The organism is Ruegeria sp. BC7, assembly GCF_056539165.1.
In genome coordinates this window covers 403701-628499 of sequence record NZ_JBQFUL010000001.1, presented here as the reverse complement: position 1 = coordinate 628499, position 224799 = coordinate 403701, and the positions used below count along the sequence as shown (strand labels likewise).

Annotated in this window: 225 protein-coding genes, 4 tRNA genes and 1 other RNA gene (2 of these 230 running past the window's edge); 86 read left to right on the top strand and 144 right to left on the bottom strand. The window is 58.6% G+C overall.

Features of this window, described 5'->3' with window-relative positions:
• The 4 genes in view from ugpA to ACR0KS_RS02925 are tightly spaced (at most 20 nt apart) and all read left to right on the top strand, a layout consistent with a single transcriptional unit that may run on beyond the window.
• Nucleotides 1-593, top strand: the 3' portion of a protein-coding gene (gene ugpA, locus ACR0KS_RS02940) for a sn-glycerol-3-phosphate ABC transporter permease UgpA (RefSeq protein ID WP_155150415.1). The gene continues 289 nt to the left of window position 1, outside the view; only the last 593 of its 882 coding nucleotides appear in the window; the start codon falls outside the window, past its left edge; its stop codon occupies nt 591-593.
• Between the two features lie 20 nt (nt 594-613).
• Entirely contained in the window at nt 614-1450 is an 837-nt protein-coding gene (gene ugpE / locus ACR0KS_RS02935) for a sn-glycerol-3-phosphate ABC transporter permease UgpE (protein WP_170563365.1), read from the top strand.
• A 3-nt stretch (nt 1451-1453) separates the two neighbouring features.
• Nucleotides 1454-2509 carry a sn-glycerol-3-phosphate ABC transporter ATP-binding protein UgpC gene (gene ugpC / locus ACR0KS_RS02930; RefSeq protein WP_170562466.1) on the top strand — a complete coding sequence of 352 codons (1056 nt, stop codon included), beginning with the start codon at nt 1454-1456 and terminating at the stop codon, nt 2507-2509.
• On the top strand, nt 2509-3456 hold the full coding sequence (locus tag ACR0KS_RS02925) for a glycerophosphodiester phosphodiesterase family protein (protein ID WP_170562463.1): 948 nt from the start codon (nt 2509-2511) through the stop codon (nt 3454-3456). Before ugpC ends, ACR0KS_RS02925 begins: the two co-directional genes overlap by 1 nt.
• Before the next feature lie 61 nt (nt 3457-3517).
• Here ACR0KS_RS02925 and ACR0KS_RS02920 read toward each other — a convergent pair.
• A tRNA-Ser gene (locus ACR0KS_RS02920) sits at nt 3518-3607 on the bottom strand.
• 202 nt (nt 3608-3809) lie between these two features.
• Between ACR0KS_RS02920 and ACR0KS_RS02915 the strand changes: the two genes are divergently transcribed.
• From ACR0KS_RS02915 to ACR0KS_RS02880, 8 genes are all read left to right on the top strand, one after another.
• Nucleotides 3810-4970, top strand: coding sequence for an SPOR domain-containing protein (locus ACR0KS_RS02915; protein ID WP_170562460.1), 1161 nt, complete (start codon nt 3810-3812; stop codon nt 4968-4970).
• Nucleotides 4971-4986: 16 nt separating this feature from the next.
• On the top strand, nt 4987-6162 hold the full coding sequence (locus ACR0KS_RS02910; RefSeq protein ID WP_170483746.1) for a D-alanyl-D-alanine carboxypeptidase family protein: 1176 nt from the start codon (nt 4987-4989) through the stop codon (nt 6160-6162).
• On the top strand, nt 6159-6785 hold the full coding sequence (tmk, locus tag ACR0KS_RS02905) for a dTMP kinase (RefSeq protein ID WP_170410786.1): 627 nt from the start codon (nt 6159-6161) through the stop codon (nt 6783-6785). The genes ACR0KS_RS02910 and tmk overlap by 4 nt, the downstream gene beginning before the upstream one ends.
• 7 nt (nt 6786-6792) lie before the next feature.
• Nucleotides 6793-7914 (top strand): DNA polymerase III subunit delta', encoded by a 1122-nt coding sequence (locus ACR0KS_RS02900; RefSeq protein WP_170562457.1) that lies wholly within the window; start codon nt 6793-6795, stop codon nt 7912-7914.
• Nucleotides 7911-8717 (top strand): TatD family hydrolase, encoded by an 807-nt coding sequence (locus tag ACR0KS_RS02895; RefSeq protein WP_170562454.1) that lies wholly within the window; start codon nt 7911-7913, stop codon nt 8715-8717. Before ACR0KS_RS02900 ends, ACR0KS_RS02895 begins: the two co-directional genes overlap by 4 nt.
• Entirely contained in the window at nt 8714-9511 is a 798-nt protein-coding gene (locus ACR0KS_RS02890) for an MBL fold metallo-hydrolase (RefSeq protein ID WP_170562451.1), read from the top strand. Before ACR0KS_RS02895 ends, ACR0KS_RS02890 begins: the two co-directional genes overlap by 4 nt.
• A gap of 61 nt (nt 9512-9572) precedes the next feature.
• On the top strand, nt 9573-10505 hold the full coding sequence (locus ACR0KS_RS02885; protein WP_170562449.1) for an AEC family transporter: 933 nt from the start codon (nt 9573-9575) through the stop codon (nt 10503-10505).
• A 71-nt stretch (nt 10506-10576) separates the two neighbouring features.
• A complete protein-coding gene (locus ACR0KS_RS02880) occupies nt 10577-11275 on the top strand; it encodes a CbiX/SirB N-terminal domain-containing protein (protein ID WP_170562446.1) in 699 nt (232 codons plus the stop codon).
• A gap of 68 nt (nt 11276-11343) precedes the next feature.
• On the opposite strand, the gene ACR0KS_RS02875 is transcribed toward ACR0KS_RS02880, so the two are convergent.
• From ACR0KS_RS02875 to ACR0KS_RS02855, 5 genes are all read right to left on the bottom strand, one after another.
• Entirely contained in the window at nt 11344-12321 is a 978-nt protein-coding gene (locus ACR0KS_RS02875) for a GGDEF domain-containing protein (RefSeq protein ID WP_170562443.1), read from the bottom strand.
• Nucleotides 12318-12905, bottom strand: a complete 588-nt coding sequence (locus tag ACR0KS_RS02870) for a heme NO-binding domain-containing protein (RefSeq protein WP_170562440.1) — start codon at nt 12903-12905, stop codon at nt 12318-12320. Before ACR0KS_RS02870 ends, ACR0KS_RS02875 begins: the two co-directional genes overlap by 4 nt.
• A gap of 120 nt (nt 12906-13025) precedes the next feature.
• Nucleotides 13026-14585 carry a trimethylamine methyltransferase family protein gene (locus ACR0KS_RS02865; RefSeq protein ID WP_170562437.1) on the bottom strand — a complete coding sequence of 520 codons (1560 nt, stop codon included), beginning with the start codon at nt 14583-14585 and terminating at the stop codon, nt 13026-13028.
• Nucleotides 14586-14706: 121 nt separating this feature from the next.
• On the bottom strand, nt 14707-15399 hold the full coding sequence (locus ACR0KS_RS02860; RefSeq protein ID WP_170562434.1) for an HAD family hydrolase: 693 nt from the start codon (nt 15397-15399) through the stop codon (nt 14707-14709).
• A 24-nt stretch (nt 15400-15423) separates the two neighbouring features.
• Nucleotides 15424-15708 (bottom strand): DUF3572 domain-containing protein, encoded by a 285-nt coding sequence (locus tag ACR0KS_RS02855; protein WP_170562431.1) that lies wholly within the window; start codon nt 15706-15708, stop codon nt 15424-15426.
• Nucleotides 15709-15796: 88 nt separating this feature from the next.
• On the opposite strand from ACR0KS_RS02855, the gene ACR0KS_RS02850 reads away from it, so the two are divergent.
• Nucleotides 15797-17185, top strand: coding sequence for a diguanylate cyclase (locus ACR0KS_RS02850; RefSeq protein ID WP_170562429.1), 1389 nt, complete (start codon nt 15797-15799; stop codon nt 17183-17185).
• Between the two features lie 4 nt (nt 17186-17189).
• Here the strand turns inward: ACR0KS_RS02850 and ACR0KS_RS02845 are convergent, their stop codons facing one another.
• From ACR0KS_RS02845 to ACR0KS_RS02830, 4 genes are read right to left on the bottom strand one after another with little or no spacing between them, the layout of a single operon-like run.
• Nucleotides 17190-17663: a periplasmic heavy metal sensor gene (locus tag ACR0KS_RS02845; protein ID WP_170562425.1), complete on the bottom strand. Its 474-nt coding sequence runs from the start codon at nt 17661-17663 to the stop codon at nt 17190-17192.
• Nucleotides 17660-18007, bottom strand: a complete 348-nt coding sequence (locus tag ACR0KS_RS02840) for a hypothetical protein (protein WP_170562422.1) — start codon at nt 18005-18007, stop codon at nt 17660-17662. Before ACR0KS_RS02840 ends, ACR0KS_RS02845 begins: the two co-directional genes overlap by 4 nt.
• Nucleotides 18004-18615 carry an RNA polymerase sigma factor gene (locus ACR0KS_RS02835; protein ID WP_170562419.1) on the bottom strand — a complete coding sequence of 204 codons (612 nt, stop codon included), beginning with the start codon at nt 18613-18615 and terminating at the stop codon, nt 18004-18006. Before ACR0KS_RS02835 ends, ACR0KS_RS02840 begins: the two co-directional genes overlap by 4 nt.
• 6 nt (nt 18616-18621) lie before the next feature.
• A complete protein-coding gene (locus ACR0KS_RS02830; protein WP_170483776.1) occupies nt 18622-19089 on the bottom strand; it encodes an EF-hand domain-containing protein in 468 nt (155 codons plus the stop codon).
• A 191-nt stretch (nt 19090-19280) separates the two neighbouring features.
• Between ACR0KS_RS02830 and ACR0KS_RS02825 the strand changes: the two genes are divergently transcribed.
• Together ACR0KS_RS02825 and ACR0KS_RS02820 are read left to right on the top strand one after the other, a co-directional pair.
• Complete coding sequence (locus tag ACR0KS_RS02825) at nt 19281-19676, top strand: DUF983 domain-containing protein (RefSeq protein ID WP_170384220.1); 396 nt, start codon at nt 19281-19283, stop codon at nt 19674-19676.
• A 28-nt stretch (nt 19677-19704) separates the two neighbouring features.
• The gene (locus tag ACR0KS_RS02820) at nt 19705-20397 is read left to right on the top strand and encodes an NUDIX hydrolase (RefSeq protein ID WP_170483778.1); all 693 of its coding nucleotides are present in this window, start codon (nt 19705-19707) and stop codon (nt 20395-20397) included.
• Here ACR0KS_RS02820 and ACR0KS_RS02815 read toward each other — a convergent pair.
• The 32 genes from ACR0KS_RS02815 to ACR0KS_RS02660 form a co-directional block, all read right to left on the bottom strand.
• Nucleotides 20387-22057: a ribonuclease J gene (locus ACR0KS_RS02815; protein ID WP_170562417.1), complete on the bottom strand. Its 1671-nt coding sequence runs from the start codon at nt 22055-22057 to the stop codon at nt 20387-20389. The two genes, ACR0KS_RS02820 and ACR0KS_RS02815, sit on opposite strands and share 11 nt — an antisense overlap.
• Nucleotides 22054-22833, bottom strand: a complete 780-nt coding sequence (locus ACR0KS_RS02810; RefSeq protein WP_170548832.1) for a type III pantothenate kinase — start codon at nt 22831-22833, stop codon at nt 22054-22056. The genes ACR0KS_RS02815 and ACR0KS_RS02810 overlap by 4 nt, the downstream gene beginning before the upstream one ends.
• An 11-nt stretch (nt 22834-22844) precedes the next feature.
• A complete protein-coding gene (locus tag ACR0KS_RS02805; protein WP_170562414.1) occupies nt 22845-23594 on the bottom strand; it encodes a biotin--[acetyl-CoA-carboxylase] ligase in 750 nt (249 codons plus the stop codon).
• A gap of 54 nt (nt 23595-23648) precedes the next feature.
• Nucleotides 23649-25091, bottom strand: coding sequence for an NADH-quinone oxidoreductase subunit NuoN (gene nuoN / locus ACR0KS_RS02800; RefSeq protein WP_170410840.1), 1443 nt, complete (start codon nt 25089-25091; stop codon nt 23649-23651).
• 15 nt (nt 25092-25106) lie between these two features.
• Nucleotides 25107-26651, bottom strand: a complete 1545-nt coding sequence (locus tag ACR0KS_RS02795) for an NADH-quinone oxidoreductase subunit M (protein WP_170483789.1) — start codon at nt 26649-26651, stop codon at nt 25107-25109.
• On the bottom strand, nt 26651-28792 hold the full coding sequence (gene nuoL, locus ACR0KS_RS02790) for an NADH-quinone oxidoreductase subunit L (protein WP_170562411.1): 2142 nt from the start codon (nt 28790-28792) through the stop codon (nt 26651-26653). The genes ACR0KS_RS02795 and nuoL overlap by 1 nt, the downstream gene beginning before the upstream one ends.
• A gap of 6 nt (nt 28793-28798) precedes the next feature.
• Entirely contained in the window at nt 28799-29104 is a 306-nt protein-coding gene (gene nuoK / locus ACR0KS_RS02785; protein ID WP_005984024.1) for an NADH-quinone oxidoreductase subunit NuoK, read from the bottom strand.
• Between the two features lie 4 nt (nt 29105-29108).
• Nucleotides 29109-29597 carry a hypothetical protein gene (locus tag ACR0KS_RS02780; RefSeq protein WP_170562408.1) on the bottom strand — a complete coding sequence of 163 codons (489 nt, stop codon included), beginning with the start codon at nt 29595-29597 and terminating at the stop codon, nt 29109-29111.
• Nucleotides 29594-30196 (bottom strand): NADH-quinone oxidoreductase subunit J, encoded by a 603-nt coding sequence (locus tag ACR0KS_RS02775; RefSeq protein ID WP_039534292.1) that lies wholly within the window; start codon nt 30194-30196, stop codon nt 29594-29596. Before ACR0KS_RS02775 ends, ACR0KS_RS02780 begins: the two co-directional genes overlap by 4 nt.
• Complete coding sequence (locus tag ACR0KS_RS02770) at nt 30193-30603, bottom strand: carboxymuconolactone decarboxylase family protein (RefSeq protein WP_170384237.1); 411 nt, start codon at nt 30601-30603, stop codon at nt 30193-30195. The genes ACR0KS_RS02775 and ACR0KS_RS02770 overlap by 4 nt, the downstream gene beginning before the upstream one ends.
• Nucleotides 30600-31094 (bottom strand): NADH-quinone oxidoreductase subunit NuoI, encoded by a 495-nt coding sequence (nuoI, locus tag ACR0KS_RS02765; RefSeq protein WP_170384239.1) that lies wholly within the window; start codon nt 31092-31094, stop codon nt 30600-30602. Before nuoI ends, ACR0KS_RS02770 begins: the two co-directional genes overlap by 4 nt.
• Nucleotide 31095: 1 nt before the next feature.
• Nucleotides 31096-32133 (bottom strand): NADH-quinone oxidoreductase subunit NuoH, encoded by a 1038-nt coding sequence (gene nuoH, locus ACR0KS_RS02760; RefSeq protein ID WP_170384241.1) that lies wholly within the window; start codon nt 32131-32133, stop codon nt 31096-31098.
• Nucleotides 32134-32337: 204 nt separating this feature from the next.
• Complete coding sequence (nuoG, locus tag ACR0KS_RS02755; RefSeq protein ID WP_170562405.1) at nt 32338-34359, bottom strand: NADH-quinone oxidoreductase subunit NuoG; 2022 nt, start codon at nt 34357-34359, stop codon at nt 32338-32340.
• A 5-nt stretch (nt 34360-34364) separates the two neighbouring features.
• Nucleotides 34365-34844: a DUF5333 domain-containing protein gene (locus ACR0KS_RS02750; RefSeq protein WP_170562402.1), complete on the bottom strand. Its 480-nt coding sequence runs from the start codon at nt 34842-34844 to the stop codon at nt 34365-34367.
• Nucleotides 34841-35236, bottom strand: a complete 396-nt coding sequence (locus tag ACR0KS_RS02745) for a hypothetical protein (RefSeq protein WP_480693106.1) — start codon at nt 35234-35236, stop codon at nt 34841-34843. Before ACR0KS_RS02745 ends, ACR0KS_RS02750 begins: the two co-directional genes overlap by 4 nt.
• Nucleotides 35236-35652, bottom strand: a complete 417-nt coding sequence (locus ACR0KS_RS02740; RefSeq protein WP_170562399.1) for an MAPEG family protein — start codon at nt 35650-35652, stop codon at nt 35236-35238. The genes ACR0KS_RS02745 and ACR0KS_RS02740 overlap by 1 nt, the downstream gene beginning before the upstream one ends.
• Before the next feature lie 5 nt (nt 35653-35657).
• Nucleotides 35658-36956, bottom strand: coding sequence for an NADH-quinone oxidoreductase subunit NuoF (gene nuoF / locus ACR0KS_RS02735; RefSeq protein ID WP_170483801.1), 1299 nt, complete (start codon nt 36954-36956; stop codon nt 35658-35660).
• 12 nt (nt 36957-36968) lie between these two features.
• Entirely contained in the window at nt 36969-37190 is a 222-nt protein-coding gene (locus ACR0KS_RS02730) for a DUF5337 domain-containing protein (RefSeq protein WP_170384982.1), read from the bottom strand.
• A gap of 81 nt (nt 37191-37271) precedes the next feature.
• Complete coding sequence (nuoE, locus tag ACR0KS_RS02725; RefSeq protein WP_170562396.1) at nt 37272-38321, bottom strand: NADH-quinone oxidoreductase subunit NuoE; 1050 nt, start codon at nt 38319-38321, stop codon at nt 37272-37274.
• Nucleotides 38321-38725 carry a hypothetical protein gene (locus ACR0KS_RS02720; protein WP_170562394.1) on the bottom strand — a complete coding sequence of 135 codons (405 nt, stop codon included), beginning with the start codon at nt 38723-38725 and terminating at the stop codon, nt 38321-38323. Before ACR0KS_RS02720 ends, nuoE begins: the two co-directional genes overlap by 1 nt.
• Nucleotides 38722-39945 carry an NADH-quinone oxidoreductase subunit D gene (locus ACR0KS_RS02715; protein ID WP_170384253.1) on the bottom strand — a complete coding sequence of 408 codons (1224 nt, stop codon included), beginning with the start codon at nt 39943-39945 and terminating at the stop codon, nt 38722-38724. Before ACR0KS_RS02715 ends, ACR0KS_RS02720 begins: the two co-directional genes overlap by 4 nt.
• On the bottom strand, nt 39945-40067 hold the full coding sequence (locus tag ACR0KS_RS02710) for a hypothetical protein (protein ID WP_257599041.1): 123 nt from the start codon (nt 40065-40067) through the stop codon (nt 39945-39947). Before ACR0KS_RS02710 ends, ACR0KS_RS02715 begins: the two co-directional genes overlap by 1 nt.
• Nucleotide 40068: 1 nt before the next feature.
• Entirely contained in the window at nt 40069-40245 is a 177-nt protein-coding gene (locus ACR0KS_RS02705; RefSeq protein ID WP_170384255.1) for a hypothetical protein, read from the bottom strand.
• A 2-nt stretch (nt 40246-40247) separates the two neighbouring features.
• Entirely contained in the window at nt 40248-40850 is a 603-nt protein-coding gene (locus tag ACR0KS_RS02700) for an NADH-quinone oxidoreductase subunit C (protein ID WP_170384257.1), read from the bottom strand.
• Between the two features lie 11 nt (nt 40851-40861).
• A complete protein-coding gene (locus tag ACR0KS_RS02695) occupies nt 40862-41395 on the bottom strand; it encodes a NuoB/complex I 20 kDa subunit family protein (protein ID WP_037307875.1) in 534 nt (177 codons plus the stop codon).
• Nucleotides 41386-41751 (bottom strand): NADH-quinone oxidoreductase subunit A, encoded by a 366-nt coding sequence (locus ACR0KS_RS02690; RefSeq protein ID WP_050602775.1) that lies wholly within the window; start codon nt 41749-41751, stop codon nt 41386-41388. The genes ACR0KS_RS02695 and ACR0KS_RS02690 overlap by 10 nt, the downstream gene beginning before the upstream one ends.
• A gap of 187 nt (nt 41752-41938) precedes the next feature.
• The gene (locus tag ACR0KS_RS02685) at nt 41939-42727 is read right to left on the bottom strand and encodes a crotonase/enoyl-CoA hydratase family protein (RefSeq protein ID WP_170562391.1); all 789 of its coding nucleotides are present in this window, start codon (nt 42725-42727) and stop codon (nt 41939-41941) included.
• Between the two features lie 8 nt (nt 42728-42735).
• A complete protein-coding gene (locus ACR0KS_RS02680; protein WP_170562388.1) occupies nt 42736-43590 on the bottom strand; it encodes a hydroxymethylglutaryl-CoA lyase in 855 nt (284 codons plus the stop codon).
• Nucleotides 43591-43656: 66 nt separating this feature from the next.
• A complete protein-coding gene (locus ACR0KS_RS02675) occupies nt 43657-45585 on the bottom strand; it encodes an acetyl-CoA carboxylase biotin carboxylase subunit (protein ID WP_170562385.1) in 1929 nt (642 codons plus the stop codon).
• A 5-nt stretch (nt 45586-45590) separates the two neighbouring features.
• Entirely contained in the window at nt 45591-46010 is a 420-nt protein-coding gene (locus ACR0KS_RS02670) for an ASCH domain-containing protein (protein ID WP_170562382.1), read from the bottom strand.
• Nucleotides 46011-46015: 5 nt separating this feature from the next.
• On the bottom strand, nt 46016-47620 hold the full coding sequence (locus ACR0KS_RS02665) for a carboxyl transferase domain-containing protein (protein ID WP_170562379.1): 1605 nt from the start codon (nt 47618-47620) through the stop codon (nt 46016-46018).
• The gene (locus tag ACR0KS_RS02660) at nt 47621-49150 is read right to left on the bottom strand and encodes an AMP-binding protein (RefSeq protein WP_170562376.1); all 1530 of its coding nucleotides are present in this window, start codon (nt 49148-49150) and stop codon (nt 47621-47623) included.
• A gap of 136 nt (nt 49151-49286) precedes the next feature.
• On the opposite strand from ACR0KS_RS02660, the gene ACR0KS_RS02655 reads away from it, so the two are divergent.
• Nucleotides 49287-49892, top strand: coding sequence for an OmpW family outer membrane protein (locus tag ACR0KS_RS02655; RefSeq protein WP_170384986.1), 606 nt, complete (start codon nt 49287-49289; stop codon nt 49890-49892).
• Nucleotides 49893-49944: 52 nt separating this feature from the next.
• On the opposite strand, the gene ACR0KS_RS02650 is transcribed toward ACR0KS_RS02655, so the two are convergent.
• From ACR0KS_RS02650 to ACR0KS_RS02640, 3 genes are all read right to left on the bottom strand, one after another.
• Nucleotides 49945-51108, bottom strand: coding sequence for an isovaleryl-CoA dehydrogenase (locus ACR0KS_RS02650; protein WP_170384271.1), 1164 nt, complete (start codon nt 51106-51108; stop codon nt 49945-49947).
• Nucleotides 51109-51263: 155 nt separating this feature from the next.
• Nucleotides 51264-52454 (bottom strand): aminotransferase class I/II-fold pyridoxal phosphate-dependent enzyme, encoded by a 1191-nt coding sequence (locus ACR0KS_RS02645; protein WP_170562373.1) that lies wholly within the window; start codon nt 52452-52454, stop codon nt 51264-51266.
• A 39-nt stretch (nt 52455-52493) separates the two neighbouring features.
• Nucleotides 52494-53165 carry an HAD-IA family hydrolase gene (locus ACR0KS_RS02640; RefSeq protein ID WP_170562370.1) on the bottom strand — a complete coding sequence of 224 codons (672 nt, stop codon included), beginning with the start codon at nt 53163-53165 and terminating at the stop codon, nt 52494-52496.
• Between the two features lie 134 nt (nt 53166-53299).
• Here ACR0KS_RS02640 and glmU point away from each other — a divergent pair, with 134 nt between their 5' ends.
• Genes glmU through ACR0KS_RS02625 form a run of 3 tightly spaced genes read left to right on the top strand, consistent with a single transcriptional unit; the run spans nt 53300 to nt 57166 of the window.
• Nucleotides 53300-54652, top strand: a complete 1353-nt coding sequence (gene glmU, locus ACR0KS_RS02635) for a bifunctional UDP-N-acetylglucosamine diphosphorylase/glucosamine-1-phosphate N-acetyltransferase GlmU (protein ID WP_170562367.1) — start codon at nt 53300-53302, stop codon at nt 54650-54652.
• 3 nt (nt 54653-54655) lie between these two features.
• Complete coding sequence (gene glmS, locus ACR0KS_RS02630) at nt 54656-56476, top strand: glutamine--fructose-6-phosphate transaminase (isomerizing) (RefSeq protein ID WP_170562364.1); 1821 nt, start codon at nt 54656-54658, stop codon at nt 56474-56476.
• Between the two features lie 6 nt (nt 56477-56482).
• Nucleotides 56483-57166 (top strand): DNA alkylation repair protein, encoded by a 684-nt coding sequence (locus ACR0KS_RS02625; protein WP_170562361.1) that lies wholly within the window; start codon nt 56483-56485, stop codon nt 57164-57166.
• Here ACR0KS_RS02625 and ACR0KS_RS02620 read toward each other — a convergent pair.
• On the bottom strand, nt 57154-57576 hold the full coding sequence (locus ACR0KS_RS02620; protein ID WP_170562358.1) for a hypothetical protein: 423 nt from the start codon (nt 57574-57576) through the stop codon (nt 57154-57156). The genes ACR0KS_RS02625 and ACR0KS_RS02620 overlap by 13 nt on opposite strands.
• A 90-nt stretch (nt 57577-57666) precedes the next feature.
• On the opposite strand from ACR0KS_RS02620, the gene moaA reads away from it, so the two are divergent.
• Both moaA and ACR0KS_RS02610 read left to right on the top strand, forming a co-directional pair.
• The gene (moaA, locus tag ACR0KS_RS02615; protein WP_170562355.1) at nt 57667-58677 is read left to right on the top strand and encodes a GTP 3',8-cyclase MoaA; all 1011 of its coding nucleotides are present in this window, start codon (nt 57667-57669) and stop codon (nt 58675-58677) included.
• 1 nt (nt 58678) lies between these two features.
• A complete protein-coding gene (locus ACR0KS_RS02610) occupies nt 58679-60001 on the top strand; it encodes a 3-deoxy-D-manno-octulosonic acid transferase (RefSeq protein ID WP_170562352.1) in 1323 nt (440 codons plus the stop codon).
• 46 nt (nt 60002-60047) lie between these two features.
• On the opposite strand, the gene ACR0KS_RS02605 is transcribed toward ACR0KS_RS02610, so the two are convergent.
• The 7 genes from ACR0KS_RS02605 to ACR0KS_RS02575 all read right to left on the bottom strand — a co-directional run bounded on the left by ACR0KS_RS02605 (nt 60048) and on the right by ACR0KS_RS02575 (nt 67981).
• The gene (locus ACR0KS_RS02605) at nt 60048-61211 is read right to left on the bottom strand and encodes a M20 aminoacylase family protein (RefSeq protein WP_170562349.1); all 1164 of its coding nucleotides are present in this window, start codon (nt 61209-61211) and stop codon (nt 60048-60050) included.
• Between the two features lie 40 nt (nt 61212-61251).
• A complete protein-coding gene (locus ACR0KS_RS02600) occupies nt 61252-62394 on the bottom strand; it encodes an MFS transporter (RefSeq protein WP_480693103.1) in 1143 nt (380 codons plus the stop codon).
• 69 nt (nt 62395-62463) lie between these two features.
• On the bottom strand, nt 62464-63741 hold the full coding sequence (locus ACR0KS_RS02595; RefSeq protein ID WP_170562346.1) for a DUF3422 domain-containing protein: 1278 nt from the start codon (nt 63739-63741) through the stop codon (nt 62464-62466).
• Nucleotides 63742-63849: 108 nt separating this feature from the next.
• Complete coding sequence (locus ACR0KS_RS02590) at nt 63850-64206, bottom strand: VOC family protein (protein WP_170562343.1); 357 nt, start codon at nt 64204-64206, stop codon at nt 63850-63852.
• A gap of 157 nt (nt 64207-64363) precedes the next feature.
• On the bottom strand, nt 64364-65815 hold the full coding sequence (locus ACR0KS_RS02585) for an NAD(P)(+) transhydrogenase (Re/Si-specific) subunit beta (protein WP_170384297.1): 1452 nt from the start codon (nt 65813-65815) through the stop codon (nt 64364-64366).
• A 13-nt stretch (nt 65816-65828) separates the two neighbouring features.
• Nucleotides 65829-67400: a Re/Si-specific NAD(P)(+) transhydrogenase subunit alpha gene (locus tag ACR0KS_RS02580; protein WP_170384299.1), complete on the bottom strand. Its 1572-nt coding sequence runs from the start codon at nt 67398-67400 to the stop codon at nt 65829-65831.
• 131 nt (nt 67401-67531) lie between these two features.
• Nucleotides 67532-67981 carry a methyltransferase family protein gene (locus ACR0KS_RS02575; protein WP_170562340.1) on the bottom strand — a complete coding sequence of 150 codons (450 nt, stop codon included), beginning with the start codon at nt 67979-67981 and terminating at the stop codon, nt 67532-67534.
• Between the two features lie 195 nt (nt 67982-68176).
• Between ACR0KS_RS02575 and kynU the strand changes: the two genes are divergently transcribed.
• A complete protein-coding gene (gene kynU / locus ACR0KS_RS02570) occupies nt 68177-69370 on the top strand; it encodes a kynureninase (RefSeq protein ID WP_170562323.1) in 1194 nt (397 codons plus the stop codon).
• On the opposite strand, the gene ACR0KS_RS02565 is transcribed toward kynU, so the two are convergent.
• Nucleotides 69363-69956, bottom strand: a complete 594-nt coding sequence (locus tag ACR0KS_RS02565) for a TetR/AcrR family transcriptional regulator (protein ID WP_480693102.1) — start codon at nt 69954-69956, stop codon at nt 69363-69365. The genes kynU and ACR0KS_RS02565 overlap by 8 nt on opposite strands.
• Before the next feature lie 88 nt (nt 69957-70044).
• On the opposite strand from ACR0KS_RS02565, the gene ACR0KS_RS02560 reads away from it, so the two are divergent.
• Nucleotides 70045-70509 carry a (2Fe-2S)-binding protein gene (locus ACR0KS_RS02560; RefSeq protein WP_170410903.1) on the top strand — a complete coding sequence of 155 codons (465 nt, stop codon included), beginning with the start codon at nt 70045-70047 and terminating at the stop codon, nt 70507-70509.
• 3 nt (nt 70510-70512) lie between these two features.
• Nucleotides 70513-72753, top strand: a complete 2241-nt coding sequence (locus tag ACR0KS_RS02555) for a molybdopterin cofactor-binding domain-containing protein (RefSeq protein WP_170562320.1) — start codon at nt 70513-70515, stop codon at nt 72751-72753.
• Between the two features lie 46 nt (nt 72754-72799).
• Here the strand turns inward: ACR0KS_RS02555 and ACR0KS_RS02550 are convergent, their stop codons facing one another.
• The 3 genes from ACR0KS_RS02550 to ACR0KS_RS02540 all read right to left on the bottom strand — a co-directional run bounded on the left by ACR0KS_RS02550 (nt 72800) and on the right by ACR0KS_RS02540 (nt 76458).
• Complete coding sequence (locus tag ACR0KS_RS02550) at nt 72800-73579, bottom strand: gamma-glutamyl-gamma-aminobutyrate hydrolase family protein (RefSeq protein WP_170483846.1); 780 nt, start codon at nt 73577-73579, stop codon at nt 72800-72802.
• A 219-nt stretch (nt 73580-73798) separates the two neighbouring features.
• Nucleotides 73799-74224, bottom strand: coding sequence for a GlcG/HbpS family heme-binding protein (locus ACR0KS_RS02545; protein WP_170410912.1), 426 nt, complete (start codon nt 74222-74224; stop codon nt 73799-73801).
• 98 nt (nt 74225-74322) lie between these two features.
• Nucleotides 74323-76458, bottom strand: coding sequence for a malate synthase G (locus tag ACR0KS_RS02540; protein ID WP_170562317.1), 2136 nt, complete (start codon nt 76456-76458; stop codon nt 74323-74325).
• Between the two features lie 205 nt (nt 76459-76663).
• Here ACR0KS_RS02540 and pepN point away from each other — a divergent pair, with 205 nt between their 5' ends.
• The 5 genes from pepN to ACR0KS_RS02515 all read left to right on the top strand — a co-directional run bounded on the left by pepN (nt 76664) and on the right by ACR0KS_RS02515 (nt 83185).
• Nucleotides 76664-79216, top strand: coding sequence for an aminopeptidase N (gene pepN, locus ACR0KS_RS02535; RefSeq protein WP_170562314.1), 2553 nt, complete (start codon nt 76664-76666; stop codon nt 79214-79216).
• The gene (locus tag ACR0KS_RS02530) at nt 79213-79641 is read left to right on the top strand and encodes a hypothetical protein (RefSeq protein ID WP_170562311.1); all 429 of its coding nucleotides are present in this window, start codon (nt 79213-79215) and stop codon (nt 79639-79641) included. Before pepN ends, ACR0KS_RS02530 begins: the two co-directional genes overlap by 4 nt.
• A 196-nt stretch (nt 79642-79837) precedes the next feature.
• Nucleotides 79838-81028, top strand: coding sequence for a hypothetical protein (locus ACR0KS_RS02525; RefSeq protein WP_480693101.1), 1191 nt, complete (start codon nt 79838-79840; stop codon nt 81026-81028).
• 71 nt (nt 81029-81099) lie between these two features.
• Complete coding sequence (gene gatB / locus ACR0KS_RS02520; protein ID WP_170562308.1) at nt 81100-82611, top strand: Asp-tRNA(Asn)/Glu-tRNA(Gln) amidotransferase subunit GatB; 1512 nt, start codon at nt 81100-81102, stop codon at nt 82609-82611.
• 169 nt (nt 82612-82780) lie between these two features.
• Nucleotides 82781-83185 (top strand): DUF4177 domain-containing protein, encoded by a 405-nt coding sequence (locus ACR0KS_RS02515; RefSeq protein WP_170483857.1) that lies wholly within the window; start codon nt 82781-82783, stop codon nt 83183-83185.
• Nucleotides 83186-83202: 17 nt separating this feature from the next.
• On the opposite strand, the gene ACR0KS_RS02510 is transcribed toward ACR0KS_RS02515, so the two are convergent.
• The gene (locus ACR0KS_RS02510; protein ID WP_170384324.1) at nt 83203-83457 is read right to left on the bottom strand and encodes a BolA family protein; all 255 of its coding nucleotides are present in this window, start codon (nt 83455-83457) and stop codon (nt 83203-83205) included.
• 107 nt (nt 83458-83564) lie between these two features.
• On the opposite strand from ACR0KS_RS02510, the gene ACR0KS_RS02505 reads away from it, so the two are divergent.
• The gene (locus tag ACR0KS_RS02505) at nt 83565-84191 is read left to right on the top strand and encodes a J domain-containing protein (protein ID WP_170562306.1); all 627 of its coding nucleotides are present in this window, start codon (nt 83565-83567) and stop codon (nt 84189-84191) included.
• 9 nt (nt 84192-84200) lie between these two features.
• On the opposite strand, the gene ACR0KS_RS02500 is transcribed toward ACR0KS_RS02505, so the two are convergent.
• Nucleotides 84201-85085 carry a Hint domain-containing protein gene (locus ACR0KS_RS02500; RefSeq protein WP_170562303.1) on the bottom strand — a complete coding sequence of 295 codons (885 nt, stop codon included), beginning with the start codon at nt 85083-85085 and terminating at the stop codon, nt 84201-84203.
• A 487-nt stretch (nt 85086-85572) separates the two neighbouring features.
• Here ACR0KS_RS02500 and cobS point away from each other — a divergent pair, with 487 nt between their 5' ends.
• The 4 genes from cobS (at nt 85573) to ACR0KS_RS02480 (ending at nt 90886) form a co-directional block, all read left to right on the top strand.
• Nucleotides 85573-86556: a cobaltochelatase subunit CobS gene (cobS, locus tag ACR0KS_RS02495; RefSeq protein WP_170562300.1), complete on the top strand. Its 984-nt coding sequence runs from the start codon at nt 85573-85575 to the stop codon at nt 86554-86556.
• Between the two features lie 208 nt (nt 86557-86764).
• Nucleotides 86765-88642 (top strand): cobaltochelatase subunit CobT, encoded by a 1878-nt coding sequence (gene cobT / locus ACR0KS_RS02490; protein WP_170410937.1) that lies wholly within the window; start codon nt 86765-86767, stop codon nt 88640-88642.
• 53 nt (nt 88643-88695) lie between these two features.
• Entirely contained in the window at nt 88696-90477 is a 1782-nt protein-coding gene (locus ACR0KS_RS02485) for an aminopeptidase P family protein (protein ID WP_170562297.1), read from the top strand.
• Nucleotides 90478-90544: 67 nt separating this feature from the next.
• Nucleotides 90545-90886 (top strand): DUF427 domain-containing protein, encoded by a 342-nt coding sequence (locus ACR0KS_RS02480; protein ID WP_170410943.1) that lies wholly within the window; start codon nt 90545-90547, stop codon nt 90884-90886.
• Here ACR0KS_RS02480 and ACR0KS_RS02475 read toward each other — a convergent pair.
• Nucleotides 90883-92208: an NAD(P)/FAD-dependent oxidoreductase gene (locus tag ACR0KS_RS02475; protein WP_170562294.1), complete on the bottom strand. Its 1326-nt coding sequence runs from the start codon at nt 92206-92208 to the stop codon at nt 90883-90885. The genes ACR0KS_RS02480 and ACR0KS_RS02475 overlap by 4 nt on opposite strands.
• 561 nt (nt 92209-92769) lie before the next feature.
• On the opposite strand from ACR0KS_RS02475, the gene ACR0KS_RS02470 reads away from it, so the two are divergent.
• A complete protein-coding gene (locus ACR0KS_RS02470) occupies nt 92770-94137 on the top strand; it encodes a DUF3179 domain-containing protein (RefSeq protein WP_170562291.1) in 1368 nt (455 codons plus the stop codon).
• On the opposite strand, the gene ACR0KS_RS02465 is transcribed toward ACR0KS_RS02470, so the two are convergent.
• From ACR0KS_RS02465 to ACR0KS_RS02390, 16 genes are all read right to left on the bottom strand, one after another.
• Entirely contained in the window at nt 94134-95819 is a 1686-nt protein-coding gene (locus ACR0KS_RS02465; protein WP_170562288.1) for a chloride channel protein, read from the bottom strand. The two genes, ACR0KS_RS02470 and ACR0KS_RS02465, sit on opposite strands and share 4 nt — an antisense overlap.
• Before the next feature lie 79 nt (nt 95820-95898).
• Nucleotides 95899-97548: a DNA repair protein RecN gene (recN, locus tag ACR0KS_RS02460; protein ID WP_170562285.1), complete on the bottom strand. Its 1650-nt coding sequence runs from the start codon at nt 97546-97548 to the stop codon at nt 95899-95901.
• 35 nt (nt 97549-97583) lie between these two features.
• A complete protein-coding gene (locus tag ACR0KS_RS02455; RefSeq protein ID WP_170384348.1) occupies nt 97584-98426 on the bottom strand; it encodes an outer membrane protein assembly factor BamD in 843 nt (280 codons plus the stop codon).
• A 127-nt stretch (nt 98427-98553) separates the two neighbouring features.
• The gene (gene lpxC, locus ACR0KS_RS02450; protein ID WP_170562282.1) at nt 98554-99474 is read right to left on the bottom strand and encodes a UDP-3-O-acyl-N-acetylglucosamine deacetylase; all 921 of its coding nucleotides are present in this window, start codon (nt 99472-99474) and stop codon (nt 98554-98556) included.
• Between the two features lie 213 nt (nt 99475-99687).
• Nucleotides 99688-101298, bottom strand: a complete 1611-nt coding sequence (gene ftsZ / locus ACR0KS_RS02445) for a cell division protein FtsZ (RefSeq protein ID WP_170562279.1) — start codon at nt 101296-101298, stop codon at nt 99688-99690.
• Between the two features lie 347 nt (nt 101299-101645).
• Nucleotides 101646-102059, bottom strand: a complete 414-nt coding sequence (locus ACR0KS_RS02440) for a hypothetical protein (protein WP_480693100.1) — start codon at nt 102057-102059, stop codon at nt 101646-101648.
• A complete protein-coding gene (ftsA, locus tag ACR0KS_RS02435; protein WP_170563357.1) occupies nt 102046-103380 on the bottom strand; it encodes a cell division protein FtsA in 1335 nt (444 codons plus the stop codon). The genes ACR0KS_RS02440 and ftsA overlap by 14 nt, the downstream gene beginning before the upstream one ends.
• A gap of 8 nt (nt 103381-103388) precedes the next feature.
• Complete coding sequence (locus tag ACR0KS_RS02430) at nt 103389-104390, bottom strand: cell division protein FtsQ/DivIB (protein WP_170562271.1); 1002 nt, start codon at nt 104388-104390, stop codon at nt 103389-103391.
• Nucleotides 104378-105301 (bottom strand): D-alanine--D-alanine ligase, encoded by a 924-nt coding sequence (locus ACR0KS_RS02425; protein ID WP_170483886.1) that lies wholly within the window; start codon nt 105299-105301, stop codon nt 104378-104380. Before ACR0KS_RS02425 ends, ACR0KS_RS02430 begins: the two co-directional genes overlap by 13 nt.
• Before the next feature lie 101 nt (nt 105302-105402).
• Nucleotides 105403-106329, bottom strand: coding sequence for a UDP-N-acetylmuramate dehydrogenase (gene murB / locus ACR0KS_RS02420; RefSeq protein ID WP_170562268.1), 927 nt, complete (start codon nt 106327-106329; stop codon nt 105403-105405).
• Between the two features lie 45 nt (nt 106330-106374).
• The gene (locus ACR0KS_RS02415) at nt 106375-106629 is read right to left on the bottom strand and encodes a DUF2484 family protein (RefSeq protein ID WP_170483890.1); all 255 of its coding nucleotides are present in this window, start codon (nt 106627-106629) and stop codon (nt 106375-106377) included.
• Entirely contained in the window at nt 106626-106874 is a 249-nt protein-coding gene (locus ACR0KS_RS02410; RefSeq protein WP_170562265.1) for a DUF2484 family protein, read from the bottom strand. Before ACR0KS_RS02410 ends, ACR0KS_RS02415 begins: the two co-directional genes overlap by 4 nt.
• Nucleotides 106875-106948: 74 nt before the next feature.
• Nucleotides 106949-108358, bottom strand: a complete 1410-nt coding sequence (gene murC, locus ACR0KS_RS02405; RefSeq protein WP_170483892.1) for a UDP-N-acetylmuramate--L-alanine ligase — start codon at nt 108356-108358, stop codon at nt 106949-106951.
• Complete coding sequence (locus ACR0KS_RS02400; RefSeq protein WP_170562262.1) at nt 108355-109452, bottom strand: UDP-N-acetylglucosamine--N-acetylmuramyl-(pentapeptide) pyrophosphoryl-undecaprenol N-acetylglucosamine transferase; 1098 nt, start codon at nt 109450-109452, stop codon at nt 108355-108357. Before ACR0KS_RS02400 ends, murC begins: the two co-directional genes overlap by 4 nt.
• Nucleotides 109452-110615, bottom strand: coding sequence for a putative lipid II flippase FtsW (gene ftsW / locus ACR0KS_RS02395; protein WP_170562259.1), 1164 nt, complete (start codon nt 110613-110615; stop codon nt 109452-109454). The genes ACR0KS_RS02400 and ftsW overlap by 1 nt, the downstream gene beginning before the upstream one ends.
• 173 nt (nt 110616-110788) lie before the next feature.
• Nucleotides 110789-111187, bottom strand: a complete 399-nt coding sequence (locus ACR0KS_RS02390; protein WP_170562256.1) for a rhodanese-like domain-containing protein — start codon at nt 111185-111187, stop codon at nt 110789-110791.
• Nucleotides 111188-111324: 137 nt separating this feature from the next.
• Between ACR0KS_RS02390 and ACR0KS_RS02385 the strand changes: the two genes are divergently transcribed.
• Nucleotides 111325-112503, top strand: coding sequence for a BaiN/RdsA family NAD(P)/FAD-dependent oxidoreductase (locus ACR0KS_RS02385; RefSeq protein WP_170562253.1), 1179 nt, complete (start codon nt 111325-111327; stop codon nt 112501-112503).
• On the opposite strand, the gene ACR0KS_RS02380 is transcribed toward ACR0KS_RS02385, so the two are convergent.
• The 9 genes from ACR0KS_RS02380 to mraZ form a co-directional block, all read right to left on the bottom strand.
• Complete coding sequence (locus tag ACR0KS_RS02380; RefSeq protein ID WP_480693099.1) at nt 112500-112874, bottom strand: glycine zipper family protein; 375 nt, start codon at nt 112872-112874, stop codon at nt 112500-112502. The two genes, ACR0KS_RS02385 and ACR0KS_RS02380, sit on opposite strands and share 4 nt — an antisense overlap.
• Before the next feature lie 105 nt (nt 112875-112979).
• A complete protein-coding gene (murD, locus tag ACR0KS_RS02375) occupies nt 112980-114380 on the bottom strand; it encodes a UDP-N-acetylmuramoyl-L-alanine--D-glutamate ligase (RefSeq protein ID WP_170562247.1) in 1401 nt (466 codons plus the stop codon).
• Between the two features lie 150 nt (nt 114381-114530).
• Nucleotides 114531-115613 (bottom strand): phospho-N-acetylmuramoyl-pentapeptide-transferase, encoded by a 1083-nt coding sequence (gene mraY, locus ACR0KS_RS02370; protein WP_170548661.1) that lies wholly within the window; start codon nt 115611-115613, stop codon nt 114531-114533.
• 24 nt (nt 115614-115637) lie between these two features.
• Entirely contained in the window at nt 115638-117032 is a 1395-nt protein-coding gene (locus ACR0KS_RS02365; protein ID WP_170562244.1) for a UDP-N-acetylmuramoyl-tripeptide--D-alanyl-D-alanine ligase, read from the bottom strand.
• Nucleotides 117029-118510 carry a UDP-N-acetylmuramoyl-L-alanyl-D-glutamate--2,6-diaminopimelate ligase gene (locus ACR0KS_RS02360; protein ID WP_170562241.1) on the bottom strand — a complete coding sequence of 494 codons (1482 nt, stop codon included), beginning with the start codon at nt 118508-118510 and terminating at the stop codon, nt 117029-117031. Before ACR0KS_RS02360 ends, ACR0KS_RS02365 begins: the two co-directional genes overlap by 4 nt.
• 22 nt (nt 118511-118532) lie before the next feature.
• Entirely contained in the window at nt 118533-120320 is a 1788-nt protein-coding gene (locus ACR0KS_RS02355) for a peptidoglycan D,D-transpeptidase FtsI family protein (protein WP_170411010.1), read from the bottom strand.
• Nucleotides 120317-120685 (bottom strand): cell division protein FtsL, encoded by a 369-nt coding sequence (gene ftsL, locus ACR0KS_RS02350; RefSeq protein ID WP_170384392.1) that lies wholly within the window; start codon nt 120683-120685, stop codon nt 120317-120319. The genes ACR0KS_RS02355 and ftsL overlap by 4 nt, the downstream gene beginning before the upstream one ends.
• On the bottom strand, nt 120682-121674 hold the full coding sequence (gene rsmH, locus ACR0KS_RS02345; protein WP_170562238.1) for a 16S rRNA (cytosine(1402)-N(4))-methyltransferase RsmH: 993 nt from the start codon (nt 121672-121674) through the stop codon (nt 120682-120684). The genes ftsL and rsmH overlap by 4 nt, the downstream gene beginning before the upstream one ends.
• A 4-nt stretch (nt 121675-121678) precedes the next feature.
• On the bottom strand, nt 121679-122182 hold the full coding sequence (gene mraZ / locus ACR0KS_RS02340) for a division/cell wall cluster transcriptional repressor MraZ (RefSeq protein WP_170562235.1): 504 nt from the start codon (nt 122180-122182) through the stop codon (nt 121679-121681).
• 911 nt (nt 122183-123093) lie between these two features.
• Here mraZ and ACR0KS_RS02335 point away from each other — a divergent pair.
• Nucleotides 123094-123318 (top strand): DUF1127 domain-containing protein, encoded by a 225-nt coding sequence (locus ACR0KS_RS02335; protein ID WP_170384398.1) that lies wholly within the window; start codon nt 123094-123096, stop codon nt 123316-123318.
• A gap of 518 nt (nt 123319-123836) precedes the next feature.
• Here the strand turns inward: ACR0KS_RS02335 and ACR0KS_RS02330 are convergent.
• A complete protein-coding gene (locus tag ACR0KS_RS02330; protein WP_170562232.1) occupies nt 123837-126230 on the bottom strand; it encodes a UvrD-helicase domain-containing protein in 2394 nt (797 codons plus the stop codon).
• Nucleotides 126231-126410: 180 nt separating this feature from the next.
• Here ACR0KS_RS02330 and ACR0KS_RS02325 point away from each other — a divergent pair, with 180 nt between their 5' ends.
• From ACR0KS_RS02325 to ACR0KS_RS02315, 3 genes are all read left to right on the top strand, one after another.
• A complete protein-coding gene (locus ACR0KS_RS02325; protein WP_170562229.1) occupies nt 126411-128183 on the top strand; it encodes a sensor domain-containing diguanylate cyclase in 1773 nt (590 codons plus the stop codon).
• Nucleotides 128184-128241: 58 nt separating this feature from the next.
• On the top strand, nt 128242-129378 hold the full coding sequence (locus tag ACR0KS_RS02320; RefSeq protein WP_170562226.1) for an alpha-hydroxy acid oxidase: 1137 nt from the start codon (nt 128242-128244) through the stop codon (nt 129376-129378).
• 146 nt (nt 129379-129524) lie between these two features.
• Nucleotides 129525-132962 (top strand): pyruvate carboxylase, encoded by a 3438-nt coding sequence (locus ACR0KS_RS02315; RefSeq protein ID WP_170562223.1) that lies wholly within the window; start codon nt 129525-129527, stop codon nt 132960-132962.
• 52 nt (nt 132963-133014) lie between these two features.
• On the opposite strand, the gene ACR0KS_RS02310 is transcribed toward ACR0KS_RS02315, so the two are convergent.
• Nucleotides 133015-133968 (bottom strand): hypothetical protein, encoded by a 954-nt coding sequence (locus tag ACR0KS_RS02310; RefSeq protein WP_170562220.1) that lies wholly within the window; start codon nt 133966-133968, stop codon nt 133015-133017.
• A gap of 131 nt (nt 133969-134099) precedes the next feature.
• Nucleotides 134100-134483, bottom strand: a complete 384-nt coding sequence (locus ACR0KS_RS02305) for an MAPEG family protein (RefSeq protein WP_170562217.1) — start codon at nt 134481-134483, stop codon at nt 134100-134102.
• A gap of 214 nt (nt 134484-134697) precedes the next feature.
• Here ACR0KS_RS02305 and ACR0KS_RS02300 point away from each other — a divergent pair.
• The 3 genes from ACR0KS_RS02300 to ACR0KS_RS02290 all read left to right on the top strand — a co-directional run bounded on the left by ACR0KS_RS02300 (nt 134698) and on the right by ACR0KS_RS02290 (nt 135834).
• Nucleotides 134698-134772: transfer RNA gene (locus ACR0KS_RS02300), tRNA-Gly, on the top strand.
• Nucleotides 134773-134808: 36 nt separating this feature from the next.
• Nucleotides 134809-134883 (top strand) — tRNA-Gly (locus ACR0KS_RS02295).
• Nucleotides 134884-134967: 84 nt separating this feature from the next.
• Nucleotides 134968-135834, top strand: coding sequence for a GNAT family N-acetyltransferase (locus ACR0KS_RS02290; RefSeq protein WP_170562214.1), 867 nt, complete (start codon nt 134968-134970; stop codon nt 135832-135834).
• Here the strand turns inward: ACR0KS_RS02290 and ACR0KS_RS02285 are convergent.
• Nucleotides 135831-136070: an Lrp/AsnC family transcriptional regulator gene (locus ACR0KS_RS02285; protein ID WP_170411035.1), complete on the bottom strand. Its 240-nt coding sequence runs from the start codon at nt 136068-136070 to the stop codon at nt 135831-135833. The genes ACR0KS_RS02290 and ACR0KS_RS02285 overlap by 4 nt on opposite strands.
• A gap of 155 nt (nt 136071-136225) precedes the next feature.
• Here ACR0KS_RS02285 and hisB point away from each other — a divergent pair, with 155 nt between their 5' ends.
• Nucleotides 136226-136813: an imidazoleglycerol-phosphate dehydratase HisB gene (hisB, locus tag ACR0KS_RS02280; protein WP_170562210.1), complete on the top strand. Its 588-nt coding sequence runs from the start codon at nt 136226-136228 to the stop codon at nt 136811-136813.
• A complete protein-coding gene (gene hisH, locus ACR0KS_RS02275) occupies nt 136814-137452 on the top strand; it encodes an imidazole glycerol phosphate synthase subunit HisH (RefSeq protein WP_170562208.1) in 639 nt (212 codons plus the stop codon).
• A 3-nt stretch (nt 137453-137455) separates the two neighbouring features.
• Here hisH and ACR0KS_RS02270 read toward each other — a convergent pair whose 3' ends face one another.
• A complete protein-coding gene (locus tag ACR0KS_RS02270; protein WP_170384421.1) occupies nt 137456-137857 on the bottom strand; it encodes a DUF2147 domain-containing protein in 402 nt (133 codons plus the stop codon).
• Nucleotides 137858-137988: 131 nt separating this feature from the next.
• On the opposite strand from ACR0KS_RS02270, the gene hisA reads away from it, so the two are divergent.
• On the top strand, nt 137989-138708 hold the full coding sequence (gene hisA, locus ACR0KS_RS02265; RefSeq protein ID WP_170384423.1) for a 1-(5-phosphoribosyl)-5-[(5-phosphoribosylamino)methylideneamino]imidazole-4-carboxamide isomerase: 720 nt from the start codon (nt 137989-137991) through the stop codon (nt 138706-138708).
• 1 nt (nt 138709) lies between these two features.
• Here the strand turns inward: hisA and ACR0KS_RS02260 are convergent, their stop codons facing one another.
• Nucleotides 138710-139156: a DUF302 domain-containing protein gene (locus tag ACR0KS_RS02260; protein WP_480693098.1), complete on the bottom strand. Its 447-nt coding sequence runs from the start codon at nt 139154-139156 to the stop codon at nt 138710-138712.
• Nucleotides 139157-139274: 118 nt separating this feature from the next.
• On the opposite strand from ACR0KS_RS02260, the gene hisF reads away from it, so the two are divergent.
• The 3 genes from hisF to ACR0KS_RS02245 are packed head-to-tail and all read left to right on the top strand — an operon-like array spanning nt 139275 to nt 140977.
• Nucleotides 139275-140036, top strand: a complete 762-nt coding sequence (gene hisF / locus ACR0KS_RS02255) for an imidazole glycerol phosphate synthase subunit HisF (protein ID WP_170384425.1) — start codon at nt 139275-139277, stop codon at nt 140034-140036.
• Nucleotides 140033-140350: a phosphoribosyl-ATP diphosphatase gene (locus tag ACR0KS_RS02250; RefSeq protein ID WP_170548617.1), complete on the top strand. Its 318-nt coding sequence runs from the start codon at nt 140033-140035 to the stop codon at nt 140348-140350. The genes hisF and ACR0KS_RS02250 overlap by 4 nt, the downstream gene beginning before the upstream one ends.
• Before the next feature lie 60 nt (nt 140351-140410).
• Complete coding sequence (locus ACR0KS_RS02245) at nt 140411-140977, top strand: hypothetical protein (RefSeq protein ID WP_170562205.1); 567 nt, start codon at nt 140411-140413, stop codon at nt 140975-140977.
• A gap of 4 nt (nt 140978-140981) precedes the next feature.
• On the opposite strand, the gene ACR0KS_RS02240 is transcribed toward ACR0KS_RS02245, so the two are convergent.
• The 4 genes from ACR0KS_RS02240 to rlmB all read right to left on the bottom strand — a co-directional run bounded on the left by ACR0KS_RS02240 (nt 140982) and on the right by rlmB (nt 143275).
• Nucleotides 140982-141452, bottom strand: coding sequence for a CoA-binding protein (locus ACR0KS_RS02240; RefSeq protein WP_170562203.1), 471 nt, complete (start codon nt 141450-141452; stop codon nt 140982-140984).
• A 199-nt stretch (nt 141453-141651) separates the two neighbouring features.
• Entirely contained in the window at nt 141652-142101 is a 450-nt protein-coding gene (locus ACR0KS_RS02235) for a YHS domain-containing (seleno)protein (RefSeq protein WP_480693097.1), read from the bottom strand.
• A 108-nt stretch (nt 142102-142209) separates the two neighbouring features.
• Nucleotides 142210-142521 carry a hypothetical protein gene (locus ACR0KS_RS02230; protein WP_170562200.1) on the bottom strand — a complete coding sequence of 104 codons (312 nt, stop codon included), beginning with the start codon at nt 142519-142521 and terminating at the stop codon, nt 142210-142212.
• Nucleotides 142502-143275 (bottom strand): 23S rRNA (guanosine(2251)-2'-O)-methyltransferase RlmB, encoded by a 774-nt coding sequence (rlmB, locus tag ACR0KS_RS02225; RefSeq protein WP_170548604.1) that lies wholly within the window; start codon nt 143273-143275, stop codon nt 142502-142504. The genes ACR0KS_RS02230 and rlmB overlap by 20 nt, the downstream gene beginning before the upstream one ends.
• A 116-nt stretch (nt 143276-143391) precedes the next feature.
• On the opposite strand from rlmB, the gene ACR0KS_RS02220 reads away from it, so the two are divergent.
• Nucleotides 143392-143475 (top strand) — tRNA-Tyr (locus tag ACR0KS_RS02220).
• Between the two features lie 34 nt (nt 143476-143509).
• Here ACR0KS_RS02220 and ACR0KS_RS02215 read toward each other — a convergent pair.
• The 7 genes from ACR0KS_RS02215 to ACR0KS_RS02185 form a co-directional block, all read right to left on the bottom strand.
• Nucleotides 143510-144631: an alanine racemase gene (locus ACR0KS_RS02215; RefSeq protein WP_170562197.1), complete on the bottom strand. Its 1122-nt coding sequence runs from the start codon at nt 144629-144631 to the stop codon at nt 143510-143512.
• Nucleotides 144628-145875, bottom strand: coding sequence for a D-arabinono-1,4-lactone oxidase (locus ACR0KS_RS02210; RefSeq protein ID WP_170695644.1), 1248 nt, complete (start codon nt 145873-145875; stop codon nt 144628-144630). The genes ACR0KS_RS02215 and ACR0KS_RS02210 overlap by 4 nt, the downstream gene beginning before the upstream one ends.
• 87 nt (nt 145876-145962) lie before the next feature.
• Nucleotides 145963-146484: a DUF2478 domain-containing protein gene (locus tag ACR0KS_RS02205; RefSeq protein WP_170411061.1), complete on the bottom strand. Its 522-nt coding sequence runs from the start codon at nt 146482-146484 to the stop codon at nt 145963-145965.
• A gap of 72 nt (nt 146485-146556) precedes the next feature.
• A complete protein-coding gene (locus ACR0KS_RS02200) occupies nt 146557-147222 on the bottom strand; it encodes an NnrU family protein (RefSeq protein ID WP_170562191.1) in 666 nt (221 codons plus the stop codon).
• Nucleotides 147223-147327: 105 nt separating this feature from the next.
• Complete coding sequence (locus ACR0KS_RS02195; protein WP_170562174.1) at nt 147328-149388, bottom strand: ABC transporter permease subunit; 2061 nt, start codon at nt 149386-149388, stop codon at nt 147328-147330.
• Nucleotides 149385-150434 (bottom strand): betaine/proline/choline family ABC transporter ATP-binding protein, encoded by a 1050-nt coding sequence (locus ACR0KS_RS02190; protein WP_170562171.1) that lies wholly within the window; start codon nt 150432-150434, stop codon nt 149385-149387. Before ACR0KS_RS02190 ends, ACR0KS_RS02195 begins: the two co-directional genes overlap by 4 nt.
• 10 nt (nt 150435-150444) lie before the next feature.
• Complete coding sequence (locus tag ACR0KS_RS02185; protein WP_170562168.1) at nt 150445-151395, bottom strand: ABC transporter substrate-binding protein; 951 nt, start codon at nt 151393-151395, stop codon at nt 150445-150447.
• A gap of 391 nt (nt 151396-151786) precedes the next feature.
• On the opposite strand from ACR0KS_RS02185, the gene ACR0KS_RS02180 reads away from it, so the two are divergent.
• Entirely contained in the window at nt 151787-152449 is a 663-nt protein-coding gene (locus tag ACR0KS_RS02180) for a DNA-3-methyladenine glycosylase I (protein WP_170562165.1), read from the top strand.
• A 41-nt stretch (nt 152450-152490) separates the two neighbouring features.
• Nucleotides 152491-153177: a hypothetical protein gene (locus tag ACR0KS_RS02175; RefSeq protein ID WP_170562162.1), complete on the top strand. Its 687-nt coding sequence runs from the start codon at nt 152491-152493 to the stop codon at nt 153175-153177.
• 3 nt (nt 153178-153180) lie between these two features.
• Here the strand turns inward: ACR0KS_RS02175 and ACR0KS_RS02170 are convergent, their stop codons facing one another.
• Nucleotides 153181-153585, bottom strand: a complete 405-nt coding sequence (locus ACR0KS_RS02170) for a c-type cytochrome (protein ID WP_170483944.1) — start codon at nt 153583-153585, stop codon at nt 153181-153183.
• A gap of 92 nt (nt 153586-153677) precedes the next feature.
• Here ACR0KS_RS02170 and ACR0KS_RS02165 point away from each other — a divergent pair, with 92 nt between their 5' ends.
• Nucleotides 153678-154115, top strand: coding sequence for a DMT family transporter (locus tag ACR0KS_RS02165; protein WP_170562159.1), 438 nt, complete (start codon nt 153678-153680; stop codon nt 154113-154115).
• Here the strand turns inward: ACR0KS_RS02165 and ACR0KS_RS02160 are convergent.
• Nucleotides 154099-154785, bottom strand: coding sequence for an ABC transporter ATP-binding protein (locus ACR0KS_RS02160; RefSeq protein ID WP_170562156.1), 687 nt, complete (start codon nt 154783-154785; stop codon nt 154099-154101). The genes ACR0KS_RS02165 and ACR0KS_RS02160 overlap by 17 nt on opposite strands.
• Nucleotides 154778-156073 carry a lipoprotein-releasing ABC transporter permease subunit gene (locus tag ACR0KS_RS02155; protein WP_170562153.1) on the bottom strand — a complete coding sequence of 432 codons (1296 nt, stop codon included), beginning with the start codon at nt 156071-156073 and terminating at the stop codon, nt 154778-154780. Before ACR0KS_RS02155 ends, ACR0KS_RS02160 begins: the two co-directional genes overlap by 8 nt.
• Before the next feature lie 351 nt (nt 156074-156424).
• Between ACR0KS_RS02155 and ACR0KS_RS02150 the strand changes: the two genes are divergently transcribed.
• Nucleotides 156425-156787 (top strand): hypothetical protein, encoded by a 363-nt coding sequence (locus tag ACR0KS_RS02150; protein ID WP_170411086.1) that lies wholly within the window; start codon nt 156425-156427, stop codon nt 156785-156787.
• On the opposite strand, the gene ACR0KS_RS02145 is transcribed toward ACR0KS_RS02150, so the two are convergent.
• Nucleotides 156781-157692, bottom strand: a complete 912-nt coding sequence (locus ACR0KS_RS02145) for a glycosyltransferase family 2 protein (protein WP_170557726.1) — start codon at nt 157690-157692, stop codon at nt 156781-156783. The two genes, ACR0KS_RS02150 and ACR0KS_RS02145, sit on opposite strands and share 7 nt — an antisense overlap.
• On the bottom strand, nt 157676-159016 hold the full coding sequence (gene proS, locus ACR0KS_RS02140; protein ID WP_170384470.1) for a proline--tRNA ligase: 1341 nt from the start codon (nt 159014-159016) through the stop codon (nt 157676-157678). Before proS ends, ACR0KS_RS02145 begins: the two co-directional genes overlap by 17 nt.
• A 167-nt stretch (nt 159017-159183) precedes the next feature.
• Between proS and ACR0KS_RS02135 the strand changes: the two genes are divergently transcribed.
• From ACR0KS_RS02135 to ACR0KS_RS02115, 5 genes are all read left to right on the top strand, one after another.
• Entirely contained in the window at nt 159184-160548 is a 1365-nt protein-coding gene (locus ACR0KS_RS02135; protein ID WP_170562150.1) for an FAD-dependent oxidoreductase, read from the top strand.
• Complete coding sequence (locus ACR0KS_RS02130; protein WP_170562147.1) at nt 160548-161522, top strand: isopenicillin N synthase family oxygenase; 975 nt, start codon at nt 160548-160550, stop codon at nt 161520-161522. The genes ACR0KS_RS02135 and ACR0KS_RS02130 overlap by 1 nt, the downstream gene beginning before the upstream one ends.
• A 90-nt stretch (nt 161523-161612) precedes the next feature.
• Nucleotides 161613-162695 carry an AI-2E family transporter gene (locus ACR0KS_RS02125; RefSeq protein ID WP_170411097.1) on the top strand — a complete coding sequence of 361 codons (1083 nt, stop codon included), beginning with the start codon at nt 161613-161615 and terminating at the stop codon, nt 162693-162695.
• Nucleotides 162696-163373, top strand: coding sequence for an HdaA/DnaA family protein (locus ACR0KS_RS02120; protein WP_170562144.1), 678 nt, complete (start codon nt 162696-162698; stop codon nt 163371-163373).
• Between the two features lie 61 nt (nt 163374-163434).
• Nucleotides 163435-164979: a Ppx/GppA family phosphatase gene (locus ACR0KS_RS02115; protein ID WP_170384480.1), complete on the top strand. Its 1545-nt coding sequence runs from the start codon at nt 163435-163437 to the stop codon at nt 164977-164979.
• A gap of 3 nt (nt 164980-164982) precedes the next feature.
• On the opposite strand, the gene ACR0KS_RS02110 is transcribed toward ACR0KS_RS02115, so the two are convergent.
• From ACR0KS_RS02110 to scpA, 6 genes are all read right to left on the bottom strand, one after another.
• Nucleotides 164983-165354: a hypothetical protein gene (locus ACR0KS_RS02110; protein ID WP_170562141.1), complete on the bottom strand. Its 372-nt coding sequence runs from the start codon at nt 165352-165354 to the stop codon at nt 164983-164985.
• A 37-nt stretch (nt 165355-165391) separates the two neighbouring features.
• Nucleotides 165392-166396, bottom strand: a complete 1005-nt coding sequence (locus tag ACR0KS_RS02105) for an exonuclease/endonuclease/phosphatase family protein (protein WP_170562136.1) — start codon at nt 166394-166396, stop codon at nt 165392-165394.
• 5 nt (nt 166397-166401) lie between these two features.
• Nucleotides 166402-167082 carry a molecular chaperone DjiA gene (locus tag ACR0KS_RS02100; RefSeq protein WP_170562133.1) on the bottom strand — a complete coding sequence of 227 codons (681 nt, stop codon included), beginning with the start codon at nt 167080-167082 and terminating at the stop codon, nt 166402-166404.
• Nucleotides 167083-167091: 9 nt separating this feature from the next.
• Complete coding sequence (locus ACR0KS_RS02095; RefSeq protein ID WP_170562130.1) at nt 167092-167616, bottom strand: GNAT family N-acetyltransferase; 525 nt, start codon at nt 167614-167616, stop codon at nt 167092-167094.
• Nucleotides 167613-168215, bottom strand: coding sequence for a VOC family protein (locus ACR0KS_RS02090; protein ID WP_170562127.1), 603 nt, complete (start codon nt 168213-168215; stop codon nt 167613-167615). The genes ACR0KS_RS02095 and ACR0KS_RS02090 overlap by 4 nt, the downstream gene beginning before the upstream one ends.
• 99 nt (nt 168216-168314) lie before the next feature.
• Nucleotides 168315-170441, bottom strand: a complete 2127-nt coding sequence (gene scpA / locus ACR0KS_RS02085) for a methylmalonyl-CoA mutase (protein ID WP_170562124.1) — start codon at nt 170439-170441, stop codon at nt 168315-168317.
• Nucleotides 170442-170610: 169 nt separating this feature from the next.
• Between scpA and ACR0KS_RS02080 the strand changes: the two genes are divergently transcribed.
• A complete protein-coding gene (locus ACR0KS_RS02080) occupies nt 170611-171057 on the top strand; it encodes a DUF4174 domain-containing protein (RefSeq protein ID WP_170411122.1) in 447 nt (148 codons plus the stop codon).
• Between the two features lie 76 nt (nt 171058-171133).
• On the opposite strand, the gene ACR0KS_RS02075 is transcribed toward ACR0KS_RS02080, so the two are convergent.
• The 5 genes from ACR0KS_RS02075 to ACR0KS_RS02055 all read right to left on the bottom strand — a co-directional run bounded on the left by ACR0KS_RS02075 (nt 171134) and on the right by ACR0KS_RS02055 (nt 176608).
• Nucleotides 171134-173179 carry an acetyl-CoA carboxylase biotin carboxylase subunit gene (locus ACR0KS_RS02075; RefSeq protein ID WP_170562121.1) on the bottom strand — a complete coding sequence of 682 codons (2046 nt, stop codon included), beginning with the start codon at nt 173177-173179 and terminating at the stop codon, nt 171134-171136.
• A gap of 114 nt (nt 173180-173293) precedes the next feature.
• Nucleotides 173294-173497, bottom strand: a complete 204-nt coding sequence (locus ACR0KS_RS02070) for a hypothetical protein (RefSeq protein ID WP_170384500.1) — start codon at nt 173495-173497, stop codon at nt 173294-173296.
• Between the two features lie 502 nt (nt 173498-173999).
• A complete protein-coding gene (locus ACR0KS_RS02065) occupies nt 174000-174353 on the bottom strand; it encodes a hypothetical protein (RefSeq protein WP_170562118.1) in 354 nt (117 codons plus the stop codon).
• A gap of 136 nt (nt 174354-174489) precedes the next feature.
• On the bottom strand, nt 174490-174975 hold the full coding sequence (locus ACR0KS_RS02060) for a DUF6497 family protein (protein WP_480693096.1): 486 nt from the start codon (nt 174973-174975) through the stop codon (nt 174490-174492).
• Between the two features lie 100 nt (nt 174976-175075).
• Complete coding sequence (locus ACR0KS_RS02055) at nt 175076-176608, bottom strand: acyl-CoA carboxylase subunit beta (protein ID WP_170411133.1); 1533 nt, start codon at nt 176606-176608, stop codon at nt 175076-175078.
• A 183-nt stretch (nt 176609-176791) separates the two neighbouring features.
• Here ACR0KS_RS02055 and ACR0KS_RS02050 point away from each other — a divergent pair, with 183 nt between their 5' ends.
• Both ACR0KS_RS02050 and ACR0KS_RS02045 read left to right on the top strand, forming a co-directional pair.
• The gene (locus tag ACR0KS_RS02050; protein WP_170562115.1) at nt 176792-177997 is read left to right on the top strand and encodes a multidrug effflux MFS transporter; all 1206 of its coding nucleotides are present in this window, start codon (nt 176792-176794) and stop codon (nt 177995-177997) included.
• Between the two features lie 65 nt (nt 177998-178062).
• A complete protein-coding gene (locus ACR0KS_RS02045) occupies nt 178063-179463 on the top strand; it encodes a helix-turn-helix transcriptional regulator (protein ID WP_170384510.1) in 1401 nt (466 codons plus the stop codon).
• A 75-nt stretch (nt 179464-179538) separates the two neighbouring features.
• Here the strand turns inward: ACR0KS_RS02045 and ACR0KS_RS02040 are convergent, their stop codons facing one another.
• The 6 genes from ACR0KS_RS02040 to lysE all read right to left on the bottom strand — a co-directional run bounded on the left by ACR0KS_RS02040 (nt 179539) and on the right by lysE (nt 185300).
• Complete coding sequence (locus ACR0KS_RS02040; protein WP_170384512.1) at nt 179539-179778, bottom strand: HP1242/YdcH family protein; 240 nt, start codon at nt 179776-179778, stop codon at nt 179539-179541.
• 78 nt (nt 179779-179856) lie between these two features.
• Nucleotides 179857-181515, bottom strand: a complete 1659-nt coding sequence (gene betA / locus ACR0KS_RS02035; protein ID WP_170562112.1) for a choline dehydrogenase — start codon at nt 181513-181515, stop codon at nt 179857-179859.
• Between the two features lie 70 nt (nt 181516-181585).
• Nucleotides 181586-183094, bottom strand: coding sequence for a choline-sulfatase (gene betC, locus ACR0KS_RS02030; protein WP_170562109.1), 1509 nt, complete (start codon nt 183092-183094; stop codon nt 181586-181588).
• A complete protein-coding gene (gene betI / locus ACR0KS_RS02025; protein WP_170562106.1) occupies nt 183091-183663 on the bottom strand; it encodes a choline-binding transcriptional repressor BetI in 573 nt (190 codons plus the stop codon). Before betI ends, betC begins: the two co-directional genes overlap by 4 nt.
• Nucleotides 183664-183751: 88 nt before the next feature.
• Nucleotides 183752-184660 carry a DMT family transporter gene (locus ACR0KS_RS02020; protein ID WP_170562103.1) on the bottom strand — a complete coding sequence of 303 codons (909 nt, stop codon included), beginning with the start codon at nt 184658-184660 and terminating at the stop codon, nt 183752-183754.
• Nucleotides 184661-184700: 40 nt separating this feature from the next.
• Nucleotides 184701-185300 carry an L-lysine exporter gene (lysE, locus tag ACR0KS_RS02015; RefSeq protein WP_170562100.1) on the bottom strand — a complete coding sequence of 200 codons (600 nt, stop codon included), beginning with the start codon at nt 185298-185300 and terminating at the stop codon, nt 184701-184703.
• A gap of 85 nt (nt 185301-185385) precedes the next feature.
• Between lysE and ACR0KS_RS02010 the strand changes: the two genes are divergently transcribed.
• Nucleotides 185386-186285 carry a LysR family transcriptional regulator ArgP gene (locus ACR0KS_RS02010; RefSeq protein WP_170562097.1) on the top strand — a complete coding sequence of 300 codons (900 nt, stop codon included), beginning with the start codon at nt 185386-185388 and terminating at the stop codon, nt 186283-186285.
• On the opposite strand, the gene ACR0KS_RS02005 is transcribed toward ACR0KS_RS02010, so the two are convergent.
• Both ACR0KS_RS02005 and ACR0KS_RS02000 read right to left on the bottom strand, forming a co-directional pair.
• A complete protein-coding gene (locus ACR0KS_RS02005; RefSeq protein WP_170562094.1) occupies nt 186282-187556 on the bottom strand; it encodes an MFS transporter in 1275 nt (424 codons plus the stop codon). The genes ACR0KS_RS02010 and ACR0KS_RS02005 overlap by 4 nt on opposite strands.
• A gap of 150 nt (nt 187557-187706) precedes the next feature.
• Nucleotides 187707-188447 (bottom strand): YebC/PmpR family DNA-binding transcriptional regulator, encoded by a 741-nt coding sequence (locus ACR0KS_RS02000; protein ID WP_170411159.1) that lies wholly within the window; start codon nt 188445-188447, stop codon nt 187707-187709.
• Between the two features lie 110 nt (nt 188448-188557).
• Between ACR0KS_RS02000 and ACR0KS_RS01995 the strand changes: the two genes are divergently transcribed.
• The 4 genes from ACR0KS_RS01995 (at nt 188558) to ACR0KS_RS01980 (ending at nt 193684) form a co-directional block, all read left to right on the top strand.
• A complete protein-coding gene (locus ACR0KS_RS01995) occupies nt 188558-190330 on the top strand; it encodes an SLC13 family permease (RefSeq protein ID WP_170562091.1) in 1773 nt (590 codons plus the stop codon).
• 16 nt (nt 190331-190346) lie between these two features.
• Nucleotides 190347-191081: a glutamine amidotransferase gene (locus tag ACR0KS_RS01990; RefSeq protein WP_170562088.1), complete on the top strand. Its 735-nt coding sequence runs from the start codon at nt 190347-190349 to the stop codon at nt 191079-191081.
• A 72-nt stretch (nt 191082-191153) separates the two neighbouring features.
• Nucleotides 191154-192011, top strand: a complete 858-nt coding sequence (locus ACR0KS_RS01985; protein ID WP_170548526.1) for a bile acid:sodium symporter family protein — start codon at nt 191154-191156, stop codon at nt 192009-192011.
• A gap of 11 nt (nt 192012-192022) precedes the next feature.
• On the top strand, nt 192023-193684 hold the full coding sequence (locus ACR0KS_RS01980; protein WP_170562085.1) for an FAD-binding dehydrogenase: 1662 nt from the start codon (nt 192023-192025) through the stop codon (nt 193682-193684).
• Between the two features lie 12 nt (nt 193685-193696).
• On the opposite strand, the gene ACR0KS_RS01975 is transcribed toward ACR0KS_RS01980, so the two are convergent.
• From ACR0KS_RS01975 to ACR0KS_RS01965, 3 genes are all read right to left on the bottom strand, one after another.
• On the bottom strand, nt 193697-194437 hold the full coding sequence (locus tag ACR0KS_RS01975) for a YbaY family lipoprotein (protein ID WP_480693095.1): 741 nt from the start codon (nt 194435-194437) through the stop codon (nt 193697-193699).
• Between the two features lie 98 nt (nt 194438-194535).
• On the bottom strand, nt 194536-196314 hold the full coding sequence (locus ACR0KS_RS01970; protein ID WP_170484004.1) for an SLC13 family permease: 1779 nt from the start codon (nt 196312-196314) through the stop codon (nt 194536-194538).
• Between the two features lie 80 nt (nt 196315-196394).
• The gene (locus tag ACR0KS_RS01965; protein ID WP_170411181.1) at nt 196395-197210 is read right to left on the bottom strand and encodes a TIGR00282 family metallophosphoesterase; all 816 of its coding nucleotides are present in this window, start codon (nt 197208-197210) and stop codon (nt 196395-196397) included.
• An 88-nt stretch (nt 197211-197298) separates the two neighbouring features.
• On the opposite strand from ACR0KS_RS01965, the gene ACR0KS_RS01960 reads away from it, so the two are divergent.
• Entirely contained in the window at nt 197299-197526 is a 228-nt protein-coding gene (locus tag ACR0KS_RS01960) for a DUF333 domain-containing protein (RefSeq protein ID WP_170562083.1), read from the top strand.
• An 8-nt stretch (nt 197527-197534) separates the two neighbouring features.
• On the opposite strand, the gene ACR0KS_RS01955 is transcribed toward ACR0KS_RS01960, so the two are convergent.
• Both ACR0KS_RS01955 and mgtE read right to left on the bottom strand, forming a co-directional pair.
• A complete protein-coding gene (locus ACR0KS_RS01955; protein WP_170384549.1) occupies nt 197535-198098 on the bottom strand; it encodes a 5-formyltetrahydrofolate cyclo-ligase in 564 nt (187 codons plus the stop codon).
• A complete protein-coding gene (gene mgtE, locus ACR0KS_RS01950; protein ID WP_170484011.1) occupies nt 198095-199489 on the bottom strand; it encodes a magnesium transporter in 1395 nt (464 codons plus the stop codon). The genes ACR0KS_RS01955 and mgtE overlap by 4 nt, the downstream gene beginning before the upstream one ends.
• Before the next feature lie 140 nt (nt 199490-199629).
• On the opposite strand from mgtE, the gene guaD reads away from it, so the two are divergent.
• Nucleotides 199630-200919 carry a guanine deaminase gene (guaD, locus tag ACR0KS_RS01945; protein ID WP_170562080.1) on the top strand — a complete coding sequence of 430 codons (1290 nt, stop codon included), beginning with the start codon at nt 199630-199632 and terminating at the stop codon, nt 200917-200919.
• 68 nt (nt 200920-200987) lie between these two features.
• Here the strand turns inward: guaD and ACR0KS_RS01940 are convergent, their stop codons facing one another.
• From ACR0KS_RS01940 to ACR0KS_RS01930, 3 genes are all read right to left on the bottom strand, one after another.
• Entirely contained in the window at nt 200988-202322 is a 1335-nt protein-coding gene (locus ACR0KS_RS01940; protein ID WP_170562077.1) for an 8-oxoguanine deaminase, read from the bottom strand.
• A gap of 115 nt (nt 202323-202437) precedes the next feature.
• On the bottom strand, nt 202438-203229 hold the full coding sequence (hisN, locus tag ACR0KS_RS01935; RefSeq protein ID WP_170562074.1) for a histidinol-phosphatase: 792 nt from the start codon (nt 203227-203229) through the stop codon (nt 202438-202440).
• Nucleotides 203230-203273: 44 nt separating this feature from the next.
• Nucleotides 203274-203645 (bottom strand): helix-turn-helix domain-containing protein, encoded by a 372-nt coding sequence (locus ACR0KS_RS01930; protein WP_170384559.1) that lies wholly within the window; start codon nt 203643-203645, stop codon nt 203274-203276.
• Between the two features lie 336 nt (nt 203646-203981).
• Between ACR0KS_RS01930 and ACR0KS_RS01925 the strand changes: the two genes are divergently transcribed.
• Nucleotides 203982-204938 carry an NADPH:quinone oxidoreductase family protein gene (locus tag ACR0KS_RS01925; protein WP_170562071.1) on the top strand — a complete coding sequence of 319 codons (957 nt, stop codon included), beginning with the start codon at nt 203982-203984 and terminating at the stop codon, nt 204936-204938.
• Here ACR0KS_RS01925 and ACR0KS_RS01920 read toward each other — a convergent pair.
• Nucleotides 204935-205816, bottom strand: a complete 882-nt coding sequence (locus ACR0KS_RS01920) for a LysR family transcriptional regulator (RefSeq protein ID WP_170562068.1) — start codon at nt 205814-205816, stop codon at nt 204935-204937. The genes ACR0KS_RS01925 and ACR0KS_RS01920 overlap by 4 nt on opposite strands.
• Before the next feature lie 127 nt (nt 205817-205943).
• On the opposite strand from ACR0KS_RS01920, the gene ACR0KS_RS01915 reads away from it, so the two are divergent.
• Nucleotides 205944-206153: a YjiS-like domain-containing protein gene (locus tag ACR0KS_RS01915; protein ID WP_170562065.1), complete on the top strand. Its 210-nt coding sequence runs from the start codon at nt 205944-205946 to the stop codon at nt 206151-206153.
• Nucleotides 206154-206334: 181 nt separating this feature from the next.
• A complete protein-coding gene (locus ACR0KS_RS01910) occupies nt 206335-207111 on the top strand; it encodes a Bax inhibitor-1/YccA family protein (RefSeq protein ID WP_170484023.1) in 777 nt (258 codons plus the stop codon).
• Nucleotides 207112-207281: 170 nt separating this feature from the next.
• Here ACR0KS_RS01910 and ACR0KS_RS01905 read toward each other — a convergent pair whose 3' ends face one another.
• Entirely contained in the window at nt 207282-207788 is a 507-nt protein-coding gene (locus tag ACR0KS_RS01905; RefSeq protein ID WP_170484024.1) for a hypothetical protein, read from the bottom strand.
• Between the two features lie 216 nt (nt 207789-208004).
• Entirely contained in the window at nt 208005-208172 is a 168-nt protein-coding gene (gene rpmG / locus ACR0KS_RS01900; protein WP_005630270.1) for a 50S ribosomal protein L33, read from the bottom strand.
• A gap of 531 nt (nt 208173-208703) precedes the next feature.
• Between rpmG and ACR0KS_RS01895 the strand changes: the two genes are divergently transcribed.
• Nucleotides 208704-209339: a DUF1326 domain-containing protein gene (locus ACR0KS_RS01895; RefSeq protein WP_170384571.1), complete on the top strand. Its 636-nt coding sequence runs from the start codon at nt 208704-208706 to the stop codon at nt 209337-209339.
• A 12-nt stretch (nt 209340-209351) separates the two neighbouring features.
• Nucleotides 209352-210194, top strand: a complete 843-nt coding sequence (locus ACR0KS_RS01890; RefSeq protein WP_170562062.1) for a DUF2182 domain-containing protein — start codon at nt 209352-209354, stop codon at nt 210192-210194.
• A gap of 9 nt (nt 210195-210203) precedes the next feature.
• On the opposite strand, the gene rnpB is transcribed toward ACR0KS_RS01890, so the two are convergent.
• From rnpB to gatC, 5 genes are all read right to left on the bottom strand, one after another.
• An RNA gene (rnpB, locus tag ACR0KS_RS01885) (RNase P RNA component class A) lies at nt 210204-210603 on the bottom strand.
• 123 nt (nt 210604-210726) lie between these two features.
• Nucleotides 210727-211437, bottom strand: coding sequence for an N-acetylmuramoyl-L-alanine amidase (locus ACR0KS_RS01880; protein ID WP_480693094.1), 711 nt, complete (start codon nt 211435-211437; stop codon nt 210727-210729).
• Nucleotides 211394-212083, bottom strand: a complete 690-nt coding sequence (locus tag ACR0KS_RS01875) for a hypothetical protein (protein WP_170562056.1) — start codon at nt 212081-212083, stop codon at nt 211394-211396. Before ACR0KS_RS01875 ends, ACR0KS_RS01880 begins: the two co-directional genes overlap by 44 nt.
• 40 nt (nt 212084-212123) lie before the next feature.
• Entirely contained in the window at nt 212124-213611 is a 1488-nt protein-coding gene (gene gatA / locus ACR0KS_RS01870) for an Asp-tRNA(Asn)/Glu-tRNA(Gln) amidotransferase subunit GatA (RefSeq protein ID WP_170562053.1), read from the bottom strand.
• Between the two features lie 3 nt (nt 213612-213614).
• Entirely contained in the window at nt 213615-213902 is a 288-nt protein-coding gene (gatC, locus tag ACR0KS_RS01865) for an Asp-tRNA(Asn)/Glu-tRNA(Gln) amidotransferase subunit GatC (protein ID WP_170562049.1), read from the bottom strand.
• Between the two features lie 227 nt (nt 213903-214129).
• On the opposite strand from gatC, the gene ACR0KS_RS01860 reads away from it, so the two are divergent.
• Together ACR0KS_RS01860 and ACR0KS_RS01855 are read left to right on the top strand one after the other, a co-directional pair.
• Complete coding sequence (locus ACR0KS_RS01860; protein WP_170484032.1) at nt 214130-214288, top strand: hypothetical protein; 159 nt, start codon at nt 214130-214132, stop codon at nt 214286-214288.
• 145 nt (nt 214289-214433) lie between these two features.
• Nucleotides 214434-214997, top strand: coding sequence for a DUF4202 domain-containing protein (locus ACR0KS_RS01855; protein WP_170562046.1), 564 nt, complete (start codon nt 214434-214436; stop codon nt 214995-214997).
• Here ACR0KS_RS01855 and ACR0KS_RS01850 read toward each other — a convergent pair.
• On the bottom strand, nt 214988-215644 hold the full coding sequence (locus tag ACR0KS_RS01850; protein ID WP_170562043.1) for a ceramidase domain-containing protein: 657 nt from the start codon (nt 215642-215644) through the stop codon (nt 214988-214990). The two genes, ACR0KS_RS01855 and ACR0KS_RS01850, sit on opposite strands and share 10 nt — an antisense overlap.
• Before the next feature lie 59 nt (nt 215645-215703).
• Between ACR0KS_RS01850 and ACR0KS_RS01845 the strand changes: the two genes are divergently transcribed.
• Nucleotides 215704-216396, top strand: a complete 693-nt coding sequence (locus ACR0KS_RS01845) for a metal-dependent hydrolase (protein ID WP_170384587.1) — start codon at nt 215704-215706, stop codon at nt 216394-216396.
• Nucleotides 216397-216404: 8 nt separating this feature from the next.
• On the opposite strand, the gene ACR0KS_RS01840 is transcribed toward ACR0KS_RS01845, so the two are convergent.
• A complete protein-coding gene (locus tag ACR0KS_RS01840; RefSeq protein WP_170562040.1) occupies nt 216405-216866 on the bottom strand; it encodes a nucleoside deaminase in 462 nt (153 codons plus the stop codon).
• Here ACR0KS_RS01840 and ACR0KS_RS01835 point away from each other — a divergent pair.
• From ACR0KS_RS01835 to ACR0KS_RS01795, 9 genes are all read left to right on the top strand, one after another.
• The gene (locus ACR0KS_RS01835; protein ID WP_480693093.1) at nt 216847-217737 is read left to right on the top strand and encodes a pseudouridine synthase; all 891 of its coding nucleotides are present in this window, start codon (nt 216847-216849) and stop codon (nt 217735-217737) included. The genes ACR0KS_RS01840 and ACR0KS_RS01835 overlap by 20 nt on opposite strands.
• Before the next feature lie 175 nt (nt 217738-217912).
• On the top strand, nt 217913-218827 hold the full coding sequence (locus ACR0KS_RS01830) for a 5-bromo-4-chloroindolyl phosphate hydrolysis family protein (RefSeq protein WP_170562037.1): 915 nt from the start codon (nt 217913-217915) through the stop codon (nt 218825-218827).
• A gap of 28 nt (nt 218828-218855) precedes the next feature.
• On the top strand, nt 218856-220046 hold the full coding sequence (locus ACR0KS_RS01825) for a toxic anion resistance protein (protein ID WP_170384593.1): 1191 nt from the start codon (nt 218856-218858) through the stop codon (nt 220044-220046).
• A 4-nt stretch (nt 220047-220050) separates the two neighbouring features.
• Nucleotides 220051-221007 (top strand): DUF2927 domain-containing protein, encoded by a 957-nt coding sequence (locus tag ACR0KS_RS01820; protein WP_170384595.1) that lies wholly within the window; start codon nt 220051-220053, stop codon nt 221005-221007.
• Between the two features lie 22 nt (nt 221008-221029).
• Complete coding sequence (locus ACR0KS_RS01815) at nt 221030-222178, top strand: SPFH domain-containing protein (RefSeq protein WP_170384597.1); 1149 nt, start codon at nt 221030-221032, stop codon at nt 222176-222178.
• Between the two features lie 38 nt (nt 222179-222216).
• Nucleotides 222217-223305, top strand: a complete 1089-nt coding sequence (locus ACR0KS_RS01810; protein ID WP_170562034.1) for a TFIIB-type zinc finger domain-containing protein — start codon at nt 222217-222219, stop codon at nt 223303-223305.
• 100 nt (nt 223306-223405) lie between these two features.
• The gene (locus tag ACR0KS_RS01805) at nt 223406-224074 is read left to right on the top strand and encodes a nitroreductase (protein ID WP_170562031.1); all 669 of its coding nucleotides are present in this window, start codon (nt 223406-223408) and stop codon (nt 224072-224074) included.
• 19 nt (nt 224075-224093) lie between these two features.
• The gene (gene dtd, locus ACR0KS_RS01800) at nt 224094-224531 is read left to right on the top strand and encodes a D-aminoacyl-tRNA deacylase (protein WP_170562028.1); all 438 of its coding nucleotides are present in this window, start codon (nt 224094-224096) and stop codon (nt 224529-224531) included.
• Nucleotides 224531-224799 carry the 5' portion of a DUF4147 domain-containing protein gene (locus ACR0KS_RS01795; protein ID WP_170562025.1) on the top strand. 835 nt of this gene lie beyond the right edge of the window, so only the first 269 of its 1104 coding nucleotides appear in the window; the start codon lies at nt 224531-224533; its stop codon lies beyond the right edge, outside the window. Before dtd ends, ACR0KS_RS01795 begins: the two co-directional genes overlap by 1 nt.

Genomic DNA, 224799 nt, shown 5'->3' with positions numbered 1-224799 from the left:
ACCGCTTGATCAAAGGATCGGGCGTCTACCGGACATTGTTGATTTGGCCCTACGCCGTCGCCCCCGCCGTGGCTGGTGTATTGTGGCTGTTCATGTTCAACACGCGCGTTGGCGTCGTGTCTTGGTACCTCGGCCAACTCGGCTATGACTGGAACCATGTCCTTAACGGAACCGAGGCCATGGGGCTGGTGGTTGTAGCATCGGCTTGGGGACGCATCAGCTATAACTTCCTGTTCTTTTTTGCGGCGTTGCAGTCTGTTCCACGGTCGGTGATCGAAGCTGCCGCAATCGACGGCGCGCGCTTCTGGCGTCGGTTCTTCACAATCGTTCTACCGCTGTTGTCGCCGACAGCGTTCTTCCTGCTGGTGGTGAATGTCGTCTACGCCTTCTTTGAAACCTTTGGCGTTATCCACACCATCACAGGCGGAGGCCCACAACAGGCGACGACAATTTTGGTCTACAAAGTCTTCTCAGACGGGTTCGTCGGGCAGGATCTTGGTTCATCCTCGGCGCAGTCAGTCATTCTGCTGATCGTGGTAGGCTTGCTGACCGTCATCCAGTTCAAATATGTGGAAAAAAGGGTGCACTACTGATGGCCGCCCAACAACACGGAATGGTCGAAAAACGCGGGATGGGGATCTGGTTGACCCATGCGCTAATGATCCTTGGCGTTGTGATCATCTTCTTTCCGATCTGGCTGGCATTTGTGGCCTCGACCGTTAGCCAGCCGGAAATCGTGTCACCGCCTATGCCGTTGGTGCCGGGTGACCAGTTCTGGGAAAACTACAAAGCCGCGCTGTTTTCCGGCGTGAATGTCCCTGTCGCCACGATGTTGTTCAACAGCCTCGTGATGGCCATCGGTGTTGCGGTGGGCAAGATCGTGATCTCGCTATTGTCAGCCTTTGCGATTGTCTATTTCCGATTTCCCGGGCGCACGACGTTTTTTTGGCTGATCTTCCTGACCCTTATGCTCCCTGTCGAAGTCCGCATTGTTCCCACCTTTGAAGTTGTCGCCGGGTTCGGCATGCTCAACAGCTACTATGGGTTGATCTTCCCTCTTATCGCCTCGGCAACGGCGACGTTCCTGTTCCGGCAGTTCTTTCTGACAATCCCAGATGAACTGGCCGAAGCAGCTCGAGTCGACGGGGCCCGCCCGATGCGGTTCTTCATTGATATCGTTGTGCCCATGAGCAGGACCAATATCGCGGCGCTGTTCGTGATCCTGTTTATCTATGGCTGGAACCAATACCTGTGGCCGCTGCTCATCACCACCGATCCTGAAATGAACACCATTGTAATGGGCATCAAACAGATGTTCCCGTCCGGCGATGATGTGGCCGAATGGCCGGTCATCATGGCCACATCTATTCTGGCGATGATCCCTCCGGTCATCGTGGTGGTGTCGATGCAAAAGCTCTTTGTCCGCGGCCTTGTCGATAGCGAGAAGTAAGAAATGGCAACAGTAACCCTAGAGAACGTCAAAAAGAGCTTTGGCCCGACGGACGTCATCCACGGCATCAATATCGATATTGCGGATGGTGAGTTCATCGTGATCGTTGGCCCCTCGGGCTGCGGCAAGTCCACGCTGTTGCGGATGGTTGCGGGGCTCGAAACCGTGACTGATGGCGAAATCCGAATTGGAGAGGAACGAGCCAACGACAAAGAGCCGATGGATCGGGACATCGCAATGGTGTTCCAGAACTATGCACTCTATCCACATATGTCTGTGCGCCAGAATATGGGGTACGGCCTGAAGATCGCCGGTCTGCCCAAGAACCAGATCGACCAGAAGGTGACTGAAGCCGCCAAACTGTTGCAACTGGAACCCTTACTGGATCGCAAACCAAGACAACTTTCCGGCGGCCAACGTCAGAGGGTTGCGATGGGTCGGGCTATTGTCCGCGAACCAGCAGTATTTCTGTTTGATGAACCGCTGTCGAACTTGGACGCTAAATTGCGTGTTCAGATGCGTCTGGAAATTCGTGAGCTTCAGGAAAAGCTGGGCATCACCTCGCTTTACGTGACCCACGATCAGGTCGAAGCGATGACGATGGCAGACAGAATGATCGTCATGAACGGCGGTATCGCCGAACAGATCGGAACACCGCTAGAGGTGTACGAAACACCGAGAACTCTGTTCGCGGCACAGTTCATTGGGAGCCCCGCGATGAATGTGTTTGATGCCCGGCGCGAAAACGGGACAGTCAAGATCGGTGAAATTGAAGTTGGCCCATCTGCGGGTCCCGATTGCGCGTTGAAGCTGGGCATCCGCCCAGAGCACCTGTTGTTGGATGACAGTGGTCCGCTAGAAGCGGCGATCCAAATGGCAGAACCGTTAGGGGCCAACACTCTGTTACACGGTCAACTCGCGAGAGTCGGCGGAGCGATCACGATAAGCCTTCCGGGCGTCCATCCGATCGAGGGTCGGCATCCGAATATGCGGTTTTCGGTCGCCTCCGAGCACATGCATCTGTTTGACCAATCAACCGGGGAAAGGTTGGAAAGCTAATGGGGTTCCCGCAGGTCGAAGCATTTCGTGGTGGTAACAACCTGATCCGTGTTGTGGGACATCGAGGCGCAAGAGGCGTTTTGCCTGAAAACAGCATGATTGGCTTTGACTTCTCGCTGTCCATCGGCGTACCGCTTCTTGAATTTGATGTCGTTCTGACGGCTGATGACGTTCCGGTCATAACCCACAATCATCGTCTGCACGCATCTAGCTTTCGCGACACCAATGGCCTGTTTCTGTCCGGAGAAGAGCCGAAAGTCTCATCTCTGACTTTCGAGCAGATCCAGCAATTCGATATTGGACGGTTAGACGGGCATTCTGCCTATGGCCAACGCTTCCCGGATCAGGCGCAACTGGACGGCGTGCGTGTCCCAAGGCTGATAGACCTGCTCGATTTGGTAGCCGAACAAAAATACGGCGATGCCTATCTGATGCTCGAACTGAAGTCGGATCCTGACCTGGCTCACGATGCGCTTTATCGAGAGAATTTTGTTAAGCGCGTTCTTCAGGAGGTTCGCGCCAAAGGTCTATCTACGCGCGCGGTTTTGCACAGTTTTGACTGGAACCTACTAGAAGAGTGCCAGCGACAGGCTCCGGATATGCCGTCTTCTTACCTTACGCAGCTTCCGGAAAATGAGGACGATGTGGGCGAGGATTCCTCAAAGGCAGTTTGCCCAGACTTTCGAGGTCGCCGCGACGAAATCCCACTTTTGGTCAAGCAAGCCGGTGGTTCGCTTTGGTGCCCATATTATGCGGATGTGACAGCAGAAAATGTGGCCCTAGCAAAAGAGCTGGGCTTATGTGTCGCCGTTTGGACGGTCAATGAGCACGAAGAAATAAGCAGGATGATCGACCTGCGCGTGGATGCAATCGTATCTGATTACCCTGGGCGGGTTCAAAGGCATCTGTCGGATTTAGGCATGGGGTGGCATGTCGACAACCAGTGAATTCTGCGTCGCTAAAGCAAAGCAAGTCTGACAAGACCGTCTCACGATAAATTAGGTGGGGTGGCGGGGAGACAGGGATTCGAACCCTGGGGACGCTCTCACGCCCAACGGTTTTCAAGACCGCCGCATTCGACCACTCTGCCACCTCCCCGCGTGAGGGAGGGTCTAAGGCCAACCGAAACCGGTGGCAAGACCAAATAGGGAAATCTTGCCGAAGCTCGCGCAGCGGTCTTTCCATGACACATTGGGCAGGCTATGATCCACTCGAAAGACCGTATCAGGCTGGCAATTCAGAACCGGCTATCGGCGGCGGGGCTCAGGAAACGAGGCCCCTTCAGGCAAGGGATGACAAAATGAAGCGAGCGACCGAGACACGCGCAAAACCGCGAGCTTTGGCGGTTCTGGCCGTTATTTCTGCTGCATTGGCTGGCTGTGATGAGACGTTGTCACCTGACAACGTGTCTTCCGAGGCCGCGACTGACAGTGCCCAGAACGACGGCGTAGTCGAACTTTTCCCGGATGCTACGGGAAACAAGCGCGATGACGTCGAAGCGCCCGAAGTTTTCGAGCTGACCGAGGCTGGCTTGTGGGACGGTCGTCCTTCGCTGGGCGGCGTTTGGGTGGCCCACCCTGATGTTACACAGCCCGAGCGGGTGCGCATCAAGAACACGGCGAACAACAAAACCGTCACCGGTGCGCTGTTCCGCCGGGAACGAAACCTGCCGGGACCGGCCCTCCAGCTATCTTCCAATGCTGCTGAGGAACTGGGCATCCTTGCGGGGTCTCCTACCAAAGTTCAGGTCGTTGCATTGCGCCGCAAACCGGTTGAGCCACCTGAACCCGAGCCCGAGGAAGCCTCGGAATCGACGGAACAGGCTTCGGCGCAGGAAGATGATAAATCCCAGGTTGATGCGGCTGAAACGGCTTCTGATGGCTCCGAAAAACCCGCCAAGCGGAAATGGTGGCAAAAGAAAGAAACGACCGCCGCCGCTGCAGGTGCCGCTGCGGTAGCTTCGGAAACCGCGGCCGAGACGGCAAGTGAAGCCACGGTAGAAGCTGTCGAAGCAACCGTAGAAGCAGCACCAACGGCAACCTTGAGCGACCCGGAGGTTACCCCGCCCGAGGAGAAAACCACCAAGCGGAAATGGTGGCAAAAGAAACCGGCCGACGAAATCACGGAAACTCCGCTTGATCCGATCCAAGGTGCTGCCGCCGCGATTGAAGCCTCTGAACCGACCCCTGCCAGCAGCACGGCGGCACCGGAAAGGTCATCTGGCTCACTGTCGAAACCCTATGTTCAGGTCGGCACATTCGGCGTCGAAGCTAACGCAAAAAGTGCCGCTGATAAGATACGGCGCAACGGGCTGCCCGCCGAGGTTCGCGAACTTGAAACCGATGACAAATCTGTCTGGAGGGTTCTGGTCGGCCCGGCCTCGACACGAGGTGAACGCATCGCCCTTCAAAGCGATGTAAAAGACCTGGGCTTCTCGGACGCCTTCCTGGTCAAAAACTGAAACAAAGGAGGCCCAAGTGCTGTCCTCATTGCGATCATCTGTCTTGACCCTCGGGCTGGCGCTGTTCGCCCTGCCCGCTCAGGCATTCGACACAACGGCGCGCGCTGCCTATGTGATGGATCAGACAACAGGCACCGTCCTGTTGGCCAAAGACGCGGACCAACCGCTGCCACCGGCGTCGATGTCTAAACTCATGACGCTATACGTCGCATTCGAAGCGCTACGTGACGGCCGCCTGACGCTGGACGAAGAACTGCCCGTTTCGGAACACGCCATGAGCTATGGCGGCTCGACCATGTTCCTGAACACGCAGGACCGCGTCCGGGTCGAAGATTTGTTGCGGGGCATAATTGTGTTGTCCGGCAACGATGCCTGTGTGGTGATTGCCGAAGCGCTCAGCCCCGACGGAACCGAAGCCGGGTTTGCACGCTATATGACCCAGCGCGCCGAACAGATGGGCATGGACAACTCGAATTTCGCCAATTCCAACGGCTGGCCCGCAGCAGGGCATTTGATGTCGGTTCATGACCTGGCAGTTCTTGCGGATCGGCTGATCACCGACTTTCCGGAATATTACCCTCTGTTCGCCGAGGAGGAGTTTGAATTCGACGGCCGCGCGCCTTCAAACTCGCGCAATCGCAACCCCCTGCTCAAGCTGGGTATCGGTGCGGATGGATTGAAAACCGGCCACACGCAAGAGGCCGGGTACGGGCTTGTTGGTTCGGCCGAACAGGGCGACCGTCGTGTGATCTTTGTGCTTTCCGGGCTCGACAGTACCGCTCGCCGCGCAGAGGAGGCTGAGGCCGTGGTTAACTGGTCGTTTCGCAATTTTGTCGAGAGGACAATTGCCAACGCCGAAGCGCCGATAGCCCAAGCCAAGGTCTGGATGGGCGCGGAAAAGACGGTTGGGCTGGTTCCCGATGGCGATCTGACTTTCCTTTTACCTGTTCTGGGTGACAAGGATGTCGAGGCCGAGATAGTTTATGATGGCCCCGTCGACGCATCGGAAAACTCGATCAAAAAGGGGCAGAAGCTGGCCGAGTTGGTCATCAAGCCCGAAGGTCTACCGGAAATCCGCCGCCCACTGGTCGCGGCAAACGATGTTGCGACCGGCGGATTCGTGGTGCGGATGATGACTGTAGGCAGCCTTGTTTTCACTGACGTGATCGGCAATCCATTGGACGCACTGTGACCAGTACCGGATTGTTTCTGACCTTTGAAGGTATTGATGGATCAGGCAAGTCATCGCAAGCGCACAAGCTGGCAGAGCATTTGCGCAGCAAGGGTCACGACGTTGTCCTGACCCGCGAACCTGGCGGGTCCGAAGGAGCCGAAGAAATCCGCAGGCTCGTGCTTGAGGGCGACCCCGACCGGTGGTCCGCCGAAACAGAAATTCTGCTATTCACTGCGGCGCGACGCGACCACTTGGAGCGCACGATCGAACCCGCCCTGGCCGCAGGTAAAGTTGTGATATGTGATCGCTTTGCCGACAGCACCCGCATGTATCAAGGGCTTTCACGCGGTGACTTGCGTGGGCTCGTGGACCAGTTGCACCGCCTGATGATTGGTCGCGAGCCTGATCTGACCATTCTGATCGACATGGACCCTCAAACCGGATTGTCCCGCGCCAAGGGGCGTCAAGGAACGGAAGAAAGGTTTGAAGACTTCGGCCTGGACCTTCAACAAAAAATGAGGGCCGGTTTTCTTGCCCTTGCAAATGAGTTTTCTCAACGGTTTCGCGTGATCGACGGCAACAGGGACATGGACAGTGTCGCCCGAGATGTGACAGAAATCGTTGAACAGGCTTTGCGGTAAACCACTGATGAGCGACGAACCCCAGCCCCCGGATCAGGCACCCGGTGCCCCTCACCCGCGTGAAACCCGGCAGCTTTTCGGGCAAACCGAGGCCGAGCAAGCGTTTTTGACCGCATACAACTCGGATCGTCTGCATCACGGCTGGTTGCTGACCGGGCCACGCGGTGTCGGGAAGGCCACATTGGCGTGGCGTATTGCGCGGTTTTTGCTGGCCACGCCGGTCGCTGAGGAAGACGGCCTTTTCGGTGCGCCTCCGCCGCCGGCGACTCTGGATATTGACGAGGATCACCCTGTTTCCCACCGTATTCGGGCCGGAGCTGACCCGGGCTTGGCCTCGATCATCCGGACAGTCAATGACAAGGGGAAGATGCGCAACGAAATCGTGGCCGAAGATATCCGTAAACTCGGACGGTTCTTCGGTCTATCGTCAGCCGACGGTGGGCGTCGGGTTGTCATCGTGGACTCTGCGGATGAGATGAACGTCATCGCGGCGAATGCCCTGCTGAAGATGCTAGAGGAGCCACCGGCTCGCACCACGATTCTGATGGTGTCACACCAACCCTCGCGTCTGTTGCCGACGATCCGGTCACGGTGCCGGACGCTCAGGCTTTCGCCGCTTGGAACAGAGGATATGCTGACAGCTTTGACCCAAACCGGAGCAGAGCCACCCAGCAACCCCGATCATCTGACCGCCCTGGCTTCGGGCTCAGTCGGTGCTGCCGTGCGTCTGATCAATCTGGGCGGGATGGAAATTTACGCGGAACTGATCGCAGTACTTGGCACAATTCCAAGGTTGGATCGCCAGCGCGCCCTAGCATTGGCCGAAGCCGCGGCCCAGCGCGGTGCAACCGAACGCTTTGAATTGCTACTCACGTTGACTGAGATCGCTCTGTCGCGGTTGGCTGTCACTGGCGCATCGGGTGCGCCGCCGATGCCCGAAGCTGCCCCCGGCGAGGCAGAACTGTTGTCCCGCATGTCCCGATCCCCCCATCAGGCCCGCCAATGGGCGGACACGGCAGCCCTGGTCACATCACGGGCGCGACATGGTCAGGCCGTGAACCTTGACCCTGCCGCTTTGGTCCTAGATACGGTGTTCAAGATACAGGAAACCGCCGGTCAGAGCAGATGAGCGACACGCCCCAAATTACAGACAGTCATTGCCATCTGGACTTCCCCGATTTCGATGGCCAGTTGAACGAGATCGTGACCCGCGCCGCCCAAGCAGGCGTGACACGGATGGTTACGATCTGCACCCGGTTGCGCAACGAACCCACCATCCGCGCGATTGCAGAGGCGCATGCCGCGGTCTTCTACGCCGCTGGAACGCACCCCATGAGCGCCGCGGATGAGCCGATGGCAACCGTTGACGAATTGGTGGCGCTTTCACAGCACCCCAAATTCGTGGGCATCGGAGAGACCGGCCTAGATTATCACTACACCGCCGACAGTGCCGAGGTGCAAAAGCAATCCCTGCGCATCCACATCGAAGCCGCGCAGCGGACGGGCCTTCCGCTGATTATCCATGCCCGCGCTGCCGACGATGACATGGTGCGGATTCTGAACGAGGAATATCGCAACGCGCCGTATTCCTGCGTTATGCACTGTTTTTCTTCTTCGGCGGAGCTGGCGAAAGCTGCATTGGACTTGGGCTTTTACCTGTCGATGTCCGGCATCACCGCCTTTCCCAAAAGCCAAGAGCTTCGGGACATATTCGCCAGCGCCCCGGTCGACCGCATCCTTGTCGAAACCGACGCGCCCTATCTGGCACCGCCTCCGTTCCGAGGCAAGCGCAACGAACCTGCCTACACGGCCCATACTGCCCGAAAAGGGGCCGAGGTTTTTGGAATGGACTACCCTGAATTCGCAGCCCAGACGCAGGCGAATTTTGACCGGTTGTTCACCAAAGCCGCAACGTACAAGGCGGCTGCATGACAACGCTGCGCTGTACGATCCTTGGTTGCGGGTCTTCTGGCGGCGTTCCCCGGTTGGGTGGTCACTGGGGCGACTGCGATCCGACGAACCCCAAGAATGTGCGCCGGCGCTGCTCGATGCTGGTGGAACGCGAGGGTCCCGAGGGGACGACTTCGGTTCTGATCGACACGACACCAGACATGCGCAGTCAGTTGCTGGATACAGGCACAGGCCGTCTGGACGGCGTAGTCTATACCCATTCGCATGCGGATCACGTGCACGGCATCGACGATCTGCGCATGATTGTTTTCAACATGCGTGAACGTGTGCCCGTCTGGGCGGATGGAGACACTCAAAACGATCTACTGGGACGGTTTGGATATGCGTTCATTCAGCCCGATAGCTCGCCTTATCCCCCGATCCTCGATCTGAAAACCATTGATGGCCCTTTCGAGGTCAATGGCCCCGGAGGACCCATCCCCTTCCGCCCATTCAAGGTCAACCACGGCTCGATCGACGCTTTGGGGTTTCGGATGGGCAATCTGGCCTATCTGCCCGACGTGGCCGAAATTTACGACGATGCCTGGACGATGATGGAAGGGTTGGACTGCCTGATCATTGATGCGCTGCGGCGGTTACCGCACCCTACTCATGCGCATCTGGAAAAAACGTTGGGTTGGATCGAAAAACTGCAACCCAAAACCGCCGTGCTGACCAACATGCATATCGACCTCGACTTTGCCACGGTCCAAGCGGAAACCGCTGATCACATCACCCCTGCTTTCGACGGCATGGTGATCCATCAGGCGCTGTGACGCCCTGACCGCCTGCACCACGATAACCATGCCCAAAGCGGCAATTTTTGTGGGGCGGTAGATGCTGCAAGGCCTGCTTGATGTAATTCTTCCAGTTTTCCTCGTGATTGGAGCAGGTTACGCCTCAACTCGGGCCGGGTATTTCAAGCAAGTCCACGTCGATGGGCTGATGAAATTCACCCAAGGGTTCGCGATCCCATGCCTGCTGTTTCTGGCGATTTCCCACTTGGACCTTAGCGCCAGCTTTGATCCGCGTTTGCTCGCCAGCTTTTACACTGCCGCCGCGCTGTGCTTTTGCGTCGGAATGTTTGGCGCGCGCCTAGTGTTCAATCGAGATTGGGAGGACTGTGTCGTCATAGGGTTCTGCTGCCTGTTCTCCAATTCGGTTCTGCTGGGGCTGCCGATTACAGAACGCGCCTATGGGCCCGAGAACCTGACGGGCAACTACGCAATAATCGCCTTCCACTCTCCCTTTTGCTATGGCGTTGGCATCACGGTGATGGAGGTAATTCGGAATCGCGGCAATGGCAGGGCGCTCATGGTTCGGTCTGTCCTGTCGGCCATGTTTCGGAATGCCCTGATCCTCGGCATCGCCTTAGGTTTTGCCGTCAACCTTTCGGGGATCGCAGTCCCTGCGGTCGTGGATGAGGCGCTTGGCCTGATGACGCGCGCAGCGTTGCCCGGCGGGTTGTTCGCATTGGGCGGTGTTCTGGTCAAATACAAACCCGAAGGCGACTTGCGTGCGATTGCATTTGTCTGTTGCGTATCTCTTATGCTTCACCCAAGTCTGGTTTGGCTGTTTGGATCAACGGTTGGGCTGCAACAGGATCTGTTACGTTCCGGCGTCTTGAATGCGGCCATGGCACCCGGTTTTAACGCCTATATCTTTGCGAATATGTACGGGCGGGCAAAACGGGTCGCAGTGTCCTCGGTTTTGATCGGTACGGCGGCATCCATTCTGACGGTGTGGCTCTGGCTGACATTGCTGGGGTAACCCACTCGAAATACACTTTGACTTTGTCCATGCCGGACACACCTTTCGCGAAAACAAACAGGACGACTTCAATGCCCCACGCTCTTATCGTTGCCCACGGTCAGCCTTCTGACCCAGAGCCCGCCGAGGCAGCGTTAGCCGCATATGCAGCCGAGGTAAACAATCTAAGCAACGGCATAACCGTTACGTCCTCTACGCTCGCCGCCCCTGGCAAGCTTGAATCCAAACTGGATGAATTGCCCGATGACACAGTTATCTACCCACTGTTTATGGCCAAGGGGTGGTTCGTGACCAGCGCGCTGCCAAGTCGCGTTGGGGACAGACCTGTGCGTATTCTCGATCCTTTGGGCGCCGACGCCAACTTACCCTCGCTGACTTCGGAAGCCCTGCGAGACAGCCTGGCGGAAACCAAATGGGAGCCCAACTGCACGCACCTCATATTGGCAGCGCACGGATCGGGCCGCAGCCGCAACCCGTCGGAAGTCGCCAGAACTTTCGCACGCAATCTCGAAAGGGTACTGGCGTTTCGATCGGTACGCGTTGGGTTCGTCGAGGAATCGCCTTCTATCGCCGTAATGGCCGAGGGTACCGGTGCAAAAGCAATCTGCCTGCCATTTTTTGCCTGTACGGGCGGACATGTACTTGAGGACATCCCGCAAGAGCTGGATCGCGCCTCTTTCCAAGGTCGGGTTTTCCCAGTTGTCGGGGAACTTCCGCGCGTTAAGCGGCACATTGCAAAGGTCCTAACCGCTGTCGCTAGGGAAATGTGACACGGCTCGGCAACTCCACTCTGTCGTCGTTCCTAAAGCCGACAATGCCCTATCCGTGCGTACGCACCTTATGCCGTCGAATAAAAACAGTAGCGGGACCGCCCCATCCGTTTTGCTTGGTACAGGGCTTGATCTGCCGCGTTTAGTAGCCCTTCTTTTTTCAGGTCACTGAATTGAGTGGACATCGCTATGCCAATGCTAGCGGACACCCGACAAGTCTCATTCTCGAAGTCCTTTGGCTGCTGGAGCCGTTGTATCAACCGCTCGGCTATCGAGGCTAAAACGTTCTGATTTATTGAGCCTTTTATCACAATGACGAACTCGTCGCCGCCAATACGCGCCACTAGGTCGTCATTTCGGGTCTCCTCCTCCATGATGCGTGCAGCTTGTTGAAGGACAAAGTCACCTGCCGCGTGGCCGAGCCTGTCGTTGACGGATTTGAAGTAGTCCAAATCCAGATGCATCAATGCAAAGGGCACATTGCCAGACGTCATGTGCCCCAGAAATACGTCCATTGCCCGGCGATTCTTTAGCCCGGTCAGCATATCCGTAAATGCCTGCTCCTCAGCCGCAAGCATGGCCTCTTGCAAGCGCAGGTTCAACGAACGAGACGCCTCCATCGCTGCTGATTTCGCCTCGACCAGATAAAGCAGTTCGATGGCAAGATCCGTCCCGGAAAAGTCAGCGCTTGTCAGCGCGTAGTCCCGAACGGCGTCCAGGATCGAAATACCGAAAGACAAGTTTATGATCGCCCCTTTGCCGCCGGGCAGCGGTGCGATCAGCCCCTTGAGCGCGGTGCGGGGTTCGTCCTTCAACTTCAGGTGCAGTTTTGCACCGGCCAGGGACAATAGCGCCGATGTTGTGGTGACAGAGCGCGGGCGCACCAGATCGAAAACGTCCAGAAAACTTCGACCCTGCATTGGCTGTTTCGGTCGGAGCTTTTGCAGGGTTGGTCCAACGAATTTTATCTCACCTTGTTCGTCCACCAGCACGAACATCGGGCATAACATCTCTAACAGCCCGGTCAGATCAGCGGTTTCCATCATGATCTGCGCGCCCCCAAATCGAAATGGCGACCCTCTGCAAAGGCGCTTTCGATCAAGACAATGGAAATTACATCCACGTCACCCTTGCGGCCGTCATGCGACAACATGGCCAACGCCCCGTAATCGTCTGCAATGGCCCGCAAAACGCCAACCATTACACTGGAATAGCCTTGCAGACCCGGATAGCAGTACAGTTGGAACTCTGCCGGCGACAGCTCTCGCAGCTCAAGCATTGGAAGCTTCAGGTCAGAGACCGCCAACCTGACCCGGTCAGACAAATCGTCCAGTGAATGCAGAAACTCGACGTAGGTTTCCCCTCCGAACCGCAGCAGACGCCGCAATCCTTCCATGTTGGGATGCGACACCAGATACGTGCCGAGGTCTTCTAGGATTTCAGCGCGGGCCCGTTTCAGCTTGGCACAGAGGACATCCAGAACCCTAAGGGTCATATCGTCATCGTAGACAAGCATCGCCTCGAACTCGGAGAAACCCAAGTCTGCCGCTTCGGTCACTTTCAGCCAGCACGACTGCCAGTAGGTCGCACAAACAAATGACTGTACCGCCCGATTGATCAGACCATGCATAAGATGCCCCAGTGTGGTTACATCCTCAGTCTGATCCTATAATCCTTAACAAAAAGCCAAGATACCCGGTGAGATAGGTACAATACGCCCTAGTCTCAAACCAGAAGTTGCCCCCTTGGACTAGAAATCCGTCGGAGCCCCTCCTTCGGCTTTTCGGCGGGTCACGAAGTCTGCCAATTCTTCGCGTATTCCGTCATCCATCGCCGGAGGCTCGAAGCTGGTGATAATTTCCTTGAACATGTGATGCGCACGCTCTGCCGTCCAGATTCCTCCGGCGACATTCCAGCCTTCGTAGTTTTTCCAATCACTCAGGAACGGCTGATAAAACGCTGTCGTATAGCGATCTTGCGTGTGTTGGATGCCAAAGAAGTGGCCATCGTTTCCAACCGCCTTAATTGCCTCCAACGCAATTTCATCCGGTCCGGTGGCCGTGATTTCTGGCTGCATATAGCGTTGAATTTGTTGCAATATCTCGCAGTCCATAATGAACTTTTCCGGGCTTGCGATCAGCCCACCTTCAAGCCAACCGGCTGCGTGATAAACCATGTTGGTGCCCGATTGAACAGCTGCCCACAGAGAGTTCGAGGTCTCCCAAACGGATTGCCCGTCTGGAACGTTCGCCGCGCACACTCCAGAAGATCGCATCGGCAGACCGTAATACCGCGCCATCTGGCCTGTCATCTGGGTCGAGCGCATGTATTCCGGTGTCCCGAATGCAGGCGCACCCGACTTCATGTCGACATTGGAGGTAAATGTACCGATCACGCAAGGGATACCCGGACGCACATATTGGAACAAGGCGATCGCACACAGCGCTTCGGCCAGAGACTGCGCCACCGCCCCGGCCATCGTCACCGGGGCCATTGCCCCGGCAAGAGTGAACGGAGTCACGACAATGGCCTGCCCTCTCCGTGCCAGGCGCAGGCAACCGTCAATCATTGGATGGTCATGTTTCAGCGGCGAGGTCGAGTTGATGTTCGTATACATCCGAGGCTCTGCCTCGAATTCCTCATCGCTCAGACCACCTGCGATCCGCACCATCTCCATGACATCTTCAACCCGCTCCTTGCCCAGAGAATAAGCGTGCATCGCCTTGTCCGTCAGGGTCAGCTTGTCATAGAGCACATCCAGGTGGCGAACGCTGGCATGGATATCAACCGGTTCAACCGGATACCCGCCAGCAAAATGGATACAGTTGAAATACTGCGTCAATTTCAACAGGTTTCGGCACATTTCGCGGTTGCCCGGTACTTTGGTCCCGATCTCCATGTCCCAGTAATTCGGTGGCGAAGACACGTTTCCGAAAAGCATGTTTTTCCCGCCGATCTCGATCTTCCGATCCGGGTTGCGCGGCGTTATCGTGAAAGAAGACGGAGCTTTTCGGACCATCTCCATGACAAAGTCGCGCCCCATACGGACATTGTCGCCCTCTATCGTGCATCCGGCTTCGCGCAGGATTGCGATGGCTTCTTCGTTGTAGAATTCGATCCCGATCTCTTCGAGGATGCGCATGGCCCCTTCGTGAACCGCCTCGATACCGGCTTCATCCAGAGGTTCGGTGGGATTGTCGATATTGACCGGAGGGCTCCAGGGCATCTGGTCAATCACCGCGGTTCCTCGGCGCTCGGCGGCACCCGCGCGCCCTCCACTGCGGCGTCTACGCGTTTTTGTCTCGGCCATTGGATCCTCCCGGAGCTTGCCTTTTCTCAAGCAAGCCCCGAAGTCCGACGGCTGGCCGCTCTGTCTGCGACAAGCTATGTCGGATTCAATGCCCGAACCGGCGATTCTGACGCCAATTTGTTCAGAACTTCGCCAGCCATCCCGGAATATGCCCGATATCAGGCAGCACAACATCAGCCATTGGCGCCAGCGCGTCGGCTTGCGCAAGTCCGGTCAGCACTCCGACTGTAGTCATGCCTGCCGCGCGCCCGGCTTGCAGGTCGTGAAGGCTGTCGCCAACCATGGCGACCCGTTCGGGGGAAACCTCAACATGCGCAGCAAACGCCAAAAGCTGCCCCGGACCCGGCTTGAAACCGTGCCCGCTGTCATACCCCGCGACAAAATCAAAGTGATCGCGAATACCGGCCGAGGCCAGATGCTCTAACGCGGGCATCTCTCCGTCATTCGTGGCCACGCCCAGTTTCAAGCCTGCCTGCCGTAGACCATCCAAAAAGGGAACCAACGGAACCGCAGGTGCCTGCGGCGCCAAAGCTGACTCGGTATTCAATACATCTATAAGGGCGTCCTGCGTCATTTCAGGAAGATGAGGGGCCAATGCCTCGGCGACCTCCTCCACTGTTCCTGCGATAACGACGCTATCTTCCGAATAAGCCACCTTTTCCAAGTCAAACCCGATAACGCGACCCAGTTCGGCTGCGTGCTGATGATTTCCCTCTGCCAGCCGCAACAAAACGTTGCGCCCAAAAGCCCCCCAAGTGTTTGCGAAATCAAACAGAGTACCGTCCTTGTCGAACAGGATCGCGTCGATGGGCATTGTAGACTCCAGAAAAGTTAGAACTCAGGTCCAGTGAACATCCGCGCCGCCAGACAGAACGACACGCGCTTGGCCAGGCAACTCGTAAGGTACGGAATTGGCATCACAAAAGGCCACCACCCACGAATCGTCAAGCATTAGAAAGTCCAGCACGGACCCAAGGAAACCCGTGTCACCCGCCCCGTCTCTGATGTCCTGAGCGGACGCACCGGTCGAGCCAAGAAACACAGGCAAAAGTTCTTCGTTCCCCACCAGCCAGCCCAGAACATCGAGCGCCAGCGTTTCAGCGGATTGGGCGGAGAGTGCCATAAAAGTGACCCCGGATCAGACATTGGAAAGGGTTTGTTAACCAGACTCATAAAGACTTTGGCAACACATGCAATCAACGGTGACTCATATGTCCGTGCAGGGAACCATCCTTGTCCTAGACGGGACCTCTACCAATCGCATCATGCTGAAAGTTCAGCTGACAGCCGCTTGGTATCACGTGGTCCAAGGCGAAAAACTGGACGGTCTGGCCGGGTTATTAAGGCGTACGCGGCCCGATCTTGTGCTGACGGCGCAATCGCTTCCTGATGGCACTGCCGCGGACGTCAAAAATCTGGTGGCGGCAGACCCCGATCTTGTGGACGTGCCGGTTGTCGCCATTGCCGCGCAAAACAACAGGGCCGCCAGGCTGAAAGCGCTTGGCGACGGATTGGACGATGTCCTTGCCCCGCCTTTCAAAGATACACTATTGCTGGCCCGGGTCCGCAGCCTGCTGCGTGCACGAGCTGACACTCAGGAACTCAAGGTCGGAAGCGGGTCGCAGCCGATTGGCTTTGCTGAACCTCTTGCGGGCTTCAATGCTCCGCGAAAGAAAGCGCGTGTTGCTGTTCTTGCCCAGACTTCCAGAACAAGCGCGCTGTGGCACAAGGCGCTGTCAGATCGCACGCGCCATAACCTGACCGCTCACACATCCTCGAATTTGCAGAGGCTTTTGTCTGGGCCGCTTCCGGATGCAATCGTAGTTGAAATCGGAGCGAACGCCTCAGATTTGAATACCCTTGCCGATCTCAGGTCCAGGGGGGCAACGCGGCGAACCGTATTGATCGGGGTTCTGCCCCAAGAAAACGCCGCTCTCGCGTCCGAGGCGCTTGATCGTGGGGTGGATGCGATCTGTTTGGGCGGTTTTTGCCCCGAAGAAGTTTTACTGAGACTGGATAACCAGATCGCTCGAAAAATCAGAATGGACCAAATGCGCGCGTCGCTTCACCGCGGGATCGCTGAATCCTGGATCGACCCCCTGACCGGCCTTCACAATCGTCGCTATGCAATGCGGGCAATGGATCAGATCGCTCGGAAATCCTCTCGGGTCGAGCAGGGATTTGCAGTTATGCTGGCTGATCTGGACCATTTCAAATCCATTAACGACCGCTATGGCCACGACGCGGGCGACTTTGTTCTGACCGAAGCCGGACGAAGGATGGAGCGCACAGTCGGTTCATCTGGCTTCGTCGCTCGCATAGGTGGCGAGGAGTTTCTGATTGGTTTGCCAGAAACGACCCAAGCATCGGCCCTGTCCACGGCCCGTACCCTGTGCGACTGTATTCGCCAGACACCGTTTGCGCTGCCCGGCTCTTTGAACAGGGTGCCGGTGACAATCAGTATCGGGCTTATCGCGACCCAACCGCCACATTCGCAACGGGAACCGTTGGATGGTTTGATAAAATCCGCCGATACCGCGCTTTATGCCGCGAAACGGGCCGGAAGAAATCAGGTTCGGGTCAGACAATGCGCTGCCTGACACTTCAATTCTTTTTCTTGTGGTCATGCGGCCCGCGCCGAATGACTTCTTCCAGCCGGTTCGCATAGGCCGCGCGCTCGGCATCGGTCATCGCCGAAATGCGAGCAAGCCACTTGTTCTGCAATGCAACTTGCAGTTCGGCCGTGGACTGCGCTTGTCGGGTCAGAAGGGTCTGGAGGGTGGCCGGGTCAAAAGGTTCGGCGCGCAATGCCTCGTTCAGCGCCGCAAAGTCCTGATACCGACTGCTGGCCCCTTTCCTGTGCCGGTCCGACAAATCCCCACGCAAAGCCTTCCGGTCCTCTTTCGGCAAGGCCCGATAGAGCGCCGAACCAAAGCCGGGCGGAGCCTTGGCGCGTTCGCCTCCTTTGACACGAAGGGTCGCTCCAACGGCAATTCCGATGATCAGCAAGTTCAGGGCCATGGAAACGCCCAACAAGACTGGCATCCACCGACGCTCGGGTTTTGGGCTATCGCTCATTCGGCGTCCTCCAGAAATGATGTATCAAGATCCGCGAGCACTATGCTGGTGTCTTGACCGAATAGAATTGTAGCCGGGTCCGGCAGGAAACCCGGCGCGGCAAAACCGATCCAAACCCCTGCAACACTGGCCGCAACCAGCCCGCCCATGCCTTGCCAACCTCCGACGCCGTCAACAATCCGCGTCCAAAGCGCCCGAGAGGGCTTGCCTTCTGGCTTCGTCAGGCCGAGGCGCACTTCTTCCGCGTCGGTCAAGATGCGAACCGCAAGCGCGTCAGGCAACTCTGGCCGGCCCTGCCGGGCCTGCGCAAACAACTGATCCAAGCGTTTTTCGTCTTCAGTCATCGGTCATACCCCAGTTCATCTCGTCTTCCGGCCAATATCCCTGTCAAAGCCCGCTTGCCACGAGCAGTCAGGCTCTCGACCGCTTCTACGGAAATGCCCATGATCCCGGCAATCTCGGGGTTGGGCAATTCTTCGATATGCCGCAATACAACGGCCTTTCGCTGACGCTCGGGCAGTTGCGACAAGGCCAGTTGCAGCGCATCCTTGCGGGCGTTGTCCTGCATGCGCTCGGCAACACTGGCCTGACCATCCTCTGGCTCAGGAATCTCTGCCAGTCGGTCAGGTTTTTGCTTGCGCAGGTGATCCACGCACAGGTTCATCGTTACGCGGTACAGCCATGTTGAAACCTTGGCCTGCCCCGAAACCCATTCCGGAGCCACCTTCCACAGGCGCATCATGGCCTCTTGCGTGACATCTTCGGCCTCAGCCCGTGACCCCAGCATCCGTAGGGCAACCGAAAAACTTCGCGGCCCAAGCCGGTCAGTCAGAACGCGCGCGGCGGCTGCATCGCCAAGGGCGAACTGACCCAGCAAGACGTCATCGCTGGGCGTGTCCGCGGTGCAGGCGGCACCGCGAACATCGTTCAGTGGAGAGGTCAGATCCTCCATCCCGCATCAGCTGTCGTCAGAACCGCCCTTGTCGCGTTTCTTGTGGTGCCGGCCCATCTTGCTTTTCGCATCCGCAAATTCCTGTTCCGAAATCGCACCGCTATTGTCTGCGTCTATACGGTCAAACATCTTGTCAGCGCGGCGCGGTTTGGGCAACTCATCCTCGCTCAGAAAACCGTCCTGATTGGCATCGTGCCTCTCGAACATCTTCGAGACGCGCTCGTTCACCTTCTTTTGGCTGGCCGCCTGCAGTTCCTCAACGCTCAACTGGCCATCGCCGTCAGTATCGGCGTCGGTGAATCGCTGGCTTCGGTGGGCCTGCATTTCTTCAAGCGTCACCTGACCGTCATTGTTGGCGTCTAGTTCTTCAAAGGTCACAGGTTCGTGACCGCGCGGACCTGCCGCCAGAACCGAGGTACCTGTAATCGCGACCGCAGAAAGGACAATCGCCGGGATAAACTTCGCGCTTTTCATATCGGTTTTCCTTTGTTTGTGCGGTGTCTTTGCCGCTGCTCACATAGGTTCAAACGTGGCGATGCGCGGATTCCGTCGCAGAAACCCGAAAAAGTTTATTCACTGCGCAGGCGCACAAAGCGACGCACCCCCCTTTTCTGCAGCGGAAAAGATGCGCAATATCCCTCAAACTGGAACGTGTGAGTATCACAATGACAGATCAGACGATCGACACCATAGCCCAGCACGAACGCCCGACCTGGCCTGCATTGGTCAAAGGGTTTCGGTGCCGTTGCCCGAAATGCGGTGAAGGAAAGCTTTTGCATAGCTATCTAAAGGTGAACGACAGTTGCGCGTCCTGTGGGCAAGAACTGTTTCACCACAGGGCGGATGACGGCCCGGCTTACCTGACGATTCTGCTGGTCGGACATTTGCTGGCACCTGCTCTGCATGTCTCATACGTGCATTGGCGGCCCGAGCCTTTGACGATGTTCCTGATATTCGCGATAGGCTGCACGGCGCTATCCCTTTTCCTATTGCCCCGACTGAAAGGTGCCGTGGTCGCCTATCAATGGGCGCGCCGCATGAACGGGTTTGAAAAGTCGTAATGACCCGGACTATCCAGATGGGCACATCATGACGGTTGATAAAACAGCGATCCGTGACGCGGCGACGGTTATCGTTCTGCGGGACCGTATGACAAAGCCGTCCATCCTGATGGGGCAACGTGGGGCTAAAGCCGCGTTCATGCCCAATAAATTCGTGTTTCCCGGTGGCGCGGTCGACAAGGAAGATGCCGAGATCCCTCTGGCCTCTGCCATGCCGCCCCTGTGCCAAGAACGCCTGGCCGAGCGGTCCGAACCGAACCTCCAAAACGCGCTGGCCGCTGCCGCAATTCGTGAGTTGTGGGAGGAAACCGGGCTGGTTTTGGGGCACCCCGAAGCATGGCCTGCGCCCGCCCCATTGGATTGGACCGGTTTCGCCGAGCTAGGTTATCGTCCGGCGGCCGAGGCACTGCAGTTCGTGTTCCGCGCTGTGACCCCTCCTGGGCGTCCCCGTCGATTTGATGCGCGGTTTTTCCTTGTCGATGCTTCTGCAATTCAAGGGGATCTGGATGATTTCAGCCGCGCGTCGGATGAACTGTCCCATCTGCAATGGGTTCCGCTGGAACGTGCGCGCGAATTCGACCTTCCTTTCATTACCGAAGTCGTTCTGGCCGAAATCACGGCGCGGGTTACAGACACCGCACCGCCAACGTCGGTCCCCTTCCTGCTGAATCAGGAAGAGGAGAGCTTGTTTCTAAAGCTCAAAGGCTATCCTATGCCCTAAGACGACTGATGACAGTTGTGACTTCGGGCTTTTTGCCGATCTCTGCCTTGGCTGTCTGGCGCACAATACGGCGCATCGCTTCTTCCAGCTTGTCGTCATCGCGCAGCGTCTTGGCATCGGCGCGCATCAGGAACTGGTTCAGGTCTTCTTCCAGTACTTCAACCAAGGCCGCCCTGGACGTTCCCAACTCAGGCAGTCCCATCGTATCGCACCATGGTTCGCCCAGTGGTTCGTCTTCATCATCAAGAATGACCGTCACTGTCACATGACCGTTCAGCGCCATTCGGATTCGGTCACGCACCACGCCATCCAAAGCGCCAACCTTGACCGTACCGTCCAGATATGTCCGGCCCGTTTCGACATAGTCCACCACCTGCGGCGCATTGCCGGTCAGGTCCAGCATGGTGCCGTTCACGGCCAGAACACCCGTCCGACCACCGGCTTCGGCAAGTTTCGCGTGCTCGCGCAGGTGTCGATGCTCACCATGCATCGGAATGACGATCTGAGGGTCGATCAACGCGTGCACTTTCTCAAGGTCCGGCCGGTTGGCGTGGCCTGATACGTGATACAAGCCGGAACTGTCATCCACGACATCCACGCCTTTTTCGCTGAGCTGGTTGATGATGAAGATCACGCCCCGCTCGTTCCCCGGAATTGTCTTGGACGAGAACAGGAACAGGTCGCCCTCTTTCAACTCCAGCCCACGGTATTTGCCACGGGCCAGTTGTGCACTGGCGGCGCGACGCTCGCCCTGGCTGCCGGTCACGATCAGCATCAGGTTCTGGCGCGGCACATCCACCGCCTCTTCCGCGCTGATTACTTTGGGGAAATCCGAGAGAATTCCTGTTTCGGTCGCTGCTTCGATCATCCGGCGCATCGCGCGGCCCAGCAAAACGACCGAGCGCCCCGCTTTTTGCCCCGCCTCTGCCAGCGTTTTCACCCGCGCGACATTCGACGCAAAGGTCGTGGCCACGACCATGCCGCTGGCATTTTCGACCAGCTTGGTTATTTCAGGCCCAACCTCGGATTCCGACCGCCCGTCATGGGGGGAAAACACGTTGGTACTGTCACACACCAGCGCCTTGACGCCGGGCTTTGCGACTTCGGCCCAGAGATCCGGGTCGAAAGGTTCGCCCACAACCGGGTTGGCATCCAGCTTGAAGTCACCGGAATGCACGATCCGCCCTTCGGGTGTATCAATGACCAGTGCCGCGCTTTCGGGGATCGAATGTGAAACCGGCAAGAATCCAACCGTGAAAGGACCAACTGAAATCTGCTCTGGCCAAGCAGAAACCGTCTGCACTGCATCTTCAGGATGGCCATGCTCTTCCATTTTGCGTCGCGCAATGTTCGCGGTGAAGGCGCGGGCATAGATCGGCGCGCCCAATGCTTCATAGCAATGGGCAACCGCTCCTACATGGTCTTCGTGGGCATGGGTGACAAACACCGCGTCCAGACGATCCGCACGCTCTTGCAGCCACGAGATGTCGGCGTGGATCAGATCGACGCCCGGCGTTGTATCCATGTCCGGGAATGTCACCCCGAGATCGACGAGGATCAGACGCTCCTGCCCCGGCTTACCATAGCCGTAAACATAGGCATTCATGCCGATTTCGCCTGCACCGCCCAGCGGCAGATAGATCAGTCGTTCACTGCTCATGTTGAGCCATTTTCCTTGTTATAGCGATGGATCACGGTCAGGCCGTGCATCGTCAGGTCATCCTCGATCGCGTCAAACCCAACGTCCGCCTGGTCGAACAGGGGCGCAAGCCCACCGGTTCCAACGACCTTCATCGGCATTCCGTATTCCGCTTTGATGCGGGCAATCAGCCCTTCGATCAATCCCGAATAGCCCCAATACACGCCGGATTGAATACAGCCAACCGTATTCGTACCGATCACCTTTTCGGGACGCGTAATGTCGATATGCGGCAGCGCGGCCGCGCCCTGATGCAATGCCTCAAGGCTGAGGTTGACGCCCGGCGCAATGATCCCACCTACGTAAGCCCCATCCGACGCGACCACGTCAAAATTCGTGGCAGTGCCGAAATCGACCACGACGACATCGCCGCCGTGACGGTCAAACGCGCCAACCGCATTGGCCAGCCTGTCCGGTCCGGGAATAGTGCCTTCGTCAATGCGAGGGGCCACGGGCAGCAGGCATTCAGGTTTACCGACCACCAGCGGTCTGCAACCAAAGAACCTGTCTGCGAATATACGCAGGTTGAAGACCACGCGCGGCACGGTTGAGGCGATGACGACATCCGTGATGTCAGCATCGATGCCATAGTGTTTCACCAGTGTGGAATACCACGTGAAATACGCATCTGCTGTTCGTGAGTGGTGCGTCGACGTGCGCAGAGTGCACAGGAAGGTTTCGCCATCCCAGATCGAAAACACCGTATTCGTATTGCCGCAGTCAATTGCCAGAAGCATTTGAGCCTCCTTCAGAAAAACACATCCGCCGCCGGAATGCTGACGCGGCCTTTGGCGGTGTTTAAGACAAGGTTGCCGCCCGCGTCCACTGTTTCAAAGGTCCCAACCGTCTCGGACGCTGCGGTACGGGCGGTGATCACCTCACCCAGCCGAGCCGCACGCGCAAGCCAGGCGGTGCGGATCGGTTCAAAGCCATAAGTTACGAATTGGCTTTCATACTTTGCAAACGCGGCTGCAAGCTCGGTCAAGAAGTCCTCGGGCGTCACATCCGCGCCGGTTTCCGATAGCAGAGAAACCGGCCGCACCGCACCGGGTTCAATCTCCTGCGCAGATGGGGCTTGGGACAGGTTCACGCCAATCCCAACAGCCAGATGAGATATCCCGCGCCCCTGCCCGGTGCTTTCCAACAAAATGCCCGCCAGCTTGCCACCGTTCAGCAAGACGTCATTTGGCCACTTCAGGGACAGGCCACTGGCGCGACCCGTGACCGCCACACAAGCATCGAATAGGGCAAGTGCTGCCACGAAACTGCGCAACGCAGCGTGTTCCGGGCTTCCCTCGGGGCGTAGAAGCAAGGTCGCCGCAAGGTTGCCCTTTGGGTTCTCCCACGCCCGACCGCGCCGACCCCGGGCTGCTGTCTGGTGGTGCGCCAAAATCCAAACCGGGCCTTGCGCAGTCGACGCGATGCGCGCTGCCTCGTTCAGCGTGCTGTCCACTTCCTGCAAAACGTGCAGGCCATATCCTTGCGGCCATTGGGTCATGTCAAAAAGGCCCGGTCTGATGACCGAGCCTCCTGCGTCTGGATGATGCGGCGATCAGTTGACAAGTGTTGCAGCCGCAGCAGCCGCTGCGCCTTCGACACCGAACTGGTAAAACACCCCGATCAGCATCAAGGCTGCCGACCCCATCAATGCCCCCCACAGCACAGGAGAGGAATTCGTTTCGATCGGGTCATCATTCTCAGCGCCGAAATACATGTAGAACACGATCCGAAGGTAGTAGAACGCCCCAATGACCGAAGATATGGCCGAAACGATTACCAGACCGGTCAGCCCGGCGCCGACACCAGCCTGCCACACGCCGAACTTGGCAAAAAAGCCCAGCATCGGCGGTACACCCGCAAGGCTGAACATCAAGATGAGAACCGCAAGCGCCTTGCCCGGATCGCGTTTTGAATACTGACGCAGCGCGTCGATATCCGTCACCGGCTTGCCATCGCGCTCCATCATCAGGATGAAGGCGAAAGTTCCGATATTCATGGTCACGTAAATCGCCAGGTACATCAGCATCGCCTTGATGCCCATTTCCGTACCAGCTGCCAGACCAATTAGCGCATAGCCCATATGGGCAATCGAGGAAAACGCCATCAGTCGCTTGATGTCTCGCTGACCAATCGCCGCAACCGCGCCCAGCAACATCGACAGGACCGAGAGCAGGACGATCACCTGCTGCCAATCCTTGACCACTCCGCCGAAGGCATCGTGCAGCAGCCGCGCAAACAGAGCCATCGCCGCCACTTTTGGCGCTGTGGCAAAGAAAGCGGTGATCGGCGTGGGCGAGCCTTCGTACACGTCCGGCGTCCACATGTGGAACGGAACAGCCGAGACCTTGAACGCCAGACCCGAGATCAGGAAGATCAGCCCGAACAGCAACCCGACCGAGACGTCTCCGTGGTGAACCGTCTGGATGATGCCCGAGAACAGCGTGGTGCCCGTGAAGCCATAAACCAACGACGCACCGTACAGCAGCAGGCCCGAGCTGAGCGCACCCAGAACGAAATACTTCAGACCGGCTTCGGTGGACTTCGCGCTGTCACGACGCAGGGCGGCCACGACATACAGCGACAGCGATTGCAGCTCTAGCCCCATATACAGGGACATCAGGTCGCCAGCGCTGACCATCATCATCATGCCCACGGCAGCCAAGGCCACAAGCAGCGGGTACTCGAACCTAAGCAGTCCGCGCCGCGCCATGTAATCTTGGCTCATCACCAGAACGGCCGCGGCAGACAACAGGATCGCAACCTTGGCAAAACGCGCGAAACCGTCATCCACAAACATGCCGTTGAAGGCCACGTTGGTGCCATCACCATTCGTCGCGATCCATATCGCAAGCAAAGCCATCAAACCGGCGGTGGCCCATACCAAAGCAGGCGCCAGCCCGTCCTTGGTGGTGTAAACTGCCCCGATCAGCGCCGCCATCGCATACAAAGCCAGAACGATCTCTGGCAGAATTATTGTCAGATCAGCCTGGATCATGTCTCCAAAGCCTCCTTAGTGCGAAGCGGCTGTCTGGGTCACGGCCTCAGCCGCGGCCAGAGCCGTGTCATAGTTAGAAATCAATGCCGCGGTCGAGTTGCCGATAACATCGGTCACAAGCGACGGGTAGACACCCAACAGGATCGTCATAATGATCAGTGGCGCAAAGATCAGCCGCTCGCGCGAACTCATGTCCGTCATCGCCTTGAGGCTTTCCTTGATCAGATCGCCAAAGACCACCCGGCGGTAAAGCCACAGGGCGTAACCGGCCGAAAAGATCACTCCGGTCGCCGCCACTGCGGTCACCCATGTATTAACCTGGAAAGCACCCATCAGTGTCAGGAATTCACCGATAAAGCCCGAGGTACCCGGCAGGCCCACATTGGCCATCGTGAACAGCATAAAGACCAGTGCATAAGCGGGCATGCGAATGACCAGACCGCCATACGCCTCGATATCGCGGGTATGCATCCGGTCATAGATCACGCCGACACATAGGAACAGCGCCGCCGAAATGAACCCATGGCTCAGCATCTGGAAGATCGCGCCATCAATACCCTGCTGGTTCGCCGCAAATATCCCCATGGTCACAAAACCCATATGCGCGACCGAGGAATAGGCGATCAGCTTTTTCATGTCCTCCTGCACCAGCGCCACCAGCGAGGTATAGACGACAGCAATCGCCGACATCCACAGGACCAGATCAGTCATCACAGCCGAGCCCACTGGGAACATCGGCAAGCTGAACCGCAGGAACCCATAACCGCCCATCTTCAGCAGGATCGCCGCCAGCACGACCGAGCCTGCGGTCGGCGCCTGCACGTGTGCATCCGGCAACCAAGTGTGGACCGGCCACATCGGCATCTTCACCGCGAACGAGGCAAAGAAGGCCAGGAACATAAGCGTTTGCATCCCGCCCACGATGTAGACGCCCAGCACGCTGAACCCTTCGGACGAGAACTGATGGCTCATCAGCGCCTCGATATCCGTGGTGCCCGCATCCGCATACATCGCGACCATCGCCACCAGCATCAGCACCGACCCAAGGAAGGTGTAGAGGAAGAACTTGAAGCTCGCATAAATCCGGTTCGCCCCGCCCCATATGCCGATGATCAGGAACATCGGGATCAGACCGGCCTCGAAGAACAGGTAGAACAGCACCAGATCCAACGCCATGAACACGCCCAGCATCAGCGTTTCCAGCAGCAGGAAGGCGATCATGTATTCCTTGACCCGGTCGGTCACGTTCCAGCTGGCCAGAATGGTCAGCGGCATGATGAACGTGGTCAGAAGCACGAACAGAACACTGATCCCGTCGACACCCATCTTGTATTTGAGGCCCAGCAGCCACTCACCTTCTTCCACCATCTGAAAGCCGGTGTTGGACGGATCAAAGCCCGTATAGATGCCGATCGAAACCAGGAACGTCACCGTAGTTGCCACCAACGCGACCCATTTCGCGTTGCGCTGCGCGGGCGCGTCCTCGCCATGCAGAAACAGGGCCAGTATGCCTGCTGCCACGGCGGGGATGAAGGTGACGATGGAGAGGATATTATCCATTAGTGAGCGCCTCCGCCGATCGACATCCAGGTGACAAGGGCCGCGATGCCCAAGACCATCCAGAAGGCGTAAGTAAAGATGTAGCCCGTCTGCGCCTTGCCTGCGAGGCGGGTAAAGAAGGGAACAACGCCCATTGCGACACCGTTCAGGAAGCCGTCAATCGTGTTGCCGTCGCCGCGTTTCCACAGGAAACGACCAAGCGCCACGGTGGGTTTGACGAAGATCGCGTCGTAGATCTCATCAAAGTACCACTTGTTCTTGAGGAACAGGTAGAGCGGGCGCTGATTCTGAGCCAGACGTCCCGGCAGTGACGGGTTCACGATGTAGAACCAGTACGCCACGACAAAGCCCAACAGCATCGCAACGAACGGCGAAACTTTCACCCATTTCGGGGCTGCATGCGCGTCGTCCAGAATGTGATTGTCCGGTGCCATATACAGGGCACCCTCACCCGGCTCACCTGCAAAGACGTAGTGATGGTCGCCATGAGCGTCTTTCTCACCATGGTCGTCATCCGCGTGATCGTCACCGTGGCCAACTTCTGCGTGGCTGTCATCGCCATGCGCATCGGCTTTGCCGTGATCGCCATCCTCGGCATGTTCCGACGCCTCAGCAACCGGAATACCATAAAACTTGCCGACCTTGTCCGCGTGGCCGAAGAAATTGCCATACCAGATCATGCCCGCAAAGACCGCACCCAGGGAAAGAACACCAAGCGGCACCAGCATGACCATTGGGCTTTCATGCGCGTGATCATGTGTATGCTTGTCACCGCGCGGCTCACCGTAGAAGGTCAGGAAGATCAGACGCCAGCTATAGAAGGACGTGAACGCCGCCGCGATCACAAGCAGCCAGAATCCGTAGGCCGAACCACCTGCATAAGCGCTCTCGATGATTGCGTCCTTCGACAGGAAGCCTGCAAAACCGAACGTGGTCAGCGGGATGCCGACACCAGTAATGGCCAGCGTGCCGATCATCATCGCCCAGAACGTATAGGGTATCTTTTTGCGCAGCCCACCATACTCGGTCATCTCTTGTTCATGATGCATGGCGTGGATCACCGAACCCGCACCAAGGAACAGCAGCGCTTTGAAAAAGGCATGCGTGAACAGGTGGAACATGGCCGCTGAGTACATGCCGACACCCGCAGCGACGAACATATAGCCCAACTGCGAACAGGTCGAATAAGCGATGACGCGCTTGATGTCGGTCTGAACCAGACCCACGGTCGCCGCAAAGAACGCGGTCGAGGCACCCAGCACGGTGATGAACCCGGTCGCACCCGGTGCGAACTCCATCAACGGCGACATGCGGCAGACGAGGAATACACCTGCGGTCACCATGGTCGCGGCGTGGATCAGGGCTGACACAGGCGTCGGGCCTTCCATCGCGTCTGGCAGCCAGGTGTGAAGGATCAACTGCGCCGACTTACCCATCGCACCGATGAACAGCAACACGCAGATCACTTCGATCGCGGTCCATTCGCCCCACAGGAAATGCAACTGCGTTTCCGCAAGCTCTGGGGCTGACGCGAAAATGTCCGAGAAGTTGATGCTGTCCGTGAGGAAGAACAGCGCGAAAATCCCCAGCGCAAAGCCAAAGTCTCCTACGCGGTTCACGATGAATGCTTTCATCGCGGCAGCATTGGCGCTCGGTTTACGGTAATAGAACCCGATCAGCAGATAAGACGCGACGCCCACGCCTTCCCAACCAAAGAACATCTGCACCAGATTGTCCGCAGTCACCAGCATCAGCATCGCAAAGGTGAAGAAGGACAGATAGGCAAAGAAACGCGGTTTATAGCTCTCGCCCTCGCGCCATTGCGGGTCGTGATCCATGTAGCCGAAAGAATAGAGGTGCACGAGCGCCGAGACAGTCGTCACCACGATCAGCATGATCGCGGTCAGACGGTCCAGACGAATGGCCCAGCTTGTCGACAGCGATCCGCTCTCGATCCAGCGCATGATCTCGATCTGTTGTGTCACCCCGTCGAAGGTGAAGAACACGATCCATGACAACAGACAGGCCAGAAACAGCAGGCCCGTGGCCGTCCACATAGCTGCCTTCTCACCAATGAACTTCCAGCCGAAACCGCAGATCAGCGCGCCCACCAGCGGGGCAAAGAGGATGGTGGTTTCCATGTTCCCTTACCCCTTCATCATATTGACGTCTTCAACCGCGATGGTGCCGCGGTTGCGGAAGAAGCAGACCAGAATGGCCAGCCCAATCGCCGCCTCAGCCGCCGCAACGGTCAGCACAAACAGCGTAAACACCTGCCCGACCAGATCGCCGAGGAAGCTGGAGAACGCCACGAGGTTGATATTTACCGCCAGCAGCATCAACTCGATGCTCATCAGCAGGATGATGACGTTCTTGCGGTTCAGGAAGAGACCGAAGATGCCGATAACGAACAGCGTCGCCGCGACCGTAAGATAGTGTTCAAGTCCGATCATCGTCTCATAGTCCTTCGAATTTCTCTTTCCCATTGCGAAGCTCTGGGAACGCCGCCGCACAGGCGCAGTTTTCTTTCGATTCCATATATTCTTCGACCCGGAAGTCACTTTGTTCGAGTGTGGATTTCAAAGACTCCCATGAGTAACTTGTTTCCGATGACGCAAACTGAACTAGAATTTCAGCCGCTTCATCGGATCCATCGAAGCTTGTTTGATCCAAATCTCGTCGAAGCCGAGTGACAGACATCAATGTACGCCCTGTCTCACAAGCAGAAATGATGAGAGTTTCTGTTTCAGTACATCCGGCCTCGTCGTCACAAATGCCGCCAACTTCTTGGTAGGAAACAACCCCCGGGCCAATGATTTGATGCCCGGTTTCAATCCAATGATGTGAGAACACCGGCTGTCCATCGCAGTCCGCCATTGGAAACGCGACCACTGACAAAGGTATACTTGCCACAACAAAGCCAGATATGAAGGCTTTGAACCTCACAACCCCTGCCCCGGTTTCACGTCCTTCAACTCCATCGCCTTGGCCGGGTCGCGCATCATCTGGCCGATGATGTCCTGACGCTTGATGTCCTGACGGTGGCGCAGCGTCAGCACGATGGCGCCGATCATAGCCACCAGCAGGATCAGGCCCGCCAGTTGGAACAGAAGGAAGTATTGATCGTAAAGGATGACGCCCAGCGCCTCGGTGTTGTGTCGGTCCGCCGGGACCGGCTGGGCAAGGTTAGCCGCCGCACCCTGAGCGCTATCCCATGCGCCGAAGGCCATGACGAACTGCATCAGGATCACAAGGCCGATCAGCAAGGCCAGTGGCATATAGCGCGCCATCTCGGCCTTAAGCTCGGCAAAGTCCACGTCCAGCATCATCACCACGAATAGGAACAGCACCGCGACCGCGCCCACATAGACGATGATCAGCAGCATCGCCACGAACTCGGCCCCCAGCAGAACGAACAGCCCCGCCGCAGACAGGAAGGACAGGATCAGCCAAAGCACCGAGTGCACCGGCTGGCGGCTGATCACCGTGAACAGCCCGCCGGTGATGGCGCTGATGGCAAACAGGTAGAAGGCAAAGACTGTCATTGATCCTCATCCTCGTTGTCGCCCATGACTTCCTGCGCCAATTCCAGCGCGCGGGTCATGGCCGGGATGCCGGCAAAGACCGACATCTGACCGATCGTTTCCACGATCTCTTGTTTCTTTGCGCCCGCCTCCAGCGCATGGCGTACAGTCTGGCGCACGGCGGTATCGGCCTGTGCGCCCTGACAGGTCAGCCCGGCCAGTGTCAGCAACAGACGGGTCTTGGCATCCAGCCCGTCGGTGTTGACGGTGTTGCCGAACATCATCTCCATGACCTCTTTCGGCATAGTCGGCCACAGCGCCTCGAACCCTTTGGGCGAGAAATTCTCCATCGCCGGGTTCATCGCCTTGGCCATGTCCTGAGCCTGCTTCATCATCAACTCGAACGGATTTGTCGGCGTGTCAGTCATCGGTACGGCGCGTCCATTTCCAGATTGCGGGCGATCTCGGCCTCCCAGCGTTCACCGTTCGACAGGAGTTTTTCCTTATCGTAGAACAGCTCTTCGCGGGTTTCGGTCGCGAATTCAAAGTTCGGGCCTTCGACAATGGCATCGACCGGGCACGCCTCTTGGCAGAAGCCGCAATAGATGCATTTGGTCATGTCGATGTCGTACCGCGTGGTGCGGCGGCTGCCGTCCTCTCGCGGTTCGGCGTCGATGGTGATGGCTTGCGCCGGGCACACGGCCTCGCAGAGTTTGCAGGCGATGCAGCGTTCCTCGCCGTTGGGATAACGACGCAGGGCGTGCTCGCCCCGGAACCGCGGGGACAGAGGGCCTTTTTCGTGCGGGTAGTTCACGGTGGCTTTCGGGGCGAAGAAGTACTTCAGCCCCAGCTTCATGCCGACCCAGAAGTCTTGCAGAAGGAAGTACTTGGCGGCGCGGGTGTAGTCGATTTGGGTCATATCAGCCTCCTACGCTCCAACGGGCGAACGCGCCCCAGAACCAGTCAAACCTTGCAGCGAAGGCCACGAACACCACCCAAACCAAGCTGAACGGCAGGAAGACTTTCCAGCCCAACCGCATCAATTGGTCATAGCGGTAGCGAGGCGTGATCGCCTTGACCATCGCAAACAGGAAGAAGAAGAACGCCATCTTCGCGACCATCCACAACACGCCATCTGGCAGGCCCGGGATCGGCGACAGCCAGCCGCCGAAGAACAGCAGCGAGGTCAGCGCGCACATCAGGAAGATGGCGATGTATTCACCGGCCATGAACAGCAGGAAGGGTGTGGCCGAATATTCGACCTGATAGCCCGCGACCAGTTCCGATTCAGCCTCGGGCAAGTCAAACGGCGGGCGGTTGGTTTCAGCCAAGGCTGAGATGAAGAACAGGAAGACCATCGGGAAATGCGGCAGCCAGTACCAGCTAAAGAACCCGAACGAGCCATCCTGCGCACGCACGATATCGCCAAAGTTCATCGAGCCGGTCGAGATGATGATGCCGATGATGATCAGACCGATTGAAACCTCGTAAGAGATCATCTGAGCGGCCGAGCGCAGCGATCCAAGGAACGGGTACTTTGAGTTCGACGCCCAACCGCCCATGATCACGCCATAAACTTCCAGAGAAGATACGGCGAAGACATAGAGGATCGCGACGTTCAGATCGGACAGAACCCAGCCGTCGTTGAACGGGATCACGGCCCAGGCGATCATCGCCAGCACGAAAGAGGTCAGCGGTGCCAGAATAAAGACCGTGCGGTCTGCACCGGCCGGGATCACGACCTCTTTGACCACATATTTCAGCGCATCCGCCACCGATTGCAGCAGGCCATAGGCACCAACCACGTTGGGTCCGCGTCGCATCTGGACGGCGGCCCAGATTTTGCGGTCGCCGTAGACGAGGAACAAGAGCGAGATCATCACAAAGGCAACAACGGCAAGCACTTGCGCCAGAATGATGATGGCTATTCCGCCTGGGGTGTTAAAGAAATCAGCCATTGGTCCTCACACCGTGGGTATTCCGTTTTCCGCGCGTGACGCAAAGGCCAGATGCCTGCGCGTTTCGCGGCTGGGTCGGCGCGTTGGTGTAAACAGCATCTACTGCCATTGCGCCACCCTTATTCTTTCGCTTCAAACGCAATTCGGACGCAGGTACCTGCCACAAGGCGGCCGCGCGCGCGTGCGATATGAAAAGGTTCTGGTTCATTCGGCCGCAATCTTTTCGGATTTGCGGGCTTGCGCCTGCGCTGACAGTTCGGCCATCAACTGAGAGGCGCGCGCGACCGGGTTGGTCAGGTAGAAATCCTTGACCGCGCTCCGGAAGGTCGCTTTCCCCAGCGGACCGGCCTCAAGCGGCTGAACCTCGTTTTCGATCACCTGGTCGATCTGAGCCAGATGCGGCACAGCTTCGATCAACGCGCTGCGGAGTTGCGCCAACGAATCGAATGTAAGCGTAGCGCCAAGTTCAGCGGACAGAGCGCGCAAAATGGCCCAGTTTTCCTTGGCCTCACCCGGGGCAAACCCCGCGCGCATCGCCAGTTGCGGTCGCCCTTCGGTGTTCACAAACAGGCCGTTTTCTTCCGTATAAGCGGCACCCGGCAAGATCACATCCGCGCGATGAGCGCCGCGATCACCGTGGCTGCCCTGATAAATTACAAAGGCGCCTTCGCCGATCTCAACCTCGTCCGCACCGAGATTATAGATCACGTCTGCGGCGCTGATTGCGTCCATACCGCCTTCGTTGGTGGCCGCCACATCCATCGCGCCCACGCGCGACGCGGCTGTGTGCAGAATGAGCAGTCCGCTTTCTGTATTGGCGGCTATCGTCTGCGCAGCGGCCAAAACTGCTGCACCGTCTGCCTCTTGCAGCGCGCCCTGCCCAACGACGACCAACGAGCGTTTGGCCTTGATCTCGTCATCACCACCCATATCAAGGACTTTTTGCAGCGCGGCACGGTCATCGCCCATGTGGTGATAGTCATAGGTCAAATCCGCAGCCGGACCGACCAAGGCAACCTCGGCCCCGTGCGCCCAAGCCTTACGGATGCGCGCATTCAGCACCGGAGCTTCGTCCCGAGGGTTGGTTCCGATCAGCAGGATACGCTCGGCCATGTCGATATCTTCGATGGCGGCAGTCCCGGCATAAGCACCACGATTGCCCGCAGGCAGCTTGGACCCGTCGGTACGGCATTCGACGACACCGCCCTGCCCTTCGATCATCTGCTTAAGCGCAAAGATTGCCTCGACCGGAGCCAGATCGCCTACGATACCGGCGGGCTTTTCAGCACCTTTGAGTGCTTCGGCGACCTTGGTCAGCGCTTCGGGCCATGTGGCCGGACGCAACTTGCCGTTTTCGCGCACATAGGGCTTGTCCAGACGCTGACGGCGCAGCCCGTCCCAGACGAACCGGGTCTTGTCGCTAATCCATTCTTCATTCACGCCGTCATGGTTGCGCGGAAGAAAGCGCATCACCTCGCGCCCTTTGGTATCCACACGGATGTTCGAGCCCAGAGCATCCATGACGTCGATGCTCTCAGTCTTAGTCAGCTCCCACGGACGAGCGGTAAAGGCATAAGGCTTTGAGGTCAGCGCCCCAACCGGGCACAGATCAATAATGTTGCCCTGCAGGTTCGAGTCTAGCGTCTGGTTCAGGTACGAGGTGATCTCGGCATCTTCGCCACGCCCCGTCTGGCCCATCTGGGTGATCCCGGCGACCTCGGTGGTAAAGCGCACGCAACGGGTGCAGCTTATGCAGCGGGTCATCGCCGTGCCGACCAGCGGACCCAGATCCAGATCGTCAACGGCACGCTTGGCTTCCTTGAAGCGTGTACCAGACAGACCATAGGCCATCGCCTGATCCTGCAAATCACACTCACCACCCTGATCGCAGATCGGGCAATCCAGTGGGTGATTGATCAGCAAAAACTCCATCACCCCTTCGCGGGCCTTCTTGACCATGGGCGAATTCGTCTTGACCACAGGCGGCTGACCCTCCGGTCCCGGTCGCAGATCACGCACCTGCATCGCGCAAGACGCCGCAGGCTTCGGTGGCCCCCCTACAACCTCAACCAAACACATCCGGCAGTTCCCGGCGATCGACAGACGTTCGTGGTAACAGAAACGCGGCACCTCGACCCCGGCTTGCTCACAAGCCTGGATCAGGGTCATCGCACCATCGACTTCGATTTCCTGCCCGTCGATATTGATCTTGCGGAGGTCAGACATGGCTTTCAGTTCGCCCTCAAATACACGCCAATGGCGCTGTTTCTATCGATTTCCTTCTTGCCCAACGTGCAGAAGGATTTGGGGTTTTCGTAGGACGCACCGTTTTGCGCCAGATACGCCTCGCCCTTGGCGCGCATCCGGGCTTTTTCAGCGTCAGACTCCACGTACTCTCGGATTTCCTTGTCCGAATACCCCAGTTCGTTTGCTTTGGACCGGAGGTTCCACATCACGCCTATCGCCTTCAGCCGACGTCCGGTGATCGTCGGGCAAATCTCCGAAATCTCGTTTGCGATAGCGATGTAGTAAAGTTCGTTGTCGATCTCTTTGACATCGCGCAAAGGCGCTTTGGCCTGAGCCAAGTCCGGGAAAGTCAGCAAATACGTTGCGACAAGCAATTTCGCACCCAGCCGCACGACGCCAAACTGCTCGGAAAGCCCGAAACCTCTGGTGCGCCTAATGGCTTGATATGCGAAAGTGCGTTTCATGGGCGCAGGCACTTTCCGGCAAATGTCAGCTTGTCATCACTGATGCGCAGGTTCTGCGGATCCGTATCCGGCCCGACTTTCCAATCAATCCGAGACGAGCCAAAATTCGCGATACAGAACTTGGTTCCCTCGTAGCGCCCAGCCTCGCGCGCTCCGTCAAGCGATGCAGACACCCCGTTCACCACCACGGTAAAATCGGTAAGCGACACTTTCTTGTCGACGACTTTTGCCTTTGCGCGAAAGTACTGACCGTCAAAAACCACGCGGTCAGCGGACGGCGTAACCAATCCACACGAAGACACGAATACCAGGGCGGCCAACGCGCCAAGAACCCGGGCATGCGGTGCCGTTCGGTAAGACCGGGAAGCCAGATGATCGTCTCGCAATACCATCAGAACGCGGCCACCAACGCCAGAATTGCCGTGACGAACATGCACGCCCAGCCAACCACATAAAGAACAGAACGCAACCCACTGTAAGGTTTGCCAATTCCACGGACGTGAACAAACAGCATTGCCAGACGCGCCAAAAGCGCAATCGACGCCAGCAGGTTCACCCAGAACGGGCTGACACTCATCAATATCGCGGCGAATGTAACCGCTGCATAAGCTGGCAGCGTTTCGGTTCCGTTCAAATAGGCACGGTTCAGGCGATAGGCCCGGTCCTCATAATCCTGCTCGGGCGAGGCACCCGGAGCCAGCCCTTTACCCTGCTTGGCCAATGCCGTGAACGGCGCCAAGAACAGCACGGCAAGAGTGAAAACCATCACCGACGCGACTGCGTGACCGTATTCTGTAAAAACGTCCATGCCCTTTACTCCGCTGCCATCGCACCCAAACGACCCGATTTCTGAGCCTTGATGCGATCTTCAATCTCTTCGCGGAAGTTGCGGATCAGCCCTTGGATCGGCCATGCGGCGGCATCCCCCAGGGCGCAGATCGTGTGACCTTCGACCTGTTTGGTCACGTCGAACAACATGTCGATCTCTTCCAGTTCAGCCTCGCCCCGAACCAGACGGTCCATAACGCGCATCATCCAGCCTGTACCCTCGCGGCACGGCGTACACTGACCACAGCTTTCGTGTTTGTAGAACTTCGACAGCCGCCAGATGGCCTTGATGATATCAGTGGACTTGTCCATCACAATCACCGCCGCCGTCCCAAGGCCCGAGCCAAGATCGTTGCGCAGATAGTCGAAATCCATGATCGCATCGCGCATGTTCTCGCCCCGCACACACGGAACAGACGAGCCACCCGGAATGACCGCCAGCAGATTGTCCCAGCCACCGCGAATACCGCCGCAATGGGTTTCGATCAGTTCCTCGAACGAGATCGACATCGCCTCTTCGACCACACAAGGGTTGTTCACATGGCCTGAAATCGCGAACAGCTTTGTGCCAGCGTTGTTCTGACGGCCAAAACCGGCAAACCAGTCCGCGCCACGGCGCAAGATGGTAGGTACAACCGCGATGGATTCCACGTTGTTCACTGTGGTCGGGCAACCATAGAGGCCAGCTCCCGCCGGGAACGGAGGCTTCATCCGCGGCATACCCTTCTTACCCTCAAGGCTTTCGATCAGCGCGGTTTCTTCGCCGCAGATATACGCGCCCGCGCCGTGATGCAGGAACAGGTCGAAATCCCAACCCGAGCCAGCGGCGTTCTTGCCCAGCAGCCCGGCGTCATAGGCTTCGTCAATCGCGGCCTGCAGCGCCTCGCGCTCGCGGATATACTCACCGCGCAGGTAGATATAGCAAGCATGCGCATTCATTGCGAAAGAGGCGATCAGGCAACCTTCGATCAGCGTATGTGGATCATGGCGCATGATCTCGCGGTCCTTGCAGGTGCCCGGTTCGGATTCATCTGCGTTCACAACCAGATAGGCCGGGCGTCCATCGCTTTCTTTGGGCATGAACGACCATTTCAGACCAGTCGGGAAGCCCGCACCGCCACGACCGCGCAGGCCCGAGTCTTTCATCGTCTGGATGATCCAGTCACGGCCCTTTTCGATCAGGCCAGCCGTGCCGTCCCAATGCCCGCGCGCCTGCGCACCACGCAATGTGCGCTCATGCATCCCGTAGATGTTGGTAAAGATCCGGTCCTGATCCTTCAGCATCGCGTGTTACCTTCAGCTATCCTGACGCATGCGCCAGAGTTGAAAAATGTTGACGCCCGCATAGATGAAACCCGCCAGAGCAGCGAGATCAAACAACACCGCATGACGCGCTGTCAGTTGCAGGGCCGGGCCAACGAACAGGTTCATGGCAAGCCAGAACAACATCGTCACGGCGATGACGATGCCTATGTGACGGCCCTTGCGGGCTATGGCTTGTTCTTTGTCCTTGTTCATCTCACCCTGATGCCCCGGATGGGCACCGTTGTTCCATTTTCGCAAGCGCCGCTAAAAGCCGCGCTTATCGCAGTTTCAAATTCACTCGCCAGCAGCGAGTTCGGCGGCTTGTTCGATCCAGCCATCGCGCTCGATCCGGCCCTTGAACTTCAGTTGCGCGTCCACCCAGGCCACCTGTTCAGGTGTCCAACTCGCAATCTGGTCAAAGTGGAAAAACCCAAGCGCATTCAGTTTTTCTTCCAGCTTCGGTCCGACCCCTTTCAACAGTTTCAGGTCGTCGGCCTTGCCGTCTCGTGCTGCCGTCATAGTTTCGGGCTGCACTTCCTTGGCCTTCGCCTCCTCTGCCTGCTTTACCGCTGGTTTCGCTGGCGCAGGCGCTTTCGGTGGTTTCGGCGCAGCCTTGGTCGCGGCCGCCTTACCATCCGCACCCAGCCAAGGCGTCAGAATCGGGACTTCGGTCCCGTCGATACGCTTGACCGTGTCGCCCAGATCGGTCGCAATCTCAACACTGGCGTTGTATTTGGGCTTTCCAGCTTCGTACTCGTTCAGGCTGCTCAGGCCACTCAGCGGTTCCGCCGCATAGCGCCCATTCTGCGGTCCCGGTGTTGGCACCTTGCCCGCAACCAGATCGTCGATGATCTTGCCAAAGCTCTCAGCCGTCAGGTCTTCGTAGTAATCCTTGCCGATCTGAGCCATCGGCGCATTGGTGCAGGACCCGAGGCATTCGACCTCCTCCCAACTTAGCTTGCCATCGGCGGACAGCTCATGCGGCTTGGCGGCGATCTTGTCCTTGCAGATAGCGATCAGATCTTCGGCCCCGCAGATCATGCAGGACGTTGTGCCGCAGACCTGAATATGCGCGACAGAGCCAACCGGCTGCAGTTGGAACATGAAGTAGAACGAAGCGACCTCAAGCACGCGGATATAGGCCATGCCCAACATGTCCGCGACAGATTCAATCGCCGGACGGGACAGCCATCCCTCTTGCTCTTGCGCGCGCCACAGCAGCGGGATCACCGCACTGGCCTGACGACCCTCGGGGTATTTCGTGATCTGCGCTTCGGCCCATTGCTGGTTTGCAGCGGTGAAAGCAAAGCTATCGGGTTGTTCGGGGTGAAGGCGTCTAAGCATTAAGAGTCTATCCGGTAGTCCGAAGCACAAGCTGTTTCTAGCTCCGTAGAGAGCCGTAGAGCTTTGGCGACAATTTCATCTTCCTTGCAATGACCAATTTCCAACGCGCACTGCACTGCGTCCTTAAGCACCAGCCTGATGTCGTCGACGTGTTTGATTGCGTTTGGGCCTGCGACGATTTTAAACAACTCGAATTCCGAGCTCCAGGTATCCAAGCCATAGTCAAGATTAGTCTTCTTATCCTGTTTGTCAGTTTTCAAACGAGGCAATGAACCCATGTATTTTACGTATTCAACGGTTTCCAAGCAGACTCTTACAACGTCCACATTTCCCGAGGAGTGGTTTGCAGATGCACTGCCAGAAATCATTAATGCAGATATCATCGTGAGCACAAAAGTCTTCACCGATCAATCTCCCCGAACACAACGTCCATGGTGCCGATGATGGCGGCGACGTCGGCCAGTTGATGGCCTTTGGCGACGTGGTCCATGGCTTGCAGGTGCAGGAAGCCCGGCGCGCGCAGCTTTGCGCGGTAGGGTTTGTTAGTGCCGTCGGCGACCAGATAAACGCCGAACTCGCCCTTGGGGGCTTCGACGGCGGCATAGACCTCGCCCGCAGGGACGTGGAAGCCTTCGGTATACAGCTTGAAATGATGGATCAGGCTTTCCATCGAGGTCTTCATGTCCGAGCGTTTCGGCGGGGTGATTTTACCTCGCGCCAGAACGTCTCCGGGGCATTCGCGGATCTTTGCGATCGCCTGACGGATGATCGACAGCGACTGGCGCATTTCTTCCATGCGAACAAGGTAACGGTCATAACAATCACCGTTCTTGCCAACCGGAATCTGGAACTCGAACTCGTCATAGCATTCATAGGGCTGCGCGCGGCGCAAATCCCATGCCAGACCCGAGCCGCGTACCATCACGCCCGAGAAGCCGTATTTCTGGATGTCATCCTCGGACACCACGCCAATATCGGCGTTGCGTTGCTTGAAGATGCGGTTTTCGGTCAGCAGCCCGTCAATATCATCCAGAACGGCAGGGAATTCGTGGCTCCATGCCTCGATATCGTCCAGCAGTTCGGGCGGCAGGTCCTGATGTACACCACCGGGGCGGAAATACGCGGCGTGCAGGCGGGCACCGCAGGCGCGCTCATAGAACACCATCAGCTTTTCGCGCTCCTCGAACCCCCACAGAGGCGGAGTCAGCGCGCCCACATCCATCGCCTGCGTCGTCACGTTCAGCAGGTGGTTCAGGATGCGCCCGATCTCGGAATACAGAACCCGGATCAGCGAGCCTCGGCGCGGCACTTCCACACCGGTGAGTTTCTCAATCGCCAGACACCAGGCATGTTCCTGATTCATCGGCGCGACGTAGTCCAGTCGGTCGAAATACGGCAGATTCTGCAGATACGTCCGGCTTTCCATCAGCTTTTCGGTGCCACGGTGCAGCAGGCCGATATGCGGGTCGCAGCGTTCCACGATCTCGCCGTCCAGCTCAAGCACAAGACGCAAAACTCCATGCGCCGCAGGGTGTTGCGGGCCGAAGTTAATGTTAAAATTGCGGATCTTCTGTTCTCCGCTCAGCGCGTCCGTGCTGCCGTCATCGTATCTTGAGCCGTCCATCAACGCCCTCGTTTCTTCTTCGCTTCGGCCCGAACCCGGACCTTTTCGGCCTCGGCCGCTTTGGCTGCGGCCCCTGCCAGCAATACGCCCAGCGCGCCCAGAATTATCAGTTCGCCCATCATGTCAGCGTCGCTCCATCTCTTGCAGCTTCAGCGCCATCATCCAAAGCAGGACAATCACCACCGGAGAGATGATGCATGCAAACGCCCAGTTCTTATTGATCCCGAAATGCGGAAGCAGCTTGATCATCGGAACGACCGTCGCCACCACCAGTGCTATCCAGATCAGGAACTCAAACATGACTACGACTCCTGTTTTTCATCCCCCGGCAAAATGTAATTTGCGCCTTCCCAAGGGGACATGAAATCGAATTGGCGGTATTCCTGAACAAGGCTGACGGGTTCGTAGACCACGCGCTTTTGCGACTCGTCATACCGCACCTCGGTATAGCCAGTGGTCGGGAAATCCTTGCGCAGCGGATAGCCGCGAAATCCATAGTCGGTCAGAATACGCCGCAAGTCCGGATGCCCCGAGAACAGGATGCCGAACATGTCGAAAACCTCACGCTCGAACCAGTTGGCCGAGGGGTGAACGTCAACGATCGAAGGCACCATGTCTTCTTCGCGGATGGAGACCCGCAGGCGGATACGCTGGTTCTGGTACATCGACAGGAAGTGGTAAACCACATCGAACCGCTTGGCGCGTTCGGGGTAATCCACGCCCGTGATGTCCACGAGGGTCGAGAACTTGCAGTTCTGATCCGATCTGAGAAACTCGACAAATTCCACAAGGTTCGACGGAGCTACGTCCACGTTCAGTTCGCCATGGGTCACATCCCACGACAAAACACAGTCTGCCCGCTTCAGCTCTAGCTGCATGCCGAGTTCTTTGAGTGCTTCGCTCATTTGCCCCCTCCTCAGCGCACGATGGTTCCGGTGCGGCGGATTTTACGCTGCAACTGCATCAGCCCGTACAAAAGCGCCTCGGCCGTCGGAGGGCAGCCGGGTACGTAAATGTCGACAGGGACGATGCGGTCACACCCACGCACGACGGAATAGGAATAGTGGTAATACCCGCCACCATTGGCGCAAGACCCCATCGAGATCACATAGCGTGGCTCGGGCATCTGGTCGTAGACCTTGCGCAGCGCCGGAGCCATCTTATTGGTCAGCGTCCCCGCAACGATCATCACATCCGACTGACGCGGAGAGGCGCGCGGCGCAATGCCGAACCGTTCGGCGTCATAACGCGGCATCGAGGTGTGCATCATCTCAACCGCGCAGCAGGCCAGACCAAAAGTCATCCAGTGCAAAGACCCGGTGCGCGCCCAGTTAATGATGTCCTCGGTCGAGGTCAGCAGAAAGCCTTTGTCCTGCAATTCAGCATTCAGGGCTTGGGTCGCGACTTCCTTGTCGACGCCAGCGGTGTTTGCGCCCGTCATCACTCCCATTCCAAGGCCCCTTTCTTCCATTCATAGGCAAAGCCAATGGTTAGAACGCCCAGAAACACCATCATGGACCAGAACCCCACGTCGCTGATGTCCTTGAACCCAACGGCCCAGGGAAACAGAAAGGCAATTTCCAGATCGAAGATGATGAAAAGAATCGAAACCAGATAGAAACGGACATCGAACTTCATCCGCGCGTCATCAAAGGCGTTGAAGCCACATTCATATGCGCTGACCTTTTCAGGGTCGGGATTGCGGACCGCCAGAACCACAGCAGCCAGAATCAGGACGATTCCAAGGCCCACGGCAACGGCCAGAAACACCAGGATCGGGAGGTACTCCCGCAGCAGGTCTTCCACGAATAGCTCCTTTCCTGCGCATGTCCCGAAAGGACGCGCCGTCAATTGGCGTGTTGACTGGACATTCTCTATCCGCGCGGGGTCAGAGGGTCAACCGAACACAAACGCGCAGGAGCTTATTAATACCTCTCCCGTGGCGTATATTCTGATGGTTATTTCTCTTTTGGCTCTAGGCACCTGCCGGAACCTAAACCTTAGTGTTCCATACAGGTTTTCTCTTGCTGAAAAACGCGCTGATTCCCTCGTGAGCTTCATCGGTTTCCCAGCGGTCAACAAGCGCCCGGATCGTTTGATCAATCACCGCGTCGTCGATCTGTGGCCCCAGCTTTTGAACCAGCGCTTTGGCCGAGGCCACGGCACCCGGCGCACAGGACAGATAAGGCGCAACCTCAGCCTCAACCGCCTCGGCAAGCGCGTCCACTTCAACTACCCTGGCAAGCAACCCAAGTTGTACAGCTTCGGTCGCGTCGAAGATGCGCGCCGACATGAAAACACGCCGCGCCCGCGCCTCGCCCATACGGGCAACGACATAAGGGCCAATGGTTGCGGGAATCAGGCCAAGGCGGGCTTCGGTCAGCCCCATCTTTGCTGTCTTCACTCCGATCGCAACATCACACACCGCCGCCATGCCTACGCCGCCGCCGAATGCGTTGCCCTGAACTGCTCCGATCAGGGGCTTCGGCAACGTGTTCAGCGCCTGCAACATCTCAGCCAGCTTGCGCGCTTCGGTAAAGCGGGTCTGGGGATCGGCAGCCATCTGGTCCTGCATCCATCCCAAATCCCCTCCGGCGCAGAAACTTTTACCCGCGCCGGACAACACGACCACTCGCACCGATGGGTCAGCGCCCAACTGTTCGGCGGCCTGCGTCAGTTCGGAAATCATCTGCGCCGACATCGCGTTGTGCTTTTCCGCACGATCAAGCGTCAGTGAGGCCACACCTCGGGTGTCCACTTGAACTGAAATCGTTTCAAACATGTCTGCCCTCACGCTCCGCGCATTGCGCGCGCCATCTCTGCGGCTTCTTCAACGATGATCGGATCGACACCTGTTTCGTACCCAAGCCGCCCAAGATGCGCCACAACTGCTTCTGTCGCCACATTTCCTGCGGCTCCGGGCGCGTAGGGGCACCCTCCCAATCCTCCGACCGCCGAGTCGAAGGTGCGCACACCCAAGGCAAGCGCAGCGTCGATATTGTCGATGGCCCGCCCGTTTGTGTCGTGAAAATGGCCTGCCAAGCGCGTTACCGGCACCCGCTTTTGCACCGCCAGCAGCATATGCGCGACAGTATCAGGCGTGCCCTGTCCAACCGTGTCCCCCAAAGACACTTCGTAACAGCCCAGCGCAAACAAAGTATCCGCAACCTCTGCCACTTTTTCGGGATCAGTGGGGCCGTCATAGGGACAGTCCGTCACACAAGAGACATACCCCCGAACTGGAAGGTCAATGTGCCGAGCAGCTTCTAGAATCGGAGTAAACCTCTCGATCGACTCCGCAATCGAGGCGTTGATATTGGCCTTTGAAAACCCCTCGGAAGCTGAGGCAAATACAGCAATCTCATCTGCTTTGGCCGCCAGTGCGTCTTCGTACCCGCGCATATTCGGTGTCAGCGCGGCATAGCGCACACCATCGGCACGAGAGATCCCGGCCAGCACTTCGGCACTGCCCGCCATCTGCGGCACCCATTTGGGCGAGACAAAGCTGGCCACCTCGATACGGTTGAACCCGGCACGGCTCAGACAATCGACCAGAGCGATCTTTTCGGCCACCGGGATTTCCCGCTTTTCATTCTGCAGGCCGTCGCGCGGCCCCACTTCAAAGATTTCAACCCGATCACCCATGGCTGCGCCCCTCCCTGATTGCCGCTGTGAACCCGACCTTGCCACGTTGCGTCCGCATGGGACAGGTCATTCCTCCTCCAACCGGACCAGAGCGGCACCGGCCTCGACCTGCCCGCCAGCTTCAGCGAGCACTTCGGCAACCACGCCGTCACGCGCAGCCAACAAGGAATGCTCCATCTTCATGGCCTCCAGAATGGCCAGACGATCGCCTTCCTTCACGGTTTGCCCTACCTGCGCGAAAATGGCCTTTACCAATCCGGGCATCGGAGCCTCGATCACATTGGTGTCGCCAACAGCGCTTGCATCTCGGTCCAGCGGGTCGACGATATCGAACGTCTGCCCGTAGTTCTCGAAAACCGTGATCCTCGACCCTGCCATGGCAACGCGCGGCATGGGCTGGCCACCCACGATCCATTTCCCGGCATTTCGTTCGGCCAGAACCGAGTCGCCCCCGACCTGCCAAAGTTGTCGGTCCGGTCCGTCCACCTGAACATCCAGATCAATCACGTCCTCGGCCAGCAATTGGGTCGCCCGATGCAGGGGAGCCCAAAGAGAGAACCCACATTCTTCGTCCGTATCCACCAGACCCAGCGCCGTCATCGCCGCCGAAACACAAGTTGACGCCGCAACCGGAACCGGTTCGATCAACGCATCCAAGTCTCGCCCGATCAGCCCTGTATCCACATCCCCCGCCGCAAATCCGGTATGTCGCGTCAACGCCCCCAGAAACCCAAGGTTTGTCACGGTCCCGGCGACCTCGGTTCGCGACAACGCCCGGTGCAGTTGTTCCAACACAATCTGACGTGTTGGCCCGTGCACAATGACCTTGGCGATCATTGGATCGTACCAAGGACTGATCGTATCACCCGCCCGAACGCCGCTATCTGCCCGACACGCCGTCGGGAACTGCAGGTGAGTCAGCTTGCCCGTCGCAGGCAGGAACCCCTTGGGCACATCTTCGGCGTAGAGCCGCGCCTCGAACGCGTGGCCGGTGATCGACAGCTCTTGTTGTTTCTTCGGCAGCGTCTCACCCGAGGCAACGCGCAGTTGCCATTCAACCAGATCGACACCCGTAATAGCCTCGGTCACCGGATGTTCGACCTGCAGGCGCGTGTTCATTTCCATGAACCAGAACCGATCTGGCCGCAGCCCGTCCGAAGCATCGACGATAAATTCAACCGTACCTGCGCCCTTGTAGCCAATCGCCTCGGCCGCCCTGACACCCGCCTGACCCATGGCTTCGCGCATTTCAGGCGTCATACCGGGGGCAGGCGCTTCCTCGATCACCTTTTGATGACGTCTCTGCAGGGAACAGTCGCGCTCAAACAGATGCACCGCATGGGTCCCATCTCCGAAAACCTGCACTTCGATATGGCGCGGCTTGGCGACAAACTTCTCGACCAGCACGGCGTCATTGCCAAAAGCTGTACGCGCCTCGCCACGCGCGCTGTCCAGCGCTTGCGTGAAATCCTCGGGTTGTTCAACCAGCCGCATCCCCTTGCCGCCACCACCAGCAACCGCTTTGATCAGCACAGGATAGCCGATGGTGTCCGCAGCACCGGCCAGATGCTCGGGGTCCTGGTTGTCACCGTGATAGCCGGGCACAACCGGAACGCCCGCCTGCTCCATCAACACTTTGGCCGCGTCCTTGAGACCCATTTTGCGGATCGCATCGGCCGAGGGGCCAATAAAGGTTAGTCCAGCCGCCTCAACCGCATCCACGAAATCCGGGTTCTCGGACAAAAACCCATATCCGGGATGGATCGCCTGCGCGCCGGTGTCCAGTGCGGCCTGAATGATCACATCGCCCTTCAAATAGCTCTCAGCCGGGGCAGCACCGCCGATATGCACCGCCTCATCCGCCATCTGCACGTGTTTGGCCGAAGCATCCACGTCAGAATAAACCGCGACGCAGGCCACGCCCAACTTCTGAGCGGTTTCCATCACGCGGCAGGCGATCTCACCCCGGTTGGCAATCAGGATTTTGTTGAACATGTTTCTTACTCCTCCGACGCCAAATCTTCGACCAGCCGAAACCGTTCGCAGAGCAATTCCATCTCTGGGTCAAATCCACCGTTGCGCTTGAAGTATCGGCGGTGATCCTTACGCCATCCTTCAAGCGTTTCATTCTCGCCTTCAGCCAGGGCAAACGCCTCGGTCATATCGCAGAACCGGCTGACCGTGACCTCAAGCGTCTCGATCACCAAAGCCGGGCGACCATCCCACTCCAGAGCAATATCGCGCCGCCCGACCACTGGGGTTTCTGCGCTGCCTTCCGGATAATCCCGCAGCGCGCCGCAGGTTGCCGTTTTCCGACCTGCGCGTACCAAGCCCAACAGTTCAGCGCTCATCGATGCGCTGTCACCGAACTTGAAGGTTTGCGCACCGGGATAACGGGTCAAAACGTCCTTTAGGGTCATGGCAATCACATCCTGAACACGCCGAAACGTGTCTCCTCGATCGGGGCATTCAGCGCAGCACTCAGCGATAGGGCCAGCACATCGCGCGATTTACGCGGGTCGATGATGCCGTCATCCCAGAGCCGCGCCGAGGCATAGAGCGGGTGCGATTGTTCCTCGAACATATCCAGCGTCGGGCGCTTGAATTCGGCTTCTTCCTCGGCCGACCAAGTGCCGCCTTGCCGCTCGATCCCGTCGCGTTTGACAGTGGCCAGAACACCCGCCGCCTGCTCTCCGCCCATCACGGAAATGCGCGAGTTCGGCCATGTCCAAAGGAAACGTGGCTGATAGGCACGACCCGCCATCCCGTAATTGCCTGCACCAAAAGAGCCGCCCACCAGCATCGTGATCTTCGGCACGCTGGTGGTCGCCACCGCCGTCACCATCTTAGCCCCATGCCGCGCGATGCCCTCGTTTTCGTATTTCCGACCGACCATAAAGCCGGTGATATTCTGCAAAAACACCAGTGGGATGCGACGCTGCGAACACAGCTCGACAAAATGCGCCCCCTTCTGCGCGGCCTCGGAAAACAGCACGCCATTATTGGCAATGATCCCCACCGGGCAGCCTTTGACATGGGCAAACCCGGTCACCAACGTCTCACCAAACCGAGGCTTGAATTCATCGAACCGAGAGCCATCGACCAGCCGGGCAATCACTTCGCGAATATCGTAGGGCGTGCGCAGATCGGCGGGGACAACGCCCAGAATTTCCTCGGGGTCATAGGCCGGGTCTTCGGGGTTGGCCCAATCCACGGTCATCGGTTTGCGCAGGTTCAGAGACCCCACAGCCCGGCGCGCCAAGGCCAACGCATGCGCGTCATCCTCGGCCAGATAATCCGCCACACCAGACAGGCGCGTATGCACATCACCGCCGCCCAGATCCTCGGCGCTGACCACCTCACCCGTCGCGGCCTTGACCAGAGGCGGCCCGGCCAGAAAGATCGTACCCTGTTCTTTCACGATGATCGTCACATCCGACATCGCAGGCACATAAGCCCCGCCCGCGGTACACGACCCCATTACCACCGCGATCTGAGCGATCCCCTTGGCGCTCATCCGCGCCTGATTGTAGAAGATGCGGCCAAAGTGGTCGCGGTCGGGGAAAACCTCATCCTGATTAGGCAAGTTCGCGCCACCGCTATCGACCATATAGATGCAGGGCAGTTGGTTTTCCTCGGCGATCTCTTGCGCGCGCAGGTGTTTTTTGACCGACAGCGGATAGTAGGTGCCGCCCTTCACGGTGGCATCGTTGCACACCACCATGACCTCGCGCCCCTGCACCCTGCCAATGCCCGCAATCACGCCGGCAGCTGGTGCGGCATCGCCATACATCCCATGCGCCGCCGTCGCTCCGATCTCCAGAAACGGAGACCCCGGATCGAGCAGGTTCGCCACCCGCCTGCGCGGAAGCATCTTGCCGCGCGATTCATGCCGCGCACGGGATTTCTCGCCCCCACCCATTCGGGCGGCTTCGGCAGCGGCTGAGATTTGCGCCAGAGCGTCCAAGTGCGCTGCGCGGTTCGACCGAAAGCCCTCCGAGGCGGGCATGGCTTTGGATGTGAGTTTCATTTACGCTGTCTCCAATTCCAACTTCGCACGACGCTTCAATTCCTTCCGAATAACCTTCCCCGTCACCGTCATCGGCAATTCCTCCAGAAACGCCACCTCACGCGGATAGGAATACTGCGCCAGACGGTCCTTGACCCAGTCCTGCAACTCCGCCCCGGTCGCCTCGGCCCCTGGTTTCAGCACAACATAGGCCTTCACGATCTCGGTCCGCAGCTTGTCGGGCTTACCCACCACACCCACCGTCGCAACCGCCGGGTGGGTCAGCAGGCAATCCTCGATCTCGGCGGGGCCGATGCGGTATCCCGCCGAAGTGATCACGTCATCATCGCGCCCGACAAAGCGTAGGTAGTCGCCCTCCCACACGCCACGATCACCGGTGATCAGCCAATCGCCCCGGAATTTCTGCGCCGTTTCTTCTGGCCGGTTCCAATATTCCAGCAGCATCGAGGCCGAACCGCGCCGGATGGCCACGTCGCCCTCTTCGCTGGTTGGGTTGCCGTCTTCGTCGATCACCGCCACCTCATGCCCCGGCACCGATTTGCCGATACAGCCGGGACGCACGGGGAAATCTTCAGCGCAGGAGGAGACGACCATATTGCACTCGGTCTGCCCATAGAATTCGTTGATCGTCAGACCAAACGATTGCTGCCCCCATGCCAGCATCTCGGCCCCCAGCGGCTCACCGCCCGAGGCGACCGAGCGCAGGCCGGGGATGCTCTGATCCGCCGCTTTCAACATCCGTAATGCGGTGGGGGGAAAGAACACGTTCCGTGCCTCACCGCGCGCGACGACATCGGCGCAGGCTTCGGGGGTGAACTTTTCAAGCCGTGCCGCGACCACCGGGATGCCCAGCGCCAGACCCGGCATCAACACATCAAACAGCCCGCCAATCCATGCCCAGTCAGCAGGCGTCCATAGGCAGTCGCCTTCACGCAAGTGATTGTGGCTAATCGAAACACCCGGCAAGTGGCCCGTCAAAACCCGGTGCCCGTGCAGCGCACCTTTCGGGCTTCCTGTGGTGCCAGACGTATAGATCAAAACTGCCGGGTCATCGGGACCCGTATCGGCAAAAGGAATTTGCTCGTCCGTTGACGGAAGCTGGTCAACCTGAACCGGGTGCGCCAGACCACCCAGCATTTTGCTGCCCTCGGAATCGGTCAGTACAATTTCGACGCCCGCGTCCGCTATCCGAGAGGCAAGCGCGTCGTGTTTGAACAGTTTGAACAAAGGGACCGAGATCGCGCCGATCTTCCAGATAGCCAAATGAGCCGCAGCGCACCACGGTGACTGGCTGAGAAGCGCACCAACCCGATCGCCGGGTTGCACCAGTTGCCGCAAATGCCCTGCGATCCCATCTGTCATCCGGGCCAGTTTTCCAAAAGTGATGTCCTGACGCGTACCAGACGTCAGATCAACAATCGCGGTGTTCCCGTCGGGTTGAGAAAGGCATTGCCGCGCCATGTTCAACCGGTTGGGAATCGCCCAGCCTCTACCAGCGTGCAAACCGGGTATGCGCCTAGAGGGACACATGACGGAAACCCCTTGTTTTCCTGAGGTTTCCTTGACCTGCGTCGCCACCACAAATCACGTGAACTTGATGCAGATCAGAGTTGGCAGCGATCCGGTCGTGCAAAACGCCAGCATCAACAAACCTAAAGGCAGTAAAATGACCAATAAACTCGCCGCTTTGACCCTCTCCACTGCGCTTGTTGCGCTGGCTGTCCCCGCTTACGCCCAATCCCAGGGCGACTGGACTGTAGGTCTCGGTATCGGCTACCTCTCGCCCAAGTCCGACAATGGAACACTTGCTGGCCTCGACGCCGAAATTGATTCGGACACACGCCCGATCTTCACTGTTGAGTACTTCGTTCGTGACAACCTGGGCGTTGAATTGCTGGCTGCCACACCGTTCAGCCATGATGTAACCTTGGGAGGCAGCATTGACGCCGGAACCGTCAAGCACTTGCCGCCCACTCTGTCGTTGAACTATCACTTCCCTACCAACAGCGCGTGGAAGCCTTACGTCGGCGCGGGCATCAACTATACCTTTTTCTTTGACGAAAGTTCGCCTCTGGGTGACCTGAAGCTGGACGACTCGGTTGGCGTCTCGTTGCAGGCCGGTCTGGACTACATGGTCACCGAAAAAGGCGCGGTACGTCTGAACGTCCGTTGGTTCGACATCGAATCCGACGTTAAGCTGGACGGCGTCGACATCGGCACTGCCGAGATCGATCCGTGGCTGGTCGGCGTTTCCTACGTCCATCGCTTCTGATCCTTTTCAGGAACGCCCCGCAGTGACCTCGTCTGCGGGGCGTTTTCTTTCGTCAGAGCATTTCGCTCATCAGCTCACGGCCAATAAGCATCCGGCGGATTTCACTGGTGCCCGCGCCGATTTCCATCAGCTTCGCGTCGCGGAAAATCCGGCTGACGGGTGAATCCGACAGGAACCCGGCCCCGCCCATCGCCTGCACAGCCTGATGCGCTTGCGTCATCGCGGCCTCGGACGCGTAAAGACAGCAGGCCGCAGCATCCTGACGGGTCACATCGCCACGATCGCAGGCTTTGGCCACTTCATACACATAAGCGCGCGCCGAATTCATCGCCGTGTACATGTCGGCAATCTTGCCCTGCATAAGCTGGAAATTCCCGATAGGCGTCCCGAATTGCTTGCGTTCGGCCAGATAGGGCATGATTTCGTCCAGACAGGCCGCCATGATGCCGGTGCCAATTCCGGCCAGCACCACACGCTCATAGTCCAGCCCGGACATCAGAACAGCGACGCCCTTTCCTTCCTCGCCAAGCACGTTTTCAAACGGCACTTCGACGTCTTCAAAGATCAGTTCCGCCGTGTTCGACCCGCGCATCCCCAGCTTGTCGAAATGGGGTGAGGTGGAAAAGCCGGTCATTTCTTTCTCGATCAGAAAGGCTGTGATTCCGCGCGATCCGGCCTCTGGGTCGGTCTTGGCGTAAACGACCAGAGTATCCGCGTCCGGCCCGTTGGTGATCCAGTATTTGCTTCCGTTCAGACGGTAATGATCATTGCGCTTCTCTGCGCGCAATTTCATCGAAACCACGTCGGACCCTGCCGACGCCTCGGACATCGCCAGTGCGCCCACATGCTCACCCGAGATCAGCCGCGGCAGGTATTTCGCCTTTTGCTCATCCGTCCCGTTCAGCTTGATCTGATTGACGCACAGGTTCGAGTGCGCCCCGTAAGACAGCGAGACAGAAGCCGACGCCCGAGCGACCTCCTCGACGGCGACGGTATGAGCCAGGTATGACATGTCAGCCCCGCCGAATTCCTCGGGCACCGTAATGCCCAACATCCCCAAGTCGCCCATTTCCTTCCAAAGCTCATTTGGAAATGCGTTCGAGGCATCAATCTCGGCGGCCATCGGCTTGACCCGCTCCTGCGCCCAGCGGTGAACCATTTCACGCAGGGCGTTCACGTCCTCGCCCAGATCAAACTGCATGGTAGCCGCGAACATATGCGATCTCCTCCCTCGCATTAATGAACAGTTGTTCAATAAGTATCAGCGAATCTTTTCCGGGTCAACGATAGCCACACAGAAACACACCACCGACCCGTCAGGGGTGGTGGTGTCAAAGCATCAAGCGTGCGCTTCCAGCGCACTCCTTTGGGTTACGATTGGTAGACGGCCCCGACCTCGGCCCGGATGATCCGCGCGATCAGGCGGCAATCGTCCAGTGAGAATGTTAGCGGCACGCGCATATCCATGATCCCGGCCAACACGCGGTCACTGTCGGGCAAAGGCGCGCTGTCCGCATAGCGCCAGCTGTCATAGCGCGAAGTAAACCCGGTTGGCTCAGCACCACCGAACCATTTCAATTCCACTCCGCGAGCCGCACAGCGGCTAATCACTTCGGCAATGCGTTCCGGCGTCCAGTCCAACAGAAGAAATTGAATGGATGAGCCCACATAGGTCTCGTCCTCGGGTCGTTCGACGATCGTCAGACCGGGCGTGCCGCGCAGTCCCTGTTCAATCGCGTCGTAGCGCTCATTCCACCGCCCCACCTGCCGGTCCAGATCCCGTAGCTGAGGCCGCAGGATCGCCGCCCGCAGATTGTCCATCCGGCCCGAGACATTGGGCGTGGTGTATTTGATCCGTTCAAACACCTCCGGCCCCGGCGCGGCCAGATGACGTTCGTACAGCATATATGACCCCGACAACATCGTCGCCTTGGCCGCCAGTTCCTCATCATCGGTGATCAGCAAGCCGCCCTCACCGGAATTCACATGCTTATAGGTCTGGCAGGAATAGCACCCGATCGCCCCTTGCCGCCCCGACAACTGCCCACGCCACGCCGCGCCCATCGTATGCGCGCAATCCTCGATCACGGTCACACCGGCCGCGTCGCACATCTGCATCAACCGGTCCATGTCACACAGATGCCCGCGCATGTGGCTGAGCATCAGAACCCGCGCCTGATCCAGCTTGGCCTCTAGATCATCCAGATCAATCACCAACCCCTCGGTCACGCCCACAAAAACGGGCTTTGCCCCGACCGAGGCGATTGACCCCGGCACCGGGGCCAACGTGAAGGCATTGGTCAGAACCGGATCACCGGGCTGCACACCCACTGCGCGCAAAGCAGTCGCCAGAGCATAACCGCCCGAGGACACGGCCAGACAGTATTTCGCCCCCATCTGCGCGGCAAATTCCTGTTCCAGCAAAGCGGTTTCGCCCAGCTCTCCGGCGGCCACGTTGTAGCGATGCAGCCGACCGTGGCGCAGAACCGCCAAAGCGGCCTCGATCGCTTCGTCGGGGATGGGTTCCTGCTGCGTGAAACTGCCAGTGAATGTCTCGGTCATACGCCTGTTCTGAGGCCGCGCGTGCGCAGCGTCAAGGGCTTACGCCACCGCTCCGATCAGACTGGCCACAACCTCGGGCAGATCATCGAAATGATGCAGCAACGCCTCGGGCTCCAGCGCGGCCATATCTGCGCCCGACGGACCAAACGTGACCAACACCGACGGCACGCCAGCGGCGCGCGCCGTGTTGCGGTCGGTATCGGAATCCCCAATCAGCACGCAAAAATCGGGATGCCCCCCTGCCCGTCGCGCGGCCTCGCGCAGCGGTTCGGGATTGGGTTTGCGAACCGGAAGGGTATCGGCCCCCACCAATGAAGCAAACTGATCGCGCACGCCCATCTGCGTTAGCAACTGATCTGCAAGAGCTTCTGGCTTATTGGTGCAGATTCCCACGCCGTAGCCTGCCGACTTGAGTCCCTCAACCGCATCGAGTGCCCCTGGATAGAACTTTGTATGGGTGTCGATGGACTGGGAATATGCCTCAAGCAGCATCGGATAATACGCCAGAACGGTGCTTTCATCATAGGCTCCGACCCGCTTTAATCCGTGCGTCAGCATCATCCGGCCGCCCCGCAGCGCGACCGCGGCATCCTGCCCGTGAACCAGAACGTCTCCGTGCCCCATATGACGAAAACAGTGGTTCGCAGCCTCGAGCAAATCGCCCGAGGTATCGGCCAATGTCCCGTCCAAATCGAAGATAACCGTTCGCATCGTGCCTCCTGCTTCGGCGGTTTTTCGCCGTATCCTGTTGCAAACGGCAATCTTGTTTGATGGCTGAACCGCTTGCGCCTTTGCCCTCAGCGGATAAAACGGACCGCAACAAAACACAAAGAGAAAACGATTTCATGAGCACCGCCCTTGTCATCCTTGCCGCAGGTAAAGGCACCAGGATGAATTCGGACATCCCCAAAGTCCTTCATCCGATTGCCCAGACACCGATGCTGGTTCACGCCATGCGTGCCGGAGCCGCGTTGTCGCCCGAACGTACCGTGATCGTCACCGGGCACGGGTCCGAGGCTGTGGCGAAGGTGGCAAAGGCCGAAGACGAAACTGCCCAAATCACGGAACAGGGTGAACAGTTGGGCACCGCTCATGCCGTCGCTCAGGCGCGCGCTGCGCTGGAAGGGTTCGAGGGCGACGTGGTGGTGTTGTACGGTGACACACCGTTCCTTCAACCTCAGACGCTGGAGCGCATGATCGAGGCACGCGCGCAGAACGATCTGGTTATCCTGGGGTTCAATGCCGCCGATCCAGCGCGTTATGGCCGCCTGGTCATGGACGGAGACAATCTGGAGCGGATTGTCGAATTCAAAGATGCCTCAGATGAAGAGCGCGCGATAACCTTCTGTAATTCTGGCCTTTTGACCTGCAATGCTGAGGTTTTGTTTTCCCTGATCGACGCCGTAGGCAACGACAATGCGGCTGGGGAATACTATCTGACTGACGTTGTCGAAATCGCCCGCTGCCGTGACCTGAAAGTCACCGCAGTCGCCTGTGACGAGGCCGAGACGCTGGGCGTCAACTCACGCGCAGATCTCGCCGCTGCTGACGCAGTTTTCCAAACCCGCGCGCGGTCGGAACTGCTGGACCTTGGTGTGACCTTGATGGCGCCTGAGACCGTTTATCTTGCCGCCGACACGATCATCGGACGCGACACGGTCATCGAACCCAACGTGGTTTTCGGCCCCGGTGTCACTGTCGAAAGCGGCGCGACCATCCGGGCGTTTTCGCATCTGGAAGGCTGTCACGTCAGCCGAGGCGCTGTCGTCGGCCCCTATGCCCGCCTGCGCCCCGGCACCGAACTGGCCGAAGACACGCGCATCGGCAACTTTGTAGAAATCAAGAACGCCGAGATCGCCGAAGGCGCGAAGGTCAATCACCTGAGCTATGTCGGCGACGCGACGGTTGGCGCGGCCACGAATATCGGCGCGGGTACGATCACATGTAACTATGACGGCGTGATGAAGCACAAGACGACCATTGGCCGGAACGTGTTCATCGGATCGAATACCATGCTGGTGGCGCCTGTGACCGTGGGCGATGGCGCCATGACCGCGACCGGAACGGTGGTAACGCGCGACGTAGAAGCCGACGCACTGGCCGTGGCACGCGCCAAGCAGGACAACAAACCCGGCTATGCGCGTAAATTGTTTGATATGCTCAAGGCGAAGAAGGCTCGCCGCGACAAAGGAGCCTGACCGATGTGTGGAATTGTAGGCGTTCTGGGGCAGCACGAAGTCGCCCCCATCTTGGTCGAGGCGCTGAAACGTCTGGAATATCGCGGCTATGACAGCGCCGGGATCGCAACGGTCAATGGTGGCGATCTGGGGCGGCGCCGGGCCGTGGGCAAGCTGGTGAACCTCAGCGACTTACTGGTGCATGATCCCCTGCCGGGCAAGTCCGGCATCGGCCACACACGCTGGGCCACCCATGGCGCACCCTCGGTGACGAATGCGCATCCGCATCAGGCGGGTCCAGTTGCCGTGGTGCATAACGGCATCGTCGAAAACTATCGCGAGTTGCGCGCGGAACTGGCCGAACACGGCGTGGGCTTCGTGACCGAAACCGACACCGAAACCGTCGCTTTGATGGCTGAGCACTACCTGTCTACGGGGCTTTCCCCAGTTGAGGCCGCCTTTAAGACAATCGACCGGCTGGAAGGCGCGTTTGCACTGGCCTTTCTGTTCGAGGGGCAAGAGGACTTGATCATCGCCGCGCGCAAAGGGTCGCCACTGGCGATCGGGCATGGGGAAGACGAGATGTTCGTGGGCTCCGATGCCATCGCGCTGGCACCGCTGACGGATCGCATCACCTATCTTGAGGAAGGCGACCGCGCGGTGCTGACCCGTACCTCGCTGGAGATTCGCAACGAAGCGGGCGATCTGGTCAACCGCGACGTCCGCCGGATCAAGCTTGACACTGCGCGCGCTGACAAAGGCGGGCACAAGCACTTCATGGCCAAGGAAATCGCGGAACAGCCCGTGGTCGTGGCCGAAGCGATCCGCTCGTATTTGCCCACCGGCGGCGATGAGGTTGTTCTGCCCGCAGAGCTGGACTTTACCAAGCTCGACCGTCTGACGATGGTTGCCTGCGGCACCGCCTTCTATGCCTGTCTGACCGCCAAGTACTGGTTCGAGAAGCTGGCCAAGATGCCGGTCGAAGTCGATATCGCCAGCGAATTCCGGTACCGGGAGCCTCCGATCAGTGACCGGACCGCCGCGCTGTTCGTCAGCCAGTCCGGGGAAACAGCGGATACGTTGGCCGCGCTTCGATACTGTGAAGGCAAGGCCGACAAGATCGTTTCGGTGGTCAATGTCCCCGAAAGCTCGATCGCGCGCGAAAGCGATGTGGCCCTGCCCATTCATGCCGGGGTCGAGATCGGAGTGGCCTCGACCAAGGCTTTCACATGCCAGTTGAGCGTGCTGCTGATGCTCGCGCTGAAGGCCGCCTCGGATCGCGGAACGTTGACAGCAGACGAACTGGCCGACCACGCCGCAGCGTTGCGCGGCTTGCCTGCGGTTCTCAACGTCGCGCTAGAACAAAACGACGCCATCCGCGCATCCGCCCAAAGACTATCCGAGGCGCGAGATGTTCTGTTTCTGGGGCGTGGCCTGATGTATCCCCTGGCCATGGAAGGCGCACTGAAGCTAAAGGAAATCAGCTATATACATGCCGAAGGTTATGCGTCTGGAGAGTTGAAGCACGGCCCCATCGCCCTGATCGACAAACACATGCCGGTGGTCGTAATGGCACCGCGTGACGCCGTTTTCGACAAGACAGTATCGAACATGCAAGAAGTCATGGCGCGCAAGGGCAAGGTTATTCTGATCTCGGATGGAGACGGGATCGCCGAAGCCGAGGACGGCGTCTGGAGCACGATCCGCATGCCGCTTATTCACGAAAGCCTCGCCCCGATCCTGTATTCGATCCCGGCGCAGTTGCTGGCGTATCATACGGCCGTTGCCAAGGGGACGGACGTCGATCAGCCACGCAATCTCGCGAAATCTGTTACGGTGGAGTAGCAAGTCGTGGACGCCTATCTGGATCAGATCAAGGCGCATGCCGACCCTGAGCGCGCCGCGCAGATGGCGGCCTACCACAAGGCCGACCGTCTTTATTTGGGGGTCGCAAACCCGATCCTGAACGACCTGACAAAAGCGTGGCGGCAGGACCTTGACGTGGCCACTCGGGTCCAATTGGCCGATGATCTGTGGCAAACAAATATTCACGAGGGTCGCTTGGCCGCCGCCAAGTTGCTGACTCAAGCGCGTATTCGGCCGGATGATGCGGTTTGGGACGTGCTGCAAAGCTGGTTGCCGGATTTCGATGCCTGGGCCGTCGCAGACCATGCGTGTATGGCGATGCAAAAGCGACTGTCGGCCGATCCGGTCAGGCTGGATCAGGTGGAAGGCTGGACAACCTCTGACCACATGTGGACACGCCGCGCAGCATTGGTAGCAACCTTGCCGTGGACCAAGCAAAACCACCCCAAACCGGATGATCTGGACCGCCGAGACCGCATTTTGACCTGGGCTGCCGGATATGTCCCCGACCGTGACTGGTTCATCCAGAAAGCCGTCGCGTGGTGGTTGCGCGAGCTATCCAAGCACGACCCGTCCCGGGTTATCGCCTTCTTGAATACGCATGGGGACGCAATGAAGCCATTTGCGCGTAAAGAGGCCGGGAAATACCTGAAAGGTCAGTTTGAGTAGATCTCAAGCTCGACCAATTCATCGAAAGGCAGCAGCAATGCCCGCATCGCATCCAGCGACAACCGGCTGCCCCCACCTTCCGGCCCCGGAGCAGGCACCAAAGTAATGTAAGCCTGCGCTCCGGTCCTCGGAACCACTACCCGCCCGGTAAATTCGGTTTCGACCAGAGGTGTTTCCAGCCAGCGTCCCGGCGTTGTGGGGTCCCCCAGTCCGGCCACTGTGGTTTTCGGGCCAACCCAACTGGCAGCGGCGATCGCTACAGGTTCGGGGTCGGCAACTTCTGCCACTTCCACTGCTTCGGGCTCGGCCTGGGCCTGTTTGCCATCGCCCCCAAAGACGCGGTCTGTCGTGGACCGGACAGTGTCACACCCCGCAACAGCGGTTAACAAAACGAAAAATGCAATCCTCATACCAATAATCTACCGTTCAAGGGACATCTGATCCAGACCAAAGCGCAGTTCGCCCTTGTCGCAGCCGGGTCGCCGCTTTACCTATGTGGCATGACTGCTGCTCCGCTTATCGACCCGTTTGCCCGTGCAATCACCTACCTGCGTGTTTCCGTCACGGACCGCTGCGATTTTCGCTGTGTTTATTGTATGTCCGAGGACATGAAGTTCCTGCCCAAAAAGGACCTTCTGACCCTGGAAGAACTGGACCGGATGTGCTCGACCTTTGTCAACATGGGTGTCGAAAAGCTGCGCATTACAGGGGGTGAGCCCTTGGTGCGCCGGAACATCATGGCGTTCTTCAACGCAATGACCCGCCATCTGGATAGCGGCGCATTGAAGGAGCTGACCCTCACAACCAATGGATCGCAACTTCACCGCTTCGCCGACGACCTCTACGCGGCTGGCGTGCGCCGTGTGAATATCTCGCTGGATACGCTGGACGAGGACAAGTTCGCCCAGATCACTCGCTGGGGACGCCTGAAACAGGTCTTGAAGGGCATCGACGCGGCTCAGAAGGCCGGGCTGCGCATCAAGATCAACGCCGTTGCCCTGAAGGGTTTCAACGAGGAAGAACTCCCGCACATCACGCAGTGGTGCGCCGAACGCGACATGGACCTGACCTGGATCGAAGTCATGCCAATGGGCGACATCGGCAACGAAGACCGCCTTGATCAGTACTGGTCGCTGAAAGACGTGCGCAAAGAGTACGAAAACCACTACACGGTCTCTGATCTGGCCGAGCGTACGGGCGGACCTGCCCGCTATGTGCGGCTTGAAGAAACCGGACAGAAAATCGGGTTCATTACCCCGCTGTCCCATAATTTCTGCGAAAGCTGCAACCGTGTACGCCTGACCTGTACAGGAGAATTGTATATGTGCCTTGGTCAAGAAGACATGGCTGACCTGCGCAGTTCCCTCAGGGATCACCCCAACACCGAGGAACCGCTGGAACAGGCGATCCGCGCGGCCATCAATCTTAAACCCAAGGGCCACGACTTCGACTATTCCCGCCAGTCCGTTGACGGAAAGATGAGCCGTCACATGAGTCACACAGGCGGCTGACATGCCCGATCCCTCAGAACGGCCAACGCTGCTCTACAACCTGTATTGCGGCCTGACCGGGGTTATCGCGCCGATCGCTTGGCAATCGGTCAGAAAGAAAATGCAGGCCGCCGATGTCCCGGTCCAGCGTCAGCACGAGCGGTTAGGCCATGCAAGCCTGCCGCGACCCATCGGCCAACTGATCTGGTTTCACGCTGCAAGCGTGGGGGAAACCCTGTCCGTTATCACCTTGATCAAACGTCTGGGCCAGCGCCTGCCAAAGGCCGAGTTCCTTATCACATCCGGCACGCCAACCTCAGCCGCGCTGATCGCAAAGCGGATGCCCCCGCGCACGCGCCACCAATTCCCGCCACTGGACACGTCCGGGCCCGTTCAGCGTTTCCTGAACCATTGGCGGCCTGACGCCGGCATTTTCGTCGAAAGCGAAATCTGGCCCCGGCTCATCGTTGGAAGCGCCGACCTCAACATCCCGCTGGCCCTGCTGAACGCCCGCCTATCCGACAATTCCGTCGAGGGCTGGAAAAAGCGACCGAAAACCGCGCGGTTCATCTTGGGCAAGTTCAAACTTTTCCTGACCCAAAACGACAAGACAGCCGAAAATCTTCGCCAGATGGGGGCTGCGCCCGAACGCGTTCAACAAGGCACCAATCTCAAGGCTATGTCCGACCCACTGCCCGTTGACCAGAACACCGTATCGGAGATCAAAAACCAGATTTCTGGCCGCCCGGTCTGGATCGCCAGCTCCACCCATCAAGGCGAGGAAGACGCCGTACTCGCGGCACATGCGCAGCTGTTGAAACAACGCTCCGATTTGCTGTTGCTTCTTATCCCCCGCCATCCAGAACGCCGGGACGAAGTCGCCACCCTTATCACGCAAGCCGGGCTGACAGCCGCTTTCCGGTCTTCAAACGACGCGATCACAAACACAACACAAATCTATGTGGCGGATACTTTGGGGGAAACCGGTACATGGTACGCAATCTGCCCCATCGTGTTCCTCGGCGGCTCATTGAAAGAAATCGGAGGACACAATCCCTTTGAACCCGCACAAGCCGGGGCTGCAGTCATCACCGGGCCGGGTTACTACAATTTTGCCGAAACATTCGCGCCCCTGATCGAAACCGGAGGCGCGGTGGAAATAACCTCTGCCCCGCAACTGGCAGCTATCGTTGACAAATGGCTGTCTGACCCAAGCGCACTATACTCAACCCAAGCCGCCTCAAAATCCTGCGTCAATACGCAAAAATCTGCCCTCAACGATGTCGTCGAAACTTTGTGCGACAGGCTTTCTTTACTGCCTCGGGATCCCGCTTCATCTGGCTAAAAATATCCCGGGGGTGTGGGGGCAGCGCCCCCACGCACGTCGCCATTCACGCAGCAGGCATTCGCTGTTCCACAATCTCTGCCCACCAACTGCACCCGGCGGGAATGGCCTCATCATTGAAATTGTATTCCGGATGGTGCACGGCCGCCGTATCGCCATTTCCAACCAGAATATAAGCCCCGGGGCGCTCCTCCAGCATGAAGGCAAAGTCCTCGCCTCCCATGACCAACGGTGCATCGGCACAATCACCAGCCACGGATCGCGCGACATCAGCCGCAAAATCGGTCTGCTCATCGCTGTTCACCATCACTGGATAACCACGATAATAAGTGACATCGGCCTTGCCACCGAAGGTGGCTGCAACGCCGTTGCAGATTTCACCGATCCGTTTCTCGGCCAGATCCCTCATCGCTTCGCTCATCGTGCGCACAGTCCCTCTCAGCTTGACTGTCTGCGGGATCACGTTGAACGCCGTCGAGGACGTTTCAAAAGACGTCACCGACACGACCACCTGATCAATAGGGTCAGCATTGCGCGACGCTATTGTCTGCAAGGCCATGACCGCTTGCGCGGCAAGGACGGTCGTATCAACGGTTTCATGAGGCTTGGCCGCATGCCCCCCTTTGCCTTCAAACACGATATCGAACTGGTCGGTCGCGGCAAAAAAGGCGCCGGGGCGAATGGCAAAACTCCCGACCGGACGACCGGGCCAGTTGTGCATGCCATAGACCTCCTGAATGCCCCATCGGTCCATCATCCCGTCTTCGCACATCTCCCGGCCTCCTCCACCGCCTTCCTCGGCGGGTTGAAAGATGACCACGACGGTGCCGTCAAAGTTCCGCGTTTCCGAGAGGTATTTCGCCGCCCCCAACAGCATCGCCGTGTGCCCGTCATGACCGCAGGCATGCATGGCACCGTCTGTCTTGGACGCATAGTCCAGCCCGGTCGCCTCATGAATCGGCAGAGCGTCCATATCCGCGCGCAGACCGATCACCTTACCTTTGGTATCGGCCTTGCCCTTGATGACGCCGACAACTCCTGTGCGCCCGATCCCGGTTACGACCTCATCACATCCAAATTCCCTGAGTTTTTCAGCAACCAGAGCGCTGGTGCGATGGGTTTCAAACAGGATTTCGGGATTTTGGTGAATATCACGCCGCCACTCGGTGATTTCATTTTGCAGTTCCGCAAAGCGGTTTTTGATCGGCATGTCTATCTCCCATATTTTTCTTGTTCCCTGCTCTCGACCGTCAATCCAGTGCCGCAGGTCTCAGTGCACCGGACAAGATAACAATCATGATTGCAAGCGACAGCAGGGCCATGAATGCCAACCGCAATGTAAGCATCTCTGCCAAAAACCCAATAAGCGGAGGTCCAATCAATAGCCCCCCGTATCCCAGCGTAGCCACGCTTGCGATGGCTTGACCGGGCGGGACATGCGGGTCGTTGGCGGCTCGGCTAAACGCCAAGGGCATGATGACCGCATAGCCAATCCCCATCAGCGCAAAGCCTGCGAGCGCCAGCATAGGCTGCGCCGCCGATACGACCCCCAGAACGCCCAATGCCGCGCAAACCCCGCCAAATCTGGCCGTCGCGACCGGCCCGAACCGAGAGATGACCAGCCCTCCGGCCAATCGGAACGCAACCATGGTGACCGAGAATACAGCGTACCCCAATGCCGCGACACTCTCGGCTGCACCGGTCACGTCCCGCAGGAAAATCGCGCTCCAATCCGCGACCGCGCCCTCGCCCAATGCGCCGCACAAGGCTGTGAAGCCGACAAGGATCAGCGCCCCGGACGGCAAGGCAAAAACCGCGCCGCCAGACGACGCAGCCCTGCGGGACGTCCAGCGCACCCAAGACAAGGCCAGCGCCAAACCAACCACGACGCCGCCCGCCAGCAGAAAGTGCTGCATCACAGTCATACCAAGCTGCACCGCCCCGTACCCGCTGAGCGCACCCAGCCCGGCCCCAAGGCTCCACATCGCGTGAAACGAAGACATGACCGGCTTGTCATAGGCTTGCTCAACCTCAGCAGCCCACGCGTTCATCGCAACGTCCATCGACCCGTGAAACGCGCCGAAAACAAACAAGAAGGCCGCCAACGCCCAAAAACTGCCGGCAAAGGCCAGCAGAATAAGCGACAGCGTATAGAGAACCGCAATGACGCGCGTGATGGAGACCGCACCAAACTTGTCCGTCAGGCGACCGGTAATCGGAAAGGAACACACGGCCCCGGCTGCCATGAACAGCAAGCCAAGCCCAAGCGCTTCGTGCGTCAGCTCCAGCCTGTCCCTAACCGCCGGGATACGCGACGCCCATATGCCGAACAACGCACCATTCAGGATGAACATGGCGGCTACAGCCCGCCATGCGGCTACGATTCCAATCACGGGTCTACCCTCAGCTCTCCCCCTGCCCCGGTCAGTACTACAGACACGACACAGAATGGCAAACGAGGTTTACTCCAACCGCTTTCGGATTTGCCGGATCGCAAACCACACGATCAGCACAACCGGAATCGTGACAATCGCTGTCAGCATGCCCTTGCTGATCCCGGCTTTGGTCAACGGATACAACAGGTAGCTGACCAGCGAGACCGCATAGTAACTGATGGCAACCACCGACAACCCCTCGACCGTGTGTTGCAAACGCAGAGCTAGATCGGCGCGGCGGTCCATACTTTCCAACAGCGCCTGGTTCTGTGCACTGCGTTCAACATCCACCCGGGTCCGCAACAGCTCACCTGCTCGGATAGCCCGATCCGACAGGGCCTGCAAACGACGTTCAGTCGACTTCACGGTGCGGATCGCGGGGTCATAGCGCCGCATCATGAAATCGGCAAAGCTCTGACGGCCATCGAACCTCTGCTCGCGCAACACCTCGATCCGTTGATTGACGATGGCCTCATAAGCGCCTGTTGCGCCGAAACGAAACGAGCTTCGGGCAGACAATGTCTCCAGCTCAATCGATGTGGCAAGCAGGTCCGGCAAAAGATCATCAGGATGGGCCGAGTTATCCGTCATCTGCCCCATAAGCTGCGTAAGCTGCGCGTCCAACTCACCGATCCGTGGCGTCATCTGCTTGACGCGAGCAAAGCCCAGCATCGACATCGCCTTATACGTTTCGATCTCGCACAGGCGCTGAATGATCCGCCCGGTTCTGCGCCGTCCCGTGCCTTGGGTCACAAACAGCGCAAAGCGCATATGACCAGCCGGATCAATCCGAAAGTCGCTGGCACAAATGGCCGCATCATCCAGCACTCTCGCCACGGCAAGGCTTTCAGGCTCGAACCAATCGGACAGAGACGCCTTGACCGCCGCATCGCTCTCTAAATCCACGACCCTCATCATGGCCGAGGTCACACGCTGACCCGGGCTGGCCATCAACCAATCCGGTGGAAACACCTCAAAGTCGGCAGGGTTAAAGGCACGGTCGCTGACATTCTGCGTGATCGCGGTATAGGTCACAAACTCGGTATGCTGCTCCCACTTGAGCCAATGACGGCCGATCTGCCCCGCATAATGGGTGGCCTCGGGCTGCGGATGCGGCGCACCGTGACGATCCAGCAGATTGATCAAATGCGCCATATCTTCGTTTCGATCCCGCGCGACCGCTGCAGTGGGCTTCTTTATGGCCAGAAACACCACCGTACATGGGGTCGACGCCACCGGAAATGGCCGCGCGTGCAGTTCGTTGGCCAACGCATAGCGCAACGGATGGTCATCAATGGGCGTCATTCAAGGCTCCGGGTCTGATCGGCGCACTATACGATACCTCAAAAATACATCAATTCTCTTTTTATTTCATATGCTTACAAGGATACAACGGTATACAAATCCGCTATCTCATTGATTTGGCTGCCACAGCTCAATCGGGTTGCCCTCTGGATCATGGATACGGGCGAACTTTCCGACCTCACTGTCCCATTCAACGCGTGTCTCAACGAGGATTCCGGCAGCTTCAAGCTGCGTGATCATCGCGTCCAGATCGTCGACTCGAAAGTTAATCATCCATTGCTGTTCGGTGCGTCCAAAATAGTCCGTGTCCTGCGCAAAGGGCGCAAAGACCGTGTACCCGGCACTCTGCTTCCAAGGCAGCGGGTTGAGCTGGCTCACACCGAGATGCTTTTCATACCACCGTCCAAGCGCCTCTGGATCGCGCGCGCGGAAAAACACACCGCCTATGCCTTTCACTTTCTGCAAAACCAACCCATTCGCGATCAACTCCCGTCAAGAGTATCACATCCCGCCCGCTTCATCTGGCCAAAAATATCCTGGGGGTTTGGGGGCAAAGCCCCCAACAACAAAAAAAGAAAAGGGCGCCCGCAGGCGCCCTTTGCAATGTCCCTGAACCAAATGATCAGTCGATCATCGGCAGCAGCTTATCCAGCGACTGCTTGGCGTCGCCATAGAACATGCGAGTGTTCTCTTTGAAGAACAGTGGGTTTTCGATGCCCGAATAGCCAGTACCCTGACCGCGCTTGGACACGAACACCTGCTTGGCTTTCCAGCATTCCAGAACCGGCATCCCGGCGATGGGGCTGTTGGGGTCTTCCTGCGCCGCAGGGTTCACGATGTCGTTCGACCCGATCACGATGGCCACATCCGTTTCCGGGAAGTCCTCGTTGATCTCGTCCATCTCCAGCACGATGTCATAAGGCACCTTGGCCTCGGCCAGCAGCACGTTCATGTGACCCGGCAGACGGCCGGCAACGGGGTGGATCGCGAAACGCACCTCTTTGCCCTTGGCGCGCAGCTTGCGGACCAGCTCAGACACAGACTGCTGTGCCTGCGCAACCGCCATACCGTAGCCCGGAATGATGATCACACTGTCGGCGTCGTTCAGAGCCGCGGCAACGCCATCGGCGTCAATGGCAACCTGCTCGCCTTCCACTTCCATCTGCGGACCCGAGGTGCCACCAAAGCCGCCCAGGATCACACTAACAAAGTGACGGTTCATGGCCTTACACATGATGTAGGAAAGGATCGCACCGGACGAGCCGACCAGCGCGCCAACCACGATCAGCAGGTCGTTGCCAAGGCTGAAACCAATGGCTGCCGCAGCCCAACCCGAATACGAGTTCAGCATCGACACAACCACCGGCATATCCGCGCCACCGATACCCATGATCAGGTGATAACCGATGAACAGCGCCGCCAGCGTCATCAGGATCAGCGGGAACAGACCGCCCGACGCGGTGTACCAGATCAGACAGATGAACGAGAGACCCGCAGCCGCCGCGTTCAGCGCGTGACCGCCGGGCAGCTTGGTTGCCGCCGAGGTCACTTTGCCCGCCAGCTTGCCATAGGCCACGACCGAACCGGTAAAGGTGATCGCACCGATGAAGATACCCAGGAACAGTTCCACATGCAGGATCGTCAGTTCCGCCGCCGTTTTCTTGGCGATCAGCTTGGCAAACGCACCAAGATCGGACAGGTCCGCCTCTTTCGCGCTGTCAGCAATCGCCATGACCTGCGCCACGTTGCCGATCTCAAAATGCGCGTTGAAGCCCACGAATACAGCCGCCAGACCCACCAGCGAGTGCATCGCAGCCACAAGCTGCGGCATCTCGGTCATCTGCACGCGCTTGGCCACGTAGGAACCGATCAGACCGCCGCCTGCGATCAGCAGCAACGACAGCAGCCACAGGCCCGAGCCCGGACCAACAAGCGTGGCGAAAACCGCCAGCGCCATACCGACAATGCCGTACCATACGGCGCGCTTGGCGCTTTCCTGGTTCGACAACCCGCCCAGAGACAGGATGAAAAGGACAGCCGCAACAACGTAAGCGGCAGTGGTGAAGCCAATCATCTACCCGGCCTCCTTAAGATTTCTGGAACATGGCGAGCATGCGCCGGGTGACAAGAAAGCCGCCGAAGATGTTGATCCCGGCCATAAAGACAGACAGCGCCGCCAGCAGGATCACCAGGAACGAGCCCGACCCGATCTGCATAAGCGCCCCAACGATGATGATCGACGAGATCGCGTTGGTGATTGCCATCAGCGGCGTGTGCAGCGAGTGTGCAACGCCCCAGATCACCTGGAAGCCTACAAACACGGCCAGCACGAACACGATGAAGTGCTGCATAAAGCTGGCCGGAGCGACCAGACCCACCAGCAGCATCAGCGCGCCGCCCACACCCAGCAGGGTGAACTGCTGCTTGGTCTGCGCCTTGAACGCTGCGATTTCCTGCGCCTTTTTCTCCTCCGGGGTCAGTTCCTTGACCTCGGGCTTTTTCTGCGCCGCAATTGCCTGCACTTTCGGCGGCGGTGGCGGGAAGGTGATCTCACCCTCAAAGGTCACGGTCGAGCCGCGGATCACGTCATCTTCCATGTCGTGATTTATCTGACCGTCCTTCTCAGGCGTCAGGTCCGACATCATGTGACGGATGTTGGTCGCGTACAGAGACGACGACTGCGCCGCCATCCGGCTGGGGAAATCGGTATAGCCGATGATGGTCACGCCGTTGTCGGTCACGATTTTCTCGTCCGCCACGGTCAGCTTGCAGTTACCGCCTTTTTCCGCTGCCAAATCCACGATGACCGAACCCGGCTTCATGCTTTCGACCATGTCTTTGGTCCAAAGCTCGGGCGCTTCGCGGTTCGGGATCAGCGCGGTGGTGATCACGATGTCCATCTCGGGCGCAAGCTCACGGAATTTAGCCAACTGAGCGTTGCGGAATTCCTCGGACTGGACCGAGGCGTAACCGCCGGTGGCTGCGCCATCCTGTTGATCTTCCTCAAAGTCCAGATAGACGAACTCTGCGCCCATGGATTCGACCTGCTCGGCCACTTCGGGGCGCACGTCGAAGGCATAGGTGATCGCACCCAGCGAGGTCGATGTCCCGATCGCCGCCAGACCAGCCACACCCGCGCCAACGATCAGAACCTTGGCTGGCGGTACTTTACCCGCTGCCGTCACCTGACCGGTGAAGAAACGACCAAAGTTGTTGCCTGCTTCGATAACCGCGCGGTAGCCCGCGATATTGGCCATCGATGACAGCGCGTCCATCTTCTGCGCGCGCGAAATACGCGGCACCATTTCCATGGCGATCACGTTGGCGCCTTTGGACTTGGCCAGCTCCATCCCTTCTTCATTCCCCGCAGGGTTGAAGAACGAAATCAGCGTCTTGCCTTTGGTCAGACGCTTGAGCTCGGTCTCATTCGGCTGACGCACCTTGGCAACGATATCAGCAGCCTTCCAAAGCGCGGCGGCTGTTTTGACAATCTCGACGCCTGCGGCCTCATAAACGGCATCCGAAAACCCGGCCGCAGCGCCCGCACCGGATTCAATGGCGCAGTCGTAGCCCAGTTTTTGAAGCTGAACTGCTGAATCCGGAGTCATTGCGACCCGATTCTCACCGTCCATTATCTCTTTTGGTGTACCTATCTTCACCGGCATTATCCCCCTAATTTTCACTCACAATGAGCGGGTGGTCGGTATTGTTCATCAAGCATCCATGTATCCCGCGCAATATTATTTCGCAAGCGCAGCAAAACTTACGTTGTGTCATAACGCGTAAATCCTCAGATCCAACGGCGCGTGCTAAGCTCGTATCTTGCGAAGTCGGCGCGGAATGTTTTTCGCAGGCGATCCTCTTCTGGCAGAATGAAGCGGCGCTCCAGCAGCCATACAAAAACAGGTATCAGCACAAGAGACAGAACTGCGTCAAAGCGAAGAACGAGTCCCGTCAGGATAAGGATATCGCCCAAATAGATCGGATTGCGACTACGCTTGAATATCCCACTTTGTACTAACGATGTAGGTGTTTCACGCGGAATAACGGTCGTCCGGTGACGTCGGAATTCGACAATGGCCATCAAGACAAGGATCAGGCCTCCGCCAATCAGCACACCGCTCAGCAAGTCTGTGAACCCGCCATCCAGAGACAGTCCCAAAGATAGATGTTGCGCTTGAAGCCACGCGAGCGCAGCAAAGCCCAGCAACCAGACCGGCGGTATGTCGAGTTTACGCATGGACAGGGCTACTTTCTGCTCGGCCTCAAGAGGGAATGTCGCTTTTGCTCATTCGTTTACCGCTTTCTGACACAAATCGCAAAATAACAGATAGTCGCAGGAATTTTTTTCATCCACGGCCAGCACCGGCATCAATAGACAGGGGGTGTCGTATCAGCTAGCCCTTGTTCACTGACCAATATCAAGAGCAAGCCGATGACCGATTTTGCCGCGACCAAAGCCATGTTCGATTTACCTGAGGGCGTGATTTACCTTGACGGGAACTCGCTGGGCCCCTTGCCCAAAGCCGCTGGGCGTCGGGTCAGCGACATGATGACCGAGGAATGGGGACAGATGCTGATCACCGGCTGGAACAAGGCCGGATGGATGGGGCTTCCGACTGGGTTGGGAGATCGCATTGGCCGCCTGATCGGGGCCGAGCCCGGCAGCGTCGTAACCGGCGACACACTGTCCATCAAGGTATATCAGGCTGTCGCTTCTGCGTTGGACCTATGCCCTGATCGCAGAGTGGTTCTGTCGGACACTGGCAACTTCCCTTCGGACCTGTACATGGTGGACGGGCTGCTTCGCTCTCTGGGGCCGGACTACGAATTGCGTGTCGTAGCGCCGGAAGATGTAGCCGAAAACGTGACCGAAGACGTTGCTGTTTTGATGCTGACCGAGGTCGATTACCGTTCGGGCCGGATGCACGACATGAAGGCGCTGACCGAACTTGCGCATGCCAATGGAACCGTCACCGTCTGGGATCTGGCCCACTCAGCGGGGGCGATCCCGGTTGACCTGTCCAGTTGCAATGCCGATTTCGCGGTTGGTTGCACCTACAAATACCTTAACGGAGGACCGGGCGCGCCTGCCTTTATCTATGTCGCCCCGCGCCTGGCCGACCAGGTGCGCCCAGCGCTGTCGGGCTGGCTTGGACACGAATCCCCGTTTGCCTTTGACCTGGATTACCGCCCCGGCAGCGGGATTGAGAGGATGCGGGTCGGCACCCCTCCGATACTCCAGATGACGGTTTTGTCCGCCGCGATGGACATTTGGGACATGGCAGACATGAAAGATGTACGCGCCAAGTCCATCGAGCTGACAGAACTGTTCATCCATCGCGTCGAGGCCACCTGCCCCGACCTGCAACTGGCCAGCCCACGCAACCCCGACCTTCGCGGCAGCCAAGTCTCATTCCGCTTTGCCGAAGGCTATGCTGCGATGCAGGCGTTGATCGACCGCGGAGTTATCGGAGATTTCCGCGCCCCCGACATCATGCGCTTTGGCTTCACCCCTTTGTTCATCGACGAACAGGACGTGCTTAAAGCCGTAGAGGTTCTGGCCGATATCATGACGAACAAGCTGTGGGACACGCCAGAATACAAAGTGCGGCAGCGGGTTACTTGACCTCAAGCCCCGCGCCGATGATCGTGGCAAGGTTCGAGTTGGATCGGGTGAATTCCTGATAGTCCGTCGCCGACGTCTTTACCCCACGCAGCGCAAAGGAAATCATTTTGGCCGTTTCGCGCGGGCCGTCAAACAATCGAATTCGCCCCTGCTCTGCTTCGCACCCAAGCCATTCAGCGTATAGCGCCATCAGCCGTGCCTCTCCCTGAGTCACGATGTCCGACGCGGTGGACACGCTTGCATCCAGCAACTCCAACCCATGAGGTGATGACATGATCTCGGCCATGCCGTCCGTTTGAACATGTATCGCGTTGCCAATGATCTGAGAAACCGACCCCTCCATGCTCAGCGCTTCGGCTACGGCGATGGCCCGACGCTCATAGTATAGACCAGTCAGCTTGCGCAGGATCGCCTCTTTGTTGTCGAAGTACAGATACAGGGCAGGTCGAGACATGCCCGCGCCCTTCGCGATATCGTCCATCGACGTTTTCTTGAATCCATAGGCCGAAAACGCACTCAGCGCTGACGCGAGGATCGTCTGGCATTTATCGTCTAAAACAACGTCTTTCATTTGAGCTCGTGACATTTTTAACTCATTTTGTCAGTTGACTGCCTGACACTTTAAACTATCTATGTCAGAAAGTTAGCAAAGCCACAAGGCGAGAGGGTGCACGATGGCGACCAATCTTAAAGTTAACGGGACCTCTTATCAGGTGGACCTGCCTGACGATGTTCCCCTGCTTTGGGTCCTTCGCGATGAGGTCGGCTTGACCGGCACCAAGTTTGGCTGTGGCGTGGCCGCGTGTGGGGCGTGCACCGTTCACATTGATGGCGAGGCCGTCCGGTCGTGCCAGGTCGCGCTGTCGGATGTCTGGGGCGATGTGACCACGATCGAGGGGCTGGGCACTCCGGATGCGATGGCCAAGATTCAGCAAGCGTGGGTCGATCATCAAGTCGCGCAGTGCGGATATTGCCAGTCGGGTCAGATCATGCAAGCGGCAGCTTTGCTTTCCGAAAACCCCGCCCCCACAGACGCCGATATTGATGACGCGATGCAAGGCAACCTGTGTCGCTGTGGTACCTATCCCCGTATCCGCGCCGCGATCCACGACGCAGCCTCGAAGCTGAAGGAGGCGTAAGCGATGGCGTCCATTGGTAAAATCCTCCGCCGCACCTTTCTGATTGGCTCGGCCGCTGTGGTCGGCGGCGTAGCGTTTGGTGCGTATTACGTCACCCGCCCTGCGGTAAACCCGCTGAAACCGGGCGAGGGAGAGACTGCCCTCAGCCCCTTTATCCTGATCGACCAGCAGGGCGTGACGCTGTTCGCCCCGCGCGCCGAGATGGGCCAGGGTGTCATGACAACCTGGGCTGCCCTGATCGCGGAAGAACTGGATGTGGAACTGGATGACATCCGCGTTCTGCATGGCCCGGCTGCAGCGGCCTACTACAACTCGGCGATGATTGGCGAAGGCTTGCCGAACAAGGGCTACGACATCTCGGACTTCCAGCACAATCTGGGACAGGCTCTGGGCGTCATAGGCAAGGTGGTCAGCCTTCAGGTCACTGGTGGTTCAACTTCGATGCGCGATGGGTTCGAGCGGATGCGCGAGGCCGGAGCAACCGCGCGCGAGACGCTTAAACAGGCTGCCGCAGACCGGCTGGGCGTCGACCGTACACAACTGAAGACTGAAAGTGGCGCAGTAATTGCACCGGATGGGACCCGCATCCCGTACATCGAATTGGCTGAAGCTGCTGGTCAGATCGACCCACCGAATATCGAACTGCGCGACCCGTCCAAGTGGCGAATGCTGGGGCGGAACCTGCCTCGCGTGGATGTAATTGGAAAGTCGACCGGCACTGCCGAATTCGGGATCGACGTGCGCCCCGAAGGTCTGAAATTCGCGTCGTGCCGCGTGAACCCCAAGCTGGGTGGCGCGATGAATGGATTTGACGCCAGCGCAGCCGAATCCATGCCCGGCGTAGAAAAGGTGGTCGACTTGGGGAATGGCGTCGCCGTCATCGCCAACAACACCTGGCTGGCCATTCAGGCGGTCGAAGCGATCGACGTGGACTGGGCAGACGCCCCGTACCCGACCGAGACGGATCAGATTTTTGCGCAGATCGCAAAGGCATTCGATGACGCGCCGAACACAACTCTGCGCGATGACGGCGACGTAGACACTCTGCCCGAAGGTGCCACCGAGATCACAGCCGAGTATCAGGTGCCTTATCTGGCGCACTCGACGATGGAACCGATGAACGCGACGGCGCTGTTCACTGGCACCAAGCTGGACCTTTGGTGCGGTAACCAGGCTCCGACCTTCGTGCAGCGCAAGGCCGCCGCCACCGCTAATCTGGACCGCGATGCTGTTGAGGTTCACACCACCTATATGGGTGGCGGTTTTGGTCGGCGCGGGGAACTGGACTTTGCCGAAATTGCCACCAAGGTTGCGATGGCAATGCCCGGTGTGCCCGTTCAGACCACATGGAGCCGCGAAGAAGACACGCGCCACGACTACTACCGCCCAGGCGCAATCGCGCGGATGCGCGGTGCGGTAAAAGACGGCACTGCGGTGCTGATCGACGGCAAAGTCGCGACGCAATCCAGCTCTCATCAGGTGGTTGGACGTTACATGAACCTGCCCGGTGGCGGACCCGACAAGGTGATCGTCGAAGGGCTGTTCAACCAGCCATATGCCGTCCCGAATTACCGCATCAGCGGCCACGTCGCAGACCTATCGCTGCCCGTAGGGTTCTGGCGCTCGGTGGGCAACAGTCACAATGGTTTCTTCCACGAGACGTTCATGGACGAGATGGCGCACGCAGCCGGTCGGGATCCGCTGGACTTCCGTATGGAACTGGCCAACTCCGAACACGCACCCTCGGCAGGTGTTCTGCAAGCCGTCAAAGAGATGTCGGGCTGGACCGGAAAAACCCCGGACGGTATCGGGCGCGGCGTGGCGATGACCTACAGCTTTGGAACTCCGGTTGCGCAAGTGATCGAGGTGGTTGACGAAGACGGCACGATCCGTATCGCAAAGGCGTGGATTGCCTGCGATGTCGGCCTTGCGCTGGACCCCGGAACGGTCGAGGCACAAATGTTCGGCGGCATGATCTACGGCCTGTCAGCGGCCGTTATGGGGGAAATCACTTTCGCCGACGGTGAAGTAGAACAATACAACTTCCCGGACTACGACGCCCTGCGGATGCACAACACACCCGTCACGGAAGTGCAGGTTCTGGAAACCAACCAACATTTGGGAGGCGTGGGCGAACCTGGCACACCGCCTGCGATGCCAGCGCTCGGTAACGCCTTGTTCGATCTGACAGGCGAGCGCGCGCGGACCTTGCCGTTGATCAATCAGTTCAATTTGCTGATTTGATCCTGATGCGCCGGTCTGGTTCTTCTCTCCCGGACCGGCGCACGTTTTATGCGCTCTGCTGCATCAGGCTCGCTCCTGATCCGGTGGACCACGCGTGCACAGCTTCTCCAAAGGCTTTGAACAATGGGCGCGAGACGGGGTCGTTTTCAGCGTCCCATTCCGGATGCCACTGCACCGATAGTGTGAAACCGGGGGCGTCCTTTACGTAGATCGCCTCTGGCGTTCCATCGGGCGCGTGACCGTCGATCTCAATCCGGTGCCCCACTGTCTTGATCCCCTGCCCGTGCAGGGTGTTCGTCATCACTTCGGTCGCGCCCATGAGCCGGTGGAACACGCCACCCTCGGACAAAGACACAACGTGCCGAAGGGCAAATTTCTCCTCCAACGTGCCATCAGGCGGCATACGGTGATTCATCCGCCCCGGCAGATCACGAATTTCCGGGTACAGCGTGCCGCCCAAGGCCACGTTCACCTCTTGGAACCCCCGGCAAATACCAAAGAAAGGCTGGCCGCGTTCCACGCAGGCACGCACCAACGGCAGGGTGATCGCGTCACGTGCACGGTCAAAGTCGCCATGCGCCTCTGTAGCGGGCTCTCCGTATTCCTCTGGGTGAACATTGGGGCGGCCGCCGGTCAGCAAGAAACCGTCGCAGATTTCAAGCAGCTCCTCTACCGAGACATATCGCGGGTCCGCCGGGATCAGCAGGGGCATACAGCCGGACACATTCGCCACTGCCTCAGAGTTCATTGTCCCGCCGGCATGGGTTGGGTATTGATTATCCACCAGGTACGAGTTGCCGATAATACCAACGATGGGTCGCGACATTCTGCTTTCCTAATTCTCAATGTTTTAGAAAAGCTATCCGCAGGGTCTGAGGCGCGCAATAGCACAAGCCCTGTGTGTTAGCGCAAGTACTTGTTCAACGTTGCACACAGAAAACAATGCCCGAGCTGGGCGCGTTTTTGCCCCACCTGCCCATTTGTAAGGCGTTCCCAGAACGCAGGGGCCGGAGAGCCGCAATCGGCTCTCCCAGAGTTCTTTGAATCAGATTTCGCCAGTCAGTCCGGCAGCTTCGATCCCGGCCATAGCGGCGATGGCGTCATTGTCCGAAGTATCGCCCGTGACACCAACAGCACCGATCACGGCACCTTTCTTGTCACGCAGCAACACACCGCCCGGAACCGGCACGACCTGACCGCCATAGACGCCGTTCACGGCGGCCATGAAATAAGCCTGTGCCTCGGCGCGCGCCATCTGCGCGGTACCCGCCATGCCCAGCATGACCGAGCCATAAGCCTTGCCCTGCGCAATCGCAAAACGGCCGGGTGCTGCACCGTCTTCACGCTCAAACGCGATTACGTGCCCACCAGCGTCCAGCACGACTACCGACAAAGGTTTCAATTCCAGTTCGCGGCCCTTTTCCAAAGCCTTCCGCACAATCGTGCGCGCCTTGCGCAATGTAACAGCCATCCCTGATCCCTTTCATCTGGCTAAAAATATCCTCGGGGGTGAATTGGCCCAGCGGGCCAAGAGGGGGCAGACAGCCCCCTCGTTCCCACCCTATCCAATCACACCAAGCTGGCTTTCAGCTCCAACCGGCGGGCATGCAAAACCGGCTCGGTATAGCCCGAAGGCTGAACCCGCCCCTTGAAGACCAGATCGCAAGCCGCCTGAAACGCCACGCCGTCAAAGCCGGGCGCCATCGGACGATACAGCGGGTCACCTTCGTTCTGACGGTCCACCACGGCGGCCATTTTCTGCATGGCAGCCATCACCTGTTCTTCGCTGACCACATCATGATGCAACCAGTTGGCCAGCGCCTGAGACGAAATCCGGCAGGTCGCGCGGTCTTCCATCAGGCCGATATCGTTGATGTCCGGTACTTTGGAACAACCAACGCCCTGATCGACCCAGCGCACCACATAGCCCAGGATGCCCTGCGCATTGTTCTCAATCTCGACGGTGATCTCATCATCGCTCAGGTTACGGCCACCCAGCAGCGGTACGGTCAGCAGATCATCCAGCGTGCCGCGTGCTCCACCGGCGGCAAGCTCATCCTGACGGGCCAGAACGTCAACCTTATGGTAATGCGTGGCGTGCAGGGTCGCGGCGGTCGGTGACGGCACCCAGGCGCAGGTCGCGCCCGATTTCGGGTGACCGATCTTCTGCTCCAGCATATCGCCCATCCGGTCGGGCATCGCCCACATACCCTTGCCGATCTGCGCCTTGCCCTTCAGACCACAGGCCAGACCGATATCGACATTGCGATCCTCATACGAGGCAATCCACGGCGTCGCCTTCATGTCACCCTTGGGCAGCATCGGGCCTGCTTCGATCGAGGTGTGAATCTCATCCCCCGTGCGGTCCAGGAAACCGGTGTTGATGAAGGCCACACGCGACTTCGCGGCGCGGATACACTCTTTCAGGTTGGACGAGGTGCGGCGTTCCTCATCCATGATACCCAGCTTCACCGTATTGCGCGGCAGGCCCAGGATATCTTCGACCATGTCGAAAATCTCAACCGCGAACGCAACTTCGGCGGGGCCGTGCATCTTGGGCTTAACGACGTAAACCGAACCCTTGACCGAGTTTCCGCCCTCGCGCTGCAGGTCATGCATCGCAATCAGCGTGGTGCAGAGCGCGTCCATCAGGCCTTCGCCGATCTCGTTGCCCTCGCCATCCAGAACGGCCGGGTTGGTCATCAGGTGGCCCACATTGCGGATCAGCATCAGCGAGCGGCCTTTCAGCACCTCCTGCGCACCGCCTGCGGTGGTATAGGTCAGGTCTTCGGCCAGCTTACGGGTGAAGGTGGTGCCGCCCTTGGTCACCTCTTCGGCCAGATCGCCCTTCATCAGGCCCAGCCAATTGCCATAGGCGACAACCTTGTCTTCGGCATCCACACACGCGACCGAGTCCTCGCAGTCCATGATCGTGGACAGCGCCGATTCCAGATAGACGTCAGCGATGCCAGCAGGGTCAGCCGCACCGATATTGCTGGAGGCGTCAACGACGATTTTCACATGCAGGCCGTTGTTTTTCAGCAGTACGAAGTCGGGTTTCTCGGCCGTACCGCCAAAGCCCACAAACGCCGCAGGGTTGCCCAGCGCAGGCACCAGCGCACCACCTTCTACGCGCAGCTCGGACACATCCGCCCACGAGCCAGCGGCCAGCGGCACCGCATCATCCAGAAAGCCCTTGGCCCATGCGATAACACGAGCGCCCCGTGCTTCGTCATAGCCACCGGCGGCGGGCAGATCGCCCATCGCATCCGTGCCATAAAGCGCGTCATACAGGCTGCCCCAGCGTGCATTGGCCGCGTTCAACGCGAACCGGGCATTGGTGATCGGCACAACAAGCTGAGGGCCGGGTGTCGCGGCAATCTCGGGGTCGACATTGGCGGTTTCGATCTGGAAATCATCACCTTCCTCGACCAGATAACCGATCTCACTCAAGAAGGCTTTATAGGCGTCGGCGTCGTGATCCTGACCTTTGCGATCAACGTGCCAAGCGTCCAACTGCGCCTGAACCTGCTCACGCTTAGCGAGAAAATCCCGGTTCCTTGGTCCCAGTTCTGATACCATGCGCGACAGACCATCCCAGAACGTATCGGCGGTCACGCCTGTTCCCGGCAGGGCTTTGCCCTCGATAAACTCGGCCAGAACCGTATCGACCTGAAGTCCGCTGCGTGTCTGTCTGCTGGTCATGATTTTCCTCTCACCCATGTACGCCGTTGTATGCCGCCTGCATTTAGAGGGTATGTTTCCGATAGGCAACGTGTGCCGTTGCGTTTCGGTAAAAAAACTTTACCAAAATTCCTCATTGCGACAGCAAAGCACCGCTTTGCGCCGCTTGCAGCCCACCGCCACAGCCCATAACGTCGCGCCAGACACCAAACGAAGCGAGGTCCCGATGCGCGACGCTGCCCCCCAAACGATCTATCTGAAAGACTACACGCCGTTCGGCTATATCGTGGACAGCGTGCACCTGACCTTTGATTTGGCAGCCCATGCGACCCGTGTGACCTCACGCATTGCGTTCCGCCCGAACCCCGACGCATCAGACCGCACCTTCTTTCTGCATGGTGAAGACCTGACCCTGATCCGCGCGTCAATCGACGGCGTCGAAATCTCTCCTGAAATCACCGACAAGGGGCTCACCGCCCCTGCCCCCGACGCGCCATTTGTCTGGGAGGCCGAGGTTGAGATCGACCCCGGCAACAACACCGCGCTTGAGGGGCTGTATATGTCCAACGGCATGTACTGCACCCAGTGCGAGGCCGAAGGGTTCCGCAAGATTACCTATTACCCCGACCGCCCTGACGTGATGTCCACCTTCACCGTGCGTATCAATGGCGATCTGCCGGTGCTGCTGTCCAACGGCAACCCCTCGGGCAAAGGCAAAGGCTGGGCCGAGTGGACCGATCCGTGGCCCAAACCCGCCTATCTGTTCGCGCTAGTCGCAGGTGATCTGATCGCCCATCCCGGCCAATTCACCACCATCTCCGGTCGTGACGTCGAACTGAACCTCTGGGTCCGTCCGGGTGATGAAGGCAAGTGCGCCTTTGGGATGGAGGCACTGAAAAAGTCGATGAAATGGGACGAGGACGTCTATGGCCGCGAATACGATTTGGACGTGTTCAATATCGTGGCTGTGGATGATTTCAACATGGGCGCGATGGAGAATAAGGGGCTGAACATCTTTAACTCCTCGGCTGTGCTGGCCAGCCCCGAGACCTCGACCGACATGAATTTCGAGCGGATCGAGGCAATCATCGCGCACGAGTATTTCCACAACTGGACAGGCAACCGCATCACCTGCCGCGACTGGTTCCAATTGTGTTTGAAAGAGGGGCTGACCGTGTTCCGCGACGCACAGTTCACGTCCGATATGCGCTCGGCCCCGGTCAAGCGCATCCACGACGCGATTGACCTACGCGCACGGCAATTCCCCGAGGATAACGGGCCTTTGTCCCATCCGGTTCGGCCCGAGAGCTTTCAGGAAATCAACAACTTCTACACCGCCACAGTCTATGAAAAAGGCGCCGAAGTCATTGGAATGCTGAAACGGCTGGTCGGGGATGAGGCATATACGAAGGCACTGGACCTGTATTTCGACCGTCATGACGGCCAAGCCTGTACGATCGAGGACTGGATCAAGGTTTTCGAGGATACGACCGGGCGCGATCTGAGCCAATTCAAACGTTGGTACAGTCAATCCGGCACACCGCGCGTGACTGTGGCCGAGGATTGGACGGATGGCACCTATACCCTGACCCTGTCGCAGCGCACCGAACCCACGCCGGGTCAGGATGAGAAACAGCCGCAAGTGATCCCCGTGGCTGTCGGTCTGCTGGGCCCCAACGGAGACGAGGTCCGCGCGACCGAGGTCCTGGAACTGACCGAAGCCGGCCAGAGCTTCACCTTTACCGGACTTGCGGCCAAGCCAACCGCTTCGATCCTGCGGGATTTCTCGGCCCCGGTTATTCTGGAGCAGGTTCAAAGCAGCGCGGAACGTGCCTTTTTGCTGGCCCATGACACCGACCCGTTCAACCGCTGGCAGGCAGGGCGTTCGCTGGCCGAGGAAACTCTGCTGGCGATGATCCAAACCGGCGCGTCCCCCGATGCCGACTATCTGGACGGGCTGCTGGCCGTGCTGCGGGACCGCGATCTGGACCCGGCCTATCGTGCTCTGATGCTGGGCCTGCCGACGCATTCAGAACTGGCGGCAGCTTTGCACGAACGTGGTGAAACACCTGATCCAATGGCGATCTGGACCGCTGTAGAAACCCTGCGGCAGGTAACCGCGCAGCATGTGCAGGACCTGCTGCCGCGTCTTCACAGCGAAACCGTGATTGATGCGCCCTTTAGCCCTGACGCCGAACAATCAGGCAAGCGCGCGCTGGGTGGCGCTGCACTGGCACTGACCTCGCGACTGGACGGTGGAGCCAAGGCGACCGGGGACTACGTCGATGCCGACAACATGACGCAGCAACTGACCGCCCTGTCCTGCCTGCTGCGCGCAGGGAAAGGTGAGGCAGAACTGTCCGCCTTCTACGACCAGTGGCAGCATGACAGGCTGGTGATGGACAAATGGTTCGGCCTACAGGTTTCAATGGCTGCGCCCGAAACCACAGCAGATGTGGCACGCAAGCTGACCGAGCACCCGGATTTCAACTGGAGGAACCCCAACCGTTTCCGCGCGGTTATGGGAGCGTTGGCGATGAACCACGCAGGGTTCCACCGCGAAGATGGTGCCGGGTACGCCCTGCTTGCCGACTGGTTGATCAAGCTGGACCCCGTCAACCCGCAGACCACCGCAAGAATGTGTTCGGCCTTTCAGACGTGGAAACGGTATGACGCAGATCGTCAGGACCTGATCCGCACACAACTGAGGCGTATTGCCGATACAGCGGGTCTGTCGCGCGATACGACCGAAATGGTTTCGCGCATTCTGGGCGCATGACGCCGTTCACGTATACAAGGCACAACCGATCGCCACGGTCGGTTGCAATCCTGATCCTGGTCTACGCGGCCCTCATTGCGTTGGTGATCCTGTTCGACGCTGTCTGGTGGTTTGTCGGCTTGCTTGCCCTGACTACTCTGCCTGCGCTTTGGGACATCCTACAGGACACCAGCGCGGGGCTGACGCTCGATCAAGACGAGCTGAGTTGGTTCACCGGAGCCCGCCAAGCCAAAGTCACTCTAGCCGACATCGACTATGTCCGGTTTGACACGCGCTGGGACTTCACAGTGCGCGTGTCACTGGTTCTGAACACGGGAAAACGAATACGGCTACCAGATGAATCAACCCCACCCCACACCGAATTTGAGCCGGTTCTACAGCAGTCTGGGTTAAGGGTTGAACGGCATCATTTCAGGGTTTTCTAGGCTTAATCGCGAGAAAAAAGCCTCACTGTTCACCAATTCAGGACAAAAAGCCCCCTAAATCTTGAATTTGATGCAAATTCCGGTGACCTTTGATCTTACGTTACCAGTTTTTGCAGTTCCGAGTTTCACCATGTTCCGGTTTTTTCGTACACAGAATCCCACCGCTCCGTCTTCTTGCATGCAGTTGCAGGCAGACATGCACCTTTCGTCTGATGTAGCCGCCGCGCTGCCGGATCAGGGGCAACTCAACATCCCAGTGGCGGAGATGCGAGCCGAGGATTTGATCGGCCGCGAAACAATCGAAAACGGACGGCATCTGGCGCGTCAGGGGCGTTGGACAGAACTCTCACGACAAATGCGTGCGGCCGACGAAACCCGTGAAGCCGCACCCGACGGGATGCCGATCGCGGACCTGCTGGCTTTTGGCGCTCGTTCGGACGTTGTTCTGGCGGTCGAACACGCCCTGTCTGATGGGAAGGCACTGTCAGAATACGACCTGCTGTGCGGAATATCCGAGCTGGAAGACGAGATGCGCGAACATGACGGTGATCCCATGATCGCCCTAGTGGTTGCTCTTGCGCATATCGACTTGGCATGGGCATGGCGTGGCACCTCAACGGACGCCAAACTGCCGACCCTGCACCAGTCCCGCTGCGCGGCCCATTTTGATCGAGCGGCGGCGATCTTGCCAAAGTGCCGCGAAGCTGCGCCGGACAGTGCGCTTGTCGCATCTGCAGACTGCGCATTGCTTGCAGGGCAGCGCAGGACCAACATCCGCGTTGCCGACAAGTACGAGCGTCTGATCACTCTGGACCCGCATAACCAACGCCACATGCGCGCTATGGGGACGCACCTGCTGCCACGCTGGTTCGGCAGCTACGACGAGCTTGAGGTTCAAGCCCTGCGCAACGCCGCACGGACCCATGCAATCTGGGGCGCGGGTGGTTATACGTGGGCGCAGTTCGACGCCATTGCCCTTGACCCAGAGGCATGTGCCCGGCTGGACGTAGAGTACTTTCTTGAAGGGCTACACGACATTCTGAACCGCCGACCGGACCAGGAAACCGTCAACATGCTGGCGGCCTACTGCGCCATCACGATCCAAAGCGGCGCTGGCCTGAACGAAAAGGCCGACGAAGTGCGCGCGCAAATTCACGAGGCCGCAAACTGGCTGATCCGCGACCACATGACCGAGCTGCATCCGCTGATCTGGGCGCACGCTGCCAATGGGTTCAACAACTCGGTCCGCATCAACTCGCCCGAGAGGTTTGCGGCGCGTGGGCACCGCGATGCCCTGCGTGCGATTGGCGATTTGTTCCGCGAAGAATTGCGCAGCGGCATGGACGTCACCTTTACGCCTTCGGGTCTGCACCTGTCAGGTCACTGATTCCCCCTTGCTCCTTTGGCGCAGCGCGCCTAATACGCAGGCTTAGACTTCTGCGGAAATAGAGGCGCGCCATGCTCGACCTGACATACGAAATGCCCAAAATCAAAACCATTGCCGGGGCCAAGCACGATTGGGAACTGGTAATCGGGATGGAGGTGCACGCTCAGGTCTCGTCCAATGCCAAGCTGTTTTCCGGCGCGTCGACCCAATTCGGGGCCGAGCCGAACTCGAACGTGGCCTTCGTGGACGCGGCGATGCCGGGTATGCTGCCTGTTATCAACGAATATTGCGTCGAACAGGCGGTGCGCACCGGGCTGGGCCTGAAGGCAGATATCAACCTGAAATCGGCGTTTGACCGCAAGAACTATTTCTACCCTGACCTGCCGCAGGGCTACCAGATCTCGCAGCTTTACCACCCCATCGTGGGCGAAGGCGAAGTGCTGGTGGAAATGGGCGACGGCACCGCGCGTATGGTGCGCATCGAACGCATCCACATGGAGCAAGACGCCGGTAAGTCCATCCACGACATGGACCCGCATATGTCCTTTGTCGACCTGAACCGCACGGGCGTCTGCCTGATGGAGATCGTCAGCCGCCCCGATATCCGTGGCCCCGAAGAAGCCGCCGCCTATATCGCCAAGCTGCGCCAGATCATGCGCTATCTGGGCACCTGTGACGGCAACATGCAGAACGGCAACCTGCGGGCGGACGTGAACGTCTCAATCTGTTTGCCGGGTGCGTATGAGAAGTACCAGGAAACACAGGACTTCTCGCATCTGGGCACCCGCTGCGAGATCAAGAACATGAACTCAATGCGCTTTATCCAGCAAGCAATTGAGGTCGAGGCCCGCCGTCAGATCGCCATTGTCGAAGGTGGTGGCGAGGTCGAGCAGGAAACCCGCCTGTATGACCCGGACAAGGGTGAGACCCGTTCGATGCGGTCCAAGGAAGAGGCGCACGACTATCGCTATTTCCCCGATCCCGACCTTCTGCCGTTGGAGATTGAACAGGCTTGGGTCGATGACATCGCCGCCAAGCTGCCCGAACTTCCCGACGCCAAGAAAGTGCGGTTTATCGAGTCGTTTGGCCTGACGGACTATGACGCTTCGGTCCTGACCGCCGAAGTGGAATCAGCCGCGTATTTCGAGGAAGTCGCCAAGGGTCGCAACGGCAAGCTGGCCGCGAACTGGGTGATCAACGAGCTGTTCGGTCGGTTGAAGAAAGAAGACCACGACATCACTGAATCGCCGGTTTCGCCCACGCAACTAGGTGGGATCATCGACCTGATCTCGTCGGATGCCATCTCGGGCAAGATCGCCAAAGACCTGTTCGAGATCGTCTATACCGAAGGCGGCGACCCGGCGCAGATCGTCGAAGATCGCGGCATGAAGCAGGTCACGGATACCGGCGCGATTGAGGCTGCTTTGGATGAGATCATCGCCGCCAACCCCGCGCAGGTCGAAAAGGCCAAGGTGAACCCGAAACTGGCGGGCTGGTTCGTGGGTCAGGTGATGAAAGCCACCGGCGGCAAGGCCAACCCTAAGGCCGTGAATGAACTGGTGAGCAAAAAGCTAGGCTCGTAAGTCATCCGATTTCAAGGCAATTAGCGGCTGAGCGTTGCGCGCCCGGCCGCTTTTCTTTTGCGCTGACATGCGGCAAGACTAGAACCGGAAACCCTCTGGCACACGAAGATGACTTTCCCAATGCTGTCAACGTGCTAGATTGCCGGGAACTGACAGGTAGGAAGATCCGATGCCGCGCTACGAATACAAAGTTGTCCCTGCTCCGCAGAAAGGTGCCAAAGCCAAAGGCGCTAAAACCGTCGAGGATCGTTTCGCCGTGTCAGTGGAACAGGTACTGAACCAAATGGGACAGGACGGATGGGAATACCAGCGCGCCGAACTTCTGCCCAGCGAGGAACGGTCTGGCTTGACCGGGTCGACCGTCAACTGGCGCAATGTTCTAGTGTTTCGCCGTGCCGTCGAAGATGAGCCCGCGCCTGCACTGACAGAGATCCCGAACGACACAGTCATGGCGCAGCCGATTCCCGGACCCAGCGAAGTGGACGCTCCTGCTCCTATCGCCGAGCAAGCCGAGGAGCCGCCACTGTCTCTTAAGGGCACCGAAGTGGAATTTCGGCATACCGAAAAACCCTAGACCGTCTCGGCCCGCCCCTAAACGCCAATATCCAGCGCAAGTGCGTGGATGCGCGGGACGATGTCGCCCAGCGCCTTGTGAACAGCGCGATGTCGCGCCACACGGGACTTGCCCTCAAACGCAGAGGCACGAATACGGACGTTAAAGTGGCTTTCGCCCCCCTCTTGATACCCGGCATGACCGCGGTGGCTTTCGCTATCATCGACCACCTCAAGCTCATGCGGATCAAAGGCAGCCTGCAGGCAGGTACGGATTTCGTCGGTCACAGTCATTTTTACGCCTAGCGGCAAAATTTTTGCCGCCCCCCTCTTCTACTTTCGGCTGCTTAGATTAAACTGCTGCCTCCGAGTCGAGAAGATGCGTTCTTAAGGATCACAGCATGACGAAATCAGACCCCTTTGGATTCGATATGTCCGTCTCCAACGCCAAGAAAAAGAACCCGCGTGGTCGCCGGGGGATGTCGGGCGCGTCTGAAACCTCGGTACGCATCTGTGACCACGAAGGGTGCGAAGAAGCGGGAAAGTTCCGTGCGCCCAAAGCGCCGGACGTTCTGGACGATTTCTTCTGGTTCTGCCAGCAGCACGTGCGCGAATATAACCAGAAATGGAACTTCTTCGACGGCACGACCGAGGCTGAAATGAACGCGCAGCGGTCCAAGGGCAAGGTCTGGGAACGTGAAACCAAGCCCATGGGTGACCCCGAAGCGCGTGCATGGGCTCGTTTGGGCATCGAAGATCCGCATCAGGTGCTAGGCGCGAACGCCACCAAGAACCCCGGTCGCACATCCGGCGGTGGTGGCCGCCGTCTTCCGCCCACCGAACGCCGCGCGATCGAGATTCTCGAGGCGAATGACAGCTGGACCAAGGCAGAGGTGCGCAAGGCGTACAAGAAGCTGATCAAGGTTCTTCACCCGGATATGAATGGCGGGGACCGATCTCAGGAAGAACAACTGCAAGAGGTCGTTTGGGCTTGGGATCAGATCAAGGACAGCCGGAACTTTAAGTAATTCCGCAGATTACCGGAACAAACCTTGCAATGTGCTGGCCTCGGTTCGCTTGAGACAACGCAGCCGCGTTTGTAGCTTTGATCTGGTGTGTTCCAGTTCGGGAAACAGCGCAAGCAATTCGGCAATGTCCTCGCGGTGGAAGGACTTCAGCGCGCGATCCCCCAGAAACAGGCTTTCGCTGCGCAAACCGTGGGATGTCAGTATGGCGTGTTCCTCGCAGGCGATGTGATAGTACGTCACCGGCTTACCCGCTTGCACCTGATGGACTGTATCTCCGTTCACCAGATGAATGGCGGCACAAAAGACGCTGTCTTCACCGAACAGTAACTCGGCCCGCCACCCCTCGAGAACGATCCGGTGCTGCGGCGACACATAGAGATCCCGGCTGGGCAACCCCGCACCCAACGCATCGCGCTGAATCCGCACCGGCCGGTACTTTGGCTGAATATGCAAGGTATGCGCACTAAGGGTTCGTTGACCGATCCAGACAATGGGTAGAGATTGCCCCTCTGCCCCACGAACCCAATCCCCGACTTTCAGGTCCTCTACGGCGCGTGGACCTCGATCTGTCTCGATCAACGTGCCTACGACAAAGCATGGCGGGTCCGTCGGGTCGAGATCGCCCTGATCAATCTTCCAGTTGCCGGTACGCATCGGGCCAGTCGGATTATTGGTATCCCAGGCATAAATATTGCCGCCGACTCGGATAAATTCACCGGATTCACCGGTTCCCCGATAGTTCCCCTGACCAAGATAGGTATAGGGCTGATAGGTTGTCCCCCCATCAAAAGAGATTGTCTGGCCATCAATGATTGCAGTTTGCGTCGAGTTGCGAACGATATAGTCACCACCTCCGGTGGTCCTTACATCATGAAGGAGCACGTCAAATGCCATGGACTGCCCCCCTTGCCCTGCAAAGCGCCAACACAGGCTTGCCACCGCCCGACAGGACGCAGCAATCACACGTGAGTTTGACCTTGGAAACCATGGCCCGCACTCTGCACTCTCACAAAAACACTACACTTCGCCAGTCTAACCGCCAACTAGCTCAAATCAAAACAACATATTGACTGATTTCTCAGATGGTTGCAGCAGCGCTATGTGACAACTGCTCGTCCGTCCCGATAGAGGATGAATGTTGCTGGGACTGGGAACTATGAGCAGACGTGCTTTCGGCCTGTGGATGAGAGCGGCCCAATCAAACTACCAGCGACATTTCTCAGTGACGAAAAGTACACGACTTTGAGGCCAGCACAGAAGAAACACCCGCCAGCGGCACTGCGCGGGCGGCTTTCCCTTGCCCTTGCTCGTAATATGTTGCACCACACACAGGGTCGGAAGCCCCGCTCGAGGCTGCGGTATCAGGATAAGGACGACAGGCATGGATTGGCCGATTGACGCAAACGCACACCCTACAGAAGAAATTTCGGTCCGCGAAGTATTCGGCATTGACTCCGACATGCAGGTCAAACGCTTTTACGAATTGACTGAGCGGGTGCCCGAAATCGACCCGACATACAAGTTTGACCCTGAAACCACTCTGGCGATCCTAGCAGGCTTTACTCATAACCGTCGGGTGATGATCCAAGGTTATCACGGCACAGGTAAGTCGACACATATCGAACAGGTTGCCGCCCGCCTGAACTGGCCTGCTGTACGCGTGAACCTCGACAGTCACATCAGCCGGATCGACCTGATTGGTAAAGACGCGATCAAACTGCGTGATGGCGTTCAAATCACCGAATTCAGCGAAGGTATCCTGCCTTGGGCTTTGCGCAACCCAGTTGCGATCGTGTTTGACGAATACGATGCCGGACGTGCGGACGTGATGTTCGTGCTGCAGCGGGTTCTGGAAGCCAACGGTAGCCTGACCCTGCTGGACCAGAACGAGATTCTGACCCCGCACCGGTATTTCCGTATGTTCGCCACCGCCAACACTGTTGGCTTGGGTGACACGACGGGTCTTTATCACGGGACACAGCAGATCAACCAAGCCCAGATGGACCGCTGGTCCCTTGTCGCCACGCTGAACTACCTCAGTCATGACGCCGAAACGATGATCGTTCTGTCCAAGGCACCGCACTACAACACGGCCGAAGGTCGCAAGATCGTCAGTCAGATGGTCAGCGTCGCCGACCTGACCCGCACCGCCTTCATGAACGGCGATCTGTCCACGGTGATGAGCCCCCGGACCGTTATCAACTGGGCTCAGAACGCCGAGATTTTCCGTGACATTGGCTACGCCTTCCGCCTGTCATTCCTGAACAAATGCGACGAGCTGGAGCGCCAGACGGTGGCCGAGTTCTACCAGCGCTGCTTTGATGAGGAACTGCCCGAAAGCGCGGCAAGCGCCAGCTTGGGTTAAAAAACGGCAAGCGCTTTTGGGTTCTTCAAAAGGGGCCAAGAGCGCTGGATGTTTAATCGCGCTCGACGCGGATGATATCGCCGCAACCGAAACTCGTTTTCTTCACGGGGCGTTTGGCGCTTAGGCCGGAAATCGGGGCCGACCCTATGGTCAAGACACTGGAATGGCTCTAGGTTGCCGGGACAGAACAAGACCGGACCTGCCGCCGATGAGCAAACAAAACGATAACCCCGCCGATCCGTTCAAGAAGGCTCTGGCCGAGGCCACAAAAGTGATGGCCGACGATCCTGAGCTGAATGTGTCCTATACGGTCGATCCGTCGGGCATGTCGGGCGAGTCGATGCGCCTGCCGCAAGTCAGTCGCCGAATGACTCGGGAAGAAGTGTTGTTGGCGCGCGGCACGGCGGACGCGCTTGCATTGCAGCGCAGGTATCACGACGACGCGACCCACGCGCGGTATGCCCCTCCGGGTGATATGGCGCGGGATCTCTATGAGGCGATGGAGACTGCCCGGTGCGAAGCGATGGGGGCACGCGATATGCCCGGCACCGCCAGCAATATCGACGTCAAGATCGGGCATGAGGCGATCCGGCGCGGTTATGATCAGTGCAAACAGCCTGCGGACGCGCCTCTTTCGGTCGCGGCAGGATACCTGATCCGCCACTTGGCAACCGGGCGCGACCTGCCCCCGGCAGCAGCCAACGTTATGAACCTGTGGCGCGGCTTCATCGAGGAACAATCGGGCGGAACGCTTGAAAACCTAAATGAAATCCTGTCCGATCAGGCAGAATTTGCCAGGTTCGCCCGTCAGATGATCAAAGATCTCGGCTACGGCGACCAACTGGGCGACGATCCTGATGAACTGGACGACGAGCAGGAAGATCAGGCCGAGGAGGACGCGGAAGAACAGCCCGATCCTGATAGCACTGGTCAGGACGACCAGGATGAACAGGACGCTGACGCCACGCCCGAACAGACCCAGGAAGAGCAGCAGGACCAATCTCAGGCACAGGTCTCGATGGACGAGATGGCCGACGAGGAGATGGGCGAAGAAGCTGAGATGCCCGAAGGGGAAGCTCCGCTAGAGCCGCCTGCCCCGCCGCCTGCGTCCGAAGCGGATCCTGATTATAAGGTCTATCTGAATACCTTCGACGAAGAGATCGAGGCCGAGGATTTGGCCGAACCCGCCGAACTGGAACGGCTGCGCGCCTATCTCGATCAGCAGCTTGAACCGCTTAAGGGGGCGGTGAGCCGTCTGGCCAACAAGCTGCAACGCCGCCTTCAGGCTCAGCAGAACCGTTCGTGGGAATTCGACCGCGAGGAAGGCATTTTGGATGCGGGGCGTCTGGCGCGTGTCATCGCGAACCCGACAACTCCGCTTAGCTTCAAAGTCGAGAAGGATACCGAGTTCCGAGATACCGTTGTGACGCTGTTGCTGGACAACTCGGGGTCGATGCGGGGCCGCCCGATCTCGATCGCGGCGATCTGCGCAGATGTTCTGGCGCGGACACTTGAACGCTGCAACGTAAAGGTCGAAATTCTAGGCTTCACCACCCGCGCCTGGAAAGGTGGTCAGGCGCGTGAGGCATGGCTGAACGACGGTCGACCCCAGCAACCCGGTCGACTGAACGACCTTCGCCATATCATTTACAAGGGCGCGGATGCCCCGTGGCGTCGCGCGCGCCCCAATCTGGGGCTGATGATGAAAGAAGGTCTACTGAAGGAAAATATCGACGGTGAGGCGCTGGAATGGGCGCATCGCCGGATGATGATGCGACGCGAACAGCGCAAGATTTTGATGGTGATATCGGATGGTGCGCCGGTTGACGATTCAACTCTCAGCGTTAACCCCGCGAATTATCTGGAAAAACACCTGCGCGATGTGATCGCAATGGTCGAAAAGCGCAAGATGGTCGAGTTGTTGGCCATCGGGATCGGCCATGATGTGACGCGCTATTACGACCGGGCAGTTACAATTACGGATGTCGAACAACTGGCCGGCGCGATGACAGAACAACTGGCCGCCCTGTTCGACAGCGATCCAAGGGCGCGCGCCCGTGTTATGGGGATGAAAAGAGCGGGCTAATACCATTTCCCGAAAACAAGTCGGGGTTTGCTCCGATCTGAACGAGGTGAGACATGTTTCAATCCTTTGCCGTGACCGCTCGTCCGGAACAAGGCCCGCCGAGGCTGGCTGCACTACGAACCGAGATGGCGCGCGAGGGGTTGGATGGCTTTCTGATCCCACGTGCAGACGCGCATCAGGGTGAGTACGTCGCCCAGAGGGATGAGCGTCTGGCATGGCTGACCGGTTTTACCGGGTCGGCCGGATTTTGCGCCGCCCTGACCGATGTCGCAGGGGTGTTTGTGGACGGGCGCTACCGCACGCAGGTCAAGGCACAGGTTGCGTCCGGCTACGCCCCGGTACCGTGGCCCGAAGTCGGCTTGAGTGCGTGGTTGAAGGAACAACTGCCAAATGGCGGGAAAGTGGGCTTTGACCCCTGGCTGCATGCGGCCGGTCAAATCTCTGGCGCTCTGAAAGAGTTGTCCGGCAGCGGCATCGAGCTGGTGCGCAGCCCCAATCTGGTCGACCGCATTTGGAAGGACCAACCGGAACCGCCGCTAAACCCGGTCAAAGAGCATCCTTTGGAATTCGCAGGTGAAACCGCAGAGAGTAAAATCACGCGTCTTGCCAAGGATTTGCGCGAGGCAGGATGCTCGGCCGCTGTGATCACGCTGCCGGACTCGATCATGTGGCTGTTGAACATTCGCGGTTCTGACATCGGGTACAATCCCGTTGCCCACGGTTTTGCAATTTTGCACGTAGATGGGTCAGTGGACTTGTTCATGGCCAAGGAAAAACTAGTCATTCCTCTGGGCGATCAGGTGGCTGTCCACGAACCAAACGCATTCTTGGACAGTCTCGCCACGCTTGAGGGCAAGATACAGGTCGATCTGGGCACATTGCCTCAGGCCGTGGCAGATGTGTTGCAAGACCGGATGGTGGACGGCGGCGATCCATGCGCCCTGCCCAAAGCCTGTAAGAACCCTGCCGAGATCGCCGGCAGCGCCGAGGCCCATTTGCGCGACGCTGTAGCCGTGGTCGAAACGCTCTGCTGGCTGGATGCGCAAGCCCTCGGCACAGTGACGGAAACACAAGTCGTAGCCCGGCTGGAAGAAAACCGGCGCAAGGACAACGCACTGCAGGACATCTCGTTCGACACAATCGCCGGAACCGGACCCAACGGTGCAATCATGCACTACCGGGTTACCGAAGAAACCGACAGCCTGCTGAACGACGGGCACATATTGGTTTTGGACAGCGGTGGCCAGTATTTGGACGGCACCACTGATATCACTCGAACCATTGCCATCGGGGATGTTGGGGTCGAGGAAAAAACCTGCTTTACCCGCGTGCTGAAGGGCATGATCAACATGTCCATGCTGCGCTGGCCGGTCGGTTTGGCCGGGCGTGACATTGAGTGCATCGCGCGCGCACCGCTTTGGGCGGCGGGGCAAGACTTTAACCATGGCGTCGGTCACGGAGTCGGGGCGTACCTAAGCGTACACGAGGGGCCCCAGCGCCTGTCTCGCGTCAGCTCTGTCCCACTACAACCCGGTATGATCCTGTCGAACGAACCGGGCTATTATCGTGAAGGAGCGTTCGGGATCAGGATCGAAAATTTGGTTGTCGTACAGGAAGCACCTGCCCTACCCGGTGGCGATGCCGAGCGCGCAATGCTGAATTGGCGAACCCTTACCTATGTTCCTATCGACCGGCGGTTGATCGTGGTCGACATGCTGACGGCCGAGGAACGCGGTTGGCTTAACGACTATCATCGCGACGTTGCGGAAAAAATCCGGCCAAGGCTGGGCGCAGAGGCGCAACTGTGGTTGGATGCCGCAACCAAGCCGGTCTGACACCGGGCTGTTACAATCACCGGGCAGAGGAGAAGCCCGGAAAAAAAGATGAGGGGAAGGAACAGGTATGGCCAAGATCACAATCCGAAAAGCACCAGGAAAATGGAGCGTTCGATCAGGCGGCGCGGTACTGGGCGAAAGCACAAATGCACTGGAGTTGTTGGAAGGTGATCTGGAGCCAGTTATCTATTTTCCTCGGTCAGACATCGCTATGGCGTTTCTGGACCGCACCGACAAGCTCACCCATTGCCCGCTCAAGGGTGACGCCACGCATTTTTCGATCGTCAACAAGTCATCGACTACCGAAAACGCCGCTTGGAGCTATGAGGACCCAATCCCCGAAGTCTCTGAAATCAAAGGGCATGTCGCCTTTTACCGAATCGAATCGGTTAAGGTTGAGCAGATTTAAATCGCCTCTCGTACCGCGTTAGATGCGGCAAGGTCATGGCGCACGCGGCCGAATGCCTGCGCCATTGAAGTCAACGTATGCGGCGGACAGCCGATCTCGGGCAGGCAGGACGCATCAATAGCGCGCACGCGCCCGTTGAATGCAGATTTCACTACCTGGTCTACCGGTTCTTTCCGCCGTCCAATCGTCAATCGGTGATAGTGAAACCCCTGCCCCGGATCTGTCACGCCCAATGAGCCGCGAACTTTGTGTGACGTGAACCAGCCAAGAAGATCCTGCAAACCCTCGTCCAGATCAAGGTTCGGCATCTGAATGGCTTCGATTCGCCCATGCCGTGGCAAATAGCGAAGCTGAACTTGGGTTTTCGGGGTCCATATCCGCACGGGTTGAACAAAATCAATCATTCGCCCAACGCGACGCCCCCTGAACCGTGGACCGAACCCGAACCGCGTTGTCAAAAGGCTGACCGGTGCCTGCGAAACAGTGTAAACCGAAGCGAACAGGTCGCACCGACCGTCCTTTTTCCGCCTAATCGTCATCGCGTTGTAGTTTCCCCGCTTTGTATAACTGCGCGGCGACCCCAGAACCCGACCTAGCCTGAGACAGTTGATCGTATAAGGCGCATGATCACTAAAACCGGTTTCAGAAACATGCGAGAGGCTGCGCGCCAATATCGAAGCCGTGCCGAAAACACCCGCCGCCAAAAAGACGCAACGCGCGCGAAGCTGAGAGCCATCGTCCAGTTCCAGACGCACGGTTTCGCGCTCCAACTCGATACGGTTCACGCGACCGGCCCGAACTTCGACGTCAGACATTTGGTGCAATCGTTGCTTTACGGCGTTGGCCATAGCACGCAACCCGGAACCCGGCGCTCCTTTCGTTCCGGTCAAAAGCCTCGGAGCGCATTTTTCATAGCCGTTTTCCAAGTTTTCTTGCCGGTCACCGCCAACCACTTCAAAATCGGATTGCAGCGCCCTGCACGCCTCGGCGTAGGCTTTCCAATTCTTCAAAAAGGGACCCCGCCCCCAAGGGTCATCGCTTTCATACACCTGAAGCTGTTTTCCCCAGTAATTTGCAAAGCCGCCCACCTCGGCCGAGGCAAACATCGGGGGTGCATCACCCACAACCGCAGTCCGCTCGGCCAGATGTGCCGGTTCTTGCCGCTCGTAGGCGACCGAGACAAACTTGGCGGTCGCCCCTTGAAAAGGCTCGGTCGCGGCCCCGGTGACAACGACCAATGAACCGGAATACCCGCGCATGGCGGTTAGGGCGGCGTAACCAGCGGGACCGGCGCCAACCAAGGCAACGTCAAAAATACGCATGACACAGCCCCGCGTTCAAAACCCTGCGCTGCACGGATCGACAGGTATTTTGGCTGCTGTTGAACGCACTGATGCCGCGCCTCATTCCACAGACGAACAGCCGCAGATCAAGAATGAGGCTTCTTGTTCGACAAGAGTACCGATAAGCGAGACGCAGTAAAAACATATGAATTGCCCCCAAATCAAATGAGCCTTGGTGCAAAGTCGTATTTTCGTCGTCCAGTCGTTTGTAGGTCCGCGTTTTCGCGGTGCCAGACATCGGGGAACTGGTAAGGAACTCGCTTAGATACTAAAAAATCAGTCCAGCTTTGCCGGACTTTATAGGAAAATCATGCTTTTGGTCAAGAAAACGGGGATTTTGGCGCATTTTGCATAGTCCCAGCGGGTCTTGCGCGTGGCCAGCTTTTGGACTGCAAAGCCAGTTCCCAACGGGCGTCGTGTTTGATTACTCGGTCTGCAGCCTTGCGCCAGATTTGTGCCTCACGCCTTCCTCACGCGGCTGTTCAATGCATTTGATCAGCAAACCGAGCAAACTGGAAAGGCACACCACCGGAGGACGCCATGCAGATCACCCGACGCAGTTTTTTGGGAACGTTCGGGGCAGGAACTGTTCTGCCCCAAGTGCTTTGGTCGCAAACCGACCCAGTGCTGGAGGCGGTGCGATCAACCCTCTACGGCAGCAGCTCCGAGTTCCAACGGGGCATGGCGTATTTGACAGAGAGGGGCAATCCCGATGTGGTTCCGGCCCTTTTGACCGGGATGCGCTATGGCCGGCAACGCAGCAGCGAGATTGCGAAAGTGATGCGCGACCTGACTGGCGAGACGATCGGCGCTAATTGGTTCGACTGGATGCTTTGGCAAGAAAAGAACCCGCAACTGGCCCCACACCCTTCGCTGATCCCGTTCAAGCGCGAGGTTCTGCTAGGGATCGACCCCAATTTTGACGATTTTCTGCGCCCCGAGTACTTGCAGCGCGACAAGATGAAGATTCGGCTTGAAGAAATTGCCTGGGGCGGCGTTCGCAAGGATGGCATTCCCTCGCTGGACAATCCAACGTTGATATCCGCATCGCGTGCGGACTACCTCAAGGACGACGATCTGGTCTTCGGCGTTTCGATCAACGGGGACGAACGCGCCTATCCTCTGCGGATCATGGGTTGGCACGAAATGTTCAACGAAGTGATCGGGGGCGTTCCTGTCGCGCTTGCCTATTGCACCCTCTGTGGGTCTGGCATCCTGTTTGAAACGCAAGTGGAAGGGAGGCAAGAACCGTTCGTCTTCGGCTCATCGGGTTTTCTGTACCGCTCGAACAAGCTGATGTTCGACCGTAAAACACACTCGCTGTGGAACCAGTATACTGGCCGACCCGTCGTTGGTCCTTTGGTCAACAGTGGGATCGAACTAAACCAGCGACCCGTCGTTATCACCACGTGGCAAAGCTGGAAGACCTCGCACCCCGACACCAAAGTCCTGTCACTCGAAACCGGGCATCGTCGCAACTATGGGTCAGGTGTGGTTTACCGCGAGTATTTCGCCTCGACCGAGTTGATGTTCCCCGCGCAGGTCGATCAGTCTCAGCATCGGCAGAAGGACTACGTTTTCACCATCCGTCAATTCGGCGCGGCGCGGGCGTGGCCTTTGGATGCGTTTACAAACACACGAGTAATCAACGATGCAATCGCCGACCGTCCGCTGGTTCTTGTGGGAAATCCAGACAAACGTTCAGTACGCGCCTATGAACGCAAATCGTATCGCTTCACTGCGTCAGACAGAGTGTTGGTCGATCAAGACGGCCAGAAATGGACTATGACCGAGGAGGAACTGATCGGGCAGGATGGTACGCGATTGCCCCGCGTGGCCGGACACATCTCATACTGGTTCGCATGGGACAATTATCTAGGGGACGCAGCAACCGTGTATCCGGGTTAGGAATGTTCCTCGGCCGCCGTTGCCGCCAGCGCACGGTTATATGCCTTGAGCGCATCAACGTGATACAGCGCGCCCACAGGGTTCTCGCACCCATCCTTATCCACGATAACCACCGGTATGCATGGAATGTCCACCCGGTCGAAATACGGCATTGCCGCTTCAAGGGTGGCACTTGCTTGCACGCAAAGCCCTTGCTCGATCAACTCCAGCGCTTCTTCCTTGGAAATCGACCGTGCATCGCCGAGGGGACGCATAACCGACCCGGCGCGAAGCATCGCCAACAGATAGGCTTGCGGCCCGGCTGCCAGGTGTACGTCGCGCCGTTCCAATTGCGTCAAGAAGAACGACCGATCCACAAGACGTGACGCCAATGCAGTGGACATTGAGACCGAGACCATAACGGCAAGGCCGATCTGCCAATCCCCGGTCAGCTCGAATACGATCAACGTGGTTGATATCGGCGCACCCAGCACCGCAGCCGCCACAGCCCCCATCCCGGCAAATGCGTACAGAGTATGAGTCCCCGAGACATCCGGCAGCAACCCGGTGGCTATCAGGCCAAATGCGAGGCCGGTCAACGCTCCGATCATCAGTGAAGGGGAAAAAACGCCGCCGCCCATGCGCCCGCCCATAGTTATCGCCACCGCGACCGTTTTTATCACGGCAAACAGGATGGCTGCGGTCAGTACCAGATCACCGGCCAAGGCGCGGATTGTTGTTTCGTAGCCGACACCGATGATGTGCGGAAACCAGATCGCCAGAAGTCCGAGCATTGCCCCCGATACGGCCGGTCGCAACCAACGCGGCAAAGACAACCGCGCCTGAATGTGGTTCCCGATATCCTCGGCAAAAAAGATCGAGCGCATCAGCAGCAGGGACACTAGCCCGCAGATCAGCCCAAGGATCAGGAAGGCGGGCAGTTCCACATAAAACTGCAATGAACCGGGCGTCTCGAGCACGAACTCAGTCACATCGCCATATTCCAATCGGTTGATCACCGTCCCCGCGACCGAGGCAATGACGATGGGCGCAAAGGCGTGAACAGCGAAATGGCGCAACACGACCTCTAGCGCGAACAACGCCCCCGCAATCGGAGAATTAAAGCTGGCCGAGACTGCGGCGGCCACAGCGCACCCCAACAGATCGCGACCGGTTATGCCGTCGGCGTGGATACGATTGCTGACCCAAGTGGAAATCACCCCAGCCATATGCACCACCGGCCCTTCACGACCTGTAGAGCCGCCCGTGCTGAGGGTAATCAACGAGGCAAACAGCGACGCAATCCCCGCCTTGCCCTCCACCCTGCCGTTGGTCAGCGCAGCACCTTCGATTACATCGGCAACCGATCGGACGCGGCCGTCATCGGTGAACTTGTGCAGGATAATCCCTACGACCAAACCTCCGATGATCGGGGTTATCAGGATCACGAACCACGGCAGCTTTTCGGCATGGCTGTGCAACAGCAGGATGTCGTCAGTGTCGTATACATAGGCTTGCAATCCCCGGATCGCCTTGCGGAAACCCAGCGCCATGAAACCCGCAGCAACACCGATGGCCAGTGCGATAAACCAAAACTGGATCTGGCTTGGCCCTCGCCGCAGCATTACCCGCCACGCATCCTTGATCGCGGCCAGAGCCTGATTGAGCTGGTTGCGTAAGACTGTGCGGGTTGACTGGGTCATTTGCCCTCGGGGATCAATACATACCCCTTACTAAGCCACGGAGCGCGCAGATAAAAGGCGGATCGCGGCTGACTGCCGGCTACGCGTCCAGCAAGGCACGTGCGGCGGCACGTGCCTCGTCAGTGATGGTATCACCTGCAACCATGCGGGCGATTTCGTCTACACGGTCAGGATCGGCCAACGGGACCACCGTCGAAAGGGTCTGCCCGCCCTCCACATGTTTCTGCACACGCCAGTGATGCGCCGCACGCGCCGCGACCTGGGGGGAATGGGTTACGACAAGGACCTGCCCACCATGTGCCAAGGACGCCAAGCGGCGGCCCACCGCATCAGCGGTTGCCCCACCCACACCCCGGTCAATTTCATCAAAGATCATGGTGCGCGCGCTGTCCTCACCGGTAAGACAAACCTTCAACGCAAGTAGAAAACGGCTGAGTTCACCCCCAGACGCAATCTTGTTCAGTGGACCTGACGGCGCGCCGGGATTGGTCGCCACGGTAAAAGCCACTGCGTCGGCTCCGTCAGGGCCGGGATCGGCAGAGCTGATCTGAGTCACAAAGACCGCACGCTCCATCTTTAAGGGCGCAAGCTCCTCCATAACCGCTGCGTCCAGTTCAGCGGCTGCCTTTCGCCGCACAGCGCCAAGGGCAGCAGCAGCGGCATCATAACCCTTCTGCGCAGCCTGCAGAGCGGCGCGTTGCTCTGCCAGATCGGCGTCACCTGCCTCGAGCCTATCCAAGCGATCGCGCAATGTGCCTGCAAAACCGCCTAAATCGTCCGGGGCGACATCATGCTTGCGTGCCAGCGCGCGAATGGCGAACAGACGCTCCTCTGTCAGCTCCAGTTCCGCCGGGTTGAACTCCAGCGCCTGAAGACAGGCATTGACCCCTTCCTGCGCCTCGCCCAGTTCAATCAGCGCGCGTCCTAGCGCCGCGATCGGTTCTTCCAACTGACCGCCCGCGTTGTCGGACACACCTTCCAGCCAGCGTATGGCGTCAGACATGGTGCCCTCTGCCCCCTGGCCACCCAGCAGATCAAACGCACGTGCCACATCGTCACGGATGCGTTCGGCCCCCTGCATCATACGGCGTCGGGAATCCAGCTCGGCATCTTCGCCGGGCTGTGGGTCCAGATCGTCCAACTCGGCAACGGCGTGACGCAGGAACTCCTCTTCTGCGCGCATGGCAGCAAGTGTCGCCTCTGTCTCGGCCAACGCCCTGCGGACCTGCGACATTTCGGTCCACGCAGTGCGGACCGCCGCCAGGTGATCACCTGCCCCGGCGTAGTCATCCAGCATTGCCCTATGGCCACGCGGGTTCAGCAGACCGCGATCATCATGCTGTCCATGAAGTTCCACCAGAGTTTCCGACAACGCCCGCAGCACCTCGCCCGAGCAGCGCCGGTCATTGACCCAAGCCGTCTTGCGCCCTTCTGCCGTGTTGACACGGCGCAGGATCAACTCGTCTCCGGCAGGCAACCCGGCCTCCGCCAAAATCGCATGGGCCGGGTGGTCCGGGGATAGCTGGAATTCAGCCACAACTTCACCCTGCGCAGCACCCTGCCGCACCAGCTCGGCCCGGCCACGCCACCCGAGAACAAAGCCAAGGGAATCCAGCAGAATCGATTTTCCTGCACCCGTCTCACCGGTCAGAGCGTTCAAACCCGGCTGGAATATCAGTTCCAACCGGTCGATGATCAGCATGTCGCGGATATCGAGGGCGCGCAGCATCGGGTCTTAGCGTCCCACGCCTTTGGTCATGGCGATTACAACCACTCGCCCTTGATCGTCTGGCGATAGATCTGGCTGAGCCAATTATTTCCTCGGCTCTTCAGGTCAAGCCCACGCGAGACGAGCAGTTTGTAACCCGCGTCATACCACTCGGACGACTGATAGTTATACCCCAGGATCGCACCGGCTGACTGTGCTTCGTCCACCAGACCCAGCGACAGATAGGCTTCGATCAAACGATACAGTGCTTCGGCTGTATGCGAGGTGGTCTGGAAATCCTCAACCACGACACGGAACCGGTTGATGGCTGCGGAATAGTGATCTTGGCGCAGGTAATAGCGGCCAATCTCCATTTCCTTTCCGGCCAGATGGTCAAAGGCCAGATCGAACTTCAGCACCGCCGAAGTTGCGTACTCACTATCGGGATAGACCTCGATGACCGTGCGCAAGGATTGCAGCGCCTGGAAGGTCAGTCCCTGATCCCGCCCGACCTCGTCAATCTGGTCATAGTAGCTCAGTGCAAGCAAGTACTGGGCATAGGCCGCATCTTCATCCGTGGGGTAAAAGTCGATATACCGCTGCGCCGCTGCGCGGCTTTCTTCGTAATTCTTGTCCGAATGGTACGAGAACGCCTGCATGATCAGCGCGCGCTTGGCCCAATCGGAATAGGGATACAGACGCTCAACTTCCGAGAAGTACCACGCCGCATCATCCGAACGATTCTGCGACAGTTCATATTCCCCGCGCGTAAAAATCTGTTCCGGAGTGAACCCTTCAAGGTTCTGATTGCGGTCTGCGCCTTTTCCGCCGCAAGCCGTCAAAACTGCTGTCAGAAGAATCGCCCCTGCGAATCTGACTGCCGCTTTGGTGCCAACCATTCCGCCTATCCTTGTCGTATTGATTATTGGGGCAAACCCCGGATTTGGCCTTGGTTTAGCACATATAATTGCGGGGCAAAACGCCTTAGTAAGCCCTCAGGTGCAATTGTCGACAGAGTTGATCCAATCAGGCGACTTCTGGGATTTCGTCCCAGACAAGACCCTGCCCCGGCAGACGCGCTGCCTGTTCGGGCGTGCACAGGATCGGACGCACGGCACCCGGCGTTTCAAACAACTTGCGCAGCAAAGTGTTGGTCATGGCGTGGCCCGACTTGTCACCAGTGAAGTGACCCAGGATGGGTCCGCCTGCCAGATATAGGTCACCCAGAGCATCAAGCATCTTGTGGCGCACGGCTTCATCTGCCCGACGGAACCCGCCTGGGGTCAGAACTTCTTCGCCCTGAACGACGACCGCGTTATCAAGTGTTCCACCAAGAGCCAGGCCGTTCTCGCGCATCGCTTCGACATCGGTTCGACGGCAGAACGTACGACAGTCGCTCAGCTCACGTGCAAACGAGCCGTTGCGCATATCCAGAGTCTTTGTCTGGCTTCCAATGGCGCTGTCTTCAAAGTCGATGTGGAAGTCGATGATCAGACCATCCGCAGGCGCAATCGAGGCACAGGCCCCTTCTCGGGCTGCGGTCACTGGCTTGAGCACCTCGTACGCCAAAACCGGGCTGGCCTGACGGCGAACGCCTTTGGCCATGATGCCACGCACGAACTCGATGGACGAACCATCCATGATTGGCACTTCGGGGCCGTCAATCTCGATCAGCGCATTATGGACACCGCAACCCGCCAGGGCTGCCATGATATGCTCGACGGTTGATACGGACACACTCGCTTCGTTGACCAGACGGGTGCATAGCGGCGTACGCTCGACCACGTCGTAGATGGCAGGAATCAATGCATTGCCCAAATCGATATCCGTCCGTTTGAACCAGATGCCATGACCGGCCGCGGCCGGCTTCAGGACCATCGTGGCAGGCTTGCCGCTGTGCAGCCCGACGCCTGTAAACGTGATCGGAGATTTGAGCGTGTGTTGCAAAACGAACCTCGGTGAGTGGTGTCCAGCCTGCTTTGGCCGTGTTGGTCATTCAGTTAAGGAACCCTGACCAAAGGCTCAACTCACTCTTTGTAACTGAATGAAACATGAGTGTAACAGATCGGCAAAAGACTGCTTACACCCCCTTAAACACCTGCTTTTAAACAAGAAAGGGCCGCCAAGCGGCGACCCTTCCAGCGTATTTTGTTACCGCGATCAGTTCGCTTGACGGCGCAAGAAGGCGGGAATTTCGATGCGATCCTGCTCGGGATCGACCTCATCCTGCGCAGGTGCCGTAGCGTCAGATTGGCGCATGACGGGCTGTTGGCGCGGTGGTTGAGCCGGTGTGTCAGCGGCGTGACCCGTCATCCGGTCGATCAGCCGGTTGAACCCGAACCGGGGCCGGTCGGCCTCTGGCTGCGGTGCTGACTGAGGCGTTTGCGCATGGGGCGCAGCATGGCCACGCTCGGACGTGGGAACGTTTTGAACCGCTGCCTGCAAACGCTGCAAAGCCTCGGGCGAGGGGGTACCCGCAGCAGGTTGGGGCTGAGGTGCAACGTAGCTTTCCGGCGCAGCTTCTACTGGTGCAGGGGTCGGTTCAAACTCGGCCACTTGCGGCTGATAGGCCGGAGGGGGAAGGCCATCGTCTTCCTGCTCGGCACGGGGCTCAAATCGCGGCTCCGAAACCTCATCTGACGCCTCGAACAACGAAGGTTCGCGGTTCACTTCGGGCTGAGGTGCAGGTTCCGCCATTTCTGCGGCGGCGGGGGCTTCTTCCTGAGCCTGTTCTTCCGCCGCAACCGTGCGAGTCAGCGGGGCGGACATCGAGCGCCGTGCAACCGGAACATCTTCGTGTTTTTCGCTGGCGTCGATACCTGTTGCAACAACCGAAACGCGCATGCCGCCTTCCATCGCGGTATCCAGCGTCGAACCGACGATGATGTTCGCTTCGGGATCGACTTCTTCGCGGATGCGGTTTGCCGCCTCGTCCAGTTCGAACAAGGTCAGGTCGTGCGAACCGGTGATGTTGATCAGCACGCCCTTTGCCCCTTTGAGGCTGATTTCGTCCAGCAGCGGGTTGGCGATTGCTTTCTCTGCCGCCTGAACCGCGCGATCCTCGCCGGTGGCCTCGCCTGTTCCCATCATCGCTTTGCCCATTTCGTCCATCACGGCGCGAACGTCAGCAAAGTCGAGATTGATCAGGCCGGGACGCACCATCAGGTCGGTCACACCTTTGACGCCCTGATACAGAACGTCATCCGCCATCGAGAACGCCTCGGTAAACGTGGTCTTTTCATTGGCCAGGCGGAACAAGTTCTGGTTCGGAATGATGATCAGCGTGTCAACGACCTTTTGCAGCATCTCAACGCCGTCTTCGGCCTGACGCATCCGCTTGGCCCCTTCAAACTGGAAGGGTTTGGTCACAACGCCAACGGTCAGAACGCCCAACTCACGGGCGGCCTGAGCGATGATCGGGGCAGCGCCCGTGCCGGTGCCACCACCCATACCGGCGGTGATGAAGCACATATGCGCGCCGGCAAGATGATCCACAATCTGCTCGATGCTTTCTTCGGCGGCGGCTGCGCCTACGGTCGGACGCGCACCCGCGCCCAGACCCTCAGTCACCTTGACGCCCAACTGTACCCGAGCCGAAGAATGGCTTTGCTGCAGCGCTTGTGCGTCGGTATTGGCGACCACGAAATCCACGCCATCCAACTGCTTTTCAATCATGTTATTGACTGCGTTACCGCCTGCACCGCCAACGCCAAATACAGTAATCCGAGGCTTCAGTTCGTCGTGCCCGGGCATCGAAAGATTCAATGTCATGCTCAGTCCGCCTGTTTATATGATCCGCCAAAGCGGTGTTTTTCTTACCTATCCTTAAACAATTCTACCGACCGAAACGGCAAAGGTCACGCCAAAAATCGCTGGAATCCACAAAATATGGAGGAAATAAGGCGGATCATCGCCGTATTTCGCATTGATTGCCAGATGTTGCGGAATGAACTCAAAGCACCACAAAACACGCGACCCACGCACCAAGGCTGACGGGCGCGTCACTTGAACTTCCATCGGTTTTCAGGTGCGGGAAACTGCTCTGATCCTGCCGCGAGGCATCTGACGTGCCTTATGGACATTTTGGGATATTACAGCACGGTCCGCAACACATTTCTTTAGCTAGTTTGGGGAGTTGGGCAGTTCAGTCCGTCTTCGGTTATGCTGCGCACTTCCTGTATTTCGGTATAGGCAAAGGTCGTCAGGCGAACCAGCAGGCGGCCTTCGTGCAGAAAGGGCCACCAGCAAACGGGTACACCGTCAGGGTCATCATCGTACAGAAAACAGATTTGCCCGTCCGGGGTTGTGATCTGACCGTAAACACAGCCCCTGCCCTCCATTCGCCAGACCGAGAGAGTCGGACTGAGAAACTCCTCAGTGCCGACCAGATCGCCGTCGGGATATAAGTGAAACTTGACGGTCTTGCCCTGAACCGCATCCAAAAACGCTTCGGGAGTGATCCGGGTCTGCGCATGCAAGGTAAGTGGAGTCGCGGCAAAAAACGCCGCAACCAGTGCCTTACCAATTGTCACGGAACCAGCGCACCGCGCGTTTGAAAGGCCGTGCGGCATAGGTGTCGACGGGAATTTCAAAGTCCCACCATTCGTCCTGCGGATGCGCGGCGAACAGGCTGAGGCCAACAGCAGACGAAAAGCCCGGCCCCGTTGCAGATTGCGGCAACCCGTGGACGCGCAGTGGGCGACCCAGACGAACGCGCTGTCCCAGAATACGGGTCGCTAGCCCATCCAGACCCATGATCTGACTTCCTCCGCCGGTCAGAACGATCTGCTGGCTGGGCATATGCTCAAACCCGGCAGCATCCAATCGAACGCGGACTTCTTCGAGAATTTCCTCTACCCGGGGGCGCATGATGCCAATCAGTTCGGCGCGGCTTACGGTCCGGCGATCATGTTCCCAATCGCCGGTATCGCCGCCTATGTCGATCAGGTCGCGATCATCCGCTCCGGTCGCATGAACGCCGCCGTTAAAGGTCTTGATCCGCTCGGCCACACTCGCGGGAACGCCCAACCCCATGGAAATGTCCGAGGTCACGTGATCACCGCCCATACGCACGCAATCGGCGTAGATCATGTGTTTTTTCATGAAGATCGACACGCTGGTCGTGCCACCACCCATGTCGATACAGGCCGCGCCCAGCTCTTGCTCATCCTCAACCAACGCAGAGATCCCTGACACATATGCCGAGTTCGCTATTCCGGCGAGTTCCAGATCGCAGCGCTTGATACAGCGCACGATGTTCTGGATCGCCACGGTGTCAACCGTAAGCATGTGCATGTCAACTGCCAGCGATTGCCCCATCTGACCACGTGGGTCGATCAGGCCAGAGCGGTTGTCCAACGCAAAGTTCACCGGCTGCGCGTGCAGCACTTCCCTTCCGGCGCCATAATCCGGCACGTCGCAGGCATTCAAAACGCGGCCAACCTCAGCCTCGGTCACGACCTGCCCTTCCAGATCGACCTGAGCGTCCAATCCGTATGATCGGGGATTGGCCCCCGAGAAACATGCGATTACGTGATCCACTCGGATATCAGCCATCTTCTGCGCTGTCTGCAAGGCCGTCCGAATGGCGCGCTCAGTCTCTTGCATGGCCGTGACTTCACCGAACTGCACGCCACGGGACCGGGTCGTTGCCGCACCGATCACACGGAACCCGGACTGACCAGCCAGCGATCCGATCCCGCTGTCTTCGTTCAGGCGGCCAGCACCATCAAACCGAAGCACAAGGCAGGCAATCTTTGAGCTGCCGACATCCAAAATAGCGACCACACCGCGCTGCATCGCCTGTCTGCGCATTTGCCGCATGGCCCGTTGAGACTGATAAAGGTCGGTCATCATGATCGTTACTGCCCGCTTCTCACATCTACTTTTGTATTCCACCAGTCTTCGCTGGCGGCTTTGGTCATCCTGATTGTCGGTCGCTGGCCGAGGCGCATGTCAACCACGGCCACGTCGCGCTCCAACAGGTCCTGAACTTCGTTTACGGCCAGCACACGCTCCAGCGCGCGCACGGGGCGTTCGGTTGGCAGCATGATGCGCTGACCACGGTCCAACACCAGATCCCACCGGCGTTCGCCTATGCGCACCAATCCGCGCGCCCTGTTGCCAAGGCTGCGTGCGGTCGCCAGCAGCTCCAATGCCTCTGGGACATGCGCATCAGCGCCCTTGCCAGCAATCAGCGGCAGGCTCGAGTAATCCTTGCGCGAGGCAATACGCTCCACATGCGCGCCCGTGTCATCCAGCAATTCGGTCCCGCGGCGGGTACGCCAGACGACTACAGGCTGACGCTCGACCACGTCCACCTGCAGGATGCCACCCGGCCTCACGCGCACCGTGGCCGATTTGACGGGGTCCAGCGCCGTAATCGTATCACGGATCTGATCTGCCTCCAGATCCCAGGAGCTGATCGGGAAATCCAGCGGCACAACCGCGCGGATGTCTTCCGCCAGGCCGGGTCCTGCCCCGTCGATCGCCATCAGATTGACCATGAATTCGGGGCGTTGCTGGATGGACGTTTTGATATCGTTTGCATAAGCCACCAAGGCGTCGCGCCGATCCTGTGACCCGAAATAGAGGCCGATGGCCGCGCAGATCGCAAAAATCGGCAGCCCAACCTTCAAGCCACGCCGCACGCCCGGCGTCAGCATCCAGCGTTGCATCCGGTAGCTAAGGCGCGAGGGCGCGGGGTCAAAGCGCCGGGACTTGCGGCCAAACAGCCTTGCCCCCTGCAAACGCAGCTTCGGCTCAACATCGTGGTGATCACCCGACGCGAACTCAGCGTCCGGCCCGGACAATGGTTTTGATCGGTGAATGACAGGTGCGCGGGTGGCTCTTAGCGGTCGCATGAGGCGTCCTCCACAATCCAGGCGCAAAGCTGTCCAAACGTCATGCCGCAATGCGCGGCCTGTTCGGGCACCAGAGACGTCGGTGTCATGCCCGGTTGCGTGTTTGTCTCTAACAGGAACAACCCGTCCGCGCCCATGCTGTCATCCCAGCGATAGTCGGTACGGCTTACGCCCCGGCAGCCCAAAGCATTGTGGGCTTTCACCGCGTATTCCATACACAGCTGAAAGATGTCCTGTGGAATGTCAGCAGGCAGTACGTGCCAAGATCCGCCCGGCTTGTACTTGGCATCGTAGTCGTACCAACCACCATCCGTCATGATCTCAGTCACAGTAAGGGCACGGTCGCCCATCACGGTCACGGTCAGTTCGCGCCCGGCCACGTATTTTTCGACCATGACATGCTCGGGCATGTCATCCGACAGTTGCGGCGGTCCGTTGGAGCCTTCGTGGACGATGTAAATACCGACGCTGGACCCTTCGTTATTGGGTTTGGCCACATAGGGCGGCTCCATCACGTGAACTTCTACAACCTCGACCTTGGGCACGATCACGCTGGGTACGACGGGCAGACCTTCGGCTTGATAGACCTCTTTGCTGCGCTGTTTGTCCATCGCCAAAGCTGAGGCCAGAACACCTGAGTGTGTATATGGAATCCGCATCCATTCCAGCAGACCCTGCACACACCCATCCTCGCCCCAGCGTCCGTGCAGGGCGTTGAAAACAACGTCAGGATTGATATCCAAAAGGCGCGCGGAAAGGTCGGGACCTGCGTCCAGCTCGACCACTTCAAAGCCTTCTCCCCTGAGGGCGGCTGCGCATTCACGCCCGCTGCTGAGTGACACCTCGCGTTCCGCCGAGGGGCCGCCCATCAATACCGCCACTTTGGGGTGTGTCCTGCTCGACTTACCCACTTAGCGCCTCAATGTCCCCGGACCTTATCTGGTGGTCCGTATACGTTTATACCCTTGATCCGTCGCCTGAATTTGCCTGTTTTGGTCTGACGGTTGGGGTCTTAATCTGTCAGCGGATCACCGACCCGCATGATTTCCCACTCTAGCGTGATGCCGCTTGTTTCGTAAACCTTTTTTCGCACTTCTTCGCCCAGACCTTCCAGGTCGGCGGCGGTGGCGGTGCCAGTGTTGATCATGAAATTTGAATGCTTGGGGCTCATCTGTGCGCCACCCTTGGTCGCGCCGCGCATTCCCGCGTCATCGATCACCTTCCACGCCTTCAGATCATGCACGTCATCGGCGCGACCGGTCGAGGAAAATCCGGCCGGGTTACGAAAAGTGGACCCAGCGCTGCGATCCTTGGTGGGCTGGGTTTCGTCGCGTTTCTTCAGTTGCGCGGCCATGCGATCATGCAAGACCTGCGGGTCAGCAGAAGGACCCTCAAACGTCGCCGAGATCAGCACCGCACCTTCGGGCAGATCGGACTGGCGATAGCTGAAATTCAGCTCGTCAGGGGTTAGCTCCACAACGTCACCCTGACGCGTCACGATGGTCGCCTTACGCAAAACATCCGCGGTATAGCTGCCATAGCACCCGGCGTTCATGCGCACGGCACCTCCGATGGATCCGGGAATGGTGCGCAGGAACGTCAGATCCACACCAGCGTCCGCTGCCTTGCGCGCCACATGCGCATCCAGCGCCGCAGCACCCGCCGTTACGCGGTTACCTTCGACGGAAATCCCGTTGAAACCGCGCCCCAGACGGATCACAACCGCCCTCAGCCCTCCGTCACGTACAATGAGGTTCGAGCCGACACCCATCGGAAAAACCGCCATGTCCTCGGGTAGCTCTCGCAAGAAACCCCTCAGGTCATCCAAATCGGCTGGCTGAAACAGATAGTCCGCCGGACCGCCGACGCGCAGCCAGGTGAGATCGTTCAAAGGTCGGTTTTCAGAGAGTTTGCCGCGTGGCGTGGGTAGAGATGTCATGCCTGCTAATTCGCGGATTTGAACCTGCAACGCAAGCCGTATTGGTCAGGGCGTTGCGCCAAGTACTTTGCGCACCCACCGCCCCAGATAGATCACCGGCCAGCGCAACACGGACATCCCCGCCGCCAGAACGATCAATCCAATCCAGGGACCGTTTTGCAAAGTGACATAGCCAAGGATTGGGATACCAACCAAGATAAGGACATAAGCCCTGGTCCAGTGATTATCTTTGCTGGGGATCATCGCCAGAACATTCGCGGCGATCCCCCACCCGAAAGCGAGGGCAAGAGACAGGTTCATTCGTCAACCTCCTGCCCTTTCCAGCGTCGCCAGTAGTGACGGATGGGATTTCTGAACATTGACGCAAAAGCTGCGAAGGCCAGCACTGCGAAGAACCAACCAAAGTCGTAGCCCAGCCAGACAATCAACGCAGGCGCACTGACGAACAAAACAACGCCGGGTGGAAATTGCAGGCGCAAAGGCAGCATGGCCACGGCGGTCGAGGCTACAACCCACAATCCTGCAAATAGCACTGAATAAACCATTCGCCCCTCCAAGGATGCTTTCTGGCGATTCCGACCACGCTCTTTAAGGTTGTGCGCGGGCAGAGTCCATTGCCTTATCCAGCTTGCTTGCGCAGCAAACGCTCGGGCAGACCATTCGCCCACGTGCTAATCGTACCGGCTCCAAGGCAAACAACCATGTCCCCGGGGCGGGCTTGTTCGCGGACCAGTCGTTCAAGGTCGTTCTCGTCCAGCAACGCGCGTGCATGGCGGTGGCCGTGGCGGATCAGACCTTGCACCAGATCATCGCGCGAAGCCCCCTCGATCGGGTCTTCTCCGGCGGCAAAGATGTCGGCAATGGCGACCACGTCGGCGTCGTTGAAACAAGTGCAGAAATCGTCAAACAGGTTCGACAGGCGCGAATACCGGTGCGGCTGATGCACGGCAATCACGCGGCCCTCGGAAGCCTGACGTGCAGCTTTCAGCACGGCTGCGATTTCAACCGGGTGGTGGCCGTAATCGTCGATAATGGTGACACCGTCGACCTCTCCCACCTTGGTGAAACGACGATTGACGCCTCCGAAATTGGCCAAAGCCTCGCGGATTTCTGCAGTTTTCATACCCAGATGACGAGCGACGGCCACGGCGCTCAGCGCATTCGAGACATTGTGGTCGCCCGGCATCGGCAGCGTACAGCCTTCGATCACCGTGTCTTCATATTGCAGGTGGACATCGAAGTGCGCGACGCCGCCCTTATAGGTCAGGTTTACCGCCCGCACATCAGCCTGCGCGTTGAACCCATAAGTGCGCACGCGGCGGTCGGTGATACGGCCGACCAGCGTCTGCACCTCGGCATGGTCAGTGCAACAGACCGCGAGGCCGTAGAAGGGGAGGTTCGAGACGAACTCATAGAACCCGTCGCGGAGCTTATCGAAGTCGCCCCAATGTTCCATATGCTCGGGGTCGATATTGGTGACGATCGCAATGGTCGCGGGTAGACGGTTGAACGAGCCATCCGATTCGTCGGCCTCGACCACCATCCATTCGCCCTGCCCCATCCGCGCGTTCGAGCCATAGGCATGGATGATGCCGCCATTGATGACGGTGGGGTCGAAATCACCCGCCACCATCAGCTCGGCCATCATGGTGGTGGTGGTGGTTTTGCCGTGCGTTCCGGCGATGGCGATATTCGACTTCAGGCGCATCAGTTCCGCCAGCATATCCGCGCGGCGCACCACTGGCAGACCTTGCGCACGGGCTCCGTCCAATTCGGGATTCCCTGCCTTGATCGCAGTAGACACAACCACAACGGCTGCGTTTTCAAGGTTTTCGGCGCGCTGGCCTACGAAAATCTCGGCCCCCAAACTGGCCAGACGGTCGGTGATCTTGGACGCTTTCAAGTCCGAGCCCTGCACCCTGTATCCAAGGTTCAGCAGAACCTCTGCGATCCCGGACATCCCGATCCCGCCGATCCCGACAAAGTGGATCGACCCTACGTCTTGCGGCAGTTTGGTTGCTGGATTCATGTGGTCTCCTTCTGCGCCGACTGTTCGACGAGGTGTACCAGGCGCTCGGTCGCATCCGGTGCGCCGGTCGAGAGGGCGGCGTGGGCCATCTTTTGTGCGGCTTCGGGGTTAGTCAGAACTGCGGTGATTTGCTCGGTCAGCGCGGGAACGTCAAGCAGGTTTTCTGGGATCATGATCGCACCACCTGCCTGTACCAGCCCACGCGCATTGGCCGTTTGATGATCTCCGGCAGCGGCGGCGAATGGGATCAGGATCGAGGGCCGCCCGATCACCGAGATATCCGCGACGCTGGAGGCGCCCGAGCGGCTGATGACAATTTGCGCGTCGGACATGCGTCGCGGGACGTCTTCAAAGAATGGCAGGACTTCGGCACGAATTCCGTTGTCGGCGTAAAACGCGGTGACGCGTTCGCCGTCCTCATCCCGGGCCTGATGAGACACCCGGATATGGGCACGCAACTCTTCCGGCAACGCCGCTATCGCACCGGGCACAACGTCGCTGAGGATACGTGCCCCCTGTGAACCGCCCATAACAAGCACCGACATCGGGTAATCGCCGGGGGGGATGTACCCTGACGCCGCGCGCTCTAACACGGCAGCGCGGACCGGATTGCCGGTGTGGACGCCCTGCGCGCCCTCTGGCAGGTCCGTGGGCCAGACACCGCAGGCCACCTGCGCCACGCGCTTGGCGAACAACTGGTTTACGCGGCCCAACACACCGTTCTGTTCGTGGATCATGCGCGGGATATTCAGCAATGTCGCCGCCCCCAACGCAGGGATTGAGGGGTATCCGCCGAAGCCGACAACCACGTCAGGCCGGTCGCGCATCATCTGCATCGCCATACTGGTCACGCCGCCCGCGATCTTTGGCCCCACCATCGCTTTGGCAGCCAAACCGCCCCGCGCGAAAGTGGCCGAGGATGCCTCGACTATCTCGGTCGAATGGGGAAAGCCGCCTGTATAACGCGCACCGCGGGCATCAGTAGACAGACAGACGCGCCAGCCTTTGTGCAGCATCGCCTCGGCCAGCGCCTGCGCCGGGAACATGTGACCCCCGGTGCCGCCAGCCGCAATCAGAAGATAAGGTGCTGTCATCAACCTCGTCCGCGCAGAATGTCGCCAAGTTCACCCTGTGGCCGGCTGCGGGTAAAGGCCAGCAACATGCCGACTGCAATACCACCCGCGATCAGCGAGGAACCGCCATAGCTGACAAACGGCAGCGTCATGCCCTTGGCAGGCAGCAGGCGCACGGCCACACCCATGTTGATCATTGCCTGAACGCCAAACATGCAGGCCAGACCGGTTCCGGCCAGACGGATGAACATATCGCGTTCACGCATCAGCCGCAGGAGCGAGCGCACGACGATCAGGGAGTAAAGCGCGATGATGATCAACACGAGGATCAACCCGTATTCCTCAGCCGCCACAGCGATGATGAAATCTGTATGCGCATCTGGCAAGGACCACTTCACCTGACCCTCCCCCACGCCAACGCCGAACAACCCGCCCTCGCGAATGGCGTTGGTGGCATACCCAAGCTGGGTGGTCGGATCGACCTCTTGGTTCAGAAACCCATCAATGCGGCGCGCAAAGTGTTCCGAGTTGGAATAGGCAAACATCCCGCCCAGAACGACTGCACCCGCCATGCCGACCAGCAGCAGCATTGGTGCACCGGCGACAAAATACATCACGCCCCAGCCGAACAGGATCAGGCAAGCCTGACCGAAGTCGGGTTGCAGCACCAACATCGCCACGATCGCCATGCACAACGCAAAAGACCACAACCGCCCCGGAGGGCCGTTGATCTCTTGCGACGCAGCCAAAAGCCACGCGGCCACGACGATAAAGCCGGGCTTCAGAAACTCGGACGGTTGCAGCGAGGCAAAGCCCAGCGAGTACCAGCGCACCGCGCCCTTGCCGAAATCGGTCCCAAAGACAGGCAGGAATGCCAGCGCCACAAACGCGCCCAGAAAGCCCAGCACCGCCAGTCGCCGCACCAATGTCGGCGACATCATCGAGGTCAGCAGCATCGCAATCAGCGCCAAGCCACCGAACAAAGCCTGCCGTTCAACGTAGTGAAAAGGGTCGAACCCATTACGACCGGCCAACGGCGGCGAGGACGCCAGCCCCAACAACAAGCCGATGACAAACAGGATCAGAACGCAGGACATTGTCCAGCGGTCAATCGTGCGCCACCACTTTGGTAGAATCGGTTCGCCGCGCTGGTCCTGGACCGCGCCATACACCATCTCAGTCATGAGATACCGCCACTCTCTGCCTCGTTCACGTCCCGTTTTCGGGATCTGATTGAGAGTCTATCCCGATTTTTACGTTTGGGCCAGTAAAATGAGGGGTTTGAGCAAAAACAGCGCGTCGTCAGCAAAGTCCCGCCGGGACAGGAGTTTGCAGAACAACGCGGGCCGAAATCTGACTACTCAACGTCTTCAATCGGAGCGCCGGACTTGGCCCAAGCGGTAAACCCGCCTTCGATATGAACGACTGGTTTTAGCCCCATCTCCATCGCGGTTTTGGCGCTGAGGGCCGACCGCCACGCGCTGGCGCAATAGAATACGTAGGTCTTGTCCTGATTAAAGACGTCCTTGTGATACGGGCTTTCGGGATCAATCCAGAACTCGAGCATCCCTCTGGGGCACGAGAATGCCCCCGGTATTTTGCCAGACCGCTTTAGTTCACGAATGTCGCGCAGGTCGATCAGAACGTAGTCGTCGCTGTCCATCATGGCCTGGGCCTGCTCAATCGAAACCGACGAAACAACCGCATTCGCTTCGTCCAGCAGCGCCTTGATTCCCTTTGTTATTGTCTGAGACATGTTGGCCCTTCCCTAAAAATTCGTGCGTCGGCGCAAAGAATACCTCGCAGCTCATAGCATCAAAGAAAGCGTGACAACAAACGTGGCGAGTGCCAAGCCCTCTTGCCATCCTCTGTAATCCGCGCCATGCGCAGCACATGAACTTTGACACGATCATCCTTGGCGCCGGCGCAGCCGGTATGATGTGCGCCGCCCATTGCGGTGGGCGCGTGTTGGTGATCGACCACGCGAAGGCCGCGGGTGAGAAAATCCGCATCTCGGGCGGCGGGCGCTGCAACTTTACGAACATGTATGCCGGGCCCGGCAATTTCCTGTCGCAGAACCCGCATTTCTGTAAATCCGCACTGGCGCGTTACACCCAGTGGGATTTCGTCGATCTGGTCGGGCGGCACGGTATCGCGTGGCATGAGAAAACGCTGGGGCAGTTGTTCTGCGACGGCTCCTCAAAACAGATCATTCAGATGCTGCTGGATGAAATGGCGAATGCAGGGGCCGAATTGTGGGTCCGGACCGAGTTGCGGGACCTTCGCAAAACCGAAACCGGGTTTGCGCTCGACGTTGATCGCGAAGGACAGCGCGTCACCCTGACCTGCAGCAATCTGGTGCTTGCGACCGGCGGCAAGTCGATCCCCAAGATGGGCGCGACAGGGCTGGCCTATGACATCGCGCGACAATTCGGGTTGGGCATTACTGATACACGGGCGGCGCTGGTACCGTTTACGTTCTCGGACGCAAAATTCAAGGAACTCTCGGGCGTATCCCTGCCAGCGCGCCTGTCAAACGCGCGTACCAGTTTCGACGAAGCGCTGCTGTTCACCCATCGCGGCCTCAGCGGGCCATCCGTCCTGCAACTGTCCTCGTACTGGCGCGAGGGCGAAGACATCAGCGTCAATCTTATTCCTGATCTCGCGCTGTTTGACGTGCTGCGCGATCAGCGGCAGGCCGGAGGGCGCAAGGCTTTGACCACCGAACTGGCCCGGCACCTGCCCGGCCGACTGGTGGAATACCTCAGCGGCATTTTCCCCATGCAAGGCAACTTGGCCGACCAATCCGATGCCGCTCTGTCGGAGTTGGTCAAAGCCCTGTCTAACTGGCAACTGACCCCATCCGGAACCGAGGGCTACCGCACCGCCGAGGTCACGCTTGGCGGGATCGACACCGACAACCTGTCGTCCAAAACGATGGAGGCCAGGGATGTCCCCGGCCTCTATGCAATAGGCGAAGCAGTGGATGTCACAGGTTGGCTGGGCGGTTACAACTTCCAGTGGGCCTGGTCATCGGGCCACGCCGCCGGAACTGCAATCGCGGGCCGTTAACCTACGACGTTATACCCACGTCCGCGCATACAGTTGCGCACAATCACTTCCTGATTTTGGGTGTTGTTGATCGCACTTGCACCCGCACCTACAAGCGCACCCGCAACGGCGGCACGCCCCAGATCGCTGGCGCTGTCGTCAATGATCGCCTTGGTACCGGCAGCACCCGCAGCGCCAATCGCCGCAGCGCCAGCCGTCCGGCCATCAACCGTCGGCTGCGACCGCGCAAGCGCCTGACATTGGGCCAAATCCGCGTTGTAGTTTGGCCCAACCGGTCCATCGACGATCGGCTGGTAGTTGGCACCGACATTGGTGCAGGCTCCTACCACCAAGATGGCGGGCAGGATCAAAGAGAATTTACGGTATGGCATAATCATAACCTCACGTTGAATTTGACGGCAGGCAAAACCAATAATCTTGGCGCGTCAAGCTGATAGCAACTTAACTTGGCTCAACCGGCGGTCTATTGCAAATGACTATTCCGACAGTCTCTGCCGAACCTGCGCCTCGAAGTCTTCTCCGCGTCGCTCGAAACTGTCGTATTGGTCAAAACTGGCCGCCGCTGGTGCCAACAATACGGTTTCACCCGGCTGGGCGTCTGACATGGCCTGCGCCACGGCCTCGGCCATCGTGGTGCAGACCAGCGTTTCCGCATCAAGCTGCATGGCAAATCCGGCAGCCTCGCGCCCGATCACATAGGCTTTGATTACCCGCGCTGAAGCAGCATTTAGTGCCGACAATCCACCCTCTTTCTCCAGTCCGCCGCAAATCCAGCGAATTTTGCCGAACGCGTTCAGCGCCTTCAGCGCACTGTCTACGTTGGTGGCCTTGGAGTCGTTCACGTAGGTGACGCCATCTGCTTCGGCGATGATCTGGCTGCGGTGTGGCAGGCCGGGATAGCTGTGCAGGGCGTCCTCGATCACGCGGGGGGCCAACCCCAGCGCGCGACAGGCTGCGTAGGCGGCGCAAGCGTTCTGGTGGTTATGCGAACCGGGCAGCCCCTTGATCCCGCGCATGTCAATCGACCCGGCCTGCCGACCCTTGCGGTATTCGGACAGAAACCCTTTGCGCGCAAAGACCTGCCATCCGGGTCCAGTCAGTTTGCGCGCAACCGATACGCGGATCACCCGGTCGTCCGAGGGCCCTTCGGCAAGTTGACCGGCCAGAAACGCCCCCTCTTTCTCATCAATGCCGATCACGGCGCGATCCGGTCCGCCTTCGGCAAACAGCCTCCGCTTAGCCGCGAAATACCCTCCCATTCCACCGTGGCGATCCAGATGATCCGGCGAAAGATTGGTGAAAACCGCGATATCCGGCGTCAAGGCTCGGGCAAGTTCCGTCTGATAGCTGCTCAGTTCCAGCACCACGACAGAGCCATCCCCGCCCGGCTCAATATCCAGAACGCCCCGCCCGATATTCCCGGCCAGCTGAGCCTCTCGCCCCACTTCGGTCAGGATATGGTGGATCAAAGCGGCCGTGGTCGATTTACCGTTCGATCCCGTCACCGCAATCACGCGCGGAGGCATATCGTAGTTGTTCCATTCCGCCCCCGCGAAAGACCGGAAGAACAACCCAATGTCATTGTCTACAGGCACGCCCGCGTCCAATGCGGCGGCCACCACTGGGTTCGGGTCAGGATAAAGATGCGGAATACCCGGCGAAACGATCAGCGAGGCGATGTCGTCAAACGCACCATGACGCAGAAGATCGGCACAGGCAAACCCTTCGCCCTCCGCCTTCTCGCGGGCCGCTGGGTTGTCGTCCCAACAGACCGGCTCTGCGCCGCCAGCCCTTAATGCGCGTGCGGCGGCCAGCCCTGACCGGCCAAGCCCCAGAACCGCAACTTTATGGCCTGAAAACCCTTTGACCGGGATCATGCTGCCCACCCTTTTTTGACTTTGGTTTAGGCGTCACCCTGCGCAGAAGACCCCTTCATTGGCAAGGGCGTAGACAGGCTCGCGCGCCAGCGCGAGCCGGGCCCAACAGGTGGCAGGTGGACCGAAGGTCCGCCGAACCTGGCGGGAGCACTACCGGACTTTCAGTGTCGCCAGCCCAATCATCGCGAGGATCAGGGAAATGATCCAGAACCGGATCACGATCGTCGGTTCCGCCCACCCCTTTTTCTCATAGTGATGGTGGATCGGTGCCATCAGGAAAACGCGGCGCCCTGTGCGTTTGAAGTACAAGACCTGAATGATCACGCTCAGCGCTTCGACAACGAACAGACCACCGACAACGGCCAGCACCAACTCGTGCTTGGTGGCAACTGCGATTGCACCCAGCGCGCCCCCTAAAGCCAATGAGCCGGTATCGCCCATAAATACAGCGGCGGGTGGCGCGTTGTACCAAAGAAACCCAAGCCCCGCGCCGAACAGCGCCGAGGTAAAGATGAAGATTTCACCCGTTCCCGGCACATAATGCACGTCCAGATATTCGGTAAAGTCGACCCGGCCCACCGCATAAGCGATGATCCCCAGGGTCGATGCCGCGATCATGGCAGGCATGATCGCAAGCCCGTCCAGCCCATCCGTCAGGTTCACGGCATTCGCCGCGCCCACGATCACGACAATCGAGAACGGAATGTAGAACATTCCCAGATTGACCAGCGTGTCCTTGAAAACTGGAACGGCCAACTGGTTCTGCAAAGCCTCAGGATGGTGCAAAGTCGCCCACAGCGAGGCAAGAACGGCAATAATGACCCCCAGAGCAAGCCTCATCTTGCCCGAAACACCCTTGGTGTTCTGCTTGGACACCTTGGCGTAGTCATCTGCGAAACCGATCGCTGCGTAAGCCAAAGTGACAAACAGCACCATCCAGACATAGGGGTTGTCCCACCGCGCCCAGACCAGAGTCGACGTCACCAGCGCCCCCACGATCAGCAGACCGCCCATGGTTGGCGTTCCCGCCTTTGAGAAGTGCCCTTCGGGACCGTCATCCCGGATCGGCTGACCCTTGCCCTGCTTTCTGCGCAATACGTTGATCAGCGGTTTTCCAAACAGGAATCCAAAGATCAACGCAGTCATGAAAGCGCCGCCTGCACGGAACGTGATGTACCGAAAGAGGTTGAAGAAATCCCCCCCGTCCGACAGGCCGGTCAACCAATAGAGCATATTAAAACCTTTCTCGTGCGGCGATCATGGGTCAAGCGCGCTCCCTTGCCCCATTTTCCGCAGACCGTCAACAATCTGCGCCAAAGCCATGCTCAATGAGCCTTTGGCCAGCACCGCATCACCAGCCCGGATCAGCTCTGGCAAGTGCGCCGCCATTTCAGCGCTGGTTTCAAACCACAGACCGCGTTTTTCGTCCGGTAAAGCGTCGTGAAGCGCCTTCATCAGTGGGCCGATACAATGAACACGATCAACCCGCTGCATGGCATCCACGCGGACCATATTGGCGTGCATTTCGGCTTCCTGAGCACCCAACTCTTTCATATCGCCCAAGAATGCGATCTTGCGGTTACCCTGTGATGCGGCCAGCACATCCAGCGCGGCCTCCATCGAGGTTGGATTGGCGTTATAGCTGTCGTCCAACAATTCGACCTGACCACCAGCAGACAGCGCAATCTGCTCTCGCACCCCGCGCCCCTTGACCGGCGACCACCGGGCCAATCCAGCAATCGCATCGTCCAGTTCAACGCCCAGCTCGACACAAGCGGCCAATGCCCCCAGCGCATTCATCGCGAAATGCGTTCCGGCAGATTGTACGTCAAACGCGAATTGGACATCGCCGACCATCGCCGCGGCATGGATCGAATCGGGCGATTGCGTGACGTCCTTCAGGACATAGTCCGCAGCGGATCGCCCGAACTCTACAACCCCGGCCCCGTTTTCCTGGGCACACTCACGCAGAATCTCTGCGTGCTCTACATCCGCGTTGACGATAGCCGCGCCACCTTTGGTCAGACCTTCAAAAATCGCGGCCTTTTCATGGGCAATCCCAGCAACGGACTCGAACGCCTCAAGGTGGACAGCCGCTACAGTGGTCACCAAGGCCACGTGCGGGCGGGCCTGCCGCGCCAGAGGCGCGATCTCTCCGGGGTGGTTCATGCCAATCTCGATCACGGCATATTCGGTGTCGCGGGGCATACGGGCCAATGTCAGGGGAACACCCCAGTGATTGTTATAGCTGGCTACGCTGGCATGAGTTTTTCCCTGCGTTTCCAAAATGGTAGCCAGCATTTCTTTGGTCGAGGTCTTCCCGACGCTGCCCGTGACACCCATCACCCGCGCATCCGTGCGCGCACGCGCGGCCTGCCCCAACGCCTCCAACCCTGCTTGAACGTCGTCCACGATCAGCAAGGGCGCGCCTTCAGGTACACCATCAGGAACACGGGACACCAGCGCGGCACCTGCTCCTTTTTCCAACGCCTGCGCGACGAACTCATGCCCGTCCCGCGCCGCTTTCAACGCTACAAAAAGGTCGCCGGGCTGCAGGGTTCGCGTATCAATCGACACGCCGTCTGCCGTCCAATCGGTTGTCGCACGCCCGCCGGTTGCTTCGGCAGCCTCGGATGCGGTCCACAGGGTCATGCGACTCTCCCGTCAAGGGCAGCCACGCTTATGCTGGCCTGTTCTACATCATCAAATGGCAAAACCTGATCACCGACGATCTGGCCCGTCTCATGCCCCTTGCCTGCAATCAGCAGCGCGTCGCCGGGTTGCAAGGCATCGACACCGCGCAGAATGGCCTCGGCCCTGTCACCGACTTCGGTTGCACCCGGTGCCCCTTGCATCACCGCCTCGCGGATCACTGCAGGGTCTTCACTGCGCGGGTTATCATCCGTGACGAAAACCACATCGGCGTTGTTCGCAGCAGCCTTGCCCATCAGAGGGCGCTTCCCCGCATCCCGATCGCCACCTGCACCGACGATTGCAATCAGCCTGCCCATGACATGCGGACGCATCGCCTTGAGCGCGGTCGCAACCGCATCCGGCGTGTGGGCGTAGTCCACGAAAACCGCCGCCCCGTTCTCTCGTGTTGCGGCCAGTTGCATGCGTCCACGCACGGTTGTCAGGTGCGGTAAGGTTTCAAAGACACGCTCGGGGTCTTCTCCGCCTGCGATCACAAGCCCGCAGGCCAAAAGGACGTTCTCGGCCTGAAACCCTCCGATCAGGTTCAGGCGCGTTTGAAAGACCTTGCCTTTCCATGAAAAGCGCAGGTCTTGACCCGTGGAGTCAAACCGCTGGTTCATCAGACACAGGTCTGCATCCCCCAACCCTACGGTCAGCACATCCTGCCCACGGTCTTCGGCGATCTTGCGGATATGCGTGCCTTTGGGGTCGCTCATGTTGATAACGACCGTTCCATCCTGTGGAAGCACGCGATCAAACAGACCCGCCTTGGCCGCAAAATAGGCCTCGAATGTTTCGTGGTAGTCCAGATGGTCCTGCGTGAAATTTGAATACCCAGCCGCAGTCAGATTCACCCCGTCCAAGCGCCGTTGCTCCAAACCGTGCGAGGACGCCTCCATCGCGGCATGGGTCACGCCGTTTTCGGCCGCTTCTGCCAGACACCGATGTAGGGTAATAGGCTCTGGCGTTGTATGGGCCAGTGGCGCAGTCCATGCCCCCTCAACCCCGGTTGTGCCAAGATTGACTGCGGCGTGGCCCAACTCCATCCAGATCTGCCGCACAAAGGTCGCGACCGATGTCTTACCGTTTGTCCCGGTCACAGCAACGATGGTCTGCGGCTGCGCGCCGAACCAAAGCGCAGCACATCCCGCCAACGCCTGACGAGGGTCTTCGACGACGACCAGCGCCGCATCCGAGCCCGACAGGTCATCCGCCGCAATCGCAGCACCCTCGGCGTCCGTCAGGATGGCCGCCGCGCCCATCCGCAGGGCGAACTGGATAAACTCGCCCCCGTGAACCCGCGTTCCGGGAAGGGCAGCGAACAAGTAGCCGTCCTTGACCTCTCGGCTATCGACAGCCAGCCCCGTAATTTCCGGGTTTGCGCCACCTCGGGCGGTCAGGGCCAGTTGGCTGAGTTTCTTTGTCCTTGTGCCCATCGCCCACCTCTTGCTGGACAGTCTAATTTGAGGTCAGCGTTATAGCAGCGCGCGCCTCAGGCTCAAGCCGGGGACGCAACCCCAGCAGAGGCGCAATGCGACCGATCAATTCGGCGGCCACGGGCACCGCTGTCCAGCCTGCCGTGCGGCGCTTTTCGCCGTAGGCAACGATGGAGGGTTCGTCCAGCGTGACGATCAAAACATATTTGGGGTCATAAGCCGGAAAGATCGTCGCAAATGTCGCGATGACCTTGTCGTCATAGTAGCCGCCACGTGGTTTCGGCTTGTCGGCTGTGCCGGTCTTACCCGCAACATCATACCCCGCCACGTCACCGAAGCTGGCTGTCCCGTCCGTAACCACCTTGCGCAGCATCTTCTGCGCCTGAAGCGCGGCGCCATGTGACAGTACGCGGGGACCATACTGAGGGCCGTTCTTTCGCAAGATCGTCGGGCTGACATAGTGCCCACCATTGGCGATCGCCGCATAACCGGCGGCCAGATGCATGGGACTGGTCGACAACCCGTGGCCGTAAGAGATGGTTACGGTGCTCAACTCGCCCCATTTCTTGGGCTTGAGAGGCTCACCGCCTGCGGCTTCGACAATCTCAAAGGGTGTGGGTTCAAACATGCCGAGTGCGCGCAGAAAATTCTGCTGCCGCTGTGCCCCGATTTGCAAAGCCAACCGCCCAGTGCCCCGGTTCGAGCTGTGGACGATCACGTCCGCAACGCTGATTTTGCCGTAGTTCTTGCCGTTGAACTCACCAATCGGGAAACGCCCGATTTTCATCGGCCCAGAGGTGTCGATGATCGTCTCAGAGTTCACCAGCCCCAGTTGCACCGCCTGCGCAGCCGTGAAGATCTTGAAAACCGATCCCAGCTCGTAAACACCCTGCACATAGCGGTTGAACAAGGGGCTATCAGAGGGATCAAAACCCGAAGTCGGCGGGCGCGGTCGGTCGTTGGGGTCGAATGACGGCAACGACGCCGCAGAGATCACTTCGCCCGTATGCGCGTTCATCAGAACGGCCGAGGCACCCTTGGCGTTCATAATATTCATGCCGCCATACAGGACCTGTTCGACCGCAGCCTGAATGGTCAGGTCCAGCGACAGTTGCAGCGGTTTGTTGCCGTTCGCCGGATTGCGCAGATAGTCATCGAACTGTTTCTCAACCCCGGCAACGCCAATCACCTCGGCAGCGCTGACGCCTTCGCGCCCAAAGCCCGATCCGCCAAGAATATGCGCGGCCAGTTTGCCATTAGGATACAGCCGCATCTCGCGTGGGCCGAACAGGATGCCGGGATCACCGATGTCGTGGACGGCCTGCTTCTGCTCGGGAGAGATGCGCTTTTTGATCCACAGGAACTTGCGGTCGCCGGTGAAGTCCTTGACCAGTCGTTCTTTTTCCAGATCGGGAAAGATCGCGACCAACTGATCGGCGGCAGCCACCGGGTCGATCATCAGGGGCGGCTGGGCATAGACCGAATAAGTATCCAGATTGGTTGCCAGAATACGCCCCTCGCGGTCGACGATATTGGCCCGTTGCATCGCAATCGCAGCCCCCGGCGCACTGGCCAACGGCTCTTGCGCCTCGGAGGTTGCCAGCATCCCCATTCGGATACCCACCACCGCGAAGGCACAGAAAAAGAACAGGCCGAGCACCAAAAGCCGCCCTTCCGCACGGGCACGGGCGTGATCCTTCATGTCTTCATGGCGCTGGCGAATATTTTCGCGCTCGATGGCCTTGGGGTTTTCCCCGCGCGCGCGTGCGTCGAGAATGTGGGCCAGAGGGCGAAGTGGCGTGCGCGTCATGGGATCTGCACCTCGCCCAGAGCCTGAATGTTGGTCAGCGCCTGCAGCTCAAACGGATCCACGATTGGCAGGTCGGGGTCTTCTGCATAGGCAATCTGGTCAGCACGACCGAACTGTTCGGCGCGCAGGGGAAGCAAGCCCAGACGCTCAAAATTCAGATCGGCCAGCTCGCGCAGGCGATCCGGGCGATTGAGATACGCCCACTCAGCGTTCAGGACCGCAAGCCGCACCTGAGCCACGCCAATCTCGCGCTGCAACTTCTGAGTTTCTTTGACGACCTGCTGGGTGCGGTAGTTCTCTTGATACGCCCAAAGCGCCAATCCGAACACGGCCAAGGCAGTCAACACATACAATACACTTTTCATTTTGCCCTTCCCCCAAGTTGCGGCATCCCAATGGCGCGGGCTTCAATTTCCCCCGCCGGTGCCTCGGTCCGCACTGCAACGCGCAGCTTGGCCGAGCGCGCGCGCGGGTTTTCCTGCAATTCCTGCTCATCCGGCCCAACAGCCTTGCGGGTCTTGAGCGTAAACTGCGGCTGGTCCTGTTCCACTTCCGGCGCATACCGATTTGCACGCCCGGTCTTGCCAGCACGGGACTGCAGGAACCGTTTGACCATACGGTCCTCGATCGAGTGAAACGTCACGACCGCAAGCTGCCCGCCCGGTTTCAACGCCCGCTCAGCCGCCATGAGCCCTTGGAACAGTTCTTCATATTCGGCATTCACCGCGATCCGCAAACCCTGAAAGCTGCGCGTCGCCGGATGCGATTGACCCGGCTTTGGACGCGGAAGGCAGGATTCTATAATCTCAGCCAGACGCAGCGTCGTGGTAATCGGCGCCTCGGCCCGCGCCTTCACGATGGCCTTGGCGATCCGGCGGCTGGCGCGTTCCTCGCCAAAATGGAAAAGGATGTCGGCCAGTTGCGCCTCGGTCGCCGAATTGACCAGATCAGCGGCGCTTTCACCTTGCTGGCTCATACGCATATCCAGCGGACCGTCTTTCATGAAAGAAAAACCACGCTCGGCCTGATCCAGCTGCATGGACGAGACCCCGAGGTCCAGCACCACCCCATCCAGATTTTGCGCGTATTCGTCCATCCGAGAGAACACGCCCTGCTGCATCACCAGCCGGTCACCATACTCCTCTGCCCAATCAGCGGCCATCTCAAAGGCCAGCGGATCCCGATCCACGCCGATGACCTTTTCGGCACCGGCATCCAGCAAGCCGCGTGTATACCCTCCGGCACCAAAGGTTCCGTCCAGCCAGACGCCAGACACGGGCGCCACGGCCGCAAGCAACGGACGCAGAAGGACAGGAATGTGAGGTTTCTCGGAGGGGGTCTCAGCGCCGGCCATGCCGTTACGCATCCCCGGTGCCGTCTAGGAACTCCAGAGGATCAAAGTCCCCCGGCTGTTCGTCCAACCACTCTTCGGCCGAAGCCAATTCTTCCGATTCATATGTCTCGGGCTTCCAAATCTGGAACGTGTCCCCGGCCGCGATAAAGAATGCCTCGCTCTCGAGTCCGATCTTGTTGCGCAGCTTGGCCGGCAACACCAGACGGCCGGTCTCATCCACCGTTGTTGGGAAGGACTGGCCATGGAACATGCGCTGCAGCAGCTTCCGCTGCATCGAACCGCGCGGTAATGCGTCGATCTTGTCATCAACTTCGTCGATCGCCCGCATCGTATAACATTCAAGAAATTTCCGACGGTGGTCGCCATAGACAATCACAAGCTCTGGATTATCGCCGGGCTGCCAGTTGGAGTCACAGGATTCAAGCACACGGCGGAAAGAGGCCGGGATCGAGACCCTGCCCTTCGTGTCCACCTTATGGTGGCTTTCACCTCTAAACCTGCGCGCCAAGACGACTGTCCCTTTCGCTTGCGCCCCACCTAAAATTCACGTTCCCCCCGGATGAAAAACGGCGGGTTGATCTGCTGCCACTGATCAACCCGCCGCATTGACCCGCCTTGCGGGATGTCCAGCTGCGCGCGCCACCTGGGGGGATGTCTGCTCGCCCGCGCGCCGGATCTCTTGAATGATGAAAGCGAGATGCCTGTATGAAACCTGAATTTTTTTGGTTCGGGGTCGTTTGGTGCCCCATGTGCCTCGTCCTCATCGGATGAATAAGGGATGACATGGGAATTCATGGAAATCAACAGGAATTTTCAGCACGCAACTGCGATTCAATGAACATATCCAACAGAAACGAAGTTGAAAACACCAAAGTTTGCCCACAAATAGTGCCATGAGATAATTTAGACACATTATATAGACAAAGGATGCCCGCCCAAACTATCCCACGATTTCCCAAAAAAATTTCAAGAATCGTATTTTTAACAGCAAGTGGCCGCATACCTCACCTGATATCGACGAATCGCCTGCGCCCAATTCCCAATAAAACCGCCAGACGAAAGACCATTCCCAGAAAGGACCCATGAATTCCCGTGACCCTTTGAAACCAAGGCCAACCTCCGCGAAATGCGGCCATAAAATTTCAAATCGCCCAAATTTCAGGACACCTCGCCCAAAGAGGCGGCAAAATCATGCACCGCAGTATCTACGTGAAAACCGCTCACCAAGGCGCCGCTGACGAAAAGTCATATTTTAAAGGCACTTTCCCACTCAGGTTTACAACTCTTTGATATCCATGCGCTTGCCGCATAGCAGCAATGATCACGTGACCTATTGTGCAACCGCAGCATTGGCTTATTTTCAGTCTCAAGCAAACGCCGGCAGACACCGGCAACGACACAACAAACCGGGTTACGCACATGGCTGTAGCAACACATCAGACCGCGCTTGAAAGCGCTCCGGCAACCGGCCTGGCTTCGCTGATTGAGGCCGCAAAAACCCGGTACGGTCGCTATCGCATCTACCGTCAGACGGTGAACGAACTGTCGGAACTATCGAACCGCGAGCTGGCCGATCTGGGTCTGCACCGTTCGATGATCCGCCGCCTGGCAATGCAAGCGGCCGAAGAACACTACGCGCGTTAAGCGCAACATATACCGAGATCAGGTCCTTCCTCCTCCCTTAGGATCTGTATTTCAGCGGCGACATTTCTCCTCCTCCCTAATGTCGCCGCACCTTATACCGGCCCCAACTGCCGGAAACTGATACACCGGGTACTCCTCCTCCCTTTCTCGGTGTTGAAAGCGCGCGGCGACGTCTCTCCTCCTCCCTGACGTCGCCGCGTCTTACAGATACCGGGATCAAACCCGGATAGAATACATCAGGGCTCTCCTCCTCCCTGCCCTGATGTTGAAAGAGCGCGACGACACCTCTCCTCCTCCCTGGTGTCGTCGCGACTTACACATACCGGGATTAAACCCGGGTTCGGATGCATCGGGACTCTCCTCCTCCCTGTCCTGATGTTGCAATGAACGGCGGTTTCCTCTCCTCCTCCCTGGAAACCGCCGTTTTTCTTTGCTCGAAACAAAAAGGAGGGCGCGAACGCCCCCTGCTTCTTCTGTTTAAAATACTTCGGAGCGCGTGGCAGAGCCTCGCAAAAAACTCAGAACGGCACGTCATCCTTGGCCGACAGGAAACGCGAGACGACTTTCTTCACCCCCGCCTTGTTAAAATCGACTTCGACCTTGTCGCCTTCGATTCCAATCACTGCGCCATAGCCAAACTTCTGGTGAAACACCCGCTCTCCCATTGTGAAACTGGCCACTGCGGTCGCATCAATCACAGTGTTCCGGCTTTCGCGGGGCTGAGACGTCCCATATTGCCCCTGCCGCGCTTGCATCCTTTTCCAACCCGGAGAATTATAGACATTCGCTTCGGCCGCGCGGTTTTCGATGCTGGCCGTCGCCTGCCCCCCGCCATAAAGACCCGGAGGCGTCAGAACCTCCACGTGATCCTCGGGCAATTCGTCAATGAAACGCGAGGGCATAGAGTTCTGCCATTGCCCAAACACCCGCCGGTTGGCGGCAAATGAAATCGTGCAAACTTCTTCCGCGCGGGTAATCCCCACATAGGCCAGGCGCCGCTCTTCCTCCAGCCCCTTGATACCCGATTCATCCATTGAACGCTGTGAGGGGAACAAGCCATCCTCCCACCCCGGCAGGAACACGGCGGGAAACTCCAAGCCTTTGGCCGCGTGCAGCGTCATGATCGAGACCTTGGCCCCGTCGCCATCCTGTTCGTTGTCCATGACCAAACTGACATGTTCCAAGAACCCTTGCAGATTCTCGAAATTGTCCAGTTGATTGACCAGTTCCTTCAAGTTCTCCAACCGACCCGGAGCCTCGGGTGTCTTTTCGTTCTGCCAGTGGGCTGTGTAGCCGGATTCGTCCAAAATGATCTGCGCCAGCTCGATATGAGAGACTTCGGGCTCTCCAAACCGCAGCGGCGCACCGTCGTCGATAACCGAATTGTCCTCGACCTCGATCCGCGGCCCGCGCGTCATCGCATTCCACCGCGCCAGCCCGTCGATCAACTCGCGCAGCGCCTTGCCGCCCTTGCCTTTGATCAGCCCGCTATCAACCGCAATCCGCGCCCCGTCGACCAGAGACACACCATTTTCGCGCGCGGTCATCTGGATCTTTTGCTGCGCCTTGTCGCCCAAACCCCGTTTGGGCGTGTTCACGATCCGCTCGAACGCCAGATCGTCGCCGGGGCTGACCACCAACCGGAAATAGGCCATGGCATCGCGGATCTCCATCCGCTCATAGAACCGAGGGCCGCCGATCACCTTGTAAGGCAGGCCGATGGTCAGAAACCGATCCTCAAACGCGCGCATCTGGTGTGAAGCGCGAACCAGAATCGCGATCTCGTCCAATCCCATCGGTCGAACGCCGCGCGTTCCGCCCTGCATCGCGTCGATTTCCTCACCGATCCAACGCGCCTCTTCTTCGCCATCCCAATGACCTATCAGACGAACCTTTTCACCTTCCTCCGCGTCGGTCCAAAGCTCTTTGCCCAGACGACTTTCATTCCCGCGAATGACATTCGACGCAGCGGCCAGAATATGCGGGGTCGAGCGGTAATTCTGTTCAAGCCGAACGACATAGGCACCGGGAAAGTCTTTCTCGAACCGAAGGATGTTGCCCACCTCGGCCCCGCGCCAGCCATAGATCGACTGGTCATCATCGCCCACGCAACAGATGTTCTTATGCACCCCCGCCAGCAGGCGCAGCCATAGGTACTGAGCGATGTTTGTATCCTGATATTCGTCCACCAGAATATAGCGGAACCAGCGCTGATACTGCTTTAGAACATCCTGATGGGTTTGGAAGATCGTAACCACGTGCAGCAGCAGATCACCAAAATCGACCGCATTCAGTTCGCGTAGGCGGGTTTGGTATTGCGCGTAAAGCTCTATGCCCTTGTTGTTATACGCCCCGGCGTCCGCAGCGGGCACCTTGCCAGGCGTCAACGCCCGGTTCTTCCAGTCGTCGATGATCCCGGCCAGCATCCGTGCAGGCCAGCGCTTGTCGTCGATATTGGAGGCTTGGATCAACTGCTTGAGCAACCGCAACTGATCATCCGTGTCCAGAATGGTGAAATTCGATTTCAGGTCGACCAGTTCCGCGTGGCGGCGAAGAAGTTTAACGCATATCGAGTGGAAAGTCCCCAACCAAGGCATACCCTCGGCAGGCTGACCCAATAGCCGCCCGACCCTTTCTTTCATCTCGCGCGCTGCTTTGTTGGTGAATGTGACAGACAGGATCTCATTCGGTCGGGCACGCCCGGTACTCAGCAGATGCGCAATCCGCGCAGTGAGCGCCTTGGTTTTTCCAGTTCCCGCACCAGCCAGCATCAGAACCGGCCCATCCAGACGTTCAACCGCTTCACGCTGGGCTGGATTCAACTCGTCAAGATAAGGTGTGGGGCGCGTAGCCATTGCCCGCGCCGACAGCGATGCGCCTTCAAAGGCGTCCATTTCGTCGAAACTGCTCATGAACCCAAACTACGCTGGATGAGCACTGAGGGAAAGGGTTTGTTCACGCCTTGTTCGCAAAGAATTTTACTGTTTGGTTTTCGACAATTCAACTCAACTCGTCCGTTTCGATCAGAGAGAAATTAACCTTCCATCAAAACTTGCGCCAGATGCTCTGCGACAAGCTGTGGGAGCGCGAACATGAAATACAAAAGCGAAACGGGCTGGTCGTCCCGCCTTAAATTTGCTGCCATCATCCTGACATTGGGGGTTCTGACGGTCCTATCGGGCTGGGGCATATATGCCGTCCCGGCACCTGTCGTCGACAGGATGCTGGAATCCGATTTACGGAAAGACGCCACCCGGCTGGGCAAGCAGGTCACTTCGCATCTTCGGGATGTAGAAGCCACGTTTCAGACAGGTTTCGTCAATGGCCAGGATCAGGAATTTCTGGAACTTCTTCCGGCAACGTCAGACATATACAGGTTCAAGCTGTTTAATGCCGACGGACGTGTTTTCTGGTCTTCGCGCCACTCGGATCTGGGCGCAACGAACACAAAACCCTTTTTTCAAAGCGTCATCCGTCAGGGAAACATGTACTATAAACATGAAGAAAAGCCCCTGACCGAAGTCGAGGATTTTGACGGCGCGGCGATTCAGACATCCGGCCCCGAAACGCGTCACGTGGCCGAAATCTACACACCCGTTATTCGCGACGGCCGTTTTCTCGGGGCGATGGAGTTCTATTCGGACATCACGGATGTGCGAAACCTGTTCACTCAGCGCGTCCGACTTTTGCTGTTCATTCTAAGCGCCGTGGCGTTGCTGGCTCTGACCATCGTAACGCTGGTGGTCTTCCGCGCGAACCGCCGCCAAGTAAGCAGCCTGCGTGGACGGGCTGTGAAGGAACGGCAGTTAATGGACGAACAACTCCGCCTTGCGCGTGAGGTTCGCTTGCTCGGCGAATTGAACGAATGGCTGCAATCAAGCCGGTCGCTGGACGAGCTTTTTGACATGGTATCGCGCTTTATGACCCATATCCTCCCGGAAGCGGAAGGCAGCGTCTACGTCTACTCGAATTCTCGCGACGTTCTTGACGGCTGCGCCAGTTGGAACGGCGGCTGTCACAAGGCGCACATCCACCCCGAGGGGTGCTGGGGTCTGCGCCGGGGCCGGACCTATGAATTTGGGGCGTCAGAGATTGACTTTGTGTGTGAGCATGCCGAACCCCATGACGGCAGACCCTATTTTTGTTTTCCAATCCTGGCACATGGGGAAACAGTCGGCCTACTTCATTTACGTGCGCTCGAAGGGAAACAAGAGAGTTTTCACGCCAGCAAGAAGCTCGCCCAGCTTTGCGCCGAGCAAATCAGCATGGCGATCGCCAACGTTCGCATGCGCGATCAGTTGCACGACCAGTCGGTTCGCGATCCTCTGACGGGGCTGTTCAACCGCCGGCACATGACGGAAACTCTGCGCAAATCCATCAATCGCAGCCAACAAACGGGTGCGCCACTCAGCCTGATCGCTGTCGACGTGGATCACTTCAAAAAGTTCAATGACACCCACGGGCACGACGCCGGGGACATGGTTCTTCGTGCAGTCGGTTCAGCGCTGGAACAAGGTTGCGACCGGGACGAGATTGCTTGTCGTATCGGCGGCGAGGAATTCATGCTGATCCTGCCTGACAACACCCCCGAAGACGCAATGACCCGAGCTGAACAAATTCGTCAGGCTGTCGAGGCTGTCTCGGTCCGGTATGGTGAGAAATCGCTGCCGCGCATCACAATCTCTGTCGGCGTGTACCACTATCCTGCGCACGGAACAATGACGCAGGACCTGATGCGCGCAGCAGATGACGCACTGTACACCGCCAAGGACAATGGGCGTAACCAGGTTCAGGTCGCGCGCGGCCACACTGCATCGAATGAAACTCCGCTGCGTTCCATGAAGAAACAGATGGGGGGTGGCTGAAACCGTGCCAAAAGCTTAATTTTCTTGCCGAATCGCACGTCAGGTCTGATCAATCCTTATGGACCTACACACCAGCTACCCCGGAATTGCCGACCTGAAACGCCGCGCCAAACGCAGGATACCGCATTTCGTGTGGGAATATCTGGACAGCGGAACCGGGGCCGAAGCAACACTACAGCGCAATCGGGTCTCATTGGATCGTGTCGGATTTCTACCGTCGATCCTGCATGGTTCCATAGACTGCGACACGCAATGTCAATTCCTTGGCCAGACCTACCCTCTGCCATTTGGGGTTGCGCCAATCGGAATGGCTGGCTTGATCTGGCCCGACGCCGAGGGGTTGTTGGCGCGAGCGAGCGCAAAGGCTGGCCTGCCCTTTACCCTGTCAAACGTCGCCACCCAAAGCCCCGAGGATGTGGCCCCTCATCTTGGGCAGAATGCGTGGTTCCAGCTTTACCCGCCCAAAGACCCCGACATTCGCCGCGACTTGCTGGATCGTGTAAAGGCAGCGGGGTTTTCCACCCTTGTGATGACCGCCGATGTACCGGTTGCATCACGCCGCGAACGCCAAACGCGATCCGGCCTGACCAACCCACCAAAACTGACCCCGCGCCTGCTGATGCAGATTGCGCAGCGGCCCGCGTGGGCGATGGCCATGGCGCGCAGTGGACCTCCGAGAATGCGCACGTTGGACAAGTATACTGACAACTCCAGCAACCTGCCCCCGACAGCGCATGTCGGGTATCTGCTCCGAACATCGCCGGATATGGAATATGTGCATTGGTTGCGCGATGCGTGGGATGGCGACCTGATCGTCAAAGGCGTGATGAGGGCCGAGGACGCAGAGCCCCTGAAGAAGGCCGGCGTTGACGCGATTTGGATATCGAATCACGGGGGGCGGCAGTTTGACGGAGCACCTGCCGGTATTGAGGCCCTGCCGGCGATCCGGGCAGCAACCGACCTGCCGCTGATCTTCGACAGCGGGATCGAGAGTGGGCTGGACATATTGCGAGCGCTGGCTCTTGGAGCTGATTTTGTCATGCTGGGCCGTGGTTTTATGTACGGTTTGGCCGCATTGGGCCAAAACGGTCCAGCGCATGTGATCGACATTTTGCGGCAGGACCTGCAGGCGAATATGGGGCAGTTGGGGGCCGCAACACTGGAACAAATCCCGCCGATCTTGACTCTGGATTGATGCCGCAGCGCAGCGCGTGTAGTAAGATAGCGCTAACAGAGGGCGTTTGCGAGCGTTAACATGCCGGTTCTACCCAGAACGACTGATATACGTGCGCGTATTGTCTGCCTATCAACACGGCCAAACAAGTAGGACCGGGACCTGACATGACCGACTTTACCAAGATCCTGATCGCCAACCGCGGCGAGATTGCCATTCGCGTGATGCGCGCAGCCAACGAGATGGGCAAACGCACCGTTGCTATCTTCGCCGAAGAGGACAAGCTGGGCCTGCACCGTTTCAAGGCGGATGAGGCATATCGCATTGGCGAAGGGATGGGCCCGGTTGCGGCATATCTGAGCATCGACGAAATCATCCGCGTCGCCAAGGAATGCGGTGCGGACGCGATCCATCCGGGCTATGGCCTTCTGTCGGAAAACCCCGAATTCGTGGATGCCTGCGTTCAGAACGGCATCACGTTCATCGGCCCCAAGGCCGAGACCATGCGCGCCCTTGGTGACAAGGCCAGTGCCCGTCGCGTCGCGATCGAGGCGGGCGTGCCGGTCATCCCCGCGACCGAGGTTCTGGGCGATGACATGGACGCAATCCGGGCCGAGGCCGCCGAGATCGGCTATCCGCTGATGCTGAAAGCGTCGTGGGGCGGCGGTGGACGCGGGATGCGCCCCATCGAATCCGAGGCAGAACTGGAAGAAAAGGTTCTGGAAGGCCGCCGCGAGGCTGAGGCCGCATTCGGCAACGGCGAGGGCTATCTGGAAAAGATGATCACCCGCGCCCGCCATGTCGAGGTTCAGATTCTGGGCGATAAGCATGGTGAGATTTATCACCTCTATGAACGCGACTGCTCGGTCCAGCGCCGGAACCAGAAGGTCGTGGAACGCGCCCCTGCCCCGTACCTGTCCGACGAACAGCGCGCGGAAATCTGCGAGTTGGGCCGCAAAATCTGCGCCCATGTGAACTACGAATGCGCGGGCACGGTCGAATTCCTGATGGATATGGAGACCGGCAAGTTCTACTTCATCGAGGTGAACCCCCGCGTGCAGGTCGAACACACCGTCACCGAAGAGGTCACCGGTATCGACATCGTGCAGGCCCAGATCCTGATCGCCGAGGGGAAAACTCTGGCCGAGGCCACCGGAGCCGCCAGCCAGTCGGATGTGCATCTGAACGGCCACGCGCTGCAAACCCGTATCACCACCGAAGACCCGCAGAACAACTTCATCCCCGATTATGGCCGCATCACCGCCTACCGCTCGGCCACTGGCATGGGCATCCGTCTGGACGGCGGCACGGCCTATGCGGGCGGAGTGATCACGCGGTATTATGACTCTCTGCTGACCAAGGTCACGGCATGGGCACCGACGCCGCAAGCCGCGATTGCGCGGATGGACCGCGCCCTGCGCGAGTTCCGTATTCGCGGTGTCAGTACCAATATCGACTTTGTCATCAACCTGCTGAAACACCCGACCTTCCTGTCGAATGAATACACCACCAAGTTCATCGACACGACGCCGGACCTTTTCACCTTCAAGCGTCGCCGCGACCGGGGCACCAAGGTTCTGACCTATATCGCGGATATCACCGTGAACGGGCATCCCGAAACCAAGGACCGCCCCGAACCCCGCGCCGACCTGAAAGAGGCCAAGCCCCCCGCGCTGAAAGCGGAGCCCCAAATGGGCACCCGCAACCTGCTAGAGCAGAAAGGCCCGCAGGCCGTGGCCGACTGGATGAAGGCACAGCGGCAGTTGCTGATCACCGACACCACCATGCGCGACGGGCACCAGTCGCTGCTGGCCACCCGGATGCGCTCGATCGACATGATCAAGGTGGCACCGACTTATGCGGCCAACCTGCCGCAACTGTTCTCGGTCGAATGTTGGGGCGGCGCGACGTTCGATGTGGCCTACCGGTTCCTGCAGGAATGCCCGTGGCAACGTCTGCGCGACCTGCGCGAGGCGATACCGAACCTTATGACCCAGATGCTGCTGCGCGGGGCGAATGGGGTTGGGTACACCAACTACCCCGACAACGTGGTGCAGGAGTTTGTCCGCCAGGCGTCACAGAATATCGACGTGTTCCGCGTGTTCGACTCGCTGAACTGGGTCGAGAATATGCGCGTTGCCATGGATGCGGTCGTTGAGAACGGCAAGATTTGCGAGGGTACTGTTTGCTATACCGGCGATATTCTGGACCCCGATCGCGCCAAGTACGACCTGAAATACTATGTCGGCATGGCGAAAGAACTACGCGATTCGGGCGCACATGTGCTGGGCCTCAAGGATATGGCGGGTCTGCTGAAACCGGCCTCGGCCCGCATTCTGATCCGCGCGCTGAAAGAAGAGGTTGGCCTGCCGATCCACTTCCACACGCACGACACCGCGGGCATCGCCAGCGCCACCATTCTGGCGGCGTCCGAGGCGGGCGTGGACGCGGTAGATTGCGCGATGGACAGCTTCTCGGGCAACACCTCGCAGGCGACGCTGGGCACCGTGGTCGAAGCCCTGCGCCATACCGAGCGGGACACCGGGCTGGACATCAAGGCCATCCGCGAGATCAGCGACTACTTTGAGGCCGTGCGAGGCCAATACGCGGCGTTTGAATCCAGCCTTCAGGCTCCGGCCTCCGAGGTTTATTTGCATGAGATGCCGGGCGGTCAATTCACCAACCTCAAGGCGCAAGCGCGCAGCTTGGGGCTGGAGGAACGCTGGCACGAGGTTGCGCAGATGTATGCTGACGTGAACCAGATGTTTGGCGACATCGTCAAGGTGACGCCGTCGTCCAAGGTTGTCGGCGATATGGCGTTGATGATGGTCAGCCAGGGTCTGACCCGCGATGATGTGGAAAGCGCGGATACGGATGTGGCCTTCCCCGACTCGGTCGTCGATATGATGCGCGGCAATCTGGGCCAGCCTCCGGGCGGGTTTCCCGATACGATCATCAAGAAGGTGCTGAAGGACGAAGCCCCCAACACCGACCGCCCCGGCAAAGACGTGCCTGCCGTCGATCTGGAAGCCACCCGCGCCGAGCTGTCAAAGCTGCTGGAAGGCAAAGAGGTCGATGACGAAGATCTGAACGGATACCTGATGTATCCCAAGGTGTTCCTCGACTATATGGGCCGCCACCGCACTTATGGCCCGGTCCGTACCCTGCCCACGCGCACCTTCTTCTATGGCATGGACCCAGGCGAAGAGATCACTGCCGAAATCGACCCCGGCAAGACGCTGGAAATCCGTTGTCAGGCCATCGGTGAGACCGACGAGAAAGGCGAGGTCAAAGTCTTCTTTGAACTCAACGGCCAACCCCGCGTGATCCGAGTGCCGAACCGTCTGGTGACGTCGTCCACACAGGCCCGACCAAAGGCCGAGGCAGGCAACCCCAACCATATCGGCGCACCGATGCCAGGGGTTGTTGCGACCGTGGCCGTCTCTGCCGGGCAGGAAGTCAAAGAAGGCGATCTGCTGCTGACCATCGAGGCCATGAAAATGGAAACCGGTATACATGCAGAACGCGACGCGGTGGTTAAGTCGGTCCAAGTTCAGCCCGGCGGCCAGATCGACGCCAAAGACCTACTGGTCGAACTGGAATAACAAAAAAGGCGCGCCAACCGGCGCGCCCTTTCATTTTGTTTCATTGCCAGTGTTAGCCGTCGATCACTTCTTCTTCGGTATTCTCTGGCAACGTTTGCACACCGTCATCGATCGACACCTCGTATTCCTCGGGTGCAGGCAGGTCCAGAAGGTCGTGCAGCTCGTTCAGCGCATCATCGCTCAGCTCGCGCCCACCTGTCAGTGTGTCCAAAGCCTCTTGCGGGTCAGTCTCGGCCAGCGTTTTTTCCGCTTCGTCCAAGGCCAGTTGAGCTTCTTCGACCGCCGCATCGTACTTGTCCTGCGCGGTGAGTTCAGGGTTGTCCAAAAGTTCGTCTTCGGTCGGGGCGAATTTCGTTAGAATGTCATTTTCTTTCATGCCCAACAGGGTGTCCAACTCCATCTGTTTGTCCGAAAGATCTGTTGAGGCGTCCGTGTACCCAAGGATGCTCTGCTGATAGGTATACAGCTTGCCCGGCATACTGTTGGGGGAAGCGTTCAAAAGCGCGGTCTGGCTGGCATGAGCGGCATTGAGCCCCTTAAGCTCAGAGGCGATTTTACCGTGCTTATTTGGATGAATGTATTCTTCATCCACAACGGCCGATTTCGTGACAACCTTCGTCGTCTTTTTGTTCCCCTTGACCAGATTCTCAAGAGTACCAAGCAGGCCGGGCTTGTTTTGACCGGAGGCTTGCGCCTTTGCTGATTTCTGCTTGTCCGTCTTCTTGAGACCAATAGCGCCAAGCAAGCCTTTACCAGTCTGTTTAGACTTGGCTTCGGAACCTCCCTTGGCCTTCGCGCTTTTTTCGCCGGATTTGCCGCTGGACTTGCCACCAGCGTTTTCGCCTCCGTTGCCTTTACCACCCCCCTTGCCGCCGCCATTTCCACCGCCATTGCCGTTTTTGGCGATGGCCGCTTCGGGGACAGCAATAACCGCGACAAAACTGGCCGCTCCAATCAAAAGAAAAGAGGTCGCCAAAACGCGCCCGATAGACACAATCCGTTTCATTTGTTCACCTGTCCCAGCTTCGAGTGGCAGCAAAAATCGGTCATTTGTGTGCGCAAAATCTCGATTTTGGAAAGGCTAGCTACACAATCAGGCAGAAATGCGTCTTTTCTTTGTCATGGAGTGCGGCGCAATCAAAGCGCAAGAATCAGGTTTGCGACCGCCGAAACAAGAAGGGAGGTAAAGGTTAGAACCATCCCGATCTGCCGCAAGATAACAACCTGAGGCGAGCGTCCAAAGCCATACGCGTGACATACGCGCCCCACCAACAGCATAAGCCCAAGAAAGTTTATCAACAGCCATCCGCCGCCCTGCAGTTCGGCCATTGCCATCAAAAACAACGTAAAAGGAGCGTATTCAGCAAAGTTTCCATGAGTTCGGATGGCTTTGATCATGGGGTCTTTGCCGCCATCCCCATAAGAGACTCTGTTACTTCTGCGGCGACCAATCACGCTGAAGCTCAATCCAAGATACAAAAAGGCAGCGAGAGAGGCGTAGATAGGTGTGATGGTTAGCATGCTGTCTCCGATTTCCAGTGCTTCCCGTTTGCGGGCACACGCTGTCTAGCGGATTTTGCTTAGCTTTTCAGGCTTGTTCGTGCAGATCGGTCTGTAGTGACGTTTGGTTAATAGAGATGATCACCGCATCATCGGGAAAGATTTTTTGCGAAAGACGCGTTTTTCCTCTTGCAGCTTTCCGCCAGAATTTATACTTCACGCCTCACTCAACGGCGCGGGCGTAGCTCAGGGGTAGAGCATAACCTTGCCAAGGTTAGGGTCGGGCGTTCGAATCGCCTCGCCCGCTCCATTGAGAGGTCTAAGGACCAACACATATGTATCTGATGCGGGCGTAGCTCAGGGGTAGAGCATAACCTTGCCAAGGTTAGGGTCGGGCGTTCGAATCGCCTCGCCCGCTCCAGATACGATTGTTTCCTAAACTTTTCTGGTTTCCGGAATGATGTTGCGCCATGCTAGTGGCGTTACCGATTTCAGGATTTTAACTATGTCAAATTATATTGTTCGCCCGCTGAGCGCTGCGGAATTACAGAATGCTGTGGATTGGTCTGGGCACGAGGGGTGGAACCCCGGCCATCACGATGCTCAATGTTTCCGGTCAATCGACCCCGAGGGTTATCTGGGCGGATTTCTGAATGGCGATATGATTTCATCCGTTTCAGCCGTTAACTATGACGATACGTTTTCCTTTCTTGGGCTATATTTCGTTCGCCCGGAATATCGTGGATCGGGCCACGGGCTTGAAATCGCTCAGCACGCATTGGCCCGTTGCGGGCGGCGCAATATGGGATTGGACGGAATTGCTGAGCTGCAAGACAGCTACCGCAAGTCAGGCTTTACATTCGCGCACAACAACTTTCGTTTCTGCGCAAAGGTTGCAGACATTCTGCCCAAGCTCGGTCAAGTCTTGGGGCGGGGCATTACAGCGGTGAACGACGCGCCAGATGCCCTAATTGCTTATGATCGCAAACTGTTCCCTGCCCCACGTGACGCCTTTTTGCAAAGCTGGCTGAGCGCGCCCAACCACGTTTCGCGGGTTTACACCGAAGCAGGGCAGATCAAGGGCTACGCCACACTTCGGCCGTGCCAGTCCGGTTTCAAGGTCGGCCCTCTGTTTGCCGACGACAGCGCAATCGCGCTTGCGTTGCTGGCCAGCCTGCTGACGACCCTGCCGCTGGACAAGGGCCAGCACGAGGTTTTCATCGACATGCCTCAACCCAACGAGGCCGCATTTTCGGCGGCTGCGCTGCTTGGTCTTGAGAAAGTATTTGAAACGGCCCGAATGTATTCCGATCACGAACCGGATATCGACATGAACCGAGTCTTTGGCATTACCACGTTTGAACTGGGCTAAAACGCCTTGAAGGTCATCGTGGTCAGTGATCGCTCGATATTCGGGATCACCAGCAGATGCTCATTGATGAAATGGCCCACATCTTCGGATTCGGGGATATAGAGCTTTAGCATCAGGTCGTATTCGCCACTGGTCGAGTACAGCTCGGAGTGAATTTCGCGCAGGGCGATTTCCTCGGCCACCTTGTATGTTGTGCCGGGTTTGCAGCGGATCTGAATGAAGACGCAGGTGGACATGGGCCGGGCCTTGGTTGTTCAAGTTGCGTGCAGGCTGGCACGGCGTGACGCCCGGCGCAATCCCCTGCAACAGTTTGCGCAGAATGGCACGAGCGGTCTGGATAACCCCTCCCATCCGCGTCTATAAGCGCGGCTGTAGCAAAAGGAATTCGCCCATGCGCAGCGCAAAGATCAGCCGTCAGACCGCCGAGACCGAAATCTCGGTCGAGGTCAATCTGGACGGCACCGGCCAGTATGACAACCAAACCGGCGTCGGGTTTTTCGATCACATGTTGGACCAGCTTGCGCGCCATTCGTTGATCGACATGACGATCCGCGCAAAGGGCGATTACCACATCGACGATCACCACACGGTCGAAGATACCGGCATCGCGCTGGGTCAGGCTTTGACCGAAGCCCTGGGCAACAAGAAAGGTATTCGGCGGTATGGCGAATGTCACTTGCCGATGGACGACGCGCAGGTGCGCTGCGCGCTGGACCTGTCGGGCCGCCCGTTCCTGATCTGGAATGTGGACTTGCCGACACCCAAGATCGGCACGTTCGACACCGAGCTGGTGCGCGAGTTCTTTCAGGCGCTCAGCACTCATGGCGGCATCACGCTGCATATCGACCAGTTGCACGGATTCAACAGCCACCACATTGCCGAGGCCGCGTTCAAGGCGGTCGCGCGCGCGTTGCGTCTGGCGGTTGAAACTGACCCGCGCAAGGCCGATGCGATTCCGTCCACCAAGGGCGCGCTGTAAATGCTGACAGCCATTATCGACTACGAGAGCGGCAATCTGCACTCGGCAGAAAAGGCGTTTCAACGCATGGCGCGCGAACTGAATACGGGTGAGGTCGTTGTGACCTCGGACGCTGACGTCGTTGCGCGCGCGGATCGTCTGGTGCTGCCGGGTGATGGCGCATTTCCCGCCTGCGCTGCCGAGCTGCGGGGCCACAAGGGTATCTATGACGCCATGGTCGAAGCGGTCGAACAAAAGGGACGGCCGTTTCTGGGTATCTGCGTTGGAATGCAGCTTATGGCCTCAAAAGGCCACGAATACGCCGAGACCGACGGTCTGGGTTGGGTTGCCGGGGACGTGGTGCGGATCGCCCCTTCGGACAGCGCGCTAAAGGTACCGCATATGGGGTGGAACGATCTGGTGCTCGAAAGTGACCACCCGGTCTTTGACGGGGTGAAGTCGGGCGACCATACATATTTCGTCCACTCCTACCATTTCCGCGTCACCGATCCGGCGCAACGGCTGGCCTATGTGGATTATGGTCAGGAAGTCACGGCCGTGATCGGCCGCGACACGATGATTGGCATGCAGTTCCACCCCGAAAAAAGCCAGGATGTTGGCTTGCGTATGATCGGGAACTTCCTGAACTGGACGCCCTAAGTCTTACTGAACGCGCGTCCACGTCTGCCCACGGCAGACCAGACCGCCTGCAACACAGCCTTTTACGGTCAGTTGGTTCTGGCCGTTCAGCGACATTTTCGAGTTGTAGGTCTTGTCCTTGTCCGGGGCCCAGATTTTACCGCCGCCATAGGCTCCGTCACCCTCTGGCGTCATGTCCCAGATCATCTGTTTGCCCAAGTGCTCATAATCCAGCACCTGATCGCCCGAGCCGTCAAATGCGCTGTCGATGGTGCCGCAGGTCGCACTTCCGCAAGGCTGGATCGAAACCTGAAGATAGTTGCCATCTTCATTCGGCTCGGTCTTCCACAGACCGTCAACCGGATCAGCCGTTGCCGCCGTGGAAAGAACGCACAGGGCTGCCGCTGCAATGATCGAATATTTCATGATGTTCTCCATTTGGTGGCGATACTGTGTCGCGCAGAAGGCCGTGCCGCAAGATTGACCCAGCGTCGCGTTGCAAACCCCGCCCCGCTTGTGCGATATCCCGCCGGAACGACCATGAAAGAAGGCCCAAAATGATCCTTTACCCCGCTATCGACCTCAAAGACGGCCAGGCCGTGCGCCTGCTGCGCGGTGAAATGGACAAGGCAACCGTGTTCAACGACGACCCGGCGGCGCAGGCCAAAGCCTTCGTCGACGCGGGATGTGACTGGCTGCATCTGGTTGACCTGAACGGCGCCTTCGCTGGCGAGCCGGTCAATGCGGCTCCGGTCGAGGCGATTCTGGCGGCCTGCAACGTACCCGCACAACTGGGCGGTGGCATCCGTGACATGGCAACGATCGAAACCTGGATCGACAAAGGGCTGGCGCGTGTCATTCTGGGCACCGTGGCCGTTGAAAACCCTGATCTGGTGCGCGAAGCGGCGCGGGAATTCCCCGGCAAGGTTGCCGTGGGCATCGACGCGCGCAACGGAATGGTCGCCACCAAAGGCTGGGCCGAAGAAACGGACGTGCAAGTCACCGATCTGGCCCGCAGCTTCGAGGACGCGGGCGTTGCGGCGATCATCTACACCGATATCAACCGCGACGGAGCCATGCAGGGCCCCAATATAGAGGCCACCGCCGCCCTTGCCCGGGCCGTGTCAATTCCTGTGATCGCGTCTGGCGGCGTCAGTTCCCTGGACGACCTGATTGCCCTGCGCGATTGCGGCGTGGAACTGGACGGAGCGATTTCAGGGCGCGCACTTTACGACGGCGCGATTGATCTGGCGGAGGCCATCCGCGCCCTAGGCTAAGTTACTGCGCGGCCGCGGCGGTCAACTTGGCCAACGCGCCGCGCATCTTGTCGATCACCGGCGATTTCTCGACCTCGTCTAGCTCATCCATCGTCTCTTTGGGGTCTTCGTAGGCCAGCCAAACCTGACCATCGGCGTCTTCGTAAGCCTGAACCTTCAACGGCAGGAACAAGCCGGCCCTCGGGTCGATCTGCATCGCGGGTGTGCCAAGCGCTGGGTTGCCAAAGATCAGGACCTGATTGGCCGGGATCGGCGTGCCAACCTTTTCGGCACCGGCTGCATGGTCGACCCGGGCGAATACGGTCGCACCCGCGTTGCCGACGGCTGCTTCGAGCGCGTCCAGCGCTTCGGCGACAGATTTGTCTGTAGGAATTTTGATAATGTCGTCAGCCATGGCGGACAGAGCGCCTCCGAAAGTCAGAAATGTTGCCAGTATCAGATTGCGCATATCGGAATTCCTTTGTTGAATTTCACCCCAGTTTTCACAGCTTTGCGCCGTACGGCAATCACAAGTCTGGCATCGGCGGGGCTTTGCCGGTAGACGTGCCCGCAATAGAGGACACCACATGCTAAAAACCCGCATCATTCCCTGTCTGGATGTCGCCGATGGCCGTGTGGTCAAAGGCGTCAATTTTGTTGGCCTGCGCGATGCGGGCGATCCGGTGGAGTCGGCAAAAGCCTATGACGCAGCCGGAGCCGATGAGATCTGTTTTCTGGACATCCACGCCACCCATGAAAACCGGGGCACCATGTTCGATGTAGTCCAGCGGACGGCGGAACAGTGCTTTGTTCCTCTGACCGTGGGTGGTGGTGTGCGCACCAAAGAGGACGTGCGCGCCCTGCTGCTGGCCGGTGCTGACAAGGTCAGTTTCAACTCAGCAGCCGTGGCGAACCCGGATGTGATCGCGGAATCGGCGGATCAGTTCGGCAGCCAGTGCATCGTCTGCGCGATCGACGCCAAAACCGTCAGCCCCGGCAAATGGGAGATATTCACCCATGGTGGCCGCAAGCCAACGGGCATCGACGCAGTGGAATTCGCAAAAACCGTGGTTGCCAAGGGTGCCGGTGAAATCCTGCTGACTTCGATGGACCGCGATGGCACGAAGGCTGGGTTCAACCTGCCTCTGACCCGCGCCATTTCCGACGCCGTTGACGTGCCGGTCATTGCTTCTGGCGGCGTCGGCAATCTTGACCACCTGGTCGAGGGCGTGACCGAAGGGGGTGCAAGCGCCGTTCTTGCCGCCTCAATCTTTCATTTCGGCGAGTACACAATCCGCGAGGCCAAAGAACATATGGCCGCCGCAGGCATTCCGATGAGGCTGACATGAGCATCCTGCAAGACCTGGCCACAACGATTGAGGCGCGCAAGGGCGCTGACCCGGACAGCAGCTGGACCGCCAAGCTGTTGGCCAAAGGCCCGGAAAAATGCGCCGAGAAGTTCGGTGAAGAAGCTGTTGAAGCGATCATCGAGGCGGTCAAGGGCGATCAGGCAAAGCTGACCTCCGAGGCTGCGGATGTGCTTTATCATCTTCTGGTTATGCTGGCCGCGCGTGACGTCGCGTTGGACGACGTACTGGACGAGCTGGCGCGGCGTCAAGGCACCAGCGGTCTGGAAGAAAAGGCAGCGCGACCAAAGGGGTGACGTCCGCCCTCGCAATCTTTTAGTGTGTCCTTGAAAGGGTCACAGATCAAAGGCGCGGACATGATCAAAGCTTTGGGGTTTGTATTTGCGCTTGCGATACTGGGCGCCTGTTCGGTCGCCCCGCCGTCAACCGGAGACGAGGTTCAGCGGCTGGCGTCTGAAATTCGCAGCCTTGGCCCCGATATCGACCCCGAAGAAGCAGACCGTGCGGCGCGTATCGCCTATTCCTACACCGCGCAGTTGGTGCAGGAATACGAAATCACCGATCCCCCGCTGATTCACAATGCCAAGGTCAACAAGGGGCTGCGCCCTCGCGGGTTGTGCTGGCACTGGGCCGAAGACATCGAGCGGCGGCTGGATCAGGAAGGCTTTCAAACGCTGGAAATGCATCGCGCTATCGCCAATGCGGACAATCCGTTCCGTATCGACCACAGCACCGCGATCATCAGCCGCAAAGGTGAAACCATGTACGATGGCGTCGTTCTGGACCCATGGCGGTACGGTGGAACCTTATTCTGGTCGCCATTGCCGGAAGATACGAAATACGAATGGGTGCCGCGCGAAATCGTACTCGAACAGCGGCGGCTAGAGCAGGTCGCGCGGCTGAAGCCCCTGCCCGACGGCTAAACCCTCAGAGCTTGGACGATATCACCCCGGTCGCAAAGCCGCCCATGCGAAGCTCTCCGAACAGGCGTTGATATTCGATTTTCGGGCAACGATTCATCACAACATCAACGCCGCGCGCTTCGGCTACTGCGGCGGCTTCAGGGTTTTCCACGCCGATCTGCATCCAGACTGTGCGCAAGTCTGGAAACGCCTTCAGCGCCTCATCAACGATTGGCGGAACCGCTTCTGAACGCCGGAAAATATCCACCATGTCTACCGGCCCGGAAATATCCGACAGCGAAGCGCGGACCGTCTCACCGAACAACATTTTGCCTGCGTGCCCCGGATTGACAGGGATCACCTTGTATCCCTTGAGCGATAGGTAGCGCGCCACATAGTAACTGGGACGGACCGGATTCATCGAAACGCCAACCACGGCGATCGACTTGGTTCGCTGCAGAATGTCTTTCAGAAACACATCGGTATAGTCAGTCATGCGGCCACCCTATTCGGACCACACAAAAGAAAAAAGCGCTCAGATCGAAATCTGAGCGCCAGTTGTTGGAACGAGGGACAGTGAAATGACCCGCGGCAGTTCCGTTCCGCGGTCACTGTGACATTTAGGCATAAGTTTTCAGAAAAAAAGAGGTCGCGCTCATTTTTGTGATGACACGCCAAAAGAGGCAGGAATTCGCCTACTGATCATAAAGAACGGCAGGCCAATATGACTCGGCCATACGGATATATTCCGGGGCATCACTGTTCCAAATAAGTTCAATCTCAGGCGAATGGGTCAGGTAAAGGCGGCCATCGACCACTTGCCAGAGGTTCGGGTCCGTACTGACCAACTGCCCCTGCGCCATTGCATATGCGCAGTACCCGCCAAATTGAGGAGCATAGGCCCGCGGGTTCATCTCAAACGCATCCCGATTCTCGGCTGACACAAAGTGCCACTCGGCCCCTTTCCACATCACAGAGAATTCGGGCAAACCTTGAACGGGTGTTCCGCCATTGAAATAGGAAACCGCATCGTAGCCCGCCATAGCTGCACCGCCCGTCTCGAAAAAAATGGGCATGTCCTGCGCATAGGCAGCCGGGGCAAAAACAGCAGCGGCGATCGCGCCAAGAAGGAAACGTCGGTTCATCGTCATCAAGTCACGTTTTGAGAGTCAGGGTATCAAATTGCAATTTTTCTTTGCATCTGGAACCCCCATTAACGTGGTTGTGATCAGGCGCGACGCGAAAACAGCCGATCAATCAAAGATATCTTCAATCACGTCCCAGGCTTCGTCCAGAACTCGAGAGAAAACACCCTTTTTCTTCTTCTTTTTGTTCTTGTAAGGGCGATGATATTTTGCGTTATCCCGCGCAGGCCTGCTTTCCGACAGTTTGCGCTTGGGCACCATTTTCAAGTCGTGCAGCGGGGCACCACAGCTTGAACAACTAAGCTCATGACGCTGCTTCCCTTTGAGAACCAGCGCCGCGCGGGTTCCGCAATAGCAGCAGGTGGCGATTTTCGAGGGCGTGGAAATGGTGCTCTCCTGTTTATCTGTGCCTTGAGGCATATAGGGCAATCGCGGCCGCATTTGAGACGTTCAGTGAACCAAACCCACCCGCTGCGTCGATTTTCACCAGGTGATCAACGGTTTCCTTGGTCTTTTGGCGCAGGCCCGGCCCCTCGGCCCCAAGCACCAGCGCCACTGGTTGATCCAGTTTGCCGTCCAAAGTGGCCTCGATGGTAAGGTCCGCTTCGCCGTCCAGACCCAGCACCAGAAAGCCCATATCCTGCAACGCGACTATTGCATCGGCCAGATTGCGAACACGCAGGTAGGGCTGCCTTTCCAGCGCACCACTGGCGGTTTTTGCAAGCGCCCCCGTTTCCGGGGCCGAATGATGGCGCGTTCCGATAACCGCGCTGGCCCCCAGTACTTCGGCCGAGCGTAGAATCGCCCCGACATTGTGCGGGTCTGTCACGCGGTCCAGCAGGATAACGCGCGGGTGTTCGCGCCCGATGCAGTTCTCGGCCAGCCCACCCCAGTCCAGCGGCTTTACCTCTAAGGCCGCGCCCTGATGCACGGACCCCGGATCAATCGGAGCGGTAAATTTGCGCGGATCGACCATCTCGGGCTCAATCCCTGCGAACTCAATGGCTTCGGCCAATTTGTCCCGCGCGTTGCGGGTCACAATCAAGCGCAGCTTCTGCCTGTCCGGGTTCATCAGAGCATCGCGTACAGCGTGCAGTCCGAACAGCCAGACGGTTTCGGACGCCGCAGCTTTGCGCGCCTGTTCCTTTTCAACGACCCACTTGGGTTTTTTCATTTCTTGGGCCTCCGGGCCGGGAAATCGGTTTCCTGCGCCAAAGCGATATTTTCCTGTTGACGCTCCTTTAAGGCGCTAGTAATCACGCCTCCACGTCAGGTGCAACGCCTGACAGTGGGCGACAGGCCGCAAGGTGTGGCAGGGGACTGTAACTCCCTCGCGGAGACGCACGCCTGGTTCGATTCCAGGGTCGCCCACCATCTTCTTCAGATGGTGACAAAGTTCAACGGGCCGTTAATTCGGCAGACATTGCCACTCGTCCACCACCTGCCCCCCTTTCAAAACCAGAAGCGGTCCGAACTGATTCAGCACAGCCTCGCTTTGTGTTGGCCGCAACAGGGCGATGTCCCCGGGTTTCACGCTGGACCCCAATGGACCGGTCCATACTTCCTGATTGCTTGAGCGGCCGAAAATCGACGAATAGGAAAAGCCGCTTGGAAACACAGGCTGCCCCAGAAAATGCCCGCCAAATATCGCCAAGTCGGTCTTCCGTCTGGGTAGGATGTCCAAACCGGGCAACGCGTTACCTTGCGTCACTTTCAAAATTGGAGAGGCAATAAAGGCGGCAGGTTGAAACGCCGTCGTCGTCGCGTGGTCAAAATCGGTGGGCTTGACCAATACCGACCCAAAGGCGACCTCGTTGGCGGCTCCGTCAGCGGCATAGGACTGAAACGTCAGGCTGCCCCCGGTGTTGAGGCAAAGCCCCTCGCCTGCATTTGGCAGCCCCGCTACAGCACGTTGAAACGCGTCTGCGCTGAACCGTTTGGCGCGAGATTTCAGGACACGGGGCAGCTTGGCCAAATGCGCCTCGTACCCCATGACCCCCGCCAACCTCGCATATGGGTGACTGCCAATACGCTGTGCAATCCCCGGGATGTCTTCGGGACGCAGCCCACCCCGGTGTAAGCCGATATCGATTTCCAGCGACACGCGAAGCTGGAGGCCAGTGGTTTCAGCCAGCTTCAGATAAGCGTCCAAGTGTTCCTGCGTGTCGATGAGCCACTGCACACGCTCGGCCGCACTTGGATAGTTTCGCAAAATCCGTGCTGCTGAATTGACAGGAAGGGGTTTGCCGATCAGATGGTCAGTGTCAGGTTCAGCCTGCAATAGCGCCGCAAGCATAGGCTCGGAAAAGGTCATGAGCCCTGATGACGGTATTTGCGCTCGGATATGATCAAGCAGCGGCAAGCATGGCAGGGACTTGGCAACAAGACGACGCGCCAGACCCGGCGCGACCGAGCCACGCGCCGACGCGCAATTTGCATCCAGCCGATCCAGATCGACGATAGCCACTGGTTTGTCGACGCCATAGTCGCGCAATGTGCTGGACAGGTTTTGCAAATACGCCGCTGTCATGGTCGGAACAGCTTGGCCAAGGCAGGCGTGAGAAACTTGCCACCAGGGTCCAATTGTTCCCTCAGCGCGCAAAAACGGTCGAAGTCAGGGTAGAGGCGCGAAAGCTCTTTATACGTCAGATTATGCATCTTTCCCCAGTGCGGGCGGCCTCCGGCCTCAAGCAGCAGAGGCTCGATCGCCGAGAAATAACGGGCGTGGTCCTCGGCCGCGTCGGTGTGCAGCGCGATCGAAATGCGCGGCCCGCCCTGAAACGGCGAGAGGCAGGCCGTGTCACCCGCAGTTTGCCTGACCTCGATGGGAAAATATATGTCCTTGTGATCACGATGCAGACGCGTCAACACCTCACGCAACACCTCGTCCGCGACACCGGGTGGGAGGTGATATTCCATCTCGTTGAACCGAATGTGGCGGTCGCTGCACAGAACACGCCAGCTTTCACCCACATAGTCTTCATCCGAGTGTGCCAATGTCAGCAACTTCAGCAAAACGCCTCGCAAGCTGTCGCTGACCCGGCCAGCGTTTCTGGCCAGTCTCATCATCTTGACCGCGATCATATCCAAATCGCGCGGGGCTTTGGTCTCGGCTGCTTCGGTTAGTTCATGTCGAATCTCAACGGCCTTGCCGGTGAAGGGGATATAAAAGAATTCAAAGTTCCGAAATTCGGCCCACTTCTGATGCATGCTGGCCAGAGTTTCTTCAAGCGGAGCCAGCCGCACCCGGCGGCGCAGGTTGTATTTCGGGACCACCGCGATCTGAACCTCGGACAAAACGCCAAGAGTACCAAGCGAGACCTGCGCCATTTCAAGTGGGATGTCCTGCGTCGACAGGATGTCCCCGTCCGCGCCGACCAGACACGCCGCAGTTATTTCCGCCGCAAGGCACGGCAACGTGCGCCCGGTCCCATGCGTCGCGGTTGATACTGCGCCTGCTATCGACTGCCCGTTGATGTCGCCAAGGTTACGAAAGGCCAAGCCGTGTTCGGCAAGCGCCGGAGACAGATCGCTCAGACGCGCATTGGCATTTGCCCACACCCTGTCTTTGCCGACCTGACCTAATGCCGCCAATTCAAGGCTGGACAGGTCCAGTATCCGGTCCGCGCCCGACACAATCGGTGTAAATGAATGCCCCGATCCGACAACCCGCAGACTACCGGGTTGTGCGACAGCCTGTTGCAGATCAGCAAGCGAAACAGGGCGTGTAATTGGCGCGCTTGAACTTTGGTTTCCCGACCAGTTGGTCCACATCTGCGATCTCCTCCGGGTCGGAGGATTGCAGCACATTAACCCCGAAACAAGTCAGGTTTCCAGTATCTTACCCTACGGAAGGCACCTTCAGGCAGCAGCCGCGCGCTCTGCCGTTACCCGGTCGAACCACCCTATGATCGCCTCAAGTTCGGGTGCGATTTGCTCGGCGGCTCCTCCGGTGAACTCCTCGAATTTTTCCTTGTTCAGGCCATTCACCCCGACCAGAACAGGGATGTCCTGCGCAAGTGCCTCGGCAATAACGGGACGGAAACCGCGCCCATCCGCTTCGTGCTTGCCGAACTTGTTCACGATCAAAAGTTGCGGTGCATCCGCCAGCGAAGCCGTGACATACCCCACAGCTTTCTCAAGCGCGGCGGGATCCAGACGGCACCCACGCGATTGCGAACCAAGTGATTGTGAGATGCGAATGGTTTCTCCTGCCGGCAGGACGCGGACATCCATATCGCACTTGCTGCTGTCGGCGCATTCGGTGTTGGTTTGCACCACGCCCACCAGCCGCGCGCCGGACTCGAGCATTTGTTCCGCAGCCGCGCTTAGCAACCGGTCAGTGGCTCCGCGATCAGTGGTTGTTACATAGGCCAAGTACATTCAGGGGACCCCCGTCGAAAAACTGTGACATTCCAAATAGCACGCATGTCCCTGTCCGACCACTGTTCTACGTCATGGTAGAGGAGAAAGCCCGATCACGGATGCGTGCAGGTAAAGCAGTCCCGCAAAGACGACCAGCGAAACCAGCCAAATCCAAAGGCCAGGCCAAGGGCGCGGTGCGCGCAGGGACAGACGCGCGGTATTGCGGGAAAGGCGTATCCATTCGGCACCCATTTCGGTCGATTTACGGCGATCTATCAACATCATGCCCATTGCAGAGAACCCCGCGAATAACCCAAAGAGGATCACATGGGACAGGCTGCCATTTGCAAGCAGATGCGAGATCGACCACAGCAAAAGCGCCGCAAGTATCGGATGGCGCGTGCTGCGCAGAATACCGGGGTTGTCCGGGTCGAAGGCGCGGCTCCCCACCCCTCCGAATGAGAAAGGGTTCTGAATCGACAGCCCGGCAATCGCCAGCCAGCAAGCGACGGGCATTATCAACAACGGCACCCACCGCAAGATCGCAAGCGGCGGGATGACCTCGACGTAGGGTGCGTGTGCTGCGGCGGTTATAAGCCATCCAAGAGCCGATAGGGACACTACGGAATAGGTCGCAAAATACCCTTTGCGACCCAGCACTTGAATCAGCCAATTTCGCACGGACGGTCGGGCCGGAATAACGTGCGTCAGCAAAAAAGTGATAAGCGCGGCCAGGAACACTACCCACCCGGTCATGCGAGCCTCCAAACAACCCGCGGCTGGTTTAAACCAGCTCGGAAGTAGTGTCTTTGTCCGATATCAATTGGGAAGCAGAGGCGGACACGCCGCCCCTGCCCTTTACTACAGGCCCAGCGCCTTGCGGCGTTCTTCGGCAAACCCCTGCACCATGCGGTCAGCGATCAACGCAAGTATGGCCATTGCAGCCCCCGCTGAAACACCCAAGCCCACATCGGCCTGCCCTAGCGCCAGGTAGATCGACTGCCCCAGACCGGTGGTCCCGATCAGCGCCGCGATCACCAGCATGGCAAAGGCATAGAGGATGGTTTGGTTCAGCCCCAACAGGATGGTCGGCGCGGCATAGGGCGCGCGCACGTCGCGCATGATCTGCCACTCGGTCGCGCCGCTGGAAATGGCGGCCTCCATCATTTCCTCGGGTGTGTTGACCAGACCGTGGCGCGTGTAACGGATCATCGGGACGATCGCGTAAGCGCAGATGGCAAGGAAGGCCGAGAACTCTCCGATCTGGAACACCATCAGCACCGGGATCAGGAACACGAAAAGCGGGATAGTCTGAAGCATGTCACAGATCGGGCGGACGACTTTCCACACCGGTTCCCATACTGCACTGGCCAGACCGATCAGCCCGCCAACCACGGCACAGGAAAACACCGCCGCGCCGCTGAGGTATAGCGACAGCAAGGCGCGCTCCCACAGGCCCGAGACGAGGATGGTGCAGAGCAGCCCCACCGACAGTGCCGCCAAACGCCAACCTCCCGCGACATAGCTGAGCGCGGCAGCGCCAGTCAGCACGAAAGGCCATGGCAGGTTTGCGATGCCGGTTTCCAACATGCCGATCAGGATCAGCACGACCAGCCCGCCTGTCAGGTGCCCGCGCCATGCCATCAGGGTGGCGATCACGGCGGCCACGGCGAACAGGCCATAGCTCATGCCCGGCGTCCACTGGAACCCCCATGTGAAGGGTAGCACCGCCTGATCCAGCCCGATCCGCAACGGCAGCAGCACATAGAACAGAGAGTTGTTCTTGAGCGCATCCAGCCATGGGCCATTGGCCTGCGTAAAGGCGGTCAGGCCGCTGTCAATCGCCCCGGCTACAGGGTCCAGCAGGGTCAACTCGGACGGGTTCGGAAGCCACAGCCAGAAAGCGGCGGTGAACAGAACGGTGAACCCAAGAACCGCCCAGACAACACGCTGGTCATAGCGTTTTCGCTCGGTGGCCAGCGTTCCGCTCATCCGGTCAATGACGACGGCAAAGACCACGATCACAAGACCCGCCATCAGGGATTCGCCGAATTGCGCCTTGCGCATGGTCAGCAGGACTTCCCAGCCGATATCATTGAACCCGCCGATCACGGCGGCGATGATCACCATCGACAAGGCGGCCATCAGGCATTGGTTCACACCAACCATGATCTGCGTTGCAGCCGCCGGGATTTCCACCTGAAACAGCTGCTGGAACCGGGTGCCGCCAGACATGATGGCGGCCTCTTTGATCTCGGGCTCGACCCGCTCCAACCCCAGCATCACGTTGCGCGCCATCGGCGGTGCGGCGTAGATGGCCGAGGCGATCAGGCCCACCACCGGACCGAAGCCAAACAGCAGCAATAGCGGCGTTAAATAAGCAAAGGTCGGCACGGTCTGCATGATATCAAGCACCGCCTGAACCAAGGATTTCACGCGGGGGATTTCATTGGCGAGGATACCGATCCCGCCGCCGACAACCAGCGCCACAGGGACCGAGACGGCGACCAGCGCCAATGTATTCATGCTCTCGGCCCAGTATCCTGAGGCCAGCACGAAGCTGAGGCCAAAGAACCCCAGCGCCGCCATAGGCAACCCACCCAGATACCAGCCCAGTGCGGTGACAAGCCCGATCAGGATCGGCCAAGGCGTGTTTGCCAGAACGAAATTCGCCGCGTCCATCGGATAGGTCATCAGGTCAGAAAACAACCGCATCGCCGGTTTGATGCCGTTCAGAAACCAGTCGAGGAAGGCGCCGACCCACTGAGTCGCGGGCAGCTCCCACGCGGCGGGCCATTTAACCAGCCAAGGTGCGATCCCTTCCAGCGCCAGACATACAGCCCCGACGATCACCGTCATCAGCGCAGCCTTGGCCCCCACCGTCAGACGGGCCTGCGTGGGGATGTCCGTGATCGCCGTCATGTTTCGTCCACCTGAAGCGCCGCAGCCAGATCGGACGGGTGCACCGTGCCGACGATGTTGCCCGCCTCATCGCGCACGGGCACAGGCTCGTACAGTTCCATGCAGTGGGCCAAAGCCGCGTCCAGCGTCATGCTGGTCGTCAGACCAGGATCGTCCGGGCCACGCTGATCGTCGTCGCGCATGACCGAGGCGACCTTGGCGTGCTGCCCCTTGGCGACGTCCTTCGAGAATTCGCGCACATAGTCATCGACCGGACGCAGCACGATATCCGTTGGCGTGCCGATCTGCACGATCTTGCCATCGCGCATGATGGCGATCCGGTCAGCCAGCTTCAGCGCCTCTTGGATGTCGTGAGTGATGAACACGATGGATTTCTTCAACGTCGCCTGAATGCGCAGGAATTCGTCCTGCAACTGGCGGCGGATCAAGGGATCGAGGGCCGAGAACGGCTCGTCCAGAAACCAGATGTCGGGGTTCACAGCAAGGCTGCGGGCGATGCCCACGCGTTGCCTCTGACCGCCCGAAAGCTGGCGGGGGAAACTGCCCTCGCGGCCCTCCAGTCCGACCAGCGAAATCACTTCCTGCGCGCGGGCCAGCCGTTCCTTTTTGCCGACACCCTGCACGCGCAGTGGATAGGCCACGTTTTCGGCGACGGTCATATGCGGGAACAGACCGAAATGCTGGAACACCATGCCCAGTTTCTTGCGACGCAGGTCTGTCAGAACTTTCTTTGACGCACCCATGACGTTCTCGCCATCCACGCGAATCTCGCCCCCCGTTCCGGACAGCAATTGCGAGATACAGCGGATCAGCGTCGATTTCCCCGAACCCGACAGGCCCATAATGACGAATAGTTCGCCTTCTTTGACCTCGAAATTGGCGTCCTGAACGGCGGGGATAAATCCGTTTTCCCGCAATTCAGCCGCGGCTTTGTCGGCGTCGCTCCCTGACCGAGACAACGCGTCGGTCAGGGCTTTTTCAGCACCGGAACCAAAGACCTGCCAGAGATTCTGGCAGGCAATGGCTGGCGTACTAGCGTCAGTCACTTAAACAGGCTCACTGGGTTGCCGCGTCAACGACCGGACGCCACTTGCCTTCGTTCTCGGTCATCCACGCGGCGACGACCTCTTCGACCGAGCCACCATCAACGTCGATCGCGCCCATCATCGGCTGCTGGTCTTCGACCGCCAGTTGATAGTTGGTCAGGATCTCATACGCAGCGGGCCATTTGTCTTCCATGCCGCTCCAACTTGCCTTGAAGATGCGCGAGGGCGAAAAGTCACAGTCGTTCACCGCGTTCGGGTTCGGCCCCCAGGATGGGTCGTTAAAGCATGCTTCTTCACCGGCTGGCAGTTCAACGAATTGCACGTCATAGGCCGACATCGCCCAATGCGGCTGCCAGAAGGTGATCAGCAGCGGCGATTTACGCTCGGTCGAAGCACGCAGCTCCGCGATCAGAGCGCCCTCGGACCCAGCAGGAACCGCTTTGAACGGCAGCTCAAGCCCAACCATGCGGTCTGCACCGGGGGTGCCCCAATCGGCCGGGTAGTCGACCAGACGACCACCGGGCAGCGTTTCCGCCGTCGCAAAGACCTGCGCGCAGCCTTTCAGGGCTTCCCAAGCAGGCAAGCCCGGGCACAGTTCGGCCACGTGCGCGGGGTACGCGATACCTTCCTTGGCATCCAGACCCAGATCACCGATTTCAACAACAGTGCCTTCTTCGATCTTCTTGGCATATTCGTCCGAGACGTTCGACGACCAGATTTCCAGCGTCGCATCGATGTCGCCATCGGCCAGCGCCTGGAACTGATTCATCATGCCCGCGGTGACATATTCCACGTTATAGCCCGCGGCCTTAAGCATCTCACCAGCAACATGCGTCGTGACATGCTGACCGGTCCATTCGTTGATCGCCAGTTTGATCGGCTCGTCCACAGCGCCCATATCGGCTGCGTATGCTGATCCGGCTACCGTCATCGCCAAAAGGCTTACACTCAGTTTTTTCATCGACATTCTCCCTGTCTTCTATTTTTTTGCCCAAACCGGCGCGGTCGCGCGCCGGAAGGCTTGTCGCATGACAATACCATGTCGCAACATGCACAAATTTGGCCGGAAAAGGGAAGCAAGCAGTTTAGTCGAGGCAAATTGGCCCCGCCCGTCAACTGATCGTATTTTCCCACCGTCCGTATTGCGCAGCGCACCCGCCCCAACGTGTTTTCACATTTGGTCGGGCCGGAAGTTGATTGACGAGTCAATCACAAACCGGAATCACTCTCTTTGTCGAGTATTTCTTTCTCAAACTGCGTGAATTTATGTATGTCGCGCAAAAAACAGACCCCAACAGGAACCTTGCATCGGCCGCATCTACACGCGACCCTGCACTCGGAGGACGCCTTTGATGCATCATTTTGACGAGATTTATTCCATCGCAGCGCAACGACATGGCGGCCCGGACGCCCTGGAACAAAACCTTGGAAAACCCAAAAGCCTGGCTGAACTTGCGTCGATGCCCGAGGACAGATGGCTATCGATCATAACCAAGTGCATCTTTCAGGCTGGCTTCAACTGGAAAGTCATTGAGAACAAGTGGGAGGGATTCGAGACCGCTTTTGATGGGTTCGATGTCGGTCGGTGCGCCTTCATGGATGATGATAAATTCGACTCGCTGCTTCAGGATACTCGTATCGTCCGCAATGGCACCAAGATCGCGACAGTACGCGACAACGCCGCCTTTCTGCTGGAGCTTCGCGCAGACGGTGGCGCAGGACAGGTTCTGGGGGGCTGGCCCTCGACTGATTTTGTCGGGTTGTTGGCAATGCTAGGCAAGCGCGGGTCTCGCCTTGGCGGAGCTTCGGCCCAATACGCAATGCGTTTCGCCGGTCGCGACAGTTTCATTCTGTCCCGAGACGTAACCGCGCGCCTGATTGCAGAAGGGGTCGTCGATAAGGCTCCAACTTCAAAAAAGGCAATGGCCGCCGTTCAATCGGCCTTTAACACTTGGATGGAACAATCGGGGCGCTCGCTAACCGAAATAAGCCGCGTTTTGGCGATGAGCCTGTGAAAACGGCTTGCAGAGCGTAGGCAACGCATTAGGCTTTGATTATGACGCGTTTCTTTTTGATGACGTTTCTATTGCTGCTCGCCGCCTGTGGTCGTCCACTGACGGATCAGGAGGTCGCGTTTGCCAGCGCTGTTCAGGGCGACACGCTGAACGTGAAAAACGTGCGTCTCGTCGAAGGTGCTCCGGTCGCGCCGATTACGTTTTATCGCGAAAAGCGCCCTCGCCTCGCCTGTCGGGAACGTATCCTGCCGCCTGCCGAAGAAGGCATCGTTACGGCGAAACCCGCCGCCGTTGCCCTTTTCAATCGTGTCTACTTCACGCGCGATTGGTATCTTGAGGATTATATGTCGGAATTCCCCGAGCAAATGGACCTGATCGCAGCAATGCTGCTGGCGCATGAGCTCACCCACGTCTGGCAATGGCAAAACCGGAAAACAACTGGCTACCACCCCCTGCGCGCAGCCGCAGAACATGGCGGGAACAAAGACCCCTACCTGTTCGATCTGGACAGTTCACCCGATTTCCTGTCGTACGGGTTTGAACAACAGGGTGCGATTGTCGAAGAATATGTGTGCTGCAGGGCACTGGACCCGGCCGCCCCACGCACCCAGAGATTGCACGTCATGTTGGGTGAACATTTCGACTTGTCGCCGCTGCCGAAACAGCAACGCGAACGTGCCGTTGTCATTCCCTGGGCCGACGCCAAAATCGAAGGCATCTGCCACTAGGGATCAGCCGCCCTGCAATGTCTCAAGATACGCCACCAGATCCACAATCGGCTGGCTTGTCAGGATCGGCTGACCATCAGGCGTTTTCATCGAGGTATCCTGCCCTTCAAAATATGGCCCGTAGACCGGCATCGGACTGCCGTGGCTGACCAGTGGATCGCGCCCGTCAATGCGCGCCACGACCCGAGCGGTCGGGAAAACGCCATCCTCACCGGCAAGCTGGGTCAGGTCTGTAGGCTGAATGACCAGAACCCCGGCCATCGGTCCGTGTCCCGTCGCGTCGATCCCATGACATGTCGCGCAATAGTGCTGGTAGAGTTCGGCCCCGGTGTCCACATCCTGAGCAACTGCCTGCGACGCCATCGTCGCCAGCCCTATGGAAACTGTCCTGAGTATCTGTCTGATCATCCTATCCTCCTGTCGCGATTGACATTTACAGGCTTGCCCGAAGCCTCGCATGGCGCAATGATCCAGATCAACGAAGCAGGAGGGTACAGGCAATGACTCAATATGCAGCTATCATGCTGGCGGCTGGAATTGGCGTGCCCATCCTTGCAGCGCTGAATGCGGCACTGGGGAAACTGATCGGCTCACCCACCACGGCTGCGGTGATCCTGTTCGCCATCGCCTTCATATCATCTGCTGTGGTGATGCTGCTTTTTCCCGGTGTCAGTTCGCTGCCCAAGGCAGTAGACGCCCCCAAACATCTTCTGCTGGCTGGCGTTCTAGTCGCCTTTTACGTCCTGTCGATTACCCACGTGGCCCCGCATTTCGGCGTCGGAAACGCCGTATTTTTCGTGCTATTGGGGCAGTTGGTCAGCACGGCCGCAATCGACCACTTCGGTCTGTTTGGCGCTCAGGTCACGCCGCTGACATGGGTGCGGGCTGGCGGTATCGCGGTAATGGCCGCAGGGGTTGCCATCACTCAACTGGCCTAAGCACGCCTCCATCCAGCTTCAGCTTGCGGTCCATCCGTGCCGCAAGATCCATGTTGTGGGTGGCGATCAGGGCGGAAAGCCCTTCGTCCCGAACCAGCGCCATCATCGCGTCAAAAACCTGATCCGAAGTGTCGGGGTCCAGATTGCCCGTCGGTTCGTCCGCCAGCAAAACACGAGGTCTATTGGCAATCGCTCTGCAAAACGCCACCCGCTGCTGTTCACCGCCGGACAAGGCCGCCGGTCGGTGATCGGCGCGTTGAGCAACTCCAACACGTTCTAGCAAAGACTTCGCCCGGTCCTGCGCCGCCTTCTCAGAGACGCCATTAGCCAGTTGGGGCAGAGTGATATTTTCAAGCGCAGTGAACTCGGGCAACAGGTGGTGAAACTGGTAAACGAACCCGATATCCTGCCGTCGCCGCGCCGTTCGCGTGCGGTCGCCTTTTCCAGTTACGTTCTGCCCAGCTATTTCCACGGACCCGGCATCGGGCGTATCCAGCAACCCTGCGATGTGCAGCAGGGTGGACTTACCCGCGCCCGACGGCGCAACCAGCGCAACTGCTTCACCCGAGCGCAATTCCAGGTCAGCACCACGCAGAACCTGAACCTCGCCCGGCGTCCCCTTCAGGTAAGTCTTTGTCAGACCGTTCAACCGCATCGTCACATCACTCATAGCGCAGCGCCTCAACCGGGTTCAGCCGCGCGGCTCGGCGCGCCGGAAAATAGGTGACAAAGAAGGACAGGCCCAACGACAGCCCGATAGCCTTGAGAACATCAGCCAAGTGCAACTCGGCCGGCAACGCATAGATGCCTCGGATGGACGGATCCCAAACCCCTCCTCCCATGACAAAGTTCACAAAGCTGAAAATCGGATCGATATAGATCGCGAACAGGCATCCCAGAACAACGCCCATCGCTGTTCCAATAATCCCCGTGAACGCTCCGCAAATAAAGAACACGCGCAAAACGGATCCTTCGCTCAGGCCAATCGTGCGCAATATCCCGATATCCCGCCCTTTGTTCTTAACCAACATGATCAGCCCGGAAACGATGTTCATCGCGGCAATCAGGACGAGGATCGACAGGATGATGAACATCACATTGTCCTCGACCTCAAGCGCCCGGAGGAACCCACCCGAAGCATCTTGCCATGTCCAGATTTGGCTGCGTTCTCCGGCAGCCTCAAGGATCGGGATCAGGATTGGTGTCATCTCCTCTGGGCGTTCGACCATGACTTCGATCTCGTCGGCGACACCTTCGCGGTTGAAAAAGCTCTGCGCCTGCTCAAACGGCATGTAGACCCGCGTGCGGTCGATGTCATAGCGCCCGGCCGAGAACACATAGACCACGCGATAGGCGTTTACCCGCGGCGAGGTGCCAAACGCGGTCTTCACCCCGTTGGGCGAGGTCAGCTTGACGGTATCCCCAACGGTTGCGCCGACGCTGCGGGCAACCCCCGACCCGATGGCGATCACATCCTCGCCGTTCTGAAACTCTGAAAGATCGCCGACGGCTTGCTCGCTTTCGACCACCCCCGGCAGATCAAGCAGGTCATCGGGCTGGATACCGAACACTTCTACGCCACTGCTGCGATCACGGTTGGTAATCAACACCTGCCCTTTGACCAAAGGCGCAGCACGGCTCACACCGGGCACCTGTGCGATGCGATCGGCCATGTCAGAATAGTTCGAGATGGTGCGGTCCACGCGGCCCTGCGCGTCCAACTCTCCGGCTGAGAAAACCGTGACATGCGCATTTGCGCCCAGAATCGTGCCCACAAATTCCGACCGGAATCCCGACCGCACCGCCAGTGTCGCAATCAGAGCGAACACCGCCAGAGTAATTCCGATCAGCGAAATCCAGGTCATGACACTGACGCCACCTTCGGCACGGCGCGCGCGCAGGTATCGCCAGGCGATTTTCCATTCAAATGGGGCAAAGGGCGGGGGTGTTTTGGCCATGCCTGCTCCGGTTTTTGGTTTGACGCGACACTTTCGGCATTTCACCAGATGGTCAAGCAGGTAGTCTGTCGAAAGGCTTGGATTTCACCGCACGCCCGCCCAGCGCGAATCGAATTTGCCCGAACCAACCGAATCAAAGGCGACAGTTGCCCAAACCGTCACACCCAAGGGTGTGACATCGCTCACAGACAGCCCGCAATTGTTTCAGCTATGAAATTAATGTGAGTATTCGGGCGGCAACTGAACTTAAAATGCAACATTTTGAAAGCAACTTTGTTTCACTTTTTGCTTATTTTCAGAAACTTTGTCACCCTATTGGTGGGGGAATACATTTCAGAGCGGGGGTCGCTCATGAGTATTCAAATTGAAACGGAAGAAACGGGTGCAATTTCAACCCGACAAGCCTCAACAGAACTGGATTGTGAAACCGCAGCCCTGCTGCGTGCAGCGATCCTGCCTGTATTCGCCAGCGCAGTAAGCTGGGGCAGTCTGACGGACGTTCTCAAAGACAAAGGGTACCGCCTTGCATTTCGACAAGGAAGGCTGTGCGTTACAGATCGCGTTTCAGGCGACAGGATTTGCGGAATGAGGTTCCTTGGACTCGAGTTCCAAGACCTTGTGAGCAAGCTGGGCAGACCGATTGTCGTTGCCAGAGGCAGCGGTGCCGATGGTGATCTTTTAGCTACGCGACCAGGACTGACCGGGTTTCAGTAACGACGCCAGAACTGCACCGAACGCCGCATGGTTTTTGTCATGCTATATATGGCAGCCCGCGCGATGGTTGGATGCGTGAGGGAATTCGCCAGTATCGAGGCCGAAACCTTCACCGGAAGGTGCCCTTTCTTGTACCAAGCGATACGCTGGTCCTCGTCGTAGGCAGACATGTCGCAGTAATCCGCAAAGTTCTTACGCCAACATTCCGCCATCTCAGCTCCGACTGCATCAATGTCCGCCGAAACGCCGCCCTTTCGGAAATACGACAACGGGGATTGCAGCCTGTACCCCTGGTGGCCCGCCAAAATCATCCTCAGGATCATGTCGTAGTCTCCGACGATACGAAAACGCAGATCATGTCCCCCCAATTTCTGAAACAGAGATTTTCGGATCAGCATCGCGTTATGGCCGAATGGCATCCGCTGCAGTATCGACTTGATGGTCAGCCGTTTGGCGTGACGTTGCCGCCCGTCCTCTTCAACAAAGATGGTTTCTCCGTAGATAAAGTCGGGCCGGGTTTCTTTGATCGCCTTGTCCACGTTTAGCAAACAGTCTTCGCCCGGGATCAAGTCGTCCGAGTTCAGGAACAGCACGTATTCGCCTGTGCAACGCTCAACCGCTTTGTTCATTGCGTCGTAGAGGCTCTGATCTGCCTCGCAAATATAGCGGATTGGGATACTATCGGGCGACGACGCGATTTCTTCGATGGCCTGTGTCAGCAACGCCTGAGTCCCGTCAGTGGACTGACCGTCCCAAATGACATGCTCGACGCCGCGAAACCTTTGAGATTGCACGCTGCGAAGGGCGTCAAGAATGGTTTCCTTGCGCCCTTCCTCAATCAAGTTTCTGGTTACGGTAATAACAGAAACAAGCGGCGGATTCTTGGTTTCAGGCAACGTTCTCATAGATCTCGGCAATCCTTGTGACGGCGGCCTCGGGGCTGAGCTCCTCGCTTTCCCCGGTGCGCCGGCAGGTCAGTTCGACCACACCGTTTTTCAAACCGCGCGGACCAACGGTGATGCGCCACGGCAGACCGATCAGGTCCATGGTGGCGAATTTGCCCCCTGCCCGTTCGTTTCGATCATCGTATAGCGGCTCAAGCCCTAGCGCAGTCAGCGCGCCGTAGAGTTTCTCGCACGCCGCGTCCGCTTCTTCGTCGCCTTGCTTGAGGTTCACGATACCGCAATGGAACGGAGTCACACCTTCGGGCCAGATGATGCCCTTGTCATCATGGCTGGCTTCGATGATCGCACCAATCAGACGGCTGACGCCGATGCCGTGGCTGCCCATGTGGACGGGCGTCGGCTTGCCATCGGGGCCTTGAACCGTCGCGCCCATCGCCTCGGAATACTTGGTGCCGAAATAGAATATCTGCCCCACCTCGATCCCTCGCGCCACGCGGCGGCGTTCCTCGGGCACCTGATTGAACAGCGCCTCGTCATGGGTCTCGTCAGTGCGCGCGTATTTCGAGGTAAACTCCTCGAGGATAGCCTGACACTGTGCGCGATCGTCATAGTCGATCTGACGATCACCAAAACTCAGGTCGGTGACGGCGCTATCGTAGAAAACCTCGGATTCACCGGTATCGGCCAGCACCAGGAATTCATGCGTGTCGTCGCCACCGATGGGGCCGGAATCGGCGCGCATCGGGATGGCTTGCAGGCCCATGCGTTCGTAAGTGCGCAGGTAGCTGACCAGATGGCGATTGTAGGCGTGCAGCGCGTCCTCTTTGGTCAGGTCGAAATTGTAGCCGTCCTTCATGTAGAACTCGCGCCCGCGCATCACGCCGAAACGCGGGCGGATTTCGTCGCGGAATTTCCACTGAATCTGGTAGAGTGTCAGCGGCAGGTCTTTGTAGCTGTTGACGTGACCACGGAAGATATCCGTCACCAGTTCCTCGGCCGTGGGCGTGAACAGCATATCGCGGTCGTGCCGGTCCTTCATCCGCAGCATTTCCTGACCGTAGTCATCGTATCGTCCAGATTCGCGCCACAGATCCGCCGATTGGATGATCGGCATCTGGATCGCGATGTGGCCGGCACGCGCCTGCTCTTCATGGATGATATTTTCCAGTTTGCGCAGCACTTTGAAGCCCAGCGGCAACCACGAATAAATCCCGGCGGATGCCTGCTTGATCATACCCGCACGCAGCATCAGCCGGTGGCTGACGATCTGAGCCTCGGAGGGGTTTTCCTTGAGAACGGGCAGAAAGTAACGGCTGAGGCGCATTGGGTGACCTTCAAAGGTGAGAATTTCGCTGCAAGGTGATTATGCCAAAGCCTCGCCGGGGGCAATCATGCATTGGCGTTTTTGCGACCTCGGGTCAGTCGCATTTTTTATTGACCCGCCAGTCAGGAAACTCAAATGTGGCGGAAATGCAAAATCATGAGGCTGCGATGCAGACAATCTCGGAACCCGCCCGCCAAGTTCCTGTCGTACATCAAACGGATGTTCTGGTCGTGGGCTCTGGCCCTGCCGGGCTGGCCGCTGCGCTGGCCGCCGCTCGGGCCGGGGCCGAGGTGTCTCTGGTCGACCGGTTCGGCTGTATGGGCGGCAACATCACCGCCGTTGGCGTCGAGGGGTTCGCCTGGTATCGCCATGAACAAACAGTCGAAGCAGGCGGCATCGGCATGGAGTTCGAGACCCGCGCGAAAGAGATGGGCGCGGCGGTGCCCGAAAGCCAGTCGCTCAGCTATGAGCTGGATAGCGAAGGGTTCAAGCTGGTGGCTGACAAGCTGGTGCAGGAGGCGGGCGTGCATCCGATGCTGCACCGTCAATTCGTTGCACCCATCATGGACGGTGACCGGATCACCGGCATCATCACCGAATCCAAAGCCGGACGCGAGGCGATTCTGGCCCGCGTGGTGATCGACGCGACCGGAGACGCCGATGTTGCCCACCGCGCAGGCGCCCCCACTCACAAAACCGCGCGCGAGGACATGATGGCCGCCTCGGTCATGTTCCATCTGGCCGGCGTCGACAAGCGCGCCTTCATGGAGGGCGTCAAGGCCGACCCACAGACCTACAAGGACTGGGGTGGCGGCGGTGAATGGAACATCGAGACCTCGGGCAAAGAGGACGACATGTTCTCACCCTTCGTGCACAAACCCTTTCAGCAGGCGATTGATGCGGGGATGATCCCGCCGCACCTGAACACCATCGCAGGCACATGGGGCGCGATGCATGACACGGGTGAGCTGACCTATATGAACCTCATCCATCTGGCCGAGATTGACGGCACCGATCCCGACAGCCTGACGCGCGGCGAGATCGAAGGCCGTCGCCAATCCATGCTGGCGATTGAGGCGCTGCGCCGCTTTATGCCGGGTTGCGAAAACGCCCGACTGCGGAACTTTGGCATGACCATCGGCATCCGTGACACCCGCAAGATAGACGCCGTTTACAACATGACCGAGGAAGACGCCCGCCATCAGGGACGGTTCGAGGATACCATCGGCATTTATCCGGAATTCATAGACGGTTACGGCATCCTGATCCTGCCGACCACCGGGCGGTATATGCAGGTGCCCTACCGCTCGATGCTGCCCAAGGGGATCAAGGGTCTGCTGGTCGCGGGGCGCTCGCACGGGGCGGACAAGGTGGCCCACGCCGCCACGCGGAACATGGCCTGCTGCGCTGTCATGGGTCAGGGCGCGGGTATCGCAGCCGCGCTGTCGCTTAGAAGCAATCAGGACGTGCACGAACTGAACCTCGCCCCCGTTCACAAGGAATTGGAACGACAGGGCGTCAGGATTCACTGATGGAACACATACCCACGATCAATGTTGAACCGCTCCGTCAACCGGACCATCCGCGCTATGCGGAAACGGTTGCGCAGATCATCGACGCCTGCACCGGGATCGGCTTTTTGTCCATCGCGGGCACCGGTATAACGCCTCAGACCGTGGAGGCGGTACGAGCCTGTGTTCGGGAAATTTTCGCGATCGACGAAGACTCGAAATGGGATCAGGCGATCACGCGTCAGAATTACCGAGGCTACATTCCAATGGGGTTTTTCACCCCAAACGACGGCTCGGGCAAGGCAGACAAATACGAAGGCTACAAACTGCATTGCGAGGTCGCCTCTGACGCGCCTATTCGCAAGGACTGCGAACTTTACGGCCCAAATATCTGGCCCCGCGAAGTACCCTCTGCCCGCGCTACCATCCTGAATTACTGGGCTGAACTGGACGGCGTGGTCGACCTTTTGCTTGCTGCGCTGGAAGTTGGGTTGGCCCTTCCCAAGCGCACCCTGCGCGATGCGTTCCAAGAGCCGATGACCAATATGACACTGCTGCACTACCCGCCTCAGGCCGCTGACGAAGGCGGCTATGGCATTCATCCACACAAGGACACTGACGCGCTGACCATCATCGCGCCCGATCCGGTCGGCGGGCTGGAGGTTCAGACTCGGGACGGTGGCTGGATCACGCCGGACTGCCCTACGGGTGGTTTTATCGTCAATATCGGCGATATGCTTGAACTGTGGTCCGGAGGTCGGTTGAAATCCACACCGCACCGGGTCGTCAACCGGTCCGGCAAAGAACGCTACTCGTTTCCCTATTTCGCCGTCCCTCGTCACGACGTTGTCGTCTCTCCGCTACTCAGTCCAGTTCCCGGATTTGACCGGCCCTCCGTCCATTGCGGCCATTGGTCGGCGGAAATCTGGCGTACCAACTGGCCTGATGAGGCAGCACATGAAACCACACCAGAGCTGGGAACTCTGAGCGACTAACGGCCATATTTGTATCATATATGAACCGCTTGCATCAAAGGCCCACATACGCCAAGAACGTCTGTAAGAACCGATAAAAAGGGGACGAGCATGGCTTTGCCGGTGAAGGATCAACTCAGATACTGGGGCATCGCCACTGCGATATTTGTTCTGCTTTTATGGGCACTTGGCGACGTTTTGCTTCCGTTCGTGATTGGCGGCGCAATCGCGTATTTCCTTGACCCCATCGCTGACCGGCTGGAAGACATGGGCCTGTCACGGATAGCGGCTACCGGGATTATCACTGTCGTTGGCGTATTGGGCTTCATCTTGATGGTTCTGATGGTGGTGCCCGCACTGATCACACAGCTTATTGAATTGGTTGAGTTCATGCCCAACCTGGTCAAGCAACTGCGCGGATTCATCGAACAGCAGTTCCCGTCCCTACTGGATCGTGAGTCCAACTCGCACCAATTTCTCGTGTCATTGGGCGAAACCCTGCAGTCCAAAACCGGGGATGTCCTGCAATCCGTTGCCGCCTCACTGGGGTCTGCCATCAACGTCGTGGTGCTGATGGTGATCGTTCCAGTGGTGGCGGTCTATCTGCTGCTGGACTGGGACCGCATGATCGCCCGCATCGAAGAGCTTTTGCCCCGCGATCACGCCCCAACAATCGAACGACTGGCCAGCGAGATCGACGACGTTCTTGCGTCGTTCGTGCGCGGCATGGGAACGGTCTGCCTGATCCTCGGAACCTATTACGCCGTAGCGTTGATGGCTGTCGGGCTGCAGTTCGGACTGATCGTAGGATTTATCGCCGGTCTGGTTACCTTCATCCCCTATCTCGGAGCCTTGATTGGCGGAACATTGGCTATTGGTCTGGCCTTGTTTCAATTCTGGGGGGACTGGGCCCAAATCGGTCTGGTCGCCGGTATTTTCGTGCTGGGGCAAGTGACCGAAGGTAATTTCCTGACACCCAAGCTGGTGGGTAACTCGGTTGGACTGCATCCGGTCTGGCTGCTGTTGGCCCTGTCAGTCTTTGGCGCTTTGTTCGGCTTTGTCGGCATGTTGATCGCCGTGCCGGTTGCCGCGGCTTTGGGCGTGCTGGCACGGTTTGCCACGTCGATCTATCTGGAAAGCCGGCTATACACCGGTCTAGAAAGCGCTGAACAGGCTGACCAGAAAGACGAGTAGATGGCCCAACAACTGAGTTTTGATCTTCCGGCCAAGACTGCGCTGGGACGAGGGGACTTTTTCGTCTCACCGGCGAACGCATTGGCTGTTGCCATGATCTCGGCCACGTCATGGCCGGGAAACAAGCTGGTTCTCAGCGGCCCGGCCGGGGCGGGAAAAACGCATCTGGCCCATGTCTGGGCAGCCGAAACAGGCGGACGCATCGTGCAGGCAAAAGATATCACGCATGACGCCGTGCCCGGCCTTGCCCAGTCAGCCATTGCCGTTGAGGATGTGCCCATGATCGCCGGTGACATCGAGCAGCAGAAAACGCTGTTTCACCTGCACAATTTGGTTTTGGCCGAAGGACATGCCCTGCTGATGACAGGGCGCATGGCTCCGAAGTTCTGGGAACTGCCCCTGCCCGATCTACAAAGCAGGATCGAAGGCGCACACCATGTCGCCCTGGACGCGCCGGACGACGCCCTTCTGGGTGCGGTTCTGGCCAAGCTATTTGTCGACCGGCAACTGAACCCCGGCCCCGAGGTCATTGCCTATCTGGTCAAGCACATGGACCGGCGTTTCGAGACGGCTGCCGAAGTCGTGGAGCAACTGGACCAGTTGGCACTGTCGGAAAAACGTGAAATCACGCGGACTTTGGCTGCGCGTGTCCTCAACTCGGAACGCGATGAATTCTAATCTGGCAATTGACCCGCACCCGGTGATCTCGCATTCTAAGCCCGGAATATCTGGAAAAGACATGGATCAGACCGTCGAAACCGACATCCCCGACTGGGGGCCTTTCGGAAAGCCACTGTTCGACGACCCCGAGGCCCGCGCCCTGTCGCGCGTGGGTGTTGTTGATGTCGGGTCAAACTCGGTCAGGATGGTGATCTTTGACGGCGCTGCGCGATCCCCGGCGTATTTCTACAACGAAAAAGTCATGTGCGAACTTGGGGCTGGCCTCTCTGAGACCGGACGCCTGAACCCGCGCGGACGGCAGCGTGCTCTGGCTGCGCTGCAAAGGTTCAACCAACTGGCCGAGGATCTGGGCCTGCCCGGGCTACATGTTGTCGCGACCGCCGCCGTGCGCGAGGCAAAAGACGGCCCCGAATTTTGCGCCGAAGTTCACAGTGAAACCGGCCTGACTGTGTCAGTCATCGATGGTGAAGAAGAGGCGCGCCTGTCAGCGCAGGGCGTCCTGCTGGGGTGGCCCGGCGCCTATGGGCTGATCTGCGATATAGGCGGATCATCCATGGAACTGGCCGAGATTGGCGACGGTCAGGTCGGGCGGCGCGTGACCTCGGCTCTGGGTCCGCTCAAGCTGCGGGATATCAAAGGCGGCCGACGCGCGCGAAAAAACCACATCAAGAGCACGATGGAGGATCTGCGCGCACAAATGGGTCCGCAGCGGGATCGCCTGTTCCTGGTCGGGGGCAGTTGGCGTGCCTTCGCGCGTCTGGACATGCTGCGGCGGGGGTATCCGCTGAACGTCCTGCACGAATATCGCATGACCACGTCGCAAGTACGCGAAACCATCAAGTTCATTGAAAAAGGCGACCCTGAAAAGCTGCGCAGCCAGGCGGGTGTTTCCGGGTCGCGCATGGCGCTAATCCCTTATGCAATGGACGTGCTTGCCAGACTGGTGCGAACATTCAAACCCAAGGACATCGCGATATCCAGCTATGGAATCCGCGAGGGGCTTTTGTACGAGCAAATGCCTCAGAACCTGCGGGATCGGGATCCGCTGATAGAGGCCAGCCGCTTTTCCGAGGCCAAGGACGCGCGTCTGCCCGGTTTCGGCAAACACCTGTTCGACTTCGTCATGCCCCTGTTCAAATCGGCCCCTGCTGCTCGGGTTCGGCTGATCAAGGCCGCGTGTCTGCTGCATGATGTAAGCTGGCGGGCGCATCCTGATTACCGAGCCGAAGTCTGTTTCGACAATGTGACCCGCGCCAATCTGGGCGGTTTGAAACACTCTGAACGGGTCTTCATCGGTCTTGCATTGCAGCATCGCTACCGCAACAAACGCGAGGGCAACCGGTTCGCACCGCTATACGAACTACTTGACGAAAAAGACCAAAAACAAGCTGAAATTCTGGGCAAGGCCATGCGCTTTGGGGCGATGTTATGGATGCAGAGCGATGCGCCGATGGGAACGTTGCGCTTCTACCCCAAAAAGCGGCACCTGGACCTTTTCCTGCCAAAGTCAGCGGGGCTTCTGTTCAACGAGGTCGCCGAAGCGCGGCTGAACTCTTTGGCCAGCGCACTGAAATCCGATACCCGCGTGATCATCAAGGGCTGATCCTTAGATATCCGTTGCCCCTTCCGGCACTTCGTCGGGCTGTTCGGGCAACGGTTCCGCCTCTGGCTGTTTTTTCCTGATGATAATGTCGCCATTGGGCAGGATTTCCGGTGCTTCGTAGGTGCTCCAGTCCTGAATTTCACCTGCCAATTCCGCCAATGCTGGCCCCATTTCCTGGAAAAAAGACTGCATGGCAGGACCGAACTGATCCGCCAGCCCCAGCAAATCTTCCAGTGCAGGTTCCATTTCCTGACGCAGCCCTTCTAAGAACAGCTCTGCGCCCTGCTCCATCAAAGATTGTCCGGTTTCGTCTTCAGCATGTGCTGGAAACGCCAACACGGTGGTTATCGCACAGATCGAGAAAAGTTTTTTCATAGTAAAGATATAAGCGCTTGAGGCGGTTGATGAAAGGTCACAGGTCAATATCCAAAGTTACAGGGAAGTGGTCTGATGCCGTTAGCAGGGCGTCGTGCAAATCTTGCCGATCGCGGCAAACCGGATCGTGAAATGGATGCCAGATACGCCAGTCCGGGCGGTGCCCGCGCAACCTGTCACTGATCATGATGTAATCCAAAAGCGCATCAAGATACCCGCCTGTGTCCGGGCGTGGGAAACGGGCCGTAGACGGAACAAGTCCCGGCTCTGGCCCGTAGGCGGTGACAGCGTTGGGATCATACAACCCGGAACCCAGCAGAATCTCGACCGAAGACCGACCGAACAGGTTCTCGAACTCATCAAGGCCCGGCCCATCGTTCAGATCACCCAAAAGAATGACGTCTTCGCCTTCGGCTATATGGGCCTTGATCCGTCGCGCCAGCCAAACCGCTTGTGCGAGTTGCTTGCGCCGGTTGGCGATAGAAATGCGGATCGCCTCATCGCGGCTGTCCGCCCCATGCGGAGCTTTGGATTTCAGATGCGCTCCGATCAGCCGAAACGAAGCACCGGCCGGAGTTTTGATGGCCAGTTCCATTGGCGGTTTTGAAAATCGCACCTGATCCTCGGTCGCATCAATGTCGAGGTCGATGTGAAACACCGAATCGAAGCGAGGGGAATCCGACTGTGCTGCGTCATCTCCAATCGGGTCATGAACCGCAGAAAGAGCGCCCGGATCATACAGCAAGGCCAATTCCTGATGCGTGTCGTTCGCGAACCCCATGACCGCATGACTGGTTCGCAGGTCAAATGCCTCGGCAAACCGCTGCAAAGCGCGGACTGTATTCTGTGTTTTTCCAGTGTTCGGCGCTTCGACGATCAAGACGGCGTCGGCGTCGATTGCGGTCAGTACCTTGGCGATCGCTTCGACCTGCTGGGCGGTCGTGACATCGTGCCTGCCTGACCAACTGTCTTCAAAAATCAGCCGGTCATTGCGGTCGAACAGATTGGCAAACCACTCGATATTGTAGGTCGCCAATCGCATGAGCGTCAGGCTCGAGCGCCGTTGATCTGATCCCAGGCGCGATTGATGTCGATCATCTTTTTCTCGGCCAAGCGAATGGCTTCTTCGGGCACCCCACGCGAAATCATTGCATCCGGGTGCGTTTCGCGCACTAATTGCCGCCAGACCTTGCGGATATCGGGCAAGGGCATGTCACGCGGGACGCCCAGCACCGTATAAGGGTCTTTGGGCGCGTCCGGCACAAACCTTTCCCGCAGCGCAAGAAACTGGGCTTCGGTCTGCCCGAAAATCCGGCTGACCTCCTCTAGAAACTCGTTTTCGTTCGGATGATAAAACCCGTCAGCCAGCGCGATATGGAACAATCCTTCCATCAAATCGCAGAGCGTGGTGCTGTCATCAGCGAACATTCCGGCGATCTTGCGGGCGTATTCCTGATAGCCCGCAACGTCGGTCCGGGCCATGTCGAAAACGCGGGCAGCGCCGGCCTCGTCTTCGCGTGCAATCCGGAACACGTCGCGAAAGGCTGTGACCTCATCCCGCGTCACCTGCCCATCAGCCTTGGCCATTTTTGCGCCCAGCGCGATTACGGCGATAGTAAACGCGATCGACCGTTCGGGAGGCGTACGCAGTTTCTCGAAAACAGCGGTCAGGCTTTCGCCCTGTGCAAGCGCGCTCAGCGCATCAGATATGCGGGTCCAGATCGACATGATCGCACCCTAGCGCCCCAATTCGCCGGTGTCAGGTGCAACCAATGAGTCTGCGGCAAGTATTTTCTGCATCAGCACAAGATCCAGCCTTTTGCCCCACTTGAACCCAACCTCTGGCATATGCCCAACTGTCGTAAAGCCAAGTGCCGCATGAAACGAAACCGCCACCGGGTTTGCCGACGATATCCCAGCAACCAAGACATGGACGCCGTCGTCCTTGGCTACGGCCTCTAACGCGGTCATCAACGCTCGGCCAGTGCCATTCCCACGCGCCTTGGGTGAGAGCTGGATGGAGTGCTCGCGGCATTGCGCGTATCCGGGACCCGCGCGAAACGGGCCGTAGGTGGCAAAGCCCACAACCTGCCCCTCCAACTCGGCCACCAGATAAGCCGGGCCACGATTTTGGATATCGCCGGCTATGCCGTCCACGTCGCGCTCGGCGGTGGTAAAGGTTATGAGAGTGTCCCGAATGATCTGATTGGTGATCTCAGCAATGGCATCCGCATCGGTAACTTTTACCTGACGAATGATCATTCCAGCACGCGTAAGCCATGGGGCGTTTCAAATTCCGCGCGCAAGGCAGCGGGGCCGGAATCGAACACCACGCGGTCCATCGCACCCAGCAGTTTTGCCAGTTCAAGCGCGTCAGGATGGAACACAACCAACTGTCGCAGGCGGCATCCGCTATCTTGCAGCATCTGCGCGGGGTGCAGATCCCCGTGCCATTGAATCAGTGCAGGAAACAAGTTGTCAAAGGGCAGCCGCCCGTTGGGGGGAACCGCCATTCGCCAGCTCAGTGCGCCTCTGGTCAGTTCAATGGGATGGCCGACGCCTTCCGGGAAAACGTCAAGCGATGCTTCGATGTTCGGGACACGGCAAATCCAGTTTGTCAGTCGAGGGCTTCCCTGAAACCGGTCAAGGTCGAACCAGCGTGTCCGATCAGGGCGCAGCGCAGACGGGTCAATCGCGATCGCCTCAAGGTATAGGCCATCCGCCAGGCCGAGCAGCCGATTGTACGTCCCGAACTTCTCGTGCTTTCCGCCGTCCTGAAGGGGGACGCCCAGCGCCTGCTCGACATGAGCAGCGGCTTCTTCAAGCGTTTCACCCGCGACAGCCAGATGATCGAGTAACATGCGCGCCCTCCTACGAAAAACGACCAGACCCAAGCGGATCTGGTCGCATGTTTCCGTCAAAGACGCAGGATCACAAGAGTTTTCAGCGGGAAACCCGCATTAACCCTTGGCCTCACCGATCAGGCGCAGAATGTCCTGCGCCGCCTCGGGGATATTGGTGCCCGGACCAAAGATCGCCTTGACCCCATGATCATAGAGGAACTGGTAATCCTGCTGAGGGATCACACCACCGCAAATGACGATGATGTCCTCGGCCCCGGCTTTCTTGAGTTCTTCCACCAACTGCGGGGCCAGCGTTTTGTGACCCGCCGCCTGCGACGAAATCCCGACCACATGCACGTCGTTGTCCACTGCATCCTGCGCGGCCTCAGCCGGCGTCTGGAACAGAGGGCCAACATCCACGTCAAACCCGATATCGGCAAAGGCGGTTGCGATTACCTTGGCACCCCGGTCGTGACCGTCCTGCCCCATCTTGACCACCAACAGACGCGGGCGGCGGCCTTCGGCCTCGGCGAAGTCTTCGATGGATTTCTGGATGGCGGCGAAACCTTCGTCGCCCTCATAGGCGGCACCGTAGACACCGGCCAGTGTCTTCACCTCGGCGCGGTGGCGCCCAAACTCTTTTTCCATTGCCATGCTGATCTCTCCTACGGATGCGCGGGCGCGGGCGGCTTCGACCGCAGCAGCCAGCAGGTTTCCACCCTCCTGGGCGGCCTTGGTCAGCGCGTCCAGCGCCTTTTCACACGCAGCTTCGTCACGAGTCGCGCGGATACGCTCCAGTCGCGCGACCTGTGCCTCGCGCACAGCGACGTTGTCGACGTCCAGAATGTCGATCGGGTCTTCCTGTTCCTTGCGGTATTTGTTGACGCCGACGATGACTTCTTCGCCCCGGTCGATCATCGCCTGACGGCGCGCGGCGCTTTCTTCGATGCGCAGCTTGGGCATGCCAGAGGCAACGGCTTTGGTCATGCCGCCCATCTCCTCGACCTCTTCCATCAGCGCCCAAGCCTTTTCGACCAGCTCATTGGTCAGGCTTTCGATATAGTAGGACCCCGCCAGCGGATCGACCACGTCGGTCACGCCGGTTTCTTCCTGCAACACAAGCTGGGTGTTCCGCGCGATACGGGCCGAGAAATCGGTAGGCAAGGCAATCGCCTCGTCCAGAGCGTTCGTGTGCAGCGACTGCGTACCGCCCAGAACCGCGCTCATCGCCTCGTATGCGGTGCGGATCACGTTGTTATAGGGGTCTTGTTCCTGCAACGACACGCCAGACGTCTGGCAGTGGGTGCGCAGCATCTTGGATCGTTCGGATTTCGCCCCAAAATCGGTCATCACGCGGTGCCACAGGGTACGGGCGGCGCGCAGTTTGGCGATCTCCATGAAGAAGTTCATGCCGATAGCAAAGAAGAACGACAAACGGCCCGCGAACTTGTCCACATCCATCCCGGCCTGCGTCGCGGCGCGCACATATTCGCGGCCATCGGCAAGCGTATAGGCCAGCTCTTGCACCAGGTTCGCCCCGGCCTCTTGCATGTGATAGCCCGAGATCGAGATCGAGTTGAATTTGGGCATTTCGTTCGAGGTATAGTCGATAATGTCCGAGATGATCTTCATCGACGGCTCGGGCGGGTAAATATAGGTATTCCGCACCATGAACTCTTTCAGAATGTCGTTCTGAATGGTGCCGGACAGGACGGATTTGTCGTGGCCTTGCTCTTCACCGGCGACAATGAAATTCGCCAAAATCGGGATCACCGCGCCGTTCATGGTCATCGAGACCGAGACCTTGTCGAGCGGGATACCGTCGAACAGGATCTTCATATCCTCGACACTGTCGATGGCCACGCCAGCCTTGCCCACATCGCCCACAACGCGCGGGTGGTCGCTGTCATAACCGCGGTGCGTGGCCAGATCGAAGGCCACGGAGACGCCCTGCTGACCGGCCGCCAGATTGCGGCGATAAAAGGCGTTCGATTCCTCAGCCGTCGAGAACCCTGCATATTGCCGGATCGTCCACGGACGGCCCGCATACATCGTGGCCTTCACCCCGCGCGTGAACGGGCCGAATCCCGGCAACGTGCCCATATGCGGCAGATCAGCGGTGTCCTCGGCCGTATAGAGCGGCTTGACGTCGATGCCTTCCAGCGTCTCTTTGGTGAGGTCTTCCAGCGGACGACCGCGCAGCTCTTTCTCGGCCAGCGCCTGCCAGTCTTTGGTATCGGTCATGGCGATTTCCTTTTCCTATTTCGGGTCGCGCACAGAGAGGAACCTGCCCGCAGTTGTGTTTCGGATTGCCCGGTCCAGTCGGGCTGCACGCAACAAATTGAGCGCGCATTGCATTTCACTGGTCGCATTCATCGACACAGGGGCTATATTCGATGGGACAGGAGGCCCAATGACACGAACGCTTGCCCTTGTTTTCTCGGCACTAATCCCGCTGGCGGCCCTTGCTGCTGACGGATCTGCGCCTGTCGAAGACGAATTCGTCCGCCCCGCTGGTGACAGCGATCTCAGCGAGTTTTTGTGGGTCAGCCGACCCATCGTCGTCTTTGCCGACACCCCAGCGGACCCACGGTTCCAACAGCAGATCGATATGCTGGTCGAGGGCGAAGCGGCCATGCGGGACCGCGACGTCGTGGTGCTGACAGATACGGACCCATCGGCCCGGTCCCCGATCCGGTCGCAACTGCGTCCGCGCGGGTTCCAGATGGTATTTGTCGACAAGGACGGTGTGGTCAAGCTGCGCAAACCGTCGCCGTGGAGCGTGCGCGAGATTGGCCGCTCCATCGACAAGACCCCCCTGCGCGAACGCGAGATTCGCGAGCGGCGCGGGGGCGGCTGAACGCTTTTGCCACGCCCCAGCCCCCCGGCGCAGAACGCCGGGGGGTCAAGGGGATATGACAAATGCGCCGTCACGATCACTCGAACTCGATGATCACATCATCCACGGCGAGGCTGTCACCGGGGCCAGCATTGATCTTGGCGACCACGCCCTTTTTCTCGGCGCGCAGGATGTTTTCCATCTTCATCGCCTCGACGGTGCACAGCGCCTGACCTTCCTGCACCTCCTGCCCCACTTCGACATCGACCTTCACGATCAGGCCGGGCATCGGGCACAGCAGCATCTTCGAGGTATCGGGCGGCAGTTTCTCGGGCATCAGTTTTGCCAGCTCTGCCTGACGCGGACGGCGCACATGCACTTTCAGGTCTGCGCCCCGGTTTCGGATACGGAACCCGCCCGAGACTTTACCGACCTTCATGACCAGCGGATCACCGTCCACTTCGACCACCGCAAGCTGATCACCGGGCGTCCATTCAGAGGCGACGCGCAGGGTTGATCCGTCCTCGAACCGGACCGTCGCGCCGTCCTTGTCCGCGCCGACGCGAACCGCAAAATCCTGCCCTTGCAGCGATACAACCCAACGGTTGCCGACTTTGCGTTCGTGATTGTCCATACGGCCCGACACACGAGTCCGACGGATTTCAGCAACGCGGTACATGGCTGCGCAGGACGCCGCGATACGGCGCAGGTCGCCATCGGGCAGTTCGACACCCTCGAACCCGTCCGGATATTCCTCGGCGATGAATGCGGTGGTCATGTCGCCGCTGACGAACTTCGGGTGATCCATCACGGCAGACAGGAACGGCAGGTTGTGGCCGATGCCTTCAACCTCAAAGCTGTCCAGCGCCACGCGCATCGCCTCGATCGCGGCCTCACGGGTCGGTGCCCATGTACACAGCTTGGCGATCATCGGGTCGTAATACATGCTGATCTCACCGCCCTCATAGACGCCGGTGTCATTGCGCACTGCGGCCTCACCTTCGGGCGCATCGCCCTGCCATTTGCCGTTCACCAGCATAGGACCGGCGGCCGTTTCCATTGGCGGGCGATAGCGAGTCAGACGGCCGATCGAGGGTAGGAAGTTGCGATAGGGGTCCTCGGCATACAGACGGTTTTCAATCGCCCAGCCGGTCAGGGTCACGTCATCCTGCGTGATGGTCAATTTCTCACCAGCCGCCACGCGGATCATCTGTTCGACCAGATCGACACCGGTGATCAGCTCGGTCACAGGGTGTTCCACCTGCAGACGCGTGTTCATTTCCAGGAAGTAGAAATTCTTGTCGCCATCCACGATGAACTCCACCGTCCCGGCGCTCGCATAGTCCACGGCCTTGGCCAGCGCGACCGCCTGTTCGCCCATCGCCTTGCGGGTCTCGGGGTCAAGAAACGGCGACGGGGCCTCTTCCACCACCTTCTGGTTACGACGCTGGATCGAGCATTCACGCTCGCCCAGATAGATGCCGTTGCCGTGGCTGTCGCACAGAACCTGAATCTCGATATGGCGCGGCTGGGTCACGAATTTCTCGATGAAGATACGGTCGTCACCAAATGAGTTCGCGGCCTCGTTCTTGGACGACTGGAAGCCTTCGCGCGCCTCATCATCATTCCACGCGATCCGCATGCCTTTACCACCGCCACCAGCGCTGGCCTTGATCATGACCGGATAGCCGATTTCGTTTGAAATCTTGACCGCTTCGTCCGCGTCCTCGATCAGGCCCATATATCCGGGAACCGTCGAAACACCTGCGTCCTGCGCGATTTTTTTCGAGGTGATCTTGTCACCCATGCTTTCAATCGCACCAACCGGCGGGCCGACAAAAGCAACACCTTCAGCGTCTAGGGCCTCGGCAAACTTAGAGTTCTCAGACAGGAAACCATAGCCGGGGTGAACCGCCTGTGCACCGCTTTGACGGATCGCATCCATGACCTTGTCGATCACGATGTAGGACTGGTTCGCAGGCGGCGGCCCGATATGGACAGCTTCATCCGCCATCGACACATGCAATGCGTTCTTGTCCGCATCCGAGTAGATGGCGACGGTGCCAATACCCATTTTACGCGCGGTCTTGATGACCCGGCAGGCGATCTCGCCCCGGTTGGCGATCAGGATCTTGTTGAACATGGGACGTCCTTTGTCTTGGTGTTCTGGAAACGCAAAACGCCGCCGCAGGGCCTAAACCCCGCGACGGCGTGATGCGCGATGACGGTCGAGGCGACGCGCGCCCCGAAGATTACGTTAGTAGCAGTTTCTCTGTGTTTTACAGTAAAGCACGTTGCCGGCGGCACCGACTGCAGCCCCCACAAACGGGTCGGCGCTAAGGACGGCCGCGCCCAACGCGCCTGCGCCGCCGCCAAGCAGCGCCTGTTCGCCCGTGTTTTCGCCGCAAGCCGCAAGGCCCGCGCAGGTCGCCAGTACGAGAACGACTTTTGAAATTCGCATGATGTCTGCCCCTTCAGGTATTTAGATGCGTTCGGGGGCACATGTCGGATTCGCACCTTGTTATTCAATATCAGGCGGATCAAATTCGGAGTTTGCGCAGATTTATGCCGCTTTTTGCGCAATTCATGCGCAAAGAAAAACGCGGGCAGGGAATTGTGGGTCTCACAAGCCTGCCCGCGGAAGGAAGGGGTACGGAATAGTAGGTGCATGTGCGGCGCAGGCAAAGTAGAGCCGCACGGCCCATTCACCATGCACGGAGAGGTTGCGGCTGCAAACCGGGATTCACGACATACAATCTTTCCGGCTGGAATCTGCCCATCCGGGAAGGTCTCGCGCAGAAATGCGCCGACCGGCAACGACCCATATTCCACTGAATCCACCAGAAAATCCGCCCCGACACCGCGACGAACCTGCGATGATTTCCGGATTTCCACCCGGCCCGCTGATCTCATCGGACGGCGAGACGTGCGCTCGCAGTGATATGAGGCAGCGGCGCGCACGGTCAGCGAACTCCGTCGAAGATATCTGGAAAGGACAGTTTTGCGACATCAAGGTCTATCACCAGCAGCGCATCATAGCTGGCAGGGTCAAACGGATCCTCGGCTGGAATGACCTCACGCTCGAACAGCCAGCTCAGACGGCCAGCATCCAGGTTCCCTCGCTCGAACGGTTGATCCCCGAACTGGGCCCACAGCGCCTCAATGAAAGCAGCATCGGCGCGCCGGTCAGCAGGCTTGCGATCGCGGAACCGCTCACGTCGTGTCAAAGGCGTAACGCCCTTTGGGTTCGCCCGGCGAATTGTGAACTGATAGTCCGTTCCGGCCAGTCGTCCCGGAAAACCGCGATGTTTTAGCATGTTGTCACCTGGCCTGCGAAAAAACGAGATAAGATAAGAGAATTATGTCCACTGCAGGACGAAGCCATTTCGCGCACCTCCAAAGCCGCTGTGCTGTTCAGAAATGCTTTGACTGATTCAAGACTGTGTTTCACCGTCAAAGCCCCTCCCAGATACACTGCGACTGCTCCAGCCGGTAGGCTTCAAAAAACTGTGTGGCATCGGGGGACGCTCGACCGAATTCGGTGGGCCGATCAGACAAAGAGATAACAACCCGCGCCGGCACAAGTTCGTATTGTGCGACATAGGCAACTGCCAGCGTCTGGCACAAATGCTCCATATCCACCGAGGCGACATCGTAACCGATTCGCCCGACCTCGGCCCCGATCTTGGGCGCGACAAAACGAAAGCGCACCCACAGCTCACCCGGATTGGTGTCCAGCAGAACATCACTCAGGTGCACAGGCTGGCCAGAGGGAACAGGCAACAAAGCCTCAGAATCTGCGAACGTAAGGGAAGGCAATCCAAGCAAGATCAGAATAAAGGCGCGATCCCGGACCCGCCAAAGGCAGGCTCCTCTCTCCGGGATCGCGCGCGCATGGCTTGTGGCCCGCGCTTTCCAATTTCTGATAAACACATTCATTTAACAGCTTTGACCTCAAAGTCAAACTTGCCGCTAGGTAAGCCACCCCACCCGAATTCGCCTGAGGGCAGAATCCAGGTGGACCGGCTTGCTGACGGCGTTACAGCGGAATATTGTCGTGCTTTTTCCACGGGTTCTTCAGTTGCTTGTTCCGCAAACTTGCAAAGGCGCGGGATACACGACGGCGGGTAGACTGCGGCATGATCACCTCGTCAATGAAGCCGCGTTCAGCCGCCACGAAGGGGTTGGCGAAACGATCCTCATAGTCCTGCGTGTGCTGAGCGATCTTTTCCGCATCGCCAAGATCGGCGCGGTGGATAATCTCGGTCGCACCCTTGGCACCCATCACGGCAATCTCGGCCGTTGGCCACGCATAGTTGAAATCGCCGCGCAAATGCTTTGAGGCCATCACGTCGTAAGCCCCGCCATATGCCTTGCGGGTGATCACTGTGACTTTGGGTACAGTTGCTTCGCCATAAGCGAACAGCAGCTTTGCGCCGTGCTTAATGACACCGCCATATTCCTGTGACGTTCCGGGCAAGAAGCCCGGCACATCCACCAGCGTCAGGATCGGGATCTCGAAGCAATCACAGAAGCGCACAAACCTTGCCGCCTTGCGCGAGCTGTCGATGTCGAGACACCCGGCAAGAACCATAGGCTGGTTGGCCACAACGCCAACGGTCTGCCCCTCAAGCCGGATAAAGCCAGTGATGATATTCTTGGCGTAGTCTTCCTGAATTTCGTAGAAATCGCCCTCATCCGCCACCTTGGTGATGAGCTCTTTCATGTCATAGGGCGTGTTCGGATTGTCCGGTATCAGTGTATCCAGCGAGGTTTCCACACGGTTTGGCTCATCAAAAAACGGGCGAACCGGCGGTTTTTCACGGTTGTTGAGCGGCAGGAAGTCGACCAGACGGCGAACCTCGGCCAGAGCCTCGACGTCGTTCTCGAACGCGCCGTCCGCGACCGAGGACTTCTTGGTATGGGTGGACGCTCCGCCCAACTCCTCGGCCGTGACGACCTCATTGGTGACTGTTTTCACAACGTCCGGGCCAGTTACGAACATGTATGAGGTGTCTTTGACCATAAAGATAAAGTCGGTCATCGCAGGGCTGTAAACCGCGCCACCTGCGCACGGCCCCATGATCACGCTGATCTGAGGCACAACACCCGAGGCCATGATGTTGCGCTGAAACACCTCGGCGTACCCAGCCAGCGACGCCACGCCTTCCTGAATTCGCGCCCCGCCCGAGTCGTTGATCCCAATCACGGGGGCACCATTCTGGATCGCCATATCCATGATCTTGCAGATTTTCTGCGCGTGCGTTTCCGAAAGCGATCCGCCAAACACTGTAAAGTCCTGACTGAACACATAGACCATACGACCATTGATGGTTCCCCAACCGGTGACAACGCCGTCGCCCGCAGGCTTTTGGTTTTCCATCCCGAAATCGGTGCAGCGATGGCTGACGAACATATCGAACTCTTCAAAGCTGCCTTCGTCTACAAGCAGCTCAATCCGCTCGCGCGCAGTCAGCTTTCCACGTGCGTGCTGAGCGTCGATACGCCTTTGTCCACCCCCAAGCCGGGCGTCGTTGCGGCGGTCCTCAAGTTCGGTCAGGATGTCTTTCATGACGGTGATCCCCTATGAAATTTGGCGGGACATTATACGCATCACCCCCTGGACCAAAGCGACTTTCGGCAAATTTGCAAATCTTTGGCAATAATCTTATGGAAAATTGTAAATTTGCTAATCTCAGGCGGAAATCAGCAAGTCGGATGGTAATTGCAAACAGGCCCTTTATACACATGAACCATGCAGTTTAGCTCATCCCAGGCGCGACGCTCGCCCCCCTCAATTGCCACGCTTGTCTTACTGTCGGGGCTGTCTGCGCTTAGCCTGAACCTGTTCTTGCCCAGCTTGCCGAATATGGCCCTGTATTTCAATGCCGACTACAAGGTCATGCAACTGTCGATCGCCCTTTACCTTCTGGTCAACGCAGTCCTGCAAATTCTCATAGGTCCGATTGCGGACAAAGCCGGGCGCAGGCCCGTTCTTCTCTGGGGGCTTGTACTGTTTCTGCTTGCGACCCTCGGCAGCATCTACGCCCCGAATGTACAGGTCTTTTTGGCCTTCAGAATGTGCCAGGCGGTCATAGTTGTTGGGATGGTCCTAAGCCGGGCCGCGGTCCGCGACCTTTACGACCAGGACCAGGCCGCCTCGATGATCGGCTATGTCACGATGGGAATGGCCGTCGTCCCGATGATCGGGCCAGCCATCGGCGGAATGCTGGAGGAGAGCTTTGGATGGAAGGCAAACTTCTGGCTGCCCTTCGCGCTCGGCGTACTCACACTGCTGCTTATTTACATGGATTTTGGCGAAACAGCGGCCAAAAGCGGCAAGACATTGGGCCAACAATTCCGGGAATATCCCGAACTACTGATGTCCCCACGGTTCTGGGGCTATTCCCTGTCATCGGCGCTGTCATCCGGCGCGTTTTTTGCCTATCTGGGCGGCGCCCCGTTCATAGGCACAGAGTTGTTCGGCCTAAGTGCATCCGAAGTTGGCATATATTTCGGCGCCCCCGCGATCGGATACTTCGTGGGTAACTTCGTCAGCGGCCGCTACTCTGTCCGGTTTGGTATAAACCGTATGGTTCTGTGGGGATGTATATTGAACGCCACTGGCGTCGTACTGTCAGCACTAGTGTTCCTTGCCGGTCTCGGAACCGCCCTTAGCTTCTTTGGTTTCATGACATTCGTTGGCGTTGGAAACGGCATGACCATCCCGAACGCAACCTCTGGAGCTTTGTCCGTGCGCCCCCACCTCGCGGCCACGGCATCGGGTCTGAGCGGGGCAATCATGCTTGGCGGAGGCGCCGGGCTCAGCGCCCTAGCCGGAACGCTGCTAACCCACGAAACCGGTGCAATGCCCCTGCTATGGTTGATGCTGGCGACCGCGGTTCTGGCTGTATGCGCAATTGCCTCGGTTATACGGCGCGAGCGGGCCTTGGGCCTTTGACGCGACTTGCGCCCAAAGATTTGCAAAGTTAGCTTGGCGCAACGGAAAAGTTGCAAAGGCACGCGATGGCGACCCAAAAGCTGTACGCAGGAGCGAAACTGCGCGAAATGCGCACCCGACTGGCTCTGACTCAAAAGGAATTCGCAGCCAAGCTGGGCGTCTCCCTGCCCTATCTGAACCAGATGGAGAACAACAACCGTCCGATCTCGACAACGGTTGTCCTGGCGCTGGCGCAAGAGTTTGGCATGGACGTCACCGAGCTCAGCACCGGCGATAGCGAACGGCTGGTCTCTGACATGCGCGAAGCTCTGGCCGATCCCGTCTTTGATGACGCCATTCCCCCCCTTGCGGACTTGCGCCTTACGGCGTCGAATGCCCCTGCGCTGGCCCGCGCATTCATTGCTCTGCATCGCACCTACCGCCAAACCCACGAAAGGCTGGCGTCGCTGGACGAAGCGTTGGGCCGAGAGGACGCGCAAATTCAGGCAAGCCCGTGGGAAGAAGTGCGCGACTTCTTTCACTATTGCGACAATTATATCGACGCTGTCGATCGCGCAGCCGAGAGGTTCTCGAGCCGCGCTCAGGACGCCAGCAGCATACGCACAGCGGCAATAGACAGCCTTGGCCAACGCGGTATCCGCGTACAGTTCCCAGACATCGAAGCGACACGCAAATACGACGCGGACAGTAAAACGCTGTTCCTTTCGTCGCGGACTACGCCTCAGACACAGGTCTTTCAACTTCTGCTTCAAGTCGCGCTGATCGAACAGGATAAACTACTCGAAGCCACGCTGGATTTCGCCAAGTTTCAAAGCGAAGAAGCCCGATCCATCGCCAAGATCGGGTTGGCAAATTATTTTGCAGGCGCTTCACTGATGCCATACAGCGCGTTCCTGGCTGCGGCACAGGAATACCGGCACGATCTGGAACTGCTAAGCAACCGGTTCGGCGCATCAATTGAACAAGTCGCACACCGTCTCTCTACGCTGCAAAGACCCGGCGCCAAAGGAATTCCCTTTTTCTTTGTGCGCGTGGATCAAGCCGGGACGATCACCAAGCGTCACTCTGCAACACGCCTGCAATTCGCCCGGTTCGGAGGAGCTTGTCCCCTTTGGAATGTCCACCGCGCTTTTGAAACGCCGGGCCACTTCCTCAGGCAGCTTGCTGAAACCCCTGACGGTGTTCAATACATCTCATTGGCTCGGGACGTTTCCAAATCCGGCGGCTCTTTTGGGGCGCCGGTGCGCCGCTACGCCATTGCCCTTGGATGCGAAGTAAGACACGCCGAAGCGCTGGTTTACGCAGACAATCTGGATATAAACAACGACAGCGCCTATGAACCTATCGGCATCTCTTGCCGCATCTGCGAACGGCAGAACTGCCACCAGCGGTCGGTGCCGCCACTCGAAAGACGACTTTCCATAGACGCGCATACGCGCGGCACGCTGCCCTATGAAGTCACCTGATCTTCACCTGGCTTGAAAATATCCCGGGGGAGTCGCGGCCTGCCGCGACGGGGGCAGAGCCCCCGCCCTTCTTTCTCAGTCTTTAGACAAGATCGCCCAGATCTCGTCCTTCAAGGCCGCGCGCTTTTTGCGCAGCTCACCCTCAGCCAAATCTTCCATCGGCTCAATGTTCGTTTCCGCGCGATGCACAACGCGGTTGATCTCGTGATACTCCTCTGCCAGTCGCGCAAAATGAGCGTCCGTCTGCTTGAGCTGGCTCATCAGCTCGACTTTTTCCGGAAACTCTTCGGCCAGCTCGTGCGGGGTGTGGGACATTCCTGTTCGCTCCTTACATATGTCGTTGCGATTCAGGTCTATAAGTTTTTCCCACTCCCCTCTTTGACGCGGATCAAATCAGCGCTGCTCAGAAGCCCATTGAGGATGAATCCAAGGACGGTCATTCGCCTTGGGCAATGGATCTTTGCCCAACAGATAGTCCGACACCTTTTCCCCAACCATAATCGACGGGGCATTCAGATTTCCGTTCGTAATCTGAGGGAAAACCGAACTGTCCGCTACACGCAGCCCGCCTACACCGATCACTCGGCCTTCGGGGTCAACCACCGCCATCTTGTCGTCCGCGCGCCCCATCCGGCAAGTACCACAGGGGTGATACGCGCTTTCGGCGTGCTCAGCGATAAAGCCGTTCAATTCCTCATCAGTCTGAAGGCCCGCCCCGGGCTGGATTTCCTTTCCGGCAAACGGCTTAAATGCCTCCTGACCGAAAATCTCGCGCGTCAGCCGAATACAGGTGCGGAAGTCGTCCCAGTCCTGCTCGTGGCTCATGTAGTTGAATTGGATTACCGGCGCGTCCTCTGGCCGGTTTGAACGCAGCGTGACCGACCCGCGCGACGGAGACCGCATCGGCCCCACATGCGCTTGGAATCCGTGCCCCTCGGCCGCTGCCTGACCGTCATACCGCACGGCAATCGGCAGGAAATGGTACTGAATATCGGGGTACTCGACGCCCGGCTTCGACCGGATGAAGGCGGCGCTTTCAAACTGGTTCGACGCGCCCAGACCGGTTTTGGTGAACAACCATTGCGCCCCGATCAGACCTTTGCTGACCAGGTTCCAATGCTTGTAAAGCGTAATAGGCTTCAATGACGCCTGCTGGATATAAAGCTCAAGATGGTCCTGCAGGTTTGCCCCTACGCCCGGCCGGTCCGCAATGACTTCGATCCCATGCTCTGCCAGTTGCGCTGCGGGGCCGATGCCGGACAACATCAGCAGCTTGGGCGAGTTGATCGACGATGCCGCCAACACCACTTCGCGACGCGCACGGATGATTTCTTTCTTGCCGCCTCGGATCAGTTCGACCCCGGTTGCCCGTCCATCCTCGATCACGACCCTTGAGGCCAGACCACGCACGATGTCGCAGTTTTCCCGCTTGAGCGCAGGCTTCAGATAGGCATTGGCCGCCGACCAGCGCCGCCCTTTCCAGACGGTCTGCTCCATTGGGCCAAAGCCTTCCTGCTTTTCGCCGTTATAATCGCCTGTGACTTCGTAGCCCGCCTGCTGCCCCGCATCGACGAAAGCCTGAAAAAGCGGGTTCGCGCGCGGTCCGCGAGATACGTGCAGCGGACCATCCGTGCCGCGCCACGCGGTGTCTCCGCCGTGGCCGCCATCGTGCCATGTCTCCATACGTTTGTAATAAGGCAGCACATCTGCGTAGGACCACCCGTCAGCCCCCATCTCGGCCCATGTGTCGAAGTCGCGGGCGTGGCCGCGTACATAGACCATCCCGTTGATCGAAGACGACCCACCGATCACTTTACCGCGCGGACAAGCCAGACGGCGGTTGTTGAGATACTGCTCAGGTTCGGACTCATAGCCCCAGTCGTAGCGAGACATATTCATCGGATAGCTCAGCGCCGCTGGCATCTGGATGAAAGGTCCAACATCCGATCCGCCATGTTCGATCACCAGAACCGAGGCTCCGGCCTCGCTTAGTCGATATGCCATCGCGCAGCCTGCGGAACCTGCGCCGACGATGACGAAATCTGCTTCCATAATTACGACTCCTTGCCCCGCCGCGCCAATTCCCAAGGCTCCGGTCGGGAGTGTTCAAACGGTCAAAAGGTTATTCGCCGCGCGGGAAGCGCTGACTTTCCTCGACGATGTTCAGGTCCATGTGGTTGCGCATGTAGCGCTCGGATGCCTTTTGCAGCGGCTGGTAATCCCACGGGTAATAGCCCCCCTGCCGCAGCGCCTCGTACACAACCCAACGGCGGGCCTGGCTTGCACGGACGTCCGCGTCAAAGCGGTCCAGATCCCAGCGTGCCTCGGACTTGGCACGCAGAGTTTGCAGGGTGCCTGCGTGCTCGGGCTTGTCCGCGAGGTTCTCCAACTCGCGCGGGTCGGCCTCAACGTCGAAAAGCTGGTCAGGGTCCAGCGCACAGCGGTTATACTTCCACTTGCCATAGCGCAGCGAAACCAGCGGGGCATAAGACGCCTCGGCCGCGTATTCCATTGCAACAGGGGCGGTGCGTTCAGCACCCTTGGCCAGTGGCACAAGGTCCGACCCATCGGTCCACGGCGCGATCTCGGCCATATCGACACCTGCCAACGCGCCCAGCGTAGGAGTCACGTCGATGGTTGAAACAGGCGTATCAATTCGCCCCACCGGAAGGTCGGGGGCTGAAATCATAAGCGGCACACGCGATGAGCCTTCAAAGAAGGTCATCTTGAACCACAAACCCCGTTCGCCCAGCATGTCGCCGTGATCGGATACGAACAGGATAATTGCCTCTTGGCGGGTCGTTTCCAGCACCTCGAGAATCTCGCCGATTTTATCGTCAAGATACGAGATATTCGCGAAATAAGCGCGCCGTGACTTGCGTATGTCTTCCTCGGTGATGTCAAAACTGCGCCAGTCGTTTGCATCAAAAATCCGTTTGGAGTGCGTATCTTGATTGTCGTAGCCGAGGTCGGCGACCTCTGGCAGCAGATGCTCGCAATCTTCGTACAGGTCCCAGTATTTGCGTCGCGCCACATAGGGATCGTGCGGGTGGGTAAAACTGACGGTCACGCACCAAGGACGCTCATCCTTGCCGCGCGCCAGATCATACAGCTTGGCCTTGGCGTTGTAGGCTACCTCGTCGTCATACTCCATCTGGTTCGAGATTTCAGCCACGCCCGCGCCCGTCACCGAGCCCATGTTGTGATACCACCAGTCGATCCGCTCACCCGGTTTGCGATAATCCGGGGTCCAGCCGAAATCGGCCGGGTAGATATCGGTGGTCAGGCGGTCCTCGAACCCGTGCAGCTGATCAGGCCCGACGAAATGCATCTTGCCAGACAGACAGGTGTAATACCCAGCCCGGCGCAGATGATGCGCGTAGGTCGGGATGTCGCTGCGGAACTCAGCCGCGTTGTCGTAAACGCCTGTCCGAGAGGGCAACTGGCCAGACATGAAACTGGCCCGCCCCGGCGCGCACAAAGGCGAGGCCGTATAGGCATTGGCAAATCGAGTTGACCGCTCGGCCAGCTTTTTTAGGTTCGGAGCATGAAGCCAGTCAGCGGGACCGTCTGGAAAGAGGGTCCCGTTCAACTGATCCACCATCAGGATCAGAATGTTTGGTTGTGTCATTTTTCAGCCTCAAGGAAGGTGTTGAGCACCCGGATGGCGTGATTGACGGCCAGTTGCGGCTCTTCCGGGGCGCTCAGCGCGGCACGGATGTAAAGCCCGTCAATCAGAGCAATCATGTTTTCAGCCGCCTCGACAGGATCAGCAAGCACGGGACGCAGGGCGAAAATCAGGTTCGACCGGATACGCGACTGATAGATTTGCCAAAGGCGCAGCGCATCGTCGTTTGTCTGGGCCAGCACATAAAAGGTCATCCACGCGGCAATCACGTCCGGCGTGAAGCAAGACGGCGCAAAACATGACCTGATGATGGCCTGCGCGCGTTCATTCGGGGCAGCAGCCTTAAGCTCATCGCGGGCCTCGGCCCCGAAGTCTGACAGGATGCGACGCATGGCAGCCAGAAAAATCTGGTCTTTCCCACCGAAATAGTGATGCGCCAACGCACTGGACATCCCGGCGCGTTTTGCGATCTGGCTGACGGTCACGTCGAGAGATTTTTTCGCCCCAAGCTCGGCGATCGTTGCCTTAACAATCGCGTCACGACGGATTGGCTCCATTCCGAGTTTCGGCATCACGACCCCTCACCTGCTACTGGTGCAAAAACGCTAGGGGGTTTTTATTGACTCGTCAATCAATAACGTTTTCTGGCGTGCGAAACAGCTAAAGTTTGGGGGCGATACTGGGGGTCGTCAAGCTGCTTCGGTTCAGTACAGCTTCGCGCCATGCGATAAAACTGACCGCTGAAAGAATCAGAGTGCCGCCTGTAACAACCCAGATGTCCACGCTTTCGTGGAACACCAGCGCTCCAACCAGTGTGGCCCAGATCAACTGTAGGAAGGTGACCGGCTGCGTGACGGCCACCGGCGCAGCCTGCAGCGCGAGGGTCATGAAATAGTGGCCCAGCGTTGCGAAACTGGCGACGAGGAACAGAATTGCCAGATCATACACACTGAGCGGTTCCCAGACCGCAGCAGCGAAAGGAACAAGCGCAACCGTTACCCAGATCGACATATGAGCAACCACAACAGACGGCGGCAAATCCCGCACAAGGGTCTTGGCCAAAAGATATGAGGCTCCCAGCAACAGTGAAGTAAACAGCATCGTCAAATGCCCGGCTGATATTTCGCGGAACCCGGGTCGCAGGACGATGGCAACCCCTATCAAAGCAACGCAAATCGCCGCTATTCGGCGAAACGCCAGCTTTTCGCCCAGAAACAGCGCCGCGCCCAGAGTGATGTAGACCGGGGTCATGTAGTTCATCGCTGTAACCTCGGCCAAGGGAATCTGGGTCATCGAAAAGAACCACAGCATGACCGCGACAGCGTGAACGCCTCCGCGCACTCCGAACAGAACCAGGTGCCTGCGGGTTAAATGAGTCGTTACGATCAGCCGCAGCGCAGGCAGCAAAAAGATCAGCCCAAACGCGAACCTCAAAAACGCCGCTTGAATGGGATGCACGGTTGATCCCAGCGACTTGACCAGCGCTGTCATAACGACAAACGACAACCCGGCGGCAAACATCCAGAACATGCCCGCGACGGGGCGATAGGGGGCGGCTAAAGTTGACATGTTAACGGTTCAACACCGAATTGCCGGCGGGGACAAGCCGTTACATCGCCAAAAGCTTTGCCGCGATCGCCAGCATGACCACCCCAATCACCACGTCCAGCGCCTGCCACGCCCTTGGTCGGGCAAATATCGGCGACAACGCTTTTGCGCCGAATCCCAGAGAAAAGAAGAACACGAAACTGGAAAGCATCGCCCCCAATGCAAATGCCAACCGGTCCTCGTACTGAGCGGAAATTGAGCCGATCAGCACCACGGTATCCAGATAGACGTGCGGATTAAGCCAGGTAAACGCGAGTACCGTAGCCAGAACCGATCTCAGGCTTGCGCTGCGGCCCTTATCGACCTGCATCGCGGCTCCGCCCTTCCAAGCCGAGTTCAAGCTGCGCAGCCCGTACCATGTCAGAAAAAGCGCGCCGCCATAGCGCATGAGCGTTTCAAACCAAGGCGCTGCCTGCGCCAAAGTCCCGAACCCGGCAACCCCCGCTGCGATCAAGACAGCGTCCGAGACCGCGCAGGTCAGGCACACAGGAAACACGTGCTGCTGCCGCAAGCCCTGACGCAGGACAAAGGCATTCTGCGCACCGATGGCAAGGATCAGACTAAAGCCAAGCGCAAAGCCAGCGATCAGGGATGTGGACATGGAACCTCCTGCATTTGTCACGTTGACTACGCCCAACACAGCGCCCTATCAAATTAAAGATGTTGACCTCAGTTAAGTTTGGCTAATGATACTCGACCCCAATCACCTGACCGCTTTGTCCGCCATTCTGCGTCACGGCAGCTTTGAGGCGGCGGCCTCGGACCTTTCGGTAACGCCGTCAGCCATTTCGCAGCGTATCAAAGCACTGGAGGATCGCGTCGGTGCGGCCCTGATCAATCGCGGCACACCTTGCACTGCAACGCCTGCGGGCCTGCGTATTGCGCAACATGCCGAAGATATCGGTTTGCTAGAGGCAAAACTTGCCCGCGAACTGACGCTGGATCAAAACTCTGGTCCGGCACGGGTTCGTATTGCCGTGCCCGCAGACAGTCTTGCGACGTGGTTCATCTCGGCAATGGCAGAAGCTGAGGGTCTGCTTTTTGATCTGGTCATCGACGATCAGGACTATTCGGCCGAATGGCTACGGCGCGGAGAAGTCAGCGCGGCAATAACCGTTGGAGGGCAACCTGTTGCGGGGTGCGATTCCGTTGCTATTGGCGCATTAAGGTATCTGCCCACGGCCAGCCCGGAATTCCTGCGTGAATGGTTCCCGGACGGAGTCAACGAAACCAGCCTGAGCCGCGCGCCATGCCTGACCTTCAACCGCAAGGACGGCCTGCAAAAAGCATGGATTGCGCAGCAGACAGGCCGCCGAATTTCGCCGCCTTCTCACTTTTTGCCTTCGTCGCAGGGGTTCGTGGACGCAGCGATCGCCGGACTGGGTTGGGGTATGAACCCGGTCGGCTTGGTCGAGCCTGCCTTGTCAGACGGCAGGCTAGGCGTCCTCGTACCTGACGCACCGCTGGATGTCCCGCTTACGTGGCAGGTCGGGCGTATTCTGGCCCCCGCGTTGAAACCATTGACCACCGCAGTTCTTGGATGTGCTGAAAGCGCGCTGCTGCCCGTCAGCGAAGGCGATGGTTAGGACTGAACCGCTGCCTTGTCCTGGGGGATGGCAACACGGAAACACGCGATGGCTGCGAACAGGCTGACGATCACGATAAACAAGATCGCCCAGGCTACTTCGTGCATATGGGCGACCCCAGCTAGGGCGGCCGAAAGGATAACCCCGGATATTCGACAGATGCTCTTGATCGCGGCGGCGCCTTTCACCCGCTGATCCTTGGGCGCAACATCAAGAAAATAAAGCTTGCGCGCGCCACTGATGCCCGTAACGGCCACGGTAACAATGAACAGAGCAACGGCGTGCAAGTGAACGTCGTGATCCATCCCCAAATAGTGGACAGACAAAAGCGCGGCACCGGTCAGTGCCACCAACAGATTTCCCGCCACCATGACGGTGCGATGCGATTTCATGTTCACCAGCTGCCACAACGGGGCCGATACTAGGTAGCCCGAAGCCGATGAGACGATCATTGCGGTCAAGCCCTTGGCGGACGTGTGATGCGCCTCGGCTGCGATCAAGGCGAAGAACGGGACAGAAAGGGAAACCGCGACAAGAGGCAAGCGCATGACAAGATAGCGGCGGAACCACGCCTCACCGAACATCGCAGCAATATCCGTGAAATTCTCAATGAACTTCCTCCGGTGTGCTGGCTTTTCTTCGTCGACTTCCTCGCGGATGGAATCGCCCTCGGCCATTGCCAGAATGGACAGGCCAGACAGGACAAAGAAAGCAACCGATACGGCGATGATCGCTGAGTGACGCGAAAATGGCGAGTTTTCCTTCGTGACCTCGTGCACCAGCAGCGCCAGCCCTATGGCGCCCAACCCTCCGACGCCAAGCTGCAGATAGTGCATGACCATCCGGGACTTGGACTGCAGATGGTCGCCCAGAAGATCCGTGTACATCAGCGACTGAATTTCTTCGATCAGGCCGATCAGAAAGAACGCTGAAACAAAGGCCAAGGCAATCAACGGAACAATACCTGTCGCGGCGATCGCCAGCGCCATGACAAGACACGCCCCGATTGCGATTTCCGTCATGGCAATGCCACGCTTTTTGCGTTGCCGCGCAGAAATCGGCTGCGCCAGGAACACGTCGGAAATCATACTGCCACACATCCGCACCGAAACCAGCGCACCCGCGACAAACATCGGCAGTTCCAGCGAGACCGCCAGAAACGGTAAAACGATGGAAGGGCTGCCCAAGGTCCACGCCACCTGAGACAAAATACTCTGCCCGGCCAGAACAGGTATGTTTCTTTTCGCGGCGTCCGAGGGGCTTTTCGTCATGCACTCGTTCGTGTGAAGACCCCGAGCGGCCTTGGAAATCCGCCTTGGGATGATTGCGTTTCAACGCAGCTTACCGGGTATGGCGCAACCGGCCAAGCAAACAAAAAACCCGGCCAAAGGCCGGGTTCTTGAAAGGTCTTGCAGGTCGGATCAGAGCTGAGCCATGACCTCGTCCGATGCCTCGAAATTGGTTGTTACGCGCTGTACGTCATCGTCGTCTTCAAGCGCATCCACCAGCTTCATCAGCTTTTGCATGTCGTCCAGACCCAGCTCGGTGGTCGTGGTGGGTTTCCAGACCAGCTTGGTCGACTCGGTCTCGCCCAGTGCGGCTTCCAATGCGTTGGACACGTCATTCAGATCGGTATCGGCGCACCAGATGATGTGACCCTCGTCCGAGCTTTCGACATCTTCGGCACCCGCCTCGATCGCTGCTTCAAACACGGTATCAGCGTCGCCTACGGTCGCGGGGTAAACAACTTCGCCCTTGCGTTCAAACATGAACCCGACCGAGCCGGTCTCGCCAAGGTTTCCGCCATTCTTCGAGAAGGTCGAGCGCACGGTCGACGCGGTCCGGTTCCGGTTGTCGGTCATCGTCTCGACGATCACGGCCACACCGTTCGGGCCATAGCCCTCGTACCGGATTTCTTCGTACTCGTCGCCTTCACCTGCGACAGATTTCTTGATCGCGCGGTCGATCACGTCCTTGGGGACCGAGTTCGACTTGGCTTCTTTAACGGCCAGACGCAGGCGCGGGTTCTTGTCGGGATCGGGGTCGCCCATCTTTGCGGCGACGGTGATCTCTTTCGACAGCTTGGAAAACAGTTTGGACCGCGCGGCGTCCTGACGTCCCTTGCGGTGCTGGATATTGGCCCATTTGGAGTGGCCTGCCATGATGCGTCCTCGTGATAGTGATTGCGTATTCGGCGCTCATATAGACGTTTGCGGGCCTCGGGATCAAGAGAGCGGCTTGCGGGGTGGTCCCTTGCGGGTATGGTGTCGGCATGACGACAGATCAGATTATTCTTTTTACCCTTTTCGCCACTGTATTTGGAATGTTGCTTTGGGGGCGTTACCGTTACGACCTTGTGGCATTTTCGGCCCTGTTGATTGGCGTCGTTCTCGGAGTCGTTCCGGTGGACAACGCCTTTGCCGGATTTGGCCACCCGGCCACGATTATCGTGGCGCTGGTTCTTGTTGTGTCCGCCGGGCTGGTGCGGTCGGGTGCCGTGTTCATGATCACGCGCACCTTGGTCGATGCGTCGCGCGGCCTTGGAGCACATATCGCCTTGATGGGCGGAATCGGGGCTGTCCTGTCCGCATTCATGAACAACGTGGCAGCGCTGGCCCTTCTGATGCCGGTCGACATTCAGACCGCGCGCAAAGCGGGTCGGTCCGTCGGGCTGACGCTGATGCCACTCAGCTTTGCGACCATTCTGGGCGGCATGGCCACGCTGATTGGCACACCTCCCAACATCATCATTGCCTCGATCCGCGCTGAGACTCTGGGCGAGCCGTTCCATATGTTCGATTTCGCCCCGGTTGGCGGGTTGGCGGCCCTTGCGGGCCTGGCTTTTGTCTCGTTGGTTGGCTGGCGGTTGATCCCCAATCGCGGCCCGCAAGAAGAAAGCTCCGAGGCGTTGGCCGAGTACATTGCCGAACTGACGATCCCGCCAGACTCGGCCCATATCGGCAAACGGGTCAGCGAGCTGTACGAGGCCGCCGAAAAGTCGGACGTCGCCATCATTGGCCTGATCCGGGATGGCAAACGGCGGTACGGCCGGTCGGCGCACGCAACCCTGCACGAAGGCGACGCGCTTGTGCTTGAGGCCCGCCCCGAGGCGCTGGACGAATTCCGCGCCGCGCTGAACCTGAACTTCTCGGACACGCGGCGACAGGAGTTGCTGACGGCCGAAGGCGACGGGCTGGAAGTGATCGAGGTCGTCGCCACCGAGAGCGCGCGCATCACCGGGCGCACTGCGCAAGGGTTGGGCTTGGCGTGGCGTCAAAGCACGGTTCTGATGGGTATCTCGCGTCAGGGACGCCGGATCACCGAGCAGGTTCGTAAGACCGAAGTCGAAGCGGGTGATATCCTATTGCTGCTCTGCCCCCGCGACCGGAGTGCGGATGTCACCGAATGGCTGGGATGCCTGCCCTTGGCTGAACGCGGGTTGAACGTCACCGCCAACGACAAGGCTTGGCTTGCGATTGGTCTGTTTGCTGCTGCCGTGATTGCGGCCAGTGTCGGGCTGATCTACCTGCCGATTGCTCTGGGACTGGTGGTCGTTGCTTACGTTCTGACCAAGATTATGCCCATTGCCGATCTCTACAACCATATCGAATGGCCCGTGGTCGTTCTGCTGGGGTCGATGATCCCGTTGGGCAGCGCGCTTGAAACCTCTGGCGGTACGGAACTGATCGCAAACGGGCTGATCCAACTTACCGACGGAATGCCCGCATGGGCTATCCTGACGGTGCTAATGGTCGTCACGATGACGCTGTCGGACGTGCTGAACAACACGGCAACGGCGATCGTCGCTGCCCCTGTTGGCATCCAGATGGCCCGCACGCTTGAGGTTTCACCCGACCCGTTCCTGATGACTGTCGCCGTGGCAGCCTCGGCCGCGTTCCTCACTCCGATTGGGCACAAGAACAACACGCTGGTGCTGGGCCCCGGCGGTTATCGCTTTGGCGACTACTGGCGCATGGGGCTACCGCTGGAAATTCTGATCGTTGCAGTTTCGGTCCCGGCAATCCTTGTGTTCTGGCCGCTGTGACGGGTAAAGGCTGCGTATGAAACGATTTCTGATCCTGCAACTGCGCCCTGAAACCGATGCATCGGACGCTGAATATGCCTCGATTCTGGACAAGACGGGGCTGATGCCCGACCAGACGCACCGTTTCCGGCTGGACCGAGAAGACCTGCCCGAGGGGTTGGACGTGACCGACTATGCAGGCGTGATTGTAGGCGGCGGCCCCGGTTGCGTCAGTGACGATCCGGCGACAAAATCGGCGGTCGATGCACGGGTTGAGGCAGCGATCATGGGGCTGATGCCCCAGATCACCGCACAGGATCACCCATTTATGGGGTGCTGCTACGGTCTGGGGATTCTGGCGGCCCATCTGGGCGGAGAGGTCAGCAAGGATCGCTTCGGCGAACCCGTCGGCCCATCCACCTGCCGCCTGACGGAAGACGGAATGCAGGACCCGCTGACCTCGGGCCTAGAGCCACGCTTTGACGCTTTTGTAGGCCACAAGGAGGCTGTTCAAGCCTTGCCCGAAGGTTGCGTGCACCTGTTGGCCTCGGACCCCTGCCCGTTTCAGATGATCCGTTGGGGTCAGAACGTATACGCCACTCAGTTCCACCCCGAAGCTGACGCGCGCGATTTTGAAGAACGGATCAATATCTATAAGCATCACGGCTATTTCCCGCCCGAAGATGCCCAGCGCCTGATCGACATCTGCCATGCCGCGGACGTCACCCAGCCGCGCGAAATCCTGCGGCGGTTTGCACAACGGTATGGATGACCCTACGGCGCTATTGCCTGATCGCGCGCCCCTCGCATAGGCTGCCCGGAACAGCTTTGGGAGGAGTTGTTCTTGGATCTCATAATAAATGTCGGCCTGCCTCTGTCGCTGGCCATCATCATGCTGTCGTTGGGCATCGGGCTGGAAGTCGCCGATTTTCGCCGTGTTCTAAGCAGGGGCTACCCTTTTGCGATCGGTGCCATTTCGCAGGTCATCCTGCTGCCTGTTGCTGCCTTTGCGACGGTAAAGCTGTTTGCCTTGCCGCCGGAAATCGCAGTCGGCTTTATGCTTCTCAGCTTTTGCCCCGGCGGGGTCACAAGCAATATCCTGTCCAAACTGGCCAAGGGTGATGTCGCCCTATCGGTCAGTCTGACGGCGGTCATCAGCCTGTTGTCCATGCTGACCGTTCCCATTCTGGCCGCGTGGTCCATCGCCCACTTCATGGGAGAGGACGCGCCCGAAGTCTCGATCACCGGGCTGGCTATCGCCCTGTTCCTGATCACCACCCTGCCCGTCGCCATCGGCGTGAGTATCCGACATTTCGCAACCGGGTTCGCCAATCGCGTCGACGCTCCGTTGTCTAAACTGGCCACGATCCTGTTTGTCCTGATCGTCATTGCCGCGCTTGCAGGTAACTGGCAGTTGTTCGTGGACAATCTCAGCATAATGGGCGCGGGCTTGATCACGCTGAATGTCGCCTTGCTGCTGATTGGCCTTGGTTTGGCGCGCGCCGCCAACCTGTCGTGGAATGAAAGTAAGACGGTCTCAATCGAAACCGGCATTCAGAACTCGACCTTAGGAATAACACTGGCCGCGTTAATTACAGGCACGGAAAGCGGGTTTAGCCCGCTTGCACTTCCATCCGCCGTTTACGGGATAACGATGTATGCGGTTGCCCTTCCCCTGATCCTTTGGTTCCGCCGCCGCTGAAAGGAGTTTTCATGTCCAACAATACTGCTGACGCCATTGTCGTCGGGGCTGGGCTGGCTGGTCTGGCCGCCGCAGCCGAACTGGGGGATCGCGGCAAGAAGGTGATCGTACTGGATCAGGAGCCGCAACATTTTCTTGGCGGACAGGCGTTTTGGAGCCTTGGCGGGCTATTCATGGTCGACACGCCCGAACAGCGGCGGATGGGAATTCGCGATAGTCACGAACTGGCCATGAGGGATTGGCTGGGCAGCGCCCAGTTCGACCGGGACGACGACGCCTGGCCGCGCAAATGGGCCGAAGCCTATGTGGAGTTCGCCGCCGGGGAAATGCGCCCTTGGCTGCATGACATGGGTCTGCGGTGGTTCCCGATCGTCGGCTGGGCAGAACGCGGCGGGTCCTATGCGGATGGTCACGGGAACTCGGTTCCCCGGTTCCACATCACATGGGGCACCGGCCCGGGCGTTCTGGAACACTTTATCCGCCGTGTGCAGGAACATGTCGACGCCGGATTGATCGAGATGAAGTTCCGCCATCAGGTCAGCCACATCATCATGCAGAACGGATGCGCCAAAGGTGTCTCGGGCGAGGTGTTGGCCGATGACACCGCTCAACACGGTGCCAAAACCAACCGCGACGAAGTTGGAGAGTTTGAAATCTATGCCCCGTCAGTCATCGTCAGCTCTGGCGGGATCGGCGGTAACTTCGAGATGGTCCGCAAGAACTGGCCCCGCGACCGGTTGGGGGAACCACCGAAAGATATGGTTGCGGGCGTGCCCTTTCATGTTGACGGCCGCATGATCGCGTTCAGCGAAAAGGCTGGCGGACATGTGATCAACGGCGACCGAATGTGGCACTACACCGAAGGTGTGCGAAACTGGAACCCGATCTGGCCGTCCCACGGAATTCGCATCCTGCCCGGCCCAAGTTCGATGTGGTTTGATGCACTTGGAAACCGGATGAAACCTCCTAGCCTGCCGGGGTTCGACACGTTGGGAACACTGAAGGAAATCCTGAAAACCGGGTATGAATACAGTTGGTTTGTCCTGACCCAGAAGGTGATCAAAAAGGAATTCGCCCTCTCGGGGTCCGAGCAGAACCCGGACATGACCGAAGGCGGATGGCGCGAAGTGCTATTGCAGCGCATATTGACCGGCTCGAAGGCCACTGCCCCGGTCGAGGCATTCAAGGAACACGGCGAGGACTTTATCGTCGCCAACACACTGACCGAGCTGGTCAGCGGCATGAACCAGATGGGCGGCGGCCTGATCGACGAGGCGCATCTGCGCGCCCAGATCGAAGCGCGAGACTCGCAGATCGACAATCCGTTCACAAAAGATGCGCAGATGGCGGCGATTCTGGCGGCGCGCAACTATCGCGGCGACCGCCTGATCCGCACCGCCAAACCGCACAAGTTTCTTGACCCGGCCAACGGGCCTCTGATCGCAGTCAAGCTGCACATTCTGACCCGCAAAACTCTGGGCGGTTTGCAAACGAACCTCGACAGCCAGATGATCGGAGCCGACGGTCAAGTCGTCCCCGGCCTATTTGCCGCCGGAGAGGTCGCCGGGTTCGGGGGTGGCGGCTACCACGGGTACAATGCGTTGGAAGGCACGTTCCTTGGAGGCTGCATTTTCTCAGGCCGTAACGCCGGGCGCTCTAGGGCCGTCGCCTGACGGCCCCGGCTATCAAGTCGCCCGCGCGAACTGGATGACGGCCTGCCCTGCGCTGTCCAACAGTACAAGTGTGTCCCCTTTGAACGCATAGGCCGTCACGACTGACAGAGCCTTGAGGAACTCTCGCTCAATCTCATCCAACGGCGGTGGGCACGCCATCAGGGTCGCGGCCATGTTGTCCGGGAAATCAATCTGACTGCCGGTGATCTCGGCCTGACCCGTGAACCGGTTGCAGCCGCTGCTGCCTGAAAACGCCCCGCCTTCGGCAAAAACCAGTTCCGGTCGCTTTTCTGTCTCGAACGGCTTGCTGTTCAGCCCGGTCGCCATCCACTTTGTGTTCTCTAACGTGGCCACCCCCTGTGGCTGGGCCTGAACCAGAACCAGATCGGTCGAGCTTCCCCCACCATTCGTCAGAACCGGATAGGCCGTATCCGTGGTGAACAGCAGCTTGTCCCCCTGAAAGATCGACCCGCGCACGACATACCGCATTCCGTCACGGATCAGCGCGTCGTCATAGCTCAGCTCGAATTGGGCGGGCACTCCGGTCAGTGCGTAGCGTTTCGAGGACAGCGTTACCGACGGCGCATCGGCTCGCGAAACATCCTGCAACTGGACCAACAGGGTCGCATCAGGCGGAACCGCGATACGCTCGCGATAGGTGGCTGTGCCTTCAATTGTTCCGGCGCTTGCGACGCCCCCCAGAACCGTGGACATGGCGACAACGGCCAGGGCAGAAGATCCGAGTTTGAGCATACGTTTGCTCCTTCCTGCAAAATCACTTTCTACAAAGATTGTAATAGAGGTCGATTTTACAAGGACTTCGCCGGAAAACCAGCGGTTATGCGCCGATGCTACAGAGGCCAGATCAGCGGGATCAGCAGCGACGCCAACAAGCCCACGGTCAGGTTCAGCGGGATACCCACCTTCATGAAGTCGACGAATCTGTACCCCCCCGGACCATAAACCATCATGTTGGTCTGATACCCGATCGGCGTAGCGAACGACGCCGAGGCCGCGACCATAACCGCAACGACAAGCGGGCGCGGGTCAATTCCAACAGCCTGCGCCAACCCAATGGCGATGGGCGTTACGACGACCGCAACCGCATTGTTGGACACCAGTTCGGTCAGCACCGAGGTCAGCAGATATACGGCCCAGATAATCAGGAAAGGCGGCAGCGCGCTTAGTCCAGGCGCAATGGCTTCGACGATCAGCGAAACAGCGCCCGATTTGTCCAACGCGGCACCAATGGCCAGCATGGAAAAGATCAGCGCCAACAGGCGGCCTTCGACAAAGGAAAACGCCTCGTCCGCGTCGATACACCGTGTCAGCAGAACAACCGCAACAGCAAGAATCGACAACAGCAGAATCGGAGCAACTCCCAGCGCGGCCAGCACAACGATGCCTGCAAGCGCGCCGATCGCAATCGGAGCATGGCTGCGGCGGAACGCACGGGCAGAGGGCTGCGTGACATCGACCATGTCCATATCTGCCGCAAGCCGCTGAATATCCTCGGGCGACCCTTCCAGCAGCAGGGTATCACCTACCCGCACCACAAGCTCATCCAGTTGCCGCCCGATATTCTGGTTCCGGCGGTGCACCGCCAGCACATAAACACCATAACGCCGCCGTAAGCGCATCGCGCCCAGCGTGCGCCCAACCATGCGGCAACCCGGAGTAATCAGCACCTCGACCGTCTTGGTCTCAACGGCAGAAACCTGATCCACGCGCTTCAGTTCCTTGTTGCGCTGTAGACTTAGCAACTCGGTCATTTGGGTACGCAGAACCACGCGATCACCCAATTTCAACTGGACCCCCTTGAGGTTCCGACGCAGCGATTCGTCGCCACGGATGACGTCGATCAGGCGCACTCCGGGCCGTTTGAAAAGCTGAACGCCGGTAACTTCCCGACCGATCAGGTTGCTTTCCGGGGGGATGACCGCCTCGGTGAAGAACTTCATTTTGGACCTGTCGCTTAGAAGCGACGCCATGCTGTCCCGCTCGGGCAGCAAACGTGGCGCGACAAATCGCAGATACACCATGCCATAGATCACCAGCGCGATACCCAGCGGCGTGACCTCGAATATCGTGAACGGAGTCATGCCCTGCGACCGGGCTACACCGTCCACCAAAAGGTTGGTCGAGGTGCCGATCAGGGTCAGTGTTCCACCCAGAATGGCCGCGTAACTCAGCGGGATCAGCAGTTTCGAGGCCGGGACGTTAAGTGTCCGCGCTATCTGCACAAATACCGGGATCATCACGACAACGACGGGCGTGTTCGACACAACCGCCGACGCCAGCACCACGAAGGCCATCAGCAATCCAATAGCGATACGCGGGTTCACCTGCGCCTGTTTCTGAGCGGTCGATGTGAACGCGTCCAACGCTCCGGTCCGCACCAGTGCCCCCATGATGATGAACATCGCGGCAATGGTCCAAGGCGCAGGGTTTGACAGAACGGCCAAGGCGCTTTGGTACGGAAGGATGCCTGTCACCAGCATCACGGCCACGCCGCCGATGGCGACGACCTCGGTCGGGTAGACCTCTCGCAGGAACATGACAAACATGCCTGCGACGACCAACAGCGCCAGTATCGCGCTTCCTGTTTCTGTCAGTTGGAGGAAATGCATTCTTGGTATTCTGTCCGAACCCTGGCTTGGCAAACGCGCCCGGCAAGCAGTTTCCCGCATTGCGCGGGTCAGAGCAAGCCTTACTGCGGCCCCGCCTGCTGTAACCGCCCACCAACGCGTACCATTTGGACAGATTTCGCCTGCCCGTTCTGATCATCGGTCTCAACGAACACGCCGCTGAGCGTCGCTTCCCCATTGGCCGGAGTGAATCTTGCCTTGGGCATACCGGTGATAAAGCGGCGCATGGGTTCCACTTTGTCCATGCCGATCACCGAGTCGTAGTCCCCGCACATACCCGCATCAGTCAAATAGGCCGTGCCGCCCGGAAGAATCTGCGCGTCTGCCGTTGGCACATGCGTATGCGTGCCCACCACAAGGCTGGCGCGTTTGTCACAGTAGTGACCCATCGCCATTTTTTCCGAGGTCGCCTCGCAATGCATGTCGACGATGATCGCCTGAGCCTGCCCACCACGCGGATGGGACTTCAGGATCGGCTCGATGGCCGAAAACGGGTCGTCAAAGGGCCGTTTCATGAACACCTGTCCCAGCACCTGCACCACCAGCACCTTGCGTCCACCCGGCGCGGTATACAGTCGATGCCCCCGCCCCGGTGCGCCCTTGGCAAAGTTTACAGGGCGCACAATGCGCGGCTCATTTTCGATGAACTGCAGCATGTCCTTCTGGTCGAACGCATGATCGCCCAGCGTCAGGCAATCCGCGCCCGCATCAAGCAGCAGCTTGGCGTGATCCCCGCTCAGCCCCATCCCGTTCGAGGCGTTTTCACCATTGACCACGACAAAATCCAGCCGCCATTCGTCACGCAGACGTGGCAGATGCTGCTGAATGGCCGCGCGTCCCGCCCGGCCCATTACGTCACCCAAAAACAGTATTCTCATTCAAACCGTCCTAAGTGTGGCATCCGTCAAGCACAAGTGGTTAAACTGGCGCTATAAACCCACAATTCCTATTCCAGGGGAGATCTTAATGAACCGTTTCCTTTTCTCGGCTGCAATTCTGACGCCGCTTGCGGCCTGTGACCCTGTGCCAGAGCAATCAGCAGAACTGGCAAATCCCGCAGCGACATTCTGCGTTGAAAGCGGTGGAACCTACGAAATCCGTGACGGTTCCAATGGGCAAACCGGGGTCTGCATTCTGGCAGACGGTGGTGAAGTCGACGCCTGGGAATATTTCCGCGAGAACAACCCGGGGTAAGGCAGTTTTCAGGTCGGAAAGGTCAATACGCGACTTTCTGTAACAACCATGTCTAACGGCTGATCGGTTGCCTCAAGAGGCAGCCCGTCAGCCTCTTGCGCATCGAATGCGAAACCAATGGCCAGCGTTGGCCGCTTTGCCCGCAGCCCTTCCAGCGTGCGGTCATAAAAGCCGCCGCCATACCCCAGCCGCCCGCCTTGCGCGTCAAAAGCAACTAAGGGGACGATCAGGATTTCCGGCTCAAAATAATCATCGACCTCGGGCACTTTCGCGCCGAATGGTCCGTCCTTCAATGCGCCCTCTGGCGTCCAGCGAGAGAATTTCAAAGGCTGCCCCGCGGCCTGTATGACCGGCACTCCAACCGGGCCATAAGCCGACGCTTCGGCCATCGCAGGCAGAGGGTCAATTTCTGTTCGGATCGGCATGTAACCAGACAGCGCCACGCCGCGGTGACCGGCCAGAACTTCGGACAGGCGTCCGGCGGCACCGGGCAAGCGTATATCAAACGCGGCCTTGCGGCGTGCAAAAGCCGCCTTACGCGCGGCTGCTTTAACTTCGGTCAGATCGGTCACAATAGCACCACGCTGGCAAGCCCAAGGAACAGGAAGAACCCCATGACATCCGTTGTGGTTGTCACAAAGGTGCCGGACGCAAGCGCCGGGTCAGCGCCCAGACGGTCCAGCACCACCGGTACTACCGTACCAACGAAACCAGCGATGATCATGTTCACGACCAAGGCGGCCCCGATCACGACACCCAAGAGCGGAGAGTCGAACCAAAGCATCCCGACCGTCCCCAGCACGATGGCGAAACACAGGCCGTTCAACATGCCCACCAGCAATTCACGACGGATCACCCGCAACACGTTCGACGGCGTCAGGTCGCGCGTCGCAAGCGCACGCACAGCAACCGTCAGCGACTGTGTCCCGGCGTTACCCCCCATCGAAGCCACGATCGGCATCAAGATCGCCAGCGCAACCAACTGGTCGATCGCCGCCTCGAATTGCGAGATCACCAGCGAGGCACAGATCGCCGTGCACAGGTTCACGGCCAGCCACGGCAAGCGCCGCCTGCTGGTCGCTGCCACCGAGTCAGACAGCGAGCTTTCGTCACTCACCCCTGCCAGGCGCAGGATGTCTTCCTCGTGCTCCTCATCCAGAACTACCATCGCGTCGTCGATTGTGATGACCCCGACCAGCCGCCCGTCAGCATCCACAACCGGGGCCGAGATCAGGTGGTACTGGTTGAAGGCATAGGCCACGTCTTCTTCGTCCTGATCGACGGGAATTGTGTGGAATTCTTCTTCCGTGATGTCCAGCAATGGCACTTCGCGCCGCGCCGCCATCAGCTTGCCCAGCGTAACCTGAGCCGAGGGCTTCAGCCGGGGGTCAACCAACACGACGTGATAGAACTGCTCGGGCAGACCATCATTGGCACGCATGAAGTCGATAGCTTGCCCGACCGTCCAATGTTCCGGCGCCATGACAACTTCGCGCTGCATAAGACGACCGGCCGAGTTTTCGGGGTAGGACAGCGCCTGTTCCGCCGCGATCCGCTCGGAATCCTCGAGCGCGTCCAGAATGGCCTCTTGCTGCGGTTCTTCGAGATCCTCCAACAGGTCAACGACATCGTCGCTTTCCATGTCGCGGACGGCCTCAGCCAGAACGTCCGGGTTGAGAATGCCGATGATTTCCTCTCGAACGGCCTCATCGAGTTCGGACAGGATATCGCCGTCAAATTCCTTGTCGTACAGCCGGATCAACCGAGCGCGGTCGTAGGGATTGATCTGTTCAAGAAGGTCTGCGATGTCAGCCGGGTGCAACGGCTCCATCAGCTCGATCAGCTTGTTGCGGTCCTCGACGTCAACCGCATAAAGGATCGCAGCTACGGTTTTGCGATCCAGCGCATAGACGTCTTCTTCACTGCTCGTGTCGATTACGGGTTCATCAAAGCCTGTGGTCATGTCTGCCCCCGTTCCGTTCGGTCATTGCCCCCTAATTAGAAGAAGCAGCTACCGGAAAACAATGACAATGCGCCGATTTACCGGCAAGTTTCCCGCCCTTATGCTGTTTCACAGTCCCATACAGGCGGAGATGAATGAAAATGGCGCAAAAAACGCTGCTGAAAGGGCGTGTTCTAAGCTTCACCGGTTCCCCTTTTGAAGGAGAGCCGACCGAGGCCGTCAAGATCAGCGAGGCCGTACTGATCGAGGACGGCCGGATTTCGGCCGTGGCGGATTCTGACAGCCTGCGTTCCGCACATCCCGAGGCCACCGTGGTTGACCACGGCAATCATGTCATCATGGCCGGGTTCGTGGATGCGCATGTGCACTATCCCCAGACCGCAATGATCGCCAGTTGGGGCAAACGCCTGATCGACTGGCTGAACACCTATACTTTCCCCGAAGAGATGAAGTTCGGCGATCCTGCCTATGCCTCGGAGATCGCGAACCGCTATCTCGATCTGACGGCGGCCCACGGGACGACGACGATGTGCAGCTTCTGCACCATCCACCCAGAAAGCGTCGACGCCTTTTTCTCAGCCGCGCAGCAGCGCAATCAGCGTGTAGTCGCGGGCAAAACCTGCATGGATCGCAATGCACCCGAGGGGCTGCGGGACACAGCGCAGACGGCCTATGATCAATCCCAAGCGTTGTTGGAGAAATGGCATGGGGTCGACCGCTTGTCCTATGCCATCACGCCTCGCTTTTCTCCGACGTCCACGCCCGAACAGCTTGAGGCGATGGGTGCGCTCTGGGCTGAGCACCCGCACTGCCTGATGCAAACGCATCTCAGCGAGCAGACCGACGAAATCGCATGGGTTCGTGAACTGTTCCCCGAGGCGCGGGATTATTTGGATACCTATGAGAAATTCGGCCTGCTGGGATCGCACGGCGTCTACGGCCACGTCATCCATCTGGAGGCGCGTGAGCGCGACCGCCTGCGCGAAGTGGATGCAGCCCTAATCCACTGCCCGACGTCAAACACGTTCATCGGCTCGGGTTTGTTCGACATGACCGGCCTGATGCAGGACGGCCACCGCGTTGGCTTGGCAACGGATACAGGAGGCGGGTCGAGCTTTTCAATGTTGCACACGATGGCTTCGGCCTACGAAATCGGACAACTGCGCGGCGCGCCTCTGCACGCGGCACAATTGTTGTGGCTGGGCACCGTCGGTTCCGCCCGCTCGCTGCGGCTGGATGACAGCATCGGCAACGTCGCACCGGGGATGGAGGCGGACTTGGTCGTTCTCGACCTGGCCTCAACCCCCGCGATTGCCCAGCGCGAAGCCTGCGCCGATGATCTTTGGGAGGCTATCTTCCCCACCATCATGATGGGCGACGACCGCGCCATTGCCGAGGTCTGGATCGGCGGTCGGGCCGTGTCGGTTTGAAGGGAATGGGCCTATGGCCCATGCCTCCGGCGGGGATATTTTTGGCCAGATGAAGAACGGATCCGCACCTAACCCGCCAAAGCGTGGGCGAGGCGGTTTTGAGTTTTGATGACTTTGGGCAGGTCGAGCGTTGTGATCTGCCCGTCGCGCACGATCTGGCGGCCCTCGACAAACAGATGTTTAACTTTCGTCGGCCCGGCCAGCAGCAAGGCGGCCGGGTCCCAACTGCCGGCACTTTCGACGCCGCGCGTATCCCAGATGGCGATATCGGCGCGTTTGCCCGGTTCCAACCGGCCGCAATCAGGGCGGTTCAGCACATCCGCGCCGCCTCGGGTGGCGATTTCCAGCGCTTCGCGCGAGGACATGGCGTCGGCCCCGTTTGCGACCCTCTGCAGTAGCATGGCTTGCCGTGCCTCAAGGATCAGGTTTCCGCTATCATTGCTGGCCGACCCATCTGCGCCAATCCCAACGGGAACGCCGCGATCTCGCATGGCGCGCACTGGTGCGATGCCGGACCCCAAGCGGCAATTTGAGCATGGGCAATGGGCCACCCCGGTTTGCGTACGTGCGAACAGGTCGATCTCGGCCCCGTCCAGCTTGACACAGTGAGCGTGCCAGACGTCAGCCCCGGTCCAGCCCAATTCTTCGGCATATTGCCCCGGTCGGCAGCCGAACTGCGCCTGAGAATAAGCGATATCCTCGTCATTCTCAGCCAGATGCGTGTGCAGCATCACACCCTTATCGCGGGCCAAAACCGCAGAATCTCGCATCAGGTCGCGGCTGACCGAGAACGGCGAACATGGTGCCAGCCCGACCCGGCACATGGCTCCGTCAGAGGGATCGTGGAATGCGTCGACCACGCGGATCATGTCTTCGAGAATGGCGGCTTCGGCTTCGACCAGTGAATCCGGCGGCAGGCCACCATCGCTCTCGCCTATGCTCATCGCGCCGCGCGTGGGATGAAACCGCATGCCGATCTCGGCAGCCGCTGCGATGGTGTCGTCCAGCGTTGCGCCGTTCGGGTATAGGTACAGGTGATCGGAGCTCAGGGTACATCCCGAGAGGGCAAGCTCTGCCAGGCCAATCTGCGCCGAGACAAACATCTCTTCCGGTCCAAACCGGGACCAGATTGGATAGAGCGTCTTCAGCCAGCCGAACAACAACGCATCCTGTCCCCCCGGAACGGCGCGTGTCAGAGTTTGATACAGATGGTGATGAGTGTTCACCAACCCGGGGGTCACGACGCAACCCGACGCATCATGGATTTCGCCACCCGTTTGCAGCGCGTGGCCGATCTGAGCAATCTGCCCGTCGCAGATCAGGATATCCGCGCCCGAAAGCTCTTGGCGCGTGTCGTCCATCGTCAGGATGGTATCGGCATTTTTTATAAGGATTTCAGTCATTTCGCCCTCCTTGCACAAGCCCGTTTCATGCATGGAGTGCGAAGGCTGGCGGAAAACGGGCATAAGAACCAGCCGGGCAGAACTTACCCGACCCGCCCCACCACGGCAACAGGTTTCAATAGTCGCGCAGGATTTCCAAAGCTGCAGCGTGCAAGTCGGGGTTTGCGGCGGCCAAAGCACGCCCACCATTGTGGGCAGCCCCGCCCTGCCAATCGGTGACAATACCGCCCGCGGCCTCAATCACGGCGATTGGTGCCTGTATGTCATAGGCGTTCAGGCCGGACTCGATCACCAGATCGACCTGCCCCGCGGCCAACAACGCGTAGGCATAGCAATCCATGCCGTACCGGGTCAGGCGCGCGTGTTGCGCGACAGCCTCAAAACCGGCCCGGTCCTGCAAAGAGCCCACTTCAGGGAAAGTGGTGAACAAGATTGCCTGGTCCAGCGAACGTGTCGACCGCGTCCTGAGTTGCACTGTCCCGGTTGGACCAATTGACTGAGCCACACCCGCAGAACCCACAAATCTTTCGCCGATATACGGTTGATCAATGACGCCCATGATCGGCCCGTTTTGAGTGCTCAGCGCGATCAGAACGCCCCAAGTCGGCGTACCGCTAATAAACCCCCGCGTCCCGTCGATCGGGTCCAGAACCCACGTTCGACCGCTGCGGCCTTCAACTTGTCCGAATTCCTCGCCGAAGATACCGTCTTCGGGACGGTGACGGGCGAGAACCTCCCGCATGACCTGTTCAGCCTCGCGGTCGGCAATCGTTACCGGGTCAAACCCGTCAGCCAGCTTGTTGGATGTTTCCAGGTCAGACTGCCTGAAATAAGGAAGAATGGCCTTGCGTGCTGCATCGGCCATTTCTTCGGCGACTTCCAAATCATTCAGCGTAGTATCCTGCATGCGCTACCCGTGCGGCGCGCACGCACCAGAGTCAACCCGCTATCTTATGCGACATCGCTGAGAACCCGCGCCAGTTCAAACAGACGACGGCGTTGGTTTTCAGGGATCGCATAGTAAGACCGCACAAGGTCCAGAGCCTCTTTGTCCCCCATCAGGTCGGCAGGTACGGATTTCTTGCCAGCACTTTCTTTCTCGGCCTCCTCCAGACCTTCAAAGAAAAAGCTGACCGGTACATCCAACGCCTCGGCAATATCCCATAGGCGAGACGCACTGATCCGGTTCGCACCCGTCTCATATTTCTGAATTTGTTGGAACTTAATACCAACCTGCTGCGCCAGTTGCTGCTGAGTCATGCCGATCAGCCAGCGGCGATGCCGGACGCGCTTGCCCACATGGACATCCACGTGATGAGTCATTGGTATTCTCCTCTCCTACACACAACCACAAGGGGCGCGCGACGGTTTTCACTGCCGCATCACTAGTGAGCTGTGCTTAACCACTCCCTAATTTGGAACATGCCCCCAAATCAGCACCATAGCGCAATATTGCTTCTTTTTGGTATTTTTTCAAGCGGGTTGAATCTGCGTCAAAGAACAAAGATTTAAAGTTGTGCTATGCTGGCATACTCACAGCAAAAGCCCGTTGAGACTGGTAATCAATTTGCCGATCTGCACGCCTTTGGTCTCGCAGGGTAAACGATTGACAATCATCGGCCAAAGCGAATCTATGCTCGGAAAACACGGAGCGCGACCATGCTGGCCTATAGAATCCAATCCGCCGGGGCCAAAGCCCAACTATGTGAAACAGCCCTTCCCGAGCCGGGTCCGGGTCAAGTTCGCGTTCAGATCAAGGCTTGCGGATTGAACTTCGCCGATCTGCTCATGCAAAAAGGTACGTATCAGGACACCCCGAACACGCCGTTCACACAAGGCCTGGAAATTGCTGGTATCGTTGAGAGATCCGGCGAAGGCGTTACAAATCTGCACCCCGGTGACCGGGTCGCAGTGTACTCGGGTCAAGGTGGCTTGGCCGAATTCGGTGTGTTCGACGCCGACCGCGCGATTCCAATGCCCGATTCGATGAGCTTCGAGGACGCCGCTGCAATTCAGATCGCCTACGGCACCAGCCATATCGCCCTGGACCATCGCGCCCGCCTTCAACCCGGCGAAACACTGTTGGTCACGGGCGCAGCTGGCGGCGTCGGCCTAACGGCTGTCGAGATCGGCAAGCTGATGGGTGCCACCGTCATCGCCCAGGCGCGCGGTGCCGAAAAACTTGAGGTTGCGCAAGCAGCAGGAGCCGACCACCTGATTGATGCGTCCGAAGACCTGCGAACGCGGGTGCTGGAATTAGGTGGAGCAGATGTCGTCTATGATGCGATCGGCGGAGACGTTTTCAAAGCCGCCTTTCGCGCAACCAACCCCGAAGGCCGCCTGCTTCCAATAGGGTTCGCCGGTGGAGATGTCCCCCAAATTCCGGCAAACCACCTGCTAGTGAAGAACCTGACCGTGATCGGCTTTTACATTGGCGGATACCTGAAGTTCCGCCCCCAGATCGTACAGGACAGTTTTGAAACCCTGTTTCGATGGCATAGCGAGGGGCGGATCAAGCCCCACATCAGTCACACCCTGCCTCTGACAGAGGCCGAACAAGGGTTGCAGCTTTTGAGGGACCGCACCGCGACTGGCAAGGTCGTGATCACTCCCTAGCCCACCACGGCCTTCAACGGCGTCCCGCCAACCAGAAGGAAATTCTGCCGAACGAGGGACGCCAACGCCTCGACCACCGCTCCGCGACCGAATTCACCGCCGTAAAGGTTGATCATATGCGCTGGAAGTTCGGGCAACACGCCTCCGTCGTCAATTTGCGACAGATGCGCGGCTTCGGTTCCGTCCAGCATCGCGTGAACGGCCAAGTCCGCGCTGACCGTCGCTTCGATCGTGCGGTCGTTCTCGGTTTCGACTGACAGTTCCCACGGGATACCAGCCTCGTCCAATGCCGCGATAACCTGCGGGCGGAACAAACACCTGCGACCCAACGCCAGAGGTATAGGACGCTTGCGCCAAGCCGAACCGCCCGGCGCGCCAATCCAGCGCAACGGAAGCTCGGCAATCGTTTCAGCGCCCTCGCCAACAGTCGCCTCTGTCGTCAGGATCAGGTCACACACTCCCTTTTTGAACATGTCCTTCAGTTGCAGCGAATAGGACGAAACCAGTTGAACCCGCACGCGCGGGAAATCGGCGTTGAACCGTTGAAGCACCCGAGGGATGGCAGGATAGACTATGTCGTGGGGCACACCCAAAACGACCTCACCCTCGAAAGCCTGATCCGTGAGTTTTGAAATCACCTCATCATTCAGGGCGATCATGCGTCGGGCATAGGCCAGCAATTGATCGCCCGACGCGGTCAGCGCGATCGTCCTGCCGCTTCGGTCCAGCAACTCGAGGCCCAGCAGCTCCTCCAAACGTTTCAACTGCATGGAGACGGCAGATTGCGTCAGGTGCAGAAAACCCGCAGCCCGAGTCACACCGCCCTGGTCGGCAACAGCCACGAATGAGCGCAACGTGGTTATGTCCAAATTTCGCATGTTCACGAATCCTTATGCATCGGTTCATAAATATTCATTTTTAAAATGTGTCATACTGAGCCATATAAATCAAGGAAGTTGATGGAAAAGAACCTAACCATCGAGATTTACGGAAAGGACAAAAGCTATGACCCAAATAACCCTGACTTCACATTGCACTTCGCACCGCCGCTTTTCGGTAACTTCGCTTTGGGACGTCCTTTCACTCCAGCGCCAACGCCGCAGCCTTGGTCAGTTGGACGATCGCGCACTGGAGGACATCGGAATTACCAGGGAACAAGCCAAAACAGAGGCTTCCCGCCACATCTGGGACGCGCCGGAATATTGGCAAAAGTAACCACAGGATGCATCTTTTTCGATTGAATGGCGGCCCATGTCAGCAGGCCGCCATTTTTGTAGCGTGTTTTAGCCAGTTTCCGGCGTTAAACCCTTGAAACGTAGCTCGCACTTGCCGATATTTGCGGGGAACGCGCGCTGAATTCAGGGCGCAACAAGAATATGTAAAGGGAGACCCTTTAATGGCACAATTTGACACGATCCGGACAGCGACCGGTGCACGCGCTGCCGAGATTGACGAGGGCCTGCGCGCCCATATGAACAAAGTCTACGGCACCATGTCCGTGGGCATGCTGATCACGTTTGCAGCGGCTTGGGCGATTGCTGGCCTTGCAACGACGACCGATCCGTCGGCTGCTGCCGCTCAACTGAGCGCCAACAAATACCTGACTTCCTTCGGCGCGACGCTGTTTGCCTCGCCCCTGAAATGGGTCATCATGTTCGCTCCGCTGGCCTTTGTGTTTGGCTTCAGCGCCGGAATCAACCGACTGTCCGCCGCGGGCGCGCAAACGGTATTTTACCTGTTCGCCGCCGTTATGGGCGTGTCTATTAGCTGGATATTCCTGGTCTTTACCGGTCAGTCGATCATTCAGGTCTTCCTGATCACGGCAATCGCTTTTGCCGGTCTGTCGCTGTACGGCTACACCACCAAGAAAGACCTGTCCGCCATGGGCACGTTCCTGATCATGGGTGTTATCGGTCTGATCGTCGCTTCGATCGTGAACATTTTCATCGCATCGTCGGCCGTAGCTTTTGCCATTTCGGTAATCGGCGTTCTGATCTTTGCGGGCCTGACCGCTTATGACACGCAGAACATCAAAACCACCTACCTGCAGATGGCCCACTCGGGCGACAAGGAATGGCTGGGTAAAGCTGCGATCATGGGCGCGCTGAGCCTGTATCTGGACTTCATCAACATGTTCATGTTCCTGCTGCAACTCTTTGGCAGCCGCGAATAACGAACTGACGATTTTCAAACGAAAGGGCGGGCCAATTCGGTCCGCCCTTTTCTTTTTTGGTCAACCGCCAGTGGTCAAGCCGTGTGTGCACGCTGTAGCCCATCCGCGCTGCGGTCAAAGAAAAAGCCTCCACCCAAAGGTGAAGGCTTCATCCGAAGAATAGTGAGCGGTTAGCTACAGTTCAAAGGAACCGCAAAACCAGAGCTGCGTTGCGACGAGCCCTTGCGATAGACATCACCCGCCGGAAGGCACCCGGTAAACTGTTCAGCGTTACGGCCAAAGGCCGCGCCTACTTCGTTGTCCACTCTGGTGCTGCTGCTATCTGTGCGCAGAACGCCATACAGCGTACCATTCACGCTGACCGTGCTCAGGAACATATTGGTCGAAAGCCCCGTCAGGGCCACCGAATTGGCGTCGCTACGACCACCGTTGTCGATCGCCACACGAGCAAGTTTCTGAGGGTCCGTTTCACCGGAAGTCACCTGAACGGCTGGCAGCACGGCCAATTCCGCCGGAACGTTGGTCGCTCTGGGAAGGAAAGAGACAGCACCCGGAATATCCGAGATTGTGCGAGGCTCTCCATCTATGCCCGTGAAGCCAACACCCTGACGGTTATAGGGGTCCTCACAAGCTGCAAGGGCCAAAACAGTTATTGTGGATAACAAGATTTTTTTCATGACGGCCAACATTTTGGAACGAGTTGTTGAAGCGTAGGGGCAAGCCATTCAAAAAAGCAACCCACCGCTTTGTCGATTGACCTAACCGCTGATGCTTCGTTGCAACGGCCCACAGCGCAGTCACACAGGCCGTTTGCCCTCTAGTCCGCGCCAGAACGCACGAAAAAGGGTCCCGCCAAAGCGGAACCCTTCAAACTGTCCAATCTGGACGGCAGATTACTTGATCTTGCCTTCCTTGTACTCGACATGCTTCCGAGCGACCGGATCGTATTTACGAACGGTCATTTTCTCGGTCATGGTACGCGCGTTTTTCTTGGTCACGTAGAAGTGGCCCGTGCCCGCGGTCGAGTTCAGACGGATCTTGATTGTCGTCGGCTTCGCCATGGTTATCTCCTGCGTCCGAAAAGGCAGGAGCCCTTCGGTTGAATTCCTATGAGCGTGCGCTTTTACGCCCTGCACCGCCTATGTCAAGCGCAATCGCACCAGACAACCACCCTAACGAGGTTTGTTTTCGGATGGACAGGGTGGCACGTGGAAACAGGAATGAATCAGGTCCGATTTTCCGCTGGATAACGCATGCCCAAATACCTCTGCTTCAAATCCGATGTGCCATAAACAGTATTCGTCCGAATCCCACCCATCACAGAGGTGCGCCCCAGCGCCGGAAACCCGCAGCGGCCCTGAAGGTGTCCATTTCGGTCATCCATTTAACTGGGACGGCCGCAAAGCGGCTCTCAAACAAGGTACTTTGCAGCGAGAATTTCCCTAAGTTTGTGACAAACACTTAACCATGGTAACTTCCCCTCAGTTCCAAAATCGAAGAAGCCACTGAACGGCTCGGTTTTCGAGGCACCAAAAACAGGCAAGCACGAATGACGGCAGCGTTTGTAGCTTGATATTTTTTGGGGGGACATCATGACCGAATGGACAATTCAGGGCGAAGAACTGGCCAACTGCAACTGCAACTTCGGCTGCCCATGCCAGTTCAGCGTGTTGCCGACGCACGGCAATTGCGAGGCGGTTGTCGCATATGACATTAAATCCGGGCATTATGGCGACACCGATCTGGCCGGGTTGCGCGCGGCAGGCGTCTATTATTGGCCGGGTCCCATCCACGAAGGCAATGGTCAGATGCAATTGATCATCGACGAAAGCGCCTCGGCGGATCAAAGGGCTGCTTTGGAAGCCATCATGAAAGGCGAGGACACGGACGAGATGGCGACCTTCTGGTACGTCTACAGCGCCATGGCGCCGACCAAACACGAAACCCTCTACCTTCCGATTGAGCTGGATTGGTCCCGCGAAGACCGCAAGGGGTACGCAAAGGTTAAGGGCATCTTCGATCTTGAGGTGAACCCGATCCCTCATATCGTTTCAGGGCTGCCGCATCGGGCATCCATTCAGCTGCCCAACGGGTTCGAGTATCGGCACGCCGAGTCTGCATCCGGAACGACAAAAACGACGGGTGGGGAAATCAGCCTGACATTTGATGCAACGCATGCGCATCTGGCCCACCTCAATATCTCTGGCCACGGCGTAATCGGCGCGTGATCCACTGCAGTAATGGCTACTGAGACAAATCAGCCGCATGTAGGAGCGGTCGACTATGTCCTGCGGCGAGACAGCGGCGTCGTGCTGCTTTGCGTTACCCTGGTCGTGTTAGGAGCCGCGTGGTACACCATTGTCGGCATCGGCATGAACATGACCGCCGTCGAGATGACCCGCATGGCCGGGCCGATTGGTGAGCCTATGCAGATGGGCGGGCCGGTTGTCTGGTCCCTGCCCTACACCATCCTGATATTCCTCATGTGGTGGGTCATGATGATCGCGATGATGACGCCCAGCGCTGCGCCGACCGTGCTTTTGTACGCAGCCATCAAGCGCATGGGACCAGATAAGAAGCGCACTACTTGGCTCAGTCTGGTTTTTCTAGGCGGCTACCTCGTCGTCTGGGCTTTTTTCAGCGTACTTGCAACGGGCGGGCAATGGGGGCTGGAACAGATTGGCCTGTCGGACGGTCCGATGATGACGATCCGGTCAAAGGCGTTTGCCGGGTGTGTCTTGCTGGCGGCCGGTCTGTATCAATTGTCCAGCCTAAAGTCCGCCTGCCTGCGCCATTGCCGCAGCCCGGCCCAGTTTCTGGCCGAGCACAACCGACCCGGCGCAACGGGTGCATTTCGCGTGGGCGCGATTCACGGCGCGTATTGTCTGGGCTGCTGCTGGGCCTTGATGCTGCTGCTCTTTGTCGGAGGTGTCATGAACCTCTACTGGATTGTCGGTATTGCGATCTATGTGGGACTGGAGAAGCTACTGCCGCGTGCGCGATGGCTGGGTCCTGCGACTGGTATCGCCCTGATCGTTGCAGGTCTGTGGCTGATTGGAAGTGCGGTCGCTGTCGCGACCTAAAGGAGGAATACGCGCGGAGGGCCTGTAAGCCGGATCTTGTTCCGGGGTTGCCCCCTTCGATGACCATTCCTCTAGGCCGTGCATTGCTGCGCGGCTCAAGCTGCCAACCCGGTCCCTCTCGGCCAAGACGTGCTTAGCGGCGGTATCGGCTTGCGCCGACCGGCCCGCGCGGGGACCCTATTTGGCATTGCTCCCGGTGGGGCTTGCCGTGCCGCCCCTGTTGCCAGGGGCGCGGTGGGCTCTTACCCCACCGTTTCACCCTTACCTTTGACAAACGTCGCAGGCGGTCTGATTTCTGTGGCGCTTTCCGTCGGGTTGCCCCGCCCGGGCGTTACCCGGCACCGTTGTCTTGTGGAGTCCGGACTTTCCTCTCGGGTCTTGCGACCCCAGCGGCCATCCGGCCCTCCGCGCGTGAGCTGGGTATGCCTTGTGTCCTGCGGCGTCAAGGGTGGAGAGCTTGTGAAGGGGCCAGCCCCTTCTTGGCCTGCGGCCAATTCAACCCCGGGATATTTTCAGCCAGATGAAGAACGGATCAACTTGATCCGGTTTTTCCGATCAACGGAGTGAGGTCGTCGGGCGTCAGAGGTCCCTTGCCCCAAGGTCGATATCTCAGGCGAACTGTATTTAGAAGTGTCTCGTCGTCCACGTTTGCGGTGAAACCAGCCTCGTGCGCCAAGCGTTTGAACTCTTGCATTTCAGCGTTCTGCGGGTGCTCGCCGGTGCCTTGCGGCTTTGCCAGCCCCTGATGTTCGAGACGCTGCCAGTCAAATCGGGAGCCCGGGTCCAGCTTGCGGCCCGGAGCCATATCGGAATGGCCGATGACGCCTTTGGGGGGGATTGTCCATCTTTGCGATAGACCGGTCAGCAGGCGCTCAAGAACTATCATCTGCGGCTCTGAGAACGGGTGGTCGCCGCGATTGTCGAGTTCGATGCCGATCGACCGGGAATTGATGTCGTCCTGCCCACACCACTCACCTGCCCCGGCGTGCCAGGCGCGATCCTTTTCGCGCACCATCTGCCAGAGACTGCCGTCTGATCCAATCAGGTAATGGGCGGACACTTCGTATTGCGGATCGCACAGGCGATCTAGTGCCTCCTGCGCGCTGTCCATTGCTGTGTAGTGCAGGACGATCAGAGACGGCTTCAAACCGCCTCGACGTTCGCCAAAGTTGGGCGACGGGTGCCAGATCGGGTTGAGTTCAGTTGTTGACGGCACTGCGGAACGTACTGGGATCCCAACCACATGCGTATCCGTCCCCATCAGGATCCAGCCCTTTGCGATCGCGTTGGGGACCGCCGCTTGCAAGAAACTCGATCTGCGCCTGATCTGACGAGGGGTACCGGGCGCAGTTGCGCTGCGCTTTGGCCTGCAGGTTAAACCCCGCGCGGCTGTAAAGCTGAGTACCAACCGGGTTCGACGTATTCAGAGCGTATTGAACGATATTGGGCTGACCATCTGTGCCCCGCTGCGGTACGGCGGTTGGTGCAACAACTTCGTAGGTCTGGCTATTTTGCTGGATCCGAGCCGCGTCGGATTCGATGGTGCGACGCCCGGACACGGCCTCAAAATCCTGCTCGTCCGAAATCGCGTTATTGCTTGCGATTGGCGTCGTCGCAGGAACAGAGGTGTTTGCCAGCGCCACAGCGGTTGCCGAAGCGATATCCGCGTTCTCTCCGGTTGGTGGAAGCGGATCGCCGGGGGCACCGAGCTGTTGTTCGGTCACGTCAACGGGACCGAGCAAGGGGTTACCGGTCAGCCCTTGCCCTGCCAATTCAGCTTCGCGCTGCGCCTGATATTGCGGGGTGTTGAAGCTTGTGCCCTGTACCGGGGCCACCGTATTACAGGCGGCCACCAAGCCAATGGCGGGAATCAGAAGCGTAAGGCGCATTCAGCTGCTCCGTTTTAAGTCGTCTTGCCTGAGCAGAGATTTACCACCATTTGCCCGGCTTGGCTACAAAACCCGCCGCGCTTTCCAGCGCGTAAGCCGTGTTCAGCAGATCGCCCTCGTCCCATGGGCGGCCGATCAGCTGAAGACCCAGCGGCAAACCCTGCGTATCCAAACCGGCAGGCACCGAAATGCCCGGCAGACCGGCCAGGTTCACGGTCACGGTAAAGACGTCGTTGAGGTACATCTGCACCGGATCCGCCTCGGTCATCTCACCCAGACCGAAGGAGGCCGACGGCGTTGCCGGGGTCAAGATCGCATCGACACCCGCAGCAAAGACATCTTCAAAGTCTTTCTTGATCAGGGTGCGAACGCGGCGGGCACGATTGTAATAGGCATCGTAGAAACCAGCCGACAGCACATAGGTGCCGACCATTACGCGGCGCTGGACCTCGTGGCCGAAACCTTCGGCGCGGGTTTTCTCGTACATCTCGGTGATGCCATCACCCTGCGCCAACGTCGCGCGGCGGCCATAGCGAACACCGTCATAGCGGGCGAGGTTCGAGGACGCCTCGGCAGGGGCGATCACGTAGTAGGCTGGCAGCGCGTATTTGGTGTGCGGCAGCGAGATATCGACAATCTCGGCACCCGCAGCTTTCAGCATCTCGGCACCGTCAGCCCAGAGCTTTTCAATCTCGGCGGGCATGCCGTCCATGCGGTATTCTTTCGGGATACCGATCTTTTTGCCCTTGATATCGCCGGTCAGCATCGCCTCGAAATTCGGAACCGCAAGCTCGGCGCTGGTGGAATCCTTGGGGTCGTGGCCGCACATGGTTTCCAGCATGATCGCTGCGTCGCGCACGTTCTTGGTCATTGGACCAGCCTGATCCAGCGAGGAGGCAAAGGCCACAATGCCCCAACGCGAGCAGCGCCCGTAGGTTGGCTTGATCCCGGTGATGCCCGTGAAGGCCGCAGGTTGACGGATCGAGCCGCCCGTGTCGGTGCCGGTCGCGGCCAGGCACAGGTCAGCGGCCACAGCCGAGGCCGACCCGCCCGACGAACCGCCGGGTGTCAGTTGTGCATCGTCATTGCCGCGCCGCCACGGGCTGACTGCGTTGCCGTAAACGGAAGTTTCGTTGGACGAGCCCATGGCGAATTCATCCATGTTCAGCTTGCCCAGCATCACGGCTCCGGCATCGGCCAATTGCTGCGAGACGGTGGATTCGTATTCGGGCTTGAAGCCTTCCAGAATCTTGGACGCCGCCTGCGAGGGCACACCCTTGGTGCAGAACAGATCCTTGATGCCAATGGGCAGACCACACATGGCAGGCGCGTCGCCTTCCTTGATCCGTGCGTCCGCAGCCTTGGCGCGCTCCAGCGCGATCTCGGGCGTTTTGTGGACAAAGGCATTCAGCGCGTCGGCTTCGTCGATGGCCTTGAGGCAAGATTCCGTCAATTCCACCGAGGTCACTTCTCCGGCGCGCAGCGCGTCGCGGGCTTCGGCCAGACCCAGTTTGTTCAGATCGCTCATGTCTTACTCCACCACTTTGGGGACTGCGAAAAAACCCTCGCGCGCGTCGGGGGCGTTGGCCAGAACCTTGTCCTGTTGGCTTCCGTCGGTGACCACATCCTCGCGACGCTTCAGACGCATCGGCTCGACCGACACCATCGGCTCGACGCCATCGACGTCCACTTCGTTCAGTTGCTCGATAAACCCAAGGATGGTGTTGAACTCGGATGCCAGCGCAGGCAGCGCGTCATCCTCGACCTTGATCCGGGCCAGTTTAGCCACCTTTGCGGCAGTGCTTTGGTCAATCGACATCGGAAAACCTCATATGCGTTAGGGGGCGTTTACCTGTCTGATGCTTTGGTCGCAAGGGGACCGCTTGGCGGATTTCATCGTGCGTCGATCGCTTTGACGATGCCGCCATACAATTTTGCATATCGGGTATGCGAAAAAGTGAACCGATTAGTTCACTTCTTGCCTTGAATTTCTAAACTGAACTGTTCATTTCAATACCACGACACAGCCATCACCGGAGTAAGACGATGAAAACTCTCATGACTGCCTTTGTATTGGCGACAACGGTTCTTGCTGCGCAAGCCCACGCGTTTGGACCATCAATGGACAGCATGTTCCCGGACCTGAGCTTCCCTGATCAGGTCTCAGAGCCCGTTTCACAGGACAAGGCGAAGCCTGCCAGCTAAATAGCCTGCTTCGTCCGGGCCGGGTACTCCTCTCCCCGGCCCGAAAATTCAATTGCTTGCTGCACGCAGCGCAGCGACTCGATAGGGTAGCTTTGGACAACTGTTCAGGCACGACCGCTGAACCGGAAGAACAACGGAGCACCCCATGAGCACGCGCAAGCAAGCAGTACTGGACGCAATAGATGCGGCCAACGCCAAAGACCCCAATCTGGAAGACGGCCAACCCGCCGCCCTGCTCTATGGTCAGCGTATGAGCGCCGAGCTGGATCGGCTGTTCCCCGATGCCTCGGACCCGCTGCAAATAGCGGCGCGTGGTCAGCACGTCGAACGCTGGAAACTGGCGCGCACCGAATACCCCGAAGGGCGTGCAGGATATTTGGCGTGGCGAAAGGCGCAGGGCGTGCATCACGCCGAGATTGTCACGGGCCTGATGGAGCTGAGTGAATACGGCGCCGAAGATACCGAAGCCGCTGGTCGCATGCTACGCAAACAGGGTATCAAGCGCGACGACGAGGTGCAGGCGCTTGAGGACGTGATCTGTTTCGTTTTCCTCAAATGGTATTTTGCCCCTTTCGCAGCCAAACATTCGGCCGAAAAAATTCAAAGCATTGTCGAAAAAACAGCCCGCAAGATGTCTGCCGAAGGCCGCACGCGTGTTCTGGACGAGTTTGACCTGCCCGCAAACCTCGCCGCCGCCTTTCAGGCCTGAGACGTTCGTTTCATGTGTCTGCGATACACTTCGATCATCCAGCCCAGCATGGTCGCGTTCAAGATGTGCCACATGAAATGCGTTCCAGTTTCAAACTGAACGCAGATCGGCTCATCCAGCGCGCGGAACGTGATTGAAGCGATCAGAATCGCGGCACCACTCGCCAGCCCTGCTGCGGTCTCGGGGAACCTGCTGCGCAGAAGGAATGCATAGATCAGGACCAGCAGCGGAACCGGCGCATAGGCCGCCGATCCGCCGAGACCGGGCACCAGTTGAAAAATCGGAACGGTTGCCGCCGCATAGGGGACAAACATCGCGGTGGCGACCACGGCAAAAAGCGGCCGCATCTGCCAGACGTCCCGATTGATCGCGTAGATATAGACCAGAATATACAGCAGGATTGGCGCCACATCCGCCAGTGCCGCCCAGACCTGTGCATGGGTGTGAAACAGGTAGCTGCCCACTCCGATGGCGGCCAGAATCACCACTAGTGCCACTGCCAGCGGCATTCCCTGCCCGCGCACCCGCCTCCACATGATGAAAGCGGCGACGATAAACGCGGCGTTTGTCACGGCATTAATCGGCTCTGCCCAATAGTCGGGCGACAACCGCTCGCAATATCCGTCAATTTCCTGAAACCAGTCCATGAAATTTTACATAGCCGATGCTAGGTTAAAGCCAACAGTCTGTTTCGGAGGATTTTTTCATGAACATCATTTGGCTGGGCCACGGCAGCTTCCGCATTGAGACCGGCGGTCAGGTATTGCTGATTGACCCGTGGCTGACCGGCAATCCCGTCCTGCCCGAGGATCAGCACGACGCAGCCCTGGACGGCGCGACGCATATCCTTCTGACGCACACGCATTTCGACCACGTGGCCGATGTGGTCTCATTGGCCAAACACCTCAAGGTTCCAGTTGTGGGTCAGTACGACCTGATGGGGTATTGGAGCGAGTCTGAAGGGATCGAGACTGTAGGCTTCAACAAAGGCGGTACGGTGAATTTGAACGGAGTGATGGTGTCGATGGTTCCGGCCTCGCACAGCTCGACCTTTTCCACACCCGACGGTCTGCGCACCGGCGGCAGTGAGGTTGGGTTCATGATCTCAGGCGATGGTCACATGCTATATGTGTCAGGCGATACAGATATCATGGCCGACATGGACTGGATGGGCGATTATTACAAACCTGATATCGGCATCCTGTCGGCGGGCGGACACTTTACCATGGACATGAAAGGCACGGCCTACGCCGCCAAGCGCTATTTCAACTTCAAGACGGTGATCCCCTGCCACTACAAGACTTTCCCGATCCTGGAACAGTCAGCGCGGGCGCTGGTCGAAGGATTGCCGGGCGTCGATGTAATCGAGCCGGAAGTGATGCAGCCAATCAAGCTGTAGGCCGGGCTTCAGTTCGGCGCATCCCCCCGACGTGCCGCAAAAAACGCCTTTAAAAGCGCCGCGGCCTCCTGCCCTGCGATACCGTCATAAACCTCAGGCACATGGTGCGCCTGCGAATGGGTAAAAACCCGCGCACCATGGGCCACGCCGCCCGATTTCGGGTCGGTCGCGCCGTAGTAAATCCGCCGGATGCGCGCTGCGGCCAAGGCTGCCGCGCACATCGCGCAGGGCTCCAACGTGACGTAGAGGTCATGATCCGGCAAACGCTCTGACCCAGCCGCAGAACAGGCCGCGCGCAAGGCGAGGATTTCGGCATGTGCGGTTGGATCATTCAGCTCGCGCGTGCGGTTGCCTGCAGCCGCCACAACACGATCGCCCGCGACGATCACGGCCCCGACGGGAACCTCGCCTCGGTCTGCTGCGGCGCGCGCCTCTTGCAGCGCGATATTCATGAACGATCTGAACTCCATGCCTTTGACTGCATCAGAAACGCGTCTTTCGCAAGGCGACCGGATGCGCTATGGGCTGCGGATGAGCAAAACCCCTCCTCCCGGCGACCGGATCGCCAAAGTGCTTGCCCGCGCGGGCGTTGCCTCGCGCCGTGAAGCCGAGCGCATGATCGAAGCCGGTCGTGTGAGTGTGAACGGCAAGGCCATCACCAGCCCCGCCCTGAACGTCACCGGCAAAGACAGGATCACCGTAGACGGCAAACCGATGTCCGAGCCGGAACCCTCGCGCCTGTGGCTGTATCACAAGCCCTCCGGTCTGGTGACGACGACGCGCGACGAAAAGGGCCGCGCGACGATCTTCGACAACCTGCCCGAGGACATGCCCCGCGTCATGAGCGTCGGGCGGCTTGACCTGAATTCCGAAGGCTTGCTGCTGCTGACCAATGATGGCGGCATCAAGCGTAAGCTGGAACTGCCCTCAACCGGCTGGCTGCGCAAATACCGTGTGCGGGTGAACGGCCGCCCCAAGGACGAGGATTTTGCCCCACTGCGCAAGGGTCTGGTGATCGACGGCGAGCGGTTTTTGCCCATGGATGTCTCGCTGGACCGTCAGCAGGGCGCAAATGCATGGCTGACCATCGGATTGCGCGAAGGCAAGAACCGCGAAATTCGCCGCGCGATGGAGGATATCGGCTATGCCGTGAACCGCCTGCTGCGCGTGTCTTATGGCCCGTTCCAACTGGGCAATCTGAAACCCGGCGAGGTTGAGGAAATCCGCCGCCGCGTGATGCGCGATCAACTGGGGCTGGACGCAGACCCCGCAACCCCGGCCAAACGGCCTGCGCGACCGCAACGAAAACGTGCGCCCATCGGCAAGAAACCTCGCAAGTGACCCCAGTTAAACAACCTTCCCCCTAGCTTCACCGGCCCTCTTGCCCTAGATTTTCTGCAAGGAAAGTCTTTGGGGGGCGTCATGTCCGGGACCGGAGTACAAAAACTGGCCTACGTGGTCTTACTTGTACTGCTCTTTGGTGTTTGCACCGGCGTACTTGGGGGCTTGTGAGCACATGGCCAAACGCTATGGCGGAAAATTCAGTCCACAGGGTGACTCGTCACAGCCAGACCAGCCCGCGCGCGGTAAATTTGACGGTGCGCGTGTAGAACCTGCGGGCGCGCGCGCAAACCTGCTTTTCCTGCCTGCCGTTCCGCTGGTGTTTCTCTCGCTCAACGATGGCGCGGTCGGAATGACGATCGGATTGATCGCGGCGGGCGTTCTGACTGCGGCGGCGTTCCTGCTGCGGGAAGGCTTGCGCGCCGAAGCCGCGTATAACGCGCGGCGAACAGCGCGGAGGCCGGCCTTTCCCCGAAAGATATTCGCCAGCGTTCTTACCGGTATCGGCGCAGCTTTGGCGTCCTATCGTTCCGAGTTCCTGGATGCGGCGTCCGCGTCCGAGGTCAGCTTGATCGCACCTGTCCTGTTTGGCGCGGTGGCGACGGTTCTGCACTCGGTTTCTTTTGGACTTGATCCGCTAACCGACAAGGGAATGGAGGGCGTCGACACATTTCAGCAAGACCGTGTCGCCCGTGTTGTGGAAGATGCCGAACAGCACCTGACCGAGATGACAGACGCCATAAAACGCGCTGGTGACCGAAGGATCGAGGCGCGGGTGGAACAGTTTCAGGACACTGCCCGTGACCTGTTTCGCACCGTCGAAGAAGACCCGCGCGATCTGGCCGGGGCGCGCAAGTACATGACGGTGTATCTACAGGGCGCGCGGGACGCGACGGTCAAATTTGCAGATGTGTATGCGCGTACACGCGACGCGCAGGCCTTGGCTGACTATTCGGCCCTTTTGGATGATCTTGAACAGAATTTCGCGGCGCGAACCCGTAAAATGCTTTTGGATGACCGCAGCGACCTGACCGTAGAAATTGACGTGCTGCGCGAAAGGTTGCAGCGCGAAGGCGTTCGGTTGGATTAACCGGCCATTTTTTGAGAAAGGATTTCAAATGTCCAATGAGATCAAGAACAAGGCGGTAGAAGCAGAAACGCTGGTGCAGGAAGTAACGGCCGTCGCGCTCCCCGAACCCACGGCCGAGGTGGTCTCGTTGGAGGAAGCGGATGAACCCGTAAGCGCGGAAATCCGCAAACGCATGGACGAGATTGACATGGGCAACACGAATTCGATCGTTGCGTTCGGGTCATCCGCCCAAGCCGAATTGCAAGAGATCAGCCAGGCGATGCTGGCTGACGTGCGCAACAAGGACGTCGGCCCTGCCGGAGACAGCCTGCGCAATATCGTGACCACGATCCGGGGCTTCTCGGTCAGTGAGTTGGATGTGCGACGTGAAAGAAGCTGGTGGGAGAAGCTGATCGGAAAAGCGGCCCCATTTGCAAAGTTCACCGCGCAATACGAAGAGGTTCAGGGCCAGATCGACCGGATCACGGACGACTTGCTGGGGCATGAACACACGTTGCTCAAGGATATCAAGTCGCTGGATTTGCTGTATGAAAAGACACTTGGGTTCTATGACGAGCTTGCGCTTTACATCGCCGCTGGCGAAGAAAAGCTGACCGAGCTGGACAGCCACGACATTCCCGAAAAGGAAGCGGAAATCGAGGCCGCGCCCGAGGACGAACAGGTGATGAAGGCGCAGGAGTTGCGCGATATACGCGCCGCCCGGGACGATCTGGAACGCCGGGTCCACGACCTGAAGCTGACGCGGCAGGTGACGATGCAGTCTCTGCCCTCGATCCGATTGGTGCAGGAAAACGACAAGTCGCTGGTGACCAAGATCAACTCGACATTGGTGAACACCGTCCCGCTTTGGGAGACGCAATTGGCGCAGGCCGTCACTATCCAACGCAGCGCAGAAGCGGCCTCGGCAGTGCGGGATGCAAATGATCTGACAAACGAGTTGCTGACCTCAAACGCGGCCAACCTGCGTCAGTCGAATAAGATGATCCGCGAAGAAATGGAACGTGGTGTCTTCGACATCGAAGCCGTCAAACAGGCCAATGCCGATCTGATCGGAACGATTAACGAAAGCCTTGCAATTGCAGACGAAGGTAAGGCGCGGCGCGCCGCTGCCGAACAGGAACTGCAAAAGATGGAGACCGAATTGCGCGACACGCTGGCTGCTGCCAAAGCCCGCAAGGACGGAACTGGCGATAACGCCGGCACCGCGGTGCCGGGATAACAGAATGCGGCGACCGGGATTATTGAAACCCATACTGGGCCTTGTTTCGCTGTTGGCGCTGGCCAATTGTGACGAAACGCTTACGTCTTCCATCGTGCCCGAGGCGCGCCCGGACCCTCCGGCACCTGTGGCGAATGCCTATGTCCCTCCGTCCGCTGCCAGCCAGGACCTTGCCCGTTTCTACGAACGGGTTGAGCGCGATCTTCTGACCCGCGGACTACTGCGCACAGATGGTGGAGGGCCGGATACACCATATGACGCAGACGACTTGGCGCGAAACTTTGAAACCATCGCGTTTTATAGCGAGTATCCTGACCATGCCGTCGCCGCCTCGTCACGGCAAACGGACGGGCAGCTCAGCCGCTGGTCCGGGCCTGTGCGCGTACAGACAGAATTCGGCCCCTCAGTATTACCAGCCACACGCACGCAAGATGCAGCCGAGGTTGAATCCTTTACCGCACGATTGGCAAGACTGACCGGGCACCCAATCTCGGTCGTGAATCGCAGGGCGAACTTCCACGTCTTTTTCGCAGGCAAGGACGACAGCGCCTACGTTGTAGCTCGGTTGAAGGAACTGATCCCAAATATTAGCCAAGCCTCGCTGGAACTGGTCGCCAATCCGCGCGCAAATATCGACTGTTTTGTCTTTGCGTCGGCCACCAGTTCTTCACCCTACAAGTACGTGCGCGCCGTCACCTTGATCCGAACCGAGTTGCCGGAATTGCTGCGCCGTAGCTGCATCCACGAAGAAATCGCGCAGGGATTGGGGTTGTCCAATGACAGCCCGGCGGCCCGACCTTCGATATTCAACGACGATGACGAATTTGCGCTGTTGACCAGCCATGACGAAAAGCTGCTGACCATGCTGTATGATCCGCGCCTCGAACCCGGCGTGACGGTGGACAACGCGCGCCCGGTGGTCCGGATTATTGCACGTGAATTGATGGGCCAGCCGCTCTGAGCCCCCTGAAAGGAGACCCCAAATGGGTATTTTCGATTTTCTGACCGGCGAATTTATCGACGTCATTCACTGGGTCGACGACACCCGCGACACGATGGTCTGGCGGTTCGAGCGTGAAGGCCACGCCATCAAGTACGGCGCCAAGCTAACGGTTCGCGAGGGGCAGTCGGCCGTGTTCGTGCATGAAGGACAGTTGGCGGATGTGTTCACACCGGGGCTTTATATGCTCGAAACCAACAACATGCCGATCCTGACAACCCTGCAGCATTGGGATCACGGGTTTCAGTCGCCGTTCAAGTCCGAGATTTACTTCGTCAACACCACTCGGTTCAACGACCTGAAATGGGGCACCAAAAACCCCATCATGCTGCGCGACCCCGAGTTTGGGCCGACCCGAATTCGCGCGTTCGGCACCTATACGATCCGCGTCAAGGACCCCGCGAAGTTCATGGTCGAGATTGTCGGCACTGATGGCGAGTTCACCATGGATGAGATCAGCTTTCAGATCCGCAACATCATCGTGCAGGAGTTTAGCCGCGTGATCGCCGGATCGGGTATTCCGGTTCTGGACATGGCCGCGAACACCGCCGATCTGGGCAAGCTGATCGCGGCCGAGGTCTCACCCGTACTGGACAGCTATGGGCTGGAGATGCCCGAGTTCTACATCGAGAATATCTCTCTTCCGCCTGCGGTCGAGGCGGCGCTGGACAAGAGAACCTCGATGGGATTGGCGGGTGATCTGGGCAAGTTCACGCAATACTCAGCGGCCGAGGCGATGACAGCGGCTGCCAACAATCCCGGTCAGGGCGGCGGCATGGGCGCCGGACTTGGAATGGGCATGGGGATGGCGATGGCCCAGCAGATGTCAAACATGGCAGCGGGTCAACCGAGCGGCCCGTGGGGAAGCCCCGCCCCCGCTGCCCCGCAACCGTCAGCGCATGCGGCGCCGCCGCCACCGCCACCCGTGGAACATGTCTGGCATATCGCCGTGGATGGGCAGACCAGCGGGCCGTTTTCCAAGGCGAAGATGGGGCGCATGGCCTCCGAGGGCGAAATCACACGTGACACCCACGTCTGGACGGCAGGTCAGGACGGTTGGAAAAAGGCAGGTGATGTTCAGGAACTCGCTCAGTTATTCACTATCCTGCCGCCACCTCCGCCGGGTGCCTGATCGGTTCCGCGTTTGTCTGCGATGAACAAGGGGGCAGTATGACCGAAGAACACCGTTTTCCCTGCGATCAATGCGGAGCAGATTGCCGGTTCAACCCCGGTGACGGCACCCTGACCTGCGATCATTGCGGGCATTCCGAGAGCATCGCCGCCGGTCCTTGGGGTGGTGCAAGCCTGAAAGAGCTGGATTTCAACGCCGCGCTTTCAGAAAACCTTCCCGAAGGTGAAATCGAAGAAACGCGCGTTCTGACCTGCCCCAACTGTGCAGCCCAAGTCGAGTTTGACCCCGACACCCATGCTGCTGAATGTCCGTTCTGCGCCACGCCTGTGGTCACTGGCACCGGTGTCAGCCGGCATATCAAGCCACGCGGCGTTCTGCCCTTCGCGCTAGACGAGCGTTCAGCGCACAAAGCGATGGGGGACTGGCTTGGCCGATTGTGGTTCGCGCCTAATGGCCTAAAGGACTATGCGCGCAAGGGGCGCAAGATGCAGGGCATCTATGTGCCCTACTGGACGTTCGACGCGGATACGCAATCCTCTTACAGGGGTGAGCGAGGGACAGTCTATTACGAAACCCGCACGGTGATGCGTGACGGAAAGAGGGTGCAGCAGCAGGTCGCCAAGGTCCGCTGGTCACCGAAATCGGGACGGGTCGCGCGCTTTTTCGATGACGTTCTGGTCCTGGCCTCCCGGTCCCTGCCCAAAAGCTATACGGATGCGCTGGAACCGTGGGATCTGCCTGCGCTTGAGCCCTATCAGCCCGAATATCTGGCAGGCTTTCGCGCCGAAGCCTACACGGTTGAACTGCAAGACGGATACACCGAGGCGCGTGGATATATGGCCCGTGTGATCGAACGCGATGTTCGGTTCGATATCGGCGGTGATCGTCAGCGTATTCACTCGGTCGATACGGACGTGCGCAACGTGACGTTCAAGCACATTCTGCTACCGGTCTGGATGGCGGCCTACAAATACCGGGGCCAGACCTATCGGTTTGTTGTCAACGGACGCACCGGACGCGTTCAGGGTGAGCGTCCATGGTCGGCGATCAAAATCACGATTGCGGTCGTTATCGGCCTGCTGGTCGCGGCAGGCGTTGGGTATCTGATCGCCACCGGACAACAATAACCAAGCGTTCGGAAACAAGACAGGTTTCGCCGTTTAAGCGCTTGAACATCCTCAAGCCACACGCCATCCTCGCCGCGTCGATGCCGATGGGGAGGCCAGTGTGACGTTATCGGACCTGAACACGTTATTGGCTGAGCGCCACTCTTGCCGGGCATTCCGCCCCGATCCGGTTCCTCAGGAACATATCGAACAAATCCTGATCAGCGCAGGGCGTGTGCCCAGTTGGTGCAATGCGCAGCCTTGGAATGTTGCCATTACCAGCGGCGAACAGACAGAAAAGTTTCGCCAAGCTCTGCAACAGGAGGCATTGACCGGCGCGCCTTCACCTGACCTGCCCTTTCCGACGTCTTATTCAGGGGTCTATCAGGACCGCCGCCGGACCTGCGGGTGGGCGCTTTATGAGGCCGTCGGCGTTGAAAAAGGAGACCGCAAGGCGTCCGCGCGGCAAATGATGGAGAATTTCGCGCTGTTCGGCGCTCCGCATTGCGCAATTGTTTCCAGCCCTGCCGAACTTGGCCCTTATGGGGCTATGGACTGCGGCGGGTTCATCACCGCTTTTACTCTTGCAGCTCAGGCTCTTGGCATCGCCACGATTCCACAGGTGGCCGTCGCCAGTTACGGCCCGTTTTTGCACAAGCACTTCAATATCCCCGACGATCGGTTGATTTTGTGTGCAATATCTTTCGGTTACGCCGATACGGAACACCCCGCCAACGGATTTCGCACGGATCGGGCCAGCCACACCGACTTTGTTGAGTGGGTCGGTTAAGAAAGACACGGAGTACAATTTGCGCGCTGTATTGCAACGAGTCTCACATGCCAAAGTGTCTGTAGACGGAAACGTGGTCGGGCAATCAGGTCCGGGGTTGATGATCCTTGTATGCGCGATGCTCGCAGATGATGAGGCAAAGGCAGAACAACTTGCCACCAAGGTTTCAAAACTGAGAATATTCAAGGATGACGCAGGCAAGATGAACCGATCCATTTTGGATATCGAAGGCTCTGCTCTGGTAGTCAGCCAGTTCACGCTTGCGGCAGATACGTCGCGCGGAAACCGACCGGGCTTTTCCGAGGCGGCACCGCCCGATGTCGGCAAACACCTTTACGAAGTTTTCGCGCGTCATCTGGCTGCCTGCGGTGTTCCGGTGGAAACTGGGCAATTCGGTGCGGACATGGCCGTGGAACTTGTCAACGATGGGCCGGTCACGATTTGGGTGGAGAGTTGATGGATCAAAAACAACAGGCAGTACGGATCTGGCAGGCGGGGGTCGATGCTGTCGGTGGCTACGCCGCGACCGAGGCCGCCTTGGACGAAATTGCCGCCCCGGATCAGATTCTGGCCGTCGGAAAACCTGCTGCGGCCATGGCTCGCGCGGCGCTTGCGCATTTCGGACCAAAACCAACGCTGGTTGTGACCAAGGACGACCACGGACGAGACCTGCCTGATCATGTTAAGGTGATCGAAGCTTCTCATCCGGTGCCAGACGCCCGGAG

What these genes read in the sequence shown, in the direction of transcription:
- ugpE (WP_170563365.1), top strand. Translation starts at nt 614, where the DNA reads ATGGTCGAAAAACGCGGGATGGGGATCTGGTTGACCCATGCGCTAATG.
- ugpC (WP_170562466.1), top strand. Translation starts at nt 1,454, where the DNA reads ATGGCAACAGTAACCCTAGAGAACGTCAAAAAGAGCTTTGGCCCGACG.
- ACR0KS_RS02925 (WP_170562463.1), top strand. Translation starts at nt 2,509, where the DNA reads ATGGGGTTCCCGCAGGTCGAAGCATTTCGTGGTGGTAACAACCTGATC.
- ACR0KS_RS02915 (WP_170562460.1), top strand. Translation starts at nt 3,810, where the DNA reads ATGAAGCGAGCGACCGAGACACGCGCAAAACCGCGAGCTTTGGCGGTT.
- ACR0KS_RS02900 (WP_170562457.1), top strand. Translation starts at nt 6,793, where the DNA reads ATGAGCGACGAACCCCAGCCCCCGGATCAGGCACCCGGTGCCCCTCAC.
- ACR0KS_RS02895 (WP_170562454.1), top strand. Translation starts at nt 7,911, where the DNA reads ATGAGCGACACGCCCCAAATTACAGACAGTCATTGCCATCTGGACTTC.
- ACR0KS_RS02890 (WP_170562451.1), top strand. Translation starts at nt 8,714, where the DNA reads ATGACAACGCTGCGCTGTACGATCCTTGGTTGCGGGTCTTCTGGCGGC.
- ACR0KS_RS02885 (WP_170562449.1), top strand. Translation starts at nt 9,573, where the DNA reads ATGCTGCAAGGCCTGCTTGATGTAATTCTTCCAGTTTTCCTCGTGATT.
- ACR0KS_RS02880 (WP_170562446.1), top strand. Translation starts at nt 10,577, where the DNA reads ATGCCCCACGCTCTTATCGTTGCCCACGGTCAGCCTTCTGACCCAGAG.
- ACR0KS_RS02875 (WP_170562443.1), bottom strand. Translation starts at nt 12,321, where the DNA reads ATGATGGAAACCGCTGATCTGACCGGGCTGTTAGAGATGTTATGCCCG.
- ACR0KS_RS02870 (WP_170562440.1), bottom strand. Translation starts at nt 12,905, where the DNA reads ATGCATGGTCTGATCAATCGGGCGGTACAGTCATTTGTTTGTGCGACC.
- ACR0KS_RS02865 (WP_170562437.1), bottom strand. Translation starts at nt 14,585, where the DNA reads ATGGCCGAGACAAAAACGCGTAGACGCCGCAGTGGAGGGCGCGCGGGT.
- ACR0KS_RS02860 (WP_170562434.1), bottom strand. Translation starts at nt 15,399, where the DNA reads ATGCCCATCGACGCGATCCTGTTCGACAAGGACGGTACTCTGTTTGAT.
- ACR0KS_RS02855 (WP_170562431.1), bottom strand. Translation starts at nt 15,708, where the DNA reads ATGGCACTCTCCGCCCAATCCGCTGAAACGCTGGCGCTCGATGTTCTG.
- ACR0KS_RS02850 (WP_170562429.1), top strand. Translation starts at nt 15,797, where the DNA reads ATGTCCGTGCAGGGAACCATCCTTGTCCTAGACGGGACCTCTACCAAT.
- ACR0KS_RS02845 (WP_170562425.1), bottom strand. Translation starts at nt 17,663, where the DNA reads ATGAGCGATAGCCCAAAACCCGAGCGTCGGTGGATGCCAGTCTTGTTG.
- ACR0KS_RS02840 (WP_170562422.1), bottom strand. Translation starts at nt 18,007, where the DNA reads ATGACTGAAGACGAAAAACGCTTGGATCAGTTGTTTGCGCAGGCCCGG.
- ACR0KS_RS02835 (WP_170562419.1), bottom strand. Translation starts at nt 18,615, where the DNA reads ATGGAGGATCTGACCTCTCCACTGAACGATGTTCGCGGTGCCGCCTGC.
- ACR0KS_RS02830 (WP_170483776.1), bottom strand. Translation starts at nt 19,089, where the DNA reads ATGAAAAGCGCGAAGTTTATCCCGGCGATTGTCCTTTCTGCGGTCGCG.
- ACR0KS_RS02825 (WP_170384220.1), top strand. Translation starts at nt 19,281, where the DNA reads ATGACAGATCAGACGATCGACACCATAGCCCAGCACGAACGCCCGACC.
- ACR0KS_RS02820 (WP_170483778.1), top strand. Translation starts at nt 19,705, where the DNA reads ATGACGGTTGATAAAACAGCGATCCGTGACGCGGCGACGGTTATCGTT.
- ACR0KS_RS02815 (WP_170562417.1), bottom strand. Translation starts at nt 22,057, where the DNA reads ATGAGCAGTGAACGACTGATCTATCTGCCGCTGGGCGGTGCAGGCGAA.
- ACR0KS_RS02810 (WP_170548832.1), bottom strand. Translation starts at nt 22,833, where the DNA reads ATGCTTCTGGCAATTGACTGCGGCAATACGAATACGGTGTTTTCGATC.
- ACR0KS_RS02805 (WP_170562414.1), bottom strand. Translation starts at nt 23,594, where the DNA reads ATGACCCAATGGCCGCAAGGATATGGCCTGCACGTTTTGCAGGAAGTG.
- nuoN (WP_170410840.1), bottom strand. Translation starts at nt 25,091, where the DNA reads ATGATCCAGGCTGATCTGACAATAATTCTGCCAGAGATCGTTCTGGCT.
- ACR0KS_RS02795 (WP_170483789.1), bottom strand. Translation starts at nt 26,651, where the DNA reads ATGGATAATATCCTCTCCATCGTCACCTTCATCCCCGCCGTGGCAGCA.
- nuoL (WP_170562411.1), bottom strand. Translation starts at nt 28,792, where the DNA reads ATGGAAACCACCATCCTCTTTGCCCCGCTGGTGGGCGCGCTGATCTGC.
- nuoK (WP_005984024.1), bottom strand. Translation starts at nt 29,104, where the DNA reads ATGATCGGACTTGAACACTATCTTACGGTCGCGGCGACGCTGTTCGTT.
- ACR0KS_RS02775 (WP_039534292.1), bottom strand. Translation starts at nt 30,196, where the DNA reads ATGACAGTCTTTGCCTTCTACCTGTTTGCCATCAGCGCCATCACCGGC.
- ACR0KS_RS02770 (WP_170384237.1), bottom strand. Translation starts at nt 30,603, where the DNA reads ATGACTGACACGCCGACAAATCCGTTCGAGTTGATGATGAAGCAGGCT.
- nuoI (WP_170384239.1), bottom strand. Translation starts at nt 31,094, where the DNA reads ATGACCCAAATCGACTACACCCGCGCCGCCAAGTACTTCCTTCTGCAA.
- nuoH (WP_170384241.1), bottom strand. Translation starts at nt 32,133, where the DNA reads ATGGCTGATTTCTTTAACACCCCAGGCGGAATAGCCATCATCATTCTG.
- nuoG (WP_170562405.1), bottom strand. Translation starts at nt 34,359, where the DNA reads ATGTCTGACCTCCGCAAGATCAATATCGACGGGCAGGAAATCGAAGTC.
- ACR0KS_RS02750 (WP_170562402.1), bottom strand. Translation starts at nt 34,844, where the DNA reads ATGAAACGCACTTTCGCATATCAAGCCATTAGGCGCACCAGAGGTTTC.
- ACR0KS_RS02745 (WP_480693106.1), bottom strand. Translation starts at nt 35,236, where the DNA reads ATGGTATTGCGAGACGATCATCTGGCTTCCCGGTCTTACCGAACGGCA.
- ACR0KS_RS02740 (WP_170562399.1), bottom strand. Translation starts at nt 35,652, where the DNA reads ATGGACGTTTTTACAGAATACGGTCACGCAGTCGCGTCGGTGATGGTT.
- nuoF (WP_170483801.1), bottom strand. Translation starts at nt 36,956, where the DNA reads ATGCTGAAGGATCAGGACCGGATCTTTACCAACATCTACGGGATGCAT.
- ACR0KS_RS02730 (WP_170384982.1), bottom strand. Translation starts at nt 37,190, where the DNA reads ATGAACAAGGACAAAGAACAAGCCATAGCCCGCAAGGGCCGTCACATA.
- nuoE (WP_170562396.1), bottom strand. Translation starts at nt 38,321, where the DNA reads ATGCTTAGACGCCTTCACCCCGAACAACCCGATAGCTTTGCTTTCACC.
- ACR0KS_RS02715 (WP_170384253.1), bottom strand. Translation starts at nt 39,945, where the DNA reads ATGGACGGCTCAAGATACGATGACGGCAGCACGGACGCGCTGAGCGGA.
- ACR0KS_RS02710 (WP_257599041.1), bottom strand. Translation starts at nt 40,067, where the DNA reads ATGATGGGCGAACTGATAATTCTGGGCGCGCTGGGCGTATTGCTGGCA.
- ACR0KS_RS02705 (WP_170384255.1), bottom strand. Translation starts at nt 40,245, where the DNA reads ATGTTTGAGTTCCTGATCTGGATAGCACTGGTGGTGGCGACGGTCGTT.
- ACR0KS_RS02700 (WP_170384257.1), bottom strand. Translation starts at nt 40,850, where the DNA reads ATGAGCGAAGCACTCAAAGAACTCGGCATGCAGCTAGAGCTGAAGCGG.
- ACR0KS_RS02695 (WP_037307875.1), bottom strand. Translation starts at nt 41,395, where the DNA reads ATGGGAGTGATGACGGGCGCAAACACCGCTGGCGTCGACAAGGAAGTC.
- ACR0KS_RS02685 (WP_170562391.1), bottom strand. Translation starts at nt 42,727, where the DNA reads ATGTTTGAAACGATTTCAGTTCAAGTGGACACCCGAGGTGTGGCCTCA.
- ACR0KS_RS02680 (WP_170562388.1), bottom strand. Translation starts at nt 43,590, where the DNA reads ATGGGTGATCGGGTTGAAATCTTTGAAGTGGGGCCGCGCGACGGCCTG.
- ACR0KS_RS02675 (WP_170562385.1), bottom strand. Translation starts at nt 45,585, where the DNA reads ATGTTCAACAAAATCCTGATTGCCAACCGGGGTGAGATCGCCTGCCGC.
- ACR0KS_RS02670 (WP_170562382.1), bottom strand. Translation starts at nt 46,010, where the DNA reads ATGACCCTAAAGGACGTTTTGACCCGTTATCCCGGTGCGCAAACCTTC.
- ACR0KS_RS02665 (WP_170562379.1), bottom strand. Translation starts at nt 47,620, where the DNA reads ATGAAACTCACATCCAAAGCCATGCCCGCCTCGGAGGGCTTTCGGTCG.
- ACR0KS_RS02660 (WP_170562376.1), bottom strand. Translation starts at nt 49,150, where the DNA reads ATGTGTCCCTCTAGGCGCATACCCGGTTTGCACGCTGGTAGAGGCTGG.
- ACR0KS_RS02655 (WP_170384986.1), top strand. Translation starts at nt 49,287, where the DNA reads ATGACCAATAAACTCGCCGCTTTGACCCTCTCCACTGCGCTTGTTGCG.
- ACR0KS_RS02650 (WP_170384271.1), bottom strand. Translation starts at nt 51,108, where the DNA reads ATGTTCGCGGCTACCATGCAGTTTGATCTGGGCGAGGACGTGAACGCC.
- ACR0KS_RS02645 (WP_170562373.1), bottom strand. Translation starts at nt 52,454, where the DNA reads ATGACCGAGACATTCACTGGCAGTTTCACGCAGCAGGAACCCATCCCC.
- ACR0KS_RS02640 (WP_170562370.1), bottom strand. Translation starts at nt 53,165, where the DNA reads ATGCGAACGGTTATCTTCGATTTGGACGGGACATTGGCCGATACCTCG.
- glmU (WP_170562367.1), top strand. Translation starts at nt 53,300, where the DNA reads ATGAGCACCGCCCTTGTCATCCTTGCCGCAGGTAAAGGCACCAGGATG.
- glmS (WP_170562364.1), top strand. Translation starts at nt 54,656, where the DNA reads ATGTGTGGAATTGTAGGCGTTCTGGGGCAGCACGAAGTCGCCCCCATC.
- ACR0KS_RS02620 (WP_170562358.1), bottom strand. Translation starts at nt 57,576, where the DNA reads ATGAGGATTGCATTTTTCGTTTTGTTAACCGCTGTTGCGGGGTGTGAC.
- moaA (WP_170562355.1), top strand. Translation starts at nt 57,667, where the DNA reads ATGACTGCTGCTCCGCTTATCGACCCGTTTGCCCGTGCAATCACCTAC.
- ACR0KS_RS02610 (WP_170562352.1), top strand. Translation starts at nt 58,679, where the DNA reads ATGCCCGATCCCTCAGAACGGCCAACGCTGCTCTACAACCTGTATTGC.
- ACR0KS_RS02605 (WP_170562349.1), bottom strand. Translation starts at nt 61,211, where the DNA reads ATGCCGATCAAAAACCGCTTTGCGGAACTGCAAAATGAAATCACCGAG.
- ACR0KS_RS02595 (WP_170562346.1), bottom strand. Translation starts at nt 63,741, where the DNA reads ATGACGCCCATTGATGACCATCCGTTGCGCTATGCGTTGGCCAACGAA.
- ACR0KS_RS02585 (WP_170384297.1), bottom strand. Translation starts at nt 65,815, where the DNA reads ATGATTGGCTTCACCACTGCCGCTTACGTTGTTGCGGCTGTCCTTTTC.
- ACR0KS_RS02575 (WP_170562340.1), bottom strand. Translation starts at nt 67,981, where the DNA reads ATGCGTAAACTCGACATACCGCCGGTCTGGTTGCTGGGCTTTGCTGCG.
- kynU (WP_170562323.1), top strand. Translation starts at nt 68,177, where the DNA reads ATGACCGATTTTGCCGCGACCAAAGCCATGTTCGATTTACCTGAGGGC.
- ACR0KS_RS02565 (WP_480693102.1), bottom strand. Translation starts at nt 69,956, where the DNA reads ATGTCACGAGCTCAAATGAAAGACGTTGTTTTAGACGATAAATGCCAG.
- ACR0KS_RS02560 (WP_170410903.1), top strand. Translation starts at nt 70,045, where the DNA reads ATGGCGACCAATCTTAAAGTTAACGGGACCTCTTATCAGGTGGACCTG.
- ACR0KS_RS02555 (WP_170562320.1), top strand. Translation starts at nt 70,513, where the DNA reads ATGGCGTCCATTGGTAAAATCCTCCGCCGCACCTTTCTGATTGGCTCG.
- ACR0KS_RS02550 (WP_170483846.1), bottom strand. Translation starts at nt 73,579, where the DNA reads ATGTCGCGACCCATCGTTGGTATTATCGGCAACTCGTACCTGGTGGAT.
- ACR0KS_RS02545 (WP_170410912.1), bottom strand. Translation starts at nt 74,224, where the DNA reads ATGGCTGTTACATTGCGCAAGGCGCGCACGATTGTGCGGAAGGCTTTG.
- ACR0KS_RS02540 (WP_170562317.1), bottom strand. Translation starts at nt 76,458, where the DNA reads ATGACCAGCAGACAGACACGCAGCGGACTTCAGGTCGATACGGTTCTG.
- pepN (WP_170562314.1), top strand. Translation starts at nt 76,664, where the DNA reads ATGCGCGACGCTGCCCCCCAAACGATCTATCTGAAAGACTACACGCCG.
- ACR0KS_RS02530 (WP_170562311.1), top strand. Translation starts at nt 79,213, where the DNA reads ATGACGCCGTTCACGTATACAAGGCACAACCGATCGCCACGGTCGGTT.
- ACR0KS_RS02525 (WP_480693101.1), top strand. Translation starts at nt 79,838, where the DNA reads ATGCACCTTTCGTCTGATGTAGCCGCCGCGCTGCCGGATCAGGGGCAA.
- gatB (WP_170562308.1), top strand. Translation starts at nt 81,100, where the DNA reads ATGCTCGACCTGACATACGAAATGCCCAAAATCAAAACCATTGCCGGG.
- ACR0KS_RS02515 (WP_170483857.1), top strand. Translation starts at nt 82,781, where the DNA reads ATGCCGCGCTACGAATACAAAGTTGTCCCTGCTCCGCAGAAAGGTGCC.
- ACR0KS_RS02510 (WP_170384324.1), bottom strand. Translation starts at nt 83,457, where the DNA reads ATGACTGTGACCGACGAAATCCGTACCTGCCTGCAGGCTGCCTTTGAT.
- ACR0KS_RS02505 (WP_170562306.1), top strand. Translation starts at nt 83,565, where the DNA reads ATGACGAAATCAGACCCCTTTGGATTCGATATGTCCGTCTCCAACGCC.
- ACR0KS_RS02500 (WP_170562303.1), bottom strand. Translation starts at nt 85,085, where the DNA reads ATGGCATTTGACGTGCTCCTTCATGATGTAAGGACCACCGGAGGTGGT.
- cobS (WP_170562300.1), top strand. Translation starts at nt 85,573, where the DNA reads ATGGATTGGCCGATTGACGCAAACGCACACCCTACAGAAGAAATTTCG.
- cobT (WP_170410937.1), top strand. Translation starts at nt 86,765, where the DNA reads ATGAGCAAACAAAACGATAACCCCGCCGATCCGTTCAAGAAGGCTCTG.
- ACR0KS_RS02485 (WP_170562297.1), top strand. Translation starts at nt 88,696, where the DNA reads ATGTTTCAATCCTTTGCCGTGACCGCTCGTCCGGAACAAGGCCCGCCG.
- ACR0KS_RS02480 (WP_170410943.1), top strand. Translation starts at nt 90,545, where the DNA reads ATGGCCAAGATCACAATCCGAAAAGCACCAGGAAAATGGAGCGTTCGA.
- ACR0KS_RS02475 (WP_170562294.1), bottom strand. Translation starts at nt 92,208, where the DNA reads ATGCGTATTTTTGACGTTGCCTTGGTTGGCGCCGGTCCCGCTGGTTAC.
- ACR0KS_RS02470 (WP_170562291.1), top strand. Translation starts at nt 92,770, where the DNA reads ATGCAGATCACCCGACGCAGTTTTTTGGGAACGTTCGGGGCAGGAACT.
- ACR0KS_RS02465 (WP_170562288.1), bottom strand. Translation starts at nt 95,819, where the DNA reads ATGACCCAGTCAACCCGCACAGTCTTACGCAACCAGCTCAATCAGGCT.
- recN (WP_170562285.1), bottom strand. Translation starts at nt 97,548, where the DNA reads ATGCTGCGCGCCCTCGATATCCGCGACATGCTGATCATCGACCGGTTG.
- ACR0KS_RS02455 (WP_170384348.1), bottom strand. Translation starts at nt 98,426, where the DNA reads ATGGTTGGCACCAAAGCGGCAGTCAGATTCGCAGGGGCGATTCTTCTG.
- ftsZ (WP_170562279.1), bottom strand. Translation starts at nt 101,298, where the DNA reads ATGACATTGAATCTTTCGATGCCCGGGCACGACGAACTGAAGCCTCGG.
- ftsA (WP_170563357.1), bottom strand. Translation starts at nt 103,380, where the DNA reads ATGACCGACCTTTATCAGTCTCAACGGGCCATGCGGCAAATGCGCAGA.
- ACR0KS_RS02430 (WP_170562271.1), bottom strand. Translation starts at nt 104,390, where the DNA reads ATGCGACCGCTAAGAGCCACCCGCGCACCTGTCATTCACCGATCAAAA.
- murB (WP_170562268.1), bottom strand. Translation starts at nt 106,329, where the DNA reads ATGACATCTCTACCCACGCCACGCGGCAAACTCTCTGAAAACCGACCT.
- ACR0KS_RS02415 (WP_170483890.1), bottom strand. Translation starts at nt 106,629, where the DNA reads ATGAACCTGTCTCTTGCCCTCGCTTTCGGGTGGGGGATCGCCGCGAAT.
- ACR0KS_RS02410 (WP_170562265.1), bottom strand. Translation starts at nt 106,874, where the DNA reads ATGGTTTATTCAGTGCTATTTGCAGGATTGTGGGTTGTAGCCTCGACC.
- murC (WP_170483892.1), bottom strand. Translation starts at nt 108,358, where the DNA reads ATGAATCCAGCAACCAAACTGCCGCAAGACGTAGGGTCGATCCACTTT.
- ACR0KS_RS02400 (WP_170562262.1), bottom strand. Translation starts at nt 109,452, where the DNA reads ATGACAGCACCTTATCTTCTGATTGCGGCTGGCGGCACCGGGGGTCAC.
- ftsW (WP_170562259.1), bottom strand. Translation starts at nt 110,615, where the DNA reads ATGACTGAGATGGTGTATGGCGCGGTCCAGGACCAGCGCGGCGAACCG.
- ACR0KS_RS02390 (WP_170562256.1), bottom strand. Translation starts at nt 111,187, where the DNA reads ATGTCTCAGACAATAACAAAGGGAATCAAGGCGCTGCTGGACGAAGCG.
- ACR0KS_RS02385 (WP_170562253.1), top strand. Translation starts at nt 111,325, where the DNA reads ATGAACTTTGACACGATCATCCTTGGCGCCGGCGCAGCCGGTATGATG.
- ACR0KS_RS02380 (WP_480693099.1), bottom strand. Translation starts at nt 112,874, where the DNA reads ATGCCATACCGTAAATTCTCTTTGATCCTGCCCGCCATCTTGGTGGTA.
- murD (WP_170562247.1), bottom strand. Translation starts at nt 114,380, where the DNA reads ATGATCCCGGTCAAAGGGTTTTCAGGCCATAAAGTTGCGGTTCTGGGG.
- mraY (WP_170548661.1), bottom strand. Translation starts at nt 115,613, where the DNA reads ATGCTCTATTGGTTGACCGGCCTGTCGGACGGGGGGGATTTCTTCAAC.
- ACR0KS_RS02365 (WP_170562244.1), bottom strand. Translation starts at nt 117,032, where the DNA reads ATGACCCTGTGGACCGCATCCGAGGCTGCCGAAGCAACCGGCGGGCGT.
- ACR0KS_RS02360 (WP_170562241.1), bottom strand. Translation starts at nt 118,510, where the DNA reads ATGGGCACAAGGACAAAGAAACTCAGCCAACTGGCCCTGACCGCCCGA.
- ACR0KS_RS02355 (WP_170411010.1), bottom strand. Translation starts at nt 120,320, where the DNA reads ATGACGCGCACGCCACTTCGCCCTCTGGCCCACATTCTCGACGCACGC.
- ftsL (WP_170384392.1), bottom strand. Translation starts at nt 120,685, where the DNA reads ATGAAAAGTGTATTGTATGTGTTGACTGCCTTGGCCGTGTTCGGATTG.
- rsmH (WP_170562238.1), bottom strand. Translation starts at nt 121,674, where the DNA reads ATGGCCGGCGCTGAGACCCCCTCCGAGAAACCTCACATTCCTGTCCTT.
- ACR0KS_RS02335 (WP_170384398.1), top strand. Translation starts at nt 123,094, where the DNA reads ATGGCTGTAGCAACACATCAGACCGCGCTTGAAAGCGCTCCGGCAACC.
- ACR0KS_RS02330 (WP_170562232.1), bottom strand. Translation starts at nt 126,230, where the DNA reads ATGAGCAGTTTCGACGAAATGGACGCCTTTGAAGGCGCATCGCTGTCG.
- ACR0KS_RS02325 (WP_170562229.1), top strand. Translation starts at nt 126,411, where the DNA reads ATGAAATACAAAAGCGAAACGGGCTGGTCGTCCCGCCTTAAATTTGCT.
- ACR0KS_RS02320 (WP_170562226.1), top strand. Translation starts at nt 128,242, where the DNA reads ATGGACCTACACACCAGCTACCCCGGAATTGCCGACCTGAAACGCCGC.
- ACR0KS_RS02315 (WP_170562223.1), top strand. Translation starts at nt 129,525, where the DNA reads ATGACCGACTTTACCAAGATCCTGATCGCCAACCGCGGCGAGATTGCC.
- ACR0KS_RS02310 (WP_170562220.1), bottom strand. Translation starts at nt 133,968, where the DNA reads ATGAAACGGATTGTGTCTATCGGGCGCGTTTTGGCGACCTCTTTTCTT.
- ACR0KS_RS02305 (WP_170562217.1), bottom strand. Translation starts at nt 134,483, where the DNA reads ATGCTAACCATCACACCTATCTACGCCTCTCTCGCTGCCTTTTTGTAT.
- ACR0KS_RS02290 (WP_170562214.1), top strand. Translation starts at nt 134,968, where the DNA reads ATGTCAAATTATATTGTTCGCCCGCTGAGCGCTGCGGAATTACAGAAT.
- ACR0KS_RS02285 (WP_170411035.1), bottom strand. Translation starts at nt 136,070, where the DNA reads ATGTCCACCTGCGTCTTCATTCAGATCCGCTGCAAACCCGGCACAACA.
- hisB (WP_170562210.1), top strand. Translation starts at nt 136,226, where the DNA reads ATGCGCAGCGCAAAGATCAGCCGTCAGACCGCCGAGACCGAAATCTCG.
- hisH (WP_170562208.1), top strand. Translation starts at nt 136,814, where the DNA reads ATGCTGACAGCCATTATCGACTACGAGAGCGGCAATCTGCACTCGGCA.
- ACR0KS_RS02270 (WP_170384421.1), bottom strand. Translation starts at nt 137,857, where the DNA reads ATGAAATATTCGATCATTGCAGCGGCAGCCCTGTGCGTTCTTTCCACG.
- hisA (WP_170384423.1), top strand. Translation starts at nt 137,989, where the DNA reads ATGATCCTTTACCCCGCTATCGACCTCAAAGACGGCCAGGCCGTGCGC.
- ACR0KS_RS02260 (WP_480693098.1), bottom strand. Translation starts at nt 139,156, where the DNA reads ATGCGCAATCTGATACTGGCAACATTTCTGACTTTCGGAGGCGCTCTG.
- hisF (WP_170384425.1), top strand. Translation starts at nt 139,275, where the DNA reads ATGCTAAAAACCCGCATCATTCCCTGTCTGGATGTCGCCGATGGCCGT.
- ACR0KS_RS02250 (WP_170548617.1), top strand. Translation starts at nt 140,033, where the DNA reads ATGAGCATCCTGCAAGACCTGGCCACAACGATTGAGGCGCGCAAGGGC.
- ACR0KS_RS02245 (WP_170562205.1), top strand. Translation starts at nt 140,411, where the DNA reads ATGATCAAAGCTTTGGGGTTTGTATTTGCGCTTGCGATACTGGGCGCC.
- ACR0KS_RS02240 (WP_170562203.1), bottom strand. Translation starts at nt 141,452, where the DNA reads ATGACTGACTATACCGATGTGTTTCTGAAAGACATTCTGCAGCGAACC.
- ACR0KS_RS02235 (WP_480693097.1), bottom strand. Translation starts at nt 142,101, where the DNA reads ATGAACCGACGTTTCCTTCTTGGCGCGATCGCCGCTGCTGTTTTTGCC.
- ACR0KS_RS02230 (WP_170562200.1), bottom strand. Translation starts at nt 142,521, where the DNA reads ATGCCTCAAGGCACAGATAAACAGGAGAGCACCATTTCCACGCCCTCG.
- rlmB (WP_170548604.1), bottom strand. Translation starts at nt 143,275, where the DNA reads ATGAAAAAACCCAAGTGGGTCGTTGAAAAGGAACAGGCGCGCAAAGCT.
- ACR0KS_RS02215 (WP_170562197.1), bottom strand. Translation starts at nt 144,631, where the DNA reads ATGACAGCGGCGTATTTGCAAAACCTGTCCAGCACATTGCGCGACTAT.
- ACR0KS_RS02210 (WP_170695644.1), bottom strand. Translation starts at nt 145,875, where the DNA reads ATGTGGACCAACTGGTCGGGAAACCAAAGTTCAAGCGCGCCAATTACA.
- ACR0KS_RS02205 (WP_170411061.1), bottom strand. Translation starts at nt 146,484, where the DNA reads ATGTACTTGGCCTATGTAACAACCACTGATCGCGGAGCCACTGACCGG.
- ACR0KS_RS02200 (WP_170562191.1), bottom strand. Translation starts at nt 147,222, where the DNA reads ATGACCGGGTGGGTAGTGTTCCTGGCCGCGCTTATCACTTTTTTGCTG.
- ACR0KS_RS02195 (WP_170562174.1), bottom strand. Translation starts at nt 149,388, where the DNA reads ATGACGGCGATCACGGACATCCCCACGCAGGCCCGTCTGACGGTGGGG.
- ACR0KS_RS02185 (WP_170562168.1), bottom strand. Translation starts at nt 151,395, where the DNA reads ATGAAAAAACTGAGTGTAAGCCTTTTGGCGATGACGGTAGCCGGATCA.
- ACR0KS_RS02180 (WP_170562165.1), top strand. Translation starts at nt 151,787, where the DNA reads ATGCATCATTTTGACGAGATTTATTCCATCGCAGCGCAACGACATGGC.
- ACR0KS_RS02175 (WP_170562162.1), top strand. Translation starts at nt 152,491, where the DNA reads ATGACGCGTTTCTTTTTGATGACGTTTCTATTGCTGCTCGCCGCCTGT.
- ACR0KS_RS02170 (WP_170483944.1), bottom strand. Translation starts at nt 153,585, where the DNA reads ATGATCAGACAGATACTCAGGACAGTTTCCATAGGGCTGGCGACGATG.
- ACR0KS_RS02165 (WP_170562159.1), top strand. Translation starts at nt 153,678, where the DNA reads ATGACTCAATATGCAGCTATCATGCTGGCGGCTGGAATTGGCGTGCCC.
- ACR0KS_RS02160 (WP_170562156.1), bottom strand. Translation starts at nt 154,785, where the DNA reads ATGAGTGATGTGACGATGCGGTTGAACGGTCTGACAAAGACTTACCTG.
- ACR0KS_RS02155 (WP_170562153.1), bottom strand. Translation starts at nt 156,073, where the DNA reads ATGGCCAAAACACCCCCGCCCTTTGCCCCATTTGAATGGAAAATCGCC.
- ACR0KS_RS02150 (WP_170411086.1), top strand. Translation starts at nt 156,425, where the DNA reads ATGAGTATTCAAATTGAAACGGAAGAAACGGGTGCAATTTCAACCCGA.
- ACR0KS_RS02145 (WP_170557726.1), bottom strand. Translation starts at nt 157,692, where the DNA reads ATGAGAACGTTGCCTGAAACCAAGAATCCGCCGCTTGTTTCTGTTATT.
- proS (WP_170384470.1), bottom strand. Translation starts at nt 159,016, where the DNA reads ATGCGCCTCAGCCGTTACTTTCTGCCCGTTCTCAAGGAAAACCCCTCC.
- ACR0KS_RS02135 (WP_170562150.1), top strand. Translation starts at nt 159,184, where the DNA reads ATGCAGACAATCTCGGAACCCGCCCGCCAAGTTCCTGTCGTACATCAA.
- ACR0KS_RS02130 (WP_170562147.1), top strand. Translation starts at nt 160,548, where the DNA reads ATGGAACACATACCCACGATCAATGTTGAACCGCTCCGTCAACCGGAC.
- ACR0KS_RS02125 (WP_170411097.1), top strand. Translation starts at nt 161,613, where the DNA reads ATGGCTTTGCCGGTGAAGGATCAACTCAGATACTGGGGCATCGCCACT.
- ACR0KS_RS02120 (WP_170562144.1), top strand. Translation starts at nt 162,696, where the DNA reads ATGGCCCAACAACTGAGTTTTGATCTTCCGGCCAAGACTGCGCTGGGA.
- ACR0KS_RS02115 (WP_170384480.1), top strand. Translation starts at nt 163,435, where the DNA reads ATGGATCAGACCGTCGAAACCGACATCCCCGACTGGGGGCCTTTCGGA.
- ACR0KS_RS02110 (WP_170562141.1), bottom strand. Translation starts at nt 165,354, where the DNA reads ATGAAAAAACTTTTCTCGATCTGTGCGATAACCACCGTGTTGGCGTTT.
- ACR0KS_RS02105 (WP_170562136.1), bottom strand. Translation starts at nt 166,396, where the DNA reads ATGCGATTGGCGACCTACAATATCGAGTGGTTTGCCAATCTGTTCGAC.
- ACR0KS_RS02100 (WP_170562133.1), bottom strand. Translation starts at nt 167,082, where the DNA reads ATGTCGATCTGGACCCGCATATCTGATGCGCTGAGCGCGCTTGCACAG.
- ACR0KS_RS02095 (WP_170562130.1), bottom strand. Translation starts at nt 167,616, where the DNA reads ATGATCATTCGTCAGGTAAAAGTTACCGATGCGGATGCCATTGCTGAG.
- ACR0KS_RS02090 (WP_170562127.1), bottom strand. Translation starts at nt 168,215, where the DNA reads ATGTTACTCGATCATCTGGCTGTCGCGGGTGAAACGCTTGAAGAAGCC.
- scpA (WP_170562124.1), bottom strand. Translation starts at nt 170,441, where the DNA reads ATGACCGATACCAAAGACTGGCAGGCGCTGGCCGAGAAAGAGCTGCGC.
- ACR0KS_RS02080 (WP_170411122.1), top strand. Translation starts at nt 170,611, where the DNA reads ATGACACGAACGCTTGCCCTTGTTTTCTCGGCACTAATCCCGCTGGCG.
- ACR0KS_RS02075 (WP_170562121.1), bottom strand. Translation starts at nt 173,179, where the DNA reads ATGTTCAACAAGATCCTGATCGCCAACCGGGGCGAGATCGCCTGCCGG.
- ACR0KS_RS02070 (WP_170384500.1), bottom strand. Translation starts at nt 173,497, where the DNA reads ATGCGAATTTCAAAAGTCGTTCTCGTACTGGCGACCTGCGCGGGCCTT.
- ACR0KS_RS02065 (WP_170562118.1), bottom strand. Translation starts at nt 174,353, where the DNA reads ATGCTAAAACATCGCGGTTTTCCGGGACGACTGGCCGGAACGGACTAT.
- ACR0KS_RS02060 (WP_480693096.1), bottom strand. Translation starts at nt 174,975, where the DNA reads ATGAATGTGTTTATCAGAAATTGGAAAGCGCGGGCCACAAGCCATGCG.
- ACR0KS_RS02055 (WP_170411133.1), bottom strand. Translation starts at nt 176,608, where the DNA reads ATGAAAGACATCCTGACCGAACTTGAGGACCGCCGCAACGACGCCCGG.
- ACR0KS_RS02050 (WP_170562115.1), top strand. Translation starts at nt 176,792, where the DNA reads ATGCAGTTTAGCTCATCCCAGGCGCGACGCTCGCCCCCCTCAATTGCC.
- ACR0KS_RS02045 (WP_170384510.1), top strand. Translation starts at nt 178,063, where the DNA reads ATGGCGACCCAAAAGCTGTACGCAGGAGCGAAACTGCGCGAAATGCGC.
- ACR0KS_RS02040 (WP_170384512.1), bottom strand. Translation starts at nt 179,778, where the DNA reads ATGTCCCACACCCCGCACGAGCTGGCCGAAGAGTTTCCGGAAAAAGTC.
- betA (WP_170562112.1), bottom strand. Translation starts at nt 181,515, where the DNA reads ATGGAAGCAGATTTCGTCATCGTCGGCGCAGGTTCCGCAGGCTGCGCG.
- betC (WP_170562109.1), bottom strand. Translation starts at nt 183,094, where the DNA reads ATGACACAACCAAACATTCTGATCCTGATGGTGGATCAGTTGAACGGG.
- betI (WP_170562106.1), bottom strand. Translation starts at nt 183,663, where the DNA reads ATGCCGAAACTCGGAATGGAGCCAATCCGTCGTGACGCGATTGTTAAG.
- ACR0KS_RS02020 (WP_170562103.1), bottom strand. Translation starts at nt 184,660, where the DNA reads ATGTCAACTTTAGCCGCCCCCTATCGCCCCGTCGCGGGCATGTTCTGG.
- lysE (WP_170562100.1), bottom strand. Translation starts at nt 185,300, where the DNA reads ATGTCCACATCCCTGATCGCTGGCTTTGCGCTTGGCTTTAGTCTGATC.
- ACR0KS_RS02010 (WP_170562097.1), top strand. Translation starts at nt 185,386, where the DNA reads ATGATACTCGACCCCAATCACCTGACCGCTTTGTCCGCCATTCTGCGT.
- ACR0KS_RS02005 (WP_170562094.1), bottom strand. Translation starts at nt 187,556, where the DNA reads ATGACGAAAAGCCCCTCGGACGCCGCGAAAAGAAACATACCTGTTCTG.
- ACR0KS_RS02000 (WP_170411159.1), bottom strand. Translation starts at nt 188,447, where the DNA reads ATGGCAGGCCACTCCAAATGGGCCAATATCCAGCACCGCAAGGGACGT.
- ACR0KS_RS01995 (WP_170562091.1), top strand. Translation starts at nt 188,558, where the DNA reads ATGACGACAGATCAGATTATTCTTTTTACCCTTTTCGCCACTGTATTT.
- ACR0KS_RS01990 (WP_170562088.1), top strand. Translation starts at nt 190,347, where the DNA reads ATGAAACGATTTCTGATCCTGCAACTGCGCCCTGAAACCGATGCATCG.
- ACR0KS_RS01980 (WP_170562085.1), top strand. Translation starts at nt 192,023, where the DNA reads ATGTCCAACAATACTGCTGACGCCATTGTCGTCGGGGCTGGGCTGGCT.
- ACR0KS_RS01975 (WP_480693095.1), bottom strand. Translation starts at nt 194,437, where the DNA reads ATGCTCAAACTCGGATCTTCTGCCCTGGCCGTTGTCGCCATGTCCACG.
- ACR0KS_RS01970 (WP_170484004.1), bottom strand. Translation starts at nt 196,314, where the DNA reads ATGCATTTCCTCCAACTGACAGAAACAGGAAGCGCGATACTGGCGCTG.
- ACR0KS_RS01965 (WP_170411181.1), bottom strand. Translation starts at nt 197,210, where the DNA reads ATGAGAATACTGTTTTTGGGTGACGTAATGGGCCGGGCGGGACGCGCG.
- ACR0KS_RS01960 (WP_170562083.1), top strand. Translation starts at nt 197,299, where the DNA reads ATGAACCGTTTCCTTTTCTCGGCTGCAATTCTGACGCCGCTTGCGGCC.
- mgtE (WP_170484011.1), bottom strand. Translation starts at nt 199,489, where the DNA reads ATGACCACAGGCTTTGATGAACCCGTAATCGACACGAGCAGTGAAGAA.
- guaD (WP_170562080.1), top strand. Translation starts at nt 199,630, where the DNA reads ATGGCGCAAAAAACGCTGCTGAAAGGGCGTGTTCTAAGCTTCACCGGT.
- ACR0KS_RS01940 (WP_170562077.1), bottom strand. Translation starts at nt 202,322, where the DNA reads ATGACTGAAATCCTTATAAAAAATGCCGATACCATCCTGACGATGGAC.
- hisN (WP_170562074.1), bottom strand. Translation starts at nt 203,229, where the DNA reads ATGCAGGATACTACGCTGAATGATTTGGAAGTCGCCGAAGAAATGGCC.
- ACR0KS_RS01930 (WP_170384559.1), bottom strand. Translation starts at nt 203,645, where the DNA reads ATGACTCATCACGTGGATGTCCATGTGGGCAAGCGCGTCCGGCATCGC.
- ACR0KS_RS01925 (WP_170562071.1), top strand. Translation starts at nt 203,982, where the DNA reads ATGCTGGCCTATAGAATCCAATCCGCCGGGGCCAAAGCCCAACTATGT.
- ACR0KS_RS01920 (WP_170562068.1), bottom strand. Translation starts at nt 205,816, where the DNA reads ATGCGAAATTTGGACATAACCACGTTGCGCTCATTCGTGGCTGTTGCC.
- ACR0KS_RS01915 (WP_170562065.1), top strand. Translation starts at nt 205,944, where the DNA reads ATGACCCAAATAACCCTGACTTCACATTGCACTTCGCACCGCCGCTTT.
- ACR0KS_RS01910 (WP_170484023.1), top strand. Translation starts at nt 206,335, where the DNA reads ATGGCACAATTTGACACGATCCGGACAGCGACCGGTGCACGCGCTGCC.
- ACR0KS_RS01905 (WP_170484024.1), bottom strand. Translation starts at nt 207,788, where the DNA reads ATGAAAAAAATCTTGTTATCCACAATAACTGTTTTGGCCCTTGCAGCT.
- rpmG (WP_005630270.1), bottom strand. Translation starts at nt 208,172, where the DNA reads ATGGCGAAGCCGACGACAATCAAGATCCGTCTGAACTCGACCGCGGGC.
- ACR0KS_RS01895 (WP_170384571.1), top strand. Translation starts at nt 208,704, where the DNA reads ATGACCGAATGGACAATTCAGGGCGAAGAACTGGCCAACTGCAACTGC.
- ACR0KS_RS01890 (WP_170562062.1), top strand. Translation starts at nt 209,352, where the DNA reads ATGGCTACTGAGACAAATCAGCCGCATGTAGGAGCGGTCGACTATGTC.
- ACR0KS_RS01875 (WP_170562056.1), bottom strand. Translation starts at nt 212,083, where the DNA reads ATGCGCCTTACGCTTCTGATTCCCGCCATTGGCTTGGTGGCCGCCTGT.
- gatA (WP_170562053.1), bottom strand. Translation starts at nt 213,611, where the DNA reads ATGAGCGATCTGAACAAACTGGGTCTGGCCGAAGCCCGCGACGCGCTG.
- gatC (WP_170562049.1), bottom strand. Translation starts at nt 213,902, where the DNA reads ATGTCGATTGACCAAAGCACTGCCGCAAAGGTGGCTAAACTGGCCCGG.
- ACR0KS_RS01860 (WP_170484032.1), top strand. Translation starts at nt 214,130, where the DNA reads ATGAAAACTCTCATGACTGCCTTTGTATTGGCGACAACGGTTCTTGCT.
- ACR0KS_RS01855 (WP_170562046.1), top strand. Translation starts at nt 214,434, where the DNA reads ATGAGCACGCGCAAGCAAGCAGTACTGGACGCAATAGATGCGGCCAAC.
- ACR0KS_RS01850 (WP_170562043.1), bottom strand. Translation starts at nt 215,644, where the DNA reads ATGGACTGGTTTCAGGAAATTGACGGATATTGCGAGCGGTTGTCGCCC.
- ACR0KS_RS01845 (WP_170384587.1), top strand. Translation starts at nt 215,704, where the DNA reads ATGAACATCATTTGGCTGGGCCACGGCAGCTTCCGCATTGAGACCGGC.
- ACR0KS_RS01835 (WP_480693093.1), top strand. Translation starts at nt 216,847, where the DNA reads ATGAACGATCTGAACTCCATGCCTTTGACTGCATCAGAAACGCGTCTT.
- ACR0KS_RS01840 (WP_170562040.1), bottom strand. Translation starts at nt 216,866, where the DNA reads ATGGAGTTCAGATCGTTCATGAATATCGCGCTGCAAGAGGCGCGCGCC.
- ACR0KS_RS01830 (WP_170562037.1), top strand. Translation starts at nt 217,913, where the DNA reads ATGGCCAAACGCTATGGCGGAAAATTCAGTCCACAGGGTGACTCGTCA.
- ACR0KS_RS01825 (WP_170384593.1), top strand. Translation starts at nt 218,856, where the DNA reads ATGTCCAATGAGATCAAGAACAAGGCGGTAGAAGCAGAAACGCTGGTG.
- ACR0KS_RS01820 (WP_170384595.1), top strand. Translation starts at nt 220,051, where the DNA reads ATGCGGCGACCGGGATTATTGAAACCCATACTGGGCCTTGTTTCGCTG.
- ACR0KS_RS01815 (WP_170384597.1), top strand. Translation starts at nt 221,030, where the DNA reads ATGGGTATTTTCGATTTTCTGACCGGCGAATTTATCGACGTCATTCAC.
- ACR0KS_RS01810 (WP_170562034.1), top strand. Translation starts at nt 222,217, where the DNA reads ATGACCGAAGAACACCGTTTTCCCTGCGATCAATGCGGAGCAGATTGC.